The following is a 227,671-nucleotide window of genomic DNA, read 5'->3' on the forward strand; positions in this document are numbered from 1 at the left end:
GAAACTGCTGGAGCTGGCGCAGTTGTTCCTCGTCCAGCCGGGGCGCGGGCTGACCTCCCGCCTTGGGCTCGATGTCCGTGCCGGGCTCGTTGTCCGGCTTTCCGTCATCACGCTGCTCCGCCACGTCACCATGATGCCTCGCGAGCCCTCCCGCGCACTCCGCCGGTCGCGTTTAGCGGGCTAAACGCGATTTGGCAGGGGGTGCCGCCGGGGACGAAACAGGGTCACGTATTCTTGTCAAGGTTCTACCGAAGACCGCTGGTCTTCTCCCGGTCATCTGGCCTGGAGAACGAAGGCCCCGCTAGGGCGGGCGACCCGCGCAGGAGGAACGAGGCTCGTCCATGACGCATGTCGTCGTGTGCTCTGACGCCCCGCGCCTGTCTGCGCTGGGGCGTTTCGTCGTTTCAGGGCTCTCAAGGCCAGTGGACCACTAGCCAAGAGAGGAGGCGACCATGGCGAAGCCCGACAAGGAGGCGGCCGTCGCCGAGATCGCGGAGAGCTTCCGCAGCAGCTCGGCCACAGTCGTTACCCAGTACACCGGCCTCTCCGTGTCCCAGCTGTCCCAGCTGCGCCGCGCTCTCGGCACCAATGCCAAGTACCGGGTCGCGAAGAACACCCTCGTCAAGCGTGCCGCCACGGACGCCGGAATCGAGGGTCTCGAGGACCTGTTCGTCGGCCCGACCGCGATCGCCTTCGTCGAAGGTGAAGCTGTTGACGCCGCGAAGGCGCTTCGCGACTTCGCGAAGGACAACAACGCGCTTGTGATCAAGGGCGGCTACATGGACGGCAAGACGCTGTCCGTGGACGAGATCACCAAGATCGCCGATCTCGACAGCCGTGAGGTCCTGCTCGCCAAGGCGGCGGGCGCGTTCAAGGCGAAGCTGTCCCAGGCCGCCGCGCTGTTCCAGGCGCCGGCGTCCCAGGTCGCCCGCCTGGCTGCCGCGCTGGAGGAGAAGCAGCGCAACGCCGGTACCGAAGCAGCCGAAGCACCCGCCGAGAGCTGAACACCCCCACCCCCGAACTTTTAGTTCGTTTCAGAGAGGAAAGCCACCATGGCGAAGCTGAGCACCGCCGAGCTGATCGACGCCTTCAAGGAGCTCACCCTTCTTGAGCTGTCCGAGTTCGTGAAGGAATTCGAGACCACCTTCGACGTGACCGCGGCCGCCCCGGCTGCCGTCGTCGCCGCCGCCCCGGGTGCCGCCCCCGCCGCGGCCGCCGAGGAGCAGGACGAGTTCGACGTCGTCCTCGAGTCCGCCGGTGACAAGAAGATCCAGGTCATCAAGGTCGTCCGTGAGGTCGTCTCGGGTCTGGGCCTGAAGGAGGCCAAGGAGCTGGTCGAGGCCGCTCCCAAGGCCCTCCTGGAGAAGGTTGACAAGGAGGCCGCCGAGGCCGCCAAGGAGAAGCTCGAGGCCGCGGGCGCCAAGATCACCATCAAGTGATCCCGGGCGCGTCAGCGCCTAACGCAGCACCGCCGAAGGGGCGGGCATCCACACGGATGCCCGCCCCTTCGCTGTCTCCGGCTCCTCCCGCCCCGACCTGCGTTTAGCCCCCTGATCGCGACGCGTAGCCACGCTAAGCATCTGGGCGCGCCCAGGGCATCGGATCGCGTTTTGCCCGCTAAACGCGATCCGCGCGGCGCGGAGGACGGCAGGGGCCCTGACCTGCGTTTAGCCCCCTAATCGCGATCCGGCCTGGGCAGTGCCGCTGTGGATCTGCGCGCGGGAGTGACGTGCACTACGGTGCTGCAAGCGGTGCACGGGCAGGCGGCGGGCTGCGCGAAAAGTTACCCGTGGGTCTGGCCAGAAAAGAAAACTGGTGAGTAACCTGTTCGCACTCAGCTCGTTGCACCTGGTTGACGCGGGTATCGCTGCGCGAACGCATGCGTCCTCCCGGGCCAGTGGCACGGGAAGGCAGTGCGCGACGACGCGGAACAGCTCCTGGAGGTGCGATGGGTGCCGAGGTGGTCATCGAAGGTCTTTCCAAGTCCTTCGGTAAGCAGGCCATCTGGCGGGACGTCACGCTGACCCTGCCTCCGGGCGAGGTTTCGGCGATGCTCGGTCCGTCCGGAACCGGTAAGTCCGTCTTCTTGAAGTCGATGATCGGTCTGCTCAAGCCGGACCGTGGCCGTTGCATGATCAACGGCGTCGACATCGTGACGTGCTCCGAACACCAGCTCTACGAGGTGCGCAAGCTCTTCGGCGTCCTTTTCCAGGACGGCGCGCTCTTCGGCTCGATGAACCTCTACGACAACGTGGCGTTCCCCCTGCGGGAGCACACGAAGAAGTCGGAGACCGAGGTCCGCCGGATCGTGCTCGAGAAGCTCGAGATGACCGGTCTCAACGGCGCCGACAAGAAGCTGCCCGGCGAGATCTCCGGCGGTATGCGCAAGCGCGCCGGGCTCGCCCGCGCCCTGGTGCTGGACCCGCAGATCATCCTGGTCGACGAGCCGGACTCCGGTCTCGACCCGGTCCGCACCACCTACATCTCCCAGCTCTTCCTCGACGTCAACGCGCAGATCGACGCGACGTTCCTGATCGTCACGCACAACATCAACCTCGCCCGCACCGTCCCGGACAACCTGGGCATGCTCTTCCGCAAGGAACTGGTCATGTTCGGCCCGCGCGAGGTGCTGCTGACCAGTGAGGAGCCGGTCGTCAAGCAGTTCCTCAACGGCAAGATGGACGGCCCCATCGGCATGAGCGAGGAGAAGGACTCGGCCCAGCTCGCCGCGGAGCGCGCGATGTTCGAGGCCGGTCACCACGCGGGCGGTGTCGAGGACGTCAGCGGGGTGCCGCCGCAGATGCAGCCGACGCCCGGCGTGCCGACCCGGATGGGCGCGGTCCGCCGCAAGGACCGCGTCATGCAGATCCTGCACGGCCTGCCGCCCGAGGCGCAGCAGAGCATCATCGAGTCGCTCTCCCCGGAGGAGCAGCAGCGTTACGGTGTCCGCCCGCAGCGCCTCGCGACCGCCGGCCACCGGTCGTCGCCCGCCGAGACCTCGATCCCGAACCACCACCAGGGCCAGCTGCCCGACGACCAGGTCGCCCACATCCCGCATCCCGGGAGAGCGGGCAACCACCGCTTGCGGCCACAAGATCCGGGGTCGGGTGGCGCGTGAGCTCTTCCGCTTCATCGGCGAAGATCCCCGGGATCGGCATGGTGCGCGAGACCGGGAACCTGTTCGCTCTCGGCCTCGACATCGTTCGTGGCATTTTCCAGCGCCCGTTCCAGCTGCGGGAGTTCATCCAGCAGGCCTGGTTCATCGCGAGCGTCACGATCCTGCCGACGGCGCTCGTCGCGATCCCGTTCGGCGCGGTCATCTCGCTGCAGTTCGGATCGCTCGCCCGCCAGCTCGGCGCCCAGTCCTACACGGGCGCCGGGTCGGTGCTCGCCACCGTGCAGCAGGCCAGTCCGCTGGTCACGGCGCTGCTGGTCGCGGGCGCCGGCGGTAGCGCGGTCTGCGCGGACATCGGCGCGCGGACGATCCGCGAAGAGATCGACGCCATGGAGGTGCTCGGGGTCTCCGCGGTGCAGCGCCTGATCGTGCCGCGTGTGCTCGCGATGATGCTGGTGGCGCTCTTGCTGAACGGCATGGTCAGCGTCATCGGCGTGCTCGGCGGGTACTTCTTCAACGTCGTCCTCCAGGGCGGGACGCCGGGCGCGTACCTGGCGAGCTTCTCCGCGCTAGCCCAGCTGCCGGACCTCTGGGTCGGCGAGCTGAAGGCGCTGATCTTCGGCTTCATCGCCGCGGTCGTCGCCTCCTACCGGGGACTGAACCCGTCCGGCGGCCCGAAGGGCGTCGGTGACGCGGTGAACCAGTCGGTCGTCATCACGTTCCTCATGCTGTTCGTGGTGAACTTCGTGATCACGCTGATCTACCTGCAGATCGTGCCCGGAAAGCTGGACTGACGCATGACCTTCCTCCAGGGCGCCAAGCGGGTCGCCAACCGTCCTTTGCAGACTCTGGACAACCTCGGTGACCAGATGTCGTTCTACGGCCGCGCGTTGCTGTGGACGCCGAGGACGCTTCGCCGCTACATGAAAGAAGTTCTACGGCTGCTCGCCGAGGTGAGCTTCGGTTCCGGCTCGCTCGCGGTCATCGGCGGCACGGTCGGCGTGATGGTCGGCCTGACCCTGTTCACCGGTGTCCTCGTCGGTCTTCAGGGTTACTCGGCGCTGAACTCGATCGGCACCTCGGCCTTCACCGGCTTCCTGACCGCCTTCTTCAACACCCGCGAGATCGCCCCGCTGGTCGCCGGGCTCGCGCTTTCGGCGACGGTCGGCGCCGGGTTCACCGCCCAGCTGGGCGCGATGCGTATCTCGGAGGAGATCGACGCGCTCGAGGTCATGGGCGTGCCGAGCCTGCCGTACCTGGTGACCACGCGGATCATCGCCGGTTTCGTCGCGGTCATCCCGCTGTACGTCATCGGCCTGCTGAGTTCGTATCTCGCGTCGCGGTTGGTCGTTATCTACATCTACAACCAGTCAGCGGGTACCTACGACCATTATTTCGACCTGTTCCTACCACCACAGGATGTGTTGTATTCCTTCATCAAGGTGCTGTTGTTCAGCGTCTTGATCATCCTGTCCCATTGCTATTTCGGATACCGGGCCTCCGGTGGCCCCGCCGGTGTCGGCGTGGCCGTCGGTAAAGCGGTCCGGCTGAGCATCGTCACGGTGTCCATCATGAACTTCTTCATCGGTTTCGCGATCTGGGGAACCGACGTCACGGTGAGGATCGCAGGATGATCGCGACAATCCGGCGCAGGCTGCTGGGCCTGCTTCTGGTCGCCGTGCTCATCGGCGGAGTGGCGCTGAGCATCGCGCTGTACCAAAGGGCGTTCACGCCCGTCGTCAGCGTGAAGCTCCAGTCGGGCAACATCGGGAACCAGTTGCTGAAGCAGTCCGACGTGAAGGTCCGCGGTCTGATCGTCGGTTCGGTGAAGGACATCGCCGCGACGCCGGACGGCGCCGAACTCACGCTCGCGCTGAATCCGGAGTCGGCGAAACTGATCCCCCAGAACGTTTCGGCGCGATTCCTGCCGAAGACCTTGTTCGGTGAGCGCTTCGTTTCCCTCGAAATCCCGGACGTGCCTTCGGAGAAGACGATCGCCGAGGGCGACGTGATCACCCAGGACCGTACGTCCGGCGCGGTCGAGCTGGAGCAGGCCTTCGCCCACCTGATGCCGGTCTTGCAGGCCGTCCAGCCGCAGAAGCTGTCGAGCACGCTTTCGGCGATCTCGACCGCGCTCAACGGCCGCGGCGATCAACTCGGCGACACCCTCGCGCAGCTCGGCAATTACGTCGGCGAACTGAACCCGCACGAGCCCAAGCTCCAGCAGAACCTCAAGGAGCTCGCGAAGTTCTCGGACAACCTCGACGCCGTCGCCCCGGATCTGGTGCAGACCCTGGACAACCTGAGCACCACCACCCGCACCGTGGTTGACCAGAAGATGAACCTGGCGAACCTCTACGGCAGCGTCACCCAGGCTTCGGTCGATCTGCAGACGTTCCTGCGGAACAACGCGGACAACCTGATCCGGCTCGCCGACACCGCCCGCCCGACGGCGGAGCTGCTGGCGAAGTACTCGCCGGAGTACCCGTGCGTGATCGGGCAGATGGCGGCCAACCTGCCGAAGATCGACAAGGCCCTCGGCAAGGGCACCGACCGGCCCGGTCTGCACGCGACCATCGAGGTCACCGTCAACCGCGGGCCGTACCTGCCGGGCAAGGACGAGCCGAGGTTCGAGGACAAACGCGGTCCGCGCTGCTACGACCTGAAGCAGTTCCCGGACCCGTTCCCGCAGTACCCGCCGGACGGCCCGATCAAGGACGGCAGCACGGTCAAACCCCCGGCACGCTCGGCGAACGACGGTCTCTCGCCTTCGAACGGCTTCGCGAACTACGGCGGCTACAACGGCGGGGGAGCACCCGGCGGTAGCCCGTCCTACAGCGCGTCCGAATCGGACTTCCTCGCGCAGCTGGTCGCCCCGCAGGTCGGCATGGCCGCGTCGGACGTGCCCGGCTGGGGCTCGCTGCTCGTCGGCCCGCTCTATCGAGGAGCGGAGGTGCACGTCAAATGACTGGAACGGTAGTTGCGCCCCTGGTCGAGAAGGCGGCCGGAGCGCGCGCGCTCCGGCCGGAGGCCTCGCTATCGCGGGGGCAGGCCGCCTTCTCCGCACGACCGCCGGTTTCGGCTGGTAGCCGCGGCCTGGCCAGGCGATCGCGATCGCGCGCGAACGGGGGAAGGGCATGAGGGGTCTGCTCGCTCCGCTGATCAAACTCGGCGCCTTCATCGTCGTCACCGTGCTGTTCACGACCATCCTCGGGATCAGCATCGCCAACGTGAACACCACCAGCACCAACGCCTACAAGGCGCGGTTCAGCGACGCGACCCTCGTGCTGCCCAACGACGACGTCCGCATCGCCGGTGTCCGGGTCGGGCAGGTCAAGGAGGTCCGCATCGTCGACCGGCGTCAGGCCGAGATCGAGTTCGAAGTGGACGCCGGCCGCAAACTGCCCGCCGGGGTGACCGCGCAGATCAAGTTCCGGAACCTGGTCGGCCAGCGCTACCTCTCGCTCGGGCAGGGCACCGACACCTCCGGCAAGACACTGGAGCCCGGCGGGAACATCCCGCTGGAGCGGACCACGCCCGCGCTCGACCTGACGCAGTTGTTCAACGGGTTCAAGCCGCTGTTCACCGCGCTCAACCCGGACGACATCAACAAGCTGTCCTACGAGGTCATCCAGGTCCTTCAGGGCGAGGGCGGCACGGTCGAAAGCCTGTTGAAGCACACCGCGTCGCTGGCCACCACGATCGCCGACAAGGACAAGGTGATCGGCGAGGTCATCGACAATCTGAACTCGGTGCTCGACACGGTCAACGCGCATACGCCGCAGCTGAACGACCTGATCGTCAAGCTGCAGCAGCTGGTCTCCGGGCTGGCCGCGGACCGCGAGCCGATCGGCGACGCCATCGACTCGCTCGGCACCCTCGCCCAGACGACCTCCGGTCTCCTCGGCGAGGCCCGCGAGCCGCTCAAGCAGGACATCGCCGCGCTCGGCACGCTGTCGAAGAACCTCAACGACAGCCAGCCGATCGTCGAGCACTTCATCCAGTTCCTGCCGCAGAAGGTGACGGCGCTGACCCGCACCGCCGACTACGGCTCCTGGTTCAACTTCTTCGCCTGTGAGATGACGGGAGCCGTCGCCCTGCCTCCGCTGATCAACGAACCGATCAACCTGCCGCTGCTGCCGGTGAACCGGGCGAGGTGCACGGCATGAAGTCGTTCCAGAAACGCAATCCGATCCCGATCGCGCTGGTCGGCATCTCGGTGCTGCTGCTCGGTTTCCTCGCCGCGCTCAACTCGGAGGACCTGCCGGTCATCGGCGGCGGGACGACGTACTCCGCGGACTTCAGCGAGGCTTCCGGCCTGCAGGAGGACAACGACGTGCGGGTCGCCGGCGTGAAGGTCGGCAAGGTCTCCGAGATCAAGCTCGACGGCGACAAGGTCCGGATCTCCTTCAAGGTCAAGGACGCCTGGCTGGGTGACAAGACCAGCGCGGCCATCAAGATCAAGACCGTGCTCGGCCAGAAGTACCTGGCGCTCGACCCGCAGGGGCAGCGCACGCTCGACCCGAGCGCGACGATCCCGCGTGAGCGCACGATGTCGCCGTTCGACGTCCTCGACGCCTTCCGCGGGCTTTCGCAGACCGTCGACGACATCGACACGACGCAGCTGGCGAAGAGCTTCGACGTCATCACGGACACGTTCGCGGACACCCCGGCCGACGTGAAGGGCGCCCTGAACGGCCTTTCCCGGCTTTCGGACACCATCGCCAAGCGTGACTCGCAGCTGTCGAGCCTGCTCGCGAACACGCGGCAGGTCTCGCAGACGCTCGTCGACCGCGACGCCGAGTTCCAGAAGCTGCTCGCCGACGGCAACAAGCTGCTCGGCGAGGTGGCCAAGCGCAAAGACGCGATCTCCGCGCTGCTGGACGGCTCGCGCAACCTCGCCACCCAGCTCAAGGGCCTGGTCGACGACAACGACGCGCAGCTCGACCCGGTGCTCACCCAGCTCGACCAGCTGACCTCGATGCTCCAGCGCAACCAGGACGCCCTCGGCCAGGGCATCGCGCGGTTCGCGCCGTTCATCCGGGTGTTCACGAACACGATCGGCAACGGCCGCTGGTTCGACAACTACATCTGCGGACTGGTCCTGCCGTCGTTCGGGCCGATCAACGAGAAAGGGTGCTACGAGAAATGAGTACCCGTCTCGGAGCCGGACTGGCTCGCGGCTTCACCATCGCGATCGTGCTCGCGCTGGTCGTCGCCGGCGCGCTGTGGTGGACGCTCAAGGACGCCGGCCGCAACCACGTGACCGCGTACTTCGCCGGCACCGTCGGCCTCTACGAGGGCAACAGTGTCCGCATGCTCGGCGTCGACATGGGCACGGTCACCAAGATCCAGCCGATGGGCAACCAGGTCCGCGTCGAACTCGAGTACGACCGTTCGGTGGCCGTGCCCGCGGACGCGAAGGCGATCATCGTGTCGCCGTCCCTGGTCAGCGACCGCTATGTGCAGCTCGCCCCGGCCTACAAGGGCGGCCCGCGGATCGCCGACGGCGCGGTCATCGGGCTCGACCGCACCGAGGTGCCTCTGGAAGTCGACGAACTCGCCGCCAGCCTCTCCCGGGTCAGCAAGTCGCTCGGGCCCAACGGCGCCAACAAGAACGGTTCGCTGTCGAACCTGCTCGACACCGCCGCGAAGAACTTCGACGGCAACGGGCAGGCGCTGCACGACACGATCACGAAACTCGGCCAGGCGGCGGGCACGTTGTCCGGGAACAAGGACGACCTGTTCAAGACCGTCGAGAACCTCGGCTCGTTCTCGCAGACGCTGGTGAACAGCGACAAGCAGGTCCGCGACTTCGAGCGGCAGCTCGCCGACGTCAGCGGATTCCTCGCGGGCGAACGGGAAAACCTTTCGGCCACGGTGAAGCAGCTGTCCGACACGCTCACCGCGGTGCAGGCGTTCATCGAGAAGAACCGCGACCGGCTCAAGTCCAATGTGGACAAGCTGGCCAGCGTGACCAAGGTGCTCGTGGACCAGCGCGGCGCGCTCGCCGAGATCCTCGACGTCGCCCCGGTCGGCCTCGGGAACCTGGTCAACACCTACAACGCCTCGTCGGGCACGCTCGACGCGCGGGCCAACCTCAACGAGCTCACCCAGCCGCCGCTGGTGATGGTGTGCAACCTGCTCAAGCAGACCCCGGACGCGCTCGACGCGCTGGGCGACGCGTGCAAGGGGGTCGCCGGACTGGTCGACGGGCTGGTGCCGCTGCCGTCGATCGCGCAGGTGATCCAGTCTTCGCAGGCGGGCCAGTTGCCGCCGCTTCCGCTCCCGATCGCCGGTGAGCTCTACGGTTCGGGGGCGAAGTGATGAAGAAGATCGCTCTTATCGCCTCCGGGACGGTCGCGGCGCTGACGTTGAGCGGCTGCGGGTTCAGCGGGATCTACGACGTCCCGCTGCCCGGTGGCGCCGAACTCGGCGACCATCCGTACACGGTCAAGGTGCAGTTCCGGGACGTGCTCGACCTGACCCCGCAGGCCGGGGTGAAGGTCAACGAGGTCGCCATCGGCCGTGTCGAAGCGATCGGGCTGACCCAGGACGGCTGGAACGCCGAGGTCACCCTCCGGGTCAACGGCGACGTGAAGCTGCCGGCGAACGCGCTCGCCAACGTCAAGCAGTCCAGCCTCCTCGGTGAGAAGTACGTCGAGCTGGCGGCGCCCGCCGACGGGCAGGGCAAGCTCGCCGACAACGCCGTGATCCCGCTGGCCCGCACGAACCGCAGCGTCGAGGTCGAAGAACTGCTCGGCGCGCTTTCGCTGCTGCTCAACGGTGGCGGGGTCGAACAGCTCAACACCATCACCAAGGAACTCAACAACGCCACCACCGGCCGCTCGCCGGAGCTCAAGGCGCTGCTGAACAACACCAACGAGCTGGTCACGAACCTGGACAAGCAGTCCGCGAACATCACGCGGGCGCTCGACGGGCTGAACCGGCTCTCGCTCACCCTGAACGGCCAGAAGGACAAGCTGGTCGGCGCGGTCGACAACCTCGGCCCCGGTCTCGGCGTGCTGGAGCAGCAGCGCGGTCAGCTGGTGACCATGCTGAACGCGCTCAACCACCTCTCCGGGGTCGCCGTCGACACGGTGAACAAGAGCAAGGAAGACCTCGTCGCCGACCTCAAGGCGCTGCAGCCGACGCTGCAGAAGCTCGGCGAGGCGGGCTCGGATCTGCCGAAGGCGCTGGAGATCCTGCTGACCTTCCCGTTCAGCGACGCCGCCTACGACGGCGTCAAGGGCGACTACTTCAACCTATTCGCGAAGATCGACCTGAACCTGAACGAGATCCTCAAGAACCTCGGCCGCAGCCGGGAGAACCCGCTCAAGGACGCCATCCCGGTCCCGGGGCTGACCGGCGGCACCGAAGGGCCGGGCGCGAACCCGCCGCTGCCGATCCCGGACAGCGTCGGCGGTGTCGCCGGCGGCCAGGCGAGCGCGCCGCAGGGCGGCGGACAGCCGCAACAGACCGGACCCGCCGGTATCTTCGGCGTGCTGTCGGGAGGTGCCGGCTGATGCTGGTCCGTAGGACGAAGATCCAGCTGGTCGCGTTCGCGATCATCTCCGTGGTCGCCATCGTGTACGCGCTGATCCGGTTCGCCGGGCTCGGCCAGGTCTTCGGCGACGAGGGCTACACGGTGAAACTGCAGCTCAAGCAGTCGGGAGGCATCTTCCAGAACGCCGAGGTCACGTACCGGGGCTTCAACATCGGCCGGGTCGGCGAACTGCGCCTGACCAAGACCGGGCTGGAGGCGGACCTCAACATCTCGCCGGACGCCCCGCGGGTGCCCGCCGATCTCGATGCCGTCGTCGCGAACCGGTCGGCGGTCGGTGAACAGTTCGTCGACCTGCGGCCGAAGAGCGAGAACGGGCCGTTCCTGAACTCGGGTTCGGTCATCCCGGCCGACAAGGTCAAGACGCCCGTGCCCACCGAGCAGCTCATCGGTGACCTCGACAGCCTCGCGGCCTCGGTGCCGACCGACTCGCTGCGCAAGGTCGTCGACGAGTCGTACAACGCCTTCAACGGCACCGGCCCGGACCTGCAGCGGCTGCTCGACACCGCGCGGAGCTTCACCGCGACCGCGCAGGAGTATCTGCCGCAGACCGTCCAGCTGCTGGAAAAGGGCGGGCAGGTCCTCGAAACGCAGAACGACATGGCGAGCTCGATGAAGTCGTTCAGCGCGGACCTCAACAAGCTCTCCGGCACACTGAAGAACTCCGACGCCGACATCCGGAAGCTGATCGGGATCACCCCGCAGGTGGCGAACCAGATCAGCGAGGTGCTCGCCGAATCCGGACCGGGGCTGGGCGCGCTGACGGCGAACCTGCTCACGACGTCGAACCTGCTCGTGACCCGGCTCGACGGGCTCGAGCAGGGCCTGGTGACGTACCCGATGCTGGCCGCGGGCGCGAACAGCGTCGCCAACGACGGCACCGCGCACCTGGGCCTCGCGCTCAACCTGTTCAACCCGCCTTCGTGCACCAAGGGTTACATCGGCCTCGACAAGTACCGCGAAGGCACCGACACGACGCCTCGCGCGCCGAAGGACGACGCGTACTGCGCCGAGCCGAAGGGCAGCCCGATCAACGTGCGCGGTTCGCAGAACGTGCCGTACAACGGGGTCCCGCAGATCCCGTCGGAAGGCGACGTCGCGGCGAACGCCGGCCGCTCGGCCGAGGAACTGGCCAGCCTGCGCGCGGCACAGGGCATGCCGAGCGTCCTGCAGAGCCCAGGGGTCAGCCTGCCCACCCTCGGCACGCTGCTGGGCCTGCCCGGCTGAGGCCGAGACCGTATATCTAACCTGGAGTGTCATGAGTTCTTCTCGATCGCGGACCCTGGTCCTCGGGGCGGCGGCGTTCGCGCTCGCCGCCTTCGTCGCCGCGGCGATCTTCGGTGTCATGTGGGCCGTGGCCGCGTCGGACGACAACGCCGACCTGGCGCGCTCGCGGGACGAAGTGGTCAGGGCGGGCGGCACCGCGATCAAGGCGTACACCGAGGTCGACTTCGAGAAACTCGACGAGTTCTTCGCCAAGCAGAAGGCCGTCTCCGACGACAAGATGAGCCAGCAGCTGGCCCAGCTGGAGCCGACCTACCGCAAGGCGCTCGGCGATGCGAAGACCAAGGTCGTGACCACCATCCAGGACATCGCGGTCGAGGAGCTCGACGACCACGAGGGCAAGGCGAGCTTCCTCGCCGCCATCTCCACCCAGGTCACCCAGGGCGACAAGGCGAGCTCGAAGGCGCTGCGCCTGGAGGTCTCGATGACCAGGGTCGGCGATGAGTGGAAGCTGTCCGGGATCGACAACGTGCCCCTCGTCGCGGCCGGTCAGTAAGAGCGTCACCTAGAACGGAGCCACGTAGTGCCCCCCTCCCGTCGCCAGCCCCCTCGCAGCACTCCGCCGGTGCGCCGCCCCCGGGTGGCCGGCCTGCGACGGCCCGGTGCGTCTCCTGCTCCCGCCTCTCCCGAAGTCCCAGCTTCAGAGGTCGAGGTCGACGAAACGCCGGCGCCGGTTCGCCGCCCGTCGCCGCGACCGGCTCCGCGTCCTGCCCCTGAACCCGAGCCTGAGGCCGTTGAGACGGCTGAGCCCGTTGAGGCTGAGCCTGAGGTGGCCGCTGTCGAGGTCCCTGAAGAGCCCTCCAAAGACGAGGTTGTCGCGAAGCCGAGCCCGCGTGCGAAGGTCCGCGCGGCTGCCGAAGAGAAGCCGGACGACCTCGAAGAAGCCGAAGCCGAGGTCGCTTCCGATGAGGATCCAGACTCTTCGGAGACCAAGAAGCCGGGTTCCAGGCAGCTGATCCTGGCGGGTGCGCTGGTCGTCGTCGGACTGCTGCTGGCCGCGACCGCGGTGCTCTTCAAGATCCAGGCCGACGAGGTGTCCAGCTCGACGGACAACACCGCGCTGCTGGACGTCGCGAAGACCGCGCAGGTCAAGGACCAGGTCGCGAAGGCGACCGAGGCGCTGTTCTCGTACGACTACAACAACATCGCGAAGACCGAGACCGCGGCGGGTGACCTGCTGGTCAACGACGAGGTGCGGGCGAAGTACAACCTGCTGATGGGCGAGGTCAAGCGGCTGGCCCCGCAGCAGAAGATGGTCGTGACCTGCAAGGTCACCCGCAGCGCCGTCATCCGGCTGGAAGGCGACCGGGCCGACGTGATGGTGTTCGTCGACCAGAGCTCGACGCGGGCCGACACGAACAAGACCACCGCCGGGAGCGCGCAGCTGCACTTGAACGCGGAGCTGCAGGGCGACAAGTGGAAGATCACGGCGATGAACACCTACGCCGCTCCGCCCAACCCGGCCGCTTCCTCGGCCCCCGCCGCACCCCCGGCCCCCTCGAAGTGACCCCGCCCGGATCGCGTTTAGCCCGCTGAACGCGATCCGCCATGGTGAGCCGCCCAAGACGTCAACGGTCCACAAGGGACACTAGCTCTCGTCAGGGCTCTTGCGCGGGTCGTGAGTGGGGTTTCGGGTTCTAACCCGAAACCCCACTCACGACCACGTGCGCCGACCATGCCACGTTTGCCTTACCCCTCAATAACCGTCCTTATCACTCACGACAGACATGAACCGGACGCTCAACTGGTGCGGCATGTCACTTGTGGACACCTCCTGGGAGGTCGGCTCGGTTCAGAAACCGCGCAGATAGGTGTCAATCAGACGTTTCACCGTCAAAGAGGGATCCCTCGCGGACAGCTACGGCCGGTTCTGTCGTCTTGGGCTCGCCCCGCCCGAATGCCCGACGGCATCATCAGACGTCGCGCGCTGTGGCATTCGCGACACACACCGAGACCATGGACCTCGCTCAGCGCCACGTCGGAGGCGCGGCGAAGGGGCCCTTCCCCGTATTCGAGGAGGCCTTCGCGATACCCCGGGTACTGACCGCCGTGCATCGCCGATCACGCCAGCCTCACGATTCACGTGCCGACCCGAACCGTCACTCACGCCCCCGGCACCCGCTGACGTTCCGGCCGGATCGCGTTTAGCGGGCTAAACGCGATCCGGCCCTGAGCAGAGTGCTTCAGCGGCGCAGCGCGTACCGCGCCTCCTTGGCCTGTTTCGCGATCTTCCGGTCTGGGTGGTCCTCGGCGATCACGTCGAGCAGTTCCAGCCTGGCCGGGTGGGCGGCCGACGCGAGAACCTCGATGACACTCGCCTGGTCATCCATTGAGCGCAGCTCATCGAGGAAGCCGCCCAACTCGTGCAACGCCGCGAAATGGTCGGCGAACCCGAGGGCCATTTCCTCAGGGGCGATCGTCTCCGGGGTGACCGCGCCTCGCTCGACCAACCAGACCGCCGCCGCCGCTCCGGCGACGCCGCCCTCGGATCGGACGCGGGCGCCGGCGGTCAAACCAGGGTCTCCGGCTTCGGTCAGGGTCAGGAAGGCGAGGAGTCGCTCGGATGGGCTTTCGGTCCGTCGAAGGAACTCCGCGGCCTCATGAGCGGCGTCGCCCGGAGAACGGTGGTTCACCCATGCCCTGATCTCGGCTTCCATCACCTCGGGTGAGGACAGCGAGAGACGGGCGAACATCTCGTCGAGACCCACACCGGCCAGCTCGCCCACTACCGGCGCGTCGATCCCCGACTCACGGAGCATCCGATTGGTCGCCCACACCCCGATCGGCGTCAGCCCGACGAGCGTCGGGTCGGGGGCTGCCTTGCCGGTCAGTTCGGCCAGCTTGGCCAGCTCCGCCGGGTCGGTCGTCGTGCTCCGTTCGACCGCGCCGAGCCGTTCCATCAGATCCAGCGTGAGCATGAGGCCGTGCCGCCACTCGGGATCGGGTTCGACGCCAAGGTCGAGTCCGGCGAGCAGCGACGGCATTTCATCGGCGAGTTCATAGACGAGTTCAAGGGGGATCAGGCTGTCGGCCGCCGAATACAGCGTCATCCGGAGCGCGGCCAGGAACTGGGGGAATACGGGGCCGAAGGAAAACGGTACCGGGTGTTCCTCGGCGACGAAGCCGTAACCGGCTTCCTCCATCGCCCGGTAGGCCCGCTCCCAGAGCTCTAGCGGTTGTTTGAGCAACTTCGCGTTTTTCTTCATCGGCACGTGGGCGCCCTTGTGGATCCGGACCAGGCCGCACGCTTCAGCCCAGCGAGGAATCACGGTCATCCTCGGCTCGCCTGTGCCGCTCAGTTCCGCGACGTAGCGTCGTAGCTCCCGCAAAGCGGCGCTGCGTTCCGCCGCATCCAGAAGTTCGGCCGCGGAAGGCAGTAACACGGGCGCCTCGGCTGGCATCTCATCGTCTTCCAAGTCCAGATCAAGCTCGCACGCTCGGCACATCACCCCAGTTTCCCAATCCGCGTCCAGCATCCGCTCTTGGCTCCCGGATCGCGTTTAGGGGGCTAAACGCGATCCGGGCCTCTTTCCTGTGCGTCGCACCAGCCGGCTCACCGGTCACAGCCGCCACACGCCCCGGAGCGCCCCGAGGACCTGCCAGGGCACCCCGCCCTAGGCCCGGTGAACTCTCCGAGTCGACCTCCACGGGATCGCGTTTAGCCCGCTAAACGCAGGTCGGCGCCCCAACGCCGTCACCTGCGGGTACCGGGCGGTAACCAGGATGATCGTCCTGTGAAGCACGCCGGGAGGAGCTTCTTAAACGCTGCGCCAACCGGCGGGACCACCGCGCGGCATCTTGACTCAGAGCCCCTGTGGGGTCACGCTTACTGGCAACGGTGAGAACCGGCGGTGCCCTTGCGGGAGGGTCGGTCCGGGGAGGCCGAGGAGAGGCATACCTGAAGACGTTGCGATGCAGGCTGGGCCCCATCGGGAGCGCCCCCTGGACAGACCGCGACGTTCGGGCTAGACTGCTTCTTTGCGCTGCCCTCTTTCAGGCTGCCCGGAGCCGGTAGTTAGGATAGTGGGCACACGGCACCCTTGACAGATCGCATCAGCTGTTGCTGACGCGGCTGCTCACCGCTCATTGTCCCCGGAAGGACGCATCTTGGCAGTCTCTCCCGCGAACCAGGCCACTGCTGCGACCACCTCGGCTGTATCTCGCTCGGAGTCCACGGGAATCCCGGGAGCCCCCAAGCGGGTCTCCTTCGCAAAGATTCGCGAGCCGCTCAGCACCCCGAACCTGCTCGACGTGCAGATCAGGTCCTTTGAATGGTTCACCGGCGACGAGGCGTGGTTCGAACGCCGCGTCGAAGAAGGTGAAGAAAACCCGGTCGGCGGCCTGGAAGAGGTCCTCAACGAGATCTCGCCGATCGAAGACTTCTCCGGATCCATGTCGCTGTCCTTCTCCGACCCGCGCTTCGACGAGGTCAAGGCCTCTGTCGAGGAGTGCAAGGACAAGGACATGACGTACGCGGCCCCGCTGTTCGTGACCGCCGAGTTCGTGAACAACAACACCGGCGAGATCAAGAGCCAGACGGTCTTCATGGGCGACTTCCCGGTGATGACCGACAAGGGCACCTTCGTCATCAACGGCACCGAGCGTGTCGTCGTGTCCCAGCTGGTCCGTTCGCCGGGTGTGTACTTCGACACCAGCGTCGACAAGACCACCGACAAGGACGTCTTCAACGTCCGCGTCATCCCGAGCCGGGGTGCCTGGCTCGAGTTCGACGTCGACAAGCGCGACACCGTCGGCGTCCGCATCGACCGCAAGCGCCGCCAGCCGGTCACCGTGCTGCTGAAGGCGCTCGGCTGGACCACCGAGGCGATCCGCGAGCGCTTCTCCTTCTCCGAGACGCTGCTCGCCACCCTCGAGAAGGACCACACCGCCGGCACCGACGAGGCGCTGCTCGACATCTACCGCAAGCTGCGCCCGGGCGAACCGCCCACGAAGGAGAGCGCGCAGACGCTGCTGGAGAACCTGTTCTTCAAGCCGAAGCGCTACGACCTGGCCAAGGTCGGCCGGTACAAGCTGAACAAGAAGCTCGGCCTGACCACGCCGTACGACACCGGGACGCTGACCGAAGAGGACATCGTCTCGACGATCGAGTACCTGGTCCGCCTGCACGCGGGCGAGGACAAGGCGACCGTCGGCGACCAGACCATCCCGGTCGAGACCGACGACATCGACCACTTCGGCAACCGCCGTCTCCGCACCGTCGGCGAGCTCATCCAGAACCAGATCCGCGTGGGTCTGTCCCGGATGGAGCGCGTCGTCCGCGAGCGGATGACCACCCAGGACGTCGAGGCGATCACGCCGCAGACCCTGATCAACATCCGTCCCGTCGTGGCGGCGATCAAGGAGTTCTTCGGTACTTCGCAGCTGTCGCAGTTCATGGACCAGAACAACCCGCTGTCGGGGCTGACGCACAAGCGTCGTCTGTCCGCCCTCGGCCCGGGTGGTCTGTCGCGTGAGCGCGCCGGCATGGAGGTCCGTGACGTCCACCCGTCGCACTACGGCCGCATGTGCCCGATCGAGACGCCGGAAGGCCCGAACATCGGCCTGATCGGTTCGCTCTGCTCGTACGCGCGGGTCAACCCGTTCGGTTTCATCGAGACCCCGTACCGCAAGGTCGTCGAGGGTCGCGTCACCGACCAGGTCGACTACCTCACCGCGGACGAGGAAGACCGCTACGTGAAGGCGCAGGCGAACGCGCCTATCTCGGAAGACGGCACCTTCGTCGAAGACCGCGTCCTGGTCCGTAAGAAGGGCGGCGAGGTCGAGCTGATCGACCCGCTGGACGTGGACTACATGGACGTCTCACCGCGGCAGATGGTCTCGGTCGCGACGGCGATGATCCCGTTCCTCGAGCACGACGACGCGAACCGCGCCCTGATGGGTGCGAACATGCAGCGCCAGGCCGTGCCGCTGCTCCGCAACCAGGCGCCGTACGTCGGCACCGGGGTGGAGCTGCGTGCCGCGGTCGACGCCGGTGACGTGCTCGTCGCCGAGCAGTCCGGTGTCGTCGAGGAGCTCTCGGCCGACCTGATCACGATCATGCACGACGACGGCACGCGGAAGAGCTACGGACTGTACAAGTTCCGTCGCTCGAACCACGGCACCTGCTTCAACCACCGCCCGATCGTCAACGAGGGCGACCGGGTCGAGCAGGGTCAGGTCATCGCCGACGGCCCGTCCACCGAGAACGGTGAGATGGCGCTCGGCAAGAACCTGCTCGTCGCGGTCATGCCGTGGGAGGGCCACAACTACGAGGACGCGATCATCCTCTCCGAGCGCCTGGTGCAGGACGACGTGCTCACGTCGATCCACATCGAGGAGCACGAGATCGACGCCCGCGACACCAAGCTGGGCGCCGAGGAGATCACCCGGGACATCCCGAACGTCTCCGAGGAGGTCCTGGCCGACCTCGACGAGCGCGGCATCATCCGCATCGGTGCCGAGGTCCGCGACGGCGACATCCTGGTCGGCAAGGTCACGCCCAAGGGTGAGACCGAGCTGACCCCGGAGGAGCGCCTGCTCCGCGCGATCTTCGGCGAGAAGGCCCGTGAGGTCCGCGACACCTCGCTGAAGGTGCCGCACGGTGAGACCGGCAAGGTCATCGGCATCCGCGTGTTCTCGCGCGAGGACGACGACGAGCTGCCCCCGGGCGTCAACGAACTGGTCCGCGTCTACGTGGCCCAGAAGCGGAAGATCCAGCCGGGCGACAAGCTCGCCGGCCGCCACGGGAACAAGGGTGTCATCGGCAAGATCCTCCCCGCCGAGGACATGCCGTTCATGGAGGACGGCACGCCCGTCGACATCATCCTGAACACCCACGGTGTCCCGCGGCGTATGAACATCGGCCAGGTCCTGGAGCTTCACCTGGGCTGGCTGGCGTCGCAGGGGTGGAAGATCGAGGGCAACCCGGACTGGGCGAAGAACCTCAACGAGGAGCTCTACGACGTCGACCCCGGCACGAACACCGCGACCCCGGTGTTCGACGGCGCGAAGGAAGAGGAGCTCACCGGGCTGCTCGGCGCGACCAAGCCGAACCGCGACGGCGAGCGCATGGTCAAGCAGAACGGCAAGGCCACGCTGCTGGACGGCCGCTCCGGCGAGCCGTTCCCGTACCCGGTCTCGGTCGGCTACATGTACATCCTGAAGCTGCACCACCTGGTCGACGACAAGATCCACGCCCGGTCCACCGGTCCGTACTCGATGATCACGCAGCAGCCGCTGGGTGGTAAGGCGCAGTTCGGTGGCCAGCGGTTCGGCGAGATGGAGTGCTGGGCGATGCAGGCGTACGGCGCCGCATACACCCTGCAGGAGCTCCTGACGATCAAGTCGGACGACGTGGTCGGCCGCGTCAAGGTGTACGAGGCCATCGTCAAGGGGGAGAACATCCCCGAGCCGGGTATCCCGGAGTCGTTCAAGGTGCTCCTGAAGGAGCTCCAGTCGCTCTGCCTCAACGTCGAGGTGCTGTCCAGCGACGGCGCCGCGATCGAGATGCGCGACTCCGACGACGAGGACCTCGAGCGTGCCGCGGCCAACCTCGGCATCAACCTGTCCCGCAACGAGTCGCCCTCGGTGGACGACGTCGTGCACTGACCCGCGATGAGGCGGGAGTCCCTCGGGCTCCCGCCTCCGCTCGCCAACTCCTCTAGTCGCATCAACCCCAAGGGGATGTAAAGACGTGCTGGACGTCAACTTCTTCGATGAGCTCCGCATCGGCCTCGCCACCGCCGACGACATTCGTCAGTGGTCCTTCGGCGAGGTGAAGAAGCCGGAGACCATCAACTACCGGACGCTCAAGCCCGAGAAGGACGGCCTCTTCTGCGAGAAGATCTTCGGCCCGACCCGGGACTGGGAGTGCTACTGCGGTAAGTACAAGCGGGTCCGCTTCAAGGGCATCATCTGCGAGCGCTGTGGCGTCGAGGTCACCCGCGCCAAGGTGCGTCGTGAGCGGATGGGCCACATCGAGCTGGCCGCTCCCGTCACCCACATCTGGTACTTCAAGGGTGTTCCCTCCCGCCTGGGCTACTTGCTCGACCTGGCGCCGAAGGACCTCGAGAAGATCATCTACTTCGCGGCCTACGTGATCACCGGTGTGAACACCGAGCTGCGGCATAACGACCTGCCGACCCTCGAGAACGAGATCGGTGTCGAGCGCAAGAACCTCGAGACCAAGCGCGACGCGGACATCGAGGCACGGGCGCAGAAGCTGGAAGCCGACCTGGCCGAGCTGGAGGCGGAGGGCGCCAAGTCCGACGTCCGCCGCAAGGTCAAGGAAGGCGGCGAGCGCGAGATGCGTCAGCTGCGTGACCGCGCCGGTCGCGAGCTGGACCGTCTCGAGGAGGTCTGGACGACCTTCACGAAGCTCGACACCCGTCAGCTGATCGCCGACGAGCTGCTCTACCGCGAGCTCGTCGACCGCTACGGCGAGTACTTCACCGGCGGCATGGGCGCGGAGGCCATCCAGAAGCTGGCCACCGAGTTCGACGTCGCCGCGGAGGCCGAGAGCCTGCGCGACACCATCCGCAACGGCAAGGGGCAGAAGAAGCTCCGCGCGCTGAAGCGGCTCAAGGTCGTCGCGGCCTTCCAGGCCACCGGCAACGATCCGCGCGGCATGGTGCTCGACGCCGTCCCGGTGATCCCGCCGGACCTGCGCCCGATGGTCCAGCTCGACGGTGGCCGGTTCGCCACCTCCGACCTGAACGACCTCTACCGCCGGGTCATCAACCGGAACAACCGGTTGAAGCGGCTGATCGACCTCGGCGCGCCCGAGATCATCGTCAACAACGAGAAGCGGATGCTGCAGGAGGCCGTCGACGCGCTGTTCGACAACGGCCGCCGCGGCCGCCCGGTCACCGGTCCCGGTAACCGCCCGCTGAAGTCGCTGTCCGACCTGCTCAAGGGCAAGCAGGGCCGGTTCCGCCAGAACCTGCTCGGCAAGCGTGTCGACTACTCCGGCCGTTCGGTCATCATCGTCGGTCCGCAGCTGAAGCTGCACCAGTGCGGTCTGCCGAAGGACATGGCGCTCGAGCTGTTCAAGCCGTTCGTCATGAAGCGGCTGGTCGACCTGAACCACGCGCAGAACATCAAGTCCGCCAAGCGGATGGTGGAGCGGTCGCGTCCGCAGGTGTGGGACGTGCTCGAAGAGGTCATCACCGGCCACCCGGTGATGCTGAACCGTGCGCCGACCCTGCACCGCCTCGGTATCCAGGCCTTCGAGCCGCAGCTGGTCGAAGGCAAGGCCATCCAGCTGCACCCGCTGGTCTGTGAAGCGTTCAACGCGGACTTCGACGGTGACCAGATGGCCGTGCACCTCCCGCTGTCCGCGGAGGCGCAGGCCGAGGCCCGCATCCTGATGCTGTCGGCGAACAACATCCTTTCGCCGGCGTCGGGTCGTCCGCTCGCCATGCCGCGTCTGGACATGGTGACCGGTCTGTTCCACCTGACCCGCCTGAACGAGAACGCCGACGGCGCGGGCAACGCGTACTCGTCGCCCGCCGAGGCGATCATGGCGTTCGACCGCAAGGCGCTGAGCCTGCACGCCCCGATCAAGATCCGCATCACCGACCGTCAGCCCGCCAAGGCGGACGAAGCGGCGCTGGCGGAGAAGGGCTGGGAGCCGGGCAAGGCGTGGCTGGCCGAGACCACCCTGGGCCGTGTGCTGTTCAACGAGCTGCTGCCGGCGGACTACCCGTTCATCAACGAGCCGATGCCGAAGAAGCGTCAGGCCGCGATCGTGAACGACCTCGCCGAGCGCTACTCGATGACCCAGGTCGCGCAGACCCTGGACCGCCTGAAGGACGCCGGTTTCTACTGGGCGACCCGTTCGGGTGTCACGGTCGCGATCTCCGACGTGCTCGTCCCGGCAGGCAAGAAGGCCATTCTGGACGAGTACGAAGGCAAGGCCGACCAGGTCGAGAAGCGGTACCAGCGTGGTCAGCTGTCGCACGCCGAGCGCAACAACGAGCTCGTCAAGGTGTGGACGCAGGCCACCGAAGAGGTCCACAAGATCATGGAGACGGCGCTGCCGGACGACAACCCGATCGCGATGATCGTGAAGTCGGGCGCGGCGGGCAACATGACGCAGGTCCGGTCGCTGGCCGGTATGCGTGGTCTGGTGTCGAACCCGAAGGGTGAGTACATCCCGCGTCCGATCAAGGCCAACTTCCGTGAAGGCCTGTCGGTGGCGGAGTACTTCATCGCGACGCACGGTGCCCGTAAGGGTCTGGCGGACACGGCGCTCCGTACCGCCGACTCGGGTTACCTGACCCGTCGTCTGGTGGACGTGTCGCAGGACGTCATCGTCCGCGAGATCGACTGTGGCACCACCCGCGGTATCAACATGCCGATCGGTGAGGACATCGGCGACGGCAAGGTCCTGCGCGACCAGCACGTCGAGACCAGCGTGTACGCGCGGAACCTGGCGACCGACGCGGTCGACGCCAAGGGCAACGTCGTGCTCAACGCCGGTGACGACATCGGTGACCCGGCGATCGACAAGCTCATCTCGAGCGGGATCTCCAAGGTCAAGGTGCGCTCGGTGCTGACCTGCGAGTCGGCCGTCGGTATCTGCGCCACCTGCTACGGCCGGTCCATGGCGACCGGTCAGCTCGTCGACGTCGGCGAGGCCGTGGGTATCGTCGCGGCCCAGTCGATCGGTGAGCCGGGTACGCAGCTGACGATGCGTACGTTCCACCAGGGTGGTGTCGCCGGTGACGACATCACGACCGGTCTGCCCCGTGTCCAGGAGCTGTTCGAGGCCCGGGTCCCGAAGGGCAAGGCGCCGATCGCCGACGTCGATGGCCGTGTGCGCATCGAGGAGAGCGAGCGGTTCTGGAAGATCACGCTGATCCCGGACGACGGCAGCGAAGAGATCGTCTTCGACAAGCTGTCCAAGCGTCAGCGGCTCGCGAACACCCCGAACGGCCCGCTGGGCGACGGTGACCGCGTCAACGTCGGTCAGCAGCTGCTCGAAGGCACGCCGGACCCGCACGAGGTCCTGCGCGTCATGGGACCGCGCGAGGCGCAGATGCACCTGGTGGACGAGGTCCAGAAGGTGTACCGGGCGCAGGGTGTGTCGATCCACGACAAGCACATCGAGGTCATCGTCCGGCAGATGCTGCGCCGGGTGACGATCATCGACTCCGGTGCCACGGACTTCCTGCCGGGCGAGCTGCCCGAGCGGACCAAGTTCGAGGCGAAGAACCGGGCGTCGGTCGCCGAGGGCGGCGAGCCCGCCTCGGGTCGTCCGGTGCTGATGGGGATCACGAAGGCCTCGCTGACCACGGACTCGTGGCTGTCGGCGGCCTCGTTCCAGGAGACCACGCGTGTCCTGACCGACGCGGCCATCAACGGCCGCTCGGACAAGCTCGTGGGCCTCAAGGAGAACGTGATCATCGGTAAGCTGATCCCGGCCGGTACCGGGATCAACAAGTACCGCAACATCCAGGTGCAGCCGACCGAGGAGGCGCGGGTCGCCGCTTACGCGATCCCGTCCTACGACGACGGCTACTACACCCCGGATGTGTTCGGCTCCACGCCGGGCGCCGCGGTGCCGCTGGACGACTACGACTTCGGCCGCGACTTCCGCTGACCGAAGCGAAATCCACGAGAAGGGCCCCCGCCGATCCGGCGGGGGCCCTTCCCGTTTCCCGGAATGTTCCAGTTTGAGTCCACCTCACCCGAAACGGGTACGAACCCTTCACCAAACTCGCTAGGGTGATCGGGTTCTACGCGGTTCGGGGGCTCTGCGCATTTCCAACGGGTATTCAGGGGTGACTCTGCGTGAACAATTCACCTGGGGTGAGATCCATCGTGCGTACCGCGGGGGTCTATCTCGCGACGATCGCCGCCGGCGCGGCCCTGACCGGTGTGTTCGCCGCGCCCGCCCTGGCGGATCCGGAGCCTTCGGCCCCGCCCTCCAGCGCGCCGACGACGTCCGAAGCGCCGAGTAGCACTCCCGCCCCGACGCCCAGCGCTCCGCCGACCGAGAGTTCTTCGCCCGCGGCTCCGAAGCCACAGGCCGAGCGAGCGAGGGTCGAAGCTTCGGTCACGTTCGAAAAAGACTCCTACCGGGTCGACGAAGACGTCCGTTTCACCTTCAAGGTCAAGAACGTCGGCGAAACCCGCGCGGTCGGACTTCAGGTCCACCAATTCTTCAGTGAGCCGGGAGCCCTGTCGATTCCCTACGAGCCGGGCTGGGGAGCGTGGGGACGTGCACCGGGGGTGAGCCTCGAGCCCGACGAGACCAAAGAGCTGACCGTCACCGGGCAGATCGGGGACCTCGACAAGGACATCGCGGTCGTCCGGGGCTTTGTCGCCGACGAGACCGGGTTCAGCGCCGGTGAGTTCAACGGCACTGTCTCCGTCGAGAAGGTCACCGGCCGCGTGGCGGGTGTCGTGTTCGGCGACAAGAACGGCAACGGCAAGCTCGATGACGGCGAACAGCTGGCCGATATCCCGCTCACCTTGCGGTACACCATCGGTTCCAAGGAGTACAAGGCCACGAGCGACGCCGACGGGAAAATCGATTTCGGGGACGTCCCGGCCGTCGAATATCTTCTCAGCGGCGGCAGCGACTCGATCAAGGGCTGGTTGTTCCCCCTCAAGGTCATTCGGGCCGGCGCGGACACCACGGACTTGCCCATCCGTGGGGTGCAGCCGTTGAACGGTGCACTCAAAGCGTCGGTGTCCTTCACCAAGGACACCTACAAAGTCGGCGAGCTCGCCCACGTCACCGTGACACTGACGAACTCGGGAACCATTCCGCTCGTCGGCATCGTGGCCGGGTGCAATCGCGCCGGAGCGGACTTCGCGCTGAAGAGCAATGGTCCTGGTTGGGGAGAGCTTTCCTACCTCGCGGGTGGGGCGACCATCGCTCCCGGCCAGACCCGCACCTTCGACGTGACCGAGAAGGTCCCGGACGCCGCGCTGCACCATGGCCGCGTCGCGGTGGGTTGTGACTTCGGCTATGCCGACGTCGGTATCGACGGCAACCCGGTCGCGAACGACGAAGCCTCGGTGCCGGGTGGGATCGCCTCCCTCGCGGGTCAGGTGGTCCACAACACGGACCCGGGCAAACTCGAGGCGGGGCTCGCCGGGGTCAAGGTCGTACTCGCCTCCGACGGTGACTGCCCGACCATTGTCGAGACGACGACCGACGGGGAGGGACACTTCAAGATCGCCAACTTGGTGCCGGGGCCGAAGTACCGCCTGTTCTTCGCCCCGCCGCAGGGTTGGCGGATCATGCATGACAACCCGAAGTCGATCTACGTCGTCGGTCCGGCGGACAACCCTGCCCGGCTTCGCGTCGAAGCCACGAAGGGCGAGGAACCGCCGCTCACCTTGCCCACCCGGCGTCCTGGCTGTGACGCGTCCGGGACCAGCACACCCGCCCCCGGCGCGCCAGGTAACCAGGCTTCCGGCGGCGGAACGGGTCTGGCCCGCACCGGTGCCGACGTCCTCGGCCTCGGCGCTCTCGCCCTGGCCACCCTGGTACTCGGTGCGGGTCTGGTCTTCACCTCGCGCCGCCGTCACCGCCAGGCTGACTGACCTGCGTTTAGCCCCCTAATCGCGATCTGCCACCTGCCCGCGTCCGGTGCCACCGGATCGCGTTTAGCGGGCTAAACGCGATCCGGTGGCACTTGCGTTTAGCGGGCTAAACGCGATCCGCCCACACGCCGCCCGACGCCTCGCCCGACCTGCGTTTAGCCCCCTAATCGCGATCCGGAGGGCGGGGCCGCAGGTCAGTAGGTGTTCGGAAGGGTGCCACCATGCCTCGGCGAGTTCCGGGTTTCGGCCGCCGCGAGTCTCGCACGCCGGGGCCGGCGGGTCGGTGTGCGAGAGCGTGTCCAAGCAGTCGTGCCCGGTGCCCATGTCGACCGTGTTGTCCGGGCCGTCCGGTATCGGATCGCCTGCGCCGAGGGGGAGATCTTCGACGTGTGCCGCCTCGTGGGTCCGCGAAGTGGCAGAGTTCCCGGGAAAGCATAACGAACCCATAATGGCCGCGGTCGTGCCGGACGCGGGTTACTGGTCCGTTGTGACCTGCGGTAGTGCTGCCAGGTGGCCTAATTCCCAACGCTCGGAAAATCGCCACCTGTTCGGCGCAATGACCCATCCGCATCGCGGGAAATTCACCCTGCCGTGGCATGTCCCATTCTTTGATAGCGAGATTGACACTCCAGCGGCTTCGCACGAGTATTTCGCCCATGCAATCCCCCGTCGCCTTGGTGTGGCGCCGGCACGTTGACTTGCGGCAGCAGGCAAGCGCGCTGTGTACGGATTCCTGACCTATTCCGGGCTGGTCGCGTCGTAGGCGAATCCGCGTATCCGAAACGGATGCGCCTGATCTTTGCGCGCTGACGCTTTCCGCTGTGCCGCAACGGTTCCCCGCTGGAACCGGCGGTTGATTGCTTTCCCTTTGATCCGTGCCGGTGACGCCTGCGCGAAAAGGGAGAGGCGTGCCAATTGTCTGGCGCTTCGGTAGCGAAAACAGGGAGAAAGAATGCTATCCGACTCGCCAAAGTGGCGAAAAGTGGTGATCGGCGCCTTGGCGGCGGCGCTCGCCGTGGGCACGGTGACCTATACCGGCTCCACGACGAGCGCCTACGCCGACGTCCAGGTCGTCAAGGACGCGAAGAAGGCGGCCGACGGCAAGGAGTACTGGGTCCAGAACCACCTGGTGTCCAAGGATGTCGCGGCGTCCCGGAGCGCGGACGGCAAGCGCCAGAAGTGGCTGCTGGTCTGGGCCGGTGACGAGAACATCGCCGACACCCTGGTCAAGGACATCAAGAACCTGCCGGGTTCGCTCGGTGGCGGCCTGAACAAGATCAAAAACGCGTTGCCCGGTCCGGACTTCCTCGCCGTGATCGACGCGACGCAGGGTTCCCCGACGTACGGCAAGGTCGTCAACACCGCCACCGTCGGGCCGCTCGTCGAGAACGAGCCGCACCATATGCAGTACGTGTGGCACAAGGGAGACACGATCTACGCCGGCGCGCTGTTCGCCGCCGCGACGTACGCCTTCGACGTCTCCGCGTTGCCGCAACTGAAGCTCAAGGGCGTCAGCCTCCCGACGCAGACCCTCGGCGGCTCAGTCCCGGACGCGTACTGGGTGCTCAAGGACGGCACCGCCTACGGCACCTACATGGGCGGCCCGGCCCGCACACCTACGCCAACGGTTCCACCGTGGTGGGCAACGGTTTCGCCGGTAGCCCCGGCGAGGTCGTCCGCTTCGACCAGAACGCGCAGGTGCTGTCGGAGCCCCGGCGGCCACGCCGCAGGGTGACAACAAGAAGCTGTGCGACAACCTCCCGCGACTGGACAAGCCGACCTGCGCCAACCCGCACGGCATCCAGGCCCGTGAGGACCTCAACACCCTGGTCACCAGTGACTACGCCGAGCCGCGCAACATCATCCTCGACCCGGTGAAGCAGTCGTCGCCGTATCTGCGGCGGCCGACCGTCCGCATGTGGGACATCTCCGACCGCAACAAGCCGAAGCTCAAGGCGGTCTCGTACCTGCCGGACGGCCCTCGCGCCGATCCCGCGGACCCGCTGCACGCGGAAAGCCGCGCGGTCATGGAGACCACGGTGACCAACCTGCCCGGCCGCAAGGGCGCCTTCGCCCAGACCATGCAGGGTGGCGCGGTGTTCTACACACCGGACATCACCGCCAAGGAACCGCATTGGATCCAGGTGTTCGACGACGGCGCCGCGAACAAGGCGATCCACCCGAACAACGACTCCAACGGCGGTGGCTCCAACGGCGGCTGGATCCAGACCAGCCCCGACGACAAGTACCTCTACCGCGCGATCACCGGACGCTCCAAGGGCGCGCTCGGCCCGCACGACCCCGGCACCACCGGCGGCGTGTACGTCCTCGACATCCAGAAGCTGGTCGCCGCGGGCGACAAGGTCGAGAACATCAAAGGCCGGATCGACACGAAGGAGAAGTCCCAGCAGGGCGGTGGCGGCGATCTGCCGACCGTCGTCGGCGCGGCGCCGATCAACCCGGGCACGCCCGGCGGCGGCCCGCACTGGGGCGCGTACGACAACTTCGTGCTCGGCGACGACGGCTACTACCACGAAACCGACAAGCCGCAGCACCTCGCGGTGTCGAACTACTTCGTCGCACGGTCCGGTTTGGACGGTGACCACAAGGTCAACCTGCTGAACCTCGGCGAGGACGGGAAGGTCGCGGTCGACCAGAACTTCCGGGACGAGTTCACCGGACAGGTCGGGATCAACTTCAACCGGAAGACCTGGCCGCACGGGTCCTTCGGCAACGCCAAGCCGCACTCCGAACTGTTCGTCGTGGCGGACGCGGATCTCAAGTAACCCTGCTCGGCGCGGAAGGTCATGGGTGGCGGGCGCACCCCGCCACCCACGGCTCCGCCGATCTGTTCGGAGAAGGTCCCATGGATCACCACGTCATCCCGGCGAGTTCGGGTTCGGCCGGAGTCGGCATCGCCCTCGTCCTGCTCCGGCTCGGACTTCTGCTGGCGACCGCTTTCCTTGCCGGCACGGGGATCCTGCGCCCGCTGGCGGGTGAGCTGCCCCGACGGCTTCGGCTCGCCATCGCCGTACTCGGCGGGCTTTCCGCCGCGCTCGCCGCGGTTTCCGCCTTCGCGACCGACGTCAACGTCATCGCGCTGATCGTGCATCTCGTGCTCGCGCTGGCCATTCCCGTCCTGATCCGCCGTCCGCCGGCGGGCCGCTGGGCGGCCCTCGCGCTCGCCGCATTGGTGGTGCTCGAAACCTCGCTCGGGCGGACAGGCGTCGACTTCGCCATAGACACCGTCTACGTCGCGGCCGCGGCCTTGTGGTTCGGCGTCACCGTTCTTTCCGTCTGGGTGCCCGCGGAGCAATGGCGCCAGACGAACTTCCGGCTCGGCCCGCTTTCCCTTACACTGGGCGGACTTCTCGTCGTCACGGGCGCTGTCCAGCTGTTCTCCTCCGGCTTGGGATTCGACCGCAGGATCTACGGCACGCTCTTCGGTGTCACGGTGCTGGTGATCGCCTTGCTGCCGGTCATCGCCACGGTGGTCGCGGGATTCTTCTTCACTGGTACCGAATCCACGCGTGCTTATCGGTTCGGTGCGGTCGCCGTGGCCGCCGGCTTCGTTGCTTGGAGCGCCCTCGCGGCCATTCCCAAACCGCCCGAGCTCCCGGTTCCCGGTGTCGCGCTGCTCGCCGACGCCGCGCTTGGTGAACAGCGCTTCCCCGTGCTGGTGAGCCCGCAGCGGCCCGGCAAGAACCTCGTCCATTTCCCCGCGAGCGCGGGAGGAGACCTGTCCGCCGGAATCGAAGGCGGCCTGATCGGCAAGGCCATCGTGCGGCCCGGCGCCGAGGGCACCTGGGCCGAGGTCGACCTGCCGAAGGGGCGCAGCGACCTGGTCATCAGCCGCGGTGAGGAGAAGACGAAGATCGAGGTCGACGCGGGGGAGGAGCCAGGCTTCGTCATCGAGGACGTGGACGCGCCCGAGTGTGCTTCGGCGGCGCTGGGCGGTCTGATCGCCGACCGCCGTGACGTCCTCGCCTCATGCCCGGCGGACGCGCTTTCGGGTGAGGACAGCGGTTCTCTCGTCAAACTCGTCGAGTTCCTCGCCGGGCGCAAGCCTTCCGCGCTCACTCTTGTCGGGGACACCTCGCCGCGCAGTGTCGCCGCCGCGAAGCTGGTCCGCGAGACCGCCACGCGTTCCGGTCTGCCGGTGCAGACCGAAGCGGGTCCGAACACCGCGCTGGTCGTCGTGTCCGGCTGGGCGCGCGGCTACACGGCGATGACCCGCGCGGCCGAGTCCCAGCGGCTCAAGCCGACCCATGAATACGGCCTGTACCTGGCGCCCTGGCTGCTGAACGGGCCGATCGTCAACGCCGTCGCGAGTTCTTCGGTGCCGCTGAGGTTCGACCCGCGCGAGCAGGTCGCCGTGAGTTTCGCCGTCGCGGCGGGCAACGCCTTCGGTGGCGAAAGTCCCACGCTCGGCGGTTTCCGGAGCTGGCTGGGCGACCAGTGGAGGTCGATCAACGGCGACGTCCAGATCTTCGCGGCGGCTCAGGTCAACGCGATGCCGATGTACCCGGGCGAACCGCACGCCGTCGGGATGATCGCCGACCGGAACTACGCGGGGCAATGGATCCCCGACGGAACGATCGTGCCGGTCAGCTCGGTACTGCGGTGAAGGATTCCGCTCGATTCCAGCAGCGGTAAGGAAAAAGGGAGAAGAGATGAAGCGAATCGCGGCCCGTGTGCTGCTGCCGCTCGCCGTCGCGGGCGCGCTGTCCGGACTCGCCGGCGGGGTCGCCTCGGCCGACCCGCTGCCGGGTCTGCCCACCGGCGGCGACCCCGCGGTCTGGCTGATCCCCGGCCTCGACCTCGGCGGACTGCTCGGACCGGCCGTCCCCGTGCCCACCGACCTCCTCGCCCCGATCTACGGGATCATCACGCCGATTTCGTAAAACCGTTACCAGCAAAGGAGAATCTCATGAAGAAGACCTTCGTCCGCGCGGTCACCGGCGCCGCGCTCGCCGGTCTCGTCGTGCTCGGCTCGGCGGCTCCCGCGCTCGCCGCGCAGGACGCCCCGAACGATGTCGTGGTCGTCGACGAGCCCGACACGAGCGACCTCGACAACATCTGGACGTTCGCGCCGCTCGGCATCCCGGTGCTGGGCCTTGTCCAGTCCCTCAACGGCGTCCCCGGCCGGCTGCTGCCGTCCTGACTTCCGCGGCGGCGCGGCTCCCGGGGCCGCGCCGCCGCTCTCGGTGAGGAGACCGATGACCGACAGACACCTGATCGGGCGCATCGCCATCGCGGGGATCGTGGTGGCCGCGCTCGCGACGTGTGTGGTGCTGCTCAACGGCGGTGAAGAACCGCAGGCCGAGACCGTGGCCGTGGTCGGCGAGCCGACCGAGGCCGAACCGTCGCGGGGGCTGGATCGCACGATCACGCGGACGCCCAGTCAGGCGCAGCCGGTGTCGAACGACTGGCGGATCGCGTACGAGCTGGCCGGGACGGGGACCGCGACCGTGGTCCACGACTCGAACGGGCTGGGGCTCGTGCACCAGGAGCTGCAGGTGTCGCTGCCGTGGCGCAAGGAGCTCACGTGGAAGAACACCGGCACGCCGCCGACCGTCCAGCTGATGGGGCAGGGCGAGGGCGCCACCTACGCCGGCCGCCTCGCCCCTCCTGACCTGCGTTTAGCCCCCTAATCGCGATCCGGCGCGCAGCGAAAACCGGTGGCCACGATGGGCAGAATGTAGCCATGACCTGGAGCTTCGAAGTCACCCCCGTCGATCACCCGGACGCCGCCCAGCTGCTGCGCGAGTACTTGGACGAGATCGCGTCGCGCTACTACGAGCGCCAGGTCACCGAAGAGGAGCTCGACGTCTTGCTCGAGGAGAACCACAGCCGCGACATGGTCCCGCCGACAGGTGCCTTCCTCCTCGCGCGACGGGACGGGGTGCTGGCCGGCTGCGCCGGTCTCCGGGTCGTCGCGCCCGACACCACCGAACTCAAACGCGTCTTCCTGCGGAAGTCCGAGCGCGGCAAGGGCGGCGCGGCGCTGCTCGTGGCCGCCGCCGAGGACGTCGCCCGCGGCCTCGGGGCCACGCTGATCCGCCTCGACACCCGAGACGACCTCGTCGAGGCGAGGGCTCTGTACGCACGCCTCGGCTACGAGACGGTCGAGCCCTTCAACGACGACCCCTACGCGCACCACTACTTCGCGAAGTCCCTGGCCCCGGCGGTGCCGGATCGCGTTTAGCCCGCTAAACGCGACGCGGGCGCGGGGCGAAGGTCGCCTTGGCGAGGAGGGCACCGGCGAGGACGGGCGCCAGCCCGATCAGCAGCAGGAAGACGCCGGTGTCCTTGCCCTCGATCAGCGGATGCCACCAAAGCGGCGTCACGGCGATGTCGACGACGTCACCCCGCTCCGGGAACGTTCCGAAGGACATCCACCGCAGGTCCTTCACCTCGTGCGTCTCGCCGTCGAGTTCGTAGGTGCCGTCCACCAGGTTGCCGTTGCCGCAGCTGGTGCAGCTCGAAGTGCTCGCCTCCGCCCGCAGCGTCGCGGTCACGGTGAGCCGCGCCTCGGGGGCGAGCCCGGTCAGCGCGGTCAGCGCGTTCACCGCGAGCGCCAGCCCCGGCAGCACCAGGGCGAGCGCGACGACCGTGCGCGCCACCAGCGACAGCGTCGACAGCGGCTGTCGTCCGGCCGTTTCCCGGCGCCTGTTGAGCGGACCGCGGAGCCCGGCGAGCGGGCCTCGCCGTCCGCCGAGCCAGCCGGCGTCGCTGGTGTCGGACGCGGCCGCCACCGAATGAAAGTCCGCGTCTTCCCAGTCCACTTCGGACGCCAGGACGGCCAGACGGCGCGAGTCGGCGAACATCATCTCTTCGGTCAGCGTCCCGGCTTCGGAGGTCCACAGTGAACCGCCGTGGAAGGCGACTTCGCGGACCCGGAACCACGGATCGCCTTCGAACAGCGCGCGGACGCCGGGGGAGAGAAGAGCCTCGGCGAACCCCGGATCGGACGTCGTCACGGTGAACCGGCGGTCGAACTCCGTGCCGGTCTCGAACCGCTGCAGCAGGGCATCCGGCTTCGGCGCCCCGACGGTGTTCCGCGTGATGCGGGCGTCCTCCAGCGGCGTGAACCGCTCCGGCTCGAAAGCACCCGTCGCGGGGGTGATGACGACCGATGGCACGACCGGCGTCCGAAGCTGGATCAGGGCGTACGTCCCATCGGTCAGGTCAGCTGTCCTGGCCAGCTCCGGGAAGTCCGCCGAGCCGCCGAGCCGGTACTCGACCCCGAGCAGGCGGTGCCCGTTGTGGTCGAACTCGACCGCGGTCACCACCGACTCGGGCGACGCGTGGGTGACGGCGATCCCCCGCGAGGGGAGTACGCCGAAGCTAGGCTCACCGGATCCGTCGAGCCTGCCGATCCACGTCTTCTGCCGATACCCCCGCCAGGCCGCCAGAGCCGCGATGACCAGGGGGAACGCGAACCACAGCCAGCCGGGCACCGCGCTGCCGGACCCCGCCGAGAGCCAGTACAGCGACGTCTCGGAGACGAGGATCCCGCAGAGCGCGTAGCTGACGGCGGCCGCGGTGGGCCGCCGTCCGTCGAATCGCCCGCCGAACAGCAACAGCGCCAGGGCCAGGGTGTATCCACCGGCGATGAGCCACGGCCCGGCCAGCTGATCGTCCATCGGGCGACCCTACTGGTCCATGTCGAGGTTCTCGCGCGTCTCCTCTTCGCTGTGGCGACCGCCGGTCCGGCCGTACTCCTGCCCGGCGGTGACGTTCTTCGTGTTGTCGATGACCTTGTTCGCGACGTCGAAGGCTGCCTTGCCCTGGTACGCCGAACCCTTCGACAGATCGCTGGGGTTGACCCCGACCACCTGCTTGATCGCCTGGTTCGGCACACCCTTGAGGACGTCCTTCGCGGCGTCGCCGAAGGTGCCCAGCTGAGTCCCGGAGCCCTTCGCGAACGCGCCGACGATCGCCTTCTCCTGGCCGGGGGTCATCCCGACCTTGCCGGCCTTCGTCAGCTTCGAACCCTGTTTGACCAGGTCGTCGGTCCACTTGAGCATGAAGCCCATGAACTTGTCGAGCAGCTTGCCGAGTTTGCCGAGGTGCTTGGTGATCTTGCCCATCGCGCTCGCGGCCTTGGCGATCGTCGCGGTCATCGCGGCGGCCACCGACGAGCCGAGGCTCACCACCGAAGCGGCCAGCGCGGGCAGCCAGATGTAGATGGCCCAGGTGACCAGCTCGGAGATGATCGATTTGACGACCTCTTCGATGACGGTCATCACCATCGACCACATCTGCAGCGTCTCGGCCACCGTCCCGGCGCTGTTGCCGATGCCCTTGATACCGACGGCGAAGTCGCCGAGCGCGTTCCTGGCGGCGTCGCCCGCGTCGCCCACCCAGTCCTTCAGGGACTCGTCGCCGGTCTTGACGAAGTCGTCGGCCAGCGTGACGAAGCCCTTGGCGATGTTGCCGAAGTTGCCCGCCGCGGTCTTGAGCGCCGGGCCGTCACCCGTGACGAAGTGCAGCGCGTCCTGCAGTGGCTGGATCAGCTCGATCAGGATGTTGAGGCCGTTGCTGACCAGCCAGCCGACCGGGTCGAGCACGAAGCTCGCGAGATCCGCGCCGGCCCCCGCGATGAACCCGGCGCCGTCCTGTACCAGCTGCCCCCCGGCGGCCACCAGGTCGCCGGGGCCCTGCGCGGTGCTGAACTTCTCGTAGGCGTTGGCGACGGTGGTGACGCCCTTGCCCGCGATCGGCACCTTCTTCGCCGCGTCGAGCGCGTTCTTGCCGAAGCTGTCGTCACCCGTGATCTTGACGCCGGCGGCGATGCTCGCCTTCTCGTCGGTCATGCCGTCCCCCAGCTCACTTCGGTCCGTCGATCTTGGCTTCGTACTTCCCCAGGGTGATCGTCGCGTCGTTTTCGAAGCCGTTGTAGATCGACGCCGCCTGGGTCATCTTCCCGGAGAACGAGTCGACCCCGGTCTTCATCAGCTCGAGCAGCTCACGCAGGTCGGCGAGTTTGCCGGTGTAGGTCTGCTTCACCGCGAGCCCGATCAGGCCCCACGACTTGTCCGTGACGTCCGCCTGGTCGACGAGATCGCCGAATTTGCCGGCCTCGTCCTTGTAATAGCCGAGCTTGTTGGCGTAGTCGGTCAAGGCCTGCGTCTTGACCGCGTGCCCGCCTGGTCCGGTCATCGGTGATCCTCCTCGTCGAACAGGTTCTTGAGGAACTGGTCACCGGCCGAGTTCCCGCCGGACGGCGCCGGCCCGGGAGTCGGTTCGTCCGACCGCCGGAGCACCGTCTCCTCGCTGAAGTCGTCTTCGTTCCGAGGGCGGCGCGCGGTGTTCTGTGGTGGCTCCTCCGACATCTGAGACCGCAGATCGTCCGCCGTGGTTCCCAGCGCTTCCGCTTGGGCTTCGAGGACCTGTTCTTCGACGTTCAGATGGAAGGCTCCGCCGAACTGCGCGTCGACGATCCCCGCCTGCTTCCGTGCCGCGTCGGCCACCGCGGTGTGCAAAGTGGACAGAATGGCGGCGGCGAGCTGTTGTGGCTGCTGCCGAAGGGCTTCCGGGCTGAGACGAATGTCCTTCACGGACCCGCCGGGCCCCGCGACGACGGTGACCGAGCGGTCCGGCGATGTCGCCACCGACTCCAGTTCCGCCAGTTCGCCCTGCATCTCGCCGACCTTCGCGAACTGCGTCTCGGCCTGTTTGATCTTGGATTGGAATTTCTCGAACTCGGCGACCAGCTGTTCGAACTCGGCCGACATGGAGCCTCCCCGTGCAAGTGCGTGTGACCGCTATCACCGCGGCCATCGTGACCTATTCACGGGTCTGACGCGATGGCGTGCTTTCCGGATCCATCCGGCTCACCCGATAGGGGAATAGGTAGCGTGGTCCGCCGAGCAGGGCGGTATCAGTACGGACGAGGGGAGGCGTCGTGGACGCCGAGCAGAAGGAAAGCAGCGAAGAACCCAGGCGGGGGAGTCACGCGGCGCCGGAGGGGGCACCCGTGCATCCGTTGATCGATCTCTCCCGGGACCCGCATCCGGGCCGGGCGGACCACGCCAAGCCCGACGAGGAATGAAGGCCGGGCGCGCAGCGCGTCCGGTGAGGGCGATGGCGGGGCCGGGGTGGAGAACCGGCCCGAAACGCCGTTCCATCAGGGTCGCCGCGGCATGACGCCCGGCACGATATAGTTATCGACCCCCCGATTTGGCCGGTCCGGAAGTGGCCGGGTATCTTTGGAGACCGTGCCCGGCAGGCGTCGGGCCGTCCCGTGTGCCGTGCGGCATGGACGGGGTGCTCAGGCATCCGGTCCGAAGGCTTCGCCCACGCGGGATCCGACGGAAAATCCCTACGGGAAGTTACCGGTCGCGAGACCGTGACGCGGGCCGACACGCCCGACCGCGGGGGCCGGAGACAACACGTAGTAGCAAGATCGCGAACAGAAAGCTGGTCCATTGCCCACGATCCAGCAGCTGGTCCGTAAGGGCCGCCAGGACAAGGCTGCCAAGCAGAAGACCGCGGCCCTCAAGGGGAGCCCGCAGCGGCGTGGCGTGTGCACTCGCGTGTACACCACAACCCCCAAGAAGCCGAACTCGGCGCTTCGCAAGGTCGCTCGTGTGAAGCTGACCAGCGGCATCGAGGTCACCGCCTACATTCCCGGTGAAGGCCACAACCTGCAGGAGCACTCGATGGTGCTCGTGCGCGGTGGTCGTGTGAAGGACCTGCCGGGTGTCCGTTACAAGATCATCCGCGGTTCGCTCGACACCCAGGGTGTCAAGAACCGTAAGCAGGCGCGCAGCCGGTATGGCGCGAAGAAGGAGAAGAGCTAATGCCCCGCAAGGGTCCGGCCCCGAAGCGGCCGCTGATCTCTGACCCCGTCTACGCATCCCCGCTGGTCACCCAGCTGGTGAACAAGGTGCTGAAGGACGGCAAGCGGTCCCTGGCCGAGCGCATCGTCTACGGCGCCCTCGAAGGTGCTCGCGAGAAGACCGGCACCGACCCGGTCGTCACGCTGAAGCGCGCCCTCGACAACGTGAAGCCCACCATCGAGGTGAAGAGCCGCCGCGTCGGTGGTGCCACCTACCAGGTGCCGATCGAGGTCAAGCCGGGCCGCTCGACGACCCTCGCGCTTCGCTGGCTGGTCTCCTTCTCGCAGGCCCGTCGCGAGAAGACCATGATCGAGCGTCTGCAGAACGAGCTCCTCGACGCGAGCAACGGCCTCGGCGCCAGCGTGAAGCGGCGCGAGGACACGCACAAGATGGCCGAGTCCAACAAGGCCTTCGCGCACTACCGCTGGTGATGTCCGCCCGGCTGCCGATCAAAGCCTTGCCGGGCCCCAATTTTGAGACAGGGGAACACTCTCGTGGCACGTGAAGTGCTGACCGACCTGAACAAGGTCCGCAACATCGGCATCATGGCCCACATCGACGCCGGTAAGACCACCACCACCGAGCGGATCCTGTTCTACACCGGGGTCAACTACAAGATCGGTGAAGTCCACGATGGCGCCGCCACCATGGACTGGATGGAGGAGGAGCAGAAGCGGGGTATCACCATCACCTCGGCTGCCACCACCACTTTCTGGGCCGATCACCAGATCAACATCATCGACACCCCGGGCCACGTCGACTTCACCGTCGAGGTGGAGCGTTCGCTCCGCGTGCTCGATGGTGCCGTCGCCGTCTTCGACGGCAAGGAGGGTGTCGAGCCGCAGTCCGAGCAGGTCTGGCGTCAGGCGGACAAGTACGAGGTTCCTCGTATCTGCTTCGTCAACAAGATGGACAAGCTCGGCGCGGACTTCTACTTCACCGTCCGCACCATCGAGGAGCGCCTCGGCGCCCGCCCGCTGGTCATCCAGCTGCCGATCGGCGCCGAGAACGAGTTCGAAGGCGTCGTCGACCTGGTCCGCATGAAGGCGCTGACCTGGCGCGGCGAGGTCCAGAAGGGCGAGGACTACGCCGTCGAGGAGATCCCGGCCGAGCTCGCCGACAAGGCGGCCGAGTACCGGGAGAAGCTGGTCGAGGCCATCGCCGAGACCGACGACTCCCTGATGGAGAAGTTCCTCGAGGGCGAGGAGCTGTCCGAGGCCGAGATCAAGGCCGGCATCCGGAAGCTCACCGTGAACCGCGAGGCGTACCCGGTGCTCACCGGTTCCGCGTTCAAGAACAAGGGCGTCCAGCCCATGCTCGACGCGGTCATCGACTACCTTCCGTCGCCGCTGGACGTCCCGGCCGTCGAGGGCACGCTGCCCGACGGCGAGACCGTCGTGTCGCGCAAGCCGTCGACCGAGGAGCCCTTCTCCGCTCTGGCGTTCAAGATCGCCGCGCACCCGTTCTTCGGCAAGCTGACCTACATCCGGGTGTACTCGGGCAAGGTCGCCTCCGGCGCGCAGCTGATCAACGCCACCAAGGAGCGCAAGGAGCGCATCGGGAAGCTCTTCCAGATGCACTCCAACAAGGAGAACCCGGTGGACGAGGCCCAGGCGGGCCACATCTACGCGGTCATCGGCCTGAAGGACACCACCACCGGTGACACCCTCGCCGACCCGCAGAACCCGGTCGTCCTCGAGTCGATGACGTTCCCGGCGCCGGTCATCCGCGTCGCGATCGAGCCGAAGACCAAGGCCGACCAGGAGAAGCTGTCCCTGGCGATCCAGAAGCTGGCCGAAGAGGACCCGACGTTCCAGGTCAACCTGGACGAGGACACCGGCCAGACGATCATCGCAGGTATGGGCGAGCTGCACCTCGAGGTGCTGGTCAACCGCATGAAGTCCGACTACAAGGTCGAGGCGAACATCGGTAAGCCGCAGGTCGCCTACCGCGAGACGGTGCGCAAGACGGTCGAGAAGCTCGACTACGTGCACAAGAAGCAGACCGGTGGTTCCGGTCAGTTCGCGAAGGTCATCGTCAAGCTCGAGCCGCTCGAGTCCACCGACGGTGCCCTCTACGAGTTCGACAACAAGGTCACCGGTGGCCGCGTGCCGCGGGAGTACATCCCGTCGGTCGACGCGGGCGCACAGGACGCCATGCAGTACGGCGTGCTGGCCGGCTACCCGCTCGTCGGGTTGAAGTTCACCTTGTTGGACGGCGCGTACCACGAGGTCGACTCTTCCGAAATGGCCTTCAAGATCGCCGGCTCCATGGCGATGAAGGAAGCCGCGAAGAAGGCCGGTCCGGTCATCCTCGAGCCGCTGATGGCCGTCGAGGTCACCACGCCCGAGGACTACATGGGCGATGTGATCGGCGACCTCAACTCCCGCCGTGGCCAGATCCAGGCCATGGAGGAGCGCGCCGGTACCCGTGTCGTCAAGGCACTGGTCCCGCTGTCGGAGATGTTCGGTTACGTCGGCGACCTGCGTTCGCGTACGCAGGGACGTGCCAACTACTCCATGGTGTTCGACTCCTACGCCGAGGTTCCCGCGAACGTCGCGAAGGAAATCATCGCGAAGGCGACGGGGGAGTAGTTCCCGTCCGCTCGCGGGCATAAGGAACACTCCTGAACGTCCGCAGCATCCGTCAAGAAACGAATCCCCGTCCGACAGCCACGTTGGCCGGTGAGTAAGCAAAACAGTCCAGGAGGACATTCCAGTGGCGAAGGCGAAATTCGAGCGGACCAAGCCGCACGTCAACATCGGGACCATCGGTCACGTCGACCACGGTAAGACCACTCTGACCGCGGCGATCACCAAGGTTCTGCACGACAAGTACCCCGAGCTGAACACCGCTTCGGCGTTCGACCAGATCGACAACGCGCCGGAAGAGAAGCAGCGCGGTATCACGATCAACATCTCGCACGTCGAGTACCAGACCGAGAAGCGTCACTACGCCCACGTGGACGCCCCCGGTCACGCGGACTACATCAAGAACATGATCACCGGTGCGGCGCAGATGGACGGCGCGATCCTCGTGGTCGCGGCGACCGACGGCCCGATGCCGCAGACCCGTGAGCACGTGCTGCTCGCGAAGCAGGTCGGCGTGCCCTACATCGTGGTCGCGCTGAACAAGGCCGACATGGTCGACGACGAGGAGATCCTGGAGCTCGTCGAGCTCGAGGTCCGCGAGCTGCTGTCCTCCCAGGACTTCCCGGGTGACGACGCTCCGGTCATCAAGGTCTCCGGCCTGAAGGCCCTCGAGGGCGACGCCAAGTGGGGCGAGAGCGTTCTCGAGCTGATGGAAGCCGTCGACGAGAACGTGCCGGACCCGGTGCGCGAGCTTGACAAGCCGTTCCTGATGCCGATCGAAGACGTCTTCACGATCACCGGCCGTGGCACGGTCGTGACCGGCCGTATCGAGCGTGGCCGCGTCAACGTGAACGAAGAGGTCGAGATCGTCGGCATCAAGGAGAAGTCGACCAAGACCACCGTCACCGGTGTCGAGATGTTCCGCAAGCTGCTCGACCAGGGTGAGGCCGGCGACAACGTCGGTCTGCTGGTCCGCGGTATCAAGCGCGAGGACGTCGAGCGCGGCCAGGTCGTCGTGAAGCCGGGCACCACCACCCCGCACACGGAGTTCGAGGGCTCGGTCTACATCCTGTCGAAGGACGAGGGTGGCCGTCACACCCCGTTCTTCAACAACTACCGCCCGCAGTTCTACTTCCGTACCACGGACGTGACCGGCGTCGTCACCCTCAAGGAGGGTGTCGAGATGGTCATGCCGGGCGACAACACGGACATCAGCGTCGTGCTGATCCAGCCGGTCGCCATGGACGAGGGTCTGCGTTTCGCCATCCGTGAGGGTGGACGGACCGTGGGCGCCGGCCAGGTCACCAAGATCATCAAGTGATTTAACGCCGACCCGGGGGTCTGATACACCCCCGGGTTCAAGGCGTCAAATCACGTGTGCGACACTATTCAGGTTGCTCGTCCTGGGGCGGCCGAACTCGTACTTCTTCGGAAAACGGGTTCCGGCCGCCCTGGTATGAGCGGCCACGGTCCGCGGAGCACTTCCTTCGGGTGAGGCTAGCGGGCAAGGGCGTTTGAGACGGCGATCAAGCATTTCCGCCGGCTCGATGCCTCCTCACGTTGAGGAAGACCAGGCAAGACGAAGATCCCGCGGGATCCGTCTGTGCGTCGGGCTCGACACGCCCGACCGCGTGGACCGGGGACAGGGCCGTTGAACTGGGAAGACCTCAGTCAGACTGAGGTTTGAAAAGACAAAAGCGGCACGAGACGACAAGGAACGAGCAGCCACCATGGCGGGACAGAAGATCCGCATCCGGCTCAAGGCCTACGACCACGAGGCGATCGACACCTCGGCGCGCAAGATCGTCGAGACGGTCACGCGCACCGGCGCCCGTGTTGTCGGGCCGGTGCCGCTGCCCACCGAGAAGAACGTTTACTGCGTCATCCGCTCGCCGCACAAGTACAAGGACTCGCGCGAGCACTTCGAGATGCGCACGCACAAGCGTCTGATCGACATCCTCGACCCGACGCCGAAGACGGTCGACGCGCTCATGCGCATCGACCTGCCGGCGAGCGTCGACGTCAACATCCAGTAGCAGCGGCTGGCGAGCGGCGGAGAGTAAGAGACTCATGTCTGACAGGCAAGTGAAGGGCATCCTGGGCACCAAGCTCGGCATGACCCAGGTCTTCGACGAGAACAACCGGGTCGTCCCGGTGACCGTCGTCCAGGCCGGGCCGAACGTGGTCACCCAGGTTCGGACCCAGGAGAACGACGGCTACAAGGCCGTGCAGCTGGCTTTCGGCGCGGTCGACCCGCGCCGGGTGAACAAGCCGCGCACCGGCCACTTCGACAAGGCGAGCGTGACCCCGCGTCGTTACCTTGCGGAGCTGCGTACCACCGACGCCGAGACCTACGAGGTCGGCCAGGAGATCACCGCCGAGGTGTTCGAGGCCGGTATCGAGGTCGACGTGACCGGTACCAGCAAGGGCAAGGGCTACGCCGGTGTCATGAAGCGTCACGGCTTCAAGGGCCAGGGCGCGAGCCACGGTGCCCAGGCCGTGCACCGCAAGCCCGGCTCGATCGGTGGCTGCGCCACCCCGGGCCGTGTCTTCAAGGGCCTGCGCATGGCGGGCCGGATGGGCAACGACCGGGTCACCACGCAGAACCTGACCGTGCACGCGGTGCGTGCCGAGGACGGCCTGCTGCTGATCAAGGGCGCCGTGCCCGGTCCCAAGGGCGGCCTGCTGTTCGTTCGCAGCGCCGCGAAGGGTGGTAACTGAACATGACCAGCGTCGAGCTGAAGACCCCGGCCGGTAAAGCCGACGGCACGGTCGAGCTCCCCTCGGAGATCTTCGACGTGCAGGCCAACGTGCCCCTCATGCACCAGGTCGTGGTGGCCCAGCTGGCCGCCGCCCGCCAGGGCACGCATGACACCAAGACCCGCGGTGAAGTCCGCGGTGGTGGCAAGAAGCCGTACCGCCAGAAGGGCACCGGCCGCGCCCGCCAGGGTTCGACCCGTGCGCCGCAGTTCGTCGGCGGTGGTGTCGTCCACGGCCCCACGCCGCGCGACTACACCCAGCGGACCCCGAAGAAGATGAAGGCCGCCGCTCTGCGTGGCGCCCTCTCCGACCGGGCCCGTGCCGGACAGTTGCACGTCATCACCGAACTGGTGACCGGCGAGAAGCCGTCCACCAAGTCCGCCAAGGCCGCCATCGCCGCGGTGACCCAGGCCAAGCGCGTTCTCGTGGTGCTGCACCGCGACGACGAGCTGGGCTGGAACTCCGTGCGCAACCTGGCCGAGGTCCACATCATCACGCCCGACCAGCTCAACACCTACGACGTGTTGGTCAACGACGACGTGGTGTTCACCAAGGCCGCTTACGACGTGTTCGTCGCCGGCCCCGTCCGGGGCAAGGGCGCGAAGGCTTCGGCTCGGTCGAGCGAGGTTGAAGGGAGTGACGAGCAGTGAGTGCGATCGCCATCCCCGATCCCCGCGACATCTTGCTCGCGCCGGTGATCTCCGAGAAGTCCTACGGGCTGCTCGAGGACCACAAGTACACGTTCATCGTCCGCCCGGACGCCAACAAGACCCAGATCAAGATCGCGGTCGAGAAGGTGTTCGGCGTCAAGGTGGTCAGCGTCAACACGGCCAACCGCCAGGGCAAGCGTAAGCGGACTCGCGCCGGCTTCGGCAAGCGCAAGGACACCAAGCGCGCCATCGTGACTCTTTCGGCTGAGAGCAAGCCGATCGAGATCTTCGGCGGACCCACCGCGTAAAGGACTGAGCTGACACATGGGCATCCGCAAGTACAAGCCGACGACCCCGGGTCGTCGCGGTTCCAGCGTCTCCGACTTCGCCGAGATCACTCGGTCCACCCCGGAGAAGTCGCTGCTGCGTCCGCTGAGCAAGTCCGGCGGCCGTAACTCCAGCGGCAAGATCACCACCCGGCACAAGGGTGGTGGCCACAAGCGTGCGTACCGGCTGATCGACTTCCGCCGGAACGACAAGGACGGCGTTCCCGCCAAGGTCGCGCACATCGAGTACGACCCCAACCGGTCCGCTCGTATCGCGCTGCTGCACTACGCCGACGGCGAGAAGCGCTACATCATCGCCCCGGAGAAGCTCAAGCAGGGTGACACGGTCGAGAACGGCCCCCGTGCCGACATCAAGCCGGGTAACAACCTGCCGCTGCGCAACATCCCGGTCGGCACCGTGATCCACGCGATCGAGCTCCGCCCCGGTGGCGGCGCGAAGATGGCGCGGTCCGCCGGTGCCAAGGTGCAGCTGGTGGCGAAGGACGGGCCGTACGCCCAGCTTCGTCTCCCGTCGGGCGAGATCCGCAACGTCGACGTGCGCAACCGCGCCACCATCGGCGAGGTCGGCAACTCCGAGCACTCCAACATCAACTGGGGCAAGGCGGGCCGTAACCGCTGGCGCGGCAAGCGCCCCACCGTCCGTGGTGTCGTCATGAACCCGGTCGACCACCCGCACGGTGGTGGTGAGGGTAAGACCTCCGGTGGTCGCCACCCGGTGAACCCGAACGGAAAGCCCGAAGGCCGCACCCGCCGCCGCAAGGCCTCCGACGCCATGATCGTCCGCCGCCGGCGTACCGGCAAGAAGCGCTGAGCAGGGAGGTAGAAGAACATGCCACGTAGCCTCAAAAAGGGCCCCTTCGTGGACGACCACCTGCTCAAGAAGGTGGACGCTCTCAACGAGTCGGGCAAGAAGACCGTGATCAAGACGTGGTCGCGTCGCTCCACGATCATCCCGGATTTCCTGGGTCACACGATCGCTGTGCACGACGGCCGCAAGCACGTCCCGGTGTTCGTCACCGAGGCGATGGTGGGTCACAAGTTGGGCGAATTCGCGCCGACTCGGACCTTCAAGGGCCACATCAAGGACGACCGCAAGTCGCGCCGCCGCTGAGCGGGCACGAGAGAACAAGGAAGCTAGCGATGAACGCCCAGAACGACGTGGCCGAGGCTCTGCCGACGGCTTACGCGCGGGCTCGCTTCGTCCGGGACTCGCCTACCAAGGTGCGCCGGGTGATCGAGCTGATCAAGGGACGTAGCGCCGCCGACGCCTTGGCCGTGCTCCAGTTCGCCCCGCAGGCGGCAAGCGAGCCGGTCGCGAAGGTGCTCGCCAGCGCCGTGGCCAACGCCGAAAACAACCTCGATCTCGACCCGGACACCCTCTGGGTCAAGAACGCCTACGCCGACGAGGGCCCGACCCTCAAGCGCATCCGTCCGCGGGCCCAGGGCCGCGCGTACCGGATCCGCAAGCGGACCAGCCACATCACCGTCGAGGTGGAGTCGCGTCCGAAGGCCGAGGCCAAGAAGGCACAGGGCAAGAAGAAGGCAGGTGGCCGGTAGTGGGCCAGAAGATCAACCCGCACGGCTTCCGCCTGGGTATCACCACGGACTGGAAGTCGCGTTGGTACGCCGACAAGCAGTACGCGGAGTACGTGGCCGAGGACGTCAAGATCCGGAAGCTGCTGTCCACGGGCATGGAGCGCGCCGGGATCTCCAAGGTCGAGATCGAGCGCACCCGTGACCGGGTCCGCGTCGACATCCACACCGCCCGGCCGGGCATCGTCATCGGCCGTCGCGGCGCGGAGGCCGACCGCATCCGCGGCGCGCTGGAGAAGCTGACCGCCAAGCAGGTCCAGCTGAACATCCTCGAGGTCAAGAACCCCGAGGCCGACGCCCAGCTCGTCGCTCAGGGTGTCGCGGAGCAGCTGAGCAACCGTGTGGCGTTCCGCCGCGCGATGCGCAAGGCGATCCAGACCTCCATGCGTTCGCCGCAGGTCAAGGGCATCCGCGTGCAGTGCGGCGGTCGTCTCGGCGGTGCCGAGATGTCCCGCTCCGAGCACTACCGCGATGGCCGCGTCCCGCTGCACACGCTGCGTGCCGACATCGACTACGGCTTCTTCGAGGCCAAGACGACGTTCGGTCGCATCGGCGTGAAGGTGTGGATCTACAAGGGCGAGCTCGTGGGTGGCCTCAAGGCCAAGGAGGCGCGTGACGCCGCCGCGGCCGCCGAGCGTGCCCCGCGCCGTGACCGTGGTGACCGTCCGTCCCGACCGCGCCGTTCCGGCTCGTCGGGCACGACGCCGACCTCGACCGAAGCCGGTCGGGCTGCCGCCGCCGCCAAGAGCGACGACGCCGCCCCCGCGGCCACCGAGGCCCCGGCTGCTGAGACTGCAGAAAAGACGGAGGGCTGACACGTGCTCATCCCGCGCAGGGTCAAGCACCGGAAGCAGCACTCCCCGAAGCGCCACGGTGCCGCCAAGGGCGGTACGAAGGTGAACTTCGGCGAGTACGGCATCCAGGCGCTTGAGCACAGCTACGTGACCAACCGGCAGATCGAGTCCGCTCGTATCGCCATGACGCGTCACATCAAGCGTGGCGGCAAGGTGTGGACGACCATCTACCCGGACCGCCCGCTGACCAAGAAGCCGGCGGAAACCCGCATGGGTTCCGGTAAGGGTTCGCCCGAGTGGTGGATCGCCAACGTGAAGCCGGGCCGCGTGATGTTCGAGATCTCGTTCCCGAACGAGGAGACCGCCCGCGAGGCGCTCCGTCGCGCGATCCACAAGCTGCCCATGAAGTGCCGCATCGTGACCCGTGAAGGTGGTGAGTTCTGATGGCGAAGGCAGGTGCCGCCCAGGCATCGGAGCTGCGTGAGCTCACCGCGGAAGAGCTCGTTCTGCGTCTGAAGGAATACAAGGAGGAGCTCTTCAACCTCCGTTTCCAGATGGCGACCGGACAGCTCGACAACAACCGCCGTCTGCGCACCGTCCGTACGGACATCGCGCGGATCTACACGGTCATGCGCGAGCGTGAACTCGGCCTGTCCGTTTCCCCTGACGCCGAGAGTGAAGGTGCCGCATGAGCGAGCAGCCCAACGCTGAGGCGGCCCCCCGCAACGACCGCAAGGTCCGTGAGGGTTACGTCGTCTCGGACAAGATGAACAAGACGATCGTGGTCGAGCTCGAAGACCGCAAGAAGCACCGTCGTTACGCCAAGGTTCTCCGCAGCACCAGCAAGGTCAAGGTGCACGACGAGAACAACGAGGCGGGCGTGGGCGACCGGGTCACCCTGATGGAGACCCGCCCGCTGTCGGCGACCAAGCGCTGGCGTCTGGTGCAGATCGTGGAGAAGGCCAAGTAAGTAGGGCTCTCTGAGTCCCTTAGTTCCGCAAGGCTCGCGGCTGAAACATCGAAAGATGAACGCGAGAACCAGCGCGACATACAGGAGTAGACGTGATCCAGCAGGAGTCGCGGCTTCGGGTTGCCGACAACACGGGCGCGAAGGAAATCCTTTGCATCCGCGTTCTCGGTGGCTCGGGGCGGCGCTACGCGGGCATCGGCGACATCATCGTCGCCACCGTGAAGGACGCCATGCCGGCCGCCGGCGTGAAGAAGGGTGACGTCGTCAAGGCGGTCATCGTTCGCACGCGCAAGGAGCGCCGTCGTCCGGACGGTTCTTACATCCGCTTCGACGAGAACGCTGCTGTGCTCATCAAGAACGACAATGAGCCCCGCGGCACCCGCATCTTCGGGCCGGTCGGCCGCGAGCTGCGCGACCGAAAGTTCATGAAGATCATTTCGCTCGCGCCGGAGGTGTTGTAGAGCATGAAGGTGAAGAAGGGCGACACGGTCGTCGTCATCGCCGGCAAGGACAAGGGTGCCAAGGGCAAGGTCATCCAGGCCTACCCCGAGCGCGAGCGCGTGCTGGTCGAGGGCGTGAACCGGATCAAGAAGCACACGCGGATCTCCCAGACCCAGCGCGGCGCGCAGTCCGGCGGCATCGTCACGCAGGAAGCGCCCATCCACGTCTCGAACGTGATGGTCGTCGACTCCGACGGCAAGCCGACCCGGGTGGGCTACCGCATCGGCGAGGACGGCAAGAAGGTCCGGGTCTCGCGCCGGAACGGTAAGGACATCTGATCATGACCACCGCAGAGAAGATCGCCCCGCGCCTCAAGGTGCGGTACCGCGAGGAGATCAAGGGGCAGCTCCAGCAGGAGTTCTCCTTCGAGAACGTCCACCAGATCCCGGGCGTCGTCAAGGTCGTCGTGAACATGGGTGTCGGTGACGCCGCCCGTGACAGCAAGCTGATCGAAGGCGCCATCCGCGACCTGGCCGCGATCACCGGGCAGAAGCCCGAGGTTCGCAAGGCTCGTAAGTCCATCGCGCAGTTCAAGCTGCGTGAGGGCCAGCCGATCGGCGCGCGCGTCACGCTGCGCGGCGACCGGATGTGGGAGTTCCTCGACCGGCTGCTGACCATCGCGCTGCCGCGTATCCGTGACTTCCGCGGGCTTTCGCCGAAGCAGTTCGACGGCAACGGCAACTACACGTTCGGTCTCAACGAGCAGTCCATGTTCCACGAGATCGACCCGGACGCCATCGACCGCCCGCGCGGTATGGACGTCACTGTCGTCACCACCGCCAACACCGACGACGAGGGCCGCGCGCTGCTTCGCAAGCTCGGCTTCCCGTTCAAGGAGAACTGAGTCGATGGCCAAGAAAGCACTGGTCCACAAGGCCGCGAAGACGCCGAAGTTCAAGGTTCGCGGTTACACGCGCTGCCAGCGGTGCGGTCGCCCGCACTCGGTGTTCCGCAAGTTCGGGCTCTGCCGGATCTGCCTTCGCGAGATGGCACACGCGGGCGAGCTGCCCGGCGTCCGCAAGTCCAGCTGGTAAGAGTCTTTTTTAACTCCCACTTCGCCACAGGCCCTGCACGTACCGCAGGGAACCAGGGCGAGAAAGGTTGACAGGTCACCATGACGATGACCGACCCCATCGCAGACTTCTTGACCCGTCTGCGTAACGCGAACTCGGCGTACCACGACGAGGTCGTGCTTCCCCACTCGAAGATCAAGGCGAACATCGCCGAGATCCTCAAGCGCGAGGGTTACATCTCGGGCTACCGCGATGAGCCGGGCGAGAAGCACAAGAACCTCGTCGTGGAGCTGAAGTACGGCCCCAACCGTGAGCGCAGCATCGCCGGCCTCCGCCGCGTGTCCAAGCCCGGCCTGCGGGTCTACGCAAAATCGACCGAACTGCCGTCGGTTCTCGGTGGCCTCGGCGTCGCGATCATCTCGACGTCGTCCGGCCTCCAGACCGACCGTCAGGCCAAGCGAAACAGCGTGGGCGGCGAAGTCCTCGCCTACGTCTGGTAAGGAAGGGGGCAAAGACATGTCACGCATTGGAAAGCTGCCGGTCGCCGTCCCCTCCGGGGTCGAGGTGACCATCGAAGGTCAGCAGATCAAGGTCAAGGGGCCCAAGGGCACCCTTGAGCACACCATCGCCGAGCCGATCACCGTCGAGAAGGCTGAGAACGGCACGCTCGAGGTGAAGCGTCCCGACGAGGAGCGCACCAGCCGTGCCCTGCACGGTCTCACCCGGACGCTGGTCAACAACCTCGTCGTCGGTGTGACCGAGGGCTACGAGAAGAAGCTCGAGATCCACGGTGTCGGTTACCGCGTGCAGGCCAAGGGCTCGGACCTCGAGTTCGCCCTCGGCTACAGCCACCCGGTGAAGATCGAGGCCCCGGAAGGCATCACCTTCAAGGTCGAGACCCCCACCCGGTTCTCGGTCTCGGGCATCGACAAGCAGAAGGTCGGCCAGATCGCCGCGGTCATCCGCAAGCTGCGCCGCCCGGACCCGTACAAGGGCAAGGGCCTGCGCTACGAGGGTGAGAAGATCCGCCGCAAGGTCGGAAAGACGGGTAAGTGATCATGAGCGACACGACTACGAAGCGCAAGCCGGTCGGCAAGGACATCTCGACCCGCCGCCGCGTCGCGAAGGCCCGTCGGCACTTCCGCCTTCGCAAGAAGATCAACGGCACGGACCAGCGTCCGCGCCTGGTCGTCAAGCGTTCGTCGCGGCACATCGCCGTGCAGCTGATCGACGACCTCGCCGGCAAGACCCTGGCGTCGGCGTCCACCCTCGAGGCGGACGTCCGCGCGCTGGAAGGCGACAAGAAGGCCAAGGCCGCCAAGGTCGGGGAACTCGTCGCCGCCCGCGCCAAGAACGCCGGTGTCTCGACCGTGGTGTTCGACCGTGGTGGCAACGCCTACCACGGCCGCATCGCGGCGCTCGCCGACGCCGCGCGTGAGGCGGGGTTGGAGTTCTGATGCAGCAGATGCTCGTGAATGGAAGGAAAGCCTGATGCCGGGACGTACACGGCAATTCGGCGGTGGCCAGGGTGGACCCGGCGGGCAGGGCGGCAACGACCGCAATGACCGTCGCGACCGCCGTGACCGGCGCGACAGCGGCCGTGGCGGGGCCGGCCAGGAAAAGACCCCGCACCTCGAGAAGGTCGTGACGATCAACCGCGTCGCCAAGGTCGTCAAGGGTGGTCGTCGCTTCAGCTTCACCGCCCTGGTGGTCGTCGGTGACGGCGACGGTCAGGTCGGCGTCGGCTACGGCAAGGCCAAGGAAGTTCCCGCGGCCATCGCCAAGGGCGTCGAGGAAGCGAAGAAGAACTTCTTCCGCGTTCCCCGCGTCGCCGGCACCATCCCCCACCCGATCCAGGGTGAGGAAGCCGCCGGTGTCGTGCTGCTCCGTCCGGCTTCGGCCGGTACCGGTGTCATCGCCGGTGGCCCGGTGCGCGCGGTGCTGGAGTGCGCGGGTGTCCACGACGTGCTGTCGAAGTCGCTCGGCTCCGACAACGCGATCAACATCGTGCACGCGACCGTGGCGGCCCTGAAGGGGCTGCAGCGTCCCGAAGAGGTCGCGGCCCGCCGCGGTCTCCCGCTCGAGGACGTCGCGCCGGCTCGGATGCTGCGCCAGCGCGCGGGCCAGGGGGTCTGACATGACTCAGCTCAAGGTGACCCAGGTCAAGAGCAAGATCGGCACGAAGCACGCTCACCGCGAGTCGCTGCGCACCCTCGGGCTGCGCAAGATCCGCCAGAGCGTCGTGCGTGATGACACTCCCGAGGTGCGCGGCCTTATCCACACCGTCCGCCACCTGGTGGAGGTCGAGGAGGTCAAGGCATGACTGCCATCAAGATCCACCACCTTCGTCCGGCTCCGGGCGCGAAGCGCGACAAGATCCGCGTCGGCCGTGGTGAGGGCTCGAAGGGCAAGACCGCCGGTCGCGGTACCAAGGGCACCAAGGCCCGGAAGAACGTGCCCGCCGGTTTCGAGGGTGGGCAGATGCCCATCCACATGCGGCTGCCGAAGCTGCGCGGCTTCAAGAACCGGTTCCGCACCGAGTACCAGCCGGTGAACGTGGGCGACATCGCCCGCGTCTTCCCGGAGGGTGGCAAGGTCGGCGCCGAGGAGCTCGTCGCGAACGGTCTGGTCCGCAAGGGCAAGCTCGTGAAGGTGCTCGGCAACGGCGACGTGAACGGCGTCAAGCTGGACGTCACCGCCGACGCTTTCTCCGGCTCCGCCAAGGAGAAGCTCTCCGCCGCCGGTGGCTCCGCCACCACGCTCTGAGCTTTCTTCGCTCGCTTCACCGAAAGGCCCGCCCGGCTCCGCCCGGCGGGCCTTTCGCTTGCGCTCGGCCGACCTGCGTTTCGCGGGCTAATCGCGATCTGGCCCGTTCCGCCCCGCCCTCCCGCCGACCTGCGTTTAGCCCCCTGATCGCGATCCGGGCGGCGGGCACCTGGGCGACCGCCAGATCGCGATCAGGGGGCTAAACGCAGGTCGGCCACTGCGGCCGCGAGCGTGGCGGAGGGGTGCCTGAGCTGGAAGGATCGTGAGGTGGCCATACCTCCCGGGCAGGACCCGCAGCTCTTCCAGCAGCCGGACGCCCCGCCGATCGTCGTGTCGGTTTCCGGCTCCATGGATCCCTTAGTGGAGCCGGCGCGATCTGGCAGGCTCGAGCCCCGCAGACTGGTCGCGGCGGGCTTGGCCGCTCTGGCTCTGGTCCTGACCCTCGTAGGCTGCCTCTTCCCGCTCTTCAAGACCGAGCATCGGTTCGCCTTCGACGCCAGCGAACAGCTCCTGATCGTGTTCGTGCAGAGCGCGTGGGACACGACGGCGACACAGACCAACGAACCTGCTTTCACCACGTCGACGTCCCCTCTCGGTATCCCGCTCCTGGTCGCCGCGGTACTCCTTCTGGCGGCCACGATCGTCAGTACGCGGGCAGCCGGGCGTCTACGCCCGGGTGCAATGGACAGGTGGGTCACCACCATCGCGGCAGTGTTCCTCGCCGGCGTCGTCAGCAGCATCGCCACGCTGAGCGGCGGGCGCCAGCTGGGAGAAGACGTCAAGGTGACCCTGACACTCGAAGCGGGTATGTGGGCCCTCTTCGCCGCGGTCGTCGCCGCAGTGAGTGCGGCGGTCATGAGCCACCGCGTCCAGGACGAAGACGTCCCGATGAGTGGCGACTCGGCTCTCACGGAAATGCCCACACCGAAGGACGGCATCTCCATGACGGTGCTCCCACCGGAGCCTCCGGACTATTCAGCCTTCGCGCCGCCGCCGGACCCCGGCGGGAAAGAGCGCGATTAGCCCGCAAAACGCGCTCGCGGTCGCCGATACGGTGAGGGAGGAGGTGACCGATGACTTGGGCGGTGGTCTTTTTCGGAGCGGCGGTCCTCGTGGCTTTTACGCCAGGGGCGAACAATCTGCTCGGCATGCACCACGGCATGACACAGGGGGCCTGGAAAGGGCTCGCCGGACTGTTAGGCCGATTGGCCGCATTCACGGTGCTGATCACGGCCGTCGCCGCCGGACTTGGACAGCTCCTCGCGGCTTCGGAGCTTGCACTCACAGTGATCAAATGGGCCGGCGTCGCCTACCTGGTCTGGATTGGCGGGCGCCTGCTGTGGTCGACGTTCCGTGCCGGCGGCACCGCGCTGGTCCAAGCGCCGCGAGGCACTGAATCCGTACCCGCGCTCCGGATCGCGAGGAAGGAATTCGTCGTCGCGATCACGAATCCGAAGGCGATCCTCATCTTCACGGCGTTCGTACCCCAGTTCATCGACGCAGCTCACGGCTCCTTTCCTGCCCAGATCGCGATTCTCGGCGCCGTCTACCTGCTCGCCGAGTTCGTGGCGGGCGCGACCTACGTCGGTGCGGGCGCGCTCGTGAAGTCGCTCCAGCTGTCCCGCCGGGCGACTCGCAACGTCGATCGCGGCACCGGCGTCGTGCTCCTCGGCATGGCGGGCGCCCTCGCCACTTCGGGCTCCTGATCACGGTGCGTTCAGCGGGCTAAGTGCGATCCGGCGGCCGGAAAAGTGAGGGACGGCAAGGCGATCTGTCAAGGTTGCGGAGCGAGAAGCGGCAGTCGATCAACCCCGCGGACCAACCTTCGTCCGGAAAACCCACACGCACTGCGGACACGCCCCGTGAAGCTGTTAGAGTCGGCGACGCGCTTCGGGACGAGTGTGCCCCGAAGCGTTCCTGGCTTGTGCCAGAAAGCTGTGTGTTCCCGCCGGCCCCAGGCCGGCCAAGCCGATCGTCGGTAAGACAGCCGACGACGCCGAGGAGGTTCCCCGCGTGCTCAGCGCCTTCCGCTCGGCTCTAGCGACGCCGGATCTACGTAAGAAGATCCTGTTCACGCTAGCCATCGTCGCGGTCTACCGAATCGGTGCCACCATCCCGGCCCCGGGCATCTCGTATTCCGCCGTGCAGCAATGCACGGAGACCGGGTCGCAGGAGGGCGTCTATCAGCTGCTGAACCTGTTCAGTGGCGGTGCGCTGCTGCAGCTGTCGCTGTTCTCGACCGGCATCATGCCGTACATCACGGCGAGCATCATCGTCCAGCTCCTCACCGTGGTCATCCCGCGGTTCGAGGAACTGAAGAAAGAAGGCCAAGCCGGCCAGGGCAAGCTGACCCAGTACACCCGGTACCTGACGATCGCCCTCGCGATCCTGCAGGCGACCGGTGTGGTGGCACTCGCCGACCGCAAGCAGCTCTTCCCGCAGTGCGACACCGCGATCATCCCGGACAACAGCGTCTACACGCTGGCCATCATCGTCATCACGATGACCGCCGGTACCGCCGTCATGATGTGGCTGGGTGAGCTGATCACCGAGCGCGGCGTCGGCAACGGCATGTCCGTCCTCATCTTCCTGAACATCGCGGCCCGCATTCCGATCGAGGGTGGCAACATCCTCAGCAGCGCCGGCCCGGTGGTCTTCACCCTGATCTGTGTGTTCGGCCTGGTGATCATCGCCAGTGTCATCTTCGTCGAGCAGGGCCAGCGCCGGATCCCGGTGCAGTACGCCAAGCGCATGATCGGCCGCCGCATGTACGGCGGGACCTCGACCTACCTGCCGATCAAGGTGAACCAGGCCGGTGTCATCCCGGTCATCTTCGCCTCGTCGCTGCTCTACCTGCCGGACCTGATCAGCCGCCTCGTCGGCGACGCCAACAGCAACGCGGGCTGGCAGGTCTTCATCCAGAACTACATCGTCAACCAGTCCAGCTGGGCGCACGTCCTGCTGTACTTCGCGTTGATCATCTTCTTCACGTACTTCTACATCACGATCACGTTCAACGTGGACGAGCGTGCGGAAGAAATGAAGAAGTTCGGTGGCTTCATCCCGGGTATCCGCCCGGGCCGACCCACCGCGGAGTACCTCAGCTACGTCCTCGGCCGGATCACCCTGCCGGGCTCGCTGTACCTGGGCATCATCGCGATCCTTCCGAACTTCTTCCTGTCCGTCACCGGCAGCGGGAACAACCAGAACTTCCCGTTCGGCGGCACGGCTGTGCTGATCATGGTCGGTGTCGGTCTCGACACCGTGAAGCAGATCGAAAGCCAGCTGATGCAACGTAACTACGAAGGGTTCTTGAAGTGACGCGCCTGGTTCTCGTTGGCCCTCCTGGCGCGGGCAAAGGTACTCAGGCGGTAGCACTGTCGGAGAAGCTCCGGATCCCGCACATCTCGACCGGCGATCTGTTCCGCGCCCACGTGGGCGAGCAGACGCCGCTGGGCCAGGAAGCCAAGCGCTACCTGGATTCCGGCGAACTCGTGCCCGACTCGGTCACGAACGAGATGGTGCGCGAGCGCCTCGCCGAACCCGACGCCAAGGTCGGTTTCCTGCTCGACGGGTTCCCCCGGAACACGAAGCAGGCCGACGTCCTCGGTGAGATCCTCGGCGAGGTCGACGCCAAGCTCAACGCGGTCATCCAGCTCCAGGTCTCGGAAGACGTCGTCGTCGATCGGCTGCTGTCCCGCGGCCGTTCGGACGACACCGAAGAGGTCATCCGCCGCCGTCAGCAGATCTACGTGTCCGAGACCGCTCCGCTGCTCGAGTACTACTCGGACATCCTGGTCAGGGTCGACGGCGTCGGCTCGGTCGACGAGATCTCCGCCCGCGTACTGGAAGCGCTGCGCGACCGCACGTGAATCTCGGAGGACTGCGTGTACTGCAATGGCTTCGTCGTGGGCGCATGATCGAAATCAAGACCCCGGGCGAGCTTCAGGCGATGCGGGCCGCCGGCCTGGTCGTCTGGCGCACCCTCACCGCGGTGCGTGAGCTAGCCAAGCCGGGGGTGACCACGGCCGATCTCGACGAACTCGCCGAGCAGACGATCCGTGACGCGGGTGCGGTGCCCTCGTTCAAGGGGTACCACGGCTTCCCGGCGTCGATCTGCGCTTCGGTGAACGAGCAGATCGTGCACGGCATCCCGTCGAAGACCCAGGTCTTGAACGACGGCGACATCATTTCGGTGGATTGCGGCGCCATCCTCGACGGCTGGCACGGCGACTCCGCGGTCACTCTCGCGATCGGCGAGGTGTCGAAGGCGGATCTCGCGCTCTCGGCCGCCACCGAGGCGGCGATGTGGGCAGGGATCGCCGCGGTGTCGTCCGGTGGAAGGCTCACGGACATCTCGCACGCGGTGCAGACCGCGGCCGAGAAGGCCGGCCGGGAAGACGGCGTCGAGTACGGGATGATCGTCGAGTACGGCGGCCACGGCATCGGGCGCCAGATGCATATGGACCCGTTCCTGCCGAACCTGGGCAAACCGGGCAAGGGGCCGCGGCTCAAGACCGGCATGGCGCTCGCGATCGAACCCATGCTGACCGGTGGTGGCGGGGAGACCGTCGAGCTCGAGGACGGCTGGACCGTCGTGACCGCAGACGGCTCGCGGGCCTCGCACTGGGAGCACACCGTCGCGATCACCGACGACGGCCCGTGGGTGCTGACCGCCCCCGAAGACGCCTGACCTCGCCCTTCACCCTCCAGATCGCGTTTAGCCCGCTAAACGCAAGTACGCCCCCGGATCGCAGTTAGGCCGCTAAACGCAAGTGCGTCCACTGGTCGGCGGAGCGCCCGGGCCTTCCGCCGAGGCGTCCGCGCGCTGGCACCATCGGTGCACCTCGCCCGCCGAATGCCGCAGGTCACGGACCCGCCGGATCGCGTTTAGCCCGCTAAACGCAGGTCGGCGAGGGCGTACGATGGGGAAGGCCGCATCAGGCGGGCTCAAGGGGTCACCTAACACAGTCACCCCCGTTTGGGGCTCGCGACACGGGTTGCGTACACTGTCAAGTCGGTGTACTCATCGCGCCCGGATCCTGCGCGCTCGTGAATTCTCGCGAACGGACATTGGACCCGGGCAGGAGTGTGCCGATGCACCACCCAGCCAAGCACTCAAGCTTTGACTGATCACACAGTGTAGCGACAGGAAATGCGGAGGACATGGGCAAGAAAGACGGGGCCATCGAGGTCGAAGGCCGCGTAGTCGAGCCGCTCCCCAACGCGATGTTCCGCGTCGAGTTGGAGAACGGCCACAAGGTCCTTGCACACATCAGCGGCAAGATGCGGCAGCACTACATCCGCATCCTGCCCGAGGACAGAGTTGTCGTGGAGCTCTCGCCCTACGACTTGTCACGTGGTCGCATCGTCTACCGCTACAAGTGATCACGACGAGTTAGCACAAGCAGGAGAGCAGGAGACGTGAAGGTCCAGCCGAGCGTCAAGAAGATCTGCGACAAGTGCAAGGTGATCCGCCGTCACGGCCGGATCATGGTGATCTGCGAAAACCTGCGGCACAAGCAGCGGCAGGGCTGATCACTCGCACTCGTACAGAGTGGATTGACGGCTACACAATCTCCCCGCACCTGCCGGGCCGTGCGAACGGCCCGGTTCACCCCCGGACTTCAGGCCGGGGCCGGGACACCCGAAGCGCAAGCCGAGGGCACGACAGGCGAGTCGGTCCCGGGACCGGACGGGGAGCAGACCTGAAGATGAATTCTATGAAGGAGCATCAACGCCAATGGCACGACTCGCTGGCGTAGACCTCCCCCGCGAAAAGCGGTTGGAGATCGCGCTGACCTACATCTACGGCATCGGCCGTACCCGCTCGAAGCAGCTCATCGCGGCTGCCGAGCTCAACGCGGACACTCGCGTCAAGGATCTGAGCGATGACGACCTCGCCAAGCTGCGGGTCTACATCGAGGAGAACTTCAAGGTCGAGGGTGACCTTCGCCGCGAGGTGAACGCCGACATCCGTCGGAAGATCGAGATCGGGTGCTACGAGGGCCTTCGCTGGCGCCGCGGACTTCCCGTCCGTGGTCAGCGCACCAAGACGAACGCCCGCACCCGTAAGGGTCCGAAGAAGACGGTCGCCGGCAAGAAGAAGGCTGGCAAGAAGTGAGCGTCCAGGGCAAGAAGGTCGTGCAGATGGGCGGCGTCCGCCGTCGTGGCTCGGCTTGTGTCTCGCCCAAGGCGCTCTACGCCCGCCCGATGGCGCTCCGCAACCTGTACACCGACGCCGGTTCGATCATCCGGCGCGGACAGGCCGAAGCGGTCGCCGCTCACCAAGAGAACGCGCGCTAACAGGAGAACCCTCAAAACATGCCACCGAAGTCTCGTACTGCGGCGGGGGCCAAGAAGGTCCGCCGTAAGGAAAAGAAGAATGTCGCGCACGGTCACGCGCACATCAAGAGCACCTTCAACAACACCATCGTCTCGATCACGGACCCGACCGGTGCCGTGATCGCGTGGGCGTCGAGTGGTCACGTGGGCTTCAAGGGCTCGCGTAAGTCCACCCCGTTCGCCGCGCAGATGGCCGCCGAGAACGCCGCCCGCAAGGCTGCCGAGCACGGCATGAAGAAGGTCGACGTTTTCGTGAAGGGCCCGGGTTCGGGCCGCGAGACGGCGATCCGCTCGCTGCAGGCGGCCGGCCTCGAGGTCGGCACCATCCAGGACGTGACCCCGCAGCCTCACAACGGCTGCCGCCCGCCCAAGCGGCGCCGGGTCTGAGGAACGGGGAGGAGTAAGAAGAAATGGCTCGTTACACCGGCCCCGCGACGCGTATTTCGCGTCGCCTCAAGGTTGACCTCATCGGCGGCGACCAGGCTTTCGAGCGTCGCCCCTACCCGCCGGGCCAGCACGGCCGCGGGCGCATCAAGGAGTCCGAGTACCTCCTGCAGTCGCAGGAGAAGCAGAAGGCTCGCTACACCTACGGCGTTCTCGAGCGTCAGTTCGTCCGGTACTACAAGGAAGCCGTCCGGCGTCCGGGTAAGACCGGTGAAAACCTGCTGCAGATCCTCGAGTCCCGGCTGGACAACGTGATCTACCGCGCCGGCATCGCCCGCACCCGCCGTCAGGCGCGTCAGCTGGTGAGCCACGGCCACTTCCTGGTCAACGGCGTCAAGGTCAACGTCCCGTCCTACCAGGTCACGAAGTGGGACATCATCGACGTGCGGCCGAAGTCGTTCGCGATGCTGCCCTTCGTCGCGGCCAAGGAGTCTTTCGGCGAGCGTCCCGTTCCCGCGTGGCTCCAGGTCGTTCCGTCCAACCTCCGTGTGCTGGTCCACCAGCTCCCGGAGCGCGCTCAGATCGATGTTCCGGTCCAGGAACAGCTGATCGTCGAGCTCTACTCGAAGTGATCCACCATCGGGCCGGGGTTTCCCCGGCCCGATGTGGGCACGGGCGGCGGCGCCCGGAGTGCGCCGCCGCTTCGCCATCCCTTTCGGTGTCATATGGCGGGCGCCGTTTGGAAAGGAATTAGGAAAGATGCTGATTTCCCAGCGACCGGCTCTCGGCGAAGAGACGGTCAACGAGACCCGCTCCCGGTTCACCATCGAACCGCTGGAGCCCGGCTTCGGCTACACGCTCGGCAACTCGCTGCGGCGCACGCTGCTGTCGTCCATTCCTGGCGCGGCCGTGACGAGCATCCGCATCGACGGCGTGCTGCACGAGTTCACCACCGTTCCCGGGGTGAAGGAAGACGTCACCGACATCATCCTGAACCTCAAGGAGCTCGTGGTCTCCTCGGAAGAGGACGAGCCGGTCACCATGTACCTGCGCAAGCAGGGCCCCGGTGAGGTCACCGCCGCCGACATCGTGCCCCCGGCCGGTGTCACCGTGCACAACCCGGATCTGCACATCGCGTCGCTGAACGGCAAGGGCAAGCTCGAGATCGAGCTCGTCGTCGAGCGCGGCCGCGGTTACGTTCCGGCCCTGCAGAACAAGCAGGCGGGCGCGGAGATCGGCCGGATCCCGGTCGACTCCATCTACTCCCCGGTGCTGAAGGTGACCTACAAGGTCGAGGCGACCCGTGTCGAGCAGCGCACCGACTTCGACAAGCTGATCCTGGACGTGGAGACGAAGCCGTCGATCACGCCGCGGGACGCTGTCGCGTCGGCCGGTAAGACGCTGGTGGAGCTGTTCGGTCTCGCGCGCGAGCTGAACGTCGACGCCGAAGGCATCGAGATCGGCCCGTCGCCGCAGGAGGCGGACACCATCGCCGCCTACGCGATGCCGATCGAGGACCTGGACCTCACCGTCCGGTCGTACAACTGCCTCAAGCGCGAGGGCATCCACACCGTCGGCGAACTGGTCTCGCGCAGCGAGGCCGACCTGCTGGACATCCGCAACTTCGGTGCGAAGTCGATCGACGAGGTCAAGCTCAAGCTCGTCGGTCTCGGCCTCGCGCTGAAGGACAGCCCGCCCGGGTTCGACCCCACCGCGGCCGCGGCCAGCTACGACGGTGAAGGCTGGTCCGAGGGCGTCGACAGCATCACGGACGGAATTTCGGACAACGGCCACGACGATGGCCAGGACTACGCAGAGACGGAGCAGCTGTAAGGCCAGCTTCGGCTCCCTCACCGGTAGGGGTGGGGGAGCCCCGGCCTCCAGCTGTGAGCTGAACGAGGAGAACCGATGCCCACCCCCACAAAGGGACCCCGTCTCGGCGGGTCGCCCGCGCACGAACGGCTGATCCTGGCCAACCTGGCCACCCAGCTGTTCGAGCACGGCAAGATCACGACGACCGAGGCGAAGGCCCGGCGGGTGCGCCCGCTGGCCGAGAAGCTGATCACGAAGGCGAAGCGGGGCGACCTGCACAACCGTCGTCAGATCCAGCGCATCGTGCGCGACAAGGACGTCGTGCACAAGCTGATCGCCGAGATCGGTCCGTTCTTCGCGGAGCGTCCGGGTGGCTACACCCGGATCACCAAGACGATGGCGCGCAAGGGCGACAACGCCCCCATGGCCGTCATCGAGCTGGTGGCCGAGAAGACCGTCACCGCCGAGGCCGAGGCCGCGCGCAAGACGAAGTTCGCCAAGGACGAGCCGAAGGCTTCCGCCCCGGCCGCCGAGGAGACCACCGAGGCCACTGAGGCTGCCGACACGGCCGCCACCGAGGTTCCGGAGGCCACCGAGGCTCCCACCGCCGACGAGGCCGCTGAGGCCCCCGCCGCGGACGCGGACAGCAAGAAGGACTGACGTCCTGACGGCACCGAACACCCCGGACGAGCCCGCCACTCCCACCGCGGAGGGCGGGCTCGTTCGTCTGCGTCTGGACATCGCCTACGACGGCACCGATTTCTCGGGCTGGGCGCGGCAGCCCGGGCGGCGGACGGTGCAAGGAGTCCTTGAAGAGGCGCTCGCGAAGCAGCCTCCAGGAGCCTCGGTCCCGAAGTCCGTCGTCGTTGCCGGCCGCACCGATGCCGGTGTGCACGCGGCCGGCCAGGTGGTCCACGTCGACGTGTCGCCTTTAGGGGGCAAAACGCGATCCGGTCGCCTGGAGGTGGACGAGCAGGGCATTCCTGAGCTGGGGCGGATGCGTCACCGCTGGAATCGGTATCTGCCGGGCGACGTGCGGGTGCTGGATGCCCGGGTCGCGGCGCCTGGGTTCGACGCGCGGTTCTCGGCCGTGCGGCGGCATTACCTATACCGCGTTTCGGACGCGCCGTGGGGCGTGGATCCGTTGCGACGTCACGACACTCTGGCCTGGGGCCGTCCGCTCTCGATCGAAGCGATGAACGAGGCGTCGGCGGCTCTCATAGGGCTTCAGGACTTTGCGGCCTTCTGCAAGCAGCGTGAGGGCGGGACGACCATCCGCGAGCTGCAGCGGCTCGAATGGCGGCGAACCGGACCGCACGCGGTCGAGGTCGCGGTCTCCGCAGACGCGTTCTGTCATTCGATGGTGCGCAGTCTGGTGGGGGCGCTGCTCTTGGTCGGTGACGGCCGCCGTCCGCTGGACTGGCCCGGTGACGTCCTGGAGAGCCGGACGCGCGACAGCGCCGTGGCTCCCGCGCACGGCCTGACGTTGATGGCGGTCGACTACCCGCCGGACGCCGACCTCGCCTCGCGTGCCGATCAAACGCGCGCCATGCGCACTCCCTCCTGACCCGGCCGCGGCGCGGTTAGCGGGCTAAACGCGCCGCGGCGGCGGGCCCGCCAGACGGCCTCGACGATGCCTTTGAAGTCGTTCGCCAGGTCTTCCGCGGTGACGATGACGAAACGCCAGCCTTCGGCCTCCACGCGTCTTCGGCGTTTGCGATCGTGGGCTCGTTGTTTCGCTGTGTTGTGCCATCGGCCGTCGTATTCGACGGCGACCTTGAACTTCTCGTCCCCCAGGTCGAGGCGGGCGAGGAAATGACCGGTTCGGGCGATGACCTCGAGTTGAGGTGTCGCCGTAATGCCGCCGGCGGCCAGCACGATGCGGAGCTCCGATTCCGGAGGTGACTCCGCGCGAGGATCGGACAGTCGTAAAGCATGTCTGGCCAAGCGGATTCCCCTGTTGCGGCGGCCGTAGAACTCCCTGTTGAGATGCAGATCGGTCAGGCTCTCGGCTCTCATGAACTGATCGAGATCCGGCACGCCGATACGTAGCCGTCGCACCCAGCCGGATTTGCGGGGAGAAAGCCGAAGCAGCAGATCCAGCGCGATCCGGCTTTTCCGCGCGATGCGAATGCCGTTCCACGGCCTCGATTCTTCGGGTTTGACCTCGGTACGCCGGACCTTGATGCCGACTATCGGGCCGAAGCGGTATTTCTCCGGTACGACCATCTCGACCGGATCGTTGGGTTTGGCCAGTTCGACGCCTTGAACTGTCGCGGCAGATCGCCCGGTCAGCACCGCTTCGGGAGGCGCCAGCAACGCGGCTCCTCGGCAGCGCAACTCATGCGTGACCTCGACATCTGCGTGGGTGTAGACGTCCTGGAACAACCGCCGGACGCTCGAGCCGCGTAGCTGGCTGGCCGTGATGAGGCCCGCCTTGCGCGCCTCCGAGCCGCGGAAGACGTCGGGAAGATGAGATGAATCGAAGGGTTTGGTCATGGCGACACAGTGATCGACATGACCGACAACCCATGGCTGTGACCGTCTATTCGAGGGTGCTTTATCCACAACCCTCTGCCTATCCACAGCCGGCACGATCACCCCTTGACGGACACGCCCCACGCCCCGGATCGCGTTTAGCGGCCTAACCGTGACGCGGGCGGACGCAAAACGGGGGCACCGTCCGAAAAGGACAGTGCCCCCGCAGAGCACGATTAGCCCGCTAAAGTCGACGCGGGCGGGTTAGTCGCCGCGGCGCACAGGGCCCAGGATCTGCTGCTCTTTCGCCGTGGTGACCAGGCGAAGAGGGCGCCAGAGGTTTCGGCCCAGAGCGACGACCTGGTCGTCCTTCAACGTCGTGAGCTGCTTCATCATCTGGGGCGGGAGCCGCCAGATCCGGGCGGCCAGCTCGGCCTGTCCTGGCGGGAGCCGCTGCATCAGCACCAGGTCGGCCGCGTTCGCGGTCGCCCCGGCCTGCGGGTGCAGGTACGGCAGCACGTAGATCGTCGTCTGCCACGGCGACCGCGGCGGGAACAGGTCCTGCGGCGTCGGGCCACCATCGGTCACCACGAGCAGCGGCGCGTCCTCGGAGGGCCGCGGAAGGTCCACCGGCGACAGCCGCCGGATCTGCACCAGCGGCGAAGGCCTGCCGTTGGGCTGGTTCCCCGCGGCCTGGGGGAGCACCTGCCACGCGGCCGGTCGCCCGGTCGCCACGACGACCCACGCCCCGACCGCCATCGCCCGCAGCGCCACCTGGCGAGCCAGGTAGAGACCACCGACGAGCACGATCCGGGTCGGAGTCGAGCGCAGCGCGGAGATCGTCAGCGGCTCGCCCTTGAGCCCGGAGCCGAGGACGATCCCGCCGCGATCACCCGAAGGGCTGATCGCGTCCAGCATCGCCGGGTCGACGGTGAATTCCGGGGCGACACCGGCGCTCTGGCCTGCGTCGCGCATGCGGGTGCTCATGCCGTGCCTCCGATCGGCAAAGTCGCGGAGAACCCGGAGATCTGCAGACCGCGCAGCGGCGTCAGCGTCACACCCAGCCGGTCCGAGATGCCCTGCAGCCGCTGGTCGGCCGCGTCCAGTTCCCGCGGGTTCCGCGCGCTCAGGCGAACGATTCCCCGCAGGCCGATCTTGCCTTCGTCCGCGGACGGCGAGATCGACATCGCCACCGTCGCCGACAGCGCGCGGACACTGGTCAGCGCGTTCAAGCTGCCGCTGATCTTGCCCTTCGGCCAGCTGGTGATGGCGTAGCTCGCGTGTCCGATACCGGCAGCGGTGACGCCGGTCCAGCGTTCCTGCAGACCGACCTTCCCCTGTGAACCGGCGACCGCGGTGAGTTCCGCAGCCGAAATGCTGGACCGCAGCAGCTCGTCCGGGTCGAGCGGCCGCGTCGGCACACCCTGCGATTCCAAGGCGTTGCGCACCCGCGAGAGCGCGCCGATCAGGGCGCGATGCGCACCCACGACGCCGCCGCCACGTTCGCGGATGGCGGCGGGGCACCGGCGCGGGTCGAGCCTGATGGCGACCCACGTCGTCCGCCGCGCCGCCGCGGGAAGCGGGCCGAGCACCTCCATGTAGGAGCTGAGGGCAGGCGAGTCCGACGGAAGCGCGGCGCTGCCCGGGTAGCAGTGCCAGATCATCTGGATCGAGTCGAGGACCACACCGCGGTCTTCGAGGCACGGCGCGAGCGCGGACAGCGGCAGGCTCGGTGCGCCACCCGCCTGGGTGATCAGCGCGGGCGCGGGCTCGACGAGCAGGACGGCGGTCCACGTCCCGTCGTTCCACGCGATGCCGACCTGCTGGCGTTCGTGGTCCACGCCGTGCGCGACGACGAGATCGGGAACGGCGAGGCGAAGCAGGTTCACGCGGGCGTCGTCGGGACCGGTGACCGCGTCCTCTTCGGCCGCGAGCGACTCGATGCTGCTCGGCGGAAGCGGATTCGCCACCCGATCGTGCGAACGGAACGTGTACCGCATGGTGAGTCCAGCCCATTGGGTGAACCAGCGGCCGCCCCAGCGCAGGAACGCGATGACGATCGCGAACGCGAGCACGCCGATCGCGACGTACTTGAGCTTCATGTCGATCGCGAGCAGGACCAGGCCGATCGCGAGCCCGAGTTCGAGCACGACCAGGTTCGCCACGGGCAGCGGGCCGAGGTTGATCCCGCCGGTCCGGCGTCGAGCGGGCGCGGCGATCCGTACCGCCGGAGCGGGCGGAGGACCGGACTGCGGGCCGGGGCCGCCGGACGGAGGACCGCCCGGGCCACCTGGCCCACCTGGCCCACCGGGACCTCCAGGACCACCAGGTCCGCCGGGGCCCTTGGGCCCTCCTGGACCACCGGGGCCGCCAGGACCCTGCGGTCCGCCAGGCCCGCCAGGCCCTCCAGGCCCGCCAGGCCCTCCAGGCCCGCCAGGCCCTCCAGGGCCACCTGGGCCCCCGGGACCGCGAGGAACACCGGGACCTCCCGGGCCTCCGGCCGGGCCGCCCGGACCACCCGGTCTGCCGGGCCTTGGCGGCGGCCCCGGCGGACGACCAGGAGGTTGCGACCCCGGAGGGCCGGGCGGACGTGGAGGAGTGGTGACGGACATCCGCGCTTTCTCTTCCCCTCGTGCTTGCTGCGTACCCGGAAAGCCGGTCCCGAGGAACTTGACACTAGCTGGAGTTGGTAGAAACCCCACACCAGACGGTCCCCGTACGGCTATCCTGCGGAACCGTACCGCGACGGGGAGGACTGTAGGTCGAGAATGCCATCAACACCGACTACTAAGTCTCAAGTTCAGGCTTATCAGTTCGTTCTGCGACGGATGCAATCCGCGCTGGTCCGTCGCGACGCCGTCATGCTCCACGACCCGATGCGCACGCACACGCGGGCCACCATCGTGGGTGTCGTGCTGGCCGCGCTGGGCGTCCTGGTCTTCGTCATCTGGGGCCTGCTGAGCCCGAAGCCGTCCGTACCCGAAGCGGGCAACATCGTCATCGGCGAGCAGTCCGGAACGGTCTACGTCGTGGCCGGGAACCCGAAGAAACTGATTCCGACCTTCAACCTCGCCTCCGCGCGGCTGCTGATCATCGCGCAGTCGAAGCAGGGGGCGCAGCAGGCGGGCGCCAAGCCTTCCGGGCCCGCGCAGGCCTCCGAAGTGAAGAACCCCACAGTCGTCTCGGACGAACAGCTGAAGAACATCCCCCGCGGCCAGCTCATGGGTATTCCGAACGGCCCGCAGCTGATGCCGACGGAAACCCAGCGGGTCTCCCCGGACTGGGGTGTGTGCGACGAGGTCATGTACGACCCGTCGGTGCCCCAGCCGGACCTCACGAAGACGGAGACGACCGTCTACGCGGGTGTGAAGCAACTCGGAAGCCGTGAACTCGGGCAGAACGAAGCCTTGCTGGCCAAGGGCGCCAACGGCCGGGAGTACCTGATCTACCGGCAGAAGCCCGACCCGAACCTCCGGAACGCGAACGCCGTCAAGGCCGAGATCAAGCCTGACGCCGACGCCGTCCGTTCCGCGCTGAAGCTGCCCAATCAGCCCCGTGGTATCTCGCAGGGCCTGTTGGACGCGATCCCCGAGGTGCCGGAGCTGAAGCTCCCGGACGTTCCTGGCACGGGTGAGAACCCGAACTACGAAATCGAAGGCATGAGGGTCGGCGGCGTGTTCTCCACGGAGCAGGCCGAAGGGCGGAAGGACTTCTACCTCATCACGAGGGACGGTATCCAGGCCATCTCGCCCGCCGTCGCGGACATCGTGCAGACCGGGAAGAACGACGGGAGCACCTCGGTCAAGTCCGTGCCGCTCGGCGCGATCCGCAACCTCACGCGGGTTTCCCAGGTCGTCGAGCTCGACGCGTACCCCCAGACCGTGCCGACGGTACTCAACGCGACCCAGGGTTCCCGGGTCTCCTGCCTGAGCTGGTCCATCACCGGTGAGGGCGCTTCGCGGGACCCGCACACGGCCGTGTTCGTCGACGACAAGCTGCCCAAGGGCAGGAACGCCGACGGGTCCGCCCCCGGCGTCAAGATCGGTACCCCCGGCCCGGTCGGCGCGCCGATCAACAGCTTCTACATGGAGCCGGGTTTCGCGGCGGTCGTCCAGTCGGCGACCGGCAAGGAGACCTTCGACAAGGGGCCGATCCAGCTGATCTCCGATCGCGGGATCCGGTACGGCGTCCCCGACGCCGTCACGGCGGATTCGATCGGGCTCAACAAGCGGGTGCCCGCGCCCGAGTCCATCGTCAGAATCCTGCCCACCGGCGCTTCGCTGAACACGCAGGACGTGCTCAGGACGTTCGACACGGTGCCGATCGACGACAGGGCCGGTTCGGTCGCCACGCAGTCGCAGCAGGCTCCGGCGGGTAACTGATCACGGGAACCCCCCGGACGGCGCGAGCGTCTCAACGCCCGAGCGGAATCGGGTGAGTGGAGGGTGCAGTGGCCGGCCTGAAGATCGACGGCGATGTCGTCGGTGACTACGCGAAAAGGGTGGACGCGGCCGCCGGAGAGCTCGACCTGGCGGCCGTGGAGGTGACGGGTGCGGGTGTCACCGTCGAGTCACACGGCACGCTGGGCGAGGAACTGGGCCTTGGCGCGTCCTACGGGCGTGCGACCGAGGCCATCCGGCGTCAGCTGGTGGAAGGCGCGGCCGCACTGAGGTCGGCGTCCGAGGCCCTGCACACGGTGACCACGCGGCACGCCGGGCACGACGACGAGGCCGCGCAGACGATCAAGCGCGCAGTGGAGCTCTGAACCGCATGATCGCCGAATCGGAGAACCCGACGGATTCCATCCCGCACCCGATGGCGGCCGCACGCCCTGCCGCTCCCGAGGCGCCCCCGATCGCGTTTAGCCCGCTGAACGCGACGGGGTCGGGCGGCGAGGAGCTGATCGAGGCCGCGGCACCGCATCTCGCCTTCGTCTCGGAGCTGTCCGGGCATCTGGGGCTGATCGATCCGGTCGAGGCCTACCTGACCCCGCTGGCCGGGCGCTGGGAGGACTTGAAGAACGAGGCGGACCTGCTCCGGAAAGCGGCGAAGACCGCAGGCAACGTCTCGAAAGAACTGTCGGAGGACCTCGGACGTCTCGACGCCGGTTGGTCCGGCAAGGACGCTGACGCCTTCGTCGCGTACATCGTGGACATCAACGCCGCAGGCTCCGACGTCGAAGACGCCCTCACCACGCTGGCGAGCTCGCTCGACGAACTGGTGCTGTCGATCCGCCGCATCCTGACCGACCTCGTCGAGGTCCTGATCGACACGGCGGAACTGACCTCCGAGACCGCGATGCTGCCGGTCGGCGGCGTCCGGCGGGCGCGGACCCAGCTGGAGGAGGCGCAGGAGTCGGCCAAGGCGCTCTACGAAGCCGCACGCAATGTCCTCGAAGGCTTCGTGCGGTTTTGCGACGGCGTCGACGATCCTGACGTCGGCTCGCGGAGCATTTCGATCGCGCACCGGTACCCGCAGGACGAATTCAAGCTTCACGACGATTCCGAGGCGCAGGGTGCGCCGGTGCCTGAGAAGGCTTCCGCTGAGGTGGATTCCGGCGCGGCGGCTGAAGAGCAGTCGACGTCGCCGTCCGCGGCCGACGGCAGGCAGACCGGGTCACAGGAGCCGCTGATCGAGCAGGGGCAGGCACTGGTCCCGGAGGTCGCGCCCGTTCAGGCCGCTCCGGTTCATGGGCAGGGGGTCGCCGGGGCCGGATCGGCGATGATGCCGATGGGGATGGCGCCGATGATGGGGATGGGCGGCATGGGCGGAGGCCAGACGGCTCACCAGTCCAAGACGCGGCCCGCCTCGAAGCCGTCCGATGTGGTCGGTGAGCCCGGCCAGGTCGTCCCGCCCGTGATCGGTGAGGACGAGAAGCCGGCGAAGCCCAAGCCCGCCACGTAGGCACCCCAGGCAGAGCGACTTTCGCGGGCTAAGTGCGATCTGGGCAGCTCGGAGGCGAGTCCGCGTCAGATCGCACTTAGCCCGCGAAACGCAGGTCCTACGGGGTCTTGCGGCCCGGTGAGGCGGTCGGCCGGTTGCGGCGGACCGAGTGCACGACGAACAGCGTGACGAGCAGCGCCACCAGGCCCCCGCCGGTTCCGGCGAGCGCGACGATCATCGGGGCCGGGTCGCGGTCGTTCGCCGGCGGCAGGTTCGCGGGCAGCTGGACCGGCTTGGCCTTGTCCGCCTCCGACGGCACGATCGCCGTCAGCGCCGCGATCGGGTCGATGACGCCGAAGCCGACGAAGTTGTCCCGTCCGCCCGGCGCCGCGGGATGCTGAGCCGTCTCCTTGATCCGGGTCATCACTTCGCGGGCATTCAGCTCTGGGAACTTCTGGCGCACAAGTGCGGCCACACCTGCGACGTACGGGGCGGCGAAGCTGGTCCCCTGGATCTCACCGGGCTGCCCGTTGCCTTCGATGGTCAGGTTGGCCAGGCTGCTGGAGCCCTCCGCCGGGTCCAGAGAGATGATCTTGGTGCCCGGCGCGGCGACGCTGACCCACGGCCCGTGGACGCTGAATTCCGCGACGCTCCCGGTGTCGTCGATCGCCGCGACCGACAGCACGTCGTCGGCGAACCACGGCGGTGTGACGATCGTCTTGGGGGTCCTGGGGTCCGGTTGATCGTTCTGCGGGCATTTGTCGCCGACGTTGCCCGCCGCCGCCACGACGACCACGTCCTGCTCGACAGCGTAGTTCACGGCTGCTTGCAGCTGCTGCTCTTTCGGGGTGATGCCGCCACTGGCCGGGCGACAGTTGTCGACCGACATGTTGATCACCTTGGCGCCTTGGACCACGGCTCGGACCACGGCCTGCGCGAGCGTCTCCAGCGTCCCCGCGGTCTTGCCCTGTTCCTGCTGCCGCCCGCCCCTGTCTTGCCCTGGGGATGTTCCCTCCGCCGCACCACCGACCGCGCCGTTTCCCTGCGAGGACGGCGGAAGCTCAGAACCCGGATTGTTCGACGAAGGCGGCGGAGCAGAATTGGACGCGGGTGGCGGCTCGGCCTTCTTCTCCGCTTCCTCGTAGTTCTGGCTGGACTGGCGGATCGACAGGATCGTGGCGTCCGGCGCGACCCCGCGGAAGCCGATGCTCGGGTCGGGCGGGTTCGCGGCGATGATGCCCGCCACCTCGGTGCCGTGGCCGTCACAGTCCTCGAGCCCGGGTGCCTTGCCTCCGCCGGGCGTCGCGACGTAGTCGCCACCCGATTCGACACGGCCCCCGAAGTACGGGTGCGCGGAGACACCGGTGTCGATCACGGCGACCTTGATGCCGCCGCCGACCGACTTCTCGGCGCCGCGCATCAGCTGGTGGACCTTTTCGATTTGCAGGTACTCCTGGCCCCAGGGCCGGTTCTTGATGTCGACCTGGTCGCCGCCGAGCTTGCTGCGCTGGACGCACTCGGTCTTCTTCTCGTAGGTCTTGTCCGGCTTCCCCGAGTCGTTCGGCTTCTTGGACGGGTCCACCCGGGGTGGGGTCGCGTAGTAGCCGCCGGCGTCCGGCGCGGTACTGCTTTGCTGCGCCCACGCGGGTAGAGCCACCGACGCCGGCGAGAGAACACCGATTCCGGCCGCCAGCAGCACCGTTCCGGTACGTCCGGCGAGGCCGAGGTGGCGGACGCGCGTCCCCCTGGACTTCCGCGCTACGGCCATCAGAACATCATCCGATCGGTTCGTCACTTGAAGTTGAGGTGGCGCAGCGTCGTGTAGAGATCCATGACGCCGAGCGCCAGCGGGAGCACCGTCGCGATGAAGACGGCCTCGAAGATCTCCACCGTCCGCCGCAGCGGCGGCGAGAAGCGCTGGTTCGGGAAGATCACGCCGACCACGAGCGCGCCGGCGCCGATGAGCAGCAGCGCGCCGAACACGAACAGAACGCGGTTCAGCGGGCTCGCCGACCACATCCAGCCGAGCAGGATGCCCGCGCCGGACACCATGCCGGTGGTCAGCAGGGCGATGGCCTGCGCGCCGTTCGCGTACGCCCGCGCCCTGAGGAGCAGGACCAGCGTGGCGATCACGCCGAGGATCGGGCCGAAGACCGTCGGCGAAGTCGAAGCGATGATCGCGAACAGCGCCGTGGCCGCGCCGCAGCCTGTCAGCAGGCCGGTCATGTACTCGTGGGCGACCGCCGTGCGGCGTTCGATGGCGCGGTAGTCCGGGAAGCCCGAGTCTTCCTTGAGCTCTTCGGCGCTGCCGGGAACGTGCGGCGTCGGAAGGGCGGCGAGCTTGATCGTCGCGCGCGGCAGGATCGAGATGCAGGCCAGCGAGAACGCGGTGGCGCCGGCGGCGATCCCGGCGATCGGGGTGTCGATGAGCGTCGCGGCCAGGAAGGTCAGCGCCGAGATCGTGGCCGTCGTCGCGGCCGCGATGAAGGTGGTGATCCCGTGCCCGATGACGAGGATGCAGACCGCCGCCACGATGATCACGAGAGCGCTCGCGAGCAGCAGGTTCGCCCACAGGGACAGCCCCGGCACGATGTAGAACCCGCTGACGAACGCCAGCGGCAGACCGCCCGCGGCGGCGATCAGGACGCCGGTCGCCTCGGCCTGGTAGGCCTTGGCCAGCGTCGCGCCGATCGCGACGCACGCGATCGCGCCGACACCGCCGGCGATCGCGGCGGCGAGCGCGTTGCCGCCGTAAAAAGAGCCACTGGTGAAGAGCGCGAGGGCCGCGAAGAACAGCGCGAGGCCGCCCGCGATGTGCCCGAAGCGGCGTGCCGTCTCCTTGGTCCACGGACGGAAGCTGTCCGGAGACGACTCCGCGATCGCGTCGACGACGTCGTCGTAGAGCGGAGGCGGCGGGTTCTCGTTGCGCTTGCGCAGCTGCAGCAGCTCGCCGTCGACCACACCGAGGGACGCGAGGGTCCGGCTCGGGTCTAGCGGTGCGTCGCCCAGCTTCGCCAGCGCCCAGCCGCCGTGGCGGGCGCCGCCGTCCGGCGTCGCCTCCTTCGCCATCTCCAACAGCATGGGCAGCAGGTCCGCCACCGCGACGTCAGCCGGCAAAGCCACGTCGATCCGGGTGCGTGGCGCGACCACCGTCACCCTGCTGAATACCGTCGTGCCCGTTGCCACTGCCTTCCCCCTGCCCTGAGAGTCTGCTCCCGGGGGAACCTATACCGAACCCGGGTGCCCACATCATCGACTGTCGGAAAAAGACCGGCAAAAGTAGGAGAGGCGACCTCCGAGCCCCTCAGATCAGCTGCCGGCGCGTCGACTTTAGCGGGCTAATCGTGACGCGCCGGAGCCCTGGCGCTTGAGCGGGCCCCGACCGCCAGATCGCGATTAGGGGGCTAAACGCACGTCGGGCCTCTGGGCCGCCGGATCGCAGTTAGGCCGCTAAACGCACGTCGGCGGAGCCGGAGCCCTACACTCCCGACATGCGTACGGCCCCGGCCGGGGCCGTTCTCGGCGTTGTCCGGATTTCACCGGCCACGTTCGATAGGTTGTCTCGCGCACCAGTACGCGCACCAACGGTGGCCGCCATCGTCGAGTTTGAAGAGGGGTCCTTCGATGAGCACGCTGCAGTTCAAGAAGTCACCGCGTCTGGCGGCGCCGCGGCCGCCGGGCGGCGAGGTGCATCTCGAACCGCCGCCTGAGGTGCCGCGCACCATCCCGGGCAACATCGTCATGAAGCTGCTTCCCGCGGTGATGATCGTCGCCTCCATCGGGATGATGATCTTCATGTTCACCACCGGTGGACGTAATCCCATGATGATGATGATGGGCGGCATGATGGTGCTCAGCACCGTCGGCATGATGGCCGGCGGCGCGGGCAAGGGCGGCGGCGCCAAAAAGGCCGAGATGGACGAGGACCGCAAGGACTACCTGCGCTACCTCGGCCAGATGCGCGACAGGGCCCGCGAGGCCATGGTCGACCAGCGCGCCGCTCTCGAATGGGTCCACCCCGACCCGCAGACCATGTGGTCGCTGGCCGCGAGCCGCCGCATGTGGGAACGCCGCCAGAACGACCAGGACTTCCTCCACCTCCGCGTCGGCCGCAGCTCGCACCGCCTCGCGACGCGGCTGGTGCCGCCGCAGACCGGCCCGGTCGACGAGCTGGAGCCGATCGCCACGCTCGCCCTGCGCCGGTTCGTCCGCGCGCACTCGATCGTCCCGGACCTGCCGACCCAGATCACCCTCCGCGGGTTCGCCGCGGTCAGTATGCAGGGCGACCGCGGTCTGACCCGCGGCCTCACCCGCGCGATGCTGGCCCAGCTGGTCACCTTCCACAGCCCCGACGACGTCCTCATCGCGGTCGCCACGGCGGGCCGTGCCAAGGAGGAATGGGAGTGGGCGAAGTGGCTGCCGCACGCCCAGCACCCGGCGCTCGCCGACGGTATCGGCCAGCTGCGGATGATGGCGGGCTCCCTCGCGCAGATCGAGCAGTGGCTCGACGAGGAACTCCGTGACCGCCAGCGGTTCTCCCGCAACGCGACGCCCGCCCCGGACCAGCCGCACGTCGTCATCATCGTCGACGACGCCGAGGTCACCCGCGAGGAGCAGATCATCCTCGAAGAGGGTCTGGTCGGCGTCACCCTGATCGACCTTTCCGACTCCATCGGCAACCTCGCGGCCCGTCGTGGTCTGCGGCTGGTCGTCGAGGAAGACCGCCTCGGCGCGCGCAGCGCCGGCGGCGTCGAATGGTTCGGCCGTCCGGACACGCTCAGCGTGGTCGAGGCCGAAGCGCTGGCCCGGCTCCTCGCCCCGTACCGCGTCGGCACCGCCGCGCAGGACGCCGCCGAGGAAGAGCCGCTGCTGTCCAACCCCGGTCTTCTGGAGCTGCTGGGCATCCCCGGCGACCCGATGACCTTCGACGTCCAGCAGGCCTGGCGGCCGCGTCCGGTGCGAGACCGCTACCGCGTCCCGTTCGGCGTCGGCGAGTACGGCCAGCCGGTCGAGCTGGACATCAAGGAAGCCGCGATGGAGGGCATGGGCCCGCACGGCCTGTGCATCGGGGCGACCGGTTCCGGTAAGTCGGAGTTCCTCCGCACCCTGGTACTGGGCATGCTCGCCACGCACTCGTCGAGCACGCTGAACTTCGTCCTCGTCGACTTCAAGGGTGGTGCGACGTTCCTCGGCCTGGACGCCGCCCCGCACGTCTCCGCGGTCATCACCAACCTCGCGGACGAGGTCACGCTGGTCGACCGGATGAAGGACGCGCTGGCGGGCGAGATGAACAGGCGCCAGGAGGCGCTGAAGAACGGCGGTAACTTCAAGAACGTCTGGGAGTACGAGAAGGCCCGCGAGAACGGCGCCGACCTCGACCCGCTGCCCGCGCTCTTCATCGTCTGTGACGAGTTCTCCGAGCTGCTGGCCGCCAAGCCGGACTTCATCGATCTGTTCGTCGCCATCGGCCGTCTGGGCCGGTCGCTGCAGATGCACATGCTCCTCGCGTCGCAGCGGCTGGAAGAGGGCAAGCTGCGCGGTCTCGACTCGCACCTTTCCTACCGCATCGGTCTGAAGACCTTCTCCGCCGCGGAATCCCGTGCCGCGATCGGCGTGCCCGACGCGTTCGAGCTGCCGTCCGTGCCCGGTGGCGGTTACCTCAAGTACGACACCTCGACGCTGGTGCGGTTCAAGGCCTCGTACGTCTCGGGTCCGTACCGGCCCGCGGGCATCAAGGCCGCCGGCCCGGTCGCGACCGTGGTCCGCGCGGACAAGCGCCCGCAGCTGTTCGTCCCGGACTTCGTCGAACTGCCGAAGGAACCGGAGCCGCAGCAGATCGAGGCCGCGCCGGTGGAAGAGGCCAAGTCGGAGGAGGCCGTCGAGCCCAGTGAGCTCGACGTGATCGTGTCCCGGCTGATCGGCCAGGGCCCGCCCGCGCACGAGGTCTGGCTGCCGCCGCTCAAGGAGCCGAACTCGCTCGACACCCTGCTGCCGAACCTGAACCCCACCGACGACCGCGGTCTTTCCCCGGTCGGGTTCTTCGGCAACGGACGGCTCCAGGTGCCGATGGGTATCGTCGACCGCCCGTACGAGCAGCGTCGTGACCTGCTGTGGGCCGACTTCTCCGGTGGCGCCGGGCACGGTGTGATCGTCGGCGGTCCGCAGTCGGGCAAGTCGACCATGCTCCGGACGCTGATCATGTCGATGGCGCTGACCCACACCCCCGAGGAAGCGCAGTTCTACGCGCTCGACCTCGGTGGCGGTACGTTGGCCGGTCTCCAGGGCCTGCCGCACGTCGGTGGCGTGGCCGTCGCCCGGCGCGAGCCGGACAAGGCCCGCCGGATCGTGGCCGAGCTGACCACCCTGCTCACCGAGCGGGAAGGCCGGTTCGGTGCGATGGGCATCGACTCGATGAACGAGTTCCGCAACCGCAAACGGCGGGGCGAGATCAAGCCCGAGGAAGACGCCTTCGGTGACGCCTTCCTGATCGTCGACAACTGGAAGGCGCTGCGGGACGACTTCGACGAGCTGGAGACCTCGATCACCAAGCTCGCCACCCAGGGTCTTTCCTACGGTGTGCACGTCATCATCGCGGCGAACCGGTGGGCGGACATCCGCCCGGCGATCAAGGACATGATCGGTACCCGGTTCGAGCTCCGCCTCGGTGACCCGAGCGAGTCGGACATCGACCGCCGGGTCGCGGTGAACGTCCCGGCAGGACGCCCCGGCCGTGGTCTCACCAGGGACAAGCTCCACCTGCTGACCGGTCTTCCGCGTATCGACGGATCGAGCAACCCGGACGACGTCGCCGCCGGCGTCGCCGACGCGGTCGCGAAGATCAAGGCCGCGTGGAAGGGCCGCCCGGCGCCGCAGGTCCGCCTGCTGCCCGAGATGGTCACCTACGACGAGGTCCTCAGCATCGACACCAAGCGCAACACGAAGCTGGTGCCGATCGGCGTCAACGAGGAAGACCTCCAGCCGATCTACCTCGACTTCGCGGCCGATTCGCACTTCTACGCGTTCGCGGACGGCGAGTCGGGCAAGACGAACCTGCTGCGCCAGATCACCAGGGGCATCACCGAGCGGTACACGACGCAGGAAGCGGTCATCATCCTCGTCGACTACCGGCGCACGATGCTCGGCTTCATCGGCGGGGACCAGCTGCTCGGCTACGCGGTGTCCGCCGCGCAGCTGGAGAGCATGGTCAAGGACGTGCACGGGTCGATGACCCGGCGCCTCCCCGGTCCGGACGTCACGCAGGAACAGCTCAAGACCCGGTCCTGGTGGACCGGTCCCGAGCTGTTCGTCATCGTCGACGACTACGACCTGGTCGCAACGCAGACGAGTAACCCGCTGAAGCCGCTCGCCGAATTCCTCGCGCAGGCGAAGGACGTCGGTCTGCACATCGTCGTCGTGCGCCGCAGTGGTGGCGCGAGCCGGGCGATGTTCGACCCGATCCTCGGCAAGCTCAGGGAGATCGCGGCGCCCGGTATGGTCATGAACGGCTCGCGGGACGAGGGCAACCTGGTCGCCAACGTGAAGCCGAGCCAGATGCCGCCTGGCCGAGGCAACCTCGTGACCCGGAAGCACGGCAAGCAGCTCATGCAGGTCTCGTGGATCCAGCCGGACTGACCTCCCGCGGAACCAGGTGAGGCAAGGGCCGGGCGTGGGGTGACGACGACGATCTGCGGGAGTGGCTTGTGACAGTGCGGGTAGCGGTGGACTTCGGGACATCGAGCACCTGCGTAGTCGCTTCGATCAACGGTCGCGAGCCGCAGGTCGTCGTGGTGGACGGGCAGCCCTTGATGTCGTCGGCGGTCTACGCCGCGCCGGACGGGACGCTGTTCGTCGGCCAGGAGGCGGAGCGGCAGGCGGCGGTGGATCCGTCGCGCTACGAGCCGAATCCGAAGCGCCGGATCGACGAAGGCGACCTGCTGCTGGGCGACAACGTCCTGCGCGTGACCGACGTCGTCCACGCCGTGCTGAAGCGCGCGGTGACCGAGGCGCGCCGGCTCGCCGGCGACGCCGAGGTCGAGCTGCTCGTCCTGACCCATCCCGCCGATTGGGGCGCGACCCGCACCCGGCTGCTCCGGCAGGCGGCGGGCGGGCTCGCGCGTCAGGTCGCGCTCGTGCCGGAGCCGGTCGCCGCGGCGGTCTATCACGCGGCGACGTTCGCCCCTGCCGACCTCAATTCCGAGCGCACCGTCGAGTTCAGCGGCCGTCCCGGCGACGCGCTGGCGGTACTCGACCTCGGCGGTGGCACCGTCGACGTCTCCGTGGTGCAGCGCATGCCCGGCAGCCCTGCGGATCGCAGTTTGCCCGCTAAACGCGCCGGGTTCCAGGTGCTGGCCACCCGGGGTGACCCGAGCTTCGGGGGAGCGGATGTCGATCAGGCGCTCCTGGAGCACGTGGGTTCGCTGGTGTCGTCGGCCGATCCGCCGGAATGGCGGAAGCTCGTCGAGGGCCGCGAGCTCACGGACAGACGGCGGCGGCGCGTCCTGCGGCAGGACGTGCGCGGCGCGAAGGAGACGCTTTCCCGGCACGCGTACACCGACGTCCCCATGCCACCGCCGTTCGCCGACGCCCACGTGACCCGGGAAGACCTCGAGCGGCTCATCGCGGGCCCGCTCGGCCGCGCGGTCGAGCTGACCGTGGCCGCGATCGGCGATTCCGGGCTGCGGCCGAAGCAGCTGACGGCGATCTTCCTCGTCGGCGGGTCGAGCCGGATCCCGATGGTGTCCCGGCTGGTGCACGAGCGGACCGGTGTCGTACCGACGACCCTGGACCAGCCGGAGACCGTGGTCGCCCGCGGTGCCCTGCGTGCGGTGCTGATCGACCCGGACCGGACGGGTTCGCTCGCGGGCTCCGCGGTCTCCCGTGCCGGGGGCGGCCCCGCGCCCGTCCCCACCGACCGGCGTCCCGACGCCCCGCGGCCCCCGTTCCCGCCCGGCCCACCCCCGCAGAGCGCGTTTAGCCCGCTAAACGCGACGCGGCAGGGGCCGCCGTCGCCTCCGATGGGACAGCAGGGGATAGCGGCACCCCCGCCGCCGTGGCGGCCGGGTGAGCCCGCCCGGGAGCCCAAGGCCACCGAGGGCGGCGGGAAGAACAAGAAGCTGCCCTGGATCATCGCCGGGGCCGTGGTGGCCGTCGCGGCGGTCGTCGGAGGCATCCTCTTCGCGGTCAACAGCGGGGAGGCCGAGCCGGAGGGCCGCACGCTCGCCCAGTACGACTACCGCTTCATCGCGCCGCCGGACTGGACACAGACCGACGACCGTGTCGCCAAGCGTCAGGTGGTGATCCACCCCAGCGAATCCCTCACGGGCGACGACCTCGTGGTCGCCCAGGAGAACGTGATGGACTACGACGCGACGGCCGACAGACAGAAGCTCGTCGACGAACTCGCCGCGCTGGCGCGGCGAGAGCCGGACAAGTACAGCGGCTTCAACGGCGCCGCGCAGTACGCCGGGAAGACCGTCATCTACTACCGCGAGACCAAGCCGAGCGCGCGCGTCGACTGGTACGTCGTCGTGCAGGGAAAGACTCGCGTCCACATCGGGTGCCAGTACGGCACCGGCTCGCCACTCGAACAACGCGTGAGCGCGGCCTGCGAGCAGGTCGTCAAGACGATGGTGGTCATCAACTGAAGGGGGAGGCACATGCCACCCGAACCCGAGACCGCCGCCGAACACTTCGCGCGTACAGGGCGCGACGCGGTCACTTATGCGCGGCAGGTCGCCCGCATGGCCAAGGCGCGCTACGAACGCCGCCGGGGTGAGAACGCCGAACTGGCGAAGCAATTCGGCAAGGGACGGCTCGCGGGCGGCGAGACCGCGCCGACTCCCGCCGTCGTCCGGAACGCGGCGAAACGGTTCCGTGTGGGCGCCGGTCTTCCGGTCCCCGCTTTGCCCTCGGCGGCGGACTTGGTTCCCCTTCGGCCAGAACCGGCGCCCAGACGGCCACGTGTGGGTGACGACGACGAGGACTTTTCGCAGTCGCGAATCATGAGCCGTGGCGATTGAACGGCCTGTGTGCATTCGCTAAATCGCATGGTGAAGGCCATTTTCCCCGCGCGAAACGCAGCGTGCGCGCCGAGTTCCCGCGTCCGGTTCCCGCCGGGAGCGTTAACGCAAGCAACTACTTGAAACCAACGAGCGACAAGAGGGAACCAGACGTGGCAGTGTCTCCGTCGTAGGTCCGTACCGAACGAACTTCACCAAGTACGGATAACCACGAACGAAGGGGGTAGCTCCCATGGCTGGCGGTTTTCAGGGGAATGTCGAGCAGTTCACCCAGGCTGAGAAGCGGGTGACCGAGGTTCGCGTTTCGATGGACCAGAACCTGAGCAAGCTTCGCGACAACATCGAGGCCACCCGCGCCGGCTGGACCGGCGACGCCTCGATCGCGTTCAACAACGTGATGAAGCGCTTCGACGAGGCGGGCCGTGGGCTCAACCAGGCCCTCCAGAACATCGGTGACCTGCTCGAGCAGGCCGGCTCGAAGTACAACGCTTCCGAGCAGCAGCAGCAGGAACTCATCAACTCGGTCAACAAGGGCTTCGGCGTCCTCGGCTGATCTGGCTCCACCCCGCAAAAATCCAAGACTTTTCTTAATCACTGGAGGAATTCATGGGCGAGATGAAGGTCGATTACGCCACGATCCACGCGGCGGCCGACGACTGCAAGAACACCGGCGGCGAGCTGGAGTCCCTCTTCGGACAGCTGAAGAGCGACCTCGCTCCGCTGGTCAACACCTGGCAGGGTGACGCGCAGACCGCGTACATCGCCGCGCAGACCGAGTGGGACAACAAGTTCGAGGAGCTCAAGCAGCTGCTCGCGCAGGTCGCCGGCGTGCTGCCGCAGCTGGCCGACGGTTACCAGGCCACGGAACAGGGCGTCACCGGCCTGTTCTGAGTCTTCCGGCTCCGAACGAGCAACGGCGGGCAGGCATCTTCGGATGCCGAGCCCGCCGTTTCGTTCGTGTCAAAGGAAAAGCCGCGACGGGGACCGTCGCGGCTTTTCTTGTCCGGCAGCGGGATCAGTGCGGCGAGCCGACCTCGAATTCCGGGGTGGTGTTCAGCACCCGGACGGTGACTTTCTTCTGCTGCCCCGAAAGATCGATCGAGCAGTCGAACGTGGTGCCGTTCTCCACCGGCTGGCCGGAAGGACAGGACACGTTCTTCACGTCCGGCTCCCCGTAGTGCTCGTTGAGCACCCGGACGACACCGTCCTGGACCGACTTCTGGTCGAGCGTGTCACCCGCGAACGCGCCGAGCAGCCAAGCGCCGACGCCACCCGCGATCACGACGGCCGCCGCGATCCCGCCGATCAGCAAGGTCTTCTTGGAAGCCTTGGGCTTCTTCGCCGGCTCTGCCCCGAAAGCGCCGAGCCCGCCGTACTGAGAAGACTGCGCGGGCTGGAACCCTCCGCCGTACTGTCCCTGCGGGGGCGTGCCCGGAACCTGTTGCTGTGCCTGCCAATCCTGCTGCTGCGGCGCGGGCTGCTGCTGCGGTTGCTGCCACGCCGTCCCCGGCGCGGGGGCACCGCTTTGCTGCCATGGCCCGGAAAAGGAGCCGGTGACGCCGGGCTGCTGCTGCCACTGTCCCGTGTAGGAACCAGTGGTCGCCGCGTTCGGGTCGTTCTGCTGCCACTGCCCGGCATGCGGTCCGGTGGCCTGGCCTTCCTGCTGCCAGCCCTGCTGCTGGTTCGCGGGATTCGCGGGCGGCTGCCACCACTGCTGCGGCTGCTGTTCGGGGGGCTGGCTCATCGGTGGTCACCTCGGGACTTCGGGAACTTCACGGCGTCGGGACGGAAGGGGGCCATGCCTCAGACGCCCTTCAACTCGCTGAAGCGGCGGTTGAAGTCGTCCTTGGCCGCCTTGTCCGGCAGCACGGTGATCTGCGAGGCGTCGGGCAGCCGTGGCAGGTCCTGCGCACTCGCCTTGCCGGTAAAGCGGAAGTCGTAGCGCAGCTCGATCTTGTGCCCGCCGCCCTCGATCTTGGCGTCCATGACGATCTGGTTCAGCGTCCCGTCCGAGTTGAGGGAGACGGTGGTGCGTACCGGCGCCTTCTTCATCTCGGCCGTGACCGCCCCGCTGATCGACGGCGGCAGGATCTCCACCCGCCGTTCCATGAACTTCCCGAACGGGATGTCGGCGGTCAGCTCGATCCGGTTCTCCGGAAGGCTTTTGGCGCCCTTCACGATCTTCTTGTCCGCGTTGTAGGACACGGCGATCGCGTCGGCCATCTTGCAGGCGGTGATGATCCCGACCCAGGCGCACGGGATCGCCAGCCCGGCCTCCGACTTCGGCATCGAGACCCACGGTGTCGGGGCGAGGCTCTTGTAGACGGGGCCGAGGTACACGTACTCGACGGTCCCGTCGGCGGGCGTGTACCAGTCGATGCTGTCGTCCGGGTTCTTCTGCGAGCGCTGACGGCTGACCCGGCCTTCCGGCGAACCGGTGCGGGCCGAGGAGATCGTGCTGCGGATGTACTTCTCGTCGAACCGGAAGTAGGCGCCCGACTCGCTGGTGACGTCGCGCTGCTGGCCGATGGTGTCCTGGAGCTTGTTCATCGCCGTCTCGAACTTCGTGCCGACGTAGGACGCCGCGTCGTCACCCTTCGGCACGGCGGTGCCCGCCCGCCCCTGGCCGCAGGCGGTCGTGAGCGCCAGCACGGCGCTCAGCACGCACAAGATGGTCGTTGGACGTTTGTTCATCGCCGTTCCCCTGATCGAGTCCCCGCGCGCGGTGCGCGTCCGGATCGTCTCATCCTCTCCCGCGAAGGACGATGCCGTGGGCGGTTCCGCCACACCGGCGAGGTACAGTTGCGGGGCGCCCGCCGGGCGCCGGTCCTAGTATGGGACCCCGGACCGACCCCCGCTTCGCAGTAGGGTCGGGCGTGGGGGTATCTTCATATGTCGTTGTGCGCTGCGGCGCGTAAGCGCTAGGCCCGCACAGAACCCACACGCAATGTTGACGACGAGGTAGACCCTTGCCCACGTACAGCCCCAAGCCCGGCGACGTCACTCGTGCCTGGCACGTGATCGACGCCGAGGATGTCGTGCTCGGCCGGCTCGCGACCGAGGTCGCCACGCTGCTGCGCGGCAAGCACAAGCCGACCTACGCCCCGCACGTGGACACCGGTGACTTCGTCATCATCGTCAACGCCGAGAAGGTGGCGCTCACCGGTAACAAGCGCGAGCAGAAGTTCGCGTACCGGCACAGCGGTTACCCCGGTGGTCTGCGTAAGCGCTCCTTCGGCGAACTGCTCGACACCAAGCCCGAGCACCTGCTCGAGAAGGTCGTCAAGGGCATGCTCCCGAAGAACAAGCTCGGCCGCGCCCAGGCGAAGAAGCTCAAGGTCTACGCCGGTGCCGAGCACCCGCACGCCGCGCAGCAGCCGCAGGCGCGCGAGATCACCAAGATCGCGCAGGTCGCGCAGTGAGTGAGGAACAGTCTGTGACCAGCACCGAGACCGAGGCCGTCGAGGCTGTCGCGACCACGGAGACCGCTCCGGTCGGCGACGCCGTCGCGACCAGCGAGACCCCAGCCGCCCCGCGCCCGTCGCGTGCCGCCGGTGGCAACGCCCAGACCGTCGGCCGTCGCAAGGAAGCCGTCGTCCGGGTGCGCGTCGTTCCCGGTACCGGTGAGTTCAAGCTCAACGGCCGCACGCTCGAAGAGTACTTCCCGAACAAGGTGCACCAGCAGCTCATCCGTGAGCCGCTGGTGACGGTCGACAAGCCCGACTCGTTCGACATCTTCGCCAACCTGCACGGTGGCGGGATCTCGGGCCAGGCCGGCGCGCTCCGTCTCGCGATCGCCCGTGCGCTCGTCGAGGTCGACGCCGACGACCGCCCGGCCCTGAAGAAGGCCGGCTTCCTGACCCGTGACGCTCGCGCCACGGAGCGGAAGAAGTACGGCCTCAAGAAGGCCCGTAAGGCTCCGCAGTACAGCAAGCGCTGATCGCGCCTCTGGCGCAACCCGCGGAAGCGCCCATCCGTCTCTCGGATGGGCGCTTCCGTGTTTCCGGGGTCCCTCGGTCCCCGCTCGCCCCCAGTCCCACAAGTCACATCCGCCCCATGCGCCCCACCCGTGTCACGTTTAGCCCGCTAAAGTCGCGCGCGTCGCGTTTAGCCCGCTAAAGGCGAGACGGGGGTGCGGGTGGGCAGGCAGGGGGACTGGCTAGGTTGTCGTGGTGGTTTTTCAAGGAGGTCGACAGATGGCTCGTCTATTCGGTACCGACGGCGTACGTGGCCTCGCCAACGAGGAGCTGACCCCGGAGCTGGCGCTCTCGCTCGCCGCCAGCGCCGCCCGCGTCCTGGCCGCCCACGACCGTTCGCACCGCCCGGTCGCGGTCGTCGGCCGTGACCCGCGCGCCAGTGGCGAGATGCTCGAGGCCGCCGTCGTGGCGGGCCTCACGTCCGCGGGTGCCGACGTGCTCCGTCTCGGCGTCCTCCCGACGCCCGCCGTCGCGTACCTGGTCGGCGCGCTCGAAGCGGATCTCGGCGTGATGATCTCCGCCTCCCACAACCCCATGCCCGACAACGGCATCAAGCTCTTCGCGGCGGGTGGCCACAAACTGCCCGACGGAATCGAGGACGAGATCGAAGCCGGTCTCGCCGCTCCCGTCACCCGCCCGACCGGCATCGGCGTCGGCCGGGTGAAGGACGTCCCCGACGCGGGTGACCGCTACATCCAGCACCTGCTGTCGGCCACCCCGCACCCGCTCGCGGGCCTGCGCGTCGTCGTCGACTGCGCGAACGGCGCGTCCTCCTTCGCCGCTCCCGAGGTGTACCGCAAGGCCGGTGCCGAGGTCATCGCGATCCACGCCGACCCGGACGGCGTGAACATCAACGAGCGCTGTGGGTCGAATCACCCGGAAGCGTTGCGTGCCGCCGTCGTCGAGCACGGCGCCGACCTCGGGATCGCGCACGACGGTGACGCCGACCGCTGTGTCGCGGTCGACGCCTCGGGCGAACTCGTCGACGGCGACCAGATCATGGCCGTCCTCGCGCTCGCCCTCGCCGAGACCGGCGAGCTGACCAAGAACACCCTGGTCGCCACCGTGATGAGCAACCTCGGCCTGCACCTGGCGATGCGCGCGCACGACATCAACCTCGTCACCACCGCCGTCGGCGACCGCTACGTCCTCGAGGAGCTCCGCGCGAGCGGGTTCGCGCTCGGCGGCGAGCAGTCGGGCCACGTCGTCCTTCCCGCCTACGCGACCACCGGCGACGGCCTCCTCACCGCGCTGCGTGTGATGAGCCGCATGGCGTCGACCGGCAAATCGCTCGCCGAGCTCGCCGCGGTCATGAACCGCCTGCCACAGGTGCTGGTGAACGTCCCGGTGGCGGACAAGGCGGCGGTCGCCGTCTCGGCCGCGGTCCGCGACGCTGTCGGCGCCGTCGAGGCCGAACTCGGCGAAGAAGGCCGTGTCCTGCTGCGCCCGTCGGGCACCGAGCAACTGGTCCGCGTCATGGTCGAGGCCCCCGCGCACGACACCGCACAGGCGGCCGCCGACCGGCTCGCCGGAGTCGTCTCCTCCGCCTCGTAACCCCTCTCACGATCTCTCCAAGTCGCTGCGCTGGGGTTACCGGCCCGGTACATTCCGTGTGCGGATACCTAGGGGAGGGTGACGGTGGCCGGTCAAGGGCACAAGGTCGATCCAGCGCAGCTGAACGAGGCAGCCAAGGTCCTGCAGGACCTGCCCAAGCAGGCTTGCGAAGGGCCGATCGGAGCGGTCGAGCAGATCAACCTGAGCGCCGCGAGTTTCGGCCCGGCGCACGGGGATTGCTTCAGCGGGTACTCCGCGAGCATCCAGCGCCTGGCGAAGTGCGCGCGCAGCTATCTCGCGGCTTCGGACGAGTTCGGCCGCAAACTCGCGGCGTCCAAGGACCTCTACCAGTCCAATGAGGACTCCAACGCCGCCGAGATGAGGAAGCACTGATGCCTCTCGCGGACGTCGGTGGCGACACCGGACACGACATTCCCAGCCGGGCCGAAGTGGAGAAGATCCTCAACGACCCGAACATCGATCGCGACACCAAACGCGAGCTCGCCCTCAACTACATCGACTACATCGAGGACGAGACGCCGGAAAGCTGCGGGTTCGCCAGCGAAGCCGAGCGGAACGGCTTCCGGGACTACATCAAATCGATGAACGGTGACTGGATCACCGAGGGCGACCTCAACTTCAATGACGGTTCCCTGGAAGAGGTCCAGGCGGCTTACAAGACCGCGCACGAGAAGTACGACGCGAACCAGGCCGCGGGGCGACAGGGTGATCGCGACGGCCTGAACCGGGACGCGGCGAAGACCCAGGAGATCGCCGGACGCGCCACCGAGACCGACCCGGGCTGCGCCAATTCGAACGACATCATGGTCCCCGGCCTGTCGGGCTTCAAGGTCTACGAGGTCTTCCATCCGCTCTACGTCCGCGCCGTGAGCCTGTCCAAGGCCGGTGGCGCTGTCGTGGCGATCGAGACCCTGCGAACGGCTTACCACGAGCAGGACAACATCCCGTTCAACCTCTTCAAGGCGAGCGCGGATGAGCTGACCGCGGTCAGCACGGCCATCGCCGGTTCGGCGCAGGACGTCTCCGGAAAGCTGGGTAATTCGCTCGGCACCTGGGAAGGCGCCGCGGCCGAGCAGGCAAGGGCCTACCAGAAGGCCTATTCGGACAAGACCGGTCTGGTCGCCGAGGCGTTCAAAGCCGCGGGTGACGGGCTTCTGCGGACCAACGCCTCGGTGGGCAAGTTCTGCCGCGAGAAGGTCGAGTGGCTGCAGAAGTGGTACACCGACAACATCGACGGTGCCACGGCGCAGGACATCGAGCGGATCATCCGCATCGCCGACGGTTCGTGCAGCCAGAACGACATCATCCACTGCATCAAATTCCTGAGCATCGAAGCCAAGGACGCGTTCAACGACGACGCCGGCGACATCGACCAGAGCACCATCGACGAGGTCCTCAAACCTCAAGCGGTGGAATGGCTCGGAAAGGTCTTCGTCGGCTGGTTCGGCAAGCACATCGAGAACTTCCAGCTGGTGTGCAAGAACACGCGTGACGCGATCAACGGCGCGTGGAAGGCGTACTTCGATTCGCTGGGCCAGGTGGTCGAGAATCCGTTCGCGGATCTGGGCAAGACCCCGGAAACGGGCGGCGAGAAACCGGTCGAAAAACCTGTCGAAAAGGGCGGTGGCGGCCCGCCCGCCAGCGGTGGCGGTGGCCCGTCGTCCGGTGCTGGTGGCGGCGCTGGGCACATGACGCCGAGCAACACCGTACTCCCGGAACCGGAAAAGCCCGAAGTTCCGGGCCAGGAGAAGAACCCGGTCACGGACAAGCCGCTCGACATCGATCCGGCCACCGGCGAGCCGTATCCGATCGACCCCCGTACGGGTGAGGCGATCAAGACCGGCACCGACGGCGCGCGGCCTGAAACGGTGACGGTCGAACAGGGCGACCGCAAGATCTCCATGGCCGAGCCCGGTGTCGACGGGAAGATGGGCATCTCCGTCCAGGACGGCACCGGCCAGGCCAAGGACTACGACCTCGACTTCGGTGACGGCAAGGCCACGCCGGACGCGGCGGGCGGCCCCGCGCACCGGGACGGGGCCGAGCAGCCTGCCTCGCGTCCACCGGCGACTCCGGGCCCCGATGGCAAGATCCATATCGAAGACGGCGGCCTGAAGATCACCGCGGAACGGCCGAACGGTCCCGACGGGCCGACGCTGGTGACCGTTGACGACGGTTCGGGACAGCCGTCGAAATACACCTTGGGCGAGGACGAATCCGCGGGTGGCCGTCACGCGAGCCCGGACGCCACGCCGCAGGCGGCCGGAAGACACGCCGCGGCGCAGCCTGTCGAAGAGGCGGCTGTTCGCTCGCACGACGGCACGTCCGGTGGGGCCGGCGGCGGAGCACCCGTGCCTGGTCAGCAGGCCGAACCGGTGGCGGCGGCAGGGGACGGCGATTCCGAATCGACGACGGCCCAGTCGCTGAGCGACCCGTTCGAGGGCGGGGACAACGGTCTCGGTGACACGTCGGATCCGGCCGGAACCGGCGGCGGCGCGGCCGCTCCCTCGACGTCGTCCGGGCTCGGTTCCGCTCCGGGAGGGGGCACCCAGGATCCGGCCGCGGCCGGTGCGGGGATGATGGGTGGCATGGGCATGATGGGCGGCGCGGCCGGAGGCGGGCAAGGGGCCGGTGAAGACCAGCAGCGCACGTCCAGCGGATACCGGGTCGACGGCGGCCTGTTCGACACCGCGACGACGACGGGCAGCCGGATCAGCGGTTCGCTCGACGACGACGGCGTCATCGGCTTCCGCTAGGGGAGGGGTCAGTGAATCCTGAGGAGGATCTCGCCAGACTCCGGCACAAGCTGGCCGGGCTGGAGCGCGAGAACGGCGACCGGATGTACCTGGTCGACAACCGGGTGACCAAGGCGATCGAGGACAGCCGGACCGCGGGCGACCAGCTCAAGCAGGAGACCGGCGCGGCACTTGCGGCCCGAAGCGAGCAGAAGCGGCGCACGGCGGCCGCGGGTGGCTGGGCGACCGAGTCGACGCTCAGCGAGAAGGTCGAGGACGACGGCGACTTCGGGTTCGAGGAGGACGAGACCGAGAACGAGCGCCGCGCCGGGTATCGGACGGCCGAGGAGCCGCCGATCGCGTACCGGCCGCCTGCTCCGGCCGTTCCCGCGCCGCCGCAGCCCCCGCCACCTCCGGCGCCCGTGCCGGAGGAGCGTCCGGCCGGGCGGCATCGGCGGGCGGCCGCCGCGCGGGGCGACGACGACGACTTCGCCAACACCGACTGGCTGGCGACCTGAGCGGTCAGGTTCGCAGCGCCACGATGGCCCGCTCGACGCCGTGGAAGACGGCGTGCGTCTTGTACCGCACCTCCTCGGCGACGTGGTCGGGAGTCAGGATCTCGGCAAGGGCGCGAAGCGCGGCTTCGCCCTCGGCGACCGCGACTCGCGAGCCGGGGCAGGTGTGCCGGCCGAGGCCGAAGGCGAGTTCGTCGCCGGGGCCCAGCGGGATGGCCAGTTTGTCCCCGGCCGCGAAGTCCTTGCCCTTCAAGGAGAACGGCGCGGTCACGCGGCGGGCGGCGAAGCGGGTCGGGGCGATTTCGTGGATCAGGCCGCGTACGTCGTCGAGGACGTCCGGGCGGCGTAGGAGTTCGAGACCGGCGAGGGCGAGGAAGTTCATGGAGTTCTCGTACGCCGCGTGGGCGAGCATCACCGGCGTGATCATCAGCTCGTCTTCGGTGATCCGGCCTGCTTCGTGCGCTTCGCGGAGCAGCGCCAGCCCGCCGCCTTCGACAGCCGTCGCTTTGAGGAAGAACATCGCGACCCTGAGCGCGGCGGTGTCGGCCCCGGCGGGCCCGCCCGCCCAGACGTCCAGATTCGCGGCGGTCTCCGAAAGGTTCGTCAGCAGCTTCTCGCCGAGTGGCTCGGCCGTGCCCAGCACCGCCTCCGTCACCCTGGCCGCCACCGGCCTGGCGAAATCGGCGACCAGGTCGAACCGCGCACTCGACTTTAGCGGGCTAATCGTGACGCGGAGGTCTGTGAGCAGGGCATCCGGCAGGGGCTCCACGAGGGCGATGACCTCCTTGACGACCGCGCGGAGCCGCCGGTGGCCGGCGCCGTCCATCAGCAGGAGGTTCGGCGTCTCGGCCGCGGCACCGCCCGGGTTCGAGCTGAGCTCGCGGTCGCGCAGGGCCTTGGCGCGATCCGCCGGATCGTCCAGCACGAAGAAGTCGTCCACGTTCGTATGATGCCCATGCCGCGGCCGGAGGATGTGCCAGTGTCACCAGAAGTGCCCGACGAAGTGTTGCGGACCCCGCTCGTGCGCCGCCTGCTCGAACGCGCCGACGTCGATCGTCCGGCGTACACGCACCTCGACTGCTCGAACCGGCACGAGCCCGTCGAGGACACGCTGACCTGGGCCGAACTGCTCGTCCACGTCCGCGCTGTCGCGGCGAAGCTGCGTGAGGTGATCCAGCCGGGAGACCGCGTGGCGATCACGGCGCGGCAAGACCTCTCTTACGTCGTCGCCTTCTTCGGCGCGCTGTACGCCGGGGCTGTCGCGGTGCCACTGTCCGCACCGGACGTCCGCGCTCACCGCGAGCGGCTCGTCGGGGTCCTCAACGATTGCGACGCCGACATCTGGCTCACGTCGGAGTCCTTGGTCGAGCGGTTGACCGAGTTCGCCAGGGCCGAGGCGGTTCCGGCGCCCCGCGAGATCATCGCCGTCGACACCCTGCCGCTGGATCCGGCCGACCAGTCGCCGCCGTCGCCGGTCTCCGCCGAAGACCCCGCCTACCTGCAGTACACCTCCGGCACGACGCGATCACCCGCCGGCGTGATCATCACGCATCGGGCGTTGTCGGCCGCCTGCTGGCAGATCTGCGACGCCTACGACGTCGACGAGCGCACCACATGCGTCGGCTGGATCCCGTTCTTCCACGACATGGGGCTGGCGCAGTTGCTCGCGGGGACGATGCACTGCGGCGGCCGGACGGTGTTCATCGCGCCGCTGGAGTTCATCCGGCGCCCGGAGCGCTGGCTGCTGCTGATGTCGTCGTATCCGAACACGCTCACCGCGGCCCCGAACTTCGCGTACGACCTGGTGACCGAGGCCGTGCCCGAGCCGAAGCGCGCCGAGTACGACCTCTCGACGGTGTCGATCGCGCTCAGCGGCAGTGAACCGGTCCGGGCGGCGACCGTCCGGGAGTTCCTCGCCGCTTATGAACCCCATGGCTTTCCGAGGGGCGCGTTCCGGCCGTCCTACGGTCTGGCCGAAGCCACGGTCTACGTCGCCAGCGGCGATTCCGGCGGCCCGGTGGTGACCGAGGTGGACGGCCGCGAAATCGTCGAGATCGGCTGGCCCAGGGGGCAGCGGGTCCGCGTCGTGCCCCCGCCGGATCGCGTTTTGCCCGCTAAAGTCGACATGGGCGAGATCTGGGTCAAGGGGCCCAACGTGGCCGCCGGGTATTGGCGCCGTCCGGAGTTGACCGCCGAGGTGTTCGGCGCCGAACTCGACGGGGAAGGCGGCTGGCTCCGCACCGGCGACCTGGGCATGATCCGCGACGGCAGGCTGTCGGTGACCGGCCGGATCAAGGACCTGATCATCATCGACGGCCGCAATCACAGCCCCCACGACATCGAGGAGACGGTCGCCGCCGCGCATCCTCTTCTCGCGCCCGAACGAGTCGCCGCGTTCTCGGTCGACGGTGATGAAGGCGAGGGTGTCGTCGTCGTCGCCGAGCGCGCTCGGAAGGCCCCGGACTTCGACGAAGCCGAGATCGCGCGGGCCGCCACCCGTGCCGTCGCCGAGCGGCACGACGTGCGGCTTCGTGCTTTCTTCCTGGTCAAACCCGGCGGACTGCCGAGGACCTCCAGCGGCAAGGTCGCGCGTTCCGCGGCCAGAACGCGGTACTGGACCGCGGATGGGACAGAATCCCCCCATGGCAGCTGACGGGAGCGAGTACGTCGACGAGATCAAGGCCCTCGTCTGCGAGACCTTCGACGTCGATCCGGACACCATCGACGAGAACACACCCTTCGCCGAGATGGGCGTCGACTCCCGGCGCCGCGTCCGGCTCCTGGCGACGGTCGAGGTGGAGTTCGGCATCGACATCGACCTCGACGAGCTGGATCGCCTGGTCGACATCCGCGGCGCGGCCACCGTGCTCGCCGAGGCGGTCGAGGCGGGTGCGAAACCCCGGAAACGCGGTCTACCAGGCTTCTTGCGCCGAAATCGTTTGAGTTAGCAAAGGTGTGAATGTCCCTGCGGCCCGGATGACCGGTGGGTACATTCTGTGTGCATATGCGATGGCACCTGATGCCGCCGGCGTGCGTCGTAGGTAGGACAACGAGGCGGATACAGCGGGACGAAGGGGGCACCGGTCATGCCGGACGGGGGCTACAAAGCCGATTCAGAGGCGATGCTCACGGCGTCGACGTCGTTGGAGCGCGCAGCTGAGAACACGACGTCCGAGGCGGGGAAGGTGGGGCCGACGCAGGTTCAGCCCGCGGACTTCGGCCGGGTCCACAAGGATTACCAAAAGGGCTACGCCACCGGGATCCTCGCCATTTCCGACGCGATGAAGGGGTACGCGGGCCAGCTCACCCAGCTCGCCGGCGGAGTCAGCACCGCGTCGACCCGCTACACCTCATCCGACCAGGCGAACGCCGCGGCTGCCAACAAGGCGGGAGCCCAGTAATGAGTGAACCGACGCCCGCCCAGGTACGGGAAATCCTGAACGACCCCTACATCACGCAGGGCACCAAAGACGCTTTGCTGAACCCGTTCGTCAACAGGGAAGAGGCTTACAAGAAGGCCGTCGCCGAACGCGACTCGAACGCCGCCGGGGACAAGAAGCAGGCGGCCGCCACGAAACAGGCCGACAAGGATCTCGACTCCATGTCCCGGCCGGCCGCGGGTGGTTCCACCACCAAGTCCGACCAGGTGCTCGACCTCGGAAAGCCGGCGCTGGACTTCTTTTCCGACTGGGCTGAGCAGGTCTGGAACAAGATGCCGGAGAAGTCGTACGAGATCAGCTACAAGACCGACATCTGGGACCGGTTCCACGAGAACCGTGAGATCAATTTCCAGAAGATGTTCGACGAGGTCGAAGATCTCGGCGACGCGAAGAAGGCCGTCGAGCAGACCCAGAAGGACGCGACGGCGGCGCTGACCACGCTCTTCCACGACTGGAAGGGCGAGGGCGCGACAGCCGCGAAGGTCAAGTACGAGCAGCGAATCCAGCCCGACGCGAAGGAACTCATCGCGCAGATGGACGGCGCCATCAAACTGGTGCCGTCGACCATCGACAAGATCTACAGCGCGCTCAAGCTGAAGGTCGACGAAACGCTGAAGCTCCGAGTTGACAAGGTCGCCACGGCGCCGCTGTACATCGCGAAGCAGGTCGTCGAGATCGCGAACGGCAAGGTCGATTCCAAAGAAAAGCTCATGGACGTCGCGTACTGGCTCGACTCCGCGTGCCCGGGCAACAACCTCGCCGAACGGCTGCGTCACGACGATTGCGATCTGAACGACGAGAACAAGGACTACGCGATCGGGGCCGCGAAGCAGTGGCTGAAGGGCTCGTTCGCCACCGAGTTCGGTGAGCGTTTCGAGAACTTCAAGAAGCTCTGCAAGAACGCGACCGAGACGATCAACACGCAGTATCACGAGCTGTCGCGGTTCATGGAGGACTACACGAACCCGTTCCCCGCGCCCGGATCCGAGAAGCCGCCCGCCGACGACGGCAAGGGCAAGGGCAACGACAACGGCGGCGGGAACACCGGCGGCGGTACTGGCGGTGGAAGCGGTACTGGCGGCGGAAGCGGGAGTGGCGGTGGCGCCGGCACGCCGCCCGCCGCGTCGGTTCCCGAAGCGCCGAAGCCGGAGGACAAGCCCGCCGAGGGCATGAACCCGGTCACCGGCAAGCCGCTCGAGCTGGACCCCGAGACCGGCAAGCCGTACCCGATCGACCCTGCGACGGGTGAGGCGATCAAGGACGGCATCGACGGTCAGGACACCATGACCGTCCAAAAGGGCGACAACAAGATCGAGATGACCGAGCCGGATAAAGACGGCAAAATGGACATCAAGGTCGACGACGGCAAGGGCAACGAGAAGGACTACAAGCTTGACTTCGACGACCCGAAGGGCGAAGAGGGCAAGGACGGCAAGCCCGGCGAAGAGGGCAAGGACGGCGAGTTCGGGCCGAAGGGCACGGTCAAGGAGGGCGAGCCCGGCCCCGACGGCGTCTACCGGCCCGGCCCGGACGGCAAGATCCACATCCAGGACGGCAACCTCAAGATCACCGCCGAGCAGCCGGACGGCCCGAACGGCCCGACCGTGGTGACCGTCGACGACGGCAAGGGCGAGCCGACCACCTACACCCTCGACGAAAAGGGTGAGAAGAAGGAACTCAAGACCGGCGACGTCCTCGAGACCGACGACATCAAGAACGGCCTCGACGACCGGAACCCCGGCAACCCGCAGCCCGGCAAGGTCGAAGATGTTCGTCCCATGCCCGCCCCCGCCGACGGCGGGATGGCGCCCGGTGGCGGCGGCGGTAGTGGCTTCAGCGCTCCAGGCGGAGTCGAGGTTGGCGTCGGCGCCGAAGGGACCGCTTCGGTGTCCGCGGGGGCCGAAGCGGCCGCGGGCGGCGCGTCGGGTTCCGGCGGCGATGGCACCGTGCCGACCGCGGGAGGCGGCGGCAGCTTCGAAGGCGCGATCGGCAGCCCCCTCGAAGGTGCTTCGTCGGGGTCGCTGAACGAAGCCGGTTCGCTGGAAGCGGGCATGCAGTCCGGAGGCGGCGCGCAGCCGGCCGGGGCCGAGGGCGGTCTCGGGATGGCTCCGGGCGGGATGGACCCGGCGCCCGCGAACGCCGGTGCCGCGAGCTCGCCCGCCGGAATGGGCGGCATGATGGGTGGCATGGGCGCCATGGGCGGCGCGGCCGGTGGTGGCGGGGGTGACACGCAGCGCGGGTCGAGTCAGTACCGCGTCGAAGGCGGCATTTTCGAGACCAGTGGCGCGGGCGGCCGGATCAGCGGCTCGCTCGACGACGAGGGTGGCGACCGTTCGATCAGTTACGAGCGATGATCGGTAGCCGGGGAACGAGGGAGGACCGATGAGCGCTGTTGACCGGCTGGCGGCCGCCATGTCCAGGCAGGACGCCGCCATCACGGAGCAGTTGGAGCAGCGCGGGCTGCGGGAGCGGCATCTCGCCGACGCCAAGGCCCAGGCGGTGGAGACCATGCAGAAGGACGCCGCCGTCCACGACAAGTACGCCGCGCACATGCAGGAGCTGGGGAAGCGGAGCAAGGAGGCGGGCGGCTGGCTGACCGGCAAGACGACCGCCGACCGCAGCCACACGATCGGCTTCGACATCGAGGACGACGACAAGCCGGACGCCCGGTTCGCCGAGTTCGGTGCCCGTCCTGACGCGTCGCGGCCGGTAGCGCCTCCTCCTCCGCCGCCCCCGCTCCCGGTCGCGCCGGGGGTGCCCGGAATGCCGGCGACGGTGGACGTCCCGCCCGCGGCGCCGACGCCCGCTCCCAGCGCCGCGGCGCCCGAAGCGCCTGGCACGCCCGCGCGTCGCCGCGGTCGTCACGCCCGTGACGACAAGGGATTCGACGACGACGACTTCTCGAACAACTCGTGGATGGTCGACTGACCGGCTTCACCCCCGGATCGCGTTTAGCCCGCTAAACGCGATCCGGGCGGGTCAGGCGGCGGGTTCGTCCTGGAGTTCGATGGGGGCGCGTTTGACGTCGGCGTCCAGCAGGGGCTGGTACTTCGCCGTCCCCGTCAGGTGGGTGAGGAAGAACGCGGTGAACAGCGCCCGCGTCAGCTGCTGGGTCCCGCGGTGCGGCTTCCCGTGCAGCAGCAGCTGGCTCCAGTGCCTGCCCTCGGTGACACCGAGGTGCGACGACTTCCCGAGCTTCCGGAGCTGCACCGGCCCGCCCCACGCGTCCGCGATCGCCTCGGCATGTCCGACGGGCGGCGCGACCAGGTCTTCGCCCGCCGCGAGGTGCAGGCCGGGCGCGGTCACCGACCGGGCCGACACCGTCGCCGGCGGCAGCGTCTGCGCGGGGGTGATGGTCGCGACCGCGCGGATCTCGGGTCGCTCGTCGTTCTCGGCGGCCTGCGCGGCGGCCAGCACCGCCGAACCGCCGCCGGTCGAATGCCCGGCCAGGCCGAGTTTCGCCGGGTCGACGCTGATGCCGTCCGGTCCGAGGCGGACGGTCGTGATCAGGTCGAGCGTCGTGAGCAGATCGCCTGCCAGCAGCCGGTGCGAAGGCAGCGGGCCGCGCTGGGTGGCCGGGGCCGCCGCGACGATGCCCCAGCTCGCGAGGTGCCGGAGCAGATGCCGGTAGCTCCCGGTCGGCTGCAACCAACCGTGCCCGAACGCGATCGCGGGCAGACCGAGTCCCGAACGGGGGGTGAACACGACGCCGGGCAGTCCGACCAGGGCGAGGTTGCCGCGCAGAACCTCGTGCGGACCTGGGTGGGACAGCTCCGCGAGCAGCTGCTTGGGCTTGCTGGCCATGCTCGTGACCTTACTGCCCGGGCTCCCGTCCGGCCCGCGCGCCGCCCCGGCGTTCGCCTTTCGCGGGCTAACTGCGCTGCTTAGCGTGCCTAAGCGTCGCGTTTAGCCCGCTGAACGCAGGTGCGGGCGCCCGGGCGAAGGGGCCGAATTTCCGTCGTTAGGCTGGTGGCCGTGTGTGGAATCGTGGGATACGTCGGACACCGCCCGGCTCTGGACGTCGTCATCGGCGGGCTTCGCCGGATGGAGTACCGCGGCTATGACTCGGCGGGCGTCGCCGTCCTCGACGGCGTCGGTGCGCTGAACGTCGAGCGCAAAGCGGGCCGCCTGGCCAACCTGGAGACCCAGCTCGACACCGTCGGCAGGGACGCCTTCACCGGTACCGCCGGGATGGGTCACACCCGCTGGGCCACCCACGGCGCCCCGGTCGACCGCAACTCGCACCCGCACCGCGACGCCTCCCAGCGCGTCGCCGTCGTGCACAACGGCATCATCGAGAACTTCGCCGCCCTGCGCGCCGAGCTCGAGGCCGAAGGCGTCGAGATGGCGAGCGACACCGACTCCGAGACCGCCGCGCACCTGATCGCCCGCGCGTACACCGAGGGCGACACGAAGGGCGACTTCCCGGCCAGCGTCGCCGCGGTCTGTCGTCGGCTCGAAGGCGCGTTCACCCTGGTCGTGAGCATCGCCGACCAGCCGGACACCATCGTCGCCGCCCGTCGTTCGTCGCCGCTGGTCGTCGGTGTCGGCGAGGGCGAGCACTTCGTCGCCTCCGACGTCGCCGCGTTCATCGAGCACACCCGTGAGGCGGTCGAGCTCGGTCAGGATCAGCTCGTCGTGATCACCCGCGACGGTTACGAGGTCGCCGACTTCCACGGCGACGCCGCCCAGGCCAAGCCGTTCACCGTCGACTGGGACCTCTCGGCCGCGGAAAAGGGCGGCCACGAGTACTTCATGCTCAAGGAGATCGAGGAGCAGCCGGAGGCGCTGGCGAACACGCTGCGCGGCCACTTCGACGGCGGCCGGATCATCCTCGACGAGCAGCGCATCTCCGACCAGGACCTGCGTGACGTCGACAAGGTCTTCGTCGTCGCCTGTGGTTCCGCGTACCACTCTGGCCTCGTCGCCAAGTACGCCATCGAGCACTGGTGCCGCCTGCCGGTCGAGGTCGAGCTGGCCAGCGAGTTCCGCTACCGCGACCCGGTGCTGGACCGCGCGACGCTGGTCGTCGCCGTCTCCCAGTCGGGAGAGACCGCGGACACCCTCGAAGCCGTCCGCCACGCGCGCGAGCAGAAGGCCCGCGTTCTGGCCGTCTGCAACACCAACGGCGCGCAGATCCCGCGTGAGTCCGACGCCGTCCTCTACACGCACGCCGGTCCGGAGATCGGTGTCGCGTCGACGAAGGCCTTCCTCGCGCAGATCGCGGCCAACTACCTGGTCGGCCTGGCGCTCGCGCAGGCCCGCGGCACCAAGTACCCGGACGAGGTCGCCCGTGAGTTCGCCGAACTCGAGGCCATGCCCGCCGCGGTACAGAAGGTCCTGTCCACTGTGGACCAGGTCCGCGATCTCGGCCGTCGGATCGCCGACTCGAAGGCCGTGCTGTTCCTCGGCCGTCACGTCGGTTTCCCGGTCGCCCTCGAAGGCGCGCTGAAGCTCAAGGAACTGGCATACATGCACGCCGAGGGCTTCGCCGCGGGCGAGCTCAAGCACGGCCCGATCGCGCTGATCGAAGAAGGCCTGCCCGTCGTCGTGGTGATGCCCTCGCCCAAGGGACGGGCGGTGCTGCACTCGAAGCTGGTGTCGAACATCAGCGAGATCCAGGCTCGCGGCGCCCGCACGATCGTGATCGCGGAGGAAGGAGACGAGACCGTCCGCCCGTTCGCCGACGAACTGATCGAGATCCCGGCCGTGCCGACGCTGCTGCAGCCGCTGGTCTCCACGGTGCCGCTGCAGGTGCTGGCCGCCGAGATCGCCCGCACGCGCGGGTACGACGTCGACAAGCCGCGTAACCTGGCGAAGTCGGTCACCGTCGAGTAACAGACCGGAGGCGTCGTGCAGGGAATCTGGACCACGGAACGGATTCGCGCGGCGGAGGACCGGTTGCTCGCCGTCACTCCGGACGGCGAGCTCATGCGGCGCGCGGCTTTCGGTCTCGCGGTGCACGCCGCCGACATGCTGGCCGAGCACACAGGTTCGGTGTCCGGCCGGCGCGTGACGCTGCTCGTCGGGTCGGGCAACAACGGCGGTGACGCCTTGTGGGCGGGTGCGTTCCTGCGCCGCCGCAATGTGGCCGTATCGGCGATCCTGCTGAAGCCCGAACGCGCGCACGGCCCGGGTTTGGCCGCTCTGAAGCGATCCGGCGGCAAGGTCGTGTCCCTTGAGGACGGTCCACAGTGGATCCGGCGGGCCGACCTCGTCGTCGATGGGATCGTCGGTATTTCGGCGCGCGGGCCGCTGCGGCCGGATGCCGCGGCGTTGCTGGAGCACGTGAGTTCGCCGGTGCTCGCGGTCGATCTGCCGAGTGGGGTGGACCCGGACACAGGCGCCGTCGACGGCCCGGCGGTCGTGGCGGATCGGACCGTCACCTTCGGCGCGCTCAAGCCGGTGCACGCCCTCGCACCCGCTTCCTGCGGCGAGGTCTCGCTGGTGGACATCGGACTGCGGCTAACCGATCCCGATCTGCAGCGACTCGATACGGCGGACATCGCCGCCGCGTGGCCGATGCCCGGTCCGGCCGACGACAAGTACAGCCAGGGCGTGGTCGGGGTGGCCGCCGGATCGGCGACGTATCCGGGGGCGGCCGTGCTCGCGGCCGGTGCGGCGGTGCGGGCTACTTCCGGGCTGGTGCGGTACGCCGGCCATGCCGCGGACGTGGTGCGCGGGCAGTGGCCCGAGATCATCGCGACGGGTTCGGTGACCGACGCGGGCCGGGTCCAGGCGTGGGTCGTCGGGCCGGGTATCGGCACGGGGAACGAGGGGCGGGACGTGCTGCGGTTCGTGCTCGGCCGCGGCGTGCCGGTGTGCGCGGACGCCGACGCGACGACGATCATCGCGCGTTCGCCCGACGTGCTGGACGCGCGCGATCCGGACACGCCGCTCGTGCTGACCCCGCACGCGGGGGAGTTCGAACGGCTGATGGGGGCGCCGCCGGGGGCGGACCGGGTCGCGGCGGCGCGTTCGGCCGCGCGGAAGTACGACGCCGTCGTGCTCTTGAAGGGGCATTGCACGGTGGTCGCGGCGCCGGACGGGCGTGCGCTGGTGAACACGCCGCGGGGGTCGTGGCTCGCGACGGCCGGTTCGGGGGACGTGCTGTCCGGTCTGGTCGGCGCGTTGCTCGCTTCGGGGCTCGACCCGTGGCTGGCGGCCGGCGCGGCCGCGCACGTGCATTCCCTCGCCGGATCCCTCGCCGCCGACGGCGCTCCCACCTCGGCTTCCGGCATCCTCGCGGCGGTCCCGGACGCCATCCGGTCGGTCCGCGCGCTGACCTCCTGACCAGAGCCCCGACCTGCGTTTAGCCCCCTAATCGCGCTCTGCGGGCGGGTGCCCTCAGAGCGCGATTAGGGGGCTAAACGCAGGTCCGTGGGCCGGAGGGGAAGGTGGCAAGAAATGCGAGAGTTATCGAGTTACGTGTTAACTCCGGGCGAATAATCTGGTAAGAAGCAGGTGTGAGCGCCGACACCCACCCCGCCGAGACCGCGATGGTCCGGGTCGTGAACGGTGTCGCCCATGTCTAAGACCAGGCCATCGGACGCCGCAGTCGAGCAACGACGCCAGGAGATCCTCGACCACGTCATCGCCACCGGCGAGGTCCGCATCGACGACCTCACCGCCCGCTTCGGCGTCAGCCTGATGACGATGCACCGCGACCTCGACGACCTCGCCGAGCGCCGCCTCCTCCGCAAACTCCGCGGCAAGGTCGAGGCCTACCCCGCGACGACCATGGAGTCCGCCGCCCGCTTCCGCGACACCTTCAACCAGGCCACGAAGGACGCGCTGGGCGAAGCCGCCGCGGCGCACGTCCACTCCGGTCAGACGGTCTTCGTCGACGACTCGACGACGCTCTTCCCGCTCGTCCGCCGCCTCGGCCAGGTCGAAGACCTCACCGTCATCACCAACTCGCTCGAAGCCGCCCGCATCCTCGGCCCGGCCAAGAGCGTCGAGGTCGTCCTGGCTGGCGGCCGCTACCACCACGAGTTCGACTCGTGCGCCGGCCCGGACGTCGTTGCGTTCCTCGACCGCACGCACGCCGACATCGCGTTCGTCTCGGTCGCCGCGGTCGCGGTCGGCCGCCTGTTCCACCCGGTCCAGGACTACGCCGAGCTCAAGAAGGCCGCGCTGCGCACCGCCGACCGCAACGTCCTGGTCGTCGACAACTCCAAGTTCGGCCGCACCGCCACCTACGCGTACGGCGACATCGGTGACTACGACCTCCTGATCACCGACGAAGAGGCACCGACCGAGGAGATCGAGGCGGCGCTGACCGCGGGAACCGCCATAGAGCAGGTCGAGTGCGCACCGGAAGGGCCGGAATATGAGTTCTGACCTGGTCGCCGGAATCGACTCGTCGACCCAGTCGACGAAGGTCGTCGTCTGCGACGCGAACACGGGCGAGATCGTCCGTACCGGCCGCGCTTCGCACCCCGATGGCACGGAGGTCGCTCCCGCCGCGTGGTGGGACGCGTTCCGCGAGGCCACGGACGGCCTGCTCGACGGCGTCGGCGCCATCGGCATCGGCGGTCAGCAGCACGGCATGGTCACCGTCGACGAGGCGGGCGAGGTCGTCCGGCCCGCGTTGCTTTGGAACGACACCCGGTCCGCGAAGGCGGCCGAAGACCTCAGCGGCGAGCTCGGTCCGGAGAGCTGGGCGAAGTCCGTCGGTTCGGTGCCGGTCGCCAGCTTCACCGTCACGAAGCTGCGCTGGATGGCGGAGAACGAGCCGGCGCTGGCCGATCGCGTCGCCCGCGTTCTGCTCCCGCACGACTGGCTGACCTGGCGGTTGCTGGGCTCCGGCGCCGAGCCGGTCACCGATCGCGGCGACGCTTCCGGCACCGGTTACTTCTCGCCCGCCACCGGCGAATACCGCCAAGACCTCCTCGCGCACGCCTTCGGCGGCCGCACTCCCGAACTGCCCAAGGTCATCGGACCCGCCGAAGCCGCGGGCCACACCCCGGACGGGATCCTGGTCTCGGCCGGAACCGGTGACAACATGGCCGCCGCGTTCGGTCTCGAACTCGTCCCCGGCGACGTCGTCGTCTCGCTGGGCACCAGCGGCACCGTCTTCGGCGTCTCCGAAACCGCGAGCGCCGACCCCTCCGGCATCGTCGCGGGATTCGCCGACGCCACCGGTCGCTTCCTCCCGCTGGCCTGCACCCTCAACGCGGCCCGCGTGCTCACGGCCACGTCCGCGATGCTCGGCGTCGAACTCGCGGAGTTCGACAAGCTGGCGCTGACGGCCGGGCCCGGCTCCGGTGGCCTCACCTTCCTGCCGTACCTCGACGGTGAGCGGACGCCGAACCTCCCGGACGCCAACGGCACGCTGTTCGGCCTGACTCGCGCGAACATGACGCCCGAGAACCTCGCCCGCGCCGCCGTCGAAGGCATGCTGTGCGGTCTCGCCGCCGGTCTCGACGCCCTGCGCGAGCAGGGACTCGAAGTCCGCCGCGTGCTCCTGATCGGTGGCGGCGCGCAGTCGGCCGCCGTCCGCGCGGTCGCGCCGATCGTGTTCGGCGTGCCCGTCGTCATCCCCGAAGTCGCCGAGTACGTCGCGGTCGGTGCCGCGCGGCAGGCGGCCTGGGCCCTCGCTTCCAGCACGGAACCTCCCCGCTGGCAGGAACAGCACGGCTACACCCCACTCGAGCCGACCGAGGCGGACAGCGCCGAGGGGCGCCGGATCCGGCGACGGCATCTCGAAGCCCGCGAACTCGGGCACGGCATTTCCGCGAAACCGAAAGAGGACTGAACCGATGGCCACGATCACCTACGACAAGGCGACCCGGCGCTACGCGGGCTCCGAGCGGCCCGCCGTGGACGCACTCGACCTCGAGATCGCCGACGGCGAGTTCCTCGTGCTGGTCGGGCCTTCCGGCTGTGGCAAGTCCACCAGCCTGCGGATGCTCGCCGGCCTCGAGGACATCGACGAAGGCGCCGTGTGGATCGGCGACCGCGACGTCACGCAGCTGCCGCCGCGCGCCCGCGACATCGCGATGGTGTTCCAGAACTACGCGCTGTACCCGCATATGACCGTGGGCCAGAACATGGGCTTCGCGCTGAAGATCGCTGGCCGTCCGGCGTCGGAGATCAAGCAGAAGGTGCTCGACGCGGCCAAGCTGCTCGACATCGAGCAGTACCTAGACCGCAAGCCGAAAGCGCTCTCCGGTGGTCAGCGCCAGCGTGTCGCGATGGGCCGCGCCATCGTGCGTGAGCCGCAGGTCTTCCTCATGGACGAGCCGCTGTCGAACCTCGACGCGAAGCTGCGTGTCTCCACCCGTACGCAGATCGCCGCGCTGCAGCGCCGCCTCGGCGTCACCACCGTGTACGTCACGCACGACCAGGTCGAGGCCATGACGATGGGTGACCGGGTCGCGGTCCTTTCGGACGGTCTCCTGCAGCAGTGCGACACCCCGCGTGCCTTGTACGACCGGCCCGCAAACGCTTTCGTCGCCGGGTTCATCGGCTCGCCCGCGATGAACCTCGTCACCGCGAAGCTCACCGAAGACGGTGCCGAGCTGGGTGGCGCGCGGGTGCCGCTGACGCGTGAGATCCTCGCCAAGGCCGACGGCGACACGGTCACCCTCGGCTTCCGCCCGGAGTCGCTCGAGGTGACCACCAGCGAGGACGGCACCGTGCCGGTCAAGGTCGACCTCGTCGAGGAACTCGGCTCGGACGCGTACGTGTACGGCAAGCTGGCCGAGACCGACGCCGAAGGCACGAAGTCGAACGTCGTCACCCGTGTCGACCCGCGCAAGCCGCCGGCCATGGGTGACACCCTGCACCTGCGGATCCGTCCCGACGAGCTGCACGTGTTCTCCGCCACCGACGGGGCGCGCCTGTCCTGAGCCGGTTCGTGGGAAACTGGTGGTCGTTATGACCGCCAGTTTCCCGCGTGCCGAGGTCGTCATCGACCTGTCCGCCATCCGGCACAACGTCGCCCTGCTCGCATCCCGCGCTCCCTCGGCCCAGACCATGGCCGTGGTCAAGGCGGACGGCTACGGTCACGGAGCCCTCGAGGTCGCCCGTGCCGCCGTCGAGGGTGGGGCCACCTGGCTGGGCACCTGCTCTCTCGGAGAGGCGCTCGCGCTGCGCCGGGCGGGGATCGGTGTTCGCCTCTTCAGCTGGCTCGACACTCCCGAAGCCGACTTCGCGCCCGCGGTCGCCGAAGACATCGACGTCGCCGTCAGCTCCCTCGACGAGCTGGCCCGCGTGGCCGACGGCGCGCGCCGGGCACGCGACTTTAGCCCCCTAACCGCGATCTGCCGGGTGCACCTCAAGATCGACACCGGGCTGTCCCGAAACGGCTGCCCACCTGCGGAATGGCCGGCGCTGGTCAAGGCCGCGGCGGCCGCCAAGCCGCTCATCGACGTCGTCGCGATCTGGTCGCACCTCGCCTGCGCCGACGAGCCCGGCCACCCCTCCATCGACGCGCAGGCGAAGCGGTTCGACGAGGCCTACGACATCGCTCGCGCCGCCGGCCTGGACCCGATGCGGCATATCGCGAACTCCGCCGCCGTGCTGACCAGGCCCGACCTGCACTTCGACCTCGTGCGCCCCGGGATCGCGATCTACGGGCTGAACCCGGTGCCGACCGGCGACGATCTGCGCCCGGCGATGACCTTCAAATCGTCGGTCGTGCTCACGAAGCGGATCCCGGCCGGCGAATCGGTCTCGTACGGCCACAGCTGGACGGCCGAACGCGACACCACGCTCGCGCTGGTTCCCGTCGGATACGCCGACGGCGTGCCGCGGTCGCTGTCCGGGCGGATGGACGTCCTGCTCGCCAGGAAGCGGCGGCCGGTCGTCGGCCGCGTCTGCATGGACCAGCTCATCGTCGACTGCGGAGACGACGAGCCGTCCATCGGCAGCGAAGTGATCCTCTTCGGCCAAGGCGCTTCCGGCGAGCCGACGGCCCGGGAATGGGCCGACAAGCTGGGGACGATCGACTACGAGATCGTGACTTCGATGTACCGCCCGCGTATCCACCGGACGTATCTGGAGGCAGGCTCGTGACACCTTCACGAAGACTGCTGGCCATCGTCGGCGGTGTCGGGGCGGTGGCCACCGGCACCGCCGCCGCGATCGCCGTCGCCGCACAGCAGCGGCGGCAGAGTGAGGATCCGTTCGTGGACGAGCCGTTGGGGGATCTCGCACCGGATCGGACATCGACAGTGGCGGCGGAGGACGGCACGCCGCTCGCGGTCGAGGAGATCGATCCGGCCGATGGAGGAGAACCGGAGCTGACCGTCGTCGGCGTGCACGGTTTCGCGTTGTCGAAGCGCTGCTGGCACTTCCAGCGGCGAGACCTCGCGTCGCTGAAGCTGCCGCGCGTGCGACAGGTGTACTTCGACCATCGCGGGCACGGGCAATCCGGCGCCGCGACCGCCGAGACCAGCACCATCGAGCAGCTGGCGCGCGACCTCGACATGGTCCTGCGCTCGGTGGTGCCGGAGGGGCCCATCGTGCTCATGGGGCACTCGATGGGCGGCATGGTGATCATGGAGCTCGCCTCGGAGCATCCCGAGCTGTTCGACGACCGTGTCTGCGGAGTCGCGTTCATCGCGACCGCGGCGGGTGAAGTCGGCGCTCGGGGACTGCCGAGATCACTGCTCTCGAAGTACAACCCGCTCACACGAGGCGTCGGCGGGCTGGCTGGCTGGCAGCCGGGGCTCGTCGAGTTCGTGCGCGCGGCGGGTGGGCAGCTGACCCGGCAGGCCGTGCGCAGGCTGGCGTTCGGCAGCCGTGACGTGTCGCCGCGACTCGTCGACTTCATGCTGGAAATGCTCGAAGTCACGCCGGTGCGCGGGCTCGTGAACTTCGTCGACACGCTCGGCAGCCACAACCGGTACGCCGCGCTCGCTGGGTTGAAGCACGCGCACGTGCTGGTCGTCGGCGGGGATTCCGACCGGTTCACGCCGATCGCGCACGCCGAGCGGATCGCGGCGGAGCTGCCGGACGCGGAGCTGGTGCGCGTCCGCGGCGCGGGGCACATGGTGCAGCTGGAACAACCCGAGCTGGTGAACAGCCACCTGATCGACTTGGTGCAACGATGCACGGGCACCGATGGTGAGACTTCCGAACGGCGGACCTGGTGGTGGCAACGCTGATGAATTTCGCTTTCCCGACTCCCGAGTCGACGATGGACTTCGGGCGTGAGCTCGGACGCTCGCTGCGCGCGGGCGATCTGGTGCTGCTCGCCGGGCCGCTCGGGGCGGGCAAGACGACGCTGACCCGCGGGATCGCGGACGGTCTCGGGGTCGGAGGGCGGGTCAGCTCGCCGACGTTCGTACTGGCCAGGGTGCATCCGGCGGGGGCTTCCGGGGTCGCGCTGGTACACGTGGACGCGTACCGGCTCGGTGGGGATCTCTCGCAGCTGGACGACCTGGACCTCGACACCGAACTGGAGCGATCCGCGCTGGTCGTCGAATGGGGTGAAGGGTCCGCTGAACGCCTGTCGGACGACTACCTCGTCGTGCGGCTTGAGCGCCGTGAGGACGATGTCCGCTTGGTCACCCTGGAGCCGCACGGCACCTGGACGTCCCGCACGCCAGACCTGCGTTTAGCGGGCTAATCGCGATCTGGGGCGTGGGCAGGGCGACCTGCGTTTCGCGGGCTAATCGCGATCTGCGGGCCGACCTGCGTTTAGCCCCCTAATCGCGATCTGTGCTGTCCGACTTGCGTTTCGCGGGCTAAACGCGATCCGCCGGGCCGACGACGGAGCGCGCGATCCCCAGGTCGACAAGGTCTTGGGGGCGTAGCCGCAGCCGGTCCGCGAGGGCGGGGGCTTCGTCGGCGGACAGCTTGAGGATCGCCGCGGCCGCTTCCGGCGAGGTCACCGAGAAGTACGCGCTGGGCGTCACCCACGTCGACCCCGGCGCCGCGAACGCGAGCGCGCCTCCGGACCCACCTTCCCCGATCACCAGGGTCGTGATCGGCACGGTCGCGCTCGCGACCGCCTCGAACAACTCCGCGATCGCCGCGCCGGCCCCGGCCCGCTCGGCCGCCTCGTCGTTCGCCGCGCCCGGGGTGTCGACGAGGGTGAGGACCGGGATTCCGAGCCTCGACGCGAGCCGCACCAGACGCGCCGCCGTCCGAAAACCCGCGGGCGACGTCGGCGTTCCGCACTGCGCGGCGTACGCGATCGCTCGGCCGCCTCGCCAGCCGAAGCCGCATAAGACACCGGAGTCGACTCCGCCGCACCTGTCGCCCGAGACCTCCTCACGCCAGTCGAAGTACGCGTCGAGGTACTCCGCTGCCCTCGGCCGCTCGGCGGAGCGCGCGGCTTGGACCGCGTCCCATCCGCTGTCGGGCAAGTCCGTCACCCCGAGCGCGCCAGGCGGCTCCGCGGCTTCCGGCGTCGGCGAAGTCAGGAGGCCCAGCCACCGTTCCAGTGCGGCGGGAAGGTCGGCAGACGCCACGATCTGATCGACTTGGCCCCACGCGAGCTTCGCTTCGGCCGTGTACGCCTCCGCGGGTGCGCCGACGGGCCGCACGCGGGAACCGGCGAAACCGACCTGTGCCTCGGGCAGCGCGAGAACGACGTCGGCGCTCGCGCCGAGGGTCGCCCAGCCGCCGCCCGTGGTCGGATCGCGCAGCACCGAGATCTGCGGCACCGACCGGGCTCCGGCCGCCGCCCGCGCGATGCGCTGCAACTGCGAAAGGGCCCGCATCCCGTGCTGCATGCGGCTGCCGCCGGTCGCGATCAGTGACACCACGGGCAACCGGGATTCGACCGCCCGCGCGAACGCCGCTTCGACGCGGTCACCGGTCCGCAGACCGATCGACCCGCCCAGGAAGCCGAACTCGAAGGCGATCACGACCGCTTCGACGGCGCCGATCCTGGCGGTCCCGCAGACCACGGACTCGTCTTCTCCAGTTCGCTCTTCGGCGGTCTCGCGTGCCGAGCGGTAACCCGGCCAGCCGATCGGCCCGTCGTCTGGCTCCTCGGAACGCGGGACGTCCAGATCCTCGAAACCGGTCGCGATTCCCTTGATGACGGACCGCGCCGAGGGCCTTCTCATCCGAGCGCCCGCTTCATGACCTTGCCCATGTCGTTGCGCGGCAACGCTTCCAGATAGCGGACCACCCGAGGCCGTTTGTGCGGCGACAACAGGCGCGAGACGTGGTCGGCGAGTTCCGACTCCGCCGGGCGTTCTCCTTCGGGCACCACCCAGGCCACGATGCGCTCGCCGAGGTCGTCGTCGGGCTCGCCGGTCACCGCCACCTCCGCGACGCCGGGATGCTCCATGAGCGCGTTCTCGATCTCGCCCGCGCCGATCTTGTAGCCGCCGCTTTTGATCAGATCCGTCGCCTTCCGGCCGACGATCTTCACGTATCCGGCCCCGTCGCGGGTCGCCATGTCGCCGGTCCGGAACCAGCCGTCGTCGAAGGCGGTTTCGGTGGCGTCGGGGCGGTTGAGGTACTCGGTGAACAGGTTCGGCCCACGGACCTGGATCTCGCCGACGGTCTCGATCTCCTCGACGGGCTTGCCCGCTTCGTCGACCAGCCGGAGATCGACGCCGCGCAGCGGGACACCGACTGTGCCGGGCACGTGTTCGCCGTCGGCGCGAATGCTGGTGTTCATGAGGGTCTCGGTCATCCCGTAGCGCTCGATCACGCGCCGGCCGGTCGCCGCGGTGATGCGCTGGTGATCGTGGACGGGCAGCGCGGCCGATCCGGAGACGAGCAGCCGGGCGCCGCCGAGGGCTTCGGCGAGCGACGGGTCTTCACCGACTTCGCCCGCGATGCGGTGGTACATGGTCGGGACGCCGAACATCATCGTCGCTCCGGAGGCGAGTTCGCGTGCGACGCCTTCGGTGGAGAAACGACCGAGATGCCGGACCGAGCCGCCGCGCCGGAGCGGCCCGAGGATGCCGAGGATCAGGCCGTGCACGTGGAACAGCGGCAGACCGTGGACCAGGACGTCGTCGGCGGTCCATTCCCAGGCGTCTTCGAGCGCGTCGAGAGTCGTCGAGATGGCGCGCCGGGGGAGGACGACGCCCTTGGGCGGGCCGGTGGTGCCGGAGGTGTAGACGATCAGCGCCGGGGCTTCGGCGTCCGGTTCGGCGGGGAGATCGACAGGCGTGCCTTCGAGGACGACGTCGCGGCGCGGCAGGCCGCTGAGCCCCGCGGGCAGGTCGACGCCCGGTTCGGCGAGTACGAGGACGGGCTCGCTGTCGGTGAGGATGTGCGCGAGTTCGCGCTCGCCGATCTTCGGGTTGAGCGGGATGGCGGGGACGCCGGCGAGCAGGGCGGCGATGACGGCGACGCTGGTGTGCACCGACGGCGTCGCCCAGACGGCGACGCGGTCGCGCGGCAGGTCGCGGGCGAGTGTGCCGGCGATGGCCGCGACGTCGTCGTAGGTGAGGGAGATGTCGCCGAAGCGCAGCGCCTCCTTGGCCGAGCCGCTCGCCAGCGTGGGGAACAACCGATCGGGCACCGTGTGACCTCCTGCTCGATTCCGCCGGCCGGGCACGTGGCCCTCGCAGGACCGTACCGCGCTGCCCACCCGCACCCCTGCGACCAGCTTCACACCCGCGGCGGGATCGCGTTTAGCCCCCTAATCGCGATCTGCGGGCCTGAGGCGCCAAGCTCCACCGGATCGCGTTTGGCGGGCTAAACGCGATCTGCGGGCGGAGAGCGGGAGCGACTTTAGCCCCCTAAACGCGATCCGGCGTCAGGGGAGCGGCGACGCCACCCGATCGCGTTCAGCCCGCTAAACGCGACCCGGGACGCTGGTCGTAGGCTGGGTAACCGTGCTGGTACTGGCCATCGACACCTCGACCCCGGCGGTCACCGCGGGCCTCGTCGCCCTGGACGGCGACGTCCTCGAGTCGCGCGGCGACCGCGTCACGGTTGACCCGCGCGCGCACGGCGAGCTGATCACGCCCCACGCCCTCGAAGCCGTCAAGGCCGCGGGCGTCACGCTTCGCGACCTCGACGCCATCGTCTGCGGCGTCGGCCCCGGCCCCTTCACCGGCCTTCGCGCCGGCATGGCCACCGCCGCGTCGCTCGCCCACGCCCTCGGCATCCCCGCGTACCCGGTGTGCAGCCTCGACGCGATCGCCGCCGACGTCGCCCCCGGCGAAGCGCCCTTCCTCGTCCTCACCGACGCGAGGCGTCGCGAGGTCTACTGGGCCGCGTACGCCGCCGACGGCTCCCGCACCGACGGCCCCCACGTCGAGCGGCCCGCCGACCTCGAGACCACCATCAAGGTCGCGGCGGGTGACGGCGCGCTCCTCTACGCGGACACCCTGGGTGTCCAGCCGATCGAGCCGCGCTTCCCGTCACCCGTCGGACTGGTCAAGGCCGCCCGCGAGGACTTCGACAAGAAGCCAAGCCCACTTACCCCGCTGTATCTCCGCCGCCCGGACGCCGTCGAACCGGCCGCGCGCAAGAAGGTGACCACGCCGTGAGGCTGGAACCCTTACGCCGCAAGGACATCCCCCGCTGTGTCGAGATAGAGAAGATCCTTTTCCCCGGCGATTCGCCGTGGAGCGCCTACGCCTTTCACGCCGAACTCGACGTTGGCGGCTACTACCTGGTCGCCCGTCCGGACGAAAGCGACGAGGTCATCGGTTACGCCGGGCTCGCCGTCGTAGGCCGCCGCGGCGACTACGAGGCGAGCATCCACACGATCGGCGTCGACCCCGGCCACCAGCGCAAGGGCATCGGCACCACGCTGCTGAAGGCGCTCCTCGACCGCGCGGACGAACTCGCCGCGCCGGTCTTCCTCGAAGTCCGCACCGACAACGACGCGGCGATCACGCTCTACGAGCGGCACGGTTTCGAACGCGTCGGCCTCCGGAAGCGCTACTACCAGCCTTCCGGCGCCGACGCCTACACGATGGCCCGCCCGCGGGCCCAGGTCCGAGACGAGGTGGCGGGCTGATGCCGCGCATCATCATGGGCATCGAGAGTTCGTGCGACGAGACCGGTGTCGGCCTCGTCCGCCTGCACGACGACAACACGGTCGAACTCCTCGCCGACGAGGTCGCCTCCAGCGTCGACCAGCACGCCCGCTTCGGTGGCGTCGTGCCCGAGGTCGCCAGCCGCGCGCACCTGGAGGCGATGGTCCCGACGGTTGAGCGGGCCTTCGAAAAAGCCGGGCTCCAACTGTCCGATGTGGACGCAATCGCGGTCACCGCGGGACCCGGGCTTGCCGGCGCGCTCCTGGTCGGCGTCGCCGCGGCCAAGGCCTACGCCGCCGCGCTCGACATCCCGCTCTACGGCGTCAATCACCTGGCCGGGCACATCGCCGTCGACACGCTCCAGCACGGCCCACTGCCCGACCGCTGTCTCGCCCTGCTCGTTTCGGGCGGGCACACGCAATTGCTGCTGGTGGACGACATCGCGTCCGAGATCACCGAACTCGGGTCCACTGTGGACGACGCGGCGGGCGAGGCCTACGACAAGGTCGCCCGCGTACTCGGCCTGCCGTACCCCGGCGGCCCGCCCATCGACAAGGCCGCCAAGAACGGTGACGGCGCGGCCATCGCGTTCCCCCGGGGGATGACCGGGCCGCGCGACGCGAAGTTCGACTTCTCCTTCTCCGGCCTGAAAACCGCCGTCGCGCGCTGGGTCGAAGGCGCCGAACGCCGCGGTGAGGACATTCCCGTCGACGACGTCGCCGCGTCGTTCCAGGAGGCCGTCGCCGACGTGCTCACCATGAAAGCCATCCGTGCCGCAAAGGAACACGGCGTGGACACGCTGGTGATCTCCGGCGGCGTGGCGGCGAATTCGCGACTGTCCGAACTCGCCGCCGAGCGTTGCGCCGAAGCCGGGATCACCCTGCGGGTTCCGCGGCCGCGGCTGTGCACCGACAACGGCGCGATGATCGCCGCGCTCGGCGCGCACGTGGTCGCCGCCGGACGGCCGCGGGCATCACTCGACTTCTCCGCGAATCCGGCGCTGCCCGTGCAGATCGTCTCGATCTAGCGCGATTCGGCGGCGGTGCGTGGCGCCGGGGCGAGGTCGAGCAGTTCCTCCAGCGCGGCCACCGACAACGCGGCGGCATTGCCGTCGCCGTAAGGGTTTCCGGCATGTGTCGGATGGAGGTCGCCACACAGGATCTTCGCCGCGGTGTCCGCGATGAGGCCGGTGTCCGTCCCGACCAGCCAGGCGCAGCCGGCCTCGACGGCTTCGCGTCGTTCGGTGACGTCGCGGAGCACGAGGACGGGCGTGCCGAAAGTCGGTGCTTCCTCTTGGATACCACCGGAATCGGTCAGGACGAGCTCGGCGAGCCGCAACGCGCGCACGAGGTCGGGGTATTCGAGCGGCTCGGTGATCGTCACCCGCGGGGTTCCGCCGAGCGCGGTCTTCACCTGATCCCGCACGGCCGGATTGGGATGCACCGGGAACAGCACCTGGACGTCGCTGTGCTCCGCGACGATCAGTTCGATGGCCGCGAGCGTGCGGCTCAGCGGCTCGCCCCAGGACTCGCGCCGATGCGACGTCACGAGGACGAGGCGTTCGCCCGCCTCGGCGATTTCCATCTCCAGCAAGGCGAGCGCGGTGTCCCTCGCCGGGAGATCCCGCTCGGCGATCGCGATCACCGCGTCGACGACGGTGTTGCCGGTGACGGCGATCCGCTGGCGCGGAACACCTTCCGTGCGCAGCGCGGCCGCGGCGGCCGGCGTCGGCGCGAGATGCAGGGCGGCGATACGCGAGATCATCTGCCGCGTCCCCTCTTCGGGGAACGGTGCGGCGAGGTCGTGCGTCCGCAGGCCCGCCTCCAGATGCACGACCGGGATGCCCTGCCAGAACGCGGCGAGCGCGCCGGCCAGCCCCGTCGTGGTGTCACCCTGGACGACGACCGCGGCCGGTGCGACGCGTCGCAGCACATCGTCGAGCGCGGGCAGCAGCCCGGAAACGAGTTCCGCCTGCGTGCCGGTGGTCCGGGGCGGGGTGTCGAGCCAGGCGTCGACCGGCAGTCCGAACGGGATCAGCGCCTGTTCCACCATGCCCTGATGCTGTCCGCTGTGGACGACGAAGGGCCGTAGGTGCGGGTGCTCCGCCAGCGCCAATGCCAGCGGCGCGAGCTTGACCGCCTCCGGCCGTGTTCCGGCCAGCAACATCACATCCACGCGTTCGCGCTCCTCATCCACATTTCGAGTGTCCCGCAAAGCGCGGGTGAAGGCCGCCGGCGTGCGAGGGGCCCACGCCGGCGGCCGTTCCGTCCGGGGAAGCGTCAGCTCCCCATCTCGCCGAGCCGTTTCGTGCGGCGATAGCCCGCGATGACCGCGATGGTTCCGAGAACCAGCAGGATCACCCCGGCGGCCAGCCACCAGCCGACATCGGCCCCGGTGGCGGCGAGGGCACCCACCCCGCCACCGGCGACGCCGACTCCGGCGCCAGGCAACTTGTACATTTCGACCTCACTTCACCCAGGTCAGGCGGTGGTCGCCGGACGCCGGTTGCGGACGACGCGGATACCGACCGGGATGGCGACGGCGCCGAGCAGGCCGAGACCGATCCACAGTCCGGCGCCCGAAGCGAGCGGCACCGGCAGACCGGCCGGACCACAGGTGGCCGACGAGACGATCACGTCGCCGGAACCGAGCGGGTTGAGCGCCTGTCCCAGCAGCTTCACGTGGATGGCGTTGACCGTGAGGCTTCCGTCACCGTTCTTGATCTGCTCGTTGAGGATGATCGTCGCGACGTTGGCGTCGCCGAGACCGACCTTGACCTGTGTGTTCGGTGCCGGCGTCGAGTCGACGGCGCCCGCGCTGCCGAGGTTCGCACCGACCAGGTTCGTCGCACCCTGCACACCCTTCTGGGTCGCGGTGCAGGTGGCTTCGACGACCTTGACGCCGACATTACCGAGTGCGCTCTTCAGCAGCGGCAAGCCGACATCGGCGGTGCTGGCCTTGGCGGTCACGGCACCGGAGTTGTCGTCGCGCTTGGCTTCGGTGTTGATCGCGCCCGCGGTCAGCACACCGGTGAGGTTGGCCTTCGCGAGGCTGTTGGTGGTCGGCCCGGAGGTCTTCGCTTCGGCGAGCGGCCCGGCCTTCACCGCGTCGAGGCCGAGGAGTTTCACATCGACCTTGACGCCATATGCGGAGCCGTCACCGGGGGCCGCCGAGGCGGGCGCCGCACCGGCGATGGCCACACTCGCCACCACAGCGGCGAGCAGTCCGCCTCGTCGCAAGAGGTGCGTGTTCTTCAACTGGTCCTCCGAATTGATTCGTGGGGAGTTTCTCTTGATCTGCGGTCGGCGCGAGGGCGCAACCGTCGCGGACGAATCCTCAGCTGGCCTGACTCGGCTCGCGGATCGTCTATCGCCGAGTGTTTCTTAAATTGAACAAAAAACTGCGAGGATCACCGGATCAGGTGGTCTTGCGAACATTTCCCGCAGGTCGCCGAAGGGTTCACCCTTTCGGCCTAGTCAGTTTCTCCACGATCGTGCCGAAAGGGCCCATGATCACGTTGAAAATGCGAACCCCGGTCGAAAGGGCCGGTTCCCGCTGACTTACTCTCGTCGGCGAGTTCCTGTCCGCTGCGCCGGATCCCGTCGTCTGCTGCGTCTTTCCTGAGAGGGTCACCGTGGCCGTTGCGAGCGCTCCCTTGCCGAGTTCCAGCCGGTTTCCGCTGCGTATGGCGGTGCTGGCGGTGCTCGCCGTCGCGGTCGGCCTGGTGCTGGCCGAACGTCTGTACCGGGTTTTCGAAGTCCAGCTCTCCGGCCTGATACTGAGGGTCATCACCACATCGGGTGTCTTCGTCGCGGGTGAACGCGAGACTGTCTACTTTGGGTTGTCGGGCGATACTCCACTCGGGTTAAGAATGACTCCGGAATGCTCGTCGGCATTCATGTTGCTGCCTCTGTTGCTGGTGACCGCCGTCATGTTGTATTTCCGTCCGGGAAATGCGAAGAGGCTCTTCGTTTCGCTGGCCATTTCCGCGATCGTCGTCATTCTTGTCAATCAGATGAGGGTTTTGGCCATTGTCGGGCTCGTGAACGTGATGGGTATCGACGAAGGCTATTACTGGGGTCACACCCTGCTCGGTTCGATGGTCAGTGTCCTCGGCGGCGCGGTCGCCCTCGTGCTGTTCGTCTGGCTGGGCACCCGCAAGCCGCGTGCCGAACGAGGGGCCGCCTGATGGGCGGCGGCTCGATCAAGATCCTTCTCGCGATCACGCAGGCCTTCGCGCTCACCATGAGCGTGGCGTTCATCGTGTACGTGGTCGTGATCGTCGTGCCGTACCTGCGGCGCAAACCCGCTCCCGTCGGTGACGCCGCCGACTTCACCTGGCACTTCTTCGTTCCGTGCCGGGACGAACAGACCGTCATCCGGGAAACCGTGCGGTACCTGCGGTCGACGTTCCGGCACGCGCACGTCTGGGTCGTCGACGACGACTCCGAGGACCGCACGGCGAGGGTGGTGAGGTCGATCTGGCGCCGCAACGGCGGCTACGACCCGTACCTGCACCTCGTTCCCCGGCGTCGTCCGGAGGCGCGGACGGGCAAGGGGGACGCGCTCAACGCGGCCTATCAGGCGCTCAACGACTGGATGGGACCGGACGCGAGCCGTGACGACGTGGTGGTCGTGGTCGTCGACGCGGACGGGCGGCCGGCGGCGAACTGTCTCGAGGTGTGCGCCGCGGACCATCTCTTCGGCGACGAAACGATCGGCGCCGTGCAACTGGACGTCTGGATGGGCAACGCCGACACCCGCCCGCCGGGGAAGAACTGGTTTTCGCGCGCTTTCGGGCTGAAGCTGGCCCAGATGCAGGATCTCGAGTTCCGCACGGCCATCGCGGCCATCCAGACCTCGCGCGGGTTCACCGGCACGATCTCCATGGGCGGCAACGGTCAGTTCACGCGACTGTCCGCATTGGACTCGATCGCCGGACCGGACGAGCAGCCGTGGCGCGGTTCGCTGCTGGAGGATTTCGAACTCGGCGTGCACCTGCTGACCGCGGGCTGGCGGACCGGCTACACCCCGGATTCCCATGTGAAGCAAGAAGGTCTGTACAGCCTCCGGCGGTTCCTGGTGCAGCGCACGCGCTGGGGCCAGGGCACGATGCAGTGTTCGCGGTATCTCCGGCGGATCTGGGATTCGCCGCATGTGAGCACGCTGGGTGCGGCGGAGATGATGTACTACCTCGCGCAGCCGTGGATGCAGCTGCTCGGCTCGCTGCTGTACCCGATCCCGTTCATCCTGCTGCTCTTCAGCACCGCGGGTGATCCGGCGCAGGTGTGGACCTGGTTCGCCGACGACGGCGCGTGGATCCTGTTCGCCATCTACGGCTCGTTCGGGCTGCTGCCGTTCATCGTGTGGGGCCCGATCTACCAGTTCAAATGCCTGAAAAGCCGCAATGTCCTGCGTGGACTGGGGATGGGCTTCGCCTACGCGCTGTACATCTACACGTTCTACATCACGTCGTGGCGGGCGCTGTTCCGGCTGGTGCGCGGCCGCAACGGCTGGTCGAAGACGCGGCGGAACACCGAGCACGCCCCCGGGGTCAAGGTCGCGCTGGACTCCTGACCCCGGGGACGGTTTCAGAGCGCGGGCAGGATCCGGACGTCGTCCGCCTTCACGAAGGCGATGCGGTGTCCGAACTGGATCTGCACGTACTTCGTCTTGCCCTTGACGACCACGTGGTTCGCCGGGTCGAACGTCGTCGCCGAGTAGTACTCGGAACCGAGGACGTTGCCGAGCGAGTACCGCTGTCCCGCCGAGAACGTGTACGGCAGCGGGACGACCTGCTGCACCGGCACGTTCGCCGGATAGGCCTCGGTTTCGGGATACGCCCGCCCGAACACCGGCACGGTCGCCAGGCCGGGCTTCGGCGTGACGACCAGGCCGAACGCCGGACTCGTCGTGCGCTGGTCGCGGAACCAGCCCTTCTGGCCGAGGTACCAGATAGCCGTCCAGCCGTCACGCCGCTCGGCGACCACGTACCGCTGGCCGGTCTCCGCCCGGCTGCCGATGTCGGAAACGGCCATCGTGCTCGCCGAACCGTCCGGGCGCAGGCCGATGTCCTTGAGCAGCGGCGCCGAGTCGCTCGGCTCGCTGCGCAGCACGACCGAACCGGAACCCCTTGCCGGGCAAGGCTTTCCGGCCGTCTCGCAGCCGGTGAACGCGGGCTGGTTCGTGGCGAAGTCCGGGCTGATGGTCACCAGCGGTGAGCCGGGACGGCCGAAGCCGGAAAGCGGCGCGCCCATCAGCTCGAAGTAGTGCGCCCAGTCCCAGTACGGGCCCGGATCCCAGTGCATGCCCCTGATGGTCGAGGGGATCGTGCCGGGGACGTTGTCGTGGCCGAGGATATGCGCGCGGTCGAGTGGGATGTCGTACTTCCGCGCGAGGTAGGCGACGAGCTTCGCGGAGGTGCGGTACATCGCCTCCGTGTACCAAGTGCCCTTCGCGGCGAAGCCCTCGTGCTCGATGCCGACGGACTTCGCGTTGACGTACCAGTTGCCCGCGTGCCAGGCGACGTCCTTGGTCGGCACGTGCTGCGCGATCTGGCCGTCGGACGAGCGGATCGTGTAGTGCCAGCTCACGTACGTCGGGTCGGTGACAAGGTCCATCGCCGTGTCCCAGTAGCCCTCGGTGTCGTGGATGATGATGTATTCGACCTTCTGGCTCTTCGGCCGGTCCGCTTTGTCGTGGTTGCCGTAGTCGTTGTCCGGCAACTCCTGGTACGGCGCCGGCACGGAAAGGCACGAGACCTTCTTCGGACACTCGATCTTCGGGGCTCCGGCCTGGGCGCGCGCCGGGCTCACCGGTGAAGCGGCGAGAGTGACGTTCTGGCCGTCGTCGGTCCTGCGGCTGACGCCCTTGGAGATGGTGTCGAAGACTTCGTCGGCGAAGACCTGCGCTCCCTCCGCGTCCTTCGCGCCGCTGTAGCGCGCGATGGCGGCCCTCCAGTCGCCGGTCTCGCGCTGGTACTTCGCCAGCAGAGCGGCGCCACCGCGGATGTTCTGCGTGGTGTTCGTGCGCAGCGTCGCGACGTCCTGGCCGATGAGCGCGGCCGCGTCGTCGATGGTCTGGAGGCCGGGCGGGGGAGGCTTCGGCGCCGGAGTCACCGGGAGCTTCGCCGGGCGGGCGTCGTCGCCGCGCGGGTCCTCCTCGCCTTCGTCGTGATGCGTGCCCGTGCCCGCCTCGCGGAGGTCGGTCAGGTGCATCGGGCCGTACCCCGCGGACGTGCTCGGGGTGCCGGCGTTGAAATCCCAGCGCGACTCCAGGAAGGAGACGCCGAGCAGGACGTTCTCCGGGACGCCGAACTCCCGCGCGGCGGCCGCGAAGTCCCGCTGACGCTGCTGGTCCGCAGGGGCGGCTTCGGCGGGGACAGCGGCGAGGAGGCCTGCTGCGAGGGCGAGGACGGCGAGCCCGGCGGTCCGTTTGGACCGGCGTCGGAGTGGCTCGAGGGTTACGGGACGGAAGGGACGCGGCATGGGCGTATACCCCCAGTGACTAGGTCTGCTGAACAGGACCGACCCCAATGGTCGGAACCTAACCAGAAACCGGCTTCGTCCGTAAGGTCCCTCCAGATCGCGATTAGGGGGCTAAACGCAGGTCGGTGGCAAGGTGGGGGCATGACTGGGGTGAAGGAGCTTCTGCAGGAGAAGGACCACGTCTTCCTCGACTTCGACGGTCCGGTGTGCGACGTGTTCGCCAGGCTTCCGGCGAGCGAGGTGGCGGACAGGCTCAAACGCCTCATCGAGCCGGAGATGATCGCCTCGTCCGATCCGTTCGACGTGCTCCGGTACGCCGCCTCGTGCGGACCGAACGCCGCGCACGTCGTCGAGCGGCAGTTCAACCGCTTCGAGGGGGAGGCCGTCGCCCTGATCTCGCCGGCTCCCGGTATCGCGGAAGTGCTCCGCGAATGGCGCGCGCAGGGGTTCACGGTGACGATCGTCAGCAACAACTCCGTCGACGCGATCAGGTCCTTCCTGGGGCTGCACGAACTCGCCGTGCACATCTGCGGGATCAGCGCGCGGACGACGAGCGATCCCGCGCTGCTGAAGCCGGGGCCGGCGCTCCTCGACGCCGCGGTGAAGGCCCTGGGCACGTCGCCGGGGCAGTGCGTCATGGTCGGCGACTCGGCCGCGGACATCCTGGCCGCCCACGCCGCGGGCGTCGCTTCGATCGCTCTGGCGAAGACGCCTGCGAAGCGCAGGGCCCTCGCGGCTCTCGACCCCGATGCCCTGGTGACCGACCTCGCGGACTTGCGTTTAGCCCCCTAATCGCGATCCGGTGGTACCGGGCTCAACAAAACGGCCGGTCACGGGCTCGGAGGCCGAGTTTTCACGGGGTGAGCGGACCCTCCTTGCGAAGCTGGCACTCACATGGCTAGAGTGCTAATTGCACGGCCCGAACACGCCCCGGCACCCGCGACGGCGGGGGTGGTAGGAGCCGTAACTCATCCTGCCAACGCTTTCGACGACCGTGGAGGTCAACCCGGTGAGCGTGAACATCAAGCCGCTCGAGGACAAGATCGTTGTCCAGACGAGTGAGGCCGAGGAGACGACCGCTTCCGGCCTCGTCATCCCCGACACCGCCAAGGAGAAGCCCCAGGAGGGCAAGGTTCTGGCCGTGGGCCCGGGCCGCATCGACGACAAGGGCAACCGCGTCCCGCTCGACGTTTCCGTCGGCGACGTCGTCATCTACTCCAAGTACGGCGGCACCGAAGTGAAGTACAACGGTGAGGACTACTTGATCCTTTCCGCTCGCGACGTGCTGGCCGTCATCAACTGACGTCCGCTCTCAGCGCATGACGCCCCGGGCCCCGCATTGCCGGGGAACGGGGCGTTCGTGTTTTCCGAGCTTTAGAACTGGAAGGTAAGCGGAACAGGCCATGCCCAAGCAGATCAGTTTCGACGAGGACGCTCGTCGCGCGCTCGAGCGCGGGGTGAACAAGCTCGCCGACGCGGTCAAGGTCACCCTCGGCCCGCGCGGTCGCCACGTCGTGCTCGACAAGAAGTTCGGTGGCCCGACCATCACCCTCGACGGCGTCACCGTCGCTCGTGAGATCGAGCTCGACGACCCGTTCGAGAACCTCGGCGCCCAGCTCGCCAAGAGCGTCGCCACCAAGACCAACGACGTCGCCGGTGACGGCACCACGACCGCGACCGTGCTCGCGCAGTCGCTGGTGAAGGTCGGCCTGCGCAACGTCGCCGCCGGTGCCAACCCGACCGCCGTCGGCCGTGGCATCGAGGCCGCCGCGGAGAAGGTCATCGCGGTCCTCAAGGAGAAGGCGACCCCGGTCAAGGGTCGCGACAACATCGCCCAGGTCGGCACCGTCACCTCGCGTGACGCGGCCATCGGCGCCCTGCTCGGCGAGGCCGTCGAGCGGGTCGGCGAAGACGGTGTCATCACGATCGAGGAGTCGTCCACGCTGGCGACCGAGCTCGTGATCACCGAGGGTGTGCAGTTCGACAAGGGTTTCCTGTCGGCGCACTTCGCGACCAACCCGGAGGAGCAGAAGGCGATCCTCGAGGACGCCTACATCCTGCTGGTCCGCGAGAAGATCTCGGCGCTGGCCGACCTGCTCCCGGTGCTGGAGAAGGTCGTCGAGGCCAAGAAGCCGCTGCTGATCATCGCCGAGGACGTCGACGGTGAAGCGCTGTCGACCCTCGTCGTGAACTCGCTGCGCAAGACGATCACCGCCGTCGCGGTCAAGGCGCCGTTCTTCGGCGACCGCCGCAAGGCGTTCCTGGATGACCTCGCGGTCGTCACCGGCGGCGAGGTCATCTCGGCCGAGATCGGGCACAAGCTGTCCGAGACCACGCTGGCCCAGCTGGGCAACGCCCGCCGGATCGTCGTCACCAAGGACGACACCACGCTCGTCGACGGTGCCGGCACCAAGGACGACATCGCGGCCCGCGTCGCGCAGATCCGCAAGGAGATCGAGAACACCGACTCCGACTGGGACCGCGAGAAGCTGCAGGAGCGGCTGGCGAAGCTCGGCGGCGGTGTCGCGGTGATCAAGGTCGGCGCGGCCACCGAGACCGAGCTGAACGAGCGCAAGCACCGCATCGAGGACGCCGTGGCTTCGACCAAGGCGGCCGTCGAAGAGGGCATCCTGCCCGGCGGTGGCTCGGCGCTGGTGCACGCGGTCAAGGAGCTCGACGGCGGCCTCGGCCTCGAGGGCGACGAAGCGACCGGTGTGCGCATCGTCCGCGACGCGCTGTCCGCCCCGCTGTTCTGGATCGCGACCAACGCGGGCCATGAGGGCGCGGTCATCGTGAACAAGGTCCAGGAGCAGAGCTGGGGGCACGGCTTCAACGCCGCCACCGGTGAGCTCACCGACCTGCTGGCCGCCGGCATCGTCGACCCGGTCAAGGTGACCCGGTCCGCGGTGGCGAACGCCGCTTCCATCGCCCGGCTCGTGCTCACGACGGAGAGCTCCATCGTCGAGAAGCCGGTCGAGGAGGAGCCCGCCGCGGCCGGTCACGGCCACGCGCACTAGTTCCACCCCTGAAGCGGGGCGGTACTCCATCCGGAGTGCCGCCCCGTTTTCGTGCCCGCCGCCGACCTGCGTTTAGCCCCCTAATCGCGATCCGGCGCGCTCTGCGGTGCCGCGCCGCGGACCTGCGTTTCGCGGGCTAAACGCGATCTGGGTGGCGCGGGTGCCCGGGGCCGCACTGACCTGCGTTTAGCCCCCTAATCGCGATCCGGGGCGGGAGACGCGGAAGGGCGGCACCCCACCCGGATGCCGCCCTTCCGCGTCGCCGACTCGGCCGGTTCAGCCGTTCGACATGCTCAGTGTGCGCTTGTCCGCCTTGATGATGTGCTCGCGTTCCGATTCCGACAGTCCGCCCCAGATGCCGTACGGCTCGTGCACGGCGAGCGCGTGGTTCCGGCACATGGCCAGTACCGGGCAGGCCAGGCACACGGCTTTGGCCCTCGCCTCGCGGCGGGCTCTGGCCGGCCCGCGCTCGCCGTCAGGGTGAAAGAAGGACGCGCTGTCCATGCCTCGGCACGACCCTTCGAGCTGCCAGTCCCATACATCCGCGTTGGGCCCCGGGAGCCTGCGTGTGTCCGCCATCCTGACCGCCTCCGTCATCCGGTCGAAGCGTTTACCTGCTCTGCTGCGCTGCGGATACTCCATTCGGTGCAACGGCGGTAACGTTAGAAGCGCGCCAATACTTGTTCAAGAGATTCAAGACGATTCAGCCGTTAGGCATCCCCCGGATGTGTGAGCGGTACTTTCCGTTCCGGTTGCCCCGGTCCCTGCCTGCCTGGATATTGGGTCGAGTGGGATCTCGGATCAGCAGTGAAGAACCCACCCTGCCGGTGGCCTCGGTCGCTCGCCGGCTCGGGGTCGCGCCGTCCACCCTGCGCACCTGGGACCGCAGATACGGCGTAGGACCGAGCCGCCACACCAACGGCCGTCACCGTCGCTACGGCAGCTCCGACATCGGCCGCCTCGAACTGATGCAGCGCGCGTTGCTTCGGGGCGCCTCGACGGCTGAAGCGGCGAAGTACGCGCTGGAGCAGATGCCCCGGACGGCGACGGAGCAGCCGGAAGCCGTCGTGGTCCAAGTGGAGGAGCGGGCCACCGCGCCGCCCGCCGACGATCATGACGTTCCTTCCCGTCTCGCCAGGCGTTTGAGCACCGCCGCGCTCGCGATGGATTTCGGCGCGGTCCAGCGCATGCTCGCCGACGCGATCCGCGAACTCGGCGTCCTGCCGGCCTGGACCGGTGTCGTGTCGCCGGTCCTGAACGCGCTCGGCGCGCGCTGGCGCGGTGTCAGCGCCGGCGCGGAGGTCGAATACCTGCTCGCCGAGTGCGTGTACGCCGCGCTCGTCCGCGCCACGCCGGTGCTGCGCGAACCGCGTAACCAGCGCCCGGTCCTGCTGACCTGCGTCCCGGACGAGCGCGACAACCTGCCCATGTACGCGCTCGCCGCGGCGCTGGCGGGACGCCGGATCGGCGCCCAGCTGTTCGGGGCGTCCCTGCCCGCCGAAGTGCTCGCCGTGACCGTGCGCCGCAGCGTCCCGGCCGCCGTGGTCCTGTGGTCGGGACGGCGTGCGACCGCGGACCCTCGCCTGTTCGCCAGGATCTCCCGCGGCCGTCAGCGCAGCAGGCTCTTCGCGTGCGGCCCCGGCTGGGATCCCGCCACCCTCCCGGACAAGATCGAACTGCTCGGCGAACTGACGACCGCCGCCGACCGGATAGAGCACGTTCTTGTCGGTGCGAGGCGATAGAAAGGACGCATGGAATCGTCCTTGCGGTCCGCCGCGTTCGGTGACGGCGTGCCGCCGCCGAGCTTCTTCGCGGTGCCCGCGTCGCCTCGCGGACGGTTGCTCGCCGCGATCGGGCTCGGCGCCCGCGGCCGGTACGCGGCGGCGGCCACGCTGCTGAACGGTTTGCGCACGGGCAAGGATCCGGTGGTCGCGTCACTGGCCGCGAGCACGCTGGCGTCGCACCGGCGGCAGCTGGGCGGGCACGCGGCGGCCCTCGTCCTCGACGGCGAGGCGCTCGCACGGGTGATCACGGAGCCGCGAGGCGAACCCGACCCCGACGGTCTGGACGCCGAGGGCGCGCGGGCGGACGCACTCCTCGGCCTCGCGGCGGACAACCTGGGGCGCGGCAGGCTGGCCGCCGCTCGGAGGTTGCTTGCCCGCGCGGAAGTGCACACCGGCAACTGGCGGACCCGGACGAGGGCGGGCTGGGTCGGCGCGGAAATCGAACTGGCGAGTAACATTTCCGCCGCGGCGATCGCACCTGCGGAAATGGCGTGGGAAACCGCGCGTGGCAGGGGTGCGTGCCGACATGTCGTCAAATCACAGCTTGTACTCGGCGTGACGATCGCGAATGCCGGTTCCGCTGAGCGGGAGCGCGCGAAAGCGCTGGTCGAGAGCGCGCGCAAAACCGCCGAAAAATACGAATTCAATTCACTTCTGTGGGTCGCATGCCTGGTCGAGGCGGACTTCGGGGCAGGACACGCCGATGAGTATCGATTCAGAGGCGCGGAAGTGTTGCACGCAGTGTTACGGCATGCGGATCCTTGCGGGAGGTGGCTCGCCCGGGAATCTCCGTGGGTACCCCTCTGATGGCGTCTAGCCTGTTGGAGGGCCCATTCCGGCAACCGGGCTAAGAACTTTCAAAAAAAGCCACCGGATCGTGTCAAGGTTCGGGCTAAAGCGTCCGATAGGGGAAGTGGAATGTCACCCGGCTGCAGGAAGGAAACCCCGTGACGACGGTCTTGATCTGCGACGACCGACGCAGTGTCCGCGAAGGGCTCACTCGAGTGATGTCCGCGGTCCCAGGGGTCAGTCGCATCGACTGCGTAGCGCACGGTGACGAGCTGCTGGCCCGGTACTCCCGTCAGCCGGTCGACGTCGTGCTGGTCGGTACCCAGCGCGCCGTCCCGACCGGCGTCGAAGCCACCCGGCGGCTCGTCTCGGCGAACCCTCAAGCGAACGTGATCGTGTTCGGCGCCCCGGACGACGCGGGCAGCATCGCCGCCGCCATCGCCGGCGGCGCCCGCGGCTACCTGCGCTGGGACGCCTCGCGTCCCGAGCTGGTCGCCGCACTGGCGCACACGCTCGCCAGCACCTCGGTGCCGGCGCCGCGTCAGCCGTCCGACCCTGGCGTCCAGCTCACCGAGCGAGAGCTTCAGGTGCTTCGCGGGATGAGCCAGGGCAAGAGCAACGGGCAGATCGGCCGCGAGCTGTATCTGTCCGAAGACACCGTGAAGACCCACGCGCGCCGCTTGTTCCGCAAGCTCGGCGTGCGAGACCGCGCTCAGGCGGTCGCCCACGGATTCCGCCGTGGACTTGTTTCCTGACAACGCTTTCTTGATTTCAACGGCGAGATCGCACAACGGGTGACGAACGGGCCGGGGGCGTACCCCTGGCCCGTACCTGTGTTCCCTGTCACGCTTCGCGCATTTATGTTCACCGCTCGGGCACCCTTGCCCGAGCGAGTCCGCCTCCGGGTGGACCGTCGTACTCCACTGTGTCCCGGCTCGTTGAAAGTTCGACTACGAGCGAAAGGGACCAGGAAGATCCGGGTTCAGCGTGCTCGCCGGCAGGTCGGCGCGCCGATGGCGGCCGTCAACGAAGGCGGCGAGCCCGGGCGGTACGGTAACTGTCACCGGTAGTGGATTCCGAAGTCACACGCCGGACTCTTTGCACGCCTATACGTAACACTGGGACTGTTGTCTGCGATGGCCAATGTGGGGGACGGACTGGATGAGCCGGTCGCCGCTGCTGTTGAGGGTGATCCTCAAGCGGTCGAGCGGTTGCTGGCGGCCATCCGTCCTTTGGTAGTGCGGTACTGCCGCGCTCGAGTTGGCAGGCAGGAGCGTTCGTTCGCTTCCGCAGACGACGTTGCTCAGGAGGTGTGTCTCGCGGTGCTCACGGCATTGCCTTCGTACCGTGATCAGGGCCGCCCGTTCCTGGCCTTCGTCTACGGGATCGCCCAGCACAAGGTGGCCGACGCGCATCGCGCCGCGGCCCGCAACCGCGCCGAGCCGGTCGCCGAAGTCCCCGATGAGATCGAGGGCGGCGTCGGTCCCGAGCAGCGTGCCCTTCAAGGCGAGTTGAACGAGCGCATGTCGCAGCTGCTGCGCGTCCTTCCCGACAAACAACGTGAGATCGTGGTCCTGCGGGTGGTCGTGGGATTGTCCGCCGAAGAGACGGCCGAGGCCGTGGGGTCCACCCCCGGCGCCGTCCGGGTGGCCCAGCATCGGGCCCTCGCGCGCCTACGTAAGGTTCTGGCCGCTGAGGAGGTGATCTGAGTGACCGATCGCGACCATCGGTTCTCCCCTGAGACCGATCGTGAACTGACGGCCTTCGAAAGAGGGCTGACGCCCTCGGAGGCCGAGTTCGCCGCGGATCTGTCGGCCGTCCAGGCCGATGACGCGCTGCTCGACGCACTCGGTGGCTCGGACCCGAAGATGGCCGACGACCTCGGCGATCAGGAACTCAACGCGCTGCTGCTGGCCTGGCGGCGTGACATCGACAGCGAGCCGCTCGCGGAACTAGTCGACGTCGACACCGCCGTCGTCACCGTGAAGACAGCCGCGCTCGCCCGCAAACACGGGGGAAGACGCCGGCTGCTGGTCCCAGTGGCCGCCGCGGCGGCCGTCCTGGCCATCGCCTTCGCCGGTACCGGTCTCGCCGCGAAGGAGGCGCAGCCTGGTGACACGCTCTGGGGCCTGACCAAGGTGCTTTACGCCGACCACGCCCGGTCGGTCGAGGCCGCCGCGGCGGCCAAACTCGATCTCGAGAAGGCCAACCTCGCGCTCGCCGGCGGGCGCCTCGACGATGCCCGCAAGGCGCTCGACGAGGCCCAGGCCGCGCTGAGCCAGGTGACCGACGAAGAGAACCGCGATCAGCTGCTCGAACAGCACCGCCAGTTGAGTGCTCAGCTGCAGAACCCCGGCCAGCAGCCTTTGCCGCCGGATCAGCAGCAGCCGTCGCAGACCCCGGTCGCGACCACACCGCAGCCCACTCCGCAGCCGACCGCTCCGCCGACGTCACTGCCCGGAGGCGGCAACCCCGGCACGAGTCTGCCGGGCACCACGACTCCCTCGCCGACTCCGCCGACCACGACCAGCGAGCCGCCGCCGCCCACGACGTCCACGACGCCGCCGGCCTCGGGCAACGACCCCGGTGGCTCGCGGAATGAGCCGACGCCGGGCGCCGGAGCGCAGGCTCCCGCCGCGGGCGAGACGACGTAGCACCCCGGAAACGCCGAAGGGCCTGGTGAGATCTCTCTCACCGGGCCCTTCGCCTTTAGCGGGCTAAACGCGATCAGTAGGCGCTTTCGTTGGCGGTGACACCGTCCGCGAACCCGCGGCAGTAGTCCCAGCTCACGTAGTCACCGGGGTTGGGGTCGAACGCGGGCTCGTGCGGCCGCATGCGGCCGTCGGCGAGCAGCTGCTCGAGACTGGCGCGCAGCAGATGCCAGTCGTGGTAGTGGGGCTCGTCGCATTCACCACAGTCGACCACGATCCCGCGCACCCCGCGCGGCTCTAGGAGCGCCTGGTAGACGGCGAGATCGGAGAGGTCGGCCAGCAACTCGGTGCGTTCTTCGTCGCTGATCGGCTCGTCGAGCCGGTCGGCGTCATCGATGAACGCGCGGGCCGGGTCGTCCGGGTCATCCGCGAACGGGTCTGGGGGCAACGCATCTTGCGGCACGCCTGCACGCTACCGGGCGCCCACCCGGGCCGGGCGGCCGCCCGGCCCGGATATCATGAGGGGCAGGCCCTCGCGTCGCCACAGCGACACGTTCATCACCGCTAGGAAGGCCCTTCGCCTGCTATGACCAGCGACAGCGTCACCGCCCCCGTCCCGAGCAAGTTCGCCATGCTCGGGCTGACCTTCGACGACGTGCTGCTGCTGCCGGCCGAGTCCGACGTGGTGCCCAGTGCGGTCAGCACCCGCACCCGGCTCTCCCGCAACGTCACCCTGAACATCCCGCTGGTCTCCGCCGCCATGGACACCGTCACCGAGGGCCGGATGGCCATCGCGATGGCCCGCCAGGGCGGGATGGGCGTGCTGCAGCGCAACCTGCCGATCGACGACCAGGCGGCCGCCGTCGAGGTCGTGAAGCGCTCCGAAGCGGGCATGGTGACCGATCCGGTCACGTGCTCGCCCGAGGACACCCTCGCCGAGGTCGACGCCCTGTGCGCGCGGTTCCGGATCTCCGGTGTGCCGGTCACGGACGCCGCCGGGTCGCTGGTCGGCATCATCACCAACCGCGACATGCGGTTCGAAGTCGACCACACCCGCGCGGTGCACGAGGTGATGACGAAGCCGCCGCTGGTCACCGCGCAGGTCGGCGTCACCGCGGAGGCCGCGCTCGGGCTGCTGCGCCGCCACAAGATCGAGAAGCTGCCGATCGTCGACGGCGCGGGCAAGCTGCGCGGGCTGATCACGGTCAAGGACTTCGTCAAGACCGAGCAGTACCCGAACGCCTCCAAGGACACCAACGGCCGCCTGATCGTCGGTGCCGCCGTCGGGGTCGGCCCGGACGGGCACAAGCGCGCGATGGCGCTGGCCGACGCCGGGGTCGACGTGCTGATGGTGGACACCGCGCACGGGCACTCCCGCGCCGTCGTCGAGACCGTCGCGCTGTTGAAGAAGGAGCTGGGCGACACCGTCGACATCGTCGGTGGCAACGTCGCGACCCGGGCCGGCGCGCAGGCGCTGGTGGAGGCGGGCGCGGACGGGATCAAGGTCGGTGTCGGCCCCGGCTCGATCTGCACCACCCGCATCGTCGCCGGGGTCGGCGTGCCGCAGATCTCCGCGATCTACGAGGCCGACCAGGCGGCGCGTCCGGCCGGGATCCCGGTGATCGGTGACGGCGGCATCCAGTACTCGGGTGACATCGCGAAGGCGATCGCGTCCGGCGCGTCCACGGTGATGCTCGGCAGCCTGCTCGCGGGCACCGCCGAATCGCCCGGCGACCTGATCCTGGTCAACGGCAAGCAGTTCAAGACCTACCGCGGGATGGGCTCGCTGGGCGCCATGCAGTCGCGCGGCCAGGCGAAGTCCTACTCGAAGGACCGCTACGCCCAGGATGACGTGCTGAGCGAGGACAAGCTGGTCCCCGAGGGCATCGAGGGGCGGATCCCGTTCCGCGGGCCGCTGGCGAACGTCGTCCACCAGCTGGTGGGCGGGCTGCGGTCGGGCATGGGCTACGCGGGCGCGTCGACGATCCCCGAGCTGCAGGAGGCGCAGCTGGTGCGGATCACCGCGGCCGGCCTCAAGGAGAGCCACCCGCACGACATCACGATGACCGTCGAGGCGCCGAACTACACCACCCGTTAGTCCGCCCCTCAGGACACTTACCCACCCGGTTCCGTTCCCGGGAGACTTGGCTCGCTGATCAAGTCTCCTGGGAGGAACCGATGTCTTTCACGTCGCGCCGGACCGCTCTGGCCGTCTTCGCCGCCGCGGCCCTCGGGCTCGGCGGAGGGGTGGCCGCTTCCGCCGCACCTTCCACGTCCGAGGCCGTCGCCTTCCAGGCGTCACCGGGTGAGCTGTGGAAGCGCACCGAGCTGTACTTCGGGACAACGAAGCCGGGCGGCGGAGAGCTGACCGACGCCGAGTTCGCCGCGTTCACCGACAAGGTCGTCACGCCGAGGTTCCCGGACGGGTTCACCGAGCTGACCGGACGCGGCCAGTGGCGCGGTTCGGACGGCGTGATCTCGCGAGAGAAGTCGAAGGTGGTCGTCGTCGTGTACCCGTTCAGCGACCGCGACGCGAACCGCGAGATCGAACAGATCCGGACCGACTACAAGAAGGTCTTCGCGCAGGAATCCGTCCTCCGGACCGACTCCGTGGAGAAGGTCTCCTTCTGACCCCAACCCCCGGGAGCGCCTTTAGCGGGCTAAACGCGAAACGGGTGGGGCGCATGGGGCTGGTGTGACCTCCGGCCCGGTTCGGGTGCCCCGTGCGCAGGTCACCCACGCGGCCTAGCGACAATGAGGTGTAACGGTCGTCGGTGAGAAGGGACTTGACGTGCGGGATCTGGTCGAGATCGGCATGGGCCGCACCGCGCGGCGGGCGTATGACCTCGATGACGTGGAGATCGTGCCGTCGCGGCGCACCCGGTCGTCTTCGGTCGTGTCCACCGCCTGGCAGATCGACGCGTACCGGTTCGAGCTGCCGCTGGTCACCCACCCCACCGACGCGATCGTGTCGCCGGGAACCGCGGTGGCCGTCGGCGAACTCGGCGGGCTGGGCGTCCTCAACGCCGAAGGGCTGTGGGCGCGGCACCCGAACGTCGAGGACGCGATCTTCCGCCTCGTCCGGGCCGCCGAGGACACCGAGGATCCGACCGCGATCGTGCGTGAGCTGCAGGAACTGCACTCCGCCCCGATCCGGCTGGACCTGCTGACCGAGGCGATCAAGACCGTCCGCGAGTCCGGCGTCACCGTGGCCGCGCGGGTCAGCCCGCAGCACGCCGCCGAGCTGACGCCGGACCTCCTCGCCGCGGGCGTCGAGATCCTCGTCGTGCAGGGCACGATCATCTCCGCCGAGCACGTCCAGCGGGACGCCGAGCCGCTGGACCTGAAGGACTTCATCGGACGGCTCGACGTCCCGGTGATCGCGGGCGGCGTCAGCGACTACCGCACCGCGATGCACCTGATGCGCACCGGCGCGGCCGGCGTCATAGTCGGGCACGGGGCCAGCCGCGGCGTGACGAGCACCGACAGCGTGCTGGGGATCGGGACGCCGATGGCGACCGCGATCGTCGACGCCGCGGCCGCTCGCCGTGACTACCTCGACGAGACCGGCGGCCGGTACGTCCACGTGCTCGCCGACGGCGGGATGAGCACGTCCGGCGACATCGCCAAGGCCATCGCCTGCGGTGCCGACGCGGTCATGCTGGGCGCGCCGCTGGCCGCCGCCTCCGAGGCGCCGGGGCAGGGGCTCTACTGGACGTCGGCCGCCGCGCACCCGTCGCTGCCGCGTTCGCGCGTGGCGCTGGGGCCGGACTATGCCGTCGACCTGAAGACGCTGCTCTTCGGGCCGTCCTCGGACGCCGAGGGCGTCGTGAACCTCTTCGGCGCGCTTCGCCGCGCGATGGCGAAGACGGGCTACTCGGACCTGAAGGAGTTCCAGCGGGTCGGCCTGACCGTCCGCCGCTGACGCTCGCTCCCGGCCCGGATCGCGTTTAGCCCGCTAAACGCGATCCGGGCCGTCTTCGTGTTCTGGAGCCCCATCAGCCCCATGCGTCCCTCCTGTGTCGCGTTTAGCCTGCTAAAGGCGCTCCGGCGGCCGGGGGCGGTAGTGGGACGAGCCGAGAGCCCGGGCGATCTTCCGCTGTAGGTCCCGCAGGATCGGGAGGGTTTCGTCGTCCGCGAAGCCCGTGGTGATCGACCAGTCCATCCCGGAGCCGAAGACGTCGCTGGCGAACACGATTTCGGTGGCCACGAGGGCCCTGCGCCAGTCCGAGGCGCTTAGTGGTTTTTCGTCGGCCAGCGCCCCGCGCAACCTTCGCGCTTGTTCGAAGAGGTCGGGCACGTCCTTGAAGCCCATCGCGATGGCGAGGTCGTCGGTGCACGCGGCCGGTCCACCCCATTCCGCCAGGCCACAGCGCAGTACCGTGCGCTCGTCACGCGTCAGGTCGATCGTCAGCAGTGCATCCGTATCCACCGGTCGATGATGCCCCAGCCGCGTTCGTGCATTCGGCTGGAAGGTAACCGGCCAGTAACTTACCTCTGGTCAGAAGGGGTGGCCGGGGTTACAGTCGAGGGTGTGACTGCGAGTAACACCACCACTGAAGACGACTTCGACTACGACGTGATCGTCGTCGGCTCCGGGTTCGGCGGCAGTGTCGCCGCTCTCCGGCTGACCGAGAAGGGCTACCGCGTCGCCGTCATCGAGGCGGGCCGCCGCTTCGCCGACGACGAGTTCGCGAAGACGTCCTGGGACCTTCGCCGCTACGTCTGGGCGCCTCAAGTCGGCTGCTTCGGCATCCAGCGCATCCACATGCTCAAGGACGTCATGGTGCTCGCCGGCGCGGGCGTCGGTGGCGGCTCGCTGGTCTACGCGAACACGCTGTACCGGCCGTTGAGGCCGTTCTACGTGGACCCGCAGTGGTCCCACATCACCGACTGGGAATCCGAGCTCGGCCCGCACTACGACCAGGCCAGCCGCATGCTGGGCGTCGTCACCAACCCCAGCGTCACGCCGTCGGACGTGGTCATGAAGGGCGTCGCCGAGGACATGGGCGTGCCGGACTCGTACCATCCGACGCCCGTCGGCGTGTACTTCGGCAAGCCGGGGGAGCGAGCAGAGGACCCGTACTTCGGCGGCGCGGGCCCGGCGCGCACTGGCTGCACCGAATGCGGCTCCTGCATGACCGGCTGCCGCGTCGGCGCCAAGAACACGCTGGTCAAGAATTACCTGTACCTCGCGGAGAAGGACGGCGCGAAGGTCATCCCGCTCACCACCGTGAGCGCGATTAGCCCGCTGAACGCAGGTGGGTACGAGGTGAGCATCAAGAAGACCGGGACCACCTCTCGCAAGTTCCGGCACAAGCTCACGGCCGCGCAGGTGGTGCTCGCCGCCGGCACGTGGGGCACGCAGAACCTGCTCCACAGCATGCGCGACACCGCCAAGCTGCCGAAGCTCTCGCCGCGTCTCGGCGAACTGACCCGCACGAACTCCGAGGCCATCATCGGCGCCGCCCGGACCTCGGTCGACGAGGAGCGGAACTTCAGCCGCGGCGTCGCGATCACGTCGTCGATCCACCCCGACGAGAACACGCATATCGAGCCCGTCCGCTACGGCAAGGGCAGCAACGCGATGAGCCTGCTCCAGACCATCGCCACCGAAGGCGATTCGGCGGTCCCGCGCTGGCGCCAGGCCGTGAACTTCATGCTCAAGCACCCGGTCCAGACGGTGAAGCTGCTCAACGGATACCGCTGGAGCGAGCGCACGGTGATCCTGCTGGTGATGCAGAGCCTCGACAACTCCATCACCACGTACACCAAACGCGGGCTCTTCGGCCGCCGCAAGTACACGTCCAAACAGGGCCACGGCGAGCCGAACCCGAGCTTCATCCCCGCCGGGCACGAGGCCAACCTCCGCACCGCCGAGCGCATCGGCGGCATGGCGGGCGGCACCTGGGGCGAGATCTTCGACATCCCGCTCACGGCGCATTTCATCGGTGGTGCCCCGATCGGCACGGCGCCCGACAACGGCGTGATCGACCCGTACCACCGGGTGTTCAACTATCCGGGATTGTCCATTGTGGATGGTTCGGCGATCACGGCGAACCTCGGTGTGAACCCCTCGCTCACCATTACCGCGCAGGCCGAGCGGGCCTTCTCGTTCTGGCCCAACAAGGGTGAGCAGGACAGCAGGCCGCCGCAGGATTCGCCGTACACGCGGCTCGAACCGATCGCGCCGAAGAACCCGGCTGTTCCGGTGGACGCGCCCGCGGCGCTTCGGCGGTAACTTGGGAGTGTGACAGCATCTGAACGCGCACACGCCCTGCTGAACCGCGTCCGTGCCCTGCACGGCGAATGGGAGCGCGTCGTGCGCGGGATGGACGAGGAGGCCGTGCGCGGCCCCAGCGCGCTGCCCGGCTGGACGCGAGCGCATCTGCTGTCCCACCTCGCGCGGAACGCCGACGGCCTGGTCAACCTGCTCACCTGGGCGAAATCCGGCGTCGAGACACCGATGTACGCCGGCGAGGCGGCCAGGGACCACGACATCGAGAAGGGCGCGTACCGGTCCGTCGAGGAGATCGCCGACGACGTCATCGGCTCCGCGGCGCGCTTGGTCGAGGTCGCGGAGAGCATGCCGGACAGCGCGTGGCAGGTCCGCGTGCGCGCCCGGCAGGGACGCGAGATCCTGGCGGAGTTCGTGCTTTGGCTTCGGCTCTCCGAGACCTCGATCCATCTCGCCGATCTGGACCTCGGCTACGACTTCGCCCGCGTCGCCGATCTGCTCGGTGACGAGTTCGACACCGTCGTCGGCAACGCCATCGGGATGTACGGCGGCGAACTGCCCGCCGTACTCCTGGTCGCCGCCGAAGAGAACGGCTATCGCCACGAGTGGCGGATGAGCGAAGGGGAACTGACGACGCTGACCGGGACCCGCGGCGAGGTATTGGCCTGGGTCACCGGCCGCAGCGATGGTTCCTCTTTGGACGGTGACGTGCCTGCGCTGCCGCGCTGGCTGTGATGGCACCGTCCGAAGAGGACAGGGTCAGCTTCGGAACGCGTCCACGCCGAACTGCTTGGCGAGGTCGTCGAGCATGGCGTGCGCGCCCTGCAGGCTCACCGACGTGAACCAGGTGGTGTCGTTGACGTCGATCTTCTTTCCCTTGAGGGTTCCCCAAAGCGGGTTCGACTGGAACTTCGTCATGGGGTTTTCGGCCTGCTTGGTCTCATCGGTGTAGCTGGCGATGAAGATGGCTTCGGCGTCGAGCTTCCCGATCTCCTCCTGGCTCAGGTCGTTGGAGATCTTCGTCTTGTTGTCCGGCTGGCCCGCGGGGCGCTGGAGCCCGGCGTCGGCCATCACGGTCCCGGGGAACGACGCGCTGCTGTAGAGCCGCACCGTCGGCTCCCCCTCGATGAAGCGGACCACGGAGACGGCCGCGGGCTTGCCGAGCTTCGCCTTGATCGCGTCGCCGACCTTGCGGGCCCGCTCCTCGTAGGACTTGATCTTCTGCTCTGCCAACGCCTCCTTGCCCAGCGCCTTGCCGAGCATCCGGATGTTGTCCTTCCAGGTGGCACCGGTGGTCTGGCTGAACACCGTGGGTGCGACCTTGCTGAACTCCGCGTAGAACTTCTCGTGGCGCACCTTCGCGGACACGATCAAATCCGGCTTGATGTCGTACAGCTGCTCGATGTCCGGACTCTCGAGCGCGCCGATCTCCTTGGCGCCCTCGGCGTACTTGCGGTCGTCGCCCAGGTAGTCCGGCAGCTTGTCGTAGTTGCGATATTTGGTGTACGCCACCAGTTTCGTCTCGAGCGCGAGCGTGGCATCGACGTAGCTGGAGTCGAGCGCCGCGACGGTGGCGGGCTGCTTCTCGATCTGGGCGGACCCCATCACGTGTTCGACGGTGCGCGGGAATCCACTTTGGCCGGTGCCGGTGGAAGCGGATTCCTGTTCACCGCCACCGCATGCGGAGAGTGCCAGGCAGGCTGTCACGGCGATGGCGAGGACTGCGCGCCGGGGTGGGGTCATGGGCCACTCTTTCTGTGCGGTTAGGCTTTCCTAACCGGAGCATAGGATGGCGGATGTCCACAGTGGAAGTTCGTGTTGGAAAGGCGACAGTAGGCGCTCTGCTCGTCACCTTTCTGGCTGTGATCTGCGTCGCGAGCATCGCCCTGGGTGCGCGTTCGATTCCTTTGGGTGTCGTCTGGGACGCGATCTTCCATCCCACGGGCGTGCCGGACCACCTGATCGTCCGTTCGTTGCGGGTCCCGCGCACACTGCTCGGTGTCCTCGCCGGGCTCGCGCTCGGCGCGGCCGGGGCGCTCATGCAGGGCCACACCCGCAATCCGCTCGCGGACCCCGGTCTGCTCGGCGTCACGCAGGGCGCGGCGTTCGCGGTGGTGCTCGCCGTCGTCGTGCTCGGCATCGACGACCTGTACGCGTTCATCTGGTTCGGCTTCGCCGGTGCCCTCGTCGCGAGTGCCGTGGTGTTCCTGCTCGGCGCGGTCGGCGGCCGCGGCGCCACGCCGGTGACGCTCGCACTGGCCGGAGCCGCGGTGAGCGCCCTGCTCAACGGCGTCATCTCCGCGATCGTTCTCGGCGACGACCGCGGGATGGAGACCTACCGGTTCTGGCACGTCGGTTCGATCGCGGGCCGGGATCCCGCGATGATCGGCCAGATCGCCCCGTTCGTGGCCGCGGGCCTGCTTCTCGCGGTGATCAACACCCCTGGGATGAACACGCTCGCGCTCGGTGACGACGTCGCCGTCGCGCTCGGACGGCGGGTCGGCCGGACGCGGCTGCTCGGGGTCGTCGCGATCACGCTGCTGACCGGTGCCGCCGTCGCCGCCTGCGGCCCGATCGCGTTCCTGGGCCTGCTGGTCCCGCATTTCGCGCGGGAGATCAGCGGACCCGACTACCGGTGGCTGGTGCCGTTCTCGGCCGTGCTCGGCGCGATCCTGCTGCTGGCGGCGGACCTGCTCGGCCGCGTCGTCGCGTCGGACAACCTGGAGGTCGGCATCATGCTGGCGGTGCTCGGCGTGCCGGTGTTCGTCCACCTCGTCCGCAAGAAGGGCCTGGCACGGATATGACGGCTCCCAAGGCGATCTCGCTCGGCCCGGCGGCCTGGACCGTCCGGCCGAGGACGCTCGCCGTCGTGCTCTTCGCGACGGTCGCGCTGGTGCTGGTCGCGGCGCTGAACATCGGTATCGGCACCTCCCACATCGGCCTCGGCGACGTCCTGAAGACGTTGTTCGGCGGCGGCACCGCGCGGGAACGCGGGATCATCTTCGACCTGCGGATGCCGCGCACCTTGACCGCGATCGGCGTCGGCGCGGCCCTCGGGCTGTCCGGCGCGTTGTTCCAGACCATCGCCAGGAATCCGCTGGCCAGCCCGGACATCCTCGGCATCACCTGGGGCGCGGGCGTCGGCGCGGTCGGCGTGATCGTCGCGGGCGGCACCGGCGGCCAGGTCAGCGGCCTGGCGAGCACGCTGGGCGTCCCCCTCGCCGGACTGGCGGGCGGCGTGATCGCGGGAATCCTGCTGTACGCGCTTTCGTGGCGGCGCGGGATCGACGGCTACCGGCTCGTGCTGATCGGTATCGCGCTTTCGGCCGTCGGCTACAACCTCGTGTACTGGCTGCTGACCATCGGAGACGTCGACAACGCCGCGCGGGCGACGACGTGGATCGTCGGCAGTCTCGCCGACGTCGGCTGGGAGTCGGTCGCCCCGGTCCTGCTCGCGCTGGCCGTGCTCGCGCCGATCACGCTGGTCGCCGGGCACACCATCGGCGGCCTCCAGTTCGGCGACGACACCGCGCGCGGCCTCGGTATCCGGGTCGACGCCGCCCGCGGGACCCTGCTGCTGCTCGGAGCGGCCTTGGCCGCCGTCGCCACCGCGGCCGCGGGCCCGATCACCTTCGTCGCGTTGGCCACCCCGCAGATCGCCTTGAGGCTGGTCCGCTCCGCGCAGCCGCCGCTGTTCGGCTCGATGGTCCTTGGCGCGTTGCTGACCGTCGGCGCGGATTTCGTGGTGCGGGTGACGCCCGGCCTGTCCGGGCTCCCGGTCGGCGTGCTCACGGCGATCCTCGGTGCGCCGTACCTGATCTTCCTGTTCATCCGCAGCCGTAAGGAGGAGCGCGCGTGAACGCCAGACTGCGTGCCCGGGAATTGGAACTCGGCTACGGCGAAACGCCCGTCGTGACCGGGCTGGACCTCGACGTCCTCGACGGGACCGTCACCGCGATCATCGGCCCCAACGGCTGCGGAAAGTCGACCCTGCTGCGTGCGCTGGCGCGGTTGCTCAAGCCACGGCAGGGCGCGGTGCTGCTCGACGGTGAGCGCATCGACAAGCTGCCGACCCGCGAGGTCGCCAAGATCATCGGCCTGCTGCCGCAGACGCCGTCCGCACCCGAAGGGCTGACCGTCTCGGATCTGGTCCGGCGGGGGCGGCATCCGCATCAGAGCTGGTACCGGCAGTGGTCTTCCTCCGACGACGAGGCGATCGAGCGGGCGCTGCGGCTGACCGGGATGGAGGAGCACGCCGGCCGGGTCGTCGACCAGCTCTCCGGCGGGCAGCGGCAGCGGGCGTGGATCTCGATGACGCTGGCGCAGGAGACCGGCCTGCTCCTGCTCGACGAGCCGATCACGTATCTCGACCTGGCGCACCAGATCGACGTGCTGGACCTGGTGTACCGGCTGCACGACGAACGCGGGACCACCGTGGTGATGGTGCTGCACGACCTGAACCTCGCCGCCAGGTACGCCGACAAGCTGGTGGCGATGCGCGACGGCAGGATCGTCGCGCAGGGCCCGCCCGCCGAGGTGCTCACCGAGCCGCTGCTCGAGGAGATCTTCGGTCTGACGGCGAAGGTCATGGCCGATCCGGTGTCCGGTACGCCGCTCGTCGTGCCGGTGAGCGCACACCTTCGGGGGTAGGGCCGCAACCTGCCCGTCCGCTGGGCGTCTAACGGGCATGGAGAGAAGGGCGTTCCTCAAGCTCGCCGGCGCGACCGTGGCCGGGGCGGCCGCGACGGCGTGTTCCGCCGCCCCTCCCGCGCAAGCGCCCAGCTCGGCTCCAGGCACGTCGTTGCCGCCGAGCACCGGCGTCGCGCCGCCGTCCGGCCCGCCGGACTGGGCCGCGCTGCGGAACAAGGTCTCCCTGCTCCTGCCCGGGGATTCCGGTTATGGCAGCGCCAAGCGTGTGTTCAATCCGGCCTTCGACGGCCTCAAGCCCGCTGCCATCGCGAAATGCGCCAAGCCTGAAGACGTCCAGGCGGCTGTTTCCGCTGCCGCGAGGCGGGTTCCTATCGCCGCGCGCAGTGGAGGCCACAGCTACGCCGGCTACTCGGTTCCCGACGGTGGCTTGATGATCGACCTCAGCGGAATGTCCTCAGTGGACGTCCAAGGTGATCAGGTCGTGATCGGCGCGGGCGCGAAACTGAAGGACGTCTACGCGACACTCGGCGGCGCGGGCCGTTGCCTGCCGGCGGGTTCGTGCCCCAGCGTCGGGATCGCCGGTCTGACGCTCGGCGGCGGAATCGGTGTCCTGGCCCGCAAATACGGTCTCACCTGTGACCATCTGGTGTCCGCGCAGGTCGTCACGGCGGACGGGGAACTCCGGACGGTGTCGGCGGATTCCGAGCCGGAGCTGTTCTGGGCGTTGCGCGGTGGGGGAGGTGGCAACTTCGGTGTCGTCACCTCGTTCACCTTCCGCACGGATCCCGCGCCGTCGGCCGTTTCGGTGTTCTCCTTGCATTTCCCGGCGGGCAGCGCGGACGATGTCGTCGCCGAGTGGCAGCGTTGGCTTCCCGAAGCACCGCCTGAGCTGTGGGCGAACGTCGTGCTGTCCGGCGGGTCTCCGGTCGGTGCGCGTATTTCCGGTTGCTACGTCGGCGATTCCGCTTCCTTGGGTAAGCTGCTGGACGGATTCTCCGGTGCGACGCGTTCGGTCAAGCAGTTCGACTATCTCGGCGCGATGAAGTACTTCTCCGGCAGCGAGAATCGTCAGTCCTTTGTGGCCTCATCGCGGATTCTCGGCGAACCGGCGGATCCCGCGAAACTGACGTCGATCCTCAAGGGCAGGCGCGGAATGGACCTGCTGGTCGACGGTCTCGGTGGCGCTGTCGCCGACATCGCCCCGGACGCCACCGCGTTCTGGCACCGGAAAGCGCTCGGCAGCGTCCAGATCTACAGTCAGGCGGACGCGCGTAACCGTTCCGCGGCAACGGATTCCGTCGCGGAGGTGGTGACGGGGATCGGGCTGGACGGGGGCTACGTCAACTACATCGACCCCGCCCTGCCCGACTGGATGACGGCCTACTACGGCGGCAACGCCACCCGCCTCAAGCAGGTGGCGAAGACCTACGACCCGGACAAGGTGTTCGGATTCGCGCAGGCCATCACCCCGGACTAGAGGTCGATGCCGGTGAAGACGGTGACCCGTTCCTCGGTGAGGTCGTGCATCGCGGCCAGGACGCCTTCCCTGCCGACGCCCGATCCCTTGACGCCGCCGTAGGGCATCTGGTCCGCGCGGTAGCTCGGGACGTCGCCGATGATCACGCCGCCCACTTCGAGTTCCGTCGACGCGTAGAAGGCGAGATGCACGTCGCGGGTGAACACTCCGGCCTGCAAGCCGTAGGCGGATTCGTTGACCGACGCGAAAGCCTCGTCGACACCGTCCACAAGGGATACTGCGAGTACCGGCCCGAAGATCTCCTCCGCCCAGGCCTTTGTGGACGGTGGCACGTCGGTGAGCACGGTCGGCTGCACCGTCGCGCCCTCTCGCTTGCCGCCGGTGAGGATCTTCGCCCCCGCGGCGACGGCCTCGTCGATCCAGGCGACGATCCGCTCCGCGGCGGCTTCGTCGACGACCGGGCCGACGTCGGTGTTCTTGTCGTACGGGTCACCGGTTCGCTGTGCCCGTACGGCTTCCACCAAGGCGGGCACGAATTCCTCGGCGACCTCGCGTTCGACGATCACGCGCTGCACGGCGATGCAGGACTGCCCGGCCTGGTAGTTGCCGAAGGTCGCGATGCGCTCCGCGGCACCTTCCGGATCCGGCCAGTCGCGGAGCACGACGGCGGCCGCGTTGCCGCCGAGTTCGAGCACGACATGCTTGCGCGGCGCGGCATCCGCGATCGACCAGCCGACCGGACCCGAACCGGTGAACGACACGACCGGGAGCCGAGGATCCGCGACCAGCGCCGAAGTCTCCTCGTTGCCGAGCGGCAGTACCGAGAACGCGCCTTCCGGCAGGTCCGTCTCGGCCAGGATCTCGCCGAGGATCAGCGCGGACAACGGCGTGCGCGGCGCGGGTTTGACGATGATCGGCGCGCCGACCGCGAGCGACGGCGCGACCTTGTGCGCCACCAGGTTCAAGGGGAAGTTGAACGGCGCGATGCCCAGCACCGGGCCGCGCGGGATACGCCGGGTCAGTGCCAGCCTGCCCTCGCCCGCGGGGTCGGTGTCCAGGCGCTGCAGGTCGCCGCTGAACCGGCGGGCCTCTTCGGCCGCGATCCGGAACACCGACACCGCGCGCCGGACCTCCGCGTCGGCCCACTTGAGCGGCTTGCCGTTCTCGGCGGTGATGACCTCGGCGATCTCCTCGGCCCGGCCGGCGAGGACCCGCGAAACGTGGTCGAGCGCCGCGGCGCGGCTGTGCGCCGAGGAACGCCGGAACTCCTTCGCGACGCTCGCCGCAGCGCTCACCGCTCGTTCGACCTGCTCCGGTCCGGGCACCGCGACGGTGGCGACTTCGCTGCCGTCGTAGGGGTGATGCACGGTGATCGTCGAAGCGCCCTGCTCGGGGCGTCCGGCGATCCAGGCGGGGCGCGGCTCCGGGGTGATCATGTCCATGGGGACAAGGTATTCCAGTCAGGGTTTGACGAGCACCTTGAGCGCTTCGCGGTCCGCCATCGCACGGTAACCGTCGGGGACCTCTTCGAGCCCGATGGTCCGGTCGAAGACCTTGCCCGGCTGGTACTTGCCCTCGACGACGTCTTCGAGCAGCTCGGGGATGTAGTGGCGGGCCGGGGCGACGCCACCGGTGACGGTGATGTTGCGGCGGAAGAGCGCGGGGCCGATCGGGCCCTCGGCGTACTGCGGCACGCCGACGCGGCTGAGTGTGCCGCCGGGGCGGACCGTGCCGACGCCCATCTCGAAGGCGGGCTTCGTGCCGACGCATTCGAGGACGGTGTGCGTGCCTTCGCCGTTCGTCAGCTCTCGGACCTTCTCGATGCCTTCGTCGCCGCGCTCGGCTACGACGTCTGTCGCGCCGAACTCGCGGCCGAGGTCCGTGCGGGTCCGGTGGCGGCCCATCAGGATGATGCGCTCGGCTCCGAGGCGCTTCGCCGCGAGAACCGCGGAGAGACCTACGGCGCCGTCACCGATGACAGTGACGGTGGCGCGCTCGTTCACGCCCGCTTTGACCGCCGCGTGGTGGCCGGTCGCGAACACGTCGGAGAGCGTGAGGAACGAGGCGAGGAGGTCGTCGTCCTCGGTGTGCGGCAGTTTCACGAGCGTGCCGTCGGCCTGGGGGACGCGGACGGCCTCGCCCTGGCCGGCGTCGACGCCCTTCGCACCCCAGTTGCCACCGTGCAGGCAGGAGGTGTGGAGGCCTTCGCGGCAGAACTGGCACGTGTTGTCGGAGTAGACGAAAGGCGCTACGGCCAGGTCTCCCGGTTTGAGCGTGGTGACGTCGGAGCCGACGGCCTCGACGACGCCGAGGAACTCGTGCCCGATCCGGACGCCGCGCTCGCGCGCGGGCATGCTGCCGTACGGCCAGAGGTCACTGCCGCAGATGCAGGAGCGGACGACGCGGAGGAGGGCGTCGGTCGGTTCGCTCAGCTTCGGGTCCGGGACGGTCTCGACGCGTACGTCGCCGGCGCCGTAGATGAGAGTCGCTCGCAAGACGGGTCCTTTCCTCGGCTGGCCCCAGTATGGGCGCGTCGCGTTTAGCCCGCTAAACGCGATCTGTTCGGGGACGGGACCGATAGAGGTCGCGGAGCAGCAGGACCTCGGCGCCGTGGTGGATGGCCTCCCGGTTGATGTGCAGGACGAGGGTCGCGAGCGGGTACTCCGCGTACGGGCCTTCAGCCTCGCCGCAGGGGTGCGCGAGGTCCTCGGCGGTGAGGCCGCGGACGCCGTCACGCCAGCGCGCGTAGGCGTCGTCGAGCTGCTTCAGCGCTTCTTTGGCGGAGCCCGCGTAGGGGAAGGTCTGGTAGTCGACGGGCGGTCCGCCGAAATGCGACGCGTTTCGCATCGCGAACACGCCGATGATGATGTGGGCGAGGCGCCACGCGATCGTCGTCACCGGCGGCGGAGACGGCTCCGGATACGCCCAGTCGATCGTGAAAGCGCCGTTCTCGCCCGGCCGGATCGTCCAGCAGTCTTCGACGGGTTCCCAGAGGTATTCGTCGTCGCCGAGGGTGTCCAGCCGGGGCCGGAGATGCTGTGTCCAATGCCAGTCGAGCTGTTCGGAGAGTTCCTTGCTCCAGTCGATTTCCATGTCTCGGACGTTAGGACGCCTCGCGGTCATCCGCTGTCCTGAATCGTGAGGGGGTTGGCGGCGAGGTGACCCGGCCCACCTGGGACGATGGTGGGGAAGCGTACTGCTCTGATCTGGAGGTTTCAGGTGCCCAGTCCCACCGGTCCGGTACTCGTCGTGGACTTCGGGGCGCAGTACGCGCAACTGATCGCGCGGCGCGTGCGTGAGGCGCAGGTCTACTCCGAGGTCGTCCCGCACACCGCCACCGCCGAGGACATCCTCGCCAAGGACCCCGCCGCGATCATTCTTTCCGGTGGTCCTTCCAGCGTGTACGCGGAGAACGCCCCCGCGCTCGCCCCCGGGCTGGTCGACGCGGGCGTGCCGATCCTCGGCATCTGCTACGGCCACCAGGTGCTCGCTCAGGCCCTCGGCGGGACGGTCGAGCCGACCGGGATCCGCGAGTTCGGCCGCACCGAGGTCCGCGTCGCCGGTGAGGGCGGTGTCCTGCACGCCGGCCTCCCGAGCAACCAGCCTGCCTGGATGAGCCACAACGACAGCGTCACCAAGGCTCCCGAGGGCGCCACCGTGACCGCTTCGAGTGACGGCGCCGCCGTCGCCGGGTTCGAAGACGTCGAGCGCCGCTTCGCCGGTGTCCAGTACCACCCCGAGGTGCACCACTCGCCGCACGGCCAGGAGGTGCTTCGCCGCTTCCTGCACGACATCGCGGGCATCAAGCCGCAGTGGACGACGTCGTCCATCGTCGACGACCAGGTCAAGCGCATCGCCGAGCAGGTCGGCGACGGCCGGGCGATCTGCGGGCTCTCCGGCGGCGTCGACTCCGCCGTGGCCGCCGCGCTGGTCCAGCGGGCCATCGGCGACCGGCTGACCTGCGTGTTCGTCGACCACGGTCTGCTCCGCTCCGGCGAGCGCACCCAGGTCGAACGCGATTTCGTCGCCGCGACCGGGGTCCACCTGGTGACCGTCGACGCGCGCGACCGGTTCCTCGACGCGCTGGCCGGGGTCACCGATCCCGAGGAGAAGCGCAAGATCATCGGGCGCGAGTTCATCCGCGTGTTCGAGCAGGCCGAGCGCGACCTCAAGGCCAAGGGCGACTACAAGTTCTTGGTCCAGGGCACGCTGTACCCGGACGTCGTCGAGTCCGGCGGCGGTGAGGGCGCGGCGAACATCAAGAGCCACCACAACGTCGGCGGACTGCCCGACGACCTGCAGTTCGAGCTCGTCGAGCCGCTGCGCCTGCTGTTCAAGGACGAGGTGCGCCGCGTCGGGCTGGAGCTCGGGCTGCCGGAGACGATCGTGCAGCGGCAGCCGTTCCCCGGCCCGGGGCTCGGCATCCGGATCATCGGCGCCGTCGACGCCGAGCGGCTCGAGACGCTGCGCGCGGCGGACGCCATCGCGCGCGAGGAGCTCACCGCGGCCGGGCTGGACGGCGAGATCTGGCAGTGCCCGGTGGTGCTGCTGGCCGACGTCCGCAGCGTCGGCGTCCAGGGCGACGGGCGGACCTATGGGCACCCGATCGTGCTGCGACCCGTGTCGTCCGAGGACGCGATGACCGCGGACTGGACGCGGCTGCCCTACGAGGTGCTGGAGCGGATCTCGACCCGCATCACCAACGAGGTCGCCGAGGTGAACCGGGTGGTCCTGGACGTCACGTCCAAGCCGCCGGGCACCATCGAGTGGGAGTGACCGGCCCCGCCCGGACCTGCGTTTAGCCCCCTAATCGCGATCTGGCGCCTCTGGGCACCCCAGGCGACCGGATCGCGTTTAGCCCGCTAACTGCGCTCTGGGGTCTTGGGCGCCGGCCGCGGCCCGGATCGCGATTAGCCCGCTAAACGCAGGTCGGTGGCCGTGGGCACCCAGCGCCGCCCAGATCGCGATTAGGGGGCTAAACGCAGGTCGGGCGCCGGGGTGGGAGCAAGGCGAAGGCCCCGGCGAGGGGCCGGGGCCTTCGGAGTGGGGTGGAGCGTGAGCGGCGCCGCTAGCGGCGGCTCTTGCGCAGCGAAGCGGCGAGCAGCAGGACGCCGACGAAGATCGCCCCACCCGCCATGACCCACCGGAAGTCGAACTGCGGCAGCCACGAGGAGCCGTCCGAGAGGACGTAACCCGACACCAGCAGCGTCGCGATGCCGATGATCAGGGTGAAGACGTCCACCCCGCGCTTCGACGGCTGAGCCGACTGGGTCTGCGTGTTGTCGTAGTCGTACTCAGCCACGACGCACCTCCACGTTCCCGACACCGTTCTTGACCTGCAAAGTGATCTTCTGCCCGTTGTCGCCAGGCGCGGTGAAGTCGACGGCGTCCTCGCCGACCCCCGAGCGGGACTGACCGAGGCAGTCGACCTCGCCCGCGCCCGTCTCGCAGGAGACCTTCACTTCGGCACCCGCCGGCACGAGCACCGTCGAGTTGCCCGCCCCGTTGGAGACCTTCGTGGTCACCGAAGCGCCCGCTGGCAGCTTGGTCAGGTCGACGTCGATGTTGCCCGCCGAGCGGTGGTACTCCGGCAGTACCTCGGACACCTGGCTCGGCGTCGCCGTCAGGTCGCCGACGCCGCCCTTCACGGAGAAGTTCTCGAACGGCACCGTGGTCAGCGCCATCCCGACGATCGCCAGCGGCACCGCGAGCCCGATCAGCCCGCGACCACCCCGAACGAACGAACCGGCCACCAGACCGATACCGACCACACCCAGGGTGAGCCCGATGACGTGCTGCGGTGTGAACCACGCCTCGCCGTCCAGGCCGAGGACGGTGCCGATCCCGCCGACCAGCACGGCGATCCCGAAGGTCGCGGCGCTGATCTTCGACTTGCGGCGACGGGGCATCGGCGGCGCGGGAGGCGGCGGAGGGGGCTGCGGCGGCATTCCGCCGGACGGTGAAGCGTTCGGCAGATCCCAAGCGGACGGGTCGGCCGCGAGCGGGTCCCAGCCGCCCTCGGTCGCCGTCGAGGTAGAGGCGGCCGAGGCCGACGCCATCGAGAACGCGGCGGCAGGCTGAGCCGGGGCGGGCATCGACGGCCGGTTGAACTGACCGCGGTTGCGGTGCAGCAGATACAGCGCGACGGCCATCAGCGCGAACCCGATCAGCCCGGTGCCGTCGGTCATCCAGCCGCCGCTCAAGGTCCAGGTGAGACCGGGGAACAGCAGGATCAGCAGCAGCACCGCGAACGCGGGCGAACTCGACGCGCGGCCCCGTCCGATCAGACCCTCGAAAGCGGAAACGCGGTCGCCCTCCTGCGGCAGGAACAGCCAGCCCAGCAGATAGACGAAGACGCCGAAACCGCCGAACACGGTCGCCGCGACCAGCGCGACACGGACCACGGTCGGGTCGATGCCGTACCGGTAGCCGATGCCGGCGGCCACACCGGCGAACTTGCGGCCCGCCACCGGGCGGACCGGCCTGCTCCGCCAGAAATCCTTGACGGTCTCCTCGAAGCCGGCAGCGGGGCCGCGCTTCGGAACCTGTGTCTCACTCCCACTCATGCCACAAAGAATGCGCCCCGGCGGCCCCCGCCACATCCGGGAACGTCCCTGAGGTTTCCCCAGCGGGAAGAGTCAGGGGTTTCCCCGATGGATCAGTACCCCACTCCGTGTGACCATGGAGAACGTGCAGGAATCCGCCCCCAACGACCTCGCCGAACAGGTGAAGCCGACGATCATCGAGCGCCCTCCGGTGCCCGTTCCCGGCAGCCTGTCCCCGGCACCGTTCGAGCCGCCCAAGATGTACCGCCGCCGCTCCGGCCGCGCCATCGCGGGTGTCGCCGGCGGTCTCGCCGACCACCTCGGCGTCAAGGTGCTCTGGGTCCGGACCGCGTTCGCGTTGCTGGCCGCCCTGAACGGCGCCGGACTGCTCGCGTACGGCCTGCTCTGGGTGTTCGTCCAGCAGCAATCCGGCGAGGTCGAGCCGGAGAAATCAGCGCCGAAGGAGAAACAGCAGGCGTTCGGCCTGATGGCGCTGGGTGTCGGTCTCGCCGTCGCCAGCGGCACGTTGACCGGCCTGATCAGCGGCTGGGTGGCCATCCCGCTGGCGCTGGCGATGATCGGTGCGGCCGTCGTCTGGCGGGAGGCCGACGAGTCGCAACGACGGCGCTGGCGCGTCAGTGCCAAGGGCGGTGTCGCCACGGCGTTCCTCGGCGGCGGAGGCTGGTCGGCCGCGATCCGCGTGGTCGCCGGTGTCGCCCTGGTGATGACCGGCATCGGCGTCGTCGTCCTGGAGAGCGGCAGCATCGACCAGGTCAAGTTCGCGCTGGTCGCCGTGATCGCGACGCTGTTCGGGGTCGCCGTGCTGACCGTCCCGTTCTGGCTGCGCCTGGTCCGCGACCTGTCCGACGAGCGGATGGCGCGCATCCGCACCGACGAACGCGCCGAGATCGCCGCGCATCTGCACGACTCGGTCCTCCAGACCCTCGCGCTGATCCAGAAGCAGGCGGAATCGCCGCGTGAGGTCGCGAGGCTCGCGCGCGGTCAGGAACGCGAGCTGCGTGGCTGGCTGTACGGGCCGTCGGGGTACGGCAAGAGCAAGAAGACCGAGGAAGAGGCCGTCAGCGGTCAGCTGTCCGAAGTGCTCGCCGCCGCGTGCGGCGAGGTCGAGGACGCGTTCGCGATTTCGGTGCAGCAGGTCGTCGTGGGGGAGGCCACGCTGAACGAGCCGCTGACCGCGCTGGTCCAGGCGGCACGCGAAGCGATCGTCAACGCCGCCAAGCACGCGGGTGTCGACGAGGTAAGTGTGTACGCCGAGGTCGAGCCGACAGCGGTGACGGTCTTCGTGCGGGACAGGGGCAAGGGGTTCGACCCCGACGTCGTGCCGAGCGACCGGCACGGTCTCGCCGATTCCATCCGGGGGCGGATGGAACGGCACGGGGGCAAGTGCAAGCTGCGTACCGCACCGGGTGAAGGAACCGAGGTCCAGCTGGAGATGCCGGTCAAGGCGGGGAAGGGCGCGGCGTGAGGTCGCTATGCTCACGGGACAGGGCGAGCGAGGGAGCATCGTGACGGAGAACCAGCAGACGCGGGAGCCGGTCAAGGTCTTCCTCGTCGACGACCACGCGCTCTTCCGCGCGGGTGTGCGCACCGAACTGGACTCGATCACCGACGACGTCCGCGTGGTCGGCGAGGCGGGCTCGGTCGCCGAAGCGGTCGCGGGCATCGCCCGGACCAAACCGCAGGTCGTGCTGCTCGACGTGCACATGCCGGACGGCGGCGGCGCCGAGGTGCTGCGCCGGGTCCGGCCGGAACTGCCGGACGTCGTGTTCCTCGCGCTGTCGGTCTCCGACGCCGCGGAGGACGTGATCGCCGTGATCCGCGCGGGGGCGCGGGGCTACGTCACGAAGACGATCTCGTCGAAGGAACTCGTCCGTGCCGTCGTGCGGGTCTCGGAGGGGGACGCGGTGTTCTCGCCGCGGCTGGCCGGATTCGTGCTCGACGCCTTCGCCGACCGGCCGGGTTCCGCGCCGATCAGCGACCCGGATCTCGACCTGCTGACCCCGCGTGAGCGTGACGTGCTGCGGCTGCTCGCGCGCGGGTACGCGTACAAGGAGATCGCGTCGGAACTGTTCATCTCGGTGAAGACCGTCGAGACGCATGTGTCGAGCGTGCTGCGGAAGACGCAGCTTTCGAACCGGTACGAGCTTTCGCGCTGGGCTTCCGACCGGCGTCTCGTCTAGGTGGCGCCTGTTCTCATCGGCCTGGTGGCCGTGTTCTTCCTGGGCATGGGGCTGCTCGGGCTCGTCGCGCCGAAACGGCTGATCCGGCCGTTCGGCATTTCGCTGGAGTCGGCGACGGCGCGGACCGAAGTGCGCGCGGTGTACGGCGGCTTCGGGGTGGCTGTCGCGGTGCTGCTCGGGTTCGCGGCTTTCGACGTCGGCGGGATACAGCGGGGCGCCGCGATCGCGGTGGCCGTCGCGCTCGCCGGGATGGCCTTCGGACGGCTGGTCGCGCGGTTCGCGGAGCGGCCGGAGCGGTTCTATCCGAGCTGGCTCTACTTCTGGGTCGAGATCGTCCTCGCCACCCTGCTCATCCTCGCGACCCTCTGACGCCCTGACCTGCGTTTAGCGGGCTAATCGCGATCCGGCGAGCCCCCAGGCCCCACCGCGTCGCGTTTTGCCCGCTAAACGCAGGTCAGCGGAATTCGTGGGTGACCTCGATCTTCCCGACGATGTGCGCGTTGAACTCGGCGAGGTCCTCGGCCGGGACCCAGAGCTCCAGGATCGTCTTCCCGCCCGCCTGCTGGACGGGGTACCGCTCGACGAACGCGGTCTCGACCTCGAACCGCGTCACGAACCCGGCGCCGTCGTACCGCACGTTCCAGTCGCGGGCGATCTTGATCGCGTAGTCCTCGTTCAGCACCGGGTAGAAGATCGGCTGCTCCGGCAGCCGCGGCGGCCACTCGCGCCAGCCCGACTCGCGGACGAGGTCGAGCTCGGCCGGGCCCGTCGGCCGCCACAACGTCGTCGTGGCGGTCACGGCGCGGCCTCCCCGGCGGCGGCGAGAGGGCGCTCGACCTGCGGAGTGGTAGCAAAGGTCCCTTGCTCCCGCGGGCGGAGCCGGGTCAGCGCGACCCCGCCCAGCACGACGACCATTCCGGCGATCACCCGCAGGTTCAGCGGCTCGGCCAGGAACACCGCCCCCAGCAGTACCGAAACCACCGGCAGCAGGTAGCCGACGATCGACGCCGCGACGGCGCCCTCGCTCGCGAGGAGCTGGTAGTTCAGCGCGAACGCGATCCCGGTCGACCCGATCCCCAGGATCACGACCGCGACGATCGCGCCGGTGCTCAGGTTCACCGGTTCGAACCCGCCCATCGGCATCGCGAGCAGCAGGAACCCGGTCGCCAGCAGCATCTGCCCGCCGGCCAGCGACAGCGGCGAGTCACCGGTACCGGTGAGGTACTTGCCCTCGTAGACGAACGCGAACCCGTAGCTCGCGGCCGCCGCGAGGCACGCCAACGCGCCCCAGCTGAGCAGGCCGGAGGCCTCCCACGGCGCGAAGATCAGCAGGATCCCGGCGAGCCCGACGACGAGTCCGGTGACCCGCACCGCGGTCATCTTCGTCCGCGCGCCCATCATCGGCGCGGCCAGCAACACCCACAGGGGTGTCGTCGAGTTCAGCACCCCGGTGATCCCGGAGTCGACGGTCAGCTCACCCCACGCGAACAGCAGGAACGGCAGCGCGTTGTGGAAGAACGCCGCGACGGCCAGGTGCCCCCAGATCCGCCGTCCCGACGGCAGCCGGTCCCGGCCGAGGTAGCAGAGCCCGATCAGCACCGCCGCGCCGAGCGCCACCCGCGCCAGCACCAGCTGCACCGGCGAGAACGCGCCGAGCCCCAGTTTGATCCAGAAGAAACTCGATCCCCACATGAGCGCCAGCGCGCCGATCCGCAGCAGGGTCTTCGTCTCGCCCACCCCAGTCCTCCTTAAGTGCCTGGCCCAGCTTCGCCGCGCCGACGCGTAAGGACAAGCGAAAATAACTGCAGGGAGCCTTAAGAAGAACTGTACGATCGGAGCATGCTGGACGTCCGCCGCATGCAGGTCCTCCGAGCCGTCATCAGCAGCGGTTCGATCACCGCCGCCGCCCGGAACCTCGGCTACACACCTTCCGCGATCAGCCAGCAATTGTCCACCCTGGAAAGGGAAGCGGGCGTCGAACTGCTCGAACGCGTCGGCCGCGGCGTGCGGCCGACGCCAGCCGGTTCGCTGCTGTCCGAACACGCGGAAACGCTGAGCACGCAGCTCGCCAAGGCCGAAGCCGCGCTCACCGAACTCAAGGAAGGCCGCACGGGCAGGCTCGCGATCCGCTATTTCGCCACCGCGGGCGCGTCGCTGGTGCCCTTGGCCGTCGCCGCGCTGCGCCGTGACTTCCCGGGTGTCCGCCTCGACCTGAAACTGGTCGAGCCCGACGATTCGATGCCCGAGATCGAGTCGGGCAAGGCCGACGTCGCGATGATCGTGCTCCCCAGCAGCACTCCCCGGATCAAAGGCGTCGAGTACATCCACCTCCTCGACGATCCGTACCGCGCGATCCTGCCGAAGAACCACCGGCTCGCCCGCAAACGCGTCCTCGATCTCGGCGAGCTCGCGGAGGATCCGTGGGTCGGCGTCGACGGTCTTCCCGGCGCCTGCCGCGACATCCTGCTCGACGCCTGCGGCGCGGCCGGATTCGCCCCGAACCACGTCGTCGAATCCGAGGATTACCAGACGGCACAAGGGTTCGTGGCCGCCGGGCTCGGTGTCGCGCTGATCCCGGAGCTCGGCCTCGGCGCCCCGCATCCCGGCGTCGCCATCCGCAAGGTCCGGCGGCCGGATCCGGTGCGGTCCATCCACGCCGCCGTGGCCGCGCACGCCAGGGAACACCCCGCGGTGCGACGGTTCCTCCTCGCGATCCGCGAAGGGGCCGGACAGGTAAGCGGGACTGGCCGAGTGGGCACGAAAACCGGCTGAGCTTGAACAGCCGCACTGGCGGTCGACAACCTGGCAGGGAACCTGCCAGCGAAAGGACCCCGGTGCGCCCCCTGATCGTCCTGCACGGCTCTTGGCACCAGCCCGCCCATTTCGACGACCTCGCCGAACGCCTGCGCCGGGAAGGCGCCGTGGTCACCGTCCCCGACCTGGGCGGGCGTCCGATCGCCGAAACCACCCGGACCGTCCAGGAAATCGTCGACAAGGCGACCGAGCCACCGGTGGTGCTCGCGCACTCCTTCGGCGGGCTGACCGCCAGCGGCCTCCGGGGGGCCGCGCACCTGGTCTACCTGGCCGCGATCGTCAGTGAACCGGGGGAAACCGCCCAGTACTGGATCGAGCGGACCAGAGAAGAAACCGGACGCGAGCCCCAGCAGTTGCCCTTGACCTTCGACGACCAAGGCCTGACCCACCTCGACCTCGCCGCCGTCCGCGAGGCCATGTACGCCGACTGCACGGACGCCGTCGCCGAGCGCGCCACGGCCCTGCTGCGTTCCGAGCCCGTCACGATCTTCGACGAGTCACCGGAAGGCTCGGCGTGGAAGGACACCCCGACCACCTACATCACCTGCACCGAAGACCGGGCGCTCGTCCCGGAAATGGTCGTCCACTTCGCCGCCCGGTGCGACACGACGGTGACCTGGCGGGCCGGCCACAGCCCGTATCTCAGCCGTCCTGTCGAGTTGGCGACGCTGGTCCTCGAGCGGCTCTAGCTCAGATCAGGAACAGCTCCGCGAACAGCACACCGACGAGGATCGCCGCCACCACGGCGCCAGCGACGATCAGCCATTTCCGGGTGTTCGGCGACTTCGCCGCCACCGGCGCGGCGGGCGCGGCGGGCGCGTACTGCTGCGCCGGCGGCGCGTACTGCGGCTGCGGCGGCTGATACTGCTGCGGCTGGTGCTGGGGAAACTGCGGTGCCTGCTGCTGCATGGGCACCGGCATCGAGGCCGGGACCGTCGGCATGGCGGGCGCGGTCGGCGGGATGAACGCCGTCTGCCGCCCTTCGGTGATCGCGTTCAGGGAGCGCACCGTGTCGGCCATCGTCGGCCGCGCGTCCGGCTCCGCCCGCAGCATCTTGCGCAGCGCGCCCGCCAGCGGCCCGGCGGTCTGCGGCGGCCGTTCCGAGGACTCGCCGTCCTCACCGAACGGCGGCACCCCCTCGACGGCCGTGTACAGCGTCGCGCCCAGCGAGAACACGTCGGACGCCGAAGTCGCCGGTTCGCCGCGCGCCACCTCGGGCGCCCGGTACGCGGGGCTCGGGCCGCCGCCGGTGATGCCGATGTCGGTGAGCTTCACTCCGCCGTCGTCGGCCAGCAGGACCGTGCCCGGCTCGACGGTCCGGTGCACCACCCCGGCCTCGTGCATCGCGGCCAGCGCGCGGCCGAGCACGATGCCCAGCCCGGCGGCCTGTTCCGCGGTCAGCCTGCCGTGCTCGGCGAGGAAGGTCGCCATCCCGCGGGACGGGATGTACTCCATCACCAGCCACACGTCCGGCCCGTCGGGCAGCACGTCGTACACCTTGATGGCGGTGGCGTGCTCGAACTTGGCCGCGTCCTTGCCTTCTTGGACGACGACGGCCTTGGCCTGCTCCGCCCGGTCCGGCGGCAGCCCGACGGGCAGGTACATGCGCTTCATCGCGACCGTGCGCAGCAGGCGTGTGTCGAACGCCAGCCACACGATGCCCGCCCGGCCTCGCCCGATGGGCTGGTCCAGGCGGTACCGGCCGCCGACGATGGAACCCTCAGAACTCAATTGCAGCCTCGGATCATGCTCCGCCGGGCTCGCCCGTCTGGCTGGTCGGGGTCGTCGGCGTAGGCGTCGTGGTCGGTGTCGTGGGAGTCGGCGTCTTCGTCGGAGTCTTGCTGGGCGTCTTGGACGGTGTCGTCGGGTCGGGCTCGTCCGTCTGACTCGCCTTGGTCGACGTCTTCTTCGACGCGCTCGTCTCCTTGGGCGGCTCGGCGGACTCCGTCTCCGTCGGCGTGTCCGTCGTCTCCGGAGCCGATGTCTGCGCCGACGAACTGGGTGCCGGCTTCGACGACGAGTTCCCCACCTGCGCGGGCGTCTCCGGGTTGTTCGGGGTCAGCAGCCAGAACCCCAGCGCGGCCAGCGCCACCACCACGACACCGCCGATGATCGCGGGCTTCTTCCACGCGCCCGGCTTTTCGTCGTCGTCCTCGTCCACCGGGCTGGTCTGCGCGCGGGTGGGCGGCGGCGGGGGCGGGTTGTCGTAATCGTCGTCGTAGGGATCGTCGTCGTAGTCGCCCGCGGGGATCGGGACGGCGCGCGTGGGCGCGGGGCCGCCGCCGGGGTGGCCGCGTTCGGCCAGCAACGCCGTCTCGTCGTAGTTGTCGTACCCGTCGTAGTCGTCTTCCGGGTAGCCCGACGCGGGCGGCTGGTGGTAGTCGTCCTCGTCGTCGTAGTACGACCCGGCCGCGTCCTGGTCGTCGAGGAGCGAGCCCGAGTGACCGGCGGCCTCGCTGTCGAGCGCCTGGGTCACGCCACCGCCGGCGAGCGCGCCCGCGATCGGGGCGGCGAGCACGGTGTCGTCCGCGGGGCCACCCAGCGGCGTTTCACCCCGCGCGACGGCGGCGAGGAGCTCTTCGCACTCTTCGGCGGTGGGGCGGTGCCGCACCTCTGGGTGCAGCAGCACGGCCAGCACGCTGGCGAGCGGGCCGGACTGGCGCGGCGGGATGATCTGCCCGGCCGCGACCGCGTGCAGCAGGCTCAGCGTGTTCTCGCTGAGGCCGAACGGCGGCTGGCCTTCGCAGGCCGCGTAGAGCGTCGAGCCGAGCGAAAAGACGTCCGACTCCGGGCCGGGGTCGCCGCCGATGGCCACCTCGGGCGCCAGATAGGCGGGGGTCCCGGCGATCATCCCGGTCTTCGTGACCGTCACGTCGTCCTTGGCCCGCGAGATGCCGAAGTCGGTGATCTTCACCGTGCCGTTGGGCGCCAGCAGGATGTTGCCCGGCTTGATGTCCCGGTGCACGATGCCGACCGCGTGCGCTTCGGTCAGCGCCGCCGCGACCTGCGCGCCGATCCGCGCGACCTCCGTCGGCGGCAGCGTGCGCTCCTCCTGCAGCACCTGGGCGAGGCTGGTGGAGTTCAGGTACTCCATGATCAGGCACGGCTGGCCGTTGTCGTCGGTGACGACGTCGAACACCGAGATGGCGTTCGGGTGGTGCAGTCTGGCGGCGATACGCCCCTCGCGCATCGTGCGCTGACGGGCGTCTTCGGCGTCGTGAGCCTCAAGTCCGGGTTGCAGAAGCAACTGCTTGATCGCCACCGTGCGGCCGAGTACCTCGTCGTGCGCTTGCCACACGGCCCCCATCGCGCCCGTGCCGATCCGCCCGGCGATGCGATATCGACCGGCGACCAGGCGACCCTCGTCGCTCACGCGACCTCCCTTTGGGCTCCGTCTTCACGACGCGGAATCGTCCGCGTACGCGGTGCGGCCTTCAGCACGCCACAGCGTTGGAGCGTATGCACATGTAGTGGTCTGTGTGCCGGCTTTTCCGAGACCGACTCGTGATAAGGCTAGGCGCTCACTCTGCGCACACACACGCGGCACACTCTGATCGCCCTGGGTGGAGGGCTGTTACACGCGCGGTGTCCGTCACATGTGCTGCGCGGACAGCAGGCGCGCGTCGGTGATCAGGCCGGAGGTCTCGTCGGCGAATTCCAGCACCTGCGTGACCCGCAGCAGGCCGCCGTCCGGGTTGCGCATGGTCACGACGGCGAGGATGGTGCCGTCGGCCTGTTCCCGGACGTCCTGGATCTGGATGGCGTCCATGGCGCTCCACGCCTCGATCAGCTTGCCCGCTTCGGATTCGGCCAGCACCGGCGTGATCAGCGACATCGCGCCGTACGGATCGGCGTCGACGGTCTGGTAGAACTTCCGGACCGCGTCGATCTTGTCCTCGGCCGTGCTGACCGCGGCGGGCTTGGCGGCAGGCTGCGAGCTGGTGCTGCTGGACGACGAGCCCTGCGGCGGGAGCGAGCCCGAGCCGGTGCCTGAGGACGGCTGGGGCCTCGCGCTGCTGCCCGACGACGTCGGCGTCTCCTGCTTCCGCTGCGGCTCGGTGGAGTCCGGGACGGCGAGCCCGCCGAGCGCGGCTGCTCCGCTCATCACCTCGGGTACGGCGGCAGCCGGCACGGTGCCCTGCGGCTGTGTGCCCGCGAGCACGCCCGCGGTGACGACGGCGCCCGCGACCAGGAGCCCGGCGGCGACCAGGCCTGCCAGCTTCGCCCGCCGGATGGCGCGGCTTTCCGGCTCGTCCACCTCGGGTTCGGGCCGCGGTGGCCGCTCTTCGCGGGCACGCGCGGGAACGAACTTCTGCGGCTCGCGGAAGACCTGCTCGAGGTACTCGCGGTCGACGCGGGTGTCGTTCAGGATCTCTTCCGGGATGACGTCCTCGACACGTACGGCGTCCTCCCGCCGTATGCGCTGTCGATCAAGCACGAAATTCCTCGCTCTGGTCCGGGGCAGGCGCTGGGCCGTTCGGCCCGACGCCTCTGGTCCGCGCGGCCGTCTTCTGAACGGTGCGGACCCTGCCGTCGTCAGGTAACCCTGTGCGGACGGTCCACGGCCAGACTCCATCGCCGGAATGCCGTCGCGATACGACGAACGGCAGCTTAGGTCACCCACCCGGACCAGGGATGACCGCTCGGCGCACCGCACGTGCAGAGGAACAGGACACTTGCACGTGCGCGGTCGCCTACATGCCGTCGTCGACGATCTTGTCGTCGTCGCCGAAGGTGAACGTACGCTGCTCCATGGTCTTCGTTCCGTCTTTGTGAGTGACCTCGACGGTGTTGACCGTGACGCCGCGGCGCTGGTCGATGCTGACCTTCTTCACCTCGAAGTAGGCGACATCGCGGTAGCGGTCCCGGAGGCCCTCCGCGCCTTCTTCGCGCAGGCCGCCGGAGGTCACCGAGGACGCCTCTTGGGGGTTCGTGGTAACCGAGTTGAGGAAGAGCTCGGTGTTGTCGCCCATCGCCTGCGCGTCCGGCTGCGACGCGTACCAGGGGGCCGGCGTGGTGGTGCGGTTGGCCGGGACGACTGGCGGCTTCTGCGGCCGATCGCTCGACGGCGGCGCGGGCCGCCCGGACGTCGCCGGCCCGCTCGAGTCGGGCCGCGACGAGCCGGTCCCGGCGCTTTCGCTGTCGGAGGGGGTGCCGGAATTGGCGGCACTGCGGTCGTCCCTGGTGGAGGACTCCGTCTCGGATTCGGACGGATTGCCCGCCGCGCCCCCCTGCGGCGGCGTGGCCGGATGGCCGGCGAGACCGTCCTGAGTCAGCGGGCTGCCACCGCGGTAACCGGGCCAGCCGCCCTGGCTCTGCTGCTCCGGGAGGGGTTTGCCGACCAGATACGAACCGGCGAAGAGCAGGCCGACCACGACCAGCGCGGACGCCGCCGCCGCGAACCAGGCGGCCTTGCGCCAGGTCTTGGGCGGAGTCACCGAAGCGGGCACCGAACCGAGGTCGAAGGTGCTCAGACCGTCGACAGGCGGGGCTAGGTAGACACGGACGTCTTCGTTGTCGTCGACCTCCACCGGCTCGGGACGGCGGGGAGCGGGGGCGGTCAGCGTCACCTTCGTGCGCTGGGCGGCCTTCGCGCGCCGTTCCTCGGCGGGAGGCGGGACGGGTTCGGTGAACGAGACCTCGACGCGGGCCGGGCGGACTGGGGGCTCTACGGGGACCTCGCGAGCGGGCTGGGGGAGCGGCAGACGGCCGCTCGATGGGGCGTAGCCGGGGCCCGGCGCCCTCCTGTCCCGCGGCGGCGGCAGGGGAAGGGAACCGGTGGCGGGCGGGGCGAACTCGCGGTGCGCGTGATGCCCCTGCCCGCCTGCGCGCTGCCCCCGCGGCGGCACGGCGGGAGTCCAGCCTTCGGTACCGCCCGCCCGGTGGCGGCCCGCTTGCGTGGCGCCGTTCCGTCCCTGGTGTTCCGCCCAGCCGTTCATGTCCGAGCGACCCCCTCGCAGGCCGGCCCTGACGGCGATGTGACACCGGTTAAGCCGAACGGAGCAGCGGGTTCACGGGATCCCTCGCTTGCAGACTCCCAAGCAGTCTCGTGAGCAAATGCACGCGCATACGACTGGGGGCGCGCGGGGCCATCGCCCCCGCGCGCCATACGGGCATCGCCCGACCCAGACGCAAGGGTCCACACGAGGACCACACTAAAAGTTCGACACCCGCAAGTCTTCACCCGCTCTGCAAGTTGCAGATGTTTCACTCGGTCGGGCGCGGCCGAACGGGCCTCGGTGACGTTACGGAGTGCTATCGGCGCTGGTGAGGCCGTTCAGTTGCCGCTGCGGTACTTCTGCTGGGTCGACTGCAAGGCTTTCGTGGCCGTGATCCCGCTACCCGCTGCAAGCAAAATGGCGATGACGTCGAGCGTCGTTCCCCCACTCGTGAGCAGCCAGGCGAAAAGCGACGCGGCGGTGGTACCCGCCGCGATCGGCCAGCGCGTCTTGACGTACTGGGCGATGGGGGTGCCGCCCGCGCGCTTACCCGCCGCGTTGTTCAGCATGGCGAGATAGCCCAGATGGCCCAGCGCGGCGAGCACACCGGCGATCGCGATCACGACGGCGATGAGGTTAATCATGTGTCCAGTTTGCCCTGTCCCGGGCCGTCGTGGCTCGGGGAACACCCTGAGTTCCGCCTCACGGCACTGGATCGTGACGTGGCCGGATCGCGTTTAGCCCGCTAAACGCGATCCGGGTGCGTCGCGGGAGCAAGGGACCTTTGCTACCACTTACCGTCCCAGCCTGCCCCGCCCGAGGTTGAGCAGCGCCATCGCCAGTTGCCGCCCCTCCGGCCCGAGCTCGCGGTAGCGCGCGAGCACGTCCATCTCGCGGTTGTAGACGATCCTGGTGCCGCCCGCGGCCATCCTGGCCGCACCGATCGTCTTGGAGACTTCGACGCGGCGTTTGACCAGCCGCAGGATCTCGCCGTCGAGGAAGTCGATCTCCTTGCGGAGCTCGCCGATCTCTTCGGCGGTGGCGGTGGGTTCTTCGGCGTCCGGCTTCTGTGTGGTGCTCATCGGGACCTTTCTTCGGTCCGGATTCCCTGCTGGCCCCCGGAACAGCGTAAAGCCCCGGGGTCCGTGGACTCCGGGGCTTCGGGTGATGGCATTCGCGGCACTATGCGATCACGGGAGCCGGAGTCCGGGTCCCGTAAAAAAATCGCGTCGCGTGGTGCCGCATGCCGGTCATTATGCCACAGCGATGCCGTCCTCCGGCTTGAAGCGGCGGCGCGCTCCGCGGACACGGGCGTGCACGAGGACGCCCATGGCCAGCCAGAACATCGGCATCGCGGGCCAGAAGAACGGCGCCCCCGAGGCCGTCCATCGGACGACCAGCAGCATCGAAAGCACGACGGCGACCGCGAGATGGATCCGCACCGCTGGATGCCCGAAGGCGACCAGGCGCCGCTTCGGCGCGGGTTTCGGCAGATCCGAAGTGAGCGCGACGAGATCGTCCGTGTATTCGGCGGAATACACAGCGCTCAGCCGGTCTTCCACTTCTTCGAGAGTGAGACGGCCTTCACCGCCGGCGGCCTGGATGCGGGTGGCGACCCGCTCCCTGTCGACGTCGGCGGCCCTGAGCCGGGAGGGAATTCCGTTGGTGTCCATGGCATCCGATCCTCCGCCGCGAACACCGCTCGCGCGTCGGACGGCAGGCGTCAACACCGCCTACGCCCGGCGCTGTAGCGTGGACCGGCGATGAACACCCTCTTCGATCTCCCAGCGGACGGTCCGGCCAAGTCCCGGCACTCGGACCTGCTCGACGACCTGAACCCGGCACAGCGCGAGGCCGTGACCCATGCGGGCTCGCCGCTGCTGGTCGTCGCGGGCGCGGGTTCCGGCAAGACCCGGGTGCTGACCCGGCGGATCGCGTACCTGCTGGCCGAACGGGACGTGCACCCCGGCCAGATCATGGCGATCACGTTCACCAACAAGGCGGCCGCGGAGATGCGGGAGCGGGTGAGCGACCTCGTCGGTTCTGGCGCGCGCGCCATGTGGGTGTCGACGTTCCACTCCATGTGCGTGCGGATCCTGCGCCGTGAGGCCAAAACGCTGGAGATGTCGTCGAGTTTCTCCATCTACGACTCGGACGACACGAAGCGGCTCATCACCCTCGTCGCCCGCGATCTCGACATCGACCCGAAGAAGTACGCGGCGCGCACGCTGGCCGTGCACATCTCGAACCTCAAGAACGAGCTGATCGATCCGGAGACGGCGGTCGCCGACGCGGGCAACGACCTCGAACGCCGCGTCGCCGAGGTCTACGTCGAGTACCAGCGGCGGCTGAACCAGGCCAACGCGTTCGACTTCGACGACCTCATCATGCGGACGGTCGAACTCCTGCAGCGGTATCCGGACGTCGCCGAGTACTACCGGCGGCGGTTCCGGCACGTGCTGGTCGACGAGTACCAGGACACGAACCACGCGCAGTACACGCTGGTCCGCGAGCTGGTGGGCACCGAGGCGAACGAGGCCGGGATCGAGCCGGCCGAACTCTGCGTCGTGGGTGACGCGGACCAGTCGATCTACGCCTTCCGCGGCGCGACGATCCGCAACATCGAGGAATTCGAACGCGACTTCCCGAACGCGCGGACCGTGCTGCTGGAACAGAACTACCGCTCGACCCAGACGATCCTGAACGCGGCGAACGCGGTCATCGCGCGAAACCCCAACAGGCGCGCGAAGCGGCTGTGGACCGATTCCGGTGACGGCGAGAAGATCGTCGGCTACGTGGCGGACAACGAGCACGACGAAGCGGCGTTCGTCGCGGGCGAGATCGACGCGCTGGCGGACAAGGGCGAAGCGGACTATTCCGACGTCGCGGTCTTCTATCGCACCAACAACCAGTCCCGTGTCTTCGAAGAGATCTTCATCCGCTTGGGCCTGCCGTACAAGGTCGTCGGCGGGGTGCGGTTCTACGAACGGCGCGAGGTCCGCGACATGCTCGCGTACCTGAGGGTGCTGGCGAACCCGGAGGACACGGTCAGCCTGCGCCGCATCCTCAACGTCCCCAAACGAGGCATCGGCGACCGCGCCGAAGCGGTCATCGCGACGTACGCCGAGCGCGAGCGGATCTCGTTCGCGCAGGCGTTGCGCGGCGCGGTCAACGGCGAGGTGCCGCTGCTGAACCCGCGCTCCGCCAAGGCGATCACCGGTTTCGTCGAGTTGATGGACGAGCTCGGCGAGGTCGTCGAGAGCGGCGCGGAAGTCGCCGACATCCTCGAAGCGGTCCTGGAGCGCACGGGCTACCGCACGGAACTCGAGGAGTCCGAAGACCCGCAGGACGCGTCGCGGGTGGAGAACCTGACGGAACTCGTCACCGTCGCGCGGGAGTTCACCGAATTCACCACGGAGGTCGCCGGTCCGGACGGCGAACTCCCCGAAATCGACACCGCGGACCCCGGTGTGCCGGAGCCGGGTTCGCTGCCCGCCTTCCTGGAGCGGGTCTCGCTGGTGGCGGACGCGGATTCGGTCCCGTCGCCCGACGGCGGCGACGATAGCGGCGAGGGGCACGACGCGGGCGTGGTCACGCTGATGACCGTGCACACCGCGAAGGGCCTCGAATACCCGGTCGTCTTCGGAACGGGCTGGGAAGACGGAATCTTCCCGCATATGCGCGCGCTCGGTGACACGACCGAACTCGCCGAAGAGCGACGGCTCGCCTACGTCGCGATCACGCGGGCGAGGAAGAGGCTGTACGTCTCCCGTTCGATGGTGCGCTCCGCCTGGGGCCAGCCGCAGATGAACCCGGCCTCGCGGTTCCTCGACGAGCTTCCCGCGGACCTGGTCGATTGGCGCAGGCTCGCGCCTTCCTCGTCCTCCGGCGGTTTCGGTTCGTCGGGTGGATCGCCGCGTGCCGCGACGACCTGGGGGAGCCGCGGCGGTGGCTCGTCGCCTTCGAGGTCGGCGAGCACGAGCCCGTTCGGCAAGGGTTGGAAGGACACCGTCGCGCTCAAACTGGACGTCGGCGACAGGGTCAGCCACGACAAGTACGGGCTCGGGACCGTCGTCGCCTGCGACGGCGCGGGCCCGCGGGCCACGGCGACGATCGACTTCGGCGCCGCCGGCAAGGTCCGGCTGATGCTCATCGGCAGCGTCCCGATGGTCAAACTCTAGCCCTGACCTGCGGTTTCTTCGCCGCGCACGAAAACTGTCGGACCCCTCCCGTATACCTGTGCCATCGAACACGAGTTCGATGCGCTGGGGTAGGCTGGATGAGCCGGTGTGCCCCCGATGAGGAGGAGGGGGCACACGGTGTGGACGGGGTCTTGTTTGGGGTTCTCTCGAGTGGGGTACTCGAGTACTTGCGGGGTGTTGAAGAAGGGGCGGGGACGGATCGGGGTCCGGAACCGCCGGAAGTGCTCAGGCTGGTCGCGGCCTGGCGCGCGTTACTGCGGACACACGAACCGGACGGGGCCGGACGGTGCGTCGTATGCGGTCACGCGCGGCGATGGCTGTTCGGGCCGCGGCCAGCCGGGTGCCGAACTTTTTTCCGGGGACTTTTCGCCGGATGGCGGCCGATCGAACGGCGCCCGGCCGGTCTCTGCACGGTCTGGCAGATCGCCGTGGGGTACTTCGTCCGGAAGTTGGCCGACGGCGTCGCTTTAGGGCATTGAGGGCCCGAAAGAGGGCACGCGCTCCGCGGTGGATGGCCTGCGACGCTTCCCGATGTCTTCGAAGGGGGAAGCGGAGGCCTTGAAGGCGCGCCAGAGCGTCGTTGCCCGGCGCGCCCTTGTCGCGGGCGGGGTCACCGGTGTGGTGAAGGGGACTGCGGCAGGATCAGCCGACGCTCACGCCACGGGCGGCGAGCCACGGGCGCGGGTCGATCTTCTTCGTGCCGTTCTGCCACACCTCGAAGTGCAGGTGCGGGCCGGTGCTCTGACCACGGTTGCCGACCTCGGCGATCTCCTCGCCGCACTTGACCTTCTGGCCTTCGCGGACGGAGAACGAGTTCATGTGGCCGTAGACGTGGATGGTGCCGTCGGCGAGCTGAACCTTGACCCAGAGGCCGAAACCGCTGGCCGGGCCCGCTTCGACGACCGTGCCGTCGGAGGCCGCGACGATCGGCGTGCCGATCGGGGCCGCGATGTCGATGCCGAGGTGGCTCGTGCCCCACCGGGCACCGAAGCCCGAGGTGAAGGTGCCCTTGGTCGGCATGCAGGTCTTGGGCCGCTTGGCCTCTTCTTCGGCCTTGCGGGCCGCTTCGGCCTCGCGCTTGACGCGGGCCTGGGTGATGCTGTTGTTCTCCGAGAGCTTCTGGGCTTCGGCGGAGGCGTTCGTCGACTGGCTCGTCGGCAGCAGCTCGGGGGCGCCACCACCGGCTCCGCCGCCGAGGGCGAACGAGGCGCTCGCGTCCTGGGTGCTGGCCAGCGGGGTGACGGCGGCGTCGGAGGATTCCGAAACGGACTTCAGGGTCTGCCCGGCAGCGGCGGCCGCGAAGGCGCCGGCAGCGACGGCTGCGACCACGACACGACCGCGAAGGGCCGAGGACGGGGGCGACAGGCGGTGCGAGCCCCGGACGCGAACGACCGCACCATCGAGTGCGTTCTCGAGCGCCGGGGAAGGAGCTTGGCCGCCGGGGGAGCGGTGTGAAGCCAAGACGGGGCCTTCCGTGTTCGGGGAGTCGGATCAAGAGCCCGGGCGGGGGATCCCGGTGAACGACCTCGGGGGTGGTTCGTTCGATGCTCTCATTCGTGATCTGACTGTAATGGGGACCCCGGGACAGTAACGAAGCGGCACCCCGATCAGCAAGATCTGGCGGCGCTCTCGGCCGATCGGGCGACGGTGATCTGGCCGTTGTCCAGTGAGGATTACCCAAAGTTAGACCAGGTTTACTCACAACCGTGTGACTTGCGTTACAAGATCAGAGGGCCGTTCGGGGGTACCGGAGGGCCGGAAAGAAGGCAAACGAGGGAAATAAGTGGTTGCACGACGGTGTTGAAGCAGGTTTACCCGGACCCGGCCCTTCAGTGGCCTGGTCGAGCGCCGATGAGACCTGGGGCGCCCCTGCTGCGGGGCCCCGCCGACCCTGGCTTGCTAGCGTCGCCGTCGATGACTTCGCGCTCACGGCACCCTGGCGACTCCGCCGGGCAAGCCGACCCCGGTACCGCGTCCGCCGAACTTCTCCGGAGCGAACCGGGCTCCCGCCCGCGAGCGCTCCTGCTGTCGGCGGGGTTGGTGTCGGCCGGTGCGGTCGCGCTGGCCGCCGGCGCGCTGCTGCCCGTCATCCAGGGCGGTTCGCCTGGTTTCACCGCCGCTCCCCTGCTGGTCGTGCTGGCCTTGGCGCCCGCGGCGGCCGTGCTCTACGCGGTGGTCACCGGCCGCTCCGGGCTCACGGCGGGTCTGGTGCTCGGGCTCACCGCGCTCGCGCCCGGACGGCTGCTGCTGGACCTGCAGCTGCTCGCCGACGGGTCCCTCGCCGCGCGTCCGGAACTGTTCCTCGCCGACAGGCTGCTCGCGCTGCCTCCGGCGGGGCCGGGGCTGTGGCCGCTGGTGGCGGGTCATCTGCTCACGCTCGCGGCCGGGGCGTTCGCCGCCGGGGCCGCTCGCGACGAGGCGGAACTGGCGGGTGAACTCGACGGACGGCGCCGCTGGCGGCTGCTCGGCCCCGTACTCGGCGTGGCGGGCGGGGTCGGCTTGCTGCTCGCGCCGCTCGGTTCGGGCAACGCTTACCTCCTGGCCAAGAACGCCTTCGAAGGCCCGACCGTCGCGATGGCCGGGTACCTGTTGCTCGCGGCCTTGCTCCCGCTGACCGTGCTCGTGGCGGTGAGTTCGCCCTCGGCCGGGGTCGGCAAGGGCGGATTCGCCGGAGCGGGGCTGGCGGTGCTCGCGGTCGGTGTCCCGCCCGTGATCGCGGGGCTGGTCGTGGACCGGCTTTCGGTCGCGCCGGGTTCGGTGGTCGTGACCGTCGCGGGCCTGGCGCTCGTGGGCCTTGCCTTCACGCGGTTCGACGTCGCGGAAGCGGGCGAGGCCGTCACCGGCGACCTGGCGGGCGAGGCCAAGCTGCCGGGGCTGTTCTGGTGGCGGCTGGCCACCGGTGGGCTGGCGCTGCTCGCCGCCGCGGCCGCGGTCGCGGGGGCGCTGGCCCCGGTACTGAAGGCCAACGGTCCGACGCCGGTACCCGAGACTCCGGCGCGCTGGCTGCTGCTCGGCGCCGCGGTCGTGCTCGCCGTGCCCGCGCTGTTCGTCTTCGTACCGCGGCTCTCGGCGTTCGCGAGGGGAGTCGTCGCGGCCACGTGGGCGGGTGTCGTCCTCGCGGGCGCGGCGGTGCTGAGCGCGGCCTTGTCCGTGACCGAGGACAAGGCCGTGGACCCGGCGCTGTTCGGAGTCGATCTGCCGTTACCGCTGCCGGACAAGGTCGGCTTCTCGGCGGGTCCCGGGGTCACGTGGACGTTCATCGCGCTCGTGCTGGCGGCCGTGGCCGCGCTCGCGGCGGTGATCACCGGCGTCGTGGAGCGTGACGTCTCCGACGACGACGCGGAACTGGACACCGGCCTGGACGGAACGCGGGCGAGGGGGAACGTGCTCACCCCGCTCGTCGCGGCGGCGGTACTGGCGATCGCCGCGTTCGGCACGCCGGTGTTCACCGCGCCCGGCTACGCCGCCCCCGGGCTGTGGTCGGACTTCGGCGCGGCGTCGTGGGGCCTGCTCGGCGCGCTCGCGGTCGTCCTCGGCCTGTACGCGCTCGTCCCGCGTTCACGGCCGGCCGCGGCGGCGTCCGCCTTGGCCGGGGCCGCGCTGGTGCTCGGCCTGCGTGCGGCGGAACTTCCGCTCGTCGGCTCGGAGTACGACGGCTCCTCGGCCGGGATCGGGTTTTGGCTCGCGCTGGCCGGCGCCGTCGTCACCCTCGTCACGGCCGGGATGGCCGTCGCGGGCGCACGGCGGGCCGGATGACGCGCCGTCTTCTGCGGGTCGTGCTGGCCGAGTTCGACGTGGAGGAAGGTGCCGCGGTCGCTCTCGGGCGGTTGCTGCGTGACGACGGCGTCGAGGTGGTCTACGTCGGTCGCCTCGACACGGTCGACCAAATGGCCAGGACGGTCGAACAGGAGGACCCGGACATCCTCGGCGTCCTGTGCGGCGCGAACGAACCGGAAGGATTGGCCGAAGCCGTGCCGGGCGTTCTCCTCTTCGCGGTCGGTAACGGCCCGAGCGGGTTCGAGAACGCCTTCGAAAGCCTGGAAAACGCGGCGAACTGGGTCTCCGGTGTGCGGTCTCACACCGTGGAAACACCGTCTGACCGCGTACGGTGACCGACTTCACCAGGTGCGGAGTCCCCTGCTTCTGCGCAGGTCGCTAACCTCGACTGGTCCGACAGCGCGGTCCGGCAACGGACCACCACAGTGGCGTGTCGTCAGGAGACTGGAGTAGTGGACCTCTACGAATACCAGGCGAGGGATCTCTTCGCCGCCCACGGAGTACCGGTTCTGCCGGGTGCCGTGGCAAACACCCCCGAAGAAGCCAAGGCCACCGCCGAGAAGATCGGCAACCAGGTCGTCATCAAGGCGCAGGTCAAGACCGGCGGCCGCGGCAAGGCGGGCGGCGTCAAGCTGGCCCAGACGCCGGATGAGGCCGCCGAGAAGGCCGAGGCGATCCTCGGCCTGGACATCAAGGGCCACATCACGCGTCGCGTGCTGGTGGCCGAAGCCTCGGACATTTCCGAGGAGTACTACTTCTCCTTCCTGCTGGACCGTGCGAACCGCACCTTCCTCGCGATGGCTTCCGCCGAAGGCGGCGTGGAGATCGAGCAGCTGGCCGTCGAGCGTCCCGAAGCGCTCGCGAAGATCCCGGTCGACGCGATCGCCGGTGTCGACAAGGCGAAGGCCGTCGAGATCCTGACCGCGGGCAAGTTCCCGGAGAAGGTCGTCGACGAGGCCGCCGACGTCGTCGTGAAGCTCTGGGAGACCTTCGTCTCCGAGGACGCCACGCTGGTCGAGGTCAACCCGCTGGTCCGTGACCCGCAGGACAAGATCATCGCCCTCGACGGCAAGGTCACCCTCGACGAGAACGCCTCGTTCCGTCAGCCGGGCCACGAGGCCCTGGTCGACAAGGACGCGGAGAACCCGCTCGAGGCGAAGGCCAAGGCCAAGGACCTCAACTACGTCAAGCTCGACGGCGAGGTCGGCATCATCGGCAACGGCGCGGGCCTCGTGATGTCCACGCTGGACGTCGTGGCGTACGCGGGCGAGAAGCACGGCGGCGTCAAGCCCGCCAACTTCCTCGACATCGGTGGCGGCGCTTCGGCCGAGGTCATGGCGGCCGGTCTGGACGTCATCCTCAACGACACCGACGTGAAGAGCGTCTTCGTCAACGTCTTCGGTGGCATCACCGCTTGCGACGCGGTCGCGAACGGCATCGTCGAAGCGCTGAAGATCCTGGGCGACGAGGCCACCAAGCCGCTCGTCGTGCGGCTGGACGGCAACAACGTCGTCGAGGGACGTCAGATCCTGGCCGACGCGAACCACCCGCTCGTCACCGTGGTGGACACAATGGACAACGCGGCCGACAAGGCCGCCGAGCTCGCCGCGGCAGGTGCGTGAGATGTCGATCTTCATCAACGAGAACAGCAAGGTCATCGTCCAGGGGCTCACCGGCTCCGAGGGCATGAAGCACGCGACCAAGATGCTGAAGTCCGGCACGAACATCGTGGGTGGCGTCAACGCCCGCAAGGCAGGCCAGACCGTCTCCATCGAGGGCAAGGACCTCACCGTGTTCGGCACGGTCGAGGAGGCCATCAAGGAGACCGGCGCCGACGTTTCGGTCATCTTCGTGCCGCCGAAGTTCGCCAAGGACGCGGTCATCGAGGCGATCGACGCCGAGATCCCGCTCGCCGTGGTGATCACCGAGGGCATCCCGGTGCACGACTCGGCCTACTTCTGGGCGCACGCGGTCGCGACGGGCAACAAGACCCGCATCATCGGGCCGAACTGCCCCGGCGTGATCAGCCCCGGCAAGTCGAACGCGGGCATCATCCCGGCCGACATCACCGGTGCCGGCCCGATCGGTCTCGTGTCGAAGTCGGGCACGCTGACCTACCAGATGATGTACGAGCTGCGTGACATCGGTTTCTCGACCGGTGTCGGCATCGGCGGCGACCCGGTCATCGGCACGACGCACATCGACGCCCTCGAGGCGTTCGAGGCCGACCCCGAGACCAAGGTCATCGTGATGATCGGCGAGATCGGTGGCGACGCCGAAGAGCGTGCCGCGGCCTACATCAAGGACAACGTGACCAAGCCGGTCGTCGGCTACGTCGCGGGCTTCACCGCGCCCGAGGGCAAGACCATGGGCCACGCCGGCGCCATCGTCTCCGGTTCCTCCGGCACGGCCGCCGCCAAGAAGGAGGCCCTCGAGGCCGCCGGCGTCAAGGTCGGGAAGACCCCGAGCGAGACCGCCGTCCTGGCGCGCGAGCTGTACAACAGCCTCTGATCCTTCGGAGACTGAGCTTTCCCCGGCGGGCCGGGCACCTTCACCGGTGCCCGGCCCGCCTCTTTGCGCCCGGATCGCGTTTAGCCCGCTGAACGCACGTCGGGGCGGACCTGCGTTTAGCCCCCTAATCGCGATCCGGTCGTCGCCGAGGGGTTCCGCACGGAACCCGACCGGGTGTAGAGACGTCTCAGAGCCCGAGGCGTGGGGTGTCCGCGTGTGCGCTAGCGTTCGAGCATCACAGCCGCCTCGTTTGTCCCGGGAGTCCCGCGCGCCCCGGGGTGCCGGTCGAACGACAGGAGAGCATTCGGATGTCCTATCCCAGCGGTGGGCCCGGCTACCCCCAGCAGGGTGGCGGCCAGCAACACCCCAACCCCGGCTCGGGAGCCTTTCCTCAGCAGCAGGCGCCGTCGCAGGCGACTCCGCTGAACCTGGCGTTGCTGCTCGCGCTCGCCGTGACCGTTCTCGGCCTGGTGCAGTTCTTCATCGGTTTCTCCGACGAGGCCGACGCCGCCGGGCAGATCTCGGTCTTCCTCCTGGTCAGCGGTCTGCTCGCGGCCTTGCACGCGCTGCCGCGCGGTCCGAAGACACTGCCGTTCGCCGCGTTGTTCAGCGTCCTCGGCGCGTTCGGAGCGCTGGATCTGGTCATCGGCTACGGGAGTGGTCGTGAGGATGTCTCAGTCCCCGGCATCCTCACCGTGGTGCTGATCCTCGGCATCCTGCAGATGCTGGTCGCGGTCGCCGCGCTGCTGTTCGAGCACGACGTCATCAAGCTGCCCGTCGCGAAGCCGCAGCAGCAGGCGCCGCAGGCCCCGTACAGCCAGCAGTTCCCGCAGCAGGGCCCGCAGGGTCCGTTCGGCCAGCAGGGTCAGCAGGGCCCGGCCGCCACGCAGGTCCAGCCGTTCCCCGGTTCGGGCCAGCAGGGGCAGCAGCAGGGTGAGCAGTCCGGTCCGTACTCGCAGCCGGGCGGGTTCCAGCCGCCGGTCACGCAGCCGCCGGGCCAGCAGGCCACGACGTACGCGCCGCAGCAGGGCCAGTTCTTCCAGCAGCCGCCGTCCTCCTCGTCGGAGTCGGGTCAGAACCCGGGCACGCCGCCCGGCGGTTTCGGTCAGCAGAGCTGACCTCTCGCACGAAAAAGCACCCGCTGTGACTCTCTGTGTCACAGCGGGTGCTTTTCTTTTCCGGGTTACCCGACCGGGTGGGTTGGGCCACGTGCGCCGACCGGCGGCGGCGTGCCTCACCCGGACGGCCCAGTCCGGATGTCATGGTGCGGTTCATGAAGCTGCTCACCCGCGACGAACGCCCGCCGGGCGAAGAGCCGGTGAGCGACCTCGTCCCCGAGCTGGAGGTCTCCAGGGCGAAGCGGGTTCGTGTGTTGCTCGCGGCGGCCTGCGCGCCCCTGTTGTTCTCCTTCACCGCCATCGCGGCCGTCCTCGCGGTGGTTTCGTTCGCCGCCGACCGGTCCCGGTTCTCCGCCACCGGCGCCCTGCTCGCCGCCGGCCCCGGCTGGCTCGCCTCGTGGCAGGTGGAACTCGACCTCGGTGGTCATCCGCTCGGCGTGCTGCCGCTGCTGCCGACGCTCGTCGTCGGCTGGCTCGTGGCGAGGGCGGCCGCGCGCGCCGCCCGCCGGAGCGGCGGCCGGACCCCGGCGGACGCCATTCCCGTGGTGACGGTGATCGCCGGCGCCCACGCCCTGTTCGGTGTGCTCGTCGCCCTGCTGGCGGGCGGATCGCCGGTCGACGTGAACCCGCTGACCGCTTTCTGCGTACCGGGCCTCCTCGCCGGACTCGCCGCCATCGCGGGGGTCGCCAAGGCCTGCGGGCTGCCTGCCGAGGTGCGGGACCGGTTCGATCCGGTGGCGGTCCAAGGCCTGCGGGCGGGCGCGCTCGGGCTCGCCGCGTTGATCGCCTGCGGCGCCGTGGTGTTCACCGCGGCCACCGCGCTTTCTTGGTCCACTGTGGACAGTCTGTTCGAGCCGGGATTCGGTGCGAGCTTCGGCCTGTTGGTGCTTTCCGTCGCCTACCTGCCGAACGCGGTCGTCGCCGCGCTGTCGTTCACCACCGGGCCGGGGTTCTCGGTCGGTTCGCTGACCGTCGGCATGTTCGGCTACCAGGAAGGCAAGCTGCCCGGGGTGCCGCTGCTGGCGGGGATCCCGTCGCACCACGCGGTCTGGTGGCCGGCGTTGCTGCTCCTGCCCGCGCTGGTCGGCGCGCTGGTCGGCTGGCGGATCCGCGCGATCGACGAGGATCCGATGCTGCGGATGAGGGCGGTCGCCGTCGCGGGCGCGTTCGTCGCGTTCGGCTGTGTCATCCTCGGGACCCTTTCCGGTGGCAGGCTGGGAGACGGGCCGTTCGATCCGGTCAGCGTGCCGGTCGGGGTCGCGTCGGTGATCGCCTTCTGCTGGATCGTCGTCCCCGGTGGGTTCGTCGCGTTCTTCGCCGGAGCGCACGACGCCCCCGAACCGCCGGGCGAACCCGAGGTCGAGGAAGACCTCGTCGAGCCGGAAGAGGATGAACCGGCGGAGGAAGAAACCGAGCCCGAAGCCGAAGAGCCGGCGGAGGACGTCGACGAGACTCCTGCCGAAGACGAGCCGGACGCGGAGCCGGAAGACGAGCCCGAGCAGGACGTCGCTGTGACCGACTCCACCGAGGGGTCCGTCGACGAAAGCGCCCCCGGTGACGACCGTTAGGGTTGTCGCGACCAGGTGAAGCGCCGTACGCCCGAGTGCGTACCGCCGTGGCAAGGAGCCCGTTCTGGCTAGTCGGTTGGACCTGCCCACTCCGGTGAAGCTCGTCGTCCTCGCGTCCGGTTCCGGCACGCTGCTGCAAGCCGTGCTCGACGCGGTCGAAAAGCCGAACTTCCCGGCGAAGGTGGTCGCCGTCGGAGCGGACCGCGCCGGGATCGAGGCGCTCACCCGGGCCGAACGCGCCGGCGTGCCGTCGTTCGCCGTGCGGATGGCCGATCACCCGGACCGCTCGGCGTGGGACAAGGCGATCACCGAATCCGTCGCCGCCTACCAGCCGGACCTGGTCGTCTCGGCCGGATTCATGAAGATCCTCGGCGCCGAATTCCTCGCGCGGTTCCCCGGCCGCGTGATCAACACACATCCGGCGTTGCTGCCATCGTTCCCCGGCGCGCACGCCGTGGCCGACGCGCTGGCGATGGCCGTCAAGGTCACCGGGTCGACGGTCCATTTCGTCGACGCCGGAGTCGACACCGGGCCGATCATCGCGCAGGAGCCGGTGATCGTGGAGCCCGACGACGACGAGCACGTCCTGCACGAGCGGATCAAGGCCGTGGAACGCAGGCTCCTGGTGGAAACGATCGAAAAACTCGGCCGGAGCGGGTGCGCGGTCGAGGGACGAAAGGTGAGGTTTTCGTGAGTACCGCACAGGGACAGCGTCCCGTCCGGCGCGCGCTGATCGGCGTCTCCGACAAGGCCGGCCTGCTCGAACTCGCCACCGGGCTGCACGCGGCGGGTGTCGAGATCGTGTCGACCGGCGGCACGGCGAAGGTCATCGCGAACGCCGGGGTGCCGGTGACGCCGGTCGAAGAGGTCACCGGGTTCCCGGAGTCCCTCGACGGCCGGGTCAAGACGCTGCACCCGCGCGTGCACGCGGGCCTGCTCGCCGACCGTGAGCGCCCGGAGCACGTCGAGCAGCTCAAGCAGCTCGACATCGCGCCGTTCGACCTGCTCGTGGTCAACCTGTACCCGTTCACGCAGACCGTTGCGTCAGGTGCGAGCCCCGAGGACTGTGTCGAGAACATCGACATCGGCGGCCCGGCGATGGTGCGCGCCGCGGCGAAGAACCACAACAGCGTCGCCGTCGTGGTCGACCCCTCCCGTTACGAGTGGGTGCTGGAGCGCGTCGCCGCCGGTGGTTTCGAGCTGGCCGACCGCAAGCGGCTCGCCGCGCAGGCCTACGCGCACACCGCGGCCTACGACACCGCAGTCGCATCGTGGTTCGCGAACGTCTACGCGCCCGCGGACGACTCCGGTTTCCCGGACTTCACCGGCGCTTCGTGGGAGCGCGGCGACGTGCTGCGCTACGGCGAGAACCCGCACCAGAAGGCCGCGCTGTACAAGCACTGGCGGCCGGGCCTCGCGCACGCGGAACAGCTGCACGGCAAGGCCATGTCGTACAACAACTACGTCGACACCGACGCCGCGCGCCGTGCCGCCTACGACTTCGAGGCCCCGGCCGTCGCGATCATCAAGCACGCCAACCCGTGCGGGATCGCGGTTGGCGAGGACATCGCCGAGGCGCACCGGAAGGCGCACGCGTGCGACCCGGTTTCGGCCTACGGCGGGGTGATCGCGACCAACCGGCCGGTGAGCCGCGAGGCCGCCGAGCAGATCTCCGAGGTGTTCACCGAGGTCGTCCTGGCGCCGGACTTCGACGCCGAGGCGCTGGAGATCCTGCAGCGCAAGAAGAACGTGCGGCTGCTGAAACTGCCCGCGATCACGTCGCCGGATCCGATCGAGTTCCGGCCGATCTCCGGCGGCATGCTGGTTCAGACCGTCGACACGATCGCCGCCGAGGGCGACGACCCGGCGAACTGGACCCTGGCGACCGGCGCGCCCGCCGACGAGCGGACGCTGGCCGACCTCGAGTTCGCGTGGCGTTCGCTGCGCGCGGTGAAGTCGAACGCGATCCTGCTGGCGAACGAGGGCGCGACCGTCGGCGTCGGCATGGGCCAGGTGAACCGGGTCGATTCCTCGCGGCTCGCGGTTTCGCGTGCGGGAGAGCGGGCGAAGGGCTCCGTCGCCGCGTCGGACGCCTTCTTCCCGTTCCCGGACGGGCTCGAGGTCCTGCTGGAGGCCGGCGTCCGCGCCGTCGTCCAGCCGGGTGGCTCGATCCGCGACGCCGAGGTCATCGCCGCCGCCGAGGCCGCCGGGGTCACCCTTTACCTGACCGGCACACGCCACTTCGCCCACTGACGCAGACCTGCGTTTAGCGGGCTAATCGCGATCCGGCCACGGACCTGCGTTTAGCCCCCTAATCGCGATCCGGGTGCCCGCGACGGGACCACGGCATTCCCGGTGCCCGGCCCCGGCCGTCGTGCCATGCTGGCCGCAGATCGCGTTTAGCCCGCGAAACGCAGGTCCGGGCGCGTGTCGCCTTTAGCGGGCTAAACGCGATGCGGACGTACGCGAATCGGTAGGGGGAGGATCGGTGCACCAGCCGCCGCAGGGGTACGGCCAGGGGCCGGGTTACGGCCCGCCACCTGGGCAGGGAGGTCAGCCGGGCTACGGGCAGCAGCCGGGTTACGGCCCGCCCCAGCCCGGGTACGGTCCGCCGCCCGGGTACGGTCCGCCCGGCTACGGGCCGCCGCCCAAGAAGAAAAAGACCGGGCTGATCGTCGGCCTGATCGTGGGCGGCGTCGTGCTACTCGGGCTGGGCATCCCTGGCGGCATCTTCGCGTCCGAGTACTACTCGTCGGTCGGCAAGGCACCGGTCTCGCAGCAGCCGCCCGCCGAGTGCTCCCTCTCCCCGGAGACCCTGAACAAGACGTTCACCAGCAGCTTCCAGGGCGTCCGCGACAACGAGTTCAAAGCGGGCGAGATAGTCACCAAGCAGCAAGGCTGTTCCTGGCTGCCGCCGGAGAGCGACAACGTCCACGACCGCGCCCTCCAGGTCATGGTGTACCGCTACGAGGGGCCGGACGCCGAGAAGCGCGCGTCGGAGTCTTCCACCGGGTCGGCCGCGCCGTCCGAGCGTCAGCAGCAGGTGCAGGGCATCGGGGAGAAGGCGGTTCTCGTCTCCCTCGACACCGACAGCGCCTTCAGCGGCGCGGAGCTGCGGGTCACCCAGGGCGTGTACGTCGTCATCGTCACCTACAAAGGATGGGACAAAGGGTTCTTCACGAACTCGCCGATCCCGCCCGCGGAGTCCGCCGAAGTGGCGAAGTCCGTGGGCGCCGAGCTCGTGAAGAACCTGCCCCGCTAGGCGTACAGGTCGTTCAGCCAGGCCGTCCACGCCTTCGCGGCCTCGTCCGCGTCGGCGTCTTCGGCGAACAGGTGGTGCCCGATGCCGACAGGCCAGCCCCAGACGTTCCGGCCGTAGAAGCGGTACAGCGCGTCTTCGGTCCGGACGCCGATGAAGGCCGGTGTCAGGTAGTCGACGACGCCCTCGACGCCGGGGACATCGAGATACACCCGGTCGCCCACGGCCTTCGCGCCTATCACCGCCCGGACCGCCTCGAACGCCTTCGGAGCCTTCGACGCTTCGGGGGCGTCGGCCTTGAAGTACTTCGCCTGACGCCGGTTGAAGTGCTTCAGGTACTCGCCCAGCGAGTGGTAGTAGAACGATGTGTGCTGCCGGCACGCGTCGTATTCGACGTCCCAGTCGTCGAGGACGGTGGTGTGTTCGTAGCGCAGATACGTGCCCCCGTCCTTCGGTTCGAGGACGTATTCGAGCGTGTTGAACCAGCCGCTCTCGTCTTCCGCGTAGGTGACGAAGCGCTGTGACGGCTTCCAGACGGTGACCATGCCGCCGTCGGGGGTGAGGCCGGACTCGGCGCCGCCGTCGCGGGGTTCGTACTGGATCGGCCAGAGCCAGCCGCCGCTGCCCGTGGTGATCGCGGCCCAGGTGTCCGCGGGTGTGGTGGGGAGGAAGCCCTCGAAGCGGACCTCGGATTCCTTCGCCATTTCTGTCCCTCTCTCGCTGCCTTTACAAGAGCGACGCCTGGCCAGGGGCGCTTTCGACAACCGGATCGCGTTTAGCCCGCTAAAGTCGATGTGATGCATGTCACATTCTGGAGTGTCGAAATGCGCCGGGCAGCGACGTCCCTGGGGAGTCCGCGAAGACGACGGCCCGAGGAGAGCGACATGCGGCAGAACACGATCGACGAGATCCTGAACCGCACACTCAGCCAGGAACTCCTGGCCCATGACCTGGCCCGCCTGGCCTACACCGCGCTCGACGGCACGCCGCGCGCGATCCCGATCGGCATCCACTGGAACGGCACGGAGATCGTCATGTGCACCTCGACGAACGCCACGAAGCTGCCGGCGCTGCGCCGCAGCCCCGCCGTCGCGCTGACGATCGACACCGAATCGCACCCGCCGAAGATCCTGCTCCTGCGTGGCACCGTCGAACTGGGATTACGTCGACGGCATCCCCGATGAGTACCTCCAGTGGAACGGCACCTACGAGATGACGCCCGAGCAGCGGGTCGAATGGGAGGAAAACGTGCGGTCGCTCTACGACGGCATGGTCCGCATCGTGCTGACCCCGACCTGGGTCAAGCTCATCGACTTCGAGACCGCCCTGCCTTCCGCCGTCGAGGAGCTCATCCGCCGGAAGAGTGCCTGAACATGACACTCAAGAAGCTGGAACACGTCGGTGTCGTGGTCCACGATCTCGACGCGGCCAAGGCGTTCTTCACCGCGCTCGGTCTCGAACTGGAAGGCGAAGCGTCGCTCAAGGGCGACACGGTCGCCGGACGGTCACGGCGGCCTGGAACTGATCAAGTACCACACGCCGGAGGGGCCGGAAGCCGATCCGCGCGCGCCGATGAACACACCCGGCATCCGCCACTTCGTGTTCTCGGTGGAGGACATCGACGACGTCCTCGATCGCTTGCGGCCGCATGGCGGCACGCTCGTCGGCGAGCTGGTGCGGTACGAGGACAGCTACCGGCTCTGCTACGTCCGCGGTCCGGAGGGGATCGTCGTCGAGCTGGCGGAAGAGCTCGTACGCCGGGAAGCGTAGACGAGAAGCCGCGTCTCGACGGATTCCCGCGAAGCCTTGCGCTGTCAGCATTTCCACCATGACCTTGACAGGAATCCTGGCCGCCGCGCTGATCGTCACCGGCGCGCCCGCCATCGTGACGGACGACGTCCGCGTGCGCACCGGGGCGATCGACGGCGCCCGGTACCGGGTCGAGGTGCCGTCGAACTGGAACGGCAAATTACTGCTGTACAACCACGGCATCTACCCGCCGGGCTACGTGCCCGAGGAGATCGAGCTCGCCAACCGGGAGGAGGCGAAACCCGTTCTCCTCGGCGAGGGTTATGCGCTGGCCGCGTCGCTCTACAGCAAGCCGCACGGTTTCTCGGCCCGCGAAGCCGTTCACGACCAGACGGCGCTGCTGTCCTGGTTCGACCACGCCTTCGGACGTCCGGAGCAGGTGCTCACCTGGGGAGCTTCCGGCGGTGGGCTCAACGCGGTCCTGCTATCCGAGCGGCTTCCGCACCGGATCGACGGCGTGCTGGCGATGTGCGGTCCCGTCGCGGGCGGGGCCGCGGTGTTCGGCCAGGCGCTCGACCTGGGGTTCGCGGTCCGGACGCTGCTGGCGCCGGAACTGGAGGTCGCCCGCATCGCCGACCCGCGGGCGAACCTCGCGAAAGCCCGTCAGGTGGTCGCGACGGCGCTGGAATCACCCGATGGACGGGCGCGGCTCGCCCTCGCCAACGCGTTCGCCGACGTCCCCGGCTGGTCGACGGCGCATCATCCCCGATCCACCGATGTCGCCGCACAGATCCGCCAGCAGACGGAATTCGTTCTGGCCGTCTACGACCAGCTGTCCTGGGGCGCGCACCGAGCTGATCTGGAGGTGCGGGCGGGCGGGAACCCGACCGGGAACACCGGAGTGGACTACCGCGACATGCTCGCCCGGTCCAGTGAACGTGACCTGGTGAAACAGGCTTACCGTGAGGCCGGCCTGGACCTCGGCGCCGACTTGGCCGCGCTTGCCGAAGCGCCCCGGGTCAAGGCCGACAACGCCGCCTCCCGATGGCTCACCCGCGTCGGGACGCCGACAGGACGTGGCCGTCCGCCCGTCGTCACGCTGCATCCGATCGGCGACGGCGTCGCCCCCGAACACGAGCGGACCTACGGCGACCGTGTCGATTCCGGCCTGATCCGGCAGCTGTTCGTGAACCGGGGCGGCCACTGCCAGCACACCGCCGCCGAGGAACTGACGGCGTTGCGCGTGCTGCGGAACCGCGTCGAGACCGGCCGCTGGCCGTCGATGTCACCCGAGCGGTTGAACGCCGAGGCGAACCGGTTCGGCCCGGAGTTCCGCTTCCTCTATGACTGGCTGCACGGTGAAGGGGGCACCGCCGCACCCGCGTTCCGGCGGTACCACCCGGCTCCGCTTCCTCGCTAGGGCTGAGCGCGGAACCGGTCCGTCGCCGCCAGCAACGCGGCCAGGATGCCGGGCTCGTCGTACACGTGCCCGGCATCCGGCACGATCACCAGTTCCGACTCCGGCCACGCCTTGTGCAGGTCCCACGCGGAAACCGCGGGCGTGGCGAGGTCGTACCGCCCCTGCACGATCACGCCGGGAATGTCCTTCAGCACGGCGGCGTTTCGGATCAGCTGTCCCTCTTCGAGCCACCCGTTGTGCACGAAATAGTGGTTCTCGATGCGCGCGAACGCCAGCGCATACTCCGGCACGGCGAAATCCGCCACCAGTTCGGGCCGGGGGAGCAGCGTCCCCGTCGCTCCCTCCCAGGTGCTCCACGCGACGGCGGCGGGCCCGTGCACCGCGGGGTCGGGGTCGGCGAGCAGCTTCGCGTACAGCTCGACGGGATCGCCGTCGAGCCCGGCGATCGGCGCCGTGAACTTCTCCCACAGATCCGGGAAGACGTTCGCCGCACCACCCCGGTAGTACCAGTCCACTTCGGACGAACGCAGGGTGAAGACCCCGCGCAGCACCAGTTCCGACACCCGTTCCGGGTGCTTCTCGGCGTACGCCAACGCCAGCGTCGACCCCCAGGACCCGCCGAACACCTGCCACCGCGAGATGTCCAGCGACTCCCGCAGGCGTTCCATGTCGTCGACGAGATGCCAGGTCGTGTTCGACGAAAGATCACCCGACACCGAAGCGTGCGGCAGCGACCGCCCGCATCCGCGCTGGTCGAACAGGATTATCCGATAGGCGGACGGGTCGAACAGCCGGCGGTGCGACGGTGAGCAGCCGCCGCCGGGCCCGCCGTGCAGGAACACCACGGGCTTGCCGTCGGGGTTCCCGCATTCCTCCCAGTACACGAGGTTGCCGTCTCTGGTGTCCAGGTGGCCTGACGCGTGGGGCTCGATCTCCGGGTACATGGGCCTATCGTCGGACACGCGGCGCGGTTCACGGAGAGACAGGGCTGTCCGCCCGGCGGCCGACCCCGGCTCGCTTGACAACCGCTGCGCCACCCGGTCTACTGGAGTCATCGAACAAGCGTTCGAAGTGCCGCCTTCCCCGTGGCACGCCGGTGCCGTCCACAAAGGACGGTCTAGGTGTCGTGGGGAGGCGAGGTCCGGTGACAGCGGAGGTGGTCGAGGCGCGGGCCTTGCCGTTGGCGAGGCTGGCGGCTTTGCCAGGTGTGAGCACGGCCAGTGGCGTGGCTTCCGCGGCCGAACACGCGAGGACGACGGGAAGGGTGCTCCCGGTGTCCCCGGCGTTGTCCGGTCTGCTGCCCGCCGCGGGGCTCCGGCGCGGGAGCACCGTTTCGGTGCTGGGGTCCACGTCACTGATGCTCACCCTGCTGGCCGCCGCGACCGCCGGCGGTGCGTGGGCGGTCGCGGTCGGCCTGCCCGCGCTCGGGGTGGTCGCCGCCGCGGAACTCGGGGTCGAGGTGGGCAGGCTGGCGCTGGTCCCCCGTCCCGGTGCCGAGTTCCCGGCGGTGACCGCGGCCCTGCTCGACGGCTTCGACCTCGTGGTCGTCGGTCCGGGGCTCGCCCGGCCCGAGGTGGCGAGAAAGCTGTCCGCCCGCGCGCGCAACCGTGGTTCGGTGCTGCTTTCGCTGGGCTCCTGGCCCGGTGCGGAGGTCGAACTGAGCTGCCGTCGCTCGCGCTGGACGGGCTTCGAGGGCGGTGGCGCGGGCTACCTGCGCACCCGTGAGGTGGAGGTACGGGCGGGTGGCCGGGGTGCGGCCGCCCGGCCGATGTCGGCCTTGCTGCGATTTCCCGGCCAGGGCGAGGTCGAGCGGGCCGACTTCCCCGCGACCAGGTGGGGGACGGCGTGAACCCACCCGTGCGCATGCTGGTGCTGTGGTGCCCGGACTGGCCCGCGGTCGCCGCCGCGGCCGTCGCGGGCGAACCCGTCGGCCGCCCCGCCGCGGTCTTCTCGGCGAACCGCGTGGTCGCCTGCACCGCGGTGGCCAGGGGATACGGCGTCCGCCGCGGGATGCGGCGACGCGAGGCCCAGTCCTGCTGTCCGGAGCTGGCGGTCTTCGGCGAGGACGACGGTCGTGACGCCCGGCTCTTCGAGTCCGTCGCACGGGCGGTGGAGGAGCTGGCCGTCGGTGTCGAGGTGGTACGCCCGGGGATCGTCGCCGTCCCGGTCGACGGCGCGGCCGGTTACTTCGGTGGTGAGCACGGCCTTCTCGAAAGACTCGTGGACGAGGTGTCCGTGGCGGCGGGAGTGGAAAGTCAGGTCGGCGTCGCCGACGGCCTGTTCGCCGCGACGCTCGCCGCCCGCCGTTCGACGCTGGTCGAACCCGGTGGCACGGCGGAATTCCTGGCCCCGTTGCCCATCCGCGAGCTCGATCAGCCCGAGGCGGGCCGCGCCGAGCTGGTCACCTTGCTCAAACAGCTCGGCCTGCACACGCTGGGCGCCTTCGCGGCGCTCGACGAAAGCGACGTCTCCGCGCGCTTCGGGGCGGAGGGTGTGCTCGCGCATCGGCTGGCGCGAGGACGGTCCGAACGTCCGCCGTCGCGTCGACGGCCGCCACCGGAACTCTCCCTGGCGAAGGCGTTCGACCCGCCCATCGACCGGGTCGACGCCGCCGCTTTCGTGGCGAAAGGACTCGGCGAACGCTTCCACGCCGGGCTCGCCGCGCACGGGCTGGCCTGCACCCGGCTCGGCATCTACGCCACCACCGAGACCGGCGAACAACTCGGCCGGGTGTGGCGCTGCGCCGAACCGCTGACCCCGCTCGGTGTCGCGGACAGGGTGCGCTGGCAGTTCGAAGGCTGGCTGAAGGCCAAGGAGCGCCCCAATTCCGGCGTCGTGCGGTTGCGGCTGGAGCCGGAGGAGACGGTCGAAGGGCGGTCGCTGCAGCTCGGGTTGTGGCAGGCGGGCGCGACGGGTGTGCTGCGTCCGTCCACAGAGGACGAAGACCTGTCCGGTGAACGTGCCTGCCGCGCGCTGGTGCGGGTGCAGGGATTGCTCGGCCCGGAGAGCGTCTTCACCGCGGTGCTCGACGGAGGTCGCGATCCCGCCGAGCGAGTCCGGCTGGTGCCATGGGGAGACCGGCGCGAGGAATCGGCGCAGGCGGACGCGAACTGGGCAGGGCGGCTCCCGTCGCCCTCACCGGCGACGGTGTTCGCCCGCCCGGTACCTGCTCAGGTGCTGGACGAGAATGGACGCGTCGTGGAGATCACCGCGCGGCGCCGGGTGACCGCCGCTCCGTTCCTCGTGAGTTTCGAGGGTGGTGAGCCGCGCGAGGTGATCGCCTGGGCGGGGCCGTGGTTCGTCGGTGTCCGGGCCGGCGCGGGGCACGCCCGGTCGGGGACCCGGATGCGGGTGCAGGTGCTGCTGGCCGACGGGCAGGACGCCGAAGAGGCGGTGCTGCTGCGCTTCGAGCACCACAAGAATCCGATGTGGACACTGGAAGGGAAGTACGACTGACCATGGACGAGGAGTACACGCGGCTGGTGCGACGCTGGCTGGAGGAACCGGCCATCCCGGTGCAACGTGCCGAGTTGGACACCGCCTGGGCGGCCTGCGTCCCGCGCGCGGAAGTGTTCGTCCCCGCGCCGAGAATCTCGACCGAGAACCGGTGACCGATGGGCTGGAACAACCCTCCGCGGCCATGGAAGGACCTCGCCCGCGAGCTCGCGGGCGAGGTGCCGTCCGGCGACGGCGGGGACAGCCCCGCCTGGAGTGCCAAACGGCAGGGTTATCAGCCGCCCGCGGATCTGACCGGGCTGATCGGTGACGACGACGGCGCCACCGCGCACCGGGTGCCGTACGCCGAACTGCACTGCCATTCGAACTTCAGCTTCCTGGACGGGGCGAGTCATCCCGAGGAGCTGGTGGAGGAAGCGGCGAGGCTGGGCCTGGACGCGATCGCGCTCACCGATCACGACGGCATGTACGGAGTGGTGCGCTTCGCCGAAGCGGCGAGGGAGCTGGGCGTGCACACCGTCTTCGGCACGGAGCTCAGTTTCGGCCTTTCGGGGCCGCAGAACGGGTCCGCCGACCCCGAGGGCGAGCATCTGCTCCTGCTGGCCAAGCAACAGGACGGGTACCTGAGCCTGAACCGGGCGATCACCGCCGGCCAGCTGTACGGCTTCGACAGGCAGTCGTTGTCCCCCAAGGAAAGGGCGGAGAAGGGCAGGCCGGTCTACGACCTGCGCGCGGTCGCCGAAGAGGTACGCGGGAAGTGCGTGGTGCTCACCGGTTGCCGCAAGGGCGCGGTGCGCAAGGCGCTCGTCACCGAAGGCCCCGCAGCGGCCGTCGTGCGGCTGAAGGAACTCATCGACTGCTTCGGCCGGGAGAACGTCTACGTCGAACTCATCGACCACAGCCTTCCCTTGGACAGCACGCACAATGATCTGCTGAGCGAGATGGCCGACGAGTTCGGCCTGCCGACGGTGGCGACCACGGCCGCGCACTACGCCCGGCCGGAGCGGGCTCCGCTCGCCGACGCGCTCAGCGCCATCCGCGCCCGGCGAGGCTTGGAGGACATGGAGGGCTGGCTGCCCGCCGCGGGGACGGCGTTCCTGCGGTCGGGGGAGGAGATGGCCGAGATCTTCGCGCGGTACCCGGGCGCGGTGCAGCGGGCGGCGCTGCTCGGCCGGGAATGCGCGTTCGAACTCCACCACATCGAGCCGAAGCTGCCGCCGTTCGACGTTCCGGAAGGCCACACCGAAGCGTCCTACTTGCGGTACCTCACCAAGAAAGGCGCGAAGGAGCACGAGAAGAACAAGGACGAGGAGTACCGCGAAAAAGCCAGGAAGCTGATCGACCACGAACTGGACATCATCGAAGAACTGGGCTTTCCCGGCTACTTCCTGATCGTCTGGGACATCGTGAACTTCTGCCGGGCCAACAAGATCCTCTGCCAGGGCCGGGGATCGGCCGCGAATTCGGCGGTCTGTTACGCGCTCGGCATCACCAAGGTCGACGCCGTGCGCTACGGCCTGCTCTTCGAACGCTTCCTCGCCCCGGATCGCGACGGTTACCCGGACATCGACCTCGACATCGAATCCGATCGCCGCGAGGAGGCGATCCAGTACGTCTACGAGAAATACGGGCGGCTGAACACCGCGCAGGTCGCGAACGTGATCACCTACCGGGCCCGGTCCGCGGTCCGGGACGCGGCGCGGGCACTCGGGTACTCGCCAGGCCAGCAGGACGCGTGGAGCAAGCAGATCGACCGCTGGGGTGCGTTGCGCGCCACGGAGAAGGACCACGATCACGACATCCCCGAGGAGGTCGTGGAACTCGCCTGCGCGCTCGAAGACTTCCCACGGCATCTGGGCATCCATTCCGGCGGGATGGTGATCTGCCGTCAGCCGGTGAGCGAGGTCGTCCCGATCGAATGGGCCCGCATGGAGAACCGCAGTGTCGTGCAGTGGGAGAAGGACGACTGTGCTGCGGCGGGGCTGGTCAAATTCGATCTGCTCGGCCTCGGAATGTTGTCGGCCCTGCATTATATGATCGATCTGGTTCGTGACCACAAAGGGGAAGAGGTCGACATCTCCGAATTGGATCTCAAGGATCAGAACATCTACGAAATGCTCTGCCGCGCCGATGCGATCGGTGTCTTCCAGGTGGAGAGCCGTGCGCAGCTGGCCACGCTGCCTCGCTTACTTCCCAAGACGTTCTACGATCTGGCGGTCGAGGTCGCGCTCATCCGCCCCGGCCCGATCCAGGGTGGTTCGGTGCATCCCTACATCCGGCGAAAGAACGGCCAGGAGAAATGGGATTTCGACCATCCGAAACTGGCCAACGCGCTGGGAAAGACCCTCGGTGTCCCGTTGTTCCAGGAACAGATGATGCAGATCGCCCTCGATATCGCCGATTTCACGCCGGCGGAGGCGGATCAGTTGCGCCATGCCATGGGGGCGAAACGTTCCGAACAGAAGATGGAGCGGCTCAAACGGCGCTTCCTCGAAGGCGCCGCGAAGAACGACATCGAGGACGAGCTGGCCGAGAAGATCTTCGGCAAGCTCAAGGCGTTCGCGAATTTCGGCTTCCCGGAGAGTCACGCGCTGAGTTTCGCCCTGCTGGTGTTCGCGAGCGCGTACTTCAAGTACTACCATCCGGACGCGTTCCTGGCGGGTTTGCTGCGCGCGCAGCCGATGGGGTTCTACTCGCCGCAGTCGCTGGTGGCCGACGCGCGGCGGCACGGGGTGCGGGTGCTCGGCCCGGACATCAACGCGAGTCTTCCGCACGCGACGCTGGAACCCTTGCCGGAAGGGGGAGAACTGCTCGCCGTGCGGGGCGGGTTGTCCACCGTGCGGATGATCGGCGAGAACCTGGCGAAGAAGATCGTCGAGGAGCGGGAACGCGGCGGCCCGTTCGCGGATCTGTCCGAGGTCGCCCGTCGGGTGCGGCTGACCAAACCGCAGGTCGAGGCGCTGGCCGCGGCCGGTGCCTTCGGGTGTTTCGGCGAGAACAGGCGAAGCGCGCTCTGGGCGGCGGGCGCGGTCGCCGACGAAAGCCCGGAGAAACTGCCGGGACTCATCACCGGGGCCAAGGCGCCGATGTTGCCGGGGATGGACGAAATCGACATCGCGGCCGCGGACGTCTGGGCCACCGGGGTGTCGCCGGACAGCTTCCCGACCCAGTTCATCCGGGAGCACCTCGACGAACTCGGCGTCGTCACGGCGGCGGGCCTGCGCGGGATCCCGCACGGCGCGCGGGTGCTGACCGGCGGCGCGGTGACCCATCGCCAGCGGCCGGCGACCGCGGGCGGCGTCACCTTCATGAACCTCGAGGACGAGACGGGGATGATCAACGTCATCTGCACGATGGGGGTGTGGCAGCGCTATCACCGGGTCGCCCGTGGCAGTCCCGCGCTGCTGGTCCGGGGCGTGGTCGAGCGCACAGGCGAGGTGGTGAACGTCCTCGCCGAACAGATCCGGCACCTGCCGCTGCGGATCACCGCCAAGTCCCGCGACTTCCACTGAAGTCCCTTGACGATCACCTGGCGGTCGTGCTGAAGTGTTTCCAGCGTCGCAGTGCACCCGGCAAAGAGACCGTCGCGGGCATGGAGGCGCCGGACCATGGGAAATCATGGAAACCCCTTCTCGAACGGACGGCCGGTTGACGGCGTTCGGAAATCAACTCGTTCAGGTTCACAACTGGCTGCGTAAAGAGCTGGCCGCACTGCACGACGACCTCGAATCGGTCGCGGTCGGGCGCGCGGAGCGGCTGCGCGATCTCCGGGCTCATTGCCTCACCTTCTGCTCGGCGCTGACCAGGCATCACGCCGGGGAAGACGGTGGCGCTTTCCTTGTGCTGGCGGAGAAATTCCCCGAATTGCGGCCGTCGCTCGAAGAGCTCGCGCACGACCACGAGGTCATGACCGGGATCATCGAACGGCTCGAAGAGCTGGTCGCCGGTGTCGGCCCCGGGTCGAGTGAGGCCGAGATCCTGCACGTCCAACGGGAACTGGACGGCCTCACGGCGATCATGGAGACGCATTTCCGCTACGAAGAGAAGCGGATCGTCGAGGTGCTCAACTCGCTGGACATGCCGGAGTGGCAGGAGCCGAAGCCGCCTTTCCTGCTGAAATCGCATTAGGACACGATCTGTCCTATACGGGCTCTAGCGTTCTTCTCATCGCACACGACGACTGAGGAGAACCCCGATGAGCAACCCGATCCCCGATGGCTACCACTCGGTCACCCCGTGGATCATCTCGCGCGACACCGCGAGCGTGATCGACTTCTTGAAGCGGGTCTTCGATGCGGAGCCGATCGGTGAACCGGTGTACGTCGAAGGCGGGAAGATCGGGCACGCCGAGGTCCGGATCGGCGACTCGGTCGTCATGCTGTTCGACTCGCGTGACGACTGGGTCGACACCCCGGCGTATCTGCGGCTCTACGTGGAGGACAGCGTGGAGACGCAGCGCCGGGCGGTCGAGGCGGGCGCCGAAGAGGTGACGAGGCAGACCGAACTCTTCTTCGGCGACCGTGTCGGTCGGGTCCGCGACCCGTTCGGCAACCTGTGGTGGATCCAGACCCGGCTGGTCGACCTCGACTATCCGGAGATGGAGCGCCGGATGAACGACCCGAAGTTCATCGAGGCCATGCGCTACGTCTCCGGCACGGAGATCATCCCCAGTCGCTGAAGTCGGTAGGGTGGCGATAGCGACGCGGAGGTGAGCCGGTGGATCGCCACCCACTCCGGGGCAACCCCGGGGAGCACGAAGACAGCGAGACAAGGCGCCCCGCGCGAGGGCGGCACGCTCCGCGTGCGAGTCCGCGCGGATGACAGGAGAAAGAGTCACCTCCGCGTCGCTCCTCGAACCCATGCCGGCCTGGCGATTCCAGGTGGCCCGTTGGGCGACCTTCGACGATTGCGCCACCGCCCTCGACCTGACGCCCGGCGAACTCTCGTGGTTCGCCGACGCGAGGAGCTGGAACAGGCGTGCGGCCGATCCGATCCGGCACTACACCTACCGCTGGATCCCGACCGCTTCGGGCGGCGTGCGGCTCATCGAGCGGCCGAAGCCGCGGATCGCCGAACTGCAACGCCGGATCGTGCGGCACGTCGTCGACGCGCTGCCGGTGCACGAGGCCGCGCACGGATTCCGGCGCGGCCGGTCGCCGCTGTCGTGCGCGGCATCCCACGCCGGCCGCGAGACCGTGGTCAGGATGGACCTCGAAGGGTTCTTCCCGGCGGTGTCCGCGCGCCGGATCTCGGCGCTGCTCGCGCTCGCCGGCTATCCGCCCGCCGTGGCGGAAGCACTGGCGGGCGTGCTCACCACGGCCGTTCCGCCGGATGTCCTCGCCACCGTGTCGGGGGGACGGCGGGACCCGGCGCGCGTGCGGCTGCTGAACAACCTGGCGGCCACGCATCTTCCGCAGGGCGCGCCATCGTCGCCCGCGGTCGCGAACGCGGTCACGCACCATCTGGACCGCCGGCTCAACGGCCTCGCCCGTGCGCTGGGCGCGGTCTACACGCGGTACGCCGACGATCTGGCGTTCTCCGGGGATTCCCTGCCGCTGCACCGGTTGCTGCCAGGGGTCCGGCGGATCGTGACCGACGAGGGGTTCCGGCTCAGGGACGACAAGACGTCGATCGCCGCCGCGCACCAGCGGCAACGGGTCGCGGGACTGGTGGTCAACAGCGCGCCCGCCGCGACGCGGGCCGACTACGACGCCCTGCGCGCGCTGCTCCACAACTGCGCCCGGACCGGCCCGGAGGAGCAGAACCGGGCCGGTCATCCGGACTTCCGCGCCCATCTGCTCGGCCGGATCGGCTGGATCGCCGCGTCGTCCGAGCGCCGGGCGGCAAAGCTGCGCGACTTGCTCGACGGCATCACCTGGACGTGAGCGGGTATGCGATCCTGGACGGGTGATCGAGACCGCGGAGGACTACCGAGAAGCCGTTCTTTCCAAGCAGTGGTGGGAAAAACGCAGTTTCGTCGGATGTGATTTCACCGAAGCCGACCTGCGCGGGCTGCGTACCCAGGGCTGCACCTTCGACCAGTGCGACTTCACCAAGGTCGACTTCGAAGGCTCGCGCCACGAGGCGTCCGCGTTCCGCTCGTGCACCTTCGATCGCAGTGTGCTGGCGAGCACGCGGTGGAGCTCCTGCTCGATGCTCGGATCGTCCTTTGTGGACTGCCGATTCCAGAAGGTCGCCTTCACCGAATGCGATCTCTCGCTGGTCTCGCTCAGCAAGGCGCGATTGTCCAAAGTGGACCTAGGTGGCCTGCGGCTGCGCGAGGCGAACCTGCTCGAAGCGGACCTGACCGGCGCCGACCTGCGCGGTGCGGACCTCACCGGCGCCCGGCTGGCGGGCGCGAAACTCGAGGGCGCGGACCTGCGCGGCGCGCGGCTCGACGCCAACGGCCTGGTGCAGGCGAACCTCTCCGGTGTCCACGTGGACACCGAGACCGCGATCGCCTACGCCGCCGCGCACGGCCTCGTCATCCACTGACCCCAGATGCAATGAAGGGGCCTTTCATCGCAAAATTTGCGATGAAAGGCCCCTTCATTGCAGAACGGACTAGTCGATCGGCGGTTCGCCCGGGTCCAGCTCGATGAGGTCGCCCTCGGCGAGCAGCTCCTCGATGGACGCCGGCAGCAGGTACGCGGACCCGCCGCCGGGCTGGTTGAACCACGGGATCGCGACACCGGCGAGGGCTTCGAGCGGACGCTGCACGCGATAGACGTGGTACGGCCGGTTCACCCACTCCGGCACGAGCGAGCGCTCCTCGAACGGCGTCCCGGCCGCGTAGGTCAGGTTGCCGTTCGGGCCGCCGAAGCGGTCCAGCTCGCTGCCCGCGGGCAGCTCACGCAGCTCCTTGCCGCGGAACAGCGTCAGCGGCGGCTCACCGTTGAGCGGCGAGATCGGCCAGTTCTGCTTGGCGTCTGGCGCCCCGGCGGCGTTCGCCGCCGCGGGCGGACGGGCCAGTTCCTCGCGCCGCATCGGCGGCGGAGGCGGCGTCACCGGCGGCTCGCGCCGCGGCGGCGCGGGCGGCGGGCTCGCCAGCACCGGGTTCGGCCGCGCCGGGGGTGCGGGCGGGACCGGCGCGGGGGCGGGCTCGTCGTCCAAATCGTCCCCGAGCAGCTCTTCGGCCGTCGTGAACGCGGTCTGTTCCTGTGCCGGGATCGACTCCCGCGGCGGCACCGGATGCGAACCGGTGGCGATCTCGGGGGACAGCGTCGCCAGCACGGGCGGCGCCGGAGGCTCCTCGACGGGTTCCTCTTCGACGGCGGGCTGCTCCGCGGGAGGCGGAGCGCCGTTCGGGTTCAGCAGGACCTTGCCGAGCATGAACGCGGCCGCGTCCTCGGCGTCACCGAACACCGCCGGATTGGTCAGCTTCCCGTCGTACCAGCCGACCCGCCAGCCGCCGCCGTCGACCTGCTCGACGCTCCAGCCGTGCTCGGCGGGCGAGCCGATGCGGTAGACGTCGCCGGGCACGTCGAGTTCGTCGAACTTCGCCTGCAACTCGTTCAGCGCCGGCTCGGTGTGCTCGACGCGGCGCGGTTCGGGCTCGGGGCGGACCTCGGGCGCGGGCGGCGGGGCGTCGACCCGCGTGACCTCGGTGTCCGACGGCGGGGGTGCCACGTTCGGCCCCGCGTCGTGCGTGAGGAGAGGCAGCTCGGGACCGGCGTCGGCCTGCTCGACCGGCGTGTAACCGGTCGTCGTCTCCTCTTCGGGGGGCGCGTACGGCTGGTCTTCCTCCTGCCGGGCGTACGCGTCCTGCTCTTCCTCGACCGGCGGCCGCTCATAGGCGTCGGCCTGCGGGACCCGCGCGTACGTGGTGGCCTCCGGGTCGGCCCGAGGTTCCGGCTCGGGATCGGTGCCCTGCCGGTCCTCGTCGGCGAAGACGTCCTGTTCGGACTCGTGGAACCGCGCCTCGTCGTGCGCGTACGGGTCTTCGTAACCGGCTTCGTACTGCTGCTCGGCGGCGGCTTCGTGGAAGTCCTGCGCCTGGTAGTCCTGGGTGTCGTAGTCGTCTTCGTACCGCTGGGCCTGCTCGGCCTGGTCCGGGACACCTGTCTCCGCGGAGGGGACGGCCGCGGCCGCGGCGACCGGAGCGGCCGCGGCGGCCACCGCTGCCTGGTCCGGACCCTGCTGGTGCGGCGGCGGGACGGGCGGCTGGGCGGCGGCCTGGTTCGGACCGGGGCCCGCGGGACCACCGGGTCCGGCCTGACCGGGCGCGGCCTGCTGCGGGGGCGGCACCGGGCCGTTCTGCGGCGGACCCTGCGGAGGCGGGCCCGCGGGCGAGCCGTTGTTGGGCCCACTAGGCCCGCCGGGCCCACCCGGACCGTTGGGGCGCTGCTGCGGAGGCTGATTCCCCCGGGTGAGGTACCCCGCCGCGGCCTGCAGCGTCGGGCCGTCGACCTCGGGCAGCGTGAAGTCGTTCTGCCGGACGTGCTCGATCAGGTCGAGCTCCGGGGAGACGCCGTACTGGCGCAGGTAGAAGTTCACGGCGGCGGGCCAGATCCACTGCCCGTCGCTGTGGAAGGCGACCGGGACGGTGGCCTCGGGGGTCTGCGCGAGCCGGTCGATGTCGTAGCCGCGTTCGGTGACCACCAGCGGCGCGTGGTCGAGGTACTCGAGCAGCCTGTCCTGCTCCTCGATCTCCAGGTCGGGCCGGTTGATCACCGGACGCCCGGCCGGGCCGATCGTGTCGAAGATGCGGGCGATGCGGAAATGCGGTCCGGGCTGCTCGGGGCCGAGGCCGGACATGCGCCGGATCAGCCATTCGGGCACGTTCTCCTCGGAACGGGGGAACATGCGCAGTTCGTCGGAGAGCGCCTGCGGAGGCGGCGCGAGGCGCCACTGCGGCTCGTCGCGGTTGTATTCGAGGTTGTAGCTGGACGGGTGGTCGAGCTGGTAGCGGGCGTTGAACCAGGTGCCGCGCCCGTCGCGATACATCCCGGCACGGAGCCTGCCGAACAGTGTCGCGATGTCGTGCGTCGCGACCCATTCGTGCGAGCTGCCGTCCTCGGTGATGATCTCCCCGGTCATCTCGTGGTACCTGCCGACGGCTCGGTACTCGGCGGTCACCTTCCGCCAATCACGCGGAGCGGCCCGCAGCAGGGCGAGGCCGATCTGTTTGACCAGGGTGTCCTGCTCGGTCGCGTTCAACTGAGTCGTCGGTTGTGCCACGGTCACATTTTGACCGTATCCGCGCTCGCGTGCACCCCGCATGTGGGTTTTGCCGCTATTGACTCCCCGGAAGACGCCCTGACCTGGTGCCGGGTCACTCACCCGGGATACTTACCGAGTGAACCGAATCGCCGACGCGACCCTGAAGGACGAGGACTGATGGCGGTGGCCGGACAACGGCGTGACCGTGGGGCACTGCTCCATCACCTGCCGTTCCTGCTGGTGATGCTGGTGGTGGCGGTCGCCGCCCTCCGGATCGGCCAGTACCACTGGCGGCAGGGGGCCGCGCTGATCGGCGGCGCGTTGCTGCTCGCCGGCCTGCTCCGGGCGGTGCTGCCCGAGGCGAAGGCCGGACTGCTGGCGATCCGGGGCAAACCGGTCGACGTCCTGACCTACGGCGCGCTTTCCGTCTTGATCCTGTTCATCGCCTTCACGATCACCGGCGGACCTCTGTCCTGACGCGCGTGAAGGCCCCCTTCCCCCTCGACTGAGCCGAGGGAAGGGGGCCTTCACGCGCGTTGATGAGGTCAGGAAGCCATGGCGGGGGCGAGCCGGGCCTCGCGGCGGTCCATGCCGCCGGACACCACGGCCAGCGAGAGCCCCAGCACGGCCAGCGACGCACCGACCCAGTTGGGCGCGACCAGGCCGAGCCCGCCCGCGATCACCAGGCCGCCCAGGTACGCGCCGATGGAGTTCGCGATGTTGAACGCCGACTGCACGGCGGCGGAGACCAGCGACGGCGTCCCGCCTGCCTTCTCCATGATCCGGGCCTGCATCATCGGGCCGATCATGAACCCGGCGAGGCCGACGAAGAAGATCGTCACCGCCGCGCCGACCTTGCCGTTCGCGGTGAAGGTGAAGATCGCCAGCACCGAAGCGAGCCCGATCAGCGAGACGTAGAGGCTCGGCATCAGCGCCTTGTCGGCGAGCCTGCCGCCGAGGTAGTTGCCGATCGTCATGCCGACCCCGGCCAGGGAGAGCAGCAGCGTGACGTCGGACGGCGAGTAGCCGGTGACGTCGGTCAGCATCGGCGCGATGTAGGACAGGCAGGCGAACACGCCGCCGAGGCCGAAGGTGACGATCGCGAGCGCGAGCCACACCTGCGGGCGGCGGAAGGCGCCGAGTTCGCCACGCAGCGACGGCTCGACCGGTTTGCCCTGGTGGGGGACCAGTTTCGCGATCGCGGCCATGGCGAGCAGGCCGATCACGGCGACGACGCCGAAGGTCGCGCGCCAGCCGACCTTCTGGCCGAGCAGCGTCCCCAGCGGCACGCCGACGACGTTGGCCAGGGTCAGGCCCATGAACATCATCGAGACGGCCTTCGCGCGTTCGCCCGGCTTGGCCAGGCTGGACGCGACGACCGCGCCGGCGCCGAAGAACGCGCCGTGCGGCAGGCCGGCGAGGAAGCGGAAGGCGACGCCGAACTCCTGGTTCGGTGAGAGCGCGAAGAGGGCGTTGCCCAGCGTGAACAGCCCCATCATCGCCAGCAGCATCGTCTTGCGCGGCAGGCGGACGGCGGCGGCGGTGAGCAGCGGGGCGCCGACCACGACGCCCAGCGCGTAGCCGGAGATGAGGTAACCGGCGGACGGGATCGACACGCCGAAGTCCGCGGCGGTTTCGGGCAGCACGCCCATCATGACGAATTCGGTGGTCCCGATGCCGAAGGCACCGATGGCGAGCGCGAGCAGCGCGACGGGCACGGCTCTCCTTCCGGGGGTCGTACTTGGGTAAACGATTACTCGCCCAGCGTCGCGGATGGGGAGCTGAATCGATTTAGGTCTCAGGCACAAAAGAAGACAGCGCGTGCGGCCCCGCTGTCCTGCGTCCAGTTCAACCGATCGAGGGTGCCTTTGTCATCCCGGTTTCGGGTGAGGCTGACCACCCTCAGCGGCGGGCGGCGAGCACGCCCTGGAGCAGGCCGGGGAAGAGTTTGTCGAGATCCTTGCGGCGCAACGAGTTGTAGCGGGCGGTGCCCTGCTGGCGGCCCATGATGATGCCCGCTTCGCGCAGCGTGCGCAGGTGATGGGTGAGTGTGGACTTGGTCACGGCGACGTCGAATCCGCTGCACGAGATCTCGGTGCCGGGTTCGGCCAGCTGGCGGACCATGTCGAGCCGGACCGGGTCCGCGAGCGCGGCGAGGACCGCCTCGATCCGGATCTCGTCCTGATCGGGATAGACGTACTGCTGCGTCGCGGCCATCCGTCCATAGTACGACGTCCCTCGAACTTCCGGCGAGTTCGTAGTACGGTCTCCATCGAACTACGACAACCATCGAACAACGACCCTCATGTCGCCTTTAGCGGCCTAATCGCGATCCGGCGCCGACCTGCGTTTCGCGGGCTAATCGCGATCTGAGGGGTCTGGAGCTGGGGAGTCATGACTTTCGCACCACCCAGGACCGCGGTGCTAGCGCTCGGCACGTTCGCGGTCGGCACCAGCGGCTACGTCGTCGCCGGGCTGCTGCCGGCGCTGACCGGCGAACTCGCGGTCTCCGAGACGGCCGCCGCGCAGCTGGTCACCGCCTTCGCCATCGCGTACGCGGTCGGCTCACCGCTGTTCGCCGCGGTCACCGGCCGCTGGGAGCGGCGCACGCTCCTGGTCGCCGCCCTCGTCGTCACCGCCATCGGCAACGCCCTCGCCGCCCTCGCGCCCGGCTACGTGACCCTGCTCCTCGCCCGGGTCGTCACCGCGATCGGCGCGGCGGTCTTCACCCCGGCCGCGAGCGCCGTCGCCGCCGAACTCACCTCGCCGGAACGCCGGGGCCGCGCGGTCGCCCTCGTCTTCGGCGGACTCACCGTCGCGACGATCCTGGGCGTGCCGCTCGGCAGCGTCCTTTCGCAGAGCGTCGGCTACCAGGCCGTCTTCGCACTCGTCGCGGCCTTCTCGCTTCTCGGTGCCTTCGCGGTCCGGCTGGTCCTGCCCGCCGTCCCGGCGCCACCCCCGGTCCGGCTGGCCGAACGGTTCACCGTCGCCAAGGATCCGCGCGTCCTCGCCATGCTCGGCGCGACCGTGCTCGGCTGCCTGGCCGCGTTCTCCGTCTACACCTTCATCTCGCCGGTCCTGTCCGCCACCGCGGGTGTCCACGGCACGACGGTCAGCCTGCTGCTGTTCGTGTACGGCGCGGGCGGCGCGCTCGGCAACGTCCTCGGCGGCCGCGCGACCGACCGCTGGGGCGCCAGGGGACCGCTGCTGGTCGTGTTCGGCGGGATCACCGTGGTGCTCGCGCTGCTGCCGCTGGTGGCGACCACCGTCGCGGGTGCGGCCGTCGTCCTCTTCCTGTGGGGTCTGGCCACCTGGTCGGTCAACCCGCCGATCCAGCACCGGCTGATCGAGCTGTCCAAACACAACGCCGGGCTCGTCCTCTCGCTCAACGCCTCCGCGATCTATCTCGGCGTCGGCCTTTCCGGCCTGGTCGGCGGAGCGGTGCTGAGCGGCGGCGGGCCGCTCCTGCTGCCCGAGATCGCGGCGGTGCTGACCGCGCTCGGCGCGGCCGTGGTCGTGGCGGGCTGGCGGAACCGCGTGCCGCGGCCCGCGTTGGCCGAGTGACGACTACTCGGCGCGGGTCTGGACTTCGCAGTCGGGGCCGGGGAACACCAGCCCTTCGTGTCCGTCCGCGAACCGGACGAGGTACGGCGGAGCACCGTGCTCGCCGCGGACCTCGAGGATCTCACCGTGTTGCTCTGCCGAGCCGACCGTGCGCCCGTGCACGTGGATCTCGTCTCCGACGGTCGCCTGCATGAGAAATCACCTCCGACGCTTACAAGGTTAGGAGCGTCGGGGTGATTCTCGCTACAGTGTCCTCATGATCCTCGAAATCCTTGGAGGCGCGACGCCTCACGTCCGGTGAGCCCGTCGATCCGGGTCCGCACGCCTTCGGAATTGCGTGCGGCCAGAAGAAGCAAAGCCCACTCCTGTTGGGGACATCTCGTCGCCGCGCCGGGGGAACACGTTGCGCCGTCCGGCTTGTGTGCACTGGGTGCACGATCCGCCGGGCTGGCTGGAGCGGGAAAGGGCGGCGGGCACGGCGATCGTCGGTGTCGAACTCGCCGACGAGGCCGTGCGTCTCGCCGATCTCGCGCCCGCACGGGGGCGGACGATCGCCGTGCTCGGCCATGAGCAGCAGGGCATTCCGCCGGACGCGCTCGACCTTCTCGACAACGTCGTCGAAATCCCCATGGTGGGCACCGGCGCGAGTCTCAACGTCGCCGTCGCCGGCAGCCTCGTCCTGTACAAATTGGCGGGACTGCTGTGACCGTCGCCGATAAGCTGCCCGGATGACCGACGTACTCGACAAAGTCGCCGGGAAAAGCGGCGAACTGGTGCTCCGCCGGGCCGGAGCCGACTTCGAGGTCATCGCCAACGGCGTCTTCCTGATGGACACCCGGAACGGTGAATCCGAACGGTTGCTCGTGTCGGTGGCGGCGGACCTGGTGCCGGGCAAGGCACGCATGCTGATCGGAGGCCTCGGCGTCGGCTATTCGCTGCGCGCCGCGCTGGACCATCCCGGGGTCGGAGAGGTCGTGGTCGTCGAGCGCGAGCCCGCCGTGATCGGCTGGAACCGCGAGGGCCCGCTCAGGGACGTCCACGACGACGCCCTGTCCGACGACCGGGTCACCGTCGTCGAGGCCGATCTGGTGAAGTGGTTGCGCCGGACGGAAGAACGGTTCGACGCGCTGTGCCTCGACATCGACAACGGTCCTGAGTGGACGGTCACCGACGGGAACGCGAAGCTCTACCGGGACGAAGGCCTCGACATGCTCGCCGCACGGCTGCGGCCCGGCGGCGTGCTCGGGGTGTGGAGCGCCGAGTCGGTGTCGTCGTTCGCGAAGCGGCTCCGGGCGCGTTTCGGTGAGGTGCGCGAGCTGAAGATCCCAGTGCCGCAAGGGGAACCGGACGTGCTGTGGTTCGCGCGGGTGTAGCGGACGCCGTGCGGGTCAACGCCCGCTGGTGCGACACGGTGTGCCGGACGGGCACTTTCACCACCCGCGTCTGGAAGTCGGCGAGCCGGACACCACCGCTGTACCCCGACGCGATGACCCTGACGCCGGACGCGACGGCGGCGGAGGTGCTGGACGGGATCGACACCTCGCCGGGCTGCGCGGTCAAGGACAGTTTCGGCTGCCTGGATCTTTCGCAGGCGGGCTTCGAGGTGCTCTTCGAGGCCACCTGGATCACCCGCACGGTTCGGCTGCCGCTCCAACCGGGCTGGGCCCGGGTCGGCGACCGGTTCGACGACCCGTCCGTCGCCCTGTGGTCGAACGGGGTCGCCGGGGTGACGGCCAACCGGGACGGCGACTTCGCCGGACTGTCCAATTTGTACACCCAGGGCGATCTGGACGAAGCCTGGCGCGGTGCGACCTCGGCCGTCGCGGCGAGCTTCCCCGGCTTGCCGATCACCGGCTACGAGCACGGCGAAGATCTCGACGCCGCCCTCCGCAACGGCTACACGGCCCTGGGGCCGCTGCGGGTCTGGCTGAAATGATCGCCGTATGGAGATCACGACCTGGCACCTCGAGCAGACCTCACCGGACGATCTGAGCGCCGCGAAACCGCCGTCCGTCCCGGTGACGGTCACCCGTGCCGAGCTGGTCAGCCCGGAACTGAACCGCTACCTCTACACCGCCGTCGGCGGCGACTGGTTCTGGATCGACCGGCTCGGCTGGACGTGGGCGCAGTGGGTCGAGTGGCTGGACAGGCCGGGGGTCGAGACCTGGGTGGCCTACGCGCAGGGGACGCCGTGCGGCTACTTCGAACTCGACGGCACTGTGGACGGCGAAGTCGAGCTCGCGTACTTCGGCCTGATGTCGTCCTTCGTCGGCAAGGGCGTCGGCGGGCACCTGCTGACCGTCGCACTGCGGGAGGCCTGGGCGCTCGCGGAGCGCTGGCCGGGCAAGGCGACGACGCGCCGCGTCACGGTCCACACCTGCACCACGGACGGCCCGGCCGCGCTCAAGAACTATCAGGCACGCGGCTTCCGGCTGTTCCGCACCGAGGTCGAGCAGGCCGAACTGCCCGCCGAGACACCGGGACCGTGGCCGGGAGCGGGGAGGAAGTAGCCACCGGCTCAGACCGTCTTCATCATCCCGCCGTCGATCACCAAATCCGCACCGCTCATATTGGCCACCTTGCCGGAGGCGAGGAACACCACGAGCGCCGCGATCTCGTCAGGGTCGGCGAACTCGCCGGTCGAGGTGCCGACGGTGGCGGGCAGCTGGTCCTTGAACGTGTCCAGCGTGGCACCCGCTCGCTTGGCGATCATGTCGCCGGGACCGCCGGGCGACGTCCACAGGTCGGTCCACACCGGGCCGGGCGAAATCGTGTTCACCCGCAGACCGCGGCCGCCGAACTCTTCGGCGAGCGCCTTACCGAGGTTCGACACCGAGGCCTTGACCGCGGATTGCGCGACCAGCCGTGGTTGGGGCAGCTTCGCGTTGACGGAACTGATGTTGATCACCGCGCCGCGGCGCTCCAGAAGGCTCGGCAGCGCGGCCCGCGTGGCACGGACGTTCGACATGAAAGTCACGTTGAAGGTGTGCAGGAATGCCTCGTCGTCGAGCGCGAGGAATCCGCCGGGCGGCGTGGACGTGCCCGCGACATTGTTGACCAGCAGGTCGATCCCGCCGTGCTGGTCGAGAGCGTGCCGCACGACGCGGGCGGGCTCGTCGGGGTGGCCCAGATCGGCTTCGAGCGCGTCCGGCGTCAGCTCCTTCAATCCGGCGGTGACGGTGCGGCTTGCCGCAACGACCGTGAATCCGTCTTCGACCAGCGCGCGAACGATCGCCAGGCCGATCCCCCTTCCGGCTCCGGTCACTACAGCGATACGCGAAGTCTCCATCGTCATAGGAAGTGTCCTCCACCGCTTCAGCGGCGATAGTCGTGCTGGATCGATGTTCGCCCGGGCAAGCGACCGTCCCGGAAGTTCGTCAGCAGAGTGGGGTCAGACCGCCGTGGTGCTCGGTGGTTATTCAGCGGTCGCCTTGGCGGCTTCTTTGGCCGCTTTCTTGAAGGCACGGACTTCGGCGAGGCTTTCGGGGCTGGTGACGTCGGCGATGGAACGGCGGGAGCCGCGGTCGCCGTAGGCGCCGGCGAGGGCGCGCCAGCCTTTGGGCTGGACGCCGAGTTGTTTGCCGAGGAGCGCGAGGAGGATTTTGGCTTTTTGTTCGCCGTAACCGGGGAGGGCTTTGAGGCGTTTGAGGACCTCTTCGCCGTTGGGTTTCGGCCGCCCGGCCGTCCAGAGCGCGGCGGTGTCGCCGTCGTAGTGCTCGATGACGTACTGGGCGAGGGTTTGGACGCGCCGGGCCATGGAGCCGCCATAGCGGTGGATGGCCGGTGGGGTGACGCAGAGTTCGACGAAGGTCTCGGTGTCGGCTTCGGCGATTTTGCGGATGTCGAAGCCGTCCATCCGGTCGGCGATCTTCTTCGGCCCGCGGAAAGCGTGTTCCATGGGGTATTGCTGATCAAGCAGGAGACCGGTCACCAGGGCGAACGGATCGTCGTTGAGCAGCTTGTCGGCGTCGGCGTCGCCGGTCAGTCGGAGCTCGTTCGGCATGGCCTCATCTTCCCGGATCAGAGGTGGCACGGCGGCTACCCGCGATGCGCGTCCCGCGCCCAGGATCTCACGACCCGGCCGATCCGCGCGTCTTCATCCTTGTGGGTCGACCAGCAGGTCCGCGGCCGCCGTGGTGATGGCGGCCGAAACCGCCGCCAGCGCGGGGGAGTCGAGTTTCCACTGCTGCCAGAACAGCGGTACGTCGATCGGGTGATCGGGGTCGAGGCAGACGAAACTGCCGTCGCGCAGCCGGTCGCCGATCTGCGCGAGTGGCACCATGCCCCAGCCCATCCCGGCCGCGACGGCGTCGAAGAACCCTTCGGACGACGGGACGTAGTGCCGCAGCCGGCTCGCGATCGTGCCGCGCTCGCGAGCGAAGCGGTCTTGGAGGTCGTCACGGCGGTCGAAGACGACGACGGGTGCTTCGGCGAGGTCGAGGTCGGTGCCGAGTGCCGGGCTCACGACGGCGAGGTAGCGCATGTGCCCGAGCCGCTGCACCGAACACCCCGCGACCGGATCGGGTGACGACGTCACGGCGGCCATCACCAGGCCCTCCCGCAGCAGGGTCGTGGTGTGGTCCTGGTCCTCGCGATGCAGTTCGAAGCAGATCTTCTGCTCGGACGGCACCCTCGTGAGGGCGGGCAGGAACCAGGTCGCCAGCGAATCGGCGTTCACCGCGATCGGCAGCCGGACCGGCTCGTCGCCGGTGGTCAGGCCGAGTTCGGCCCGGGTGTCGGCCTCCAGCAGCGCCACCTGACGGCCGAACCGCACCACCGCCTGCCCGGATTCGGTCAGGCGTACCGGTTTCGTGCGGATCAGCAGGACACGGCCGGTGCGCTGTTCGAGCGCCTTGACGCGCTGGCTGATCGCCGACGGGGTCACGTGCAGTGCCGAGGCCGCCGCGTCGAACGTGCCTTCGTCGGCGACCACCAGCAGCGTGCGGACCAGGTCGAGGGGCAGATCTGTCATCACGAACGCTAATCTTACGTAAGAATCTTTAGTTTAACTGTTGACGAGTGGCTTCCTAGTGTTGTCCGCATGGGAGACGTTCTGTTCAGCGCGGTCGCCGGGTTCGGCGCCACCATGGCCCTCATCGTCGCGATCGGCGCGCAGAACGCCTTCGTGCTGCGCCAGGGCATCCGGCGCGAAGCCGTACTCGTCGTGGTGCTGATCTGCATCTTCTCGGACGCCATCCTGGTCAGCCTCGGCGTCGGCGGGGTCGGAGCGCTGGTGGGGACGTCACCGGAAGCGCTCACCATCGTCGCGCTGGTCGGCGGCGCTTTCCTGCTCTGCTACGGCGCCCTCGCGGCCCGTCGCGCGTTCAAGCCGTCCGCGCTGGAGACCGGCGGCCCGGAGACCGGCGGATCGTTGCGCCGCATCGTGCTGACCACGCTGGCGATCACCTGGCTGAATCCGCACGTCTACCTCGACACCCTTCTCCTGCTCGGCGCCATCGCGGCCGGACACGGCAGCGATCGGTGGGCGTTCGGCGTGGGTGCGGTGTCGGCCAGCGTGATCTGGTTCCTCGCACTCGGGTTCGGCGCCCGGCTGCTCAGCGGGTTCTTCCGCAAGCCGTCGTCGTGGCGGGTGCTGGACGGTTTGGTCGCCGCGACGATGATCGGCCTGGGGGTGGCGCTGGTGGCCGGGGCCTGATCACGGCAAGCGAGCCAGCATCTCGGCGGTGAGCACCAGATCGGCCGCGGCCGCCGAATCGCGGATGGTCGCGGGCCTCGTCGAGCCGGGGATCGCGATCATCGACGGCGACTTCGCGAGCAGCCAGGACAGGCATACCCGTTGCGGGCTGACCCCGAGATCTTCGGCCACGGAAAGGAATTCCCCGTCGATGCCGCGGAGCGGGCCCCAGGGCAGGTAGGCGAGCCCGAGCTCGGTGCACAGGGCCAGTTCCGGTTCGTGCGACAGATTCGCGGGCGCGTGCTCGTTCTGCACCGAAACCAGTGTCTCGCCGAGGATGTCCCGCGCTTCGAGGATCTGCGCGCGGGACACGTTGGATATCCCGGCGAGCCGGATTTTGCCTTCGTCGGCCAGCTCCTTGATCGCACCCACGGAATCCGCCCACGGCACGTTCTCATCGGGCTTGTGCAGCTGATAGAGCCCGATGGCGTCGACGCCGAGGCGTTTCAGCGACCCCTCGCAGGCGTTCCTGAGGTGCGCGGGAGTCCCGGTGACGGTCCACGAACCGTCACCGGGACGGCCACGGCCGCCCTTGGTCGCGACGAGGACCCCGTCCGAGTCGCCGCGGACGGCCAGCGCGTCGGCGATGAGCATCTCGTTGTGGCCGGTTTCGCCCGCGTGCCAGTGGTAGGAGTCGGCCGTGTCGATCAGCGTGACACCGGCGTCGAGCGCGGCGTGGATCGTGGCGATCGCGCGGTCCCGATCAGGACGGCCCTCGATCGACAGGGGCATCGCGCCCAGCCCGATCGCGCTCACTTCGACGTCTCCGATGTTGCGGTAACGCATGGGGGTCATGCCTTTCTGGCGTCTTCGATGGCTGCGCCGAGCCAATCGGTGGTGGAGGAGAAGGAAAAGCCGAGGCCGGTCGCGCGCGAGGTGTCCAGGACGGCGTACCGGTCGAACGAGAACGGCGAGGCGTCCCGCTCGACGACCCGGAACCGGGGCTCGATCGAGATCGCGCGGGCGATGTCCACGGCGGAAAGTCCGCCGTGGGAGCCGGCGTTGACCGGACCCGTGAAGTCCGCGAGCGTGGCCCAGGTCAGGAAGTCCGCGATCTCACTCGCGTGGATGAACGTCGACGGCCGCGGTCCCGCGTGGATGTCCACGGCGTCCCCCGCGTCCAGCCGTTCGACGTAATGGCGCAGCCGCCCGGTGAAATCCTTTCCGCCGAGGACGTGCGCGACGCGCACCGACGCGAACGGTGGTTCTCCCGCCGCGAAGACCGTCTCGGCCTGCCGCTTGCCTTCGCCGTAGTCGTACGAAGGTGCCCCGAGGTCGACCGGCACGGAGGAGACCAGCGATTCGGTCATCGGCGTCTCCGTCCTGACCTGGTCGTAGACCTCGATCGTGGACGTCATGACGTAGCGGTCCGTGCGGAGCACACGGCGCGCGATTTCCGCCTGGACCGGCGTGTAGCAGACCTGGTCGAGCACGACGTCGAAGGAACGAGACCGCAGAGCGGCCTTCAGGCCGGCTTCGTCGTCGCGGTCGGCGAGCAGGTGAGCGACGCCGGACGGGGCAGGTGCGGAGCCACGGTTGAGGACGGTGACGTCCGAGCCGGCGTCCCGCAGCCGCTCGACCACCCCGCGGCCGAAGTACCGGCTTCCGCCGAGAACGAGCACTCTCTTCATGTGCACGAGCTTCATGTCCACCAGTGTTACGGTGGCGATCCGGGCATTTGAAGGGGAGAACATGGGTGAATCGGCGGAATCGCTGAAAGAATCTCGGTCGAATCGCGGGTTCGCTGAAAGCTCACTGGACGTGATCGACCGGCGACTCCTGGAACTCCTCCAGGAGGAAGGCCGCATCACTCTGAGCGAGCTCGGGCGCCGCGTTTCGCTGAGTCCCGCCGCCGTCGGCGAGCGGGTCAAACGGCTCGAAGCCGACGGCACGATCACCGGTTACGCGGCGCTCGTTTCGCCCGCCGGGATCGGACTGGGGCTGCGGGCGTTCGTGCGGATGGCGCCGCACAGCGGGTTCACCGTCCGCCATCCGCGCACGCGGAAGATCATGGACCGCCCCGAAATCCTCGAGCTGCACCATGTGGTGGGCGAGGACTGCTGGATCCTGAAGATCGCCGTGCGCGACACCACCCACCTGGAGGAGTTGCTGGAGGACCTCTCCGTGCTGGGCGCCACGACGACGTCGATCGTCATGTCCAGCCCGATCGAACGACGAGTGCTCCTGCCCTTGTGATCCATCACAAGAACTGACAGGCAAGTCTGGTCGTTCTCCTGGTTCAGCTCGTCGCTTTGTGACGCAGGATGACTCGCATCACATACTGACGAGTAACCGGAGGCAGGGATGCGGACTCGGATCCTCACCACGCTGATCGCGGCCTTGACGTTCACGATCGCCGTCCCGGCGGTGGCGAGCGCGGCGCCGTCGAGCGGCTGGAACGACTGGTCGTGCAAGCCGAGCGCGAACCATCCCGAGCCCGTCGTGCTGGTGCACGGTCTCGGCGGCAACGCGACGACCAACTGGTTCCACCACGCGCCGAAGCTCAAGAACGCCGGCTACTGCGTTTATTCGCTGACCTATGGTGCGACCGTCCTGGGTGGACAGTTGTTCGGCGGGCTCGCCTCCATGCGGAAGAGCGCCGTCGAACTCGGCGTGTTCGTCGATCGCGTGCGAGCGAGTACCGGCGCGGACAAGGTCGACATCGTCGGGCATTCCGAGGGCACGACGATGCCGGCGTACTACCTCAAATTCGAGGGAGGTGCGGAGAAGGTGAAGCATTTCGTCGGGTTCGGCTCGAACTTCAAGGGCACGTCGCTCAACGGCCTCTCCGGCCTCGCCAAGGCCGTGCTGTCGTTGCCCGGTATCGATCTCCTCGCTGACGGCGTCTGCGGGGCGTGCCGCGAATACCTGGCGCCATCGGACTTCCTCGACGACCTCGCCCGTGACGGCGTGACCGTGCCGGGGCCGACCTACACGAGCATCGTGAGCCGCCACGATCGAGTGGTCACGCCGTACACCAGCGGTGTGCTGGACGAGCCGGGCGCGACCGACATCGTGCTGCAGGACAAATGCGGCTCCGACGTTTCAGGGCACCTGAGCCAGGCGATCGATCCGAACGTGACGAGCCTGATCCTCAAGGCGCTCGACCCGGAGAACGCGCCCGCGCCGAAGTGTGTGCCGTTCTTCGCGCCGCTGTAGGGGTCAGGGCCTGGTCGCGTGCACCACGAACACCGACCGGACCCGATCCTCGGTTTCGACGTCGAGCCGTTTCACGGTCACCTCGGTGAAGCCGGCTCCGGAGGCCAGTTCCGCCGCGTCGTCCTCGGTTTCCGGCAGCTTCAGGTCGGTGGGGACGATCGCGGCGAACGCCTCCGACGGCCGGAACGCCGACGCGATCGGCAGGCTGAAGCCGACGCGTCCGCCGGGGCGCAGCGCGCGCAGCCAGTCGCGCAGGGCGGCCGCGCCGAGGAAGTGCAGCGAAGACGCGCACAGCACGGCGTCCGCGCCCTCGTCCTCCACCGGCGACGGAACCGCGGAAGCCACCTGCCAGGTGATGCGCTTGCCGGGATCGTGCGTCGCCGCCTTCGTTTCGGCCTGGGCGATCATGCCCGGCGAGATGTCGATCGCGAGCACTTCACCCGGCTCCAGGCGCAGCGCGGCGAACGCGGCCACCCCCGTCCCGGTCGCGACGTCGAGAACACGCTCGGGTGCCGTGCAGCCGAGGCCGTCGACGAGCGCGTCGGCGACCAAGCCGTGAAAGGTGTCTTCGTCGTAGCGCGCGGCGATGCCGTCGAACAGCCCGGCCGCGATCTCCTCGCTCACGACCGCGACCTTATCCGGGAGACGGCGGCGTCCGGCGAAACCCAGGTCGGCGCGGTGATACCAGGACAGCTCGGCGTCGCCTTCGAGCCAGCAGAGCAGGACGTCGGCGCCGTCGAGTTCGGCGGGGAAGTCGATCAGGAGCGGGGCGAATCCCTTCAGCTCCGCGCCCGTCCTCTGGACGGTGGTCATCAGGTCGTCCAGCCGGGCCTGCGCGGCCTTCCATTCCGGCATCCCGCCGAGCGAGGTCTCGCGGCCGCCGGGGCGCAGGGACGCGGCGAGTTCGGCCGCGTCGGCGCGGAGCCGGACCAGTTCGTCGAGCACGGGGCGTAGCCGGGCGAGCTCGGCGCGGGCTTCGGGAACGGTGAACAAACCCATGCGCCGATGGTCCCAGCCCGCTCAGCGGCGCCGCCGGGCGAGTCTCGACGCGAGGCCCGCGCCGGTCAGGAGGAAGCCCGTCGCGAGCAGTCCGCCGATGAACAGCCAGCTCGTGACGCCGTAGGTGACGTCGTTCTGCGGCAGATACTTCACCAGCCGGAATCCCCATTCCGGGACCGCGATCGTGGCCACGCCGGGGGCGACACCCCAGACGAGGCCGCCGAGGATCGGGCCGGTCGCCGAGAGCGCGCCGAGCAGTCCGACCGACAGCAGGAGGACCCCGCCGCCCACCAGGAGAACGATGCTGAGGACGTCACGCTGGGTGCTGAGCGTCGCCTGGACGAGCATCTGCTGCCGCAGGCCGCCCCAAGCCAGCAGGCCGAGGGCGACCGGCGTCAGGATCAGCCCACCCGCGCCGCTGAGGACGCGACGCACGCCTCGGCCCGCGCGCGGGTCTTCGGATCCCAGGTCGTCGTCGAAGGGCTCGTACGGTTCATACGACTCGACGTCCTCGTACGGCCTGCGCGTGTCCTTGGGTTGCTCGTACTCGCCGTACTCCTGGTAGTCCTCGTCGTCGTACTCCGCGACGTACCGGTGCGTTGACATGGGCGGGTCACCTCCCTGCACCGGACTACGGACGCCGGCCCCCTTCGGTTCACTTCGATCTCCGGCGGATCGCGTTTAGCCCCCTAAACGCGATTTGAGCGGCGCCGCGAGAGGGTGCCGACCAAACCGGCCCCGATCAGCAGGAAACCACTCCCGACCAGCGCGCCCATCACGAGCCAGGTCACCAGGCCGACGCCGAGGCCGCTGCCGCCGACGTCGTAGACGAGGCTCATGGCATCGCGCGGGCTCAGGAGGAACGCCAGGCCCGGCAGTACTCCCCACAGCAGCCCGCCCAGTACCGGCCCGAGCCCGGACAGCGCCCCGAGGAACGCGACGCCGAGCAGGAGCAGGCCGCCCAGGACCAGGAGGACGATGCCGAGCGGGTCCTCGCTGATGGACAAGGAGCGCGAGAAACCCCGCTGGAGCAGCGAGCCGCCGTAGATCGTCAGGCCGAGCGCGACCGGCGTGAGCAGGACACCGCCGAGCCCGCTGAGCACCCGGGGCACCGCGCGACCGCTTTGCCTAGGCTGGGCGTAGGGCTCCGGCGCCTGAGGCTGCTCGTACGGAGGCACGGCGTAGGGGTTGGTCGACATGGGATCGCCCTTTCCGGTGGGCCGGCGGAGGAGTGTTGTTCGATGATGACGCGGTCGCCGTCGTTCCCGTGACGGCCGGATGACCGTCGTACGACCGAGTGACGTCGGACACATTCGCCTCGTGGAGACTTGATACCGACCACTACTGGAACCATCCAGCACCGTTAAGCAGTACGCTTGTACCGCTACCGGAGACTGAAGTAGAACGCGAAGATCCGCGGAAGGAGCACCGCTGCTCATGGCCAAGATCAAGGTCCAGGGCACCGTCGTCGAGCTCGACGGCGATGAGATGACCCGCATCATTTGGCAGTTCATCAAGGACAGGCTGATCCACCCGTACCTGGACGTGAACCTGGAGTACTACGACCTGGGCATCGAGGAGCGGGACCGCACCGACGACCAGATCACCATCGACTCCGCCAACGCGATCAAGAAGCACGGCGTCGGCGTCAAGTGCGCCACGATCACGCCGGACGAGGCGCGCGTCGAAGAATTCGGCCTGAAGAAGATGTGGCTCTCGCCCAACGGGACGATCCGCAACATCCTCGGCGGCGTGATCTTCCGCGAGCCGATCGTCATCCAGAACATCCCGCGCCTGGTGCCGGGCTGGACCAAGCCGATCATCATCGGCCGTCACGCGCACGGTGACCAGTACAAGGCGACCAACTTCAAGGTCCCCGGCCCCGGCACGCTGACGATGACCTACACCCCGGCCGACGGTTCCGAGCCGATGGAGTTCCAGGTCGCGCAGTACCCCGAGGGCGGCGGCGTCGCCATGGGCATGTTCAACTTCCGCAAGTCCATCGAGGACTTCGCGCGCGCCTCGCTGCAGTACGGCCTCGACCGTGAGTACCCGGTCTACATGTCGACCAAGAACACCATCCTGAAGGCCTACGACGGCATGTTCAAGGACGTGTTCGAGGAGATCTACCAGGCCGAGTTCAAGGCCGACTTCGACGCCAAGGGCATCTCCTACGAGCACCGCCTGATCGACGACATGGTCGCCGCGGCGATGAAGTGGGAGGGCGGCTACGTCTGGGCCTGCAAGAACTACGACGGTGACGTGCAGTCCGACACGGTCGCGCAGGGCTTCGGCTCGCTGGGCCTGATGACCTCGGTGCTGCGCACCCCGGACGGCAAGACCGTCGAGGCCGAGGCCGCGCACGGCACGGTGACCCGGCACTACCGCCAGCACCAGCAGGGCAAGCCGACCTCGACCAACCCGATCGCGTCCATCTTCGCGTGGACTCGTGGGCTCGAGCACCGCGGCAAGCTGGACTCGAACCCGGAGCTGATCGGCTTCGCGAACAAGCTGGAGCAGGTCGTCGTCGAGACCGTCGAGAGCGGCAAGATGACCAAGGACCTCGCGCTGCTGATCAGCAAGGACCAGCCGTTCCAGACCACCGAGGAGTTCCTCGCGACGCTGGACGCCAACCTGGCCGAGAAGATCGCCCAGGGCTGAGTCTCGTGAACGCTTGAAGGCCCCCTTCCCTCGCGGAAGGGGGCCTTTTCGCGTGGTGACGGTGGGTAGCCCGTGACCGGCCGGGGTTGGCGCCTCCGGGTGGTTGGCAATCCGGGATCTGGGCGACCGCCCCGGCTTCTGCCACTCTGGACCGGACAGAAAACGATTCCCTTGTTCGAGGAGTGACCATCATGGCCATCTCGAAACCGGTCTTGTTCATCGGCGGCGGACTGGCGCTGATCGTCGTCGTCGCCATCTCGGGGCAGGACAGGGAGTCGAGCGCGTCGAGCCCGACCGGTTGCCAGGTCGTGGTGACGGCCGACGTGCTCAACGCGCGCGACACCCCCGGTGGGCAGAAGATCGTCGGCAAGTACGTCAAGGACACGAAGATCGACGCGCAGCCGGTGGTCGAGAAGGGCTTCCGCAAGATCGCCGAGGGCAAGTGGGTCTCCGCCGAGTTCGCGCCCCCTGTCGAAGGCGCGAAATGCGGCCCGTGACCTGGGGGTTCGCGTTTTGCCCGCGAAACGCAGGTGGGCCCTGGCCTGGGGGTTCGCGTTTAGCCCGCGAAACGCAAGTGGGTGCCTTCCTCGGCCGCCAGCACCTCGCCGCTGAACTCCTTCCGCGCTTCGGCCACCGAGATCCCGCGGTCGGAACCGGGCCAGAAGTGGGTCAGCAGCAGCCGCCGGGCGCCGCCTCGCTCGGCCCAGTACCCGGCCTCGCCCGCCGTGGACACCAGACGCGGCGTCTCGTCGGGCGACGGTCCCTGAAGCGTGGCGTCGGCGATGAGGAGGTCGGCGTCGCGCGCCAGTTCCGCGAGGATCGGGCTTGGCCCACTGTCGCCGGTGTAGGCGACGGTGAGCCCGGGCGCGGTCAGGCGGACCCCGTAGTTCGGCACATGGTGCGGAAGCAGGAACGTGGTCATCCGGAACGGGCCGACCTCGCGCGGCGGGCCGAGTTCGCGCACGTCGAAGATCGTCGTCGGATGCGGTCGCGGCTCCAGCGCTTCGAGCCGGCGCACCGTGCCCGGCGTGCAGTGCAGCGGGATCTTCGGCTCGTCCGGCAGCCCATAGGCACGGGCCCGGCCGAGCGCGCTCACATCGGCGCAGTGATCGGGATGCTCGTGCGTCACCACCACGGCGTCGATCCGGCCGCCCGGGCAGTGTTCGAACAGCCGTGACGCGGCGCCGTAGCCGAGGTCGAGAACGACCTTGAAACCCTCGTGGACCAGGAGGAAGCCGGCGCAGGCCCGGCCAGGTTCCGGCCAGGCGCCGCAGCTGCCCAGCACGGTCAGCTCGCTCATGCGCGCAGTCTCGCAGAGCGAACGCCCTGCCGGTTCTGTCGGACCCCCCGGGTAGCGTGCGACGGGTGCTGACCGTCTCCACTGTGAATGTCAACGGCCTTCGTGCCGCCGCGAAAAAGGGCTTCGTCGAGTGGCTGGGCTCGACGAAGGCCGATGTCGTCGCCTGCCAGGAGGTCCGGGCCGAGCTCAAGGAGCTCCCGGCCGGTGCCGCCGCGCCCGAAGGCTGGCACGTGGTGCACGCGCCGTCGGCGCAGAAGGGGCGCAACGGCGTCATGCTCTTCAGCCGGGCGGAGCCGGAAGAGGTCCGCATCGGTTTCGGCGAGCCCGAATTCGAAGACAGCGGCCGCTACGCCGAGATCCACCTGCCGAATGTCGTGGTCGCGAGCCTGTACCTGCCCAGCGGCGACGTCGGGACCCCGCGCCAGGACGAAAAGGAGCGCTTCATGACGGCGTTCCTGCCGTACCTCGTCGACCTGCGCGCCAAGGCCGAGGCCGGCGGCCGTGAGGTCGTCGTCGTGGGCGACTGGAACATCGCTTACGACAAGATCGACCTGAAGAACTGGCGGGGAAACCAGAAGAGCTCGGGCTTCCTGCCGGAGGAGCGGGACTGGCTCGGCCGCGTGTTCAGCGAGGCCGGCTACGTCGACGTACAGCGCAAGCTCGACCCGGAAGGCCCCGGCCCGTACACCTGGTGGTCGTACCGCGGGAAGGCGTTCGACAACGACACCGGCTGGCGCATCGACTGCCAGATCGCCACCCCCGGCCTGGCCGAGCGGTGCACCTCCGTCGTGGTCGAGCGCGCCGAGTCCTATGACCGGCGCTGGTCCGACCACGCGCCGGTGACGGCCACCTACTCAGGCTGAGCAGCCGGCAGGCAATTCCGGATCCCGGCTGTTCGCCGTGACCTCCGGGATCCGGTCAGGTACAGCTGCTCGATCTCAAGAAGCGCGAGATCGAGCAGCTGTGCCGGGCACTCAGTGCGCCGCCTCGATCTGTTCGGCTCAGCCGTGAGTGACAGGTTCGACCTGCGGTCCAGCGGCGTCGACGTGTTTGTCGAGTTCGATGCTGGGCCGGGGTTCGACTACTTCGTTCGGAAGGAAGGCCTTGAGCGGGTCCTGGGTCGTCCCGTGGACCTCATCAGTGTGACCAGCATTCGCAATCCGTACTTCAAGCATCAGGTGCTGGAGACTCGGGAGCTGCTCTATACAGCGTGATGCTCGGGCTTACCTTTGGGACGCCTTGAGGGCAGCGGAACTGCTGAGTGAGTTCAGCAAAGGCGAGGGCTGTCGAGCGTCGGTGCGAAATCATCGGTGAGGTGCTGAACCAGCTGTCCGAAGCGGATAGCGACTTGGCGGCGCAAGTGCCGGATCTTCCGTAACATCCTCATCCATGGTTACGTGACGGTCGACGATGCCTTGGTGCGGCAGGTGCTCACAGAGCGGCTTCCTGGGCTGATCGGCGTCCTGCGGCGGTGGCAAGACGCGTAGGTCCGACCACGCGCGCCCGTAACGCCGATGTACTCCGGATAGGCTGCACGCCGGGAGAATCGGGGGTCGCGATGGAGACGAACGAAGCCAGGCGCATCGAGGCGACGAACGCCGAGCGCTACGCGATGTCCGGCCAGTACGGGTGGGAGTTCAGCCCGGACGCGCCGAACATGCTGGAACGGTGGACGGTGCTGCCGTTCAACCAGCGCGGCGACAAGCGGATGGCGTTCGGCGCGCTGAGCGGCATGTATCAAGGGCTGCGGTTCAGCGTCTTCGACTACCACCGCCGCCCGACGGTCACGAGTGTGCACACGCGGTGGACCAACAAGAAGGTCAACGAGCTCGACACGATCTCGATCGACACGGTCTGGGCCGTCACCCTGCCCGCGCCGATGCCGAACTTCCAGATCGTGTCGAGCATCGAGTCCGCCTGGGACGTCGAGCAGTATCCGGAGCCCGCCACCGCGGACCGGAAGTTCAACCGCTGGTACAAGCTGATCGACACCGACCCGAACGTCGCGGTCGGCGTGCTGACGCCGCAGGTCGCCGCCACGATGCGGTCCTTGAAGCTGCACACCTGGTCGCTGGTGGGGGCGGAACTGGTTTACGTCGAGAATCCGACCTTCGGCCGGACCAAGCCGGATGACGTGCTCTCGACGCTGGGGCGTCTCGCGCAACTCGTGTCGCTGCTGCCGTTCCACCTCGGCGGCGGTCAGCCCGCCCCGCAGCAGCCCCAGTACCCGCACCAGCCGTATCCGCCGCAGAACCCCGGCTATCCGCAGCAGTACCCGCCTCCGCCGCAGTACGGACAGCAGTCGTATCCGCCGCGGCATCACGGTTATCCGCCGCCGCACTACCCGCCACCGCAGTACCCGCAGCCCGGGTATCCGCCGCCGGGGTACCCGCCGCGCGGCTACTGACGGGACTTCGCGCTCTCCGTCCACACTGGACTCTCGACGAAGTGGTTGTCGAACTTTTCCTGGCTGTCCAAGAGATCCTGGACGGTCGCTTCGCCGTGTCCGACCTTCTCCAGTAGGCGGAAGTAGTCGAACCGTTCCACGCCGGGGATGAACACGATCAGGACGTCCGCCGACGAGTCGACGGCCGCGCGGAACGCGTGTGTGGTCAGTGGCGGGACGACCAGCATGTCGCCTTCGGAAACGGTGACGATTTCTTCTCCCACAAGGACTTCCAGCTTTCCGCCGAGTATGAAGAACATCTCGGAGGAGTCGGTGTGGTAGTGCGGCGCGGCCCCATCGGCGCCGACGCCTAACCGTGTTCGCGCGCTGCTCATGACTCCGCCTGTGGTCGAGACGTCGGCGAGCAGGGTGACAAGGGTGGGGGTCGCACCGACGGTTTCGGCCTCGGCGGCGCGGACGAGGACGGCTTCACGGGTTTCGATGCGCTGGGTCATGCCTGCGATAGTTCCATCACTGATAGTTCGCTGTCAAACTATCTCCTGTCGAATAGACTGCGTCCGTGAGCGAAGAACGAAACACGGACGCGATCGACGCGGTCGTCGGCGCGTGGCGCCGCGAGCGGCCGGAGCTGGACTTGACCGCGATCGGGGTCGCCGGGCGACTCGGTCGCGTGGCGATGCTGACCACTCCCATGGTGGAAGCCGTGTTCGCGAAGCACGGCTTGAAGCAAGGGGAGTTCGACGTGCTCGCGGCGCTCAGGCGATCCGGGAAGCCGTACACGCTGATCCCGTCCGAGCTTTCCGCGACGCTGATGATGTCCAGGGCCGGGATGACCAGCAGGATCGACCGGCTCGAGTCGGCGGGGCTGGTGGAACGGGCGCTGGATCCGGAAGACCGGCGCAGCTTCCGGGTCACGCTGACCGGGCGCGGGTTCGAAGTCGTCGACGCCGCGATGACCGAGCACACGGCGAACGTCGCGAAGCTGCTCGCGCCGCTTGGTGACGACCTCGGCGTCCTGGACGCTTCGCTGCGACGCCTGCTGACGTCCCTCGAAAGCTGAAGGGGCCCTTCGCCGCGTCACATGCGGCGAAGGGCCCCTTCAGCACCCTGGATGGATCAGCAGTACAGGTTGCCGCCCGGGCTCACGCCGAGGATGCCGGTGAACTGCTGGTACTTGTTCACGCGGCTCTGCACCTGGGCGGGGTTGCCGCCGTTGCACTCGATGCTGCCGTTGATGCTGCGGATGGTCTCGCCGAAGCCGCGGCTGTTGACCATCGCGTTGTGCGGGGTCATCGTGCCGGGACCGTTCTGGGTCATCCAGTACCAGATGCCGGTTTTCCAAGCGACCGCCGCGTCGTTCTGCACCAGCCACGGGTTGGTCAGCAGTGGCAGGCCCAGCGCGTCGCCGGCGGCCTTGTAGTTGAAGTTCCAGCTCAGCTGGATCGGGCCGCGGCCGTAGTACGCGGCGTTGCCCGCCGGGCAGCCGTAGGACTGGCTCGTGTCGCAGTAGTGCGGGTAGTTGGCCTCGTTCTGTTCGACGATGTGGACCAAGCCGCCGGTCTCGTGGCTGACGTTCGCCAGGAAGGCCGCCGCTTCCTGCTTCTTCACGGTGTCGCTGCCCGTGCCCGCGAAGGCCGGGTATGCGCTCAGGGCGGTGACCAGGCCGTTGTAGGTGTAGAAGGGGTTCCGGCTCGGGAACATCTGGTTGAACTGGGCCTCGCTGACCACGAAGCCGGACGGGTTCGGCGGGTTGGTCGTGCCGCCACCGCAGGCGCCCTGATCGGCCCAGACCTGCGCGCTACCAGGGGTTTCGTTCTGCGTCCACCACTTCGCGGACCAGTTGTGCCCGTTGTGGGAGGCGGTGTTGCCGCCCCAGTAGACCGAGCTCGCGTTCCACGGCGCCACGCAGTCCGCGGCGGAGGCGGACTGGGCCGGGACGACCACGGCGACCGTGGTGGCGGCGAAGGTGGCGGCGACCGCCGCGAGAAAACGTCGAAGAGACATCGGTGGCTCCTTCGTACGAGGGGACCATGCAGGGAGATTGGTCTATACCTTTTAAGGGGTATGGCCAACAGGTATAAACCATTGCGGACAAGAAACCAACCGCGGAAAGCCGGATACCGCCTGTTCGGCCGCGTGTAACAGTCGAATGGTCCAACCCTGTCCGGTTTTGTCGGAAACCGATCTTGAGCTCGACAACTCTGAGAAGAGGGGTGCTCGAAACATCCCCCCTGTGAGGGGCTACTCTCGTGCCCCGAGTTGATCAGAACCCACAGGTCTTGACACGCTCGGTAGTTTTTTGACCAGCAGCCTGGAAATGCTCACTCGTTCGGGTTAGCGTTCCGGTTCGGCAAAGTCACGTCACGGGAGGCACTCCGGTGCGGAACCCAGTTCATCTCCTGGTGCGATCGGCGAGGGCCGCGGCGGTCGTCGCGATCCCGGTCGCGCTGCTCGTCGCGGGCGCGGTACCGGCATCGGCCGCGGACACGACGTCGCGGTCGGAGATGGCGTTCGGTCTTCTGGGCCCGGTCGGCTTGATCGCCGTCGCGCTCGGCATCGTCGGGATGGCCTTCGGGGTGTTCCGCCAGCGCCGGAAGGCCCGCGCGGCCGCCGTCGCCCCCGCTCCCGCCCCGGCGCAGCCCGCCACCCCGCACGTCGCCGCGATGGCCGAAGCCGTGCTCGCGGACGACGCCCTCACTCGCCAGCAGCGCCCCTGACCTGCGCCTCCCGGCCCCGGATCGCGATTAGGGGGCTAAACGCAGGTCGGTGCCCTGGGCCAGGCAGATCGCGATTAGGGGGCTAAACGCAGGTCGGCGGATTTCTTGGGTAGGTACACCTAGTCCGGCCCGGATTGTTTAGCCGCTCGCTGATCGCCACGCTCGGGTCCATGACGGTGACACGGCGTCGCAGCCGGCCCGGTGACCCCTTCCCCCGCGCCCTGGACCGGGCGATCACGGACAGCGGCCTCGGCCTCGACCGGATCCGGCACCGGCTCGCCCTGGAGGGTGTCCGGGTCAGCGTCGCGACCTTGAGCTACTGGCGGACAGGAAGAAGCCGCCCCGAGCGATGCGACTCCCTGAAGGCGGTCGCGCTGCTGGAGCGGCTCTTCGAACTTCCGCACGGTTCCTTGCTGAACCGGCTGGGCCCGCGTCGCCCCCGGGGACGGTGGGGTGACGCGGGGACCGGATCAGACGCCGGAGTTGGTGCGGATCCAGCTGCGGAAGTAGGGGACGTCCACGTAGATCGACGGCCCGGTCGCGCAGGTGCTGCTGTTGTTCCCGGCGCGGCTGGTGGCGCCGACCAGCTGCCAGACACCGCTGACCTGCTTGACCTGCGGGCCGCCCGAGTCGCCATAGCAGGCACCCGAGTTGCCGTTGGGGTTGTTGGTGCAGATCTCGCTGGCGCCGTTGATGCCGAGGCACCGGCTGTCGGCGACGATCGAGGTGTTCAGCTCCTGGAGGTTGATCGGGGCGCCACAACCACCGCGGACGGGGCAGGTCTGGCCCCAGCCGATGATCCGCGTCGCGGTGCCAACGGCCCCGGACGAAGCGGCGATCGTGACCGGCGCCTGCGACACCGCCGTCGAGAGACGCAGCAGCGCCAGGTCGGCGCTCGGGTGGGCGATGCGCTGGGCCACGCGGGCGACGGTGCCGCCGCTGGTGCGGTTCGTGGTGCCGACGCGCACCTGGTACGGCGTGCCGCAGTGCGCCGCGGTGACCACCCAGGTCGAGCTGATCAGTGAGCCACCACACTGGTGGCCGCCGGAGCTCGACTGCTGGGACACCATGAACGAGTAGACCTGGGTCGCGTTGCCGCCGCCGACGATGTTCGGCTGGACGCCTCCGGTGGGCTCGGCCGCCGCCGCGACGCCGGAAAGCGAGAAGACGGCCGCGGCCGCCATGGCCAAGCCCATCAGTAGGGATCGTGCCTTCATCTGGGTTCTCCTTCGGTGTGGCCGGAAGATCCGGTGCCTTGAACGCTAGGAATCGGGCACCGTGCCCAGAACCGTCGGAAGTATGTGGCGTTTAACCGTTTAGACCGTTCGGCCGGGACGAGGCCGGATGACCCGCCGCGGCGTGGCCTGAGAGAATCCGGGCGTGTCCGACGAACAGAAGCGCCCGCGCGTGCTCTCCGGGATCCAGCCGACCGCCGACTCGTTCCACCTCGGCAACTACCTGGGCGCGCTGCGGCAGTGGGTTCGGCTGCAGGACACCCATGACACCTTCTACATGGTCGTCGACCTGCACGCGATCACCGTCGAGCAGGATCCGAAGGTGCTGCGCGATCGCACGCGCCGCTCGGCCGCGCAGCTGCTCGCGCTCGGGGTCGACCCGGCCCGCAGCGCGCTGTTCGTCCAGAGCCACGTGCCCGAGCACGCCCAGCTGGGCTGGGTGCTGGAGTGCCAGACCGGGTTCGGCGAAGCGAGCCGGATGACGCAGTTCAAGGACAAGGCCGCGAAGCAGGGCACGGATCGCGCCAGTGTCGGCCTGTTCACGTACCCGGTCCTGCAGGCCGCCGACATCCTGCTGTACCAGGCGAACGAGGTTCCCGTCGGCGAGGACCAGCGGCAGCATCTGGAGCTGACGCGCAACCTCGCGCAGCGGTTCAACAACCGCTACGGCAAGACGTTCACCGTGCCGGAGCCGCATATCGTCAAGGACACGGCGAAGATCTACGACCTGCAGGACCCGACCGCGAAGATGAGCAAGTCCTCGTCGACCGGCAACGGCCTCATCGAGCTGCTCGAAGAACCGAAGAAGTCGGCGAAGAAGGTGCGCTCGGCGGTCACGGATACCGGCCGCGAGATCGTCTTCGACGCCGAGAACAAGCCGGGCGTCTCGAACCTGCTGACGATCCTCTCCGCGCTGACCGACCAGCCGGTCGCCGAACTCGAGAACTCGTACGAGGGCAAGGGCTACGGCGACCTGAAGAAGGGGGTCGCGGAGGCGTTCGTCGACTGGGTCACGCCGGTGCAGGAACGCGTCCAGTCCTATCTGGACGACGTCGCCGAGCTCGACAAGGCCTTGGCGCTCGGTGCGCAACGAGCCAGGGAAGTCGCTTCGGTGACTTTGCGGAACGTCTACGAGAACATCGGGTTCCTTCCCCCGGCGGGCTGATTCGCGCTGCGATGTCGTCGCGGTGTGGTTAGCGTTTGACGGTGGCGAATGATGACGGCGCGAAGCCGGAACAGGACAAGCTGTTAACGCGCCTGAGGCGGAAGTACGGCTGGCTCGATCACCTCATCCGGGCCAACGACGCCTTCACCGAGCGCTACGGCAATCACTATGCCGCCGCCATCACCTACTTCAGCGTGCTTTCGGTGATCCCGATCTTGATGGTCGCCTTCGCGATCATCAAGATCGTGCTCGCCGGTGACCAGGTGGTGACGAACCAGCTCGTCGACGGCATCAAGAAGTCGGTCCCGGAAGGGCTGAACGATCTCGTCGGCAGCATCATCAAGGCGGCGCTGGACTCCGGCGGCGGTATCGGGGTGTTCGGCCTGCTGCTCGCCCTGTACTCGGGGGTCGGCTGGATGTCGAACCTGCGTGACGCGCTGACCGCCCAATGGGGGCAGGAAAAGCAGAAGCTCCCGCTGGTTTCGACCACCATCAAGGATCTGCTGTCCCTCGTCGGGCTCGGGGTCGCGCTGGTGATCTCGTTCGGGCTCACCGCCGCGGGCAGCGGCGTCGGGCGGTTCCTGCTCGAACTGGTCGGCCTCGAGAACCAGGGCTGGGCCGTGTTCCTGTTGAAGGCCGCGACGATCCTGCTCGGCCTGCTCGCGAACACCCTGGTCTTCCTGTGGGTCATCGCGAGGCTTCCGCGTGAGCATGTCGCGCTGCGCAGCGCGGTCAAAGGCGCGATCTTCGCCGCGGTCGGTTTCGTCGTGCTCCAGCAGGCCGCGACCGTTTACCTCGGCAGCGTCACGAAATCACCGGCGTTCACCTTGTTCGGCCCGGTGATCGGCCTGCTCGTGTTCGCGAACCTCGTTTCGCGGTTCCTGCTGTTCGTCACCGCGTGGACGGCGACGGCGAAAGAGAACCTGAAGACGGTCATCGAGCCACCTGCCCCGGTGCTGATCCACCCGCGGGTGACCGTTCAGCAGGGCCCCGGGCTCGGCGCCGTCGGCGGGGCTTTCGCGACCGGCGCGCTCCTGGGCTGGTTCGGCCGTCGCAAGTCCTGACGTTATTCGCCGGCCATGGCCTTCTTGCGCTGGTGGCCGACGACGAACGACGCCACGATGATCAGGAAGACGACCAGCGTGATGATCCAGCCCGTCACGCCGAACGGGTCTTCGGCCGCGGCCGCCGCTCCGCTGTTCGCCGCGCCATCGGCGTTCGGCGCGGCGTTGGCCGGGTCCGCGTTCACCGTTTCCGGTGACCGGTATTCGATGCGTCCCACCGATTCGGCCTTGGACTCGCGCAGCGCGATGCCGTAGTCGAGGAGCTTCGCGGCCTGCTCGGTGACCCGGGTCGGACGCTGCTCGGCGCGCAGCATCACGACCCCGACCCGGTGGCCGTTCTGGACCGCGCTGCCGGCGTAGGTGTGGCGCGCGTCGTCGGTGAAGCCGGTCTTCCCGCCGGTGAACCCGGGATAGCTGCCGAGGAGCTTGTTGTCGTTGTAGATCGTGACGACCGGTTTTCCCGCGGTGGCCGGGACTTCGAAGCTCTTGGTCTTGACCACCTTGGCGAATTCGGGGTTCTTCATCGCGTAGTGGAAGATCAGGCTCATGTCGTAGGCGGAGGTCGACATACCGGGGCCGTCGAGCCCGGACGGTGTGGCGGCCCGGGTGTCCGTGGCACCGATCCGGGTGGCCAGCGCGTTCATCTTCGCGAGGGTCGCGTCCAGGCCGCCGAGCACGGTGGAGAGCGCGTGCGCCGCGTCGTTACCCGAGTGCATCAGCAGTCCGTGCAACAGCTGGTCCACTGTGTACTGACCGCCCGCGGCGATGCCCATGCAGGTGCACTCCTGCTCGGCGTCCTCCTTGGTCGGCACGACGATCTTGGCGGGCGGGAGCTCGGTGACCACGACCAGCCCGAGCAGGACCTTGATCAGCGACGCCGGCCGCTGACGGGCGTGCGGATCCTTCGCCGCGATGACGTCGCCGGTGTCGAGATCCTGCAGCACCCACGACGCGGAGGTGTTCCCCTCGGGCGGGTTCAGCGCACGCTTCGGGAGCACGAGCCCGCATTCGGCCATCCGGTCGCCGCCCACCGGAACCGGCGGCACCGGCAGCGGCGCCGGAGCGGCCTCGCCGGGGCGCGGTTTCTCGGAGGTGTCGACGGGCGGGGGAGGCGTCACCTTGTTCGCGCACGGCTGCGCCTGGGCTGGTGGCTTCGGGGCGGCTGTGGCCACCGGCGTCACCGCGAGGGCGAGCACACCGGAAACGAGGACCAGGAGCGACCGGGAGATAGCGCTGTGCACCCGAGCAATGTAGCGTCGCCGGGCTCGCTGCATACTCAGGGGCATGCGCATTTCGCGAGGTACTTCGATGTTCCTGCTGGGTTTCGGCGTGTGGTCGTGGATCATCTGGATCACGTTCGCCAAGAACCTCTGGGACAGTGACCGCGCCTGGGCCGCGGACGGCTCGCCCACCGCCTACTTCATCGTGCACGCCGTGCTGACGGTCGTCTCGTTCGTGCTCGGCACCATCATCGGGCTCATCGGTCTGCGCACGCTGCGTGGCGCCGAGTCACGGGGCGCGGAAAAGGCTGACGCCTGATCAGGTTTGTCGTCCTTTTGACGGTGGTGGACGGCCTTCGGCTCCCTTACGTTCACTCCACCGAATCATGGAGGTGGAATGTCCCGGATCAGACGCCTGCTCGTCCCCGCGCTCGTCGCGGCGGCGGCGGGAAGCGTGTTCGCGGCTCCGTCGGCGAGCGCCGCGCCCGCGCCGCAGTGCGACACCGCGAGCGCCCCGTTCAACTACGTGGTGCTCTACGACCCGCGCACCCCGGAGCGCAAGGTCGACAACGAACTGCGCGCCAAGTGCGGCGAGAAGGTCGCGTACTACCCGGAGATCGGGGTCGCGGTCGCGACCTCGCGCAACGCCGACTTCCAGGCGAAGATCGGCGTCTTCCGCGCCTACTCGGGCGGCCGTGACGTCGCGTTCCCGCCCGCGGCCACCACCCGCTCGACCCGCTCCGCCGTGGTCGACACCAAGGAAAACGAAGAGACCACCAGCGTCGCCCTCGAAGAGGACCTGTCGGCCCAGCAGTGGGACATGCGGGCGATCCAGGCTCCCGAGGCGAACAAGATCTCCGGTGGCAGCCGGTCGGTGACCGTCGGCGTGCTGGACTCGGGCATCGAGCCCACCCACCCCGCGCTGAAGGCGGCCCTCGACCCGAAGGTGTCGGCAGGCTGCAACAGCGGCGCGCCCGACACCACGCCCGCCGCCTGGGCACCCACGAACTCCGACCACGGCACGCACGTCGCCGGCACGATCGCGGGCAAGGACGCCGCACGCGGCTTCACCGGTGTCGCGCCCGGCGTCAAGCTGGCGTCGGTGAAGGTCGTGAACGACGACGGCCTGATCCTCCCCGAGGCCGCGGTGTGCGGGTTCATGTGGGCGGCGAAGCACCGCTTCCCGGTCACGAACAACAGCTACTACATCGACCCGGGCATGTTCTACTGCTCGAAGGAGCCGGGCGACGCGGCCGCGTACGAGGCCGTCCGCCGCGCGGTGTCCTACTCGACCGGCCGCGGCGTGCTGAACGTCGCCGCCGCCGGCAACAGCGGTTTCGACCCGGACGAGCAGACCACCGACCCGAACCGTCCGCACCCGGTCGACGAGAGCTGCGGCATCCTGCCCAAGGCCATCGACGGCGTCGTCAACGTCTCGGCCATCGGCTACGCGGGCACGAAGTCGTCGTACAGCAACTACGGTGACGACGTTTCGGTCACCGCCCCCGGCGGCGACCGCGCCCAGCTGCCGCCCGTCGGCCAGGGGGTGGGTTGCCCGCTGTCGACCATCTTCAACGGCGGGTACGGCGCCAAGTGCGGCACCTCGATGGCGTCTCCGCACGTCGCCGGTGTCGCCGCGCTGCTGGCGTCCCGTTTCCGGCACGCTCCGCCCGCGGCGCTGAGGTGGCTGCTGGAGCACCAGGCGGATGCGGTTCCGTGCGGGACTGCGGCGCCGGTCTGTGAAGGTCCGGAGAAGGACAACTCGTACTACGGCCACGGCCGCGTCAACGCTCTGGACGCGGTGAAGTAGTTCGGTAGCGGAAGTATGTGATGGTCCGTCGGCTAACCTGGCGGACCATCACGTACGTACTCGCGGAACACCACCCTTACGACCCAAGTCGAACGCGATCCGGTATACATCTGGAAGATCTAGTTTCCCGTTCGCTCGACGCGTCATCAGGCCCAGCCCGATAAGCTCAGCAATTAGTTTCGGGTAGCTGTTTGGGTTCGCTGGGCCAGTTCGAACATTGATATCATCGTCGGGTTGTTCCGCAAAGTTGGCGAGCATCTCGGATAGCTTCACCTCTGACCAGCGTGCGATGACGTCGCTTTGTTCGATGGGCACCTGGAGGCCTTGCAGAGGATCAATTGCGGTCTTGATCCACCGTATGTCCTCTTGAATTTCGCTTACGCGGGTTCTGGAAGCAACCTGGACACCCTGCTTGATGGCATCCCAGTGAAGAGCATACTCGTGAGTGGAATGCGTACTGCCTGTTTGCTCCGCAGCCGTCCGAAGCGCGACGAGGAAGCTGCGAGGACTGGTCTGTCCATTTCCGTCAGCGAGATGGTTGGGAAGCCAGGTGTAGGTGTGTCCCTTTCGATGATTGGTTCCCATGAAGCGTCCGGCTAGGCGAATGAAAGTCCGCTGTTGCGTATTTGAATCTGTAACCAATGACTCGGGGGGTATGTGGCGATCGTTGCGTTCCTGCCAGCCTGGGTCTATTTGGCGAAACATGGCGGACTCTGTTGTATCCGCATTTCCCAGATGTTGAAATAAGAGTCCGTAGAGGTTGACCTGAGACCACGTTAGGTCGGTGGCGTTTGAAACCAGCTTCGACGCATCAGGAAAGTTTCCCTGCGCGCTTTCGAGCATGTCATGTCGAATGAATACTTTTGCGCGCAAATTTCGGGTAGTTAGCCGCAAGTTAAGGGCAAATTCGAGAATTCCGCCAGCGAGTTGGTCGGCTTGCTGCCGGTTTCCATGTAGTCGATCCAGGGCATCGAATAGAAAAAGCCTTGTAATCCCGTTTCTGCCGGCTTCCTGATCTGCGTCCGCCAGTGCGACTTCAACTTCTTCCTGGTTTTTTTAATCCATGCAGCGCGAGACTCCCAGTTGTCGAGGTTGTTGACTGCGGGTACGCCGAGTGCCTTAAGTGCGACCACGGTCCAGATGTCGACGGGGGGCACTCCGGAAGAAGTCAGCTTTTCGAGGGATCGCGTGCTGGGGTACTGGGCAGGAGCAAGGGCTGAGCCGTAGCCGGCGAGAGATTCAACCTTGAGCAGCCTGGGGAGTTGGTAGTCCTTGGCTGCAATTTCCCTCAGGTCGGCGTTCATAAGAGCCTTGAACCAATGGGTTTTTCCGACGCCTCGCCCACCTTTTACGACGGTGACGTCTGGCTCCAATGCGCTCCGATGGCTTCCTGGTGTAAAGAGAGTTTCCCGCTGAACTTCTGTGGTGTCGGAATCTGCGGTAATCGGGAGGGCTGTTTCGAGCAGCTTCCGGTACTGGTGGGTTGTTAAATCGTTCATTGGTCGTATCCAAGTATGAGATCGGCGGCAGGTGTAAGGAAATCTTTAAATGCCGCTTGGATAAGTTGTTGCCTGTGCCAATTTGGCTGCCTGGTCGGATCAAGTGCCACTAGATCCGAATTGAAAGAAATTGGCAATGGGGAGTGAGGTGCGCTTACGTCGTCGACTGAGAAGTTAAAGGCATCCAGCTGGCTGCCCTCGGTCTCCTCATAGAGTGTCTCGGCGAAGGCTTCTTGGGCATGATCGCGAAAACTTGACAGGTAATTTTCGCGGTCCTTATCGGGCGTCAGAGAAGAAACCATTTGAAGCTTCTCGCCTAGCTCCCGTGCCTTTCCGGCAATTTTCCATTGCTCGAACAGGATGCGATACCCTGTCCATGTTTGAGGACTGTCGGCACCAAATAGGAAGTTGATTGAGCTAAGTTGGGTAAGCACGACGGCGGCGATATCGTGCACGCCAGCGCGGCTATCGAGTAGCACGACGTCAGGTGTGCGACTAAGTTCTGTAACGGCATCCTCGGCGCTTCGTATTGCTTCGTCTATCCTGGCCGAAAAGCTCTTCGGTTGATGTGTTTCGTCGCCCGGAAGGTCGGCGTAAATTCGATTCAGCTTGGCGAGGTAGCCGGAAAGATTCCGTCCGCCCGCAGGGGCAAGCCATGCCTCGCCATTATTTTCCCCTTGTATTACTTGACTTCTGCTTACAATTTGTAAATCTTCTGTGTTGTTCACGGTGGATTCGATAAGGAAATCCACTATGCCGTGCTCGGATAGGTCGTTGAAATCTTGCGCCAGCGCGCTCACGCCTGGTGATTCAAGGTCTAAGTCAATCACTAGTACGCACTTGCCGAGGTTGGCAAGATGCTGGGCCAGCATAAAAGTAGCAGTTGACCTTCCAACTCCCCCCTTGAAGCCGTAGAGGGCGGCTCGGCGCAAGCGAGAGGGTTCGTTGGATCTGGTCCAGTCGGCCCCAACTATTCCTCGTTCAAGGAACGAGAGCTTCCTGGGACCTGGACCTGTTGAGATCGTTATGAGGTCGGGTGATTTCATCACTGCGTCGCGATCAAAGAGTTCAGATGCGAGGACCACGGGCTTTGATGCTGCGAAGTTCCCTGCGGCCCTATTTACTTTTTCAGAGAGCTCACTGACGGACAAGGATGTATCGCCGTCTACGAATATGGAAATTCGCCCGAGTATGTCGCGAACAACGACAACTTCAAGACCACTTCGACTGGCATTGTCAGCAACTTCGATCACGTTGTTCCAAGCTGCGTCGAACCTGATCGTCATAGTAATGCCCCGTTGATTTGTGCTTGCTCATGGAGGCTAAGGATCCGCTTGGCTTGTGCTAGATGTTGCGTGACGCGAGTTTCGTCAATATGTGTACTGTCACTGTAGCGCTCATCGACCTTCCAGGCAGCGAATGGATTCGGAGCCGAGATCAACGCGCTGTACTGTGCCGCATTTCTTCCTGCGACTGTAGCGCCGAGCTGATCCCAAAGTCGATCGATGTGACCGTAGGTTTTACTGCCGGATGGGATGTGGTCGTGAGTTGGCATACCTTTCTCGGTCAGCTTCCCGCCGAGGTATGAAATCAGGATGGCCTTGAGGCCGCATTCCGCTGCGAAACCAGTCAGGTGATCCGCGTTCGCCCAGCGCTTGGCTTTGTGCAGGTATTCCGCATCGTCGAGATGGCGATGCGCAGCGGGAGCGAACGCGGAGTGTGTAGTGGTCGGCACGGGGTCAGGCTACCGCCAAAACCGCGTCCTGCTTGGCAGGCTCTGCGTGGCGCGCTGCCCTGGGGTGCAGCACGCCACGCAGCGAGGAGTGGTCAGACGCGCTTGAAGAGCAGAGCGCGCTTCACTTCCTGAATCGCCTTCGTGACCTGGATGCCGCGCGGGCAGGCATCGGTGCAGTTGAACGTCGTCCGGCAGCGCCAGACACCTTCGGAGTCGTTCAGGATGTCCAAACGCTCTTCGGCGCCTTCGTCACGCGAGTCGAAGATGAACCGGTGCGCGTTGACGATCGCGGCCGGGCCGAAGTACGAGCCGTCGTTCCAGTACACCGGGCACGAGGACGTGCAGCAGGCGCACAGGATGCACTTGGTCGTGTCGTCGAACCGGTCGCGGTCGGCCTGCGACTGGATCCGCTCGCGCGTGGGCTCGTTCCCGTAGGCGATGAGGTACGGCTTGACGGCCTTGTACGCCTCGAAGAACGGGTCCATGTCGACGTAAAGGTCCTTGAGCGTGGTCAGACCCTTGATCGGCGCGATGGTGATGGTCGTCTTCTTGCCGTTGGTCTCCAGCAGGTCCTTCATCAGGACCTTGCACGCCAGCCGGTTGATGCCGTTGATCTGCATCGCGTCGGAACCGCAGACGCCGTGTGCGCACGAGCGCCGGAACGAGAACGTCCCGTCGATGTAGTCCTTCACGTAGAAGAGCAGGTTCAGCAGCCGGTCGGTGCGCTGCGCCGGGACGTCGTAGGACTCCCAGTGCGGCTCGGTGTCGACTTCGGGGTTGAACCGGAGGATCTTCAGCGTGACGGTGATCGGCGTGTGGTCGGAGGACACGGCCTCCGACTTCTCGGGGGTGGCCGTGGTCATCAGTACTTCCGCTCCATCGGTTCGTAGCGGGTGAAGGTCACCGGCTTGTAGTCGAGGCGGACGTCGGCCGTCAGGCCTTCACCCTGCTTGTAGGCCATGGTGTGCCGCATGAAGTTCGTGTCGTCGCGGTTCGGGTAGTCCTCGCGCGCGTGCCCGCCGCGGGATTCCTTGCGCGCCAGGGCGCCGACGACGAGGACCTCGGCCAGTTCGAGCAGGAAGCCCAGCTCGACGGCCTCGAGGACGTCGGTGTTGTACCGCTTCCCCTTGTCCGACACGGTGATCCGGCTGTACCGCTCCTTCAGCGCCTGCACGTCGGTCAGCGCCTGCTTGAGCGTGTCCTCGGTGCGGTACACCGAGGCGTGCGAGTCCATGGTCCGCTGCAGCTCGGTGCGGATGTCGGCGACGCGCTCGTCACCGTGTTCCGAAAGCAGCAGCGCGAGCTGGTCTTCCACCACGCGAGTCGGGTTCTCCGGCAGCTCGATGTGCTCGTGCGCCAACGCGTACTCCGCGGCGGCGATGCCGGCGCGGCGGCCGAACACGTTGATGTCGAGCAGCGAGTTGGTGCCCAGCCGGTTCGAGCCGTGCACGGACACACACGCCACCTCACCCGCGGCGTACAGGCCGGGGATGACGTTCTCGTTGTCCCGCAACGCCTCGCCGTGGACGTTGGTCGGGATACCGCCCATCACGTAGTGGCAGGTCGGGAACACCGGCACCGGTTCGGTCACCGGGTCGACGCCCAGGTACGTCCGCGAGAACTCCATGATGTCCGGCAGTTTCGCGTTCAGCGTCTCTTCCGGGATGTGCGTGACATCGAGGACGACGTAGTCCTTGTTCGGCCCGCAACCGCGGCCCTGCAGCACTTCCTGCACCATCGACCGGGCGACGATGTCGCGCGGCGCGAGGTCCTTGATGGTGGGGGCGTAGCGCTCCATGAACCGCTCGCCGTCGGCGTTGCGGAGGATGCCGCCCTCACCGCGCACGGCCTCGGAGATGAGGATGCCGAGCCCGGCCAGACCTGTCGGGTGGAACTGGAAGAACTCCATGTCCTCCAGCGGCAGGCCCTTGCGGAAGATGATGCCGAGGCCGTCACCGGTGAGGGTGTGCGCGTTCGACGTCGTTTTGAAGATCTTGCCCGCGCCGCCGGTGGCGAACACGATCGACTTCGCCTGGAAGACGTGCAGCTCACCGGTCGCCAGCTCGTAGGCGACGACGCCGGACGCGATCGGGTTGCCGTCCTCGTCCGGGGTCAGCACCAGGTCGAGCACGTAGAACTCGTTGAAGAACTCGGTGCCGTGCTTGACGCAGTTCTGGTAGAGCGTCTGCAGGATCATGTGCCCGGTGCGGTCCGCGGCGTAGCAGGCGCGGCGCACCGCGGCCTTGCCGTGGTCACGGGTGTGCCCGCCGAAACGGCGCTGGTCGATCTTGCCCTCGGGGGTCCGGTTGAACGGCAGGCCCATCTTCTCGAGGTCGAGGACCGCGTCGATGGCTTCCTTCGCCATGATCTCGGCGGCGTCCTGGTCGACCAGGTAGTCGCCGCCCTTGATCGTGTCGAAGGTGTGCCACTCCCAGTTGTCCTCTTCGACGTTCGCCAGCGCGGCGCACATACCGCCCTGGGCGGCGCCGGTGTGCGAACGCGTCGGGTAGAGCTTGGTGAGGACCGCGGTGCGGGCACGCTGGCCGGATTCGATGGCCGCGCGCATGCCGGCGCCACCGGCGCCGACGATCACCACGTCGTACTTGTGGAACTGCATTGAGAACTCCGCTTTACGTGTGTGGTGGGGCCGTCAGTTGGCCGAGATGCCGGGATCGAAGGTGAAGATCACCATCGTGCCGACGGCGAGGATCAGCACCATCGAGACGTAGAGCACGATCTTCAGCCAGAACCGGGTGCTGTCCTTGCGGGCGTAGTCGTCGATGATCGTCCGCAGCCCGTTGCCGCCGTGGATCTCGGCGAGCCAGAGCATCGACAGGTCCCAGAACTGCCAGAACGGCGAGGCCCAGCGGCCGGCGACGAAGCCCCAGTTGATGCGGTGCACGCCACCGTCGAGGATGTTCATGATGAACAGGTGGCCGAGCACCAGCACGACCAGCGCGAGGCCCGAGATGCGCATGAACAGCCAGCTGTAGAGCTCGAAGTTGCTGCGGCGGGCGGCCGGGCGCTTCGGCGAACGCGGCTTGTCGAGTGCGAGAACTTCGGTTGCCATGGTCAGTGCCCCCCGAACATAACTTCGACGGTGCGCTTCATCATGAAGAAGGCACCGGGAATCATCACCACGACCCAGATGGCCAGGATGGTCCAGAGCATCGGCTTCTGGAACTTCGGTCCCTTCTCCCAGAAGTCGACCAGCATGACCCGGATGCCGTTGAGCGCGTGGAACAGCACCGCGCCGACCAGGCCGACCTCGAGGAGGTTGACCAGCGGGGTCTTGTAGGTCTCGATGACCTCGTTGTACGTGTCGGGCGACACGCGCACGAGCGCGGTGTCGAGCACGTGCACGAAAAGGAAGAAGAATGTCAGCACGCCGGTGATGCGGTGCAGCACCCAGGACCACATACCGGGGTCGCCCCGGTAGAAGGTCCCTTGCCGGCGTGAGGCACCCGCCCGATCGCTCGCGGCCGCCTCGGTGGCGGTGCTAGCCGTGGTGGACATCGGTGAACGGCCTCCAACGTCATGGCTTGGGCCCGTTGACCGCTGGTTTCCGCGCCTGCCGCCGGGACGTCCACCTGGGGACGGCTCCGGCGACGGTGCCGAGATCATGGTCATCGAGCGTGGATACCAGGGATGCTAGACCCGCACCTCACGGTGGGCTCACCTCCGGGTTCCTCTGTGTGATGGACCAGACATCGGGACCCTTGCCCGATCGGGTGATGCGGGCCGGTAACTCACCGGTTCGTCCACTGTGGACGCGAGGGTTGTCGGGGGGCACCCTGAACGGTGCGTGACGATCTTGGGTCTTCCCCGCGGCCGGTGGGCCGAGTGCTGCCTGCGATTACTCCGTTGTGATCACGGTGAGTACTCCATTCGTCGCGCGTACGACTCATGAGTAAACGTTTGTGTTACGTAGCGTGCCTTTCCTATGGCGGCAAAGCGGCCGTTAGGTACCGTCTCTCGGTCGAACCCGGCAGCGTCGCCGGGTCGCTTTCTTCGGACCATCCGCTGGATCAGCGGGGAGGGAGACACACGTTGCGTCGCATGCGTGGAACCGCGCTGGCCGCCGCCGCCATGGCCGGTGCTCTGGTACTGGCCGGATGCGCGAAGGATTCAGGTGCGGGGAACAACAACAACGCGGGCTCTGGGGACCAGTCCGCCAGCTGCGTGACGGCGCCGAAGCCGCCCGCCGCGCCGGCCGCGTCGAGCAGCTCCGCGCAGTCGACCGAGAAGGTCGACGGCAGCAAGCTCAAGGTCGCGCTGGCCTTCGACGTCGGCGGCCGCGGCGACGCGTCGTTCAACGACTCCGCCGCCGCCGGTACCGACAAGGCGAAGGCCGAGCTCGGCGTCACGACGGTCACCGAAAGCACCGCCGCCGCGACCGAGGACGAGGCCGCCAAGTCGCAGCGTCTCGACCAGCTCGCTTCGCAGGGCTTCAGCCCGATCATCGCGGTCGGCTTCGCCTACGCCAAGGCCGTCGGCGCCATCGCGCCGAAGTACCCGAACACCCAGTTCGCGATCGTCGACGACGACTCCGTCAAGGCCCCGAACGTCACCTCGCTCGTCTTCGCCGAGGAGCAGGGCTCGTTCCTGGCCGGTGTCGCCGCCGCCTACAAGTCGAAGAAGTGCCACGTCGGCTTCGTCGGTGGCGTGAACACGCCGCTGATCCAGAAGTTCGAGGCCGGCTTCCTCCAGGGTGTGAAGGCCGCTTCGACCAAGGCCAAGATCGAGGACGAGTACCTCACCCCGGCCGGTGACTTCTCCGGGTTCCAGGACCCGGCGAAGGGCAACGTGAAGGCCGCCGCCCAGATCGCCAAGGGCGCGGACGTGATCTATCACGCCGCCGGCGCCTCCGGTAAGGGCGTTTTCGAGGCCGCGAAGTCGAACAACGCGTTCGCCATCGGCGTCGACTCCGACCAGTACAACCAGAAGACGGTCGAGGCGTCGAAGGACGTCATCATCACCTCGATGCTCAAGCGCGTCGACGTGGCGGTGTTCGACTACCTGCGCGCGCTGGCGAAGGGCGACCTGACGTCGCTGCCGAAGCGGTTCGACCTCAAGGTCGACGGCATCGGCTACGCCACCTCCGGTGGCAAGGTCGACGACATCAAGGACGTCCTCGACGGGTACAAGGCGCAGATCGTCTCCGGGGCGATCACCGTCTCGGACAAGCCGCAGAAGTAAGCTTCACCAGGTACGGGGCTCGGGAGGGTAACCCCTTCCGAGCCCCAACCTGTTTACCCAGAACTGGATGGCTTTTCATGAGCGCTCCCCAGGCCGAGGTCACCGACGCCCCCGACCGGGGTGAACCGGCCGTGCAGCTGACCGGGATCACGAAGCGGTTCCCCGGTGTCGTCGCCAACTCCGACGTCAACCTCACCGTCACCAAGGGCGAGGTGCACGCTGTCTGCGGCGAAAACGGCGCGGGCAAATCGACCCTGATGAAGATCCTCTACGGCATGCAGCAGCCGGACGAGGGCGACATCGCGATCAACGGCGAACCGGTGAAACTGCGCAACCCGCAGGACGCCATCAAGGCCGGGATCGGGATGGTCCACCAGCACTTCATGCTGGCCGACAACCTGACCGTCGGGGAGAACGTCTTCCTCGGCGCGGAGAACCTGCACGGCATCGGCCGCGCGGCCAGGGCGAAGCTGGCGGAGCTGGCCGAACGCGTCGGCCTGCACGCCCGGCCGGACGCGCTGCTCGAAGAACTCGGCGTCGCCGACCGCCAGCGCGTGGAGATCGTGAAGGTGCTCTACCGCGGCGCCCGGATCATCATCCTCGACGAGCCCACCGCGGTGCTCGTCCCGCAGGAGGTCGACGCGCTGTTCGAGACCGTCCGCGCCATGCAGAAGGACGGCTTCACCTTCATCTTCATCTCGCACAAGCTCGACGAGGTGCGCGCGATCGCCGACACGGTCACCGTGATCCGGCGCGGCACCACCGTCGGCACGGCGGATCCGAAGACGATCACCTCACGTCAGCTGGCCGAGATGATGGTCGGCACGGAGCTGCCCAGTCCGGAGACCCGTGAGTCCACTGTGACCGATCGGCCGGTCCTCCGCCTGGACGACGTCTGCTTGAGCGTCGAGGGCTCCGAGCGCAACGTGCTCGACCACATCTCCTTCACCGTGCACGCGGGTGAAGTGCTCGGGATCGCCGGCGTCGAAGGCAACGGCCAGACCGAACTCGTCGAGACGATCATGGGCATGCGCAAGGGCGGCGGCCGGATCGAACTGACCGGGGCCGACGGCAAGACCGTCGAGCTGCACAAACTGGGGACGCTCGCCCGCCGCGAGGCCGGGATCGGCTACATCGCCGAAGACCGCACACGGCACAGCCTTCTGCTCAGGCAACCCTTGTGGGTCAACCGGATCCTCGGCTACCAGACCCGCAAGCCGGTCGCGAAAGGACAGTTGCTCGACATCGACGGGGCGCGGGAGGACACCCGCCGCATCGTCGAGGAGTACGACGTCCGCACGCCGGGCATCGATGTCCCCGCCGCCGCGCTTTCGGGTGGTAACCAGCAGAAGCTGATCGTCGGGCGCGAGCTTTCCGGCAACCCGGTGCTGCTGATCGCGTCGCATCCCACGCGCGGTGTCGACGTCGGCGCGCAGGCGTTGATCTGGGAACAGATCCGCCAGGCGCGCGCGGCCGGGCTGGCCGTGCTGCTGGTTTCGGCCGACCTCGACGAGCTGATCGGGCTTTCCGACACCATTCAGGTCATGCTGCGCGGACGACTGGTCGGCGAGGCCGACCCCGCGACCGTGACCCCGCAGGAACTGGGCTCCGCGATGACGGGTGCCTCCGAAGACACTGAAGAAGGTGCAACGTGAGTAGCTGGCGTACGAGGCTGCTGCCGCCTCTGCTCGCGATCGTATTCGCGGTCATCCTGACGGCCATCGCGCTGATCATCTCGGGCGCCGACCCGCTCCAGGCCTACGGCACGATGATCGGCCAGCTCTTCAAGGGCTCGACCGCCGTCGACACGGTGAACCTCGCGACGGTCTACTACCTGTCCGGGCTCGCGGTGGCCATCGGCTTCCAGATGAACCTCTTCAACATCGGTGTCGAAGGTCAGTACCGGTTCGCCGCCATCGTCACCGCCATCATCGGCGGGGCGCTGCAGCTGCCGCCGGTGATCCACGTGCTGGCGATCCTGGTCGTCGCGGTGGCCAGCGGCATGCTGTACGCGGCCATCCCGGCCGTGCTGAAGGTGACCCGCGGTGTTTCCGAGGTCATCTCGACGATCATGCTGAACGCGATCGTCGGCGGCATCGTGGCGTTCCTGGTCAACGCGGACCAGTTCGGCGTGCAGACCGGCAACAACATCGCCACCCGCGAGATCGCCGAGACCGGCCGGATCCCGGGGATCCCGATCCTTTCCGGTGAGCTGTTCGGCTTCGTGTTCATCGCGGCGCTGATCGGCGCGGCCTACTGGTTCATGCTCAACCGGACCCGGTTCGGGTTCGAGCTGAAGGCCTCCGGCGAATCGACGACGGCGGCCGCCGCCGGTGGCGTGAACGCCAAGAAGATGACGCTGATCGCGATGCTGCTTTCCGGTGGCGTCGCCGGCCTGGTCGCGATGCCGGAACTGCTCGGCCGCGACTTCAGCTACGGCATCACCTCGACCCAGATGTACGGCTTCACCGGTATCGCGGTCGCCCTGCTCGGCCGCAACCACCCGGCGGGCATCGCGCTGGGCGCCCTGCTGTGGGCGTTCCTCGACCGGTCCGCGGTGTCGCTGGAGCAGATCAACGTGTCCAAAGAGATCGCCACGATCATGCAGGGCGTGATCGTGCTGTCGGTCGTCATCGCGTACGAGATCGTGCGCCGCGCGGACCTGGCCGCCGAACAGCGTCGTGTCGGTCGCGCGCTGGCAGGCAACGGCCGCAAGGGTTCCAGCGTGTCCGAGGGAGGTGCGGTGTGACCACCGCGGACGTTCTTTCGCCCAACACGGGTGGGACCACCATGCCGGTGAAGCCGCCGAAGCGGCGCATGCCCGGCTGGCTCAAGGGAGCCATCTGGGGGCTGCTGGCGGTCGGTGTGCTCGCGATCGCGTCGTACGCCACCGGCGTCAACACACTGACCTCGACCAACACCGCGCACACCGCGTTGCGGCTGGCGCTGCCGATCCTGCTCTGCGCGCTCGGCGGCCTCTGGGCCGAACGCGCGGGCGTGATCAACATCGGCCTCGAAGGCATGATGATCCTGGGCACCTGGGGCGCCGCTTGGGGCGCGTACCACGGCGGTGTCTGGGCCGGGCTGATCGCGGCGGTCGTGTTCGGCGCGCTCGGCGGACTGCTGCACGCCGTCGCGACGGTGACCTTCAACGTCAACCACATCGTCTCCGGTGTGGCGATCAACCTGCTCGGTCTCGGGGTCGCGAAGTACCTGGCGAACCTGGTGTTCACCCCGCTTTCGGGGAACCCGCGCCAGTCACCGCCGGTCCCGAAGTTCGACACCTATTCGGCGACGTTCCTCTCGGACTGGCTTTCGGATCTGGAGAAGATGCAGCGCGTCTTCATCTCCGACCTCGCCGGCATCCTCAACGGCCTGGTCACCGAGGTCGCGCCGCTGACGATGATCGCGATCGCGCTGGTCCCGATCAGCTACTTCGTGCTGTGGCGGACGCGGTTCGGCCTGCGGCTGCGGTCCTGCGGTGAGAACCCGGTCGCGGCCGAGTCCCTCGGCGTGAAGGTCTACCTGCACAAGTACGTCGCCATGATCATCTCCGGCGGGCTCGCCGGGATGGGTGGCGCGTCGCTCGTGCTGCTCGCCGGCGGCGCGGACTATCTGGAGAACCAGACCAACAACCGCGGGTACATCGGCCTCGCGGCGATGATCTTCGGCAACTGGCGGCCGGGCGGCCTGCTCGGCGGCGCGGCGCTGTTCGGTTACGCGGACGGCCTCCAGCTCGCCGGTGGCGGCACCGCGGTGCTCGCGCTGCTGTACGGCGCGGTGATCCTGCTGGCCGTGATCGTGGCGGTGCAGTTGTTCCGCCGTCAGTGGATCGCTTCCGCGCTCGGTGTCGTCGGCGCCGTCGCGCTGTACGCGATCTACTGGACCAACGACGACCTGCCCAGCGACCTCATCCCGTACACCGCGCACTTCGTGACGCTGATCGTGCTGGCGGTGGCTTCGCAACGGCTGCGGCCGCCCAAGGCGATCGGCGCCACCTATCGGCGAGGTGAGGACTGACATGGCGGAGTACGACTGGGAAGCCTTGAGGGCTAAGGCCGTCGAGGCGGCGAAGTCGGCGTACGCGCCGTACTCGGGTCTGCACGTCGGTGTGGCGGGCGTGGTGGACGACGGTCGGATCGTCGTCGGCTGCAACGTCGAAAACGCTTCGTACGGCTTGGGAATGTGCGCGGAATGCACGATGGCGGGGCAGCTGCGGCTGACCGGCGGCGGCAAGCTCGTCGCCGTCGCCTGCCGCAGCGGCGCCGGTGATCTGCTGATGCCGTGCGGGCGCTGCCGTCAGATCCTGTTCGAGCACGGCGGATCCGACTGCCTGGTGGACACCCCGAGTGGCATCCTGCCGATGTCCGCGGTGCTGCCGGACGCGTTCGGGCCGGATGACCTGCCATGAGCGCGTTCGCCGCCGTCGACGTCATCCGCGCGAAGCGGGACGGTGGACGGCTCACCGATGAGCAGATCGACTGGACGATCGACGCGTACACGCGCGGCGACATCGCCGAGGAACAGATGGCCGCGCTCGCGATGGCCATCTTCCTGCGGGGGATGGACTCCGGCGAGATCGCGCGCTGGACCGGCGCGATGATCTCGTCGGGGGAGCGGCTGGAGCTGAAGGTCAGCCGCCCGACGATCGACAAGCACTCGACGGGCGGGGTCGGCGACAAGATCACGCTGCCGCTGGCGCCGCTCGTCGCGGCCTGCGGCGCGGCCGTGCCGCAGCTGTCCGGGCGCGGGCTCGGGCACACCGGCGGGACGCTGGACAAACTGGAGTCGATTCCGGGCTGGCGTGCCTCTTTGTCGACATCGGAGATCATCCGGCAGCTCGACGAGGTCGGCGCGGTGGTCTGCGCGGCGACCTCCGGGCTGGCTCCGGCGGACAAGAAGCTGTACGCGCTGCGGGATGTGACTTCGACGGTGGAGTCGATCCCGCTGATCGCGAGCTCGATCATGAGCAAGAAGATCGCC

Annotated in this window: 229 protein-coding genes and 3 pseudogenes (2 of these 232 cut by a window edge); 165 read left to right on the plus strand and 67 right to left on the minus strand. The window is 68.4% G+C overall.

Translation table 11 applies throughout. From position 1 onward, the window contains the following. Positions 1–124, minus strand: the beginning of a protein-coding gene (locus tag AC0685_RS08215) for a hypothetical protein (RefSeq protein ID WP_478224949.1). The gene continues 722 nt to the left of window position 1, outside the view; only the first 124 of its 846 coding nucleotides appear in the window; the start codon lies at positions 122–124; its stop codon lies off the left edge, out of view. A 328-nt stretch (positions 125–452) separates the two neighbouring features. Between AC0685_RS08215 and rplJ the strand changes: the two genes are divergently transcribed. From rplJ to AC0685_RS08280, 13 genes are all read left to right on the plus strand, one after another. Continuing rightward, a complete protein-coding gene (gene rplJ / locus AC0685_RS08220; RefSeq protein WP_034304192.1) occupies positions 453–1,004 on the plus strand; it encodes a 50S ribosomal protein L10 in 552 nt (183 codons plus the stop codon). Between the two features lie 48 nt (positions 1,005–1,052). Continuing rightward, on the plus strand, positions 1,053–1,439 hold the full coding sequence (gene rplL, locus AC0685_RS08225; RefSeq protein WP_034304194.1) for a 50S ribosomal protein L7/L12: 387 nt from the start codon (positions 1,053–1,055) through the stop codon (positions 1,437–1,439). Between the two features lie 509 nt (positions 1,440–1,948). Then, positions 1,949–3,118 (plus strand): ABC transporter ATP-binding protein, encoded by a 1,170-nt coding sequence (locus AC0685_RS08230; protein WP_478224950.1) that lies wholly within the window; start codon positions 1,949–1,951, stop codon positions 3,116–3,118. A gap of 38 nt (positions 3,119–3,156) precedes the next feature. Next, positions 3,157–3,909 (plus strand): MlaE family ABC transporter permease, encoded by a 753-nt coding sequence (locus AC0685_RS08235; protein ID WP_125732839.1) that lies wholly within the window; start codon positions 3,157–3,159, stop codon positions 3,907–3,909. A 3-nt stretch (positions 3,910–3,912) separates the two neighbouring features. After that, positions 3,913–4,749 (plus strand): MlaE family ABC transporter permease, encoded by an 837-nt coding sequence (locus tag AC0685_RS08240; RefSeq protein WP_016331063.1) that lies wholly within the window; start codon positions 3,913–3,915, stop codon positions 4,747–4,749. Continuing rightward, positions 4,746–6,083 carry an MCE family protein gene (locus tag AC0685_RS08245; protein WP_478224951.1) on the plus strand — a complete coding sequence of 446 codons (1,338 nt, stop codon included), beginning with the start codon at positions 4,746–4,748 and terminating at the stop codon, positions 6,081–6,083. Before AC0685_RS08240 ends, AC0685_RS08245 begins: the two co-directional genes overlap by 4 nt. A 169-nt stretch (positions 6,084–6,252) precedes the next feature. Beyond that, positions 6,253–7,284 (plus strand): MCE family protein, encoded by a 1,032-nt coding sequence (locus AC0685_RS08250; protein ID WP_478224952.1) that lies wholly within the window; start codon positions 6,253–6,255, stop codon positions 7,282–7,284. Continuing rightward, complete coding sequence (locus AC0685_RS08255; protein WP_478224953.1) at positions 7,281–8,267, plus strand: MCE family protein; 987 nt, start codon at positions 7,281–7,283, stop codon at positions 8,265–8,267. The genes AC0685_RS08250 and AC0685_RS08255 overlap by 4 nt, the downstream gene beginning before the upstream one ends. Further along, positions 8,264–9,442, plus strand: a complete 1,179-nt coding sequence (locus AC0685_RS08260) for an MCE family protein (RefSeq protein ID WP_340684773.1) — start codon at positions 8,264–8,266, stop codon at positions 9,440–9,442. Before AC0685_RS08255 ends, AC0685_RS08260 begins: the two co-directional genes overlap by 4 nt. Further along, positions 9,442–10,641, plus strand: coding sequence for an MCE family protein (locus AC0685_RS08265; protein WP_478224954.1), 1,200 nt, complete (start codon positions 9,442–9,444; stop codon positions 10,639–10,641). Before AC0685_RS08260 ends, AC0685_RS08265 begins: the two co-directional genes overlap by 1 nt. Next, positions 10,641–11,906: an MCE family protein gene (locus AC0685_RS08270; protein ID WP_478224955.1), complete on the plus strand. Its 1,266-nt coding sequence runs from the start codon at positions 10,641–10,643 to the stop codon at positions 11,904–11,906. The genes AC0685_RS08265 and AC0685_RS08270 overlap by 1 nt, the downstream gene beginning before the upstream one ends. A gap of 31 nt (positions 11,907–11,937) precedes the next feature. Next, positions 11,938–12,459, plus strand: coding sequence for a hypothetical protein (locus tag AC0685_RS08275; protein ID WP_478224956.1), 522 nt, complete (start codon positions 11,938–11,940; stop codon positions 12,457–12,459). An 84-nt stretch (positions 12,460–12,543) separates the two neighbouring features. After that, positions 12,544–13,470, plus strand: coding sequence for a hypothetical protein (locus AC0685_RS08280; RefSeq protein ID WP_478225225.1), 927 nt, complete (start codon positions 12,544–12,546; stop codon positions 13,468–13,470). A 676-nt stretch (positions 13,471–14,146) separates the two neighbouring features. Here the strand turns inward: AC0685_RS08280 and AC0685_RS08285 are convergent. Beyond that, a complete protein-coding gene (locus tag AC0685_RS08285; protein WP_478224957.1) occupies positions 14,147–15,439 on the minus strand; it encodes a hypothetical protein in 1,293 nt (430 codons plus the stop codon). A gap of 631 nt (positions 15,440–16,070) precedes the next feature. Here AC0685_RS08285 and rpoB point away from each other — a divergent pair. From rpoB to AC0685_RS08330, 9 genes and pseudogenes are all read left to right on the plus strand, one after another. Then, positions 16,071–19,571, plus strand: coding sequence for a DNA-directed RNA polymerase subunit beta (rpoB, locus tag AC0685_RS08290; RefSeq protein WP_478224958.1), 3,501 nt, complete (start codon positions 16,071–16,073; stop codon positions 19,569–19,571). 85 nt (positions 19,572–19,656) lie between these two features. Beyond that, positions 19,657–23,568 (plus strand): DNA-directed RNA polymerase subunit beta', encoded by a 3,912-nt coding sequence (locus AC0685_RS08295; protein ID WP_340684770.1) that lies wholly within the window; start codon positions 19,657–19,659, stop codon positions 23,566–23,568. Between the two features lie 221 nt (positions 23,569–23,789). Beyond that, positions 23,790–25,526, plus strand: a complete 1,737-nt coding sequence (locus tag AC0685_RS08300; RefSeq protein WP_478224959.1) for a hypothetical protein — start codon at positions 23,790–23,792, stop codon at positions 25,524–25,526. A gap of 997 nt (positions 25,527–26,523) precedes the next feature. After that, a pseudogene (locus AC0685_RS08305) lies at positions 26,524–28,312 on the plus strand (hypothetical protein). An 80-nt stretch (positions 28,313–28,392) separates the two neighbouring features. Continuing rightward, positions 28,393–30,153, plus strand: coding sequence for a hypothetical protein (locus tag AC0685_RS08310; protein WP_478224960.1), 1,761 nt, complete (start codon positions 28,393–28,395; stop codon positions 30,151–30,153). Positions 30,154–30,199: 46 nt separating this feature from the next. Beyond that, on the plus strand, positions 30,200–30,430 hold the full coding sequence (locus tag AC0685_RS08315) for a hypothetical protein (RefSeq protein ID WP_478224961.1): 231 nt from the start codon (positions 30,200–30,202) through the stop codon (positions 30,428–30,430). 26 nt (positions 30,431–30,456) lie between these two features. After that, positions 30,457–30,690 (plus strand): hypothetical protein, encoded by a 234-nt coding sequence (locus tag AC0685_RS08320; protein ID WP_478224962.1) that lies wholly within the window; start codon positions 30,457–30,459, stop codon positions 30,688–30,690. 55 nt (positions 30,691–30,745) lie between these two features. After that, positions 30,746–31,180: a hypothetical protein gene (locus AC0685_RS08325; protein WP_478224963.1), complete on the plus strand. Its 435-nt coding sequence runs from the start codon at positions 30,746–30,748 to the stop codon at positions 31,178–31,180. Between the two features lie 53 nt (positions 31,181–31,233). Next, entirely contained in the window at positions 31,234–31,734 is a 501-nt protein-coding gene (locus AC0685_RS08330; RefSeq protein ID WP_478224964.1) for a GNAT family N-acetyltransferase, read from the plus strand. A 4-nt stretch (positions 31,735–31,738) separates the two neighbouring features. Here AC0685_RS08330 and AC0685_RS08335 read toward each other — a convergent pair whose 3' ends face one another. The 4 genes from AC0685_RS08335 to AC0685_RS08350 are packed head-to-tail and all read right to left on the minus strand — an operon-like array spanning position 31,739 to position 35,269. After that, a complete protein-coding gene (locus tag AC0685_RS08335) occupies positions 31,739–33,175 on the minus strand; it encodes a hypothetical protein (RefSeq protein ID WP_478224965.1) in 1,437 nt (478 codons plus the stop codon). A gap of 9 nt (positions 33,176–33,184) precedes the next feature. Next, a complete protein-coding gene (locus AC0685_RS08340; protein ID WP_478224966.1) occupies positions 33,185–34,348 on the minus strand; it encodes a hypothetical protein in 1,164 nt (387 codons plus the stop codon). Positions 34,349–34,361: 13 nt separating this feature from the next. After that, a complete protein-coding gene (locus AC0685_RS08345; RefSeq protein ID WP_340684760.1) occupies positions 34,362–34,694 on the minus strand; it encodes a hypothetical protein in 333 nt (110 codons plus the stop codon). After that, positions 34,691–35,269, minus strand: coding sequence for a YbaB/EbfC family nucleoid-associated protein (locus AC0685_RS08350; protein ID WP_478224967.1), 579 nt, complete (start codon positions 35,267–35,269; stop codon positions 34,691–34,693). The genes AC0685_RS08345 and AC0685_RS08350 overlap by 4 nt, the downstream gene beginning before the upstream one ends. A gap of 170 nt (positions 35,270–35,439) precedes the next feature. Here AC0685_RS08350 and AC0685_RS08355 point away from each other — a divergent pair, with 170 nt between their 5' ends. The 40 genes from AC0685_RS08355 (at position 35,440) to truA (ending at position 60,469) form a co-directional block, all read left to right on the plus strand. Next, positions 35,440–35,586: a hypothetical protein gene (locus tag AC0685_RS08355; protein WP_091597937.1), complete on the plus strand. Its 147-nt coding sequence runs from the start codon at positions 35,440–35,442 to the stop codon at positions 35,584–35,586. 376 nt (positions 35,587–35,962) lie between these two features. Next, positions 35,963–36,337, plus strand: a complete 375-nt coding sequence (gene rpsL / locus AC0685_RS08360) for a 30S ribosomal protein S12 (protein WP_003102113.1) — start codon at positions 35,963–35,965, stop codon at positions 36,335–36,337. Continuing rightward, positions 36,337–36,807, plus strand: coding sequence for a 30S ribosomal protein S7 (gene rpsG / locus AC0685_RS08365; RefSeq protein ID WP_007031033.1), 471 nt, complete (start codon positions 36,337–36,339; stop codon positions 36,805–36,807). Before rpsL ends, rpsG begins: the two co-directional genes overlap by 1 nt. A 63-nt stretch (positions 36,808–36,870) precedes the next feature. Beyond that, positions 36,871–38,970, plus strand: coding sequence for an elongation factor G (gene fusA / locus AC0685_RS08370; protein WP_125679956.1), 2,100 nt, complete (start codon positions 36,871–36,873; stop codon positions 38,968–38,970). Positions 38,971–39,094: 124 nt separating this feature from the next. Continuing rightward, positions 39,095–40,288, plus strand: coding sequence for an elongation factor Tu (gene tuf / locus AC0685_RS08375; RefSeq protein ID WP_007031035.1), 1,194 nt, complete (start codon positions 39,095–39,097; stop codon positions 40,286–40,288). Between the two features lie 409 nt (positions 40,289–40,697). After that, on the plus strand, positions 40,698–41,003 hold the full coding sequence (rpsJ, locus tag AC0685_RS08380; RefSeq protein WP_003102098.1) for a 30S ribosomal protein S10: 306 nt from the start codon (positions 40,698–40,700) through the stop codon (positions 41,001–41,003). Positions 41,004–41,037: 34 nt separating this feature from the next. Next, complete coding sequence (gene rplC, locus AC0685_RS08385; protein WP_007031036.1) at positions 41,038–41,688, plus strand: 50S ribosomal protein L3; 651 nt, start codon at positions 41,038–41,040, stop codon at positions 41,686–41,688. Between the two features lie 2 nt (positions 41,689–41,690). Further along, the gene (gene rplD, locus AC0685_RS08390; protein ID WP_192747829.1) at positions 41,691–42,377 is read left to right on the plus strand and encodes a 50S ribosomal protein L4; all 687 of its coding nucleotides are present in this window, start codon (positions 41,691–41,693) and stop codon (positions 42,375–42,377) included. Continuing rightward, positions 42,374–42,685 (plus strand): 50S ribosomal protein L23, encoded by a 312-nt coding sequence (gene rplW, locus AC0685_RS08395; protein ID WP_005166778.1) that lies wholly within the window; start codon positions 42,374–42,376, stop codon positions 42,683–42,685. The genes rplD and rplW overlap by 4 nt, the downstream gene beginning before the upstream one ends. 16 nt (positions 42,686–42,701) lie before the next feature. After that, on the plus strand, positions 42,702–43,535 hold the full coding sequence (rplB, locus tag AC0685_RS08400) for a 50S ribosomal protein L2 (protein ID WP_005166779.1): 834 nt from the start codon (positions 42,702–42,704) through the stop codon (positions 43,533–43,535). Between the two features lie 18 nt (positions 43,536–43,553). Beyond that, entirely contained in the window at positions 43,554–43,835 is a 282-nt protein-coding gene (gene rpsS / locus AC0685_RS08405; RefSeq protein ID WP_003102083.1) for a 30S ribosomal protein S19, read from the plus strand. Between the two features lie 29 nt (positions 43,836–43,864). After that, a complete protein-coding gene (gene rplV, locus AC0685_RS08410; RefSeq protein WP_005166780.1) occupies positions 43,865–44,281 on the plus strand; it encodes a 50S ribosomal protein L22 in 417 nt (138 codons plus the stop codon). Further along, positions 44,281–45,132: a 30S ribosomal protein S3 gene (rpsC, locus tag AC0685_RS08415; protein ID WP_340684758.1), complete on the plus strand. Its 852-nt coding sequence runs from the start codon at positions 44,281–44,283 to the stop codon at positions 45,130–45,132. Before rplV ends, rpsC begins: the two co-directional genes overlap by 1 nt. A 3-nt stretch (positions 45,133–45,135) precedes the next feature. Beyond that, positions 45,136–45,555: a 50S ribosomal protein L16 gene (gene rplP, locus AC0685_RS08420; protein ID WP_005166782.1), complete on the plus strand. Its 420-nt coding sequence runs from the start codon at positions 45,136–45,138 to the stop codon at positions 45,553–45,555. Next, complete coding sequence (gene rpmC / locus AC0685_RS08425) at positions 45,555–45,803, plus strand: 50S ribosomal protein L29 (RefSeq protein ID WP_007031040.1); 249 nt, start codon at positions 45,555–45,557, stop codon at positions 45,801–45,803. The genes rplP and rpmC overlap by 1 nt, the downstream gene beginning before the upstream one ends. After that, positions 45,800–46,081 (plus strand): 30S ribosomal protein S17, encoded by a 282-nt coding sequence (gene rpsQ / locus AC0685_RS08430; protein ID WP_007031041.1) that lies wholly within the window; start codon positions 45,800–45,802, stop codon positions 46,079–46,081. The genes rpmC and rpsQ overlap by 4 nt, the downstream gene beginning before the upstream one ends. Before the next feature lie 92 nt (positions 46,082–46,173). Further along, a complete protein-coding gene (gene rplN, locus AC0685_RS08435) occupies positions 46,174–46,542 on the plus strand; it encodes a 50S ribosomal protein L14 (protein ID WP_005166785.1) in 369 nt (122 codons plus the stop codon). A gap of 3 nt (positions 46,543–46,545) precedes the next feature. After that, the gene (rplX, locus tag AC0685_RS08440) at positions 46,546–46,860 is read left to right on the plus strand and encodes a 50S ribosomal protein L24 (protein ID WP_005166786.1); all 315 of its coding nucleotides are present in this window, start codon (positions 46,546–46,548) and stop codon (positions 46,858–46,860) included. A 2-nt stretch (positions 46,861–46,862) separates the two neighbouring features. After that, positions 46,863–47,426 carry a 50S ribosomal protein L5 gene (gene rplE, locus AC0685_RS08445; RefSeq protein WP_007031042.1) on the plus strand — a complete coding sequence of 188 codons (564 nt, stop codon included), beginning with the start codon at positions 46,863–46,865 and terminating at the stop codon, positions 47,424–47,426. Between the two features lie 4 nt (positions 47,427–47,430). Next, positions 47,431–47,616, plus strand: a complete 186-nt coding sequence (locus tag AC0685_RS08450; protein ID WP_005166789.1) for a type Z 30S ribosomal protein S14 — start codon at positions 47,431–47,433, stop codon at positions 47,614–47,616. Positions 47,617–47,696: 80 nt separating this feature from the next. Further along, a complete protein-coding gene (rpsH, locus tag AC0685_RS08455) occupies positions 47,697–48,095 on the plus strand; it encodes a 30S ribosomal protein S8 (protein WP_007031043.1) in 399 nt (132 codons plus the stop codon). 16 nt (positions 48,096–48,111) lie between these two features. Then, the gene (rplF, locus tag AC0685_RS08460; protein ID WP_034304256.1) at positions 48,112–48,651 is read left to right on the plus strand and encodes a 50S ribosomal protein L6; all 540 of its coding nucleotides are present in this window, start codon (positions 48,112–48,114) and stop codon (positions 48,649–48,651) included. Positions 48,652–48,653: 2 nt separating this feature from the next. Continuing rightward, entirely contained in the window at positions 48,654–49,052 is a 399-nt protein-coding gene (rplR, locus tag AC0685_RS08465; RefSeq protein WP_007031045.1) for a 50S ribosomal protein L18, read from the plus strand. A 34-nt stretch (positions 49,053–49,086) separates the two neighbouring features. Continuing rightward, entirely contained in the window at positions 49,087–49,731 is a 645-nt protein-coding gene (gene rpsE, locus AC0685_RS08470; RefSeq protein ID WP_007031046.1) for a 30S ribosomal protein S5, read from the plus strand. Between the two features lies 1 nt (position 49,732). Beyond that, the gene (gene rpmD / locus AC0685_RS08475; protein WP_007031047.1) at positions 49,733–49,918 is read left to right on the plus strand and encodes a 50S ribosomal protein L30; all 186 of its coding nucleotides are present in this window, start codon (positions 49,733–49,735) and stop codon (positions 49,916–49,918) included. Then, entirely contained in the window at positions 49,915–50,361 is a 447-nt protein-coding gene (gene rplO, locus AC0685_RS08480; protein WP_034304258.1) for a 50S ribosomal protein L15, read from the plus strand. The genes rpmD and rplO overlap by 4 nt, the downstream gene beginning before the upstream one ends. A gap of 267 nt (positions 50,362–50,628) precedes the next feature. Continuing rightward, a complete protein-coding gene (locus AC0685_RS08485; protein ID WP_478224968.1) occupies positions 50,629–51,384 on the plus strand; it encodes a hypothetical protein in 756 nt (251 codons plus the stop codon). A 50-nt stretch (positions 51,385–51,434) separates the two neighbouring features. After that, positions 51,435–52,067: a LysE family translocator gene (locus AC0685_RS08490; protein ID WP_478224969.1), complete on the plus strand. Its 633-nt coding sequence runs from the start codon at positions 51,435–51,437 to the stop codon at positions 52,065–52,067. Positions 52,068–52,374: 307 nt separating this feature from the next. After that, entirely contained in the window at positions 52,375–53,682 is a 1,308-nt protein-coding gene (gene secY, locus AC0685_RS08495) for a preprotein translocase subunit SecY (protein WP_034304262.1), read from the plus strand. Then, a complete protein-coding gene (locus AC0685_RS08500) occupies positions 53,679–54,233 on the plus strand; it encodes an adenylate kinase (protein ID WP_034304263.1) in 555 nt (184 codons plus the stop codon). The genes secY and AC0685_RS08500 overlap by 4 nt, the downstream gene beginning before the upstream one ends. 44 nt (positions 54,234–54,277) lie before the next feature. After that, complete coding sequence (gene map, locus AC0685_RS08505; RefSeq protein WP_340684754.1) at positions 54,278–55,054, plus strand: type I methionyl aminopeptidase; 777 nt, start codon at positions 54,278–54,280, stop codon at positions 55,052–55,054. Between the two features lie 473 nt (positions 55,055–55,527). Continuing rightward, the gene (gene infA, locus AC0685_RS08510) at positions 55,528–55,749 is read left to right on the plus strand and encodes a translation initiation factor IF-1 (protein ID WP_005166804.1); all 222 of its coding nucleotides are present in this window, start codon (positions 55,528–55,530) and stop codon (positions 55,747–55,749) included. Between the two features lie 36 nt (positions 55,750–55,785). After that, positions 55,786–55,899: a 50S ribosomal protein L36 gene (gene rpmJ, locus AC0685_RS08515; protein ID WP_004558882.1), complete on the plus strand. Its 114-nt coding sequence runs from the start codon at positions 55,786–55,788 to the stop codon at positions 55,897–55,899. Between the two features lie 205 nt (positions 55,900–56,104). Next, positions 56,105–56,485, plus strand: a complete 381-nt coding sequence (gene rpsM, locus AC0685_RS08520; protein ID WP_005166805.1) for a 30S ribosomal protein S13 — start codon at positions 56,105–56,107, stop codon at positions 56,483–56,485. Beyond that, positions 56,482–56,667, plus strand: coding sequence for a hypothetical protein (locus AC0685_RS08525; protein WP_034304268.1), 186 nt, complete (start codon positions 56,482–56,484; stop codon positions 56,665–56,667). Before rpsM ends, AC0685_RS08525 begins: the two co-directional genes overlap by 4 nt. Before the next feature lie 18 nt (positions 56,668–56,685). Beyond that, positions 56,686–57,093, plus strand: a complete 408-nt coding sequence (gene rpsK / locus AC0685_RS08530; RefSeq protein WP_004558885.1) for a 30S ribosomal protein S11 — start codon at positions 56,686–56,688, stop codon at positions 57,091–57,093. Between the two features lie 23 nt (positions 57,094–57,116). Continuing rightward, the gene (gene rpsD, locus AC0685_RS08535) at positions 57,117–57,722 is read left to right on the plus strand and encodes a 30S ribosomal protein S4 (RefSeq protein ID WP_007031054.1); all 606 of its coding nucleotides are present in this window, start codon (positions 57,117–57,119) and stop codon (positions 57,720–57,722) included. A gap of 127 nt (positions 57,723–57,849) precedes the next feature. After that, on the plus strand, positions 57,850–58,923 hold the full coding sequence (locus AC0685_RS08540; RefSeq protein ID WP_005166811.1) for a DNA-directed RNA polymerase subunit alpha: 1,074 nt from the start codon (positions 57,850–57,852) through the stop codon (positions 58,921–58,923). A gap of 75 nt (positions 58,924–58,998) precedes the next feature. Then, positions 58,999–59,562 carry a 50S ribosomal protein L17 gene (gene rplQ / locus AC0685_RS08545; RefSeq protein ID WP_478224970.1) on the plus strand — a complete coding sequence of 188 codons (564 nt, stop codon included), beginning with the start codon at positions 58,999–59,001 and terminating at the stop codon, positions 59,560–59,562. A gap of 73 nt (positions 59,563–59,635) precedes the next feature. Beyond that, positions 59,636–60,469, plus strand: coding sequence for a tRNA pseudouridine(38-40) synthase TruA (truA, locus tag AC0685_RS08550; protein WP_478225226.1), 834 nt, complete (start codon positions 59,636–59,638; stop codon positions 60,467–60,469). Here truA and AC0685_RS08555 read toward each other — a convergent pair. The 3 genes from AC0685_RS08555 to eccE form a co-directional block, all read right to left on the minus strand. Next, the gene (locus AC0685_RS08555; protein ID WP_478224971.1) at positions 60,439–61,401 is read right to left on the minus strand and encodes an endonuclease domain-containing protein; all 963 of its coding nucleotides are present in this window, start codon (positions 61,399–61,401) and stop codon (positions 60,439–60,441) included. The genes truA and AC0685_RS08555 overlap by 31 nt on opposite strands. A 243-nt stretch (positions 61,402–61,644) precedes the next feature. Continuing rightward, positions 61,645–62,367 carry a hypothetical protein gene (locus AC0685_RS08560; protein ID WP_034304279.1) on the minus strand — a complete coding sequence of 241 codons (723 nt, stop codon included), beginning with the start codon at positions 62,365–62,367 and terminating at the stop codon, positions 61,645–61,647. Beyond that, positions 62,364–63,545: a type VII secretion protein EccE gene (eccE, locus tag AC0685_RS08565; protein WP_478224972.1), complete on the minus strand. Its 1,182-nt coding sequence runs from the start codon at positions 63,543–63,545 to the stop codon at positions 62,364–62,366. The genes AC0685_RS08560 and eccE overlap by 4 nt, the downstream gene beginning before the upstream one ends. Positions 63,546–64,148: 603 nt before the next feature. On the opposite strand from eccE, the gene eccB reads away from it, so the two are divergent. From eccB to AC0685_RS08580, 3 genes are all read left to right on the plus strand, one after another. Continuing rightward, positions 64,149–65,762 carry a type VII secretion protein EccB gene (gene eccB / locus AC0685_RS08570; RefSeq protein ID WP_478224973.1) on the plus strand — a complete coding sequence of 538 codons (1,614 nt, stop codon included), beginning with the start codon at positions 64,149–64,151 and terminating at the stop codon, positions 65,760–65,762. Between the two features lie 68 nt (positions 65,763–65,830). Further along, positions 65,831–66,145, plus strand: coding sequence for a hypothetical protein (locus AC0685_RS08575; RefSeq protein ID WP_478224975.1), 315 nt, complete (start codon positions 65,831–65,833; stop codon positions 66,143–66,145). A 5-nt stretch (positions 66,146–66,150) separates the two neighbouring features. After that, positions 66,151–67,284 (plus strand): WXG100 family type VII secretion target, encoded by a 1,134-nt coding sequence (locus tag AC0685_RS08580; protein WP_478224976.1) that lies wholly within the window; start codon positions 66,151–66,153, stop codon positions 67,282–67,284. A 97-nt stretch (positions 67,285–67,381) separates the two neighbouring features. On the opposite strand, the gene mycP is transcribed toward AC0685_RS08580, so the two are convergent. Together mycP and eccD are read right to left on the minus strand one after the other, a co-directional pair. After that, positions 67,382–69,031: a type VII secretion-associated serine protease mycosin gene (gene mycP / locus AC0685_RS08585; protein ID WP_478224977.1), complete on the minus strand. Its 1,650-nt coding sequence runs from the start codon at positions 69,029–69,031 to the stop codon at positions 67,382–67,384. A 23-nt stretch (positions 69,032–69,054) separates the two neighbouring features. Continuing rightward, on the minus strand, positions 69,055–70,419 hold the full coding sequence (eccD, locus tag AC0685_RS08590; protein ID WP_465457806.1) for a type VII secretion integral membrane protein EccD: 1,365 nt from the start codon (positions 70,417–70,419) through the stop codon (positions 69,055–69,057). Positions 70,420–70,887: 468 nt separating this feature from the next. On the opposite strand from eccD, the gene eccCa reads away from it, so the two are divergent. The 5 genes from eccCa (at position 70,888) to AC0685_RS08615 (ending at position 78,173) form a co-directional block, all read left to right on the plus strand. Beyond that, on the plus strand, positions 70,888–74,895 hold the full coding sequence (gene eccCa, locus AC0685_RS08595) for a type VII secretion protein EccCa (protein WP_478224978.1): 4,008 nt from the start codon (positions 70,888–70,890) through the stop codon (positions 74,893–74,895). Positions 74,896–74,963: 68 nt separating this feature from the next. Continuing rightward, complete coding sequence (locus AC0685_RS08600) at positions 74,964–76,907, plus strand: type VII secretion-associated protein (RefSeq protein ID WP_478224979.1); 1,944 nt, start codon at positions 74,964–74,966, stop codon at positions 76,905–76,907. A gap of 12 nt (positions 76,908–76,919) precedes the next feature. Beyond that, on the plus strand, positions 76,920–77,282 hold the full coding sequence (locus AC0685_RS08605) for a hypothetical protein (RefSeq protein ID WP_478224980.1): 363 nt from the start codon (positions 76,920–76,922) through the stop codon (positions 77,280–77,282). 232 nt (positions 77,283–77,514) lie between these two features. After that, positions 77,515–77,835, plus strand: a complete 321-nt coding sequence (locus AC0685_RS08610) for a WXG100 family type VII secretion target (RefSeq protein WP_091597926.1) — start codon at positions 77,515–77,517, stop codon at positions 77,833–77,835. Positions 77,836–77,888: 53 nt separating this feature from the next. Next, positions 77,889–78,173, plus strand: coding sequence for a WXG100 family type VII secretion target (locus AC0685_RS08615; protein WP_219146111.1), 285 nt, complete (start codon positions 77,889–77,891; stop codon positions 78,171–78,173). A 124-nt stretch (positions 78,174–78,297) separates the two neighbouring features. On the opposite strand, the gene AC0685_RS08620 is transcribed toward AC0685_RS08615, so the two are convergent. After that, a complete protein-coding gene (locus AC0685_RS08620) occupies positions 78,298–79,026 on the minus strand; it encodes a DUF4333 domain-containing protein (RefSeq protein WP_478224981.1) in 729 nt (242 codons plus the stop codon). A gap of 59 nt (positions 79,027–79,085) precedes the next feature. Then, positions 79,086–79,976 carry a hypothetical protein gene (locus AC0685_RS08625; RefSeq protein ID WP_465428999.1) on the minus strand — a complete coding sequence of 297 codons (891 nt, stop codon included), beginning with the start codon at positions 79,974–79,976 and terminating at the stop codon, positions 79,086–79,088. Between the two features lie 275 nt (positions 79,977–80,251). Here AC0685_RS08625 and rplM point away from each other — a divergent pair, with 275 nt between their 5' ends. From rplM to AC0685_RS08655, 6 genes are all read left to right on the plus strand, one after another. Next, positions 80,252–80,704 (plus strand): 50S ribosomal protein L13, encoded by a 453-nt coding sequence (gene rplM / locus AC0685_RS08630; RefSeq protein WP_005166833.1) that lies wholly within the window; start codon positions 80,252–80,254, stop codon positions 80,702–80,704. Between the two features lie 14 nt (positions 80,705–80,718). Beyond that, on the plus strand, positions 80,719–81,222 hold the full coding sequence (gene rpsI / locus AC0685_RS08635; RefSeq protein ID WP_034304312.1) for a 30S ribosomal protein S9: 504 nt from the start codon (positions 80,719–80,721) through the stop codon (positions 81,220–81,222). 256 nt (positions 81,223–81,478) lie between these two features. Further along, a complete protein-coding gene (glmM, locus tag AC0685_RS08640) occupies positions 81,479–82,813 on the plus strand; it encodes a phosphoglucosamine mutase (RefSeq protein WP_478224982.1) in 1,335 nt (444 codons plus the stop codon). 78 nt (positions 82,814–82,891) lie between these two features. Beyond that, entirely contained in the window at positions 82,892–83,206 is a 315-nt protein-coding gene (locus AC0685_RS08645; RefSeq protein ID WP_233621676.1) for a type VII secretion target, read from the plus strand. Beyond that, on the plus strand, positions 83,206–85,590 hold the full coding sequence (locus AC0685_RS08650; RefSeq protein ID WP_478224983.1) for a hypothetical protein: 2,385 nt from the start codon (positions 83,206–83,208) through the stop codon (positions 85,588–85,590). The genes AC0685_RS08645 and AC0685_RS08650 overlap by 1 nt, the downstream gene beginning before the upstream one ends. A gap of 11 nt (positions 85,591–85,601) precedes the next feature. Beyond that, positions 85,602–86,087: a hypothetical protein gene (locus AC0685_RS08655; protein WP_478224984.1), complete on the plus strand. Its 486-nt coding sequence runs from the start codon at positions 85,602–85,604 to the stop codon at positions 86,085–86,087. 4 nt (positions 86,088–86,091) lie between these two features. Here the strand turns inward: AC0685_RS08655 and AC0685_RS08660 are convergent, their stop codons facing one another. Continuing rightward, on the minus strand, positions 86,092–87,024 hold the full coding sequence (locus AC0685_RS08660) for a cytochrome P450 family protein (protein WP_478224985.1): 933 nt from the start codon (positions 87,022–87,024) through the stop codon (positions 86,092–86,094). 15 nt (positions 87,025–87,039) lie between these two features. Between AC0685_RS08660 and AC0685_RS08665 the strand changes: the two genes are divergently transcribed. The 5 genes from AC0685_RS08665 to AC0685_RS08685 all read left to right on the plus strand — a co-directional run bounded on the left by AC0685_RS08665 (position 87,040) and on the right by AC0685_RS08685 (position 92,452). Next, complete coding sequence (locus AC0685_RS08665) at positions 87,040–88,737, plus strand: fatty acyl-AMP ligase (protein ID WP_478224986.1); 1,698 nt, start codon at positions 87,040–87,042, stop codon at positions 88,735–88,737. Then, positions 88,727–89,032, plus strand: coding sequence for an acyl carrier protein (locus AC0685_RS08670; RefSeq protein ID WP_020633351.1), 306 nt, complete (start codon positions 88,727–88,729; stop codon positions 89,030–89,032). The genes AC0685_RS08665 and AC0685_RS08670 overlap by 11 nt, the downstream gene beginning before the upstream one ends. Positions 89,033–89,170: 138 nt before the next feature. Then, positions 89,171–89,485: a hypothetical protein gene (locus AC0685_RS08675; RefSeq protein WP_276366451.1), complete on the plus strand. Its 315-nt coding sequence runs from the start codon at positions 89,171–89,173 to the stop codon at positions 89,483–89,485. Then, a complete protein-coding gene (locus AC0685_RS08680; protein WP_478224987.1) occupies positions 89,485–91,878 on the plus strand; it encodes a hypothetical protein in 2,394 nt (797 codons plus the stop codon). The genes AC0685_RS08675 and AC0685_RS08680 overlap by 1 nt, the downstream gene beginning before the upstream one ends. 28 nt (positions 91,879–91,906) lie before the next feature. Then, complete coding sequence (locus tag AC0685_RS08685) at positions 91,907–92,452, plus strand: hypothetical protein (RefSeq protein WP_478224988.1); 546 nt, start codon at positions 91,907–91,909, stop codon at positions 92,450–92,452. A gap of 51 nt (positions 92,453–92,503) precedes the next feature. On the opposite strand, the gene AC0685_RS08690 is transcribed toward AC0685_RS08685, so the two are convergent. Next, complete coding sequence (locus AC0685_RS08690; RefSeq protein WP_478224989.1) at positions 92,504–93,328, minus strand: dienelactone hydrolase family protein; 825 nt, start codon at positions 93,326–93,328, stop codon at positions 92,504–92,506. A gap of 171 nt (positions 93,329–93,499) precedes the next feature. On the opposite strand from AC0685_RS08690, the gene glmS reads away from it, so the two are divergent. The 8 genes from glmS (at position 93,500) to tsaE (ending at position 103,106) form a co-directional block, all read left to right on the plus strand. Beyond that, positions 93,500–95,362 carry a glutamine--fructose-6-phosphate transaminase (isomerizing) gene (gene glmS / locus AC0685_RS08695; protein WP_478224990.1) on the plus strand — a complete coding sequence of 621 codons (1,863 nt, stop codon included), beginning with the start codon at positions 93,500–93,502 and terminating at the stop codon, positions 95,360–95,362. A gap of 15 nt (positions 95,363–95,377) precedes the next feature. Then, a complete protein-coding gene (locus tag AC0685_RS08700; RefSeq protein ID WP_478224991.1) occupies positions 95,378–96,817 on the plus strand; it encodes an NAD(P)H-hydrate dehydratase in 1,440 nt (479 codons plus the stop codon). Between the two features lie 234 nt (positions 96,818–97,051). Beyond that, positions 97,052–97,867: a DeoR/GlpR family DNA-binding transcription regulator gene (locus AC0685_RS08705; RefSeq protein WP_340684731.1), complete on the plus strand. Its 816-nt coding sequence runs from the start codon at positions 97,052–97,054 to the stop codon at positions 97,865–97,867. Next, entirely contained in the window at positions 97,857–99,284 is a 1,428-nt protein-coding gene (xylB, locus tag AC0685_RS08710; protein ID WP_478224992.1) for a xylulokinase, read from the plus strand. Before AC0685_RS08705 ends, xylB begins: the two co-directional genes overlap by 11 nt. A 4-nt stretch (positions 99,285–99,288) precedes the next feature. Then, on the plus strand, positions 99,289–100,380 hold the full coding sequence (locus AC0685_RS08715) for an ABC transporter ATP-binding protein (protein ID WP_034304347.1): 1,092 nt from the start codon (positions 99,289–99,291) through the stop codon (positions 100,378–100,380). Positions 100,381–100,408: 28 nt separating this feature from the next. Next, positions 100,409–101,548 carry an alanine racemase gene (alr, locus tag AC0685_RS08720; RefSeq protein WP_478224993.1) on the plus strand — a complete coding sequence of 380 codons (1,140 nt, stop codon included), beginning with the start codon at positions 100,409–100,411 and terminating at the stop codon, positions 101,546–101,548. Then, positions 101,545–102,642, plus strand: a complete 1,098-nt coding sequence (locus AC0685_RS08725; RefSeq protein ID WP_199745637.1) for an alpha/beta fold hydrolase — start codon at positions 101,545–101,547, stop codon at positions 102,640–102,642. The genes alr and AC0685_RS08725 overlap by 4 nt, the downstream gene beginning before the upstream one ends. After that, complete coding sequence (gene tsaE, locus AC0685_RS08730) at positions 102,642–103,106, plus strand: tRNA (adenosine(37)-N6)-threonylcarbamoyltransferase complex ATPase subunit type 1 TsaE (protein WP_478224994.1); 465 nt, start codon at positions 102,642–102,644, stop codon at positions 103,104–103,106. Before AC0685_RS08725 ends, tsaE begins: the two co-directional genes overlap by 1 nt. A 118-nt stretch (positions 103,107–103,224) precedes the next feature. Here the strand turns inward: tsaE and AC0685_RS08735 are convergent, their stop codons facing one another. Together AC0685_RS08735 and AC0685_RS08740 are read right to left on the minus strand one after the other, a co-directional pair. Continuing rightward, the gene (locus tag AC0685_RS08735; RefSeq protein ID WP_478224995.1) at positions 103,225–104,556 is read right to left on the minus strand and encodes a carboxyl transferase domain-containing protein; all 1,332 of its coding nucleotides are present in this window, start codon (positions 104,554–104,556) and stop codon (positions 103,225–103,227) included. Continuing rightward, positions 104,553–105,974, minus strand: coding sequence for an acyl-CoA synthetase (locus AC0685_RS08740; protein ID WP_478224996.1), 1,422 nt, complete (start codon positions 105,972–105,974; stop codon positions 104,553–104,555). Before AC0685_RS08740 ends, AC0685_RS08735 begins: the two co-directional genes overlap by 4 nt. A gap of 316 nt (positions 105,975–106,290) precedes the next feature. On the opposite strand from AC0685_RS08740, the gene tsaB reads away from it, so the two are divergent. From tsaB to tsaD, 3 genes are read left to right on the plus strand one after another with little or no spacing between them, the layout of a single operon-like run. Continuing rightward, positions 106,291–106,950 (plus strand): tRNA (adenosine(37)-N6)-threonylcarbamoyltransferase complex dimerization subunit type 1 TsaB, encoded by a 660-nt coding sequence (tsaB, locus tag AC0685_RS08745; protein ID WP_478224997.1) that lies wholly within the window; start codon positions 106,291–106,293, stop codon positions 106,948–106,950. Continuing rightward, entirely contained in the window at positions 106,947–107,426 is a 480-nt protein-coding gene (gene rimI / locus AC0685_RS08750) for a ribosomal protein S18-alanine N-acetyltransferase (RefSeq protein WP_478224998.1), read from the plus strand. Before tsaB ends, rimI begins: the two co-directional genes overlap by 4 nt. Beyond that, positions 107,426–108,472: a tRNA (adenosine(37)-N6)-threonylcarbamoyltransferase complex transferase subunit TsaD gene (tsaD, locus tag AC0685_RS08755; RefSeq protein WP_478224999.1), complete on the plus strand. Its 1,047-nt coding sequence runs from the start codon at positions 107,426–107,428 to the stop codon at positions 108,470–108,472. The genes rimI and tsaD overlap by 1 nt, the downstream gene beginning before the upstream one ends. Here tsaD and wecB read toward each other — a convergent pair. The 3 genes from wecB to AC0685_RS08770 form a co-directional block, all read right to left on the minus strand. After that, complete coding sequence (wecB, locus tag AC0685_RS08760; RefSeq protein ID WP_478225227.1) at positions 108,469–109,620, minus strand: non-hydrolyzing UDP-N-acetylglucosamine 2-epimerase; 1,152 nt, start codon at positions 109,618–109,620, stop codon at positions 108,469–108,471. The genes tsaD and wecB overlap by 4 nt on opposite strands. Positions 109,621–109,724: 104 nt before the next feature. Next, entirely contained in the window at positions 109,725–109,904 is a 180-nt protein-coding gene (locus tag AC0685_RS08765; RefSeq protein ID WP_478225000.1) for an LPXTG cell wall anchor domain-containing protein, read from the minus strand. Positions 109,905–109,925: 21 nt separating this feature from the next. After that, a complete protein-coding gene (locus AC0685_RS08770) occupies positions 109,926–110,702 on the minus strand; it encodes a choice-of-anchor P family protein (RefSeq protein WP_478225001.1) in 777 nt (258 codons plus the stop codon). A gap of 428 nt (positions 110,703–111,130) precedes the next feature. Here AC0685_RS08770 and xrtP point away from each other — a divergent pair, with 428 nt between their 5' ends. Continuing rightward, complete coding sequence (xrtP, locus tag AC0685_RS08775) at positions 111,131–111,634, plus strand: exosortase P (RefSeq protein ID WP_340684720.1); 504 nt, start codon at positions 111,131–111,133, stop codon at positions 111,632–111,634. Next, entirely contained in the window at positions 111,634–113,022 is a 1,389-nt protein-coding gene (locus tag AC0685_RS08780; protein ID WP_034304376.1) for a glycosyltransferase, read from the plus strand. Before xrtP ends, AC0685_RS08780 begins: the two co-directional genes overlap by 1 nt. A gap of 14 nt (positions 113,023–113,036) precedes the next feature. Here the strand turns inward: AC0685_RS08780 and AC0685_RS08785 are convergent, their stop codons facing one another. Then, positions 113,037–114,932 (minus strand): N-acetylmuramoyl-L-alanine amidase, encoded by a 1,896-nt coding sequence (locus tag AC0685_RS08785; RefSeq protein ID WP_478225002.1) that lies wholly within the window; start codon positions 114,930–114,932, stop codon positions 113,037–113,039. Between the two features lie 141 nt (positions 114,933–115,073). On the opposite strand from AC0685_RS08785, the gene AC0685_RS08790 reads away from it, so the two are divergent. From AC0685_RS08790 to groL, 3 genes are all read left to right on the plus strand, one after another. Then, on the plus strand, positions 115,074–115,724 hold the full coding sequence (locus AC0685_RS08790; RefSeq protein ID WP_478225003.1) for an HAD family hydrolase: 651 nt from the start codon (positions 115,074–115,076) through the stop codon (positions 115,722–115,724). 217 nt (positions 115,725–115,941) lie between these two features. Further along, entirely contained in the window at positions 115,942–116,235 is a 294-nt protein-coding gene (gene groES, locus AC0685_RS08795; protein ID WP_007031106.1) for a co-chaperone GroES, read from the plus strand. 100 nt (positions 116,236–116,335) lie between these two features. After that, positions 116,336–117,949, plus strand: coding sequence for a chaperonin GroEL (gene groL, locus AC0685_RS08800; RefSeq protein WP_034304382.1), 1,614 nt, complete (start codon positions 116,336–116,338; stop codon positions 117,947–117,949). Positions 117,950–118,225: 276 nt separating this feature from the next. Here the strand turns inward: groL and AC0685_RS08805 are convergent, their stop codons facing one another. Next, the gene (locus AC0685_RS08805; protein WP_007031108.1) at positions 118,226–118,546 is read right to left on the minus strand and encodes a WhiB family transcriptional regulator; all 321 of its coding nucleotides are present in this window, start codon (positions 118,544–118,546) and stop codon (positions 118,226–118,228) included. A 230-nt stretch (positions 118,547–118,776) separates the two neighbouring features. On the opposite strand from AC0685_RS08805, the gene AC0685_RS08810 reads away from it, so the two are divergent. The 5 genes from AC0685_RS08810 to AC0685_RS08830 all read left to right on the plus strand — a co-directional run bounded on the left by AC0685_RS08810 (position 118,777) and on the right by AC0685_RS08830 (position 123,176). Next, on the plus strand, positions 118,777–119,691 hold the full coding sequence (locus AC0685_RS08810) for a MerR family transcriptional regulator (protein ID WP_478225228.1): 915 nt from the start codon (positions 118,777–118,779) through the stop codon (positions 119,689–119,691). 9 nt (positions 119,692–119,700) lie between these two features. Next, on the plus strand, positions 119,701–120,540 hold the full coding sequence (locus AC0685_RS08815) for a hypothetical protein (RefSeq protein ID WP_478225004.1): 840 nt from the start codon (positions 119,701–119,703) through the stop codon (positions 120,538–120,540). A 140-nt stretch (positions 120,541–120,680) separates the two neighbouring features. Then, positions 120,681–121,277 (plus strand): response regulator transcription factor, encoded by a 597-nt coding sequence (locus tag AC0685_RS08820; RefSeq protein WP_003073605.1) that lies wholly within the window; start codon positions 120,681–120,683, stop codon positions 121,275–121,277. A 381-nt stretch (positions 121,278–121,658) separates the two neighbouring features. After that, positions 121,659–122,231, plus strand: a complete 573-nt coding sequence (locus AC0685_RS08825) for a sigma-70 family RNA polymerase sigma factor (protein WP_037314832.1) — start codon at positions 121,659–121,661, stop codon at positions 122,229–122,231. Further along, positions 122,232–123,176 (plus strand): anti-sigma-D factor RsdA, encoded by a 945-nt coding sequence (locus tag AC0685_RS08830; RefSeq protein WP_478225007.1) that lies wholly within the window; start codon positions 122,232–122,234, stop codon positions 123,174–123,176. A gap of 73 nt (positions 123,177–123,249) precedes the next feature. Here AC0685_RS08830 and AC0685_RS08835 read toward each other — a convergent pair whose 3' ends face one another. Next, a complete protein-coding gene (locus AC0685_RS08835; RefSeq protein WP_005166667.1) occupies positions 123,250–123,636 on the minus strand; it encodes a DUF5319 domain-containing protein in 387 nt (128 codons plus the stop codon). A gap of 123 nt (positions 123,637–123,759) precedes the next feature. Here AC0685_RS08835 and guaB point away from each other — a divergent pair, with 123 nt between their 5' ends. The 3 genes from guaB to AC0685_RS08850 all read left to right on the plus strand — a co-directional run bounded on the left by guaB (position 123,760) and on the right by AC0685_RS08850 (position 127,098). Further along, on the plus strand, positions 123,760–125,271 hold the full coding sequence (gene guaB / locus AC0685_RS08840; RefSeq protein WP_340684712.1) for an IMP dehydrogenase: 1,512 nt from the start codon (positions 123,760–123,762) through the stop codon (positions 125,269–125,271). A gap of 80 nt (positions 125,272–125,351) precedes the next feature. Next, entirely contained in the window at positions 125,352–125,804 is a 453-nt protein-coding gene (locus AC0685_RS08845) for a DUF3574 domain-containing protein (RefSeq protein ID WP_478225008.1), read from the plus strand. Between the two features lie 160 nt (positions 125,805–125,964). Beyond that, a complete protein-coding gene (locus tag AC0685_RS08850; protein ID WP_034304399.1) occupies positions 125,965–127,098 on the plus strand; it encodes a GuaB3 family IMP dehydrogenase-related protein in 1,134 nt (377 codons plus the stop codon). A gap of 111 nt (positions 127,099–127,209) precedes the next feature. Here AC0685_RS08850 and AC0685_RS08855 read toward each other — a convergent pair whose 3' ends face one another. After that, positions 127,210–127,605 carry a hypothetical protein gene (locus tag AC0685_RS08855; RefSeq protein ID WP_478225009.1) on the minus strand — a complete coding sequence of 132 codons (396 nt, stop codon included), beginning with the start codon at positions 127,603–127,605 and terminating at the stop codon, positions 127,210–127,212. A 102-nt stretch (positions 127,606–127,707) separates the two neighbouring features. On the opposite strand from AC0685_RS08855, the gene AC0685_RS08860 reads away from it, so the two are divergent. Continuing rightward, complete coding sequence (locus AC0685_RS08860) at positions 127,708–129,414, plus strand: GMC family oxidoreductase N-terminal domain-containing protein (RefSeq protein WP_478225010.1); 1,707 nt, start codon at positions 127,708–127,710, stop codon at positions 129,412–129,414. Between the two features lie 9 nt (positions 129,415–129,423). Next, the gene (locus tag AC0685_RS08865; RefSeq protein ID WP_478225011.1) at positions 129,424–130,146 is read left to right on the plus strand and encodes a maleylpyruvate isomerase N-terminal domain-containing protein; all 723 of its coding nucleotides are present in this window, start codon (positions 129,424–129,426) and stop codon (positions 130,144–130,146) included. A gap of 24 nt (positions 130,147–130,170) precedes the next feature. On the opposite strand, the gene AC0685_RS08870 is transcribed toward AC0685_RS08865, so the two are convergent. Continuing rightward, positions 130,171–131,154, minus strand: coding sequence for an ABC transporter substrate-binding protein (locus tag AC0685_RS08870; protein WP_478225013.1), 984 nt, complete (start codon positions 131,152–131,154; stop codon positions 130,171–130,173). A 119-nt stretch (positions 131,155–131,273) separates the two neighbouring features. Between AC0685_RS08870 and AC0685_RS08875 the strand changes: the two genes are divergently transcribed. The 4 genes from AC0685_RS08875 to AC0685_RS08890 are packed head-to-tail and all read left to right on the plus strand — an operon-like array spanning position 131,274 to position 135,538. Beyond that, a complete protein-coding gene (locus AC0685_RS08875) occupies positions 131,274–132,215 on the plus strand; it encodes a FecCD family ABC transporter permease (protein WP_478225014.1) in 942 nt (313 codons plus the stop codon). Next, on the plus strand, positions 132,212–133,270 hold the full coding sequence (locus AC0685_RS08880; protein WP_478225015.1) for a FecCD family ABC transporter permease: 1,059 nt from the start codon (positions 132,212–132,214) through the stop codon (positions 133,268–133,270). The genes AC0685_RS08875 and AC0685_RS08880 overlap by 4 nt, the downstream gene beginning before the upstream one ends. Further along, positions 133,267–134,061 (plus strand): ABC transporter ATP-binding protein, encoded by a 795-nt coding sequence (locus tag AC0685_RS08885; RefSeq protein ID WP_034304416.1) that lies wholly within the window; start codon positions 133,267–133,269, stop codon positions 134,059–134,061. The genes AC0685_RS08880 and AC0685_RS08885 overlap by 4 nt, the downstream gene beginning before the upstream one ends. Before the next feature lie 37 nt (positions 134,062–134,098). Further along, a complete protein-coding gene (locus AC0685_RS08890; protein ID WP_478225017.1) occupies positions 134,099–135,538 on the plus strand; it encodes an FAD-binding oxidoreductase in 1,440 nt (479 codons plus the stop codon). On the opposite strand, the gene AC0685_RS08895 is transcribed toward AC0685_RS08890, so the two are convergent. From AC0685_RS08895 to AC0685_RS08905, 3 genes are read right to left on the minus strand one after another with little or no spacing between them, the layout of a single operon-like run. Beyond that, complete coding sequence (locus AC0685_RS08895; RefSeq protein ID WP_478225018.1) at positions 135,535–136,980, minus strand: aldehyde dehydrogenase family protein; 1,446 nt, start codon at positions 136,978–136,980, stop codon at positions 135,535–135,537. The two genes, AC0685_RS08890 and AC0685_RS08895, sit on opposite strands and share 4 nt — an antisense overlap. Before the next feature lie 18 nt (positions 136,981–136,998). Then, the gene (locus AC0685_RS08900; protein ID WP_478225019.1) at positions 136,999–138,033 is read right to left on the minus strand and encodes a zinc-dependent alcohol dehydrogenase family protein; all 1,035 of its coding nucleotides are present in this window, start codon (positions 138,031–138,033) and stop codon (positions 136,999–137,001) included. Positions 138,034–138,085: 52 nt separating this feature from the next. After that, positions 138,086–138,631 (minus strand): DinB family protein, encoded by a 546-nt coding sequence (locus AC0685_RS08905; RefSeq protein ID WP_478225020.1) that lies wholly within the window; start codon positions 138,629–138,631, stop codon positions 138,086–138,088. 126 nt (positions 138,632–138,757) lie between these two features. Between AC0685_RS08905 and guaA the strand changes: the two genes are divergently transcribed. Next, a complete protein-coding gene (gene guaA, locus AC0685_RS08910) occupies positions 138,758–140,314 on the plus strand; it encodes a glutamine-hydrolyzing GMP synthase (protein WP_478225021.1) in 1,557 nt (518 codons plus the stop codon). A gap of 292 nt (positions 140,315–140,606) precedes the next feature. Here the strand turns inward: guaA and AC0685_RS08915 are convergent, their stop codons facing one another. Together AC0685_RS08915 and AC0685_RS08920 are read right to left on the minus strand one after the other, a co-directional pair. Then, entirely contained in the window at positions 140,607–140,840 is a 234-nt protein-coding gene (locus tag AC0685_RS08915; RefSeq protein ID WP_478225022.1) for a hypothetical protein, read from the minus strand. Continuing rightward, positions 140,833–142,104 (minus strand): PspC domain-containing protein, encoded by a 1,272-nt coding sequence (locus AC0685_RS08920; protein ID WP_478225023.1) that lies wholly within the window; start codon positions 142,102–142,104, stop codon positions 140,833–140,835. The genes AC0685_RS08915 and AC0685_RS08920 overlap by 8 nt, the downstream gene beginning before the upstream one ends. A 109-nt stretch (positions 142,105–142,213) precedes the next feature. On the opposite strand from AC0685_RS08920, the gene AC0685_RS08925 reads away from it, so the two are divergent. Genes AC0685_RS08925 through AC0685_RS08935 form a run of 3 tightly spaced genes read left to right on the plus strand, consistent with a single transcriptional unit; the run spans position 142,214 to position 144,653 of the window. Then, positions 142,214–143,569 carry a PspC domain-containing protein gene (locus AC0685_RS08925; protein WP_478225025.1) on the plus strand — a complete coding sequence of 452 codons (1,356 nt, stop codon included), beginning with the start codon at positions 142,214–142,216 and terminating at the stop codon, positions 143,567–143,569. 7 nt (positions 143,570–143,576) lie between these two features. Further along, positions 143,577–144,284 (plus strand): response regulator, encoded by a 708-nt coding sequence (locus AC0685_RS08930; RefSeq protein WP_478225026.1) that lies wholly within the window; start codon positions 143,577–143,579, stop codon positions 144,282–144,284. Then, positions 144,285–144,653 carry a DUF4345 domain-containing protein gene (locus AC0685_RS08935; RefSeq protein WP_478225027.1) on the plus strand — a complete coding sequence of 123 codons (369 nt, stop codon included), beginning with the start codon at positions 144,285–144,287 and terminating at the stop codon, positions 144,651–144,653. A gap of 85 nt (positions 144,654–144,738) precedes the next feature. Here AC0685_RS08935 and AC0685_RS08940 read toward each other — a convergent pair whose 3' ends face one another. After that, positions 144,739–145,083, minus strand: a complete 345-nt coding sequence (locus AC0685_RS08940) for a hypothetical protein (protein ID WP_478225028.1) — start codon at positions 145,081–145,083, stop codon at positions 144,739–144,741. After that, a complete protein-coding gene (locus AC0685_RS08945) occupies positions 145,080–146,021 on the minus strand; it encodes a DMT family transporter (RefSeq protein ID WP_478225029.1) in 942 nt (313 codons plus the stop codon). Before AC0685_RS08945 ends, AC0685_RS08940 begins: the two co-directional genes overlap by 4 nt. A 102-nt stretch (positions 146,022–146,123) precedes the next feature. Here AC0685_RS08945 and AC0685_RS08950 point away from each other — a divergent pair, with 102 nt between their 5' ends. After that, on the plus strand, positions 146,124–147,056 hold the full coding sequence (locus AC0685_RS08950) for a LysR family transcriptional regulator (protein WP_478225030.1): 933 nt from the start codon (positions 146,124–146,126) through the stop codon (positions 147,054–147,056). A gap of 62 nt (positions 147,057–147,118) precedes the next feature. Then, a complete protein-coding gene (locus AC0685_RS08955) occupies positions 147,119–147,787 on the plus strand; it encodes an alpha/beta hydrolase (RefSeq protein ID WP_478225031.1) in 669 nt (222 codons plus the stop codon). Position 147,788: 1 nt separating this feature from the next. Here the strand turns inward: AC0685_RS08955 and AC0685_RS08960 are convergent, their stop codons facing one another. The 7 genes from AC0685_RS08960 to AC0685_RS08990 form a co-directional block, all read right to left on the minus strand. Then, positions 147,789–148,829, minus strand: coding sequence for a serine/threonine-protein kinase (locus tag AC0685_RS08960; RefSeq protein WP_478225032.1), 1,041 nt, complete (start codon positions 148,827–148,829; stop codon positions 147,789–147,791). A gap of 13 nt (positions 148,830–148,842) precedes the next feature. Then, positions 148,843–150,471 (minus strand): serine/threonine-protein kinase, encoded by a 1,629-nt coding sequence (locus tag AC0685_RS08965; protein ID WP_478225033.1) that lies wholly within the window; start codon positions 150,469–150,471, stop codon positions 148,843–148,845. Between the two features lie 219 nt (positions 150,472–150,690). Then, positions 150,691–151,536, minus strand: a complete 846-nt coding sequence (locus tag AC0685_RS08970) for a hypothetical protein (RefSeq protein WP_478225034.1) — start codon at positions 151,534–151,536, stop codon at positions 150,691–150,693. A 256-nt stretch (positions 151,537–151,792) separates the two neighbouring features. Next, entirely contained in the window at positions 151,793–153,037 is a 1,245-nt protein-coding gene (locus AC0685_RS08975; RefSeq protein WP_478225035.1) for a hypothetical protein, read from the minus strand. A 338-nt stretch (positions 153,038–153,375) separates the two neighbouring features. Beyond that, positions 153,376–153,681, minus strand: coding sequence for a hypothetical protein (locus AC0685_RS08980; RefSeq protein ID WP_125680026.1), 306 nt, complete (start codon positions 153,679–153,681; stop codon positions 153,376–153,378). Between the two features lie 150 nt (positions 153,682–153,831). Next, positions 153,832–154,119, minus strand: a complete 288-nt coding sequence (locus tag AC0685_RS08985) for a chorismate mutase (protein WP_034304455.1) — start codon at positions 154,117–154,119, stop codon at positions 153,832–153,834. Positions 154,120–154,290: 171 nt separating this feature from the next. Further along, complete coding sequence (locus AC0685_RS08990) at positions 154,291–154,710, minus strand: DUF1707 SHOCT-like domain-containing protein (RefSeq protein ID WP_478225036.1); 420 nt, start codon at positions 154,708–154,710, stop codon at positions 154,291–154,293. Positions 154,711–154,800: 90 nt separating this feature from the next. Between AC0685_RS08990 and pcrA the strand changes: the two genes are divergently transcribed. Further along, entirely contained in the window at positions 154,801–157,218 is a 2,418-nt protein-coding gene (pcrA, locus tag AC0685_RS08995; protein ID WP_478225037.1) for a DNA helicase PcrA, read from the plus strand. Between the two features lie 663 nt (positions 157,219–157,881). Here pcrA and AC0685_RS09000 read toward each other — a convergent pair. After that, on the minus strand, positions 157,882–158,568 hold the full coding sequence (locus AC0685_RS09000; protein WP_340684684.1) for a M23 family metallopeptidase: 687 nt from the start codon (positions 158,566–158,568) through the stop codon (positions 157,882–157,884). Between the two features lie 585 nt (positions 158,569–159,153). Between AC0685_RS09000 and AC0685_RS09005 the strand changes: the two genes are divergently transcribed. The 9 genes from AC0685_RS09005 to AC0685_RS09045 all read left to right on the plus strand — a co-directional run bounded on the left by AC0685_RS09005 (position 159,154) and on the right by AC0685_RS09045 (position 169,475). Next, entirely contained in the window at positions 159,154–160,995 is a 1,842-nt protein-coding gene (locus AC0685_RS09005) for a hypothetical protein (RefSeq protein ID WP_478225038.1), read from the plus strand. Further along, the gene (locus AC0685_RS09010; protein ID WP_478225039.1) at positions 160,992–161,351 is read left to right on the plus strand and encodes a hypothetical protein; all 360 of its coding nucleotides are present in this window, start codon (positions 160,992–160,994) and stop codon (positions 161,349–161,351) included. Before AC0685_RS09005 ends, AC0685_RS09010 begins: the two co-directional genes overlap by 4 nt. A 117-nt stretch (positions 161,352–161,468) precedes the next feature. Beyond that, a complete protein-coding gene (sucC, locus tag AC0685_RS09015; RefSeq protein ID WP_126736646.1) occupies positions 161,469–162,638 on the plus strand; it encodes an ADP-forming succinate--CoA ligase subunit beta in 1,170 nt (389 codons plus the stop codon). A 1-nt stretch (position 162,639) separates the two neighbouring features. Continuing rightward, positions 162,640–163,527: a succinate--CoA ligase subunit alpha gene (gene sucD, locus AC0685_RS09020; RefSeq protein WP_005165134.1), complete on the plus strand. Its 888-nt coding sequence runs from the start codon at positions 162,640–162,642 to the stop codon at positions 163,525–163,527. Between the two features lie 308 nt (positions 163,528–163,835). After that, complete coding sequence (locus AC0685_RS09025) at positions 163,836–164,645, plus strand: DUF5336 domain-containing protein (protein ID WP_478225040.1); 810 nt, start codon at positions 163,836–163,838, stop codon at positions 164,643–164,645. A gap of 143 nt (positions 164,646–164,788) precedes the next feature. Then, positions 164,789–166,213, plus strand: a complete 1,425-nt coding sequence (locus tag AC0685_RS09030) for a cell division protein PerM (RefSeq protein WP_478225041.1) — start codon at positions 164,789–164,791, stop codon at positions 166,211–166,213. A 76-nt stretch (positions 166,214–166,289) separates the two neighbouring features. Then, complete coding sequence (purN, locus tag AC0685_RS09035; protein ID WP_478225042.1) at positions 166,290–166,907, plus strand: phosphoribosylglycinamide formyltransferase; 618 nt, start codon at positions 166,290–166,292, stop codon at positions 166,905–166,907. Continuing rightward, positions 166,904–168,466, plus strand: a complete 1,563-nt coding sequence (purH, locus tag AC0685_RS09040) for a bifunctional phosphoribosylaminoimidazolecarboxamide formyltransferase/IMP cyclohydrolase (RefSeq protein WP_478225043.1) — start codon at positions 166,904–166,906, stop codon at positions 168,464–168,466. The genes purN and purH overlap by 4 nt, the downstream gene beginning before the upstream one ends. Positions 168,467–168,701: 235 nt before the next feature. After that, positions 168,702–169,475: a hypothetical protein gene (locus AC0685_RS09045; RefSeq protein WP_478225044.1), complete on the plus strand. Its 774-nt coding sequence runs from the start codon at positions 168,702–168,704 to the stop codon at positions 169,473–169,475. On the opposite strand, the gene AC0685_RS09050 is transcribed toward AC0685_RS09045, so the two are convergent. Beyond that, entirely contained in the window at positions 169,472–170,176 is a 705-nt protein-coding gene (locus AC0685_RS09050) for an SRPBCC family protein (protein WP_478225045.1), read from the minus strand. The genes AC0685_RS09045 and AC0685_RS09050 overlap by 4 nt on opposite strands. Positions 170,177–170,356: 180 nt before the next feature. On the opposite strand from AC0685_RS09050, the pseudogene AC0685_RS09055 reads away from it, so the two are divergent. The 3 genes and pseudogenes from AC0685_RS09055 (at position 170,357) to AC0685_RS09065 (ending at position 172,641) form a co-directional block, all read left to right on the plus strand. Further along, a pseudogene (locus AC0685_RS09055) lies at positions 170,357–170,843 on the plus strand (pyridoxamine 5'-phosphate oxidase family protein). A gap of 2 nt (positions 170,844–170,845) precedes the next feature. Beyond that, positions 170,846–171,242 (plus strand): annotated as a pseudogene (locus AC0685_RS09060) (VOC family protein). Between the two features lie 58 nt (positions 171,243–171,300). Continuing rightward, on the plus strand, positions 171,301–172,641 hold the full coding sequence (locus tag AC0685_RS09065; RefSeq protein WP_478225046.1) for a DUF6351 family protein: 1,341 nt from the start codon (positions 171,301–171,303) through the stop codon (positions 172,639–172,641). Here AC0685_RS09065 and pip read toward each other — a convergent pair. After that, the gene (gene pip / locus AC0685_RS09070) at positions 172,638–173,585 is read right to left on the minus strand and encodes a prolyl aminopeptidase (RefSeq protein WP_478225047.1); all 948 of its coding nucleotides are present in this window, start codon (positions 173,583–173,585) and stop codon (positions 172,638–172,640) included. The two genes, AC0685_RS09065 and pip, sit on opposite strands and share 4 nt — an antisense overlap. Before the next feature lie 230 nt (positions 173,586–173,815). On the opposite strand from pip, the gene AC0685_RS09075 reads away from it, so the two are divergent. The 8 genes from AC0685_RS09075 (at position 173,816) to AC0685_RS09110 (ending at position 182,592) form a co-directional block, all read left to right on the plus strand. Next, positions 173,816–174,490 (plus strand): hypothetical protein, encoded by a 675-nt coding sequence (locus AC0685_RS09075; protein ID WP_478225229.1) that lies wholly within the window; start codon positions 173,816–173,818, stop codon positions 174,488–174,490. 14 nt (positions 174,491–174,504) lie between these two features. Beyond that, positions 174,505–176,097 (plus strand): DNA polymerase Y family protein, encoded by a 1,593-nt coding sequence (locus tag AC0685_RS09080; protein ID WP_478225230.1) that lies wholly within the window; start codon positions 174,505–174,507, stop codon positions 176,095–176,097. Between the two features lie 2 nt (positions 176,098–176,099). After that, complete coding sequence (locus tag AC0685_RS09085; RefSeq protein WP_478225048.1) at positions 176,100–176,252, plus strand: hypothetical protein; 153 nt, start codon at positions 176,100–176,102, stop codon at positions 176,250–176,252. A gap of 3 nt (positions 176,253–176,255) precedes the next feature. Then, a complete protein-coding gene (locus tag AC0685_RS09090; RefSeq protein WP_478225049.1) occupies positions 176,256–179,609 on the plus strand; it encodes an error-prone DNA polymerase in 3,354 nt (1,117 codons plus the stop codon). Between the two features lie 106 nt (positions 179,610–179,715). After that, positions 179,716–180,225, plus strand: a complete 510-nt coding sequence (locus AC0685_RS09095; protein ID WP_478225050.1) for a hemerythrin domain-containing protein — start codon at positions 179,716–179,718, stop codon at positions 180,223–180,225. A gap of 67 nt (positions 180,226–180,292) precedes the next feature. Continuing rightward, positions 180,293–180,775 carry a VOC family protein gene (locus AC0685_RS09100; protein WP_340684670.1) on the plus strand — a complete coding sequence of 161 codons (483 nt, stop codon included), beginning with the start codon at positions 180,293–180,295 and terminating at the stop codon, positions 180,773–180,775. 181 nt (positions 180,776–180,956) lie between these two features. Continuing rightward, positions 180,957–181,982 (plus strand): reverse transcriptase family protein, encoded by a 1,026-nt coding sequence (locus AC0685_RS09105; protein ID WP_478225051.1) that lies wholly within the window; start codon positions 180,957–180,959, stop codon positions 181,980–181,982. 22 nt (positions 181,983–182,004) lie between these two features. Next, positions 182,005–182,592 carry a pentapeptide repeat-containing protein gene (locus AC0685_RS09110; protein WP_478225052.1) on the plus strand — a complete coding sequence of 196 codons (588 nt, stop codon included), beginning with the start codon at positions 182,005–182,007 and terminating at the stop codon, positions 182,590–182,592. A gap of 69 nt (positions 182,593–182,661) precedes the next feature. Here AC0685_RS09110 and AC0685_RS09115 read toward each other — a convergent pair whose 3' ends face one another. Further along, complete coding sequence (locus AC0685_RS09115; RefSeq protein ID WP_478225053.1) at positions 182,662–185,283, minus strand: TNT domain-containing protein; 2,622 nt, start codon at positions 185,281–185,283, stop codon at positions 182,662–182,664. Between the two features lie 153 nt (positions 185,284–185,436). On the opposite strand from AC0685_RS09115, the gene AC0685_RS09120 reads away from it, so the two are divergent. Next, positions 185,437–185,736, plus strand: coding sequence for a DUF3017 domain-containing protein (locus AC0685_RS09120; protein ID WP_034304513.1), 300 nt, complete (start codon positions 185,437–185,439; stop codon positions 185,734–185,736). A 68-nt stretch (positions 185,737–185,804) separates the two neighbouring features. On the opposite strand, the gene AC0685_RS09125 is transcribed toward AC0685_RS09120, so the two are convergent. Together AC0685_RS09125 and AC0685_RS09130 are read right to left on the minus strand one after the other, a co-directional pair. Next, complete coding sequence (locus AC0685_RS09125) at positions 185,805–186,977, minus strand: MFS transporter (protein WP_478225054.1); 1,173 nt, start codon at positions 186,975–186,977, stop codon at positions 185,805–185,807. A gap of 184 nt (positions 186,978–187,161) precedes the next feature. Continuing rightward, positions 187,162–187,476, minus strand: coding sequence for an ArsR/SmtB family transcription factor (locus AC0685_RS09130; protein WP_478225055.1), 315 nt, complete (start codon positions 187,474–187,476; stop codon positions 187,162–187,164). A 177-nt stretch (positions 187,477–187,653) separates the two neighbouring features. Between AC0685_RS09130 and AC0685_RS09135 the strand changes: the two genes are divergently transcribed. Beyond that, positions 187,654–188,823 (plus strand): MFS transporter, encoded by a 1,170-nt coding sequence (locus AC0685_RS09135; protein WP_478225056.1) that lies wholly within the window; start codon positions 187,654–187,656, stop codon positions 188,821–188,823. A 3-nt stretch (positions 188,824–188,826) separates the two neighbouring features. Here AC0685_RS09135 and AC0685_RS09140 read toward each other — a convergent pair whose 3' ends face one another. Continuing rightward, positions 188,827–189,015: a DUF1918 domain-containing protein gene (locus AC0685_RS09140; RefSeq protein ID WP_125680051.1), complete on the minus strand. Its 189-nt coding sequence runs from the start codon at positions 189,013–189,015 to the stop codon at positions 188,827–188,829. Between the two features lie 238 nt (positions 189,016–189,253). On the opposite strand from AC0685_RS09140, the gene AC0685_RS09145 reads away from it, so the two are divergent. The 4 genes from AC0685_RS09145 to AC0685_RS09160 are packed head-to-tail and all read left to right on the plus strand — an operon-like array spanning position 189,254 to position 191,333. Next, entirely contained in the window at positions 189,254–189,529 is a 276-nt protein-coding gene (locus tag AC0685_RS09145) for a TrmH family RNA methyltransferase (protein ID WP_478225057.1), read from the plus strand. 22 nt (positions 189,530–189,551) lie between these two features. Next, the gene (locus AC0685_RS09150) at positions 189,552–190,196 is read left to right on the plus strand and encodes a spermine/spermidine synthase domain-containing protein (RefSeq protein WP_478225058.1); all 645 of its coding nucleotides are present in this window, start codon (positions 189,552–189,554) and stop codon (positions 190,194–190,196) included. Positions 190,197–190,204: 8 nt separating this feature from the next. Further along, a complete protein-coding gene (locus tag AC0685_RS09155) occupies positions 190,205–190,759 on the plus strand; it encodes a hypothetical protein (protein ID WP_478225059.1) in 555 nt (184 codons plus the stop codon). Between the two features lie 7 nt (positions 190,760–190,766). Continuing rightward, a complete protein-coding gene (locus AC0685_RS09160; RefSeq protein ID WP_478225060.1) occupies positions 190,767–191,333 on the plus strand; it encodes a GNAT family N-acetyltransferase in 567 nt (188 codons plus the stop codon). 8 nt (positions 191,334–191,341) lie between these two features. Here AC0685_RS09160 and AC0685_RS09165 read toward each other — a convergent pair whose 3' ends face one another. The 3 genes from AC0685_RS09165 to AC0685_RS09175 all read right to left on the minus strand — a co-directional run bounded on the left by AC0685_RS09165 (position 191,342) and on the right by AC0685_RS09175 (position 193,798). Continuing rightward, the gene (locus tag AC0685_RS09165; RefSeq protein WP_478225061.1) at positions 191,342–192,118 is read right to left on the minus strand and encodes an SDR family NAD(P)-dependent oxidoreductase; all 777 of its coding nucleotides are present in this window, start codon (positions 192,116–192,118) and stop codon (positions 191,342–191,344) included. A 120-nt stretch (positions 192,119–192,238) separates the two neighbouring features. Then, entirely contained in the window at positions 192,239–192,826 is a 588-nt protein-coding gene (locus AC0685_RS09170; protein ID WP_478225062.1) for an HhH-GPD-type base excision DNA repair protein, read from the minus strand. Positions 192,827–192,919: 93 nt separating this feature from the next. Continuing rightward, the gene (locus AC0685_RS09175) at positions 192,920–193,798 is read right to left on the minus strand and encodes a LysR family transcriptional regulator ArgP (protein WP_478225063.1); all 879 of its coding nucleotides are present in this window, start codon (positions 193,796–193,798) and stop codon (positions 192,920–192,922) included. A gap of 66 nt (positions 193,799–193,864) precedes the next feature. Between AC0685_RS09175 and AC0685_RS09180 the strand changes: the two genes are divergently transcribed. After that, on the plus strand, positions 193,865–194,479 hold the full coding sequence (locus AC0685_RS09180) for a LysE/ArgO family amino acid transporter (RefSeq protein WP_378443405.1): 615 nt from the start codon (positions 193,865–193,867) through the stop codon (positions 194,477–194,479). Here the strand turns inward: AC0685_RS09180 and AC0685_RS09185 are convergent, their stop codons facing one another. Continuing rightward, a complete protein-coding gene (locus AC0685_RS09185) occupies positions 194,480–195,304 on the minus strand; it encodes an aldo/keto reductase (protein ID WP_478225064.1) in 825 nt (274 codons plus the stop codon). A 5-nt stretch (positions 195,305–195,309) separates the two neighbouring features. Beyond that, positions 195,310–196,164 (minus strand): NAD-dependent epimerase/dehydratase family protein, encoded by an 855-nt coding sequence (locus AC0685_RS09190; RefSeq protein ID WP_478225065.1) that lies wholly within the window; start codon positions 196,162–196,164, stop codon positions 195,310–195,312. Between the two features lie 115 nt (positions 196,165–196,279). On the opposite strand from AC0685_RS09190, the gene AC0685_RS09195 reads away from it, so the two are divergent. After that, positions 196,280–196,714 (plus strand): Lrp/AsnC family transcriptional regulator, encoded by a 435-nt coding sequence (locus AC0685_RS09195; protein WP_340684637.1) that lies wholly within the window; start codon positions 196,280–196,282, stop codon positions 196,712–196,714. Between the two features lie 108 nt (positions 196,715–196,822). Beyond that, positions 196,823–197,677 (plus strand): alpha/beta fold hydrolase, encoded by an 855-nt coding sequence (locus AC0685_RS09200; protein WP_478225066.1) that lies wholly within the window; start codon positions 196,823–196,825, stop codon positions 197,675–197,677. 3 nt (positions 197,678–197,680) lie between these two features. Here AC0685_RS09200 and AC0685_RS09205 read toward each other — a convergent pair whose 3' ends face one another. The 3 genes from AC0685_RS09205 to AC0685_RS09215 form a co-directional block, all read right to left on the minus strand. Then, a complete protein-coding gene (locus tag AC0685_RS09205) occupies positions 197,681–198,676 on the minus strand; it encodes a DUF2203 family protein (RefSeq protein ID WP_478225067.1) in 996 nt (331 codons plus the stop codon). A 21-nt stretch (positions 198,677–198,697) separates the two neighbouring features. Continuing rightward, complete coding sequence (locus AC0685_RS09210) at positions 198,698–199,282, minus strand: hypothetical protein (protein ID WP_478225068.1); 585 nt, start codon at positions 199,280–199,282, stop codon at positions 198,698–198,700. Positions 199,283–199,365: 83 nt separating this feature from the next. Next, complete coding sequence (locus tag AC0685_RS09215) at positions 199,366–199,875, minus strand: hypothetical protein (protein WP_478225069.1); 510 nt, start codon at positions 199,873–199,875, stop codon at positions 199,366–199,368. Positions 199,876–200,113: 238 nt separating this feature from the next. On the opposite strand from AC0685_RS09215, the gene AC0685_RS09220 reads away from it, so the two are divergent. Both AC0685_RS09220 and AC0685_RS09225 read left to right on the plus strand, forming a co-directional pair. Next, a complete protein-coding gene (locus AC0685_RS09220; protein WP_340684632.1) occupies positions 200,114–201,337 on the plus strand; it encodes an NADP-dependent isocitrate dehydrogenase in 1,224 nt (407 codons plus the stop codon). Between the two features lie 191 nt (positions 201,338–201,528). Further along, positions 201,529–201,834, plus strand: coding sequence for an SH3 domain-containing protein (locus AC0685_RS09225; protein ID WP_340684631.1), 306 nt, complete (start codon positions 201,529–201,531; stop codon positions 201,832–201,834). Positions 201,835–201,893: 59 nt separating this feature from the next. Here AC0685_RS09225 and AC0685_RS09230 read toward each other — a convergent pair whose 3' ends face one another. After that, entirely contained in the window at positions 201,894–202,637 is a 744-nt protein-coding gene (locus AC0685_RS09230) for an MBL fold metallo-hydrolase (protein ID WP_478225070.1), read from the minus strand. Between the two features lie 56 nt (positions 202,638–202,693). Here AC0685_RS09230 and AC0685_RS09235 point away from each other — a divergent pair, with 56 nt between their 5' ends. From AC0685_RS09235 to AC0685_RS09250, 4 genes are all read left to right on the plus strand, one after another. Beyond that, the gene (locus tag AC0685_RS09235; RefSeq protein WP_478225071.1) at positions 202,694–203,500 is read left to right on the plus strand and encodes an exodeoxyribonuclease III; all 807 of its coding nucleotides are present in this window, start codon (positions 202,694–202,696) and stop codon (positions 203,498–203,500) included. A 114-nt stretch (positions 203,501–203,614) separates the two neighbouring features. Beyond that, a complete protein-coding gene (locus AC0685_RS09240; RefSeq protein WP_478225072.1) occupies positions 203,615–203,851 on the plus strand; it encodes a nucleotidyltransferase family protein in 237 nt (78 codons plus the stop codon). 183 nt (positions 203,852–204,034) lie between these two features. After that, complete coding sequence (locus tag AC0685_RS09245; protein WP_478225073.1) at positions 204,035–204,124, plus strand: hypothetical protein; 90 nt, start codon at positions 204,035–204,037, stop codon at positions 204,122–204,124. A gap of 71 nt (positions 204,125–204,195) precedes the next feature. Further along, entirely contained in the window at positions 204,196–205,044 is an 849-nt protein-coding gene (locus tag AC0685_RS09250; protein ID WP_478225074.1) for a hypothetical protein, read from the plus strand. Here the strand turns inward: AC0685_RS09250 and AC0685_RS09255 are convergent. Continuing rightward, positions 205,038–205,538 carry a cupin domain-containing protein gene (locus AC0685_RS09255; protein ID WP_478225075.1) on the minus strand — a complete coding sequence of 167 codons (501 nt, stop codon included), beginning with the start codon at positions 205,536–205,538 and terminating at the stop codon, positions 205,038–205,040. The genes AC0685_RS09250 and AC0685_RS09255 overlap by 7 nt on opposite strands. A gap of 65 nt (positions 205,539–205,603) precedes the next feature. Between AC0685_RS09255 and AC0685_RS09260 the strand changes: the two genes are divergently transcribed. Then, positions 205,604–206,104: a MarR family winged helix-turn-helix transcriptional regulator gene (locus tag AC0685_RS09260; protein ID WP_478225076.1), complete on the plus strand. Its 501-nt coding sequence runs from the start codon at positions 205,604–205,606 to the stop codon at positions 206,102–206,104. Between the two features lie 56 nt (positions 206,105–206,160). On the opposite strand, the gene AC0685_RS09265 is transcribed toward AC0685_RS09260, so the two are convergent. Further along, positions 206,161–207,048 (minus strand): glycoside hydrolase family 19 protein, encoded by an 888-nt coding sequence (locus AC0685_RS09265; protein ID WP_478225077.1) that lies wholly within the window; start codon positions 207,046–207,048, stop codon positions 206,161–206,163. A gap of 374 nt (positions 207,049–207,422) precedes the next feature. Here AC0685_RS09265 and AC0685_RS09270 point away from each other — a divergent pair, with 374 nt between their 5' ends. Continuing rightward, complete coding sequence (locus tag AC0685_RS09270; protein WP_478225078.1) at positions 207,423–207,761, plus strand: hypothetical protein; 339 nt, start codon at positions 207,423–207,425, stop codon at positions 207,759–207,761. Positions 207,762–208,231: 470 nt separating this feature from the next. On the opposite strand, the gene AC0685_RS09275 is transcribed toward AC0685_RS09270, so the two are convergent. Beyond that, on the minus strand, positions 208,232–208,978 hold the full coding sequence (locus AC0685_RS09275) for a S1 family peptidase (RefSeq protein ID WP_478225079.1): 747 nt from the start codon (positions 208,976–208,978) through the stop codon (positions 208,232–208,234). Positions 208,979–209,141: 163 nt separating this feature from the next. Here AC0685_RS09275 and trpS point away from each other — a divergent pair, with 163 nt between their 5' ends. Beyond that, positions 209,142–210,161: a tryptophan--tRNA ligase gene (gene trpS / locus AC0685_RS09280; protein ID WP_478225080.1), complete on the plus strand. Its 1,020-nt coding sequence runs from the start codon at positions 209,142–209,144 to the stop codon at positions 210,159–210,161. 35 nt (positions 210,162–210,196) lie between these two features. Then, the gene (locus AC0685_RS09285; RefSeq protein ID WP_478225081.1) at positions 210,197–211,225 is read left to right on the plus strand and encodes a YhjD/YihY/BrkB family envelope integrity protein; all 1,029 of its coding nucleotides are present in this window, start codon (positions 210,197–210,199) and stop codon (positions 211,223–211,225) included. 2 nt (positions 211,226–211,227) lie between these two features. On the opposite strand, the gene AC0685_RS09290 is transcribed toward AC0685_RS09285, so the two are convergent. Then, positions 211,228–212,466 (minus strand): D-alanyl-D-alanine carboxypeptidase family protein, encoded by a 1,239-nt coding sequence (locus AC0685_RS09290; RefSeq protein WP_478225082.1) that lies wholly within the window; start codon positions 212,464–212,466, stop codon positions 211,228–211,230. Between the two features lie 43 nt (positions 212,467–212,509). On the opposite strand from AC0685_RS09290, the gene AC0685_RS09295 reads away from it, so the two are divergent. Continuing rightward, a complete protein-coding gene (locus tag AC0685_RS09295) occupies positions 212,510–212,764 on the plus strand; it encodes an SCO4848 family membrane protein (protein WP_478225083.1) in 255 nt (84 codons plus the stop codon). Between the two features lie 78 nt (positions 212,765–212,842). Next, a complete protein-coding gene (locus AC0685_RS09300; RefSeq protein ID WP_478225084.1) occupies positions 212,843–214,255 on the plus strand; it encodes a S8 family peptidase in 1,413 nt (470 codons plus the stop codon). A gap of 48 nt (positions 214,256–214,303) precedes the next feature. Here the strand turns inward: AC0685_RS09300 and AC0685_RS09305 are convergent, their stop codons facing one another. The 8 genes from AC0685_RS09305 to sdhC form a co-directional block, all read right to left on the minus strand. Then, positions 214,304–215,098 (minus strand): hypothetical protein, encoded by a 795-nt coding sequence (locus tag AC0685_RS09305; RefSeq protein ID WP_478225085.1) that lies wholly within the window; start codon positions 215,096–215,098, stop codon positions 214,304–214,306. A gap of 41 nt (positions 215,099–215,139) precedes the next feature. Beyond that, positions 215,140–215,754: a hypothetical protein gene (locus tag AC0685_RS09310; RefSeq protein ID WP_478225086.1), complete on the minus strand. Its 615-nt coding sequence runs from the start codon at positions 215,752–215,754 to the stop codon at positions 215,140–215,142. Then, positions 215,751–217,040 (minus strand): KGGVGR-motif variant AAA ATPase, encoded by a 1,290-nt coding sequence (locus AC0685_RS09315; protein ID WP_478225087.1) that lies wholly within the window; start codon positions 217,038–217,040, stop codon positions 215,751–215,753. Before AC0685_RS09315 ends, AC0685_RS09310 begins: the two co-directional genes overlap by 4 nt. Then, positions 217,037–217,489: a hypothetical protein gene (locus AC0685_RS09320; protein WP_478225088.1), complete on the minus strand. Its 453-nt coding sequence runs from the start codon at positions 217,487–217,489 to the stop codon at positions 217,037–217,039. The genes AC0685_RS09315 and AC0685_RS09320 overlap by 4 nt, the downstream gene beginning before the upstream one ends. 92 nt (positions 217,490–217,581) lie before the next feature. Then, positions 217,582–218,352, minus strand: a complete 771-nt coding sequence (locus AC0685_RS09325; protein WP_378444421.1) for a succinate dehydrogenase iron-sulfur subunit — start codon at positions 218,350–218,352, stop codon at positions 217,582–217,584. After that, entirely contained in the window at positions 218,352–220,106 is a 1,755-nt protein-coding gene (sdhA, locus tag AC0685_RS09330; RefSeq protein ID WP_478225089.1) for a succinate dehydrogenase flavoprotein subunit, read from the minus strand. The genes AC0685_RS09325 and sdhA overlap by 1 nt, the downstream gene beginning before the upstream one ends. A gap of 33 nt (positions 220,107–220,139) precedes the next feature. Further along, complete coding sequence (locus AC0685_RS09335) at positions 220,140–220,559, minus strand: succinate dehydrogenase hydrophobic membrane anchor subunit (RefSeq protein ID WP_016331258.1); 420 nt, start codon at positions 220,557–220,559, stop codon at positions 220,140–220,142. A 2-nt stretch (positions 220,560–220,561) separates the two neighbouring features. Further along, positions 220,562–221,005, minus strand: coding sequence for a succinate dehydrogenase, cytochrome b556 subunit (sdhC, locus tag AC0685_RS09340; RefSeq protein ID WP_081809635.1), 444 nt, complete (start codon positions 221,003–221,005; stop codon positions 220,562–220,564). A gap of 543 nt (positions 221,006–221,548) precedes the next feature. Between sdhC and AC0685_RS09345 the strand changes: the two genes are divergently transcribed. The 6 genes from AC0685_RS09345 to AC0685_RS09370 all read left to right on the plus strand — a co-directional run. Next, positions 221,549–222,688, plus strand: a complete 1,140-nt coding sequence (locus tag AC0685_RS09345) for a BMP family lipoprotein (RefSeq protein ID WP_340684615.1) — start codon at positions 221,549–221,551, stop codon at positions 222,686–222,688. A gap of 77 nt (positions 222,689–222,765) precedes the next feature. Then, on the plus strand, positions 222,766–224,343 hold the full coding sequence (locus AC0685_RS09350) for an ABC transporter ATP-binding protein (RefSeq protein ID WP_478225090.1): 1,578 nt from the start codon (positions 222,766–222,768) through the stop codon (positions 224,341–224,343). Next, positions 224,340–225,437: an ABC transporter permease gene (locus AC0685_RS09355; protein ID WP_478225091.1), complete on the plus strand. Its 1,098-nt coding sequence runs from the start codon at positions 224,340–224,342 to the stop codon at positions 225,435–225,437. The genes AC0685_RS09350 and AC0685_RS09355 overlap by 4 nt, the downstream gene beginning before the upstream one ends. After that, a complete protein-coding gene (locus AC0685_RS09360) occupies positions 225,434–226,708 on the plus strand; it encodes an ABC transporter permease (protein ID WP_478225092.1) in 1,275 nt (424 codons plus the stop codon). The genes AC0685_RS09355 and AC0685_RS09360 overlap by 4 nt, the downstream gene beginning before the upstream one ends. A gap of 1 nt (position 226,709) precedes the next feature. After that, positions 226,710–227,099 (plus strand): cytidine deaminase, encoded by a 390-nt coding sequence (locus AC0685_RS09365; RefSeq protein WP_340684611.1) that lies wholly within the window; start codon positions 226,710–226,712, stop codon positions 227,097–227,099. Further along, positions 227,096–227,671, plus strand: partial view of a thymidine phosphorylase gene (locus AC0685_RS09370; RefSeq protein WP_478225093.1) — the beginning only. It continues 705 nt past the right edge of the window; only the first 576 of its 1,281 coding nucleotides appear in the window; its start codon is at positions 227,096–227,098; its stop codon lies beyond the right edge, outside the window. Before AC0685_RS09365 ends, AC0685_RS09370 begins: the two co-directional genes overlap by 4 nt.

The organism is Amycolatopsis sp. NPDC043889 (genome assembly GCF_056435645.1).

Coding starts and splice junctions, on each gene's coding strand:
- rplJ (WP_034304192.1), top strand. CDS start 453: ATGGCGAAGCCCGACAAGGAGGCGGCCGTCGCCGAGATCGCGGAGAGC.
- rplL (WP_034304194.1), top strand. CDS start 1,053: ATGGCGAAGCTGAGCACCGCCGAGCTGATCGACGCCTTCAAGGAGCTC.
- AC0685_RS08230 (WP_478224950.1), top strand. CDS start 1,949: ATGGGTGCCGAGGTGGTCATCGAAGGTCTTTCCAAGTCCTTCGGTAAG.
- AC0685_RS08235 (WP_125732839.1), top strand. CDS start 3,157: ATGGTGCGCGAGACCGGGAACCTGTTCGCTCTCGGCCTCGACATCGTT.
- AC0685_RS08240 (WP_016331063.1), top strand. CDS start 3,913: ATGACCTTCCTCCAGGGCGCCAAGCGGGTCGCCAACCGTCCTTTGCAG.
- AC0685_RS08245 (WP_478224951.1), top strand. CDS start 4,746: ATGATCGCGACAATCCGGCGCAGGCTGCTGGGCCTGCTTCTGGTCGCC.
- AC0685_RS08250 (WP_478224952.1), top strand. CDS start 6,253: ATGAGGGGTCTGCTCGCTCCGCTGATCAAACTCGGCGCCTTCATCGTC.
- AC0685_RS08255 (WP_478224953.1), top strand. CDS start 7,281: ATGAAGTCGTTCCAGAAACGCAATCCGATCCCGATCGCGCTGGTCGGC.
- AC0685_RS08260 (WP_340684773.1), top strand. CDS start 8,264: ATGAGTACCCGTCTCGGAGCCGGACTGGCTCGCGGCTTCACCATCGCG.
- AC0685_RS08265 (WP_478224954.1), top strand. CDS start 9,442: ATGAAGAAGATCGCTCTTATCGCCTCCGGGACGGTCGCGGCGCTGACG.
- AC0685_RS08270 (WP_478224955.1), top strand. CDS start 10,641: ATGCTGGTCCGTAGGACGAAGATCCAGCTGGTCGCGTTCGCGATCATC.
- AC0685_RS08275 (WP_478224956.1), top strand. CDS start 11,938: ATGAGTTCTTCTCGATCGCGGACCCTGGTCCTCGGGGCGGCGGCGTTC.
- AC0685_RS08285 (WP_478224957.1), bottom strand. CDS start 15,439: ATGCTGGACGCGGATTGGGAAACTGGGGTGATGTGCCGAGCGTGCGAG.
- AC0685_RS08310 (WP_478224960.1), top strand. CDS start 28,393: ATGGATCACCACGTCATCCCGGCGAGTTCGGGTTCGGCCGGAGTCGGC.
- AC0685_RS08315 (WP_478224961.1), top strand. CDS start 30,200: ATGAAGCGAATCGCGGCCCGTGTGCTGCTGCCGCTCGCCGTCGCGGGC.
- AC0685_RS08320 (WP_478224962.1), top strand. CDS start 30,457: ATGAAGAAGACCTTCGTCCGCGCGGTCACCGGCGCCGCGCTCGCCGGT.
- AC0685_RS08325 (WP_478224963.1), top strand. CDS start 30,746: ATGACCGACAGACACCTGATCGGGCGCATCGCCATCGCGGGGATCGTG.
- AC0685_RS08330 (WP_478224964.1), top strand. CDS start 31,234: ATGACCTGGAGCTTCGAAGTCACCCCCGTCGATCACCCGGACGCCGCC.
- AC0685_RS08335 (WP_478224965.1), bottom strand. CDS start 33,175: ATGGACGATCAGCTGGCCGGGCCGTGGCTCATCGCCGGTGGATACACC.
- AC0685_RS08340 (WP_478224966.1), bottom strand. CDS start 34,348: ATGACCGACGAGAAGGCGAGCATCGCCGCCGGCGTCAAGATCACGGGT.
- AC0685_RS08345 (WP_340684760.1), bottom strand. CDS start 34,694: ATGACCGGACCAGGCGGGCACGCGGTCAAGACGCAGGCCTTGACCGAC.
- AC0685_RS08350 (WP_478224967.1), bottom strand. CDS start 35,269: ATGTCGGCCGAGTTCGAACAGCTGGTCGCCGAGTTCGAGAAATTCCAA.
- rpsG (WP_007031033.1), top strand. CDS start 36,337: ATGCCCCGCAAGGGTCCGGCCCCGAAGCGGCCGCTGATCTCTGACCCC.
- rpsJ (WP_003102098.1), top strand. CDS start 40,698: ATGGCGGGACAGAAGATCCGCATCCGGCTCAAGGCCTACGACCACGAG.
- rplC (WP_007031036.1), top strand. CDS start 41,038: ATGTCTGACAGGCAAGTGAAGGGCATCCTGGGCACCAAGCTCGGCATG.
- rplD (WP_192747829.1), top strand. CDS start 41,691: ATGACCAGCGTCGAGCTGAAGACCCCGGCCGGTAAAGCCGACGGCACG.
- rplB (WP_005166779.1), top strand. CDS start 42,702: ATGGGCATCCGCAAGTACAAGCCGACGACCCCGGGTCGTCGCGGTTCC.
- rpsS (WP_003102083.1), top strand. CDS start 43,554: ATGCCACGTAGCCTCAAAAAGGGCCCCTTCGTGGACGACCACCTGCTC.
- rplV (WP_005166780.1), top strand. CDS start 43,865: ATGAACGCCCAGAACGACGTGGCCGAGGCTCTGCCGACGGCTTACGCG.
- rpmC (WP_007031040.1), top strand. CDS start 45,555: ATGGCGAAGGCAGGTGCCGCCCAGGCATCGGAGCTGCGTGAGCTCACC.
- rpsQ (WP_007031041.1), top strand. CDS start 45,800: ATGAGCGAGCAGCCCAACGCTGAGGCGGCCCCCCGCAACGACCGCAAG.
- rplX (WP_005166786.1), top strand. CDS start 46,546: ATGAAGGTGAAGAAGGGCGACACGGTCGTCGTCATCGCCGGCAAGGAC.
- rplE (WP_007031042.1), top strand. CDS start 46,863: ATGACCACCGCAGAGAAGATCGCCCCGCGCCTCAAGGTGCGGTACCGC.
- AC0685_RS08450 (WP_005166789.1), top strand. CDS start 47,431: ATGGCCAAGAAAGCACTGGTCCACAAGGCCGCGAAGACGCCGAAGTTC.
- rpsH (WP_007031043.1), top strand. CDS start 47,697: ATGACGATGACCGACCCCATCGCAGACTTCTTGACCCGTCTGCGTAAC.
- rplF (WP_034304256.1), top strand. CDS start 48,112: ATGTCACGCATTGGAAAGCTGCCGGTCGCCGTCCCCTCCGGGGTCGAG.
- rplR (WP_007031045.1), top strand. CDS start 48,654: ATGAGCGACACGACTACGAAGCGCAAGCCGGTCGGCAAGGACATCTCG.
- rpsE (WP_007031046.1), top strand. CDS start 49,087: ATGCCGGGACGTACACGGCAATTCGGCGGTGGCCAGGGTGGACCCGGC.
- rpmD (WP_007031047.1), top strand. CDS start 49,733: ATGACTCAGCTCAAGGTGACCCAGGTCAAGAGCAAGATCGGCACGAAG.
- rplO (WP_034304258.1), top strand. CDS start 49,915: ATGACTGCCATCAAGATCCACCACCTTCGTCCGGCTCCGGGCGCGAAG.
- AC0685_RS08490 (WP_478224969.1), top strand. CDS start 51,435: ATGACTTGGGCGGTGGTCTTTTTCGGAGCGGCGGTCCTCGTGGCTTTT.
- map (WP_340684754.1), top strand. CDS start 54,278: ATGATCGAAATCAAGACCCCGGGCGAGCTTCAGGCGATGCGGGCCGCC.
- infA (WP_005166804.1), top strand. CDS start 55,528: ATGGGCAAGAAAGACGGGGCCATCGAGGTCGAAGGCCGCGTAGTCGAG.
- rpsM (WP_005166805.1), top strand. CDS start 56,105: ATGGCACGACTCGCTGGCGTAGACCTCCCCCGCGAAAAGCGGTTGGAG.
- rpsK (WP_004558885.1), top strand. CDS start 56,686: ATGCCACCGAAGTCTCGTACTGCGGCGGGGGCCAAGAAGGTCCGCCGT.
- rpsD (WP_007031054.1), top strand. CDS start 57,117: ATGGCTCGTTACACCGGCCCCGCGACGCGTATTTCGCGTCGCCTCAAG.
- AC0685_RS08540 (WP_005166811.1), top strand. CDS start 57,850: ATGCTGATTTCCCAGCGACCGGCTCTCGGCGAAGAGACGGTCAACGAG.
- rplQ (WP_478224970.1), top strand. CDS start 58,999: ATGCCCACCCCCACAAAGGGACCCCGTCTCGGCGGGTCGCCCGCGCAC.
- AC0685_RS08555 (WP_478224971.1), bottom strand. CDS start 61,401: ATGACCAAACCCTTCGATTCATCTCATCTTCCCGACGTCTTCCGCGGC.
- AC0685_RS08560 (WP_034304279.1), bottom strand. CDS start 62,367: ATGAGCACCCGCATGCGCGACGCAGGCCAGAGCGCCGGTGTCGCCCCG.
- eccB (WP_478224973.1), top strand. CDS start 64,149: ATGCCATCAACACCGACTACTAAGTCTCAAGTTCAGGCTTATCAGTTC.
- AC0685_RS08580 (WP_478224976.1), top strand. CDS start 66,151: ATGATCGCCGAATCGGAGAACCCGACGGATTCCATCCCGCACCCGATG.
- mycP (WP_478224977.1), bottom strand. CDS start 69,031: ATGGCCGTAGCGCGGAAGTCCAGGGGGACGCGCGTCCGCCACCTCGGC.
- eccCa (WP_478224978.1), top strand. CDS start 70,888: ATGAGCACGCTGCAGTTCAAGAAGTCACCGCGTCTGGCGGCGCCGCGG.
- AC0685_RS08605 (WP_478224980.1), top strand. CDS start 76,920: ATGCCACCCGAACCCGAGACCGCCGCCGAACACTTCGCGCGTACAGGG.
- AC0685_RS08610 (WP_091597926.1), top strand. CDS start 77,515: ATGGCTGGCGGTTTTCAGGGGAATGTCGAGCAGTTCACCCAGGCTGAG.
- AC0685_RS08615 (WP_219146111.1), top strand. CDS start 77,889: ATGGGCGAGATGAAGGTCGATTACGCCACGATCCACGCGGCGGCCGAC.
- AC0685_RS08620 (WP_478224981.1), bottom strand. CDS start 79,026: ATGAGCCAGCCCCCCGAACAGCAGCCGCAGCAGTGGTGGCAGCCGCCC.
- AC0685_RS08625 (WP_465428999.1), bottom strand. CDS start 79,976: ATGAACAAACGTCCAACGACCATCTTGTGCGTGCTGAGCGCCGTGCTG.
- glmM (WP_478224982.1), top strand. CDS start 81,479: ATGGCTCGTCTATTCGGTACCGACGGCGTACGTGGCCTCGCCAACGAG.
- AC0685_RS08650 (WP_478224983.1), top strand. CDS start 83,206: ATGCCTCTCGCGGACGTCGGTGGCGACACCGGACACGACATTCCCAGC.
- AC0685_RS08665 (WP_478224986.1), top strand. CDS start 87,040: ATGCCGCGGCCGGAGGATGTGCCAGTGTCACCAGAAGTGCCCGACGAA.
- AC0685_RS08670 (WP_020633351.1), top strand. CDS start 88,727: ATGGCAGCTGACGGGAGCGAGTACGTCGACGAGATCAAGGCCCTCGTC.
- AC0685_RS08675 (WP_276366451.1), top strand. CDS start 89,171: ATGCCGGACGGGGGCTACAAAGCCGATTCAGAGGCGATGCTCACGGCG.
- AC0685_RS08680 (WP_478224987.1), top strand. CDS start 89,485: ATGAGTGAACCGACGCCCGCCCAGGTACGGGAAATCCTGAACGACCCC.
- AC0685_RS08685 (WP_478224988.1), top strand. CDS start 91,907: ATGAGCGCTGTTGACCGGCTGGCGGCCGCCATGTCCAGGCAGGACGCC.
- AC0685_RS08690 (WP_478224989.1), bottom strand. CDS start 93,328: ATGGCCAGCAAGCCCAAGCAGCTGCTCGCGGAGCTGTCCCACCCAGGT.
- AC0685_RS08705 (WP_340684731.1), top strand. CDS start 97,052: ATGTCTAAGACCAGGCCATCGGACGCCGCAGTCGAGCAACGACGCCAG.
- xylB (WP_478224992.1), top strand. CDS start 97,857: ATGAGTTCTGACCTGGTCGCCGGAATCGACTCGTCGACCCAGTCGACG.
- AC0685_RS08715 (WP_034304347.1), top strand. CDS start 99,289: ATGGCCACGATCACCTACGACAAGGCGACCCGGCGCTACGCGGGCTCC.
- alr (WP_478224993.1), top strand. CDS start 100,409: ATGACCGCCAGTTTCCCGCGTGCCGAGGTCGTCATCGACCTGTCCGCC.
- tsaE (WP_478224994.1), top strand. CDS start 102,642: ATGAATTTCGCTTTCCCGACTCCCGAGTCGACGATGGACTTCGGGCGT.
- AC0685_RS08735 (WP_478224995.1), bottom strand. CDS start 104,556: ATGAGAAGGCCCTCGGCGCGGTCCGTCATCAAGGGAATCGCGACCGGT.
- tsaD (WP_478224999.1), top strand. CDS start 107,426: ATGCCGCGCATCATCATGGGCATCGAGAGTTCGTGCGACGAGACCGGT.
- AC0685_RS08765 (WP_478225000.1), bottom strand. CDS start 109,904: ATGTACAAGTTGCCTGGCGCCGGAGTCGGCGTCGCCGGTGGCGGGGTG.
- xrtP (WP_340684720.1), top strand. CDS start 111,131: ATGGCGGTGCTGGCGGTGCTCGCCGTCGCGGTCGGCCTGGTGCTGGCC.
- AC0685_RS08780 (WP_034304376.1), top strand. CDS start 111,634: ATGGGCGGCGGCTCGATCAAGATCCTTCTCGCGATCACGCAGGCCTTC.
- AC0685_RS08785 (WP_478225002.1), bottom strand. CDS start 114,932: ATGCCGCGTCCCTTCCGTCCCGTAACCCTCGAGCCACTCCGACGCCGG.
- AC0685_RS08790 (WP_478225003.1), top strand. CDS start 115,074: ATGACTGGGGTGAAGGAGCTTCTGCAGGAGAAGGACCACGTCTTCCTC.
- groL (WP_034304382.1), top strand. CDS start 116,336: ATGCCCAAGCAGATCAGTTTCGACGAGGACGCTCGTCGCGCGCTCGAG.
- AC0685_RS08805 (WP_007031108.1), bottom strand. CDS start 118,546: ATGACGGAGGCGGTCAGGATGGCGGACACACGCAGGCTCCCGGGGCCC.
- AC0685_RS08815 (WP_478225004.1), top strand. CDS start 119,701: ATGGAATCGTCCTTGCGGTCCGCCGCGTTCGGTGACGGCGTGCCGCCG.
- AC0685_RS08825 (WP_037314832.1), top strand. CDS start 121,659: ATGGCCAATGTGGGGGACGGACTGGATGAGCCGGTCGCCGCTGCTGTT.
- guaB (WP_340684712.1), top strand. CDS start 123,760: ATGACCAGCGACAGCGTCACCGCCCCCGTCCCGAGCAAGTTCGCCATG.
- AC0685_RS08845 (WP_478225008.1), top strand. CDS start 125,352: ATGTCTTTCACGTCGCGCCGGACCGCTCTGGCCGTCTTCGCCGCCGCG.
- AC0685_RS08870 (WP_478225013.1), bottom strand. CDS start 131,154: ATGACCCCACCCCGGCGCGCAGTCCTCGCCATCGCCGTGACAGCCTGC.
- AC0685_RS08880 (WP_478225015.1), top strand. CDS start 132,212: ATGACGGCTCCCAAGGCGATCTCGCTCGGCCCGGCGGCCTGGACCGTC.
- AC0685_RS08890 (WP_478225017.1), top strand. CDS start 134,099: ATGGAGAGAAGGGCGTTCCTCAAGCTCGCCGGCGCGACCGTGGCCGGG.
- AC0685_RS08895 (WP_478225018.1), bottom strand. CDS start 136,980: ATGGACATGATCACCCCGGAGCCGCGCCCCGCCTGGATCGCCGGACGC.
- AC0685_RS08905 (WP_478225020.1), bottom strand. CDS start 138,631: ATGGAAATCGACTGGAGCAAGGAACTCTCCGAACAGCTCGACTGGCAT.
- AC0685_RS08920 (WP_478225023.1), bottom strand. CDS start 142,104: ATGAGTGGGAGTGAGACACAGGTTCCGAAGCGCGGCCCCGCTGCCGGC.
- AC0685_RS08930 (WP_478225026.1), top strand. CDS start 143,577: ATGCTCACGGGACAGGGCGAGCGAGGGAGCATCGTGACGGAGAACCAG.
- AC0685_RS08950 (WP_478225030.1), top strand. CDS start 146,124: ATGCTGGACGTCCGCCGCATGCAGGTCCTCCGAGCCGTCATCAGCAGC.
- AC0685_RS08975 (WP_478225035.1), bottom strand. CDS start 153,037: ATGAACGGCTGGGCGGAACACCAGGGACGGAACGGCGCCACGCAAGCG.
- AC0685_RS08980 (WP_125680026.1), bottom strand. CDS start 153,681: ATGATTAACCTCATCGCCGTCGTGATCGCGATCGCCGGTGTGCTCGCC.
- AC0685_RS08985 (WP_034304455.1), bottom strand. CDS start 154,119: ATGAGCACCACACAGAAGCCGGACGCCGAAGAACCCACCGCCACCGCC.
- AC0685_RS08990 (WP_478225036.1), bottom strand. CDS start 154,710: ATGGACACCAACGGAATTCCCTCCCGGCTCAGGGCCGCCGACGTCGAC.
- pcrA (WP_478225037.1), top strand. CDS start 154,801: ATGAACACCCTCTTCGATCTCCCAGCGGACGGTCCGGCCAAGTCCCGG.
- AC0685_RS09005 (WP_478225038.1), top strand. CDS start 159,154: ATGACTTCGCGCTCACGGCACCCTGGCGACTCCGCCGGGCAAGCCGAC.
- AC0685_RS09010 (WP_478225039.1), top strand. CDS start 160,992: ATGACGCGCCGTCTTCTGCGGGTCGTGCTGGCCGAGTTCGACGTGGAG.
- sucD (WP_005165134.1), top strand. CDS start 162,640: ATGTCGATCTTCATCAACGAGAACAGCAAGGTCATCGTCCAGGGGCTC.
- AC0685_RS09025 (WP_478225040.1), top strand. CDS start 163,836: ATGTCCTATCCCAGCGGTGGGCCCGGCTACCCCCAGCAGGGTGGCGGC.
- AC0685_RS09030 (WP_478225041.1), top strand. CDS start 164,789: ATGGTGCGGTTCATGAAGCTGCTCACCCGCGACGAACGCCCGCCGGGC.
- AC0685_RS09050 (WP_478225045.1), bottom strand. CDS start 170,176: ATGGCGAAGGAATCCGAGGTCCGCTTCGAGGGCTTCCTCCCCACCACA.
- AC0685_RS09065 (WP_478225046.1), top strand. CDS start 171,301: ATGACCTTGACAGGAATCCTGGCCGCCGCGCTGATCGTCACCGGCGCG.
- pip (WP_478225047.1), bottom strand. CDS start 173,585: ATGTACCCGGAGATCGAGCCCCACGCGTCAGGCCACCTGGACACCAGA.
- AC0685_RS09080 (WP_478225230.1), top strand. CDS start 174,505: ATGCTGGTGCTGTGGTGCCCGGACTGGCCCGCGGTCGCCGCCGCGGCC.
- AC0685_RS09085 (WP_478225048.1), top strand. CDS start 176,100: ATGGACGAGGAGTACACGCGGCTGGTGCGACGCTGGCTGGAGGAACCG.
- AC0685_RS09090 (WP_478225049.1), top strand. CDS start 176,256: ATGGGCTGGAACAACCCTCCGCGGCCATGGAAGGACCTCGCCCGCGAG.
- AC0685_RS09095 (WP_478225050.1), top strand. CDS start 179,716: ATGGAAACCCCTTCTCGAACGGACGGCCGGTTGACGGCGTTCGGAAAT.
- AC0685_RS09100 (WP_340684670.1), top strand. CDS start 180,293: ATGAGCAACCCGATCCCCGATGGCTACCACTCGGTCACCCCGTGGATC.
- AC0685_RS09105 (WP_478225051.1), top strand. CDS start 180,957: ATGCCGGCCTGGCGATTCCAGGTGGCCCGTTGGGCGACCTTCGACGAT.
- AC0685_RS09120 (WP_034304513.1), top strand. CDS start 185,437: ATGGCGGTGGCCGGACAACGGCGTGACCGTGGGGCACTGCTCCATCAC.
- AC0685_RS09130 (WP_478225055.1), bottom strand. CDS start 187,476: ATGGCCGCGACGCAGCAGTACGTCTATCCCGATCAGGACGAGATCCGG.
- AC0685_RS09135 (WP_478225056.1), top strand. CDS start 187,654: ATGACTTTCGCACCACCCAGGACCGCGGTGCTAGCGCTCGGCACGTTC.
- AC0685_RS09140 (WP_125680051.1), bottom strand. CDS start 189,015: ATGCAGGCGACCGTCGGAGACGAGATCCACGTGCACGGGCGCACGGTC.
- AC0685_RS09150 (WP_478225058.1), top strand. CDS start 189,552: ATGACCGACGTACTCGACAAAGTCGCCGGGAAAAGCGGCGAACTGGTG.
- AC0685_RS09160 (WP_478225060.1), top strand. CDS start 190,767: ATGGAGATCACGACCTGGCACCTCGAGCAGACCTCACCGGACGATCTG.
- AC0685_RS09165 (WP_478225061.1), bottom strand. CDS start 192,118: ATGACGATGGAGACTTCGCGTATCGCTGTAGTGACCGGAGCCGGAAGG.
- AC0685_RS09170 (WP_478225062.1), bottom strand. CDS start 192,826: ATGCCGAACGAGCTCCGACTGACCGGCGACGCCGACGCCGACAAGCTG.
- AC0685_RS09180 (WP_378443405.1), top strand. CDS start 193,865: ATGGGAGACGTTCTGTTCAGCGCGGTCGCCGGGTTCGGCGCCACCATG.
- AC0685_RS09185 (WP_478225064.1), bottom strand. CDS start 195,304: ATGCGTTACCGCAACATCGGAGACGTCGAAGTGAGCGCGATCGGGCTG.
- AC0685_RS09190 (WP_478225065.1), bottom strand. CDS start 196,164: ATGAAGCTCGTGCACATGAAGAGAGTGCTCGTTCTCGGCGGAAGCCGG.
- AC0685_RS09200 (WP_478225066.1), top strand. CDS start 196,823: ATGCGGACTCGGATCCTCACCACGCTGATCGCGGCCTTGACGTTCACG.
- AC0685_RS09205 (WP_478225067.1), bottom strand. CDS start 198,676: ATGGGTTTGTTCACCGTTCCCGAAGCCCGCGCCGAGCTCGCCCGGCTA.
- AC0685_RS09210 (WP_478225068.1), bottom strand. CDS start 199,282: ATGTCAACGCACCGGTACGTCGCGGAGTACGACGACGAGGACTACCAG.
- AC0685_RS09215 (WP_478225069.1), bottom strand. CDS start 199,875: ATGTCGACCAACCCCTACGCCGTGCCTCCGTACGAGCAGCCTCAGGCG.
- AC0685_RS09220 (WP_340684632.1), top strand. CDS start 200,114: ATGGCCAAGATCAAGGTCCAGGGCACCGTCGTCGAGCTCGACGGCGAT.
- AC0685_RS09225 (WP_340684631.1), top strand. CDS start 201,529: ATGGCCATCTCGAAACCGGTCTTGTTCATCGGCGGCGGACTGGCGCTG.
- AC0685_RS09230 (WP_478225070.1), bottom strand. CDS start 202,637: ATGAGCGAGCTGACCGTGCTGGGCAGCTGCGGCGCCTGGCCGGAACCT.
- AC0685_RS09250 (WP_478225074.1), top strand. CDS start 204,196: ATGGAGACGAACGAAGCCAGGCGCATCGAGGCGACGAACGCCGAGCGC.
- AC0685_RS09255 (WP_478225075.1), bottom strand. CDS start 205,538: ATGACCCAGCGCATCGAAACCCGTGAAGCCGTCCTCGTCCGCGCCGCC.
- AC0685_RS09265 (WP_478225077.1), bottom strand. CDS start 207,048: ATGTCTCTTCGACGTTTTCTCGCGGCGGTCGCCGCCACCTTCGCCGCC.
- AC0685_RS09275 (WP_478225079.1), bottom strand. CDS start 208,978: ATGAAGGCACGATCCCTACTGATGGGCTTGGCCATGGCGGCCGCGGCC.
- AC0685_RS09295 (WP_478225083.1), top strand. CDS start 212,510: ATGCGCATTTCGCGAGGTACTTCGATGTTCCTGCTGGGTTTCGGCGTG.
- AC0685_RS09300 (WP_478225084.1), top strand. CDS start 212,843: ATGTCCCGGATCAGACGCCTGCTCGTCCCCGCGCTCGTCGCGGCGGCG.
- AC0685_RS09305 (WP_478225085.1), bottom strand. CDS start 215,098: ATGCTCGAAAGCGCGCAGGGAAACTTTCCTGATGCGTCGAAGCTGGTT.
- AC0685_RS09310 (WP_478225086.1), bottom strand. CDS start 215,754: ATGAACGATTTAACAACCCACCAGTACCGGAAGCTGCTCGAAACAGCC.
- AC0685_RS09315 (WP_478225087.1), bottom strand. CDS start 217,040: ATGACGATCAGGTTCGACGCAGCTTGGAACAACGTGATCGAAGTTGCT.
- AC0685_RS09325 (WP_378444421.1), bottom strand. CDS start 218,352: ATGACCACGGCCACCCCCGAGAAGTCGGAGGCCGTGTCCTCCGACCAC.
- sdhA (WP_478225089.1), bottom strand. CDS start 220,106: ATGCAGTTCCACAAGTACGACGTGGTGATCGTCGGCGCCGGTGGCGCC.
- AC0685_RS09335 (WP_016331258.1), bottom strand. CDS start 220,559: ATGGCAACCGAAGTTCTCGCACTCGACAAGCCGCGTTCGCCGAAGCGC.
- sdhC (WP_081809635.1), bottom strand. CDS start 221,005: ATGTCCACCACGGCTAGCACCGCCACCGAGGCGGCCGCGAGCGATCGG.
- AC0685_RS09345 (WP_340684615.1), top strand. CDS start 221,549: ATGCGTGGAACCGCGCTGGCCGCCGCCGCCATGGCCGGTGCTCTGGTA.
- AC0685_RS09350 (WP_478225090.1), top strand. CDS start 222,766: ATGAGCGCTCCCCAGGCCGAGGTCACCGACGCCCCCGACCGGGGTGAA.
- AC0685_RS09365 (WP_340684611.1), top strand. CDS start 226,710: ATGGCGGAGTACGACTGGGAAGCCTTGAGGGCTAAGGCCGTCGAGGCG.